The 230686-nt window shown below is 24.6% G+C and carries 247 protein-coding genes, 12 tRNA genes, 3 rRNA genes, 1 other RNA gene, 8 pseudogenes and 1 riboswitch (2 of these 272 only partly in view); of the genes and pseudogenes, 87 read left to right on the forward strand and 184 right to left on the reverse strand.

The features are described 5' to 3' along the window. Positions 1-459: the 3' portion of a hypothetical protein gene (locus AACK89_RS06040; protein WP_338977970.1), read on the forward strand. The gene continues 507 nt to the left of window position 1, outside the view; the window shows 459 of its 966 coding nt (coding positions 508-966); the start codon falls outside the window, past its left edge; its stop codon occupies positions 457-459. 139 nt (positions 460-598) lie between these two features. After that, a complete protein-coding gene (locus AACK89_RS06045; RefSeq protein ID WP_338977972.1) occupies positions 599-1906 on the forward strand; it encodes a hypothetical protein in 1308 nt (435 codons plus the stop codon). Positions 1907-1952: 46 nt separating this feature from the next. Here the strand turns inward: AACK89_RS06045 and AACK89_RS06050 are convergent, their stop codons facing one another. From AACK89_RS06050 to AACK89_RS06080, 7 genes and pseudogenes are all read right to left on the reverse strand, one after another. Then, the gene (locus AACK89_RS06050; RefSeq protein WP_338977975.1) at positions 1953-2189 is read right to left on the reverse strand and encodes a hypothetical protein; all 237 of its coding nucleotides are present in this window, start codon (positions 2187-2189) and stop codon (positions 1953-1955) included. 75 nt (positions 2190-2264) lie between these two features. Next, positions 2265-2438: a hypothetical protein gene (locus AACK89_RS06055; protein ID WP_338977978.1), complete on the reverse strand. Its 174-nt coding sequence runs from the start codon at positions 2436-2438 to the stop codon at positions 2265-2267. A 192-nt stretch (positions 2439-2630) separates the two neighbouring features. Beyond that, a complete protein-coding gene (locus AACK89_RS06060) occupies positions 2631-3593 on the reverse strand; it encodes an alpha/beta hydrolase (RefSeq protein ID WP_338975418.1) in 963 nt (320 codons plus the stop codon). 108 nt (positions 3594-3701) lie between these two features. Next, positions 3702-4211 carry a PTS glucose transporter subunit IIA gene (locus AACK89_RS06065; RefSeq protein ID WP_338975419.1) on the reverse strand — a complete coding sequence of 170 codons (510 nt, stop codon included), beginning with the start codon at positions 4209-4211 and terminating at the stop codon, positions 3702-3704. An 84-nt stretch (positions 4212-4295) separates the two neighbouring features. Then, positions 4296-6020 (reverse strand): phosphoenolpyruvate--protein phosphotransferase, encoded by a 1725-nt coding sequence (gene ptsP, locus AACK89_RS06070; RefSeq protein ID WP_422397464.1) that lies wholly within the window; start codon positions 6018-6020, stop codon positions 4296-4298. 192 nt (positions 6021-6212) lie between these two features. Further along, positions 6213-6443: pseudogene (locus tag AACK89_RS06075) on the reverse strand (IS3 family transposase); the annotation flags it as partial. Between the two features lie 24 nt (positions 6444-6467). Beyond that, positions 6468-7588 (reverse strand): IS3 family transposase gene (locus AACK89_RS06080; RefSeq protein WP_338977698.1). Its coding sequence is split into 2 segments (ribosomal slippage): positions 6468-7345 and positions 7345-7588, totalling 1122 coding nucleotides; the frame shifts between segments, so codons are not numbered across the junction. A 107-nt stretch (positions 7589-7695) separates the two neighbouring features. Between AACK89_RS06080 and AACK89_RS06085 the strand changes: the two genes are divergently transcribed. From AACK89_RS06085 to fba, 12 genes are all read left to right on the forward strand, one after another. Then, positions 7696-8235 carry a hypothetical protein gene (locus AACK89_RS06085; RefSeq protein WP_338977982.1) on the forward strand — a complete coding sequence of 180 codons (540 nt, stop codon included), beginning with the start codon at positions 7696-7698 and terminating at the stop codon, positions 8233-8235. 82 nt (positions 8236-8317) lie between these two features. Then, the gene (ychF, locus tag AACK89_RS06090; protein ID WP_338977985.1) at positions 8318-9415 is read left to right on the forward strand and encodes a redox-regulated ATPase YchF; all 1098 of its coding nucleotides are present in this window, start codon (positions 8318-8320) and stop codon (positions 9413-9415) included. An 85-nt stretch (positions 9416-9500) separates the two neighbouring features. Further along, positions 9501-10004, forward strand: a complete 504-nt coding sequence (locus AACK89_RS06095; protein WP_252319777.1) for a hypothetical protein — start codon at positions 9501-9503, stop codon at positions 10002-10004. A gap of 14 nt (positions 10005-10018) precedes the next feature. Next, the gene (locus AACK89_RS06100) at positions 10019-10675 is read left to right on the forward strand and encodes a hypothetical protein (protein ID WP_338977987.1); all 657 of its coding nucleotides are present in this window, start codon (positions 10019-10021) and stop codon (positions 10673-10675) included. 13 nt (positions 10676-10688) lie between these two features. Continuing rightward, complete coding sequence (locus tag AACK89_RS06105) at positions 10689-11492, forward strand: hypothetical protein (protein ID WP_338977988.1); 804 nt, start codon at positions 10689-10691, stop codon at positions 11490-11492. Positions 11493-11514: 22 nt separating this feature from the next. Further along, entirely contained in the window at positions 11515-12960 is a 1446-nt protein-coding gene (gene gltX / locus AACK89_RS06110) for a glutamate--tRNA ligase (protein WP_338977989.1), read from the forward strand. A gap of 190 nt (positions 12961-13150) precedes the next feature. Then, complete coding sequence (locus AACK89_RS06115) at positions 13151-14344, forward strand: HD domain-containing protein (RefSeq protein ID WP_338977991.1); 1194 nt, start codon at positions 13151-13153, stop codon at positions 14342-14344. 31 nt (positions 14345-14375) lie between these two features. After that, the gene (locus AACK89_RS06120) at positions 14376-15467 is read left to right on the forward strand and encodes a hypothetical protein (protein ID WP_252319787.1); all 1092 of its coding nucleotides are present in this window, start codon (positions 14376-14378) and stop codon (positions 15465-15467) included. Between the two features lie 83 nt (positions 15468-15550). Continuing rightward, complete coding sequence (argS, locus tag AACK89_RS06125; RefSeq protein ID WP_338976069.1) at positions 15551-17191, forward strand: arginine--tRNA ligase; 1641 nt, start codon at positions 15551-15553, stop codon at positions 17189-17191. A 51-nt stretch (positions 17192-17242) separates the two neighbouring features. Then, entirely contained in the window at positions 17243-17650 is a 408-nt protein-coding gene (rpoE, locus tag AACK89_RS06130; protein ID WP_338961844.1) for a DNA-directed RNA polymerase subunit delta, read from the forward strand. 36 nt (positions 17651-17686) lie between these two features. Beyond that, positions 17687-19291: a CTP synthase gene (locus AACK89_RS06135; RefSeq protein WP_338977993.1), complete on the forward strand. Its 1605-nt coding sequence runs from the start codon at positions 17687-17689 to the stop codon at positions 19289-19291. A gap of 137 nt (positions 19292-19428) precedes the next feature. Then, complete coding sequence (fba, locus tag AACK89_RS06140) at positions 19429-20298, forward strand: class II fructose-1,6-bisphosphate aldolase (RefSeq protein WP_281749064.1); 870 nt, start codon at positions 19429-19431, stop codon at positions 20296-20298. 1 nt (position 20299) lies between these two features. On the opposite strand, the gene AACK89_RS06145 is transcribed toward fba, so the two are convergent. Next, complete coding sequence (locus AACK89_RS06145) at positions 20300-20737, reverse strand: PPC domain-containing DNA-binding protein (RefSeq protein WP_338977998.1); 438 nt, start codon at positions 20735-20737, stop codon at positions 20300-20302. Between the two features lie 205 nt (positions 20738-20942). On the opposite strand from AACK89_RS06145, the gene rpiB reads away from it, so the two are divergent. The 3 genes from rpiB (at position 20943) to AACK89_RS06160 (ending at position 24101) form a co-directional block, all read left to right on the forward strand. Next, complete coding sequence (rpiB, locus tag AACK89_RS06150) at positions 20943-21371, forward strand: ribose 5-phosphate isomerase B (protein WP_174480264.1); 429 nt, start codon at positions 20943-20945, stop codon at positions 21369-21371. Between the two features lie 37 nt (positions 21372-21408). Beyond that, positions 21409-22710 carry a serine hydroxymethyltransferase gene (gene glyA, locus AACK89_RS06155; protein WP_338978001.1) on the forward strand — a complete coding sequence of 434 codons (1302 nt, stop codon included), beginning with the start codon at positions 21409-21411 and terminating at the stop codon, positions 22708-22710. A gap of 152 nt (positions 22711-22862) precedes the next feature. Continuing rightward, positions 22863-24101 carry an IS256 family transposase gene (locus AACK89_RS06160; RefSeq protein ID WP_281749630.1) on the forward strand — a complete coding sequence of 413 codons (1239 nt, stop codon included), beginning with the start codon at positions 22863-22865 and terminating at the stop codon, positions 24099-24101. Between the two features lie 87 nt (positions 24102-24188). On the opposite strand, the gene AACK89_RS06165 is transcribed toward AACK89_RS06160, so the two are convergent. Together AACK89_RS06165 and AACK89_RS06170 are read right to left on the reverse strand one after the other, a co-directional pair. Further along, on the reverse strand, positions 24189-24326 hold the full coding sequence (locus tag AACK89_RS06165) for a hypothetical protein (protein WP_252320481.1): 138 nt from the start codon (positions 24324-24326) through the stop codon (positions 24189-24191). 46 nt (positions 24327-24372) lie between these two features. After that, entirely contained in the window at positions 24373-25152 is a 780-nt protein-coding gene (locus AACK89_RS06170; protein ID WP_338978004.1) for a hypothetical protein, read from the reverse strand. A 311-nt stretch (positions 25153-25463) separates the two neighbouring features. Between AACK89_RS06170 and uvrB the strand changes: the two genes are divergently transcribed. Genes uvrB through AACK89_RS06185 form a run of 3 tightly spaced genes read left to right on the forward strand, consistent with a single transcriptional unit; the run spans position 25464 to position 28641 of the window. Then, on the forward strand, positions 25464-27449 hold the full coding sequence (gene uvrB / locus AACK89_RS06175; RefSeq protein ID WP_338978006.1) for an excinuclease ABC subunit UvrB: 1986 nt from the start codon (positions 25464-25466) through the stop codon (positions 27447-27449). Between the two features lie 14 nt (positions 27450-27463). Further along, entirely contained in the window at positions 27464-28177 is a 714-nt protein-coding gene (locus AACK89_RS06180) for a CatB-related O-acetyltransferase (protein ID WP_338978008.1), read from the forward strand. Positions 28178-28185: 8 nt separating this feature from the next. Continuing rightward, positions 28186-28641, forward strand: coding sequence for a methylated-DNA--[protein]-cysteine S-methyltransferase (locus AACK89_RS06185; protein ID WP_338978011.1), 456 nt, complete (start codon positions 28186-28188; stop codon positions 28639-28641). Positions 28642-28658: 17 nt separating this feature from the next. Here the strand turns inward: AACK89_RS06185 and AACK89_RS06190 are convergent, their stop codons facing one another. The 5 genes from AACK89_RS06190 to AACK89_RS06210 all read right to left on the reverse strand — a co-directional run bounded on the left by AACK89_RS06190 (position 28659) and on the right by AACK89_RS06210 (position 31144). Next, positions 28659-28820 (reverse strand): hypothetical protein, encoded by a 162-nt coding sequence (locus AACK89_RS06190; protein ID WP_338978014.1) that lies wholly within the window; start codon positions 28818-28820, stop codon positions 28659-28661. After that, positions 28795-29559: an APC family permease gene (locus AACK89_RS06195; protein ID WP_338978016.1), complete on the reverse strand. Its 765-nt coding sequence runs from the start codon at positions 29557-29559 to the stop codon at positions 28795-28797. The genes AACK89_RS06190 and AACK89_RS06195 overlap by 26 nt, the downstream gene beginning before the upstream one ends. 35 nt (positions 29560-29594) lie before the next feature. Beyond that, positions 29595-30068 carry an amino acid permease gene (locus AACK89_RS06200; RefSeq protein ID WP_338978018.1) on the reverse strand — a complete coding sequence of 158 codons (474 nt, stop codon included), beginning with the start codon at positions 30066-30068 and terminating at the stop codon, positions 29595-29597. Between the two features lie 15 nt (positions 30069-30083). Further along, the gene (locus AACK89_RS06205) at positions 30084-30536 is read right to left on the reverse strand and encodes an alpha/beta hydrolase (RefSeq protein WP_338978020.1); all 453 of its coding nucleotides are present in this window, start codon (positions 30534-30536) and stop codon (positions 30084-30086) included. Between the two features lie 260 nt (positions 30537-30796). After that, positions 30797-31144, reverse strand: coding sequence for a hypothetical protein (locus AACK89_RS06210; protein ID WP_338978022.1), 348 nt, complete (start codon positions 31142-31144; stop codon positions 30797-30799). 332 nt (positions 31145-31476) lie between these two features. Here AACK89_RS06210 and AACK89_RS06215 point away from each other — a divergent pair, with 332 nt between their 5' ends. The 14 genes and pseudogenes from AACK89_RS06215 to AACK89_RS06280 all read left to right on the forward strand — a co-directional run bounded on the left by AACK89_RS06215 (position 31477) and on the right by AACK89_RS06280 (position 47727). Then, positions 31477-32148 (forward strand): hypothetical protein, encoded by a 672-nt coding sequence (locus AACK89_RS06215; protein WP_338978024.1) that lies wholly within the window; start codon positions 31477-31479, stop codon positions 32146-32148. Between the two features lie 554 nt (positions 32149-32702). Further along, positions 32703-35573 (forward strand): excinuclease ABC subunit UvrA, encoded by a 2871-nt coding sequence (gene uvrA, locus AACK89_RS06220; RefSeq protein ID WP_338978025.1) that lies wholly within the window; start codon positions 32703-32705, stop codon positions 35571-35573. A 227-nt stretch (positions 35574-35800) separates the two neighbouring features. Next, positions 35801-36899, forward strand: a pseudogene (locus AACK89_RS06225) (IS3 family transposase). A gap of 126 nt (positions 36900-37025) precedes the next feature. After that, positions 37026-37502 carry a hypothetical protein gene (locus AACK89_RS06230; protein ID WP_338978027.1) on the forward strand — a complete coding sequence of 159 codons (477 nt, stop codon included), beginning with the start codon at positions 37026-37028 and terminating at the stop codon, positions 37500-37502. A gap of 144 nt (positions 37503-37646) precedes the next feature. Continuing rightward, a complete protein-coding gene (locus AACK89_RS06235) occupies positions 37647-38564 on the forward strand; it encodes an SGNH/GDSL hydrolase family protein (protein WP_338979307.1) in 918 nt (305 codons plus the stop codon). Between the two features lie 54 nt (positions 38565-38618). After that, positions 38619-39794 carry a hypothetical protein gene (locus tag AACK89_RS06240; protein WP_338978029.1) on the forward strand — a complete coding sequence of 392 codons (1176 nt, stop codon included), beginning with the start codon at positions 38619-38621 and terminating at the stop codon, positions 39792-39794. 487 nt (positions 39795-40281) lie between these two features. Next, entirely contained in the window at positions 40282-41229 is a 948-nt protein-coding gene (gene hprK / locus AACK89_RS06245) for an HPr(Ser) kinase/phosphatase (RefSeq protein WP_338978032.1), read from the forward strand. A gap of 33 nt (positions 41230-41262) precedes the next feature. Then, entirely contained in the window at positions 41263-42465 is a 1203-nt protein-coding gene (locus AACK89_RS06250) for a prolipoprotein diacylglyceryl transferase (protein ID WP_338978034.1), read from the forward strand. Further along, the gene (gene trxB, locus AACK89_RS06255; RefSeq protein WP_252319900.1) at positions 42449-43414 is read left to right on the forward strand and encodes a thioredoxin-disulfide reductase; all 966 of its coding nucleotides are present in this window, start codon (positions 42449-42451) and stop codon (positions 43412-43414) included. The genes AACK89_RS06250 and trxB overlap by 17 nt, the downstream gene beginning before the upstream one ends. 23 nt (positions 43415-43437) lie before the next feature. Next, positions 43438-44385 carry a DNA-binding protein WhiA gene (whiA, locus tag AACK89_RS06260; protein ID WP_338978036.1) on the forward strand — a complete coding sequence of 316 codons (948 nt, stop codon included), beginning with the start codon at positions 43438-43440 and terminating at the stop codon, positions 44383-44385. A 33-nt stretch (positions 44386-44418) separates the two neighbouring features. Further along, positions 44419-44715, forward strand: a complete 297-nt coding sequence (locus AACK89_RS06265) for a helix-turn-helix domain-containing protein (protein WP_252319896.1) — start codon at positions 44419-44421, stop codon at positions 44713-44715. Positions 44716-44952: 237 nt separating this feature from the next. Further along, entirely contained in the window at positions 44953-45411 is a 459-nt protein-coding gene (locus AACK89_RS06270) for a hypothetical protein (protein ID WP_338975348.1), read from the forward strand. 8 nt (positions 45412-45419) lie between these two features. Further along, positions 45420-47036, forward strand: a complete 1617-nt coding sequence (tyrS, locus tag AACK89_RS06275) for a tyrosine--tRNA ligase (RefSeq protein ID WP_338978038.1) — start codon at positions 45420-45422, stop codon at positions 47034-47036. Positions 47037-47052: 16 nt separating this feature from the next. Further along, the gene (locus AACK89_RS06280; RefSeq protein ID WP_338978041.1) at positions 47053-47727 is read left to right on the forward strand and encodes a hypothetical protein; all 675 of its coding nucleotides are present in this window, start codon (positions 47053-47055) and stop codon (positions 47725-47727) included. 20 nt (positions 47728-47747) lie between these two features. On the opposite strand, the pseudogene AACK89_RS06285 reads toward AACK89_RS06280, so the two are convergent. Further along, positions 47748-48848 (reverse strand): annotated as a pseudogene (locus AACK89_RS06285) (IS3 family transposase). A 118-nt stretch (positions 48849-48966) separates the two neighbouring features. Here AACK89_RS06285 and AACK89_RS06290 point away from each other — a divergent pair. The 3 genes from AACK89_RS06290 to AACK89_RS06300 all read left to right on the forward strand — a co-directional run bounded on the left by AACK89_RS06290 (position 48967) and on the right by AACK89_RS06300 (position 50716). Continuing rightward, positions 48967-49350 carry a hypothetical protein gene (locus AACK89_RS06290; protein WP_338978042.1) on the forward strand — a complete coding sequence of 128 codons (384 nt, stop codon included), beginning with the start codon at positions 48967-48969 and terminating at the stop codon, positions 49348-49350. Positions 49351-49465: 115 nt separating this feature from the next. Beyond that, complete coding sequence (locus AACK89_RS06295; protein WP_338978044.1) at positions 49466-50140, forward strand: hypothetical protein; 675 nt, start codon at positions 49466-49468, stop codon at positions 50138-50140. Between the two features lie 150 nt (positions 50141-50290). Beyond that, entirely contained in the window at positions 50291-50716 is a 426-nt protein-coding gene (locus AACK89_RS06300) for a hypothetical protein (RefSeq protein WP_338978046.1), read from the forward strand. Position 50717: 1 nt separating this feature from the next. Here the strand turns inward: AACK89_RS06300 and AACK89_RS06305 are convergent, their stop codons facing one another. Then, on the reverse strand, positions 50718-51839 hold the full coding sequence (locus AACK89_RS06305; protein WP_338978049.1) for an Mbov_0401 family ICE element transposase-like protein: 1122 nt from the start codon (positions 51837-51839) through the stop codon (positions 50718-50720). A gap of 301 nt (positions 51840-52140) precedes the next feature. Between AACK89_RS06305 and AACK89_RS06310 the strand changes: the two genes are divergently transcribed. Both AACK89_RS06310 and AACK89_RS06315 read left to right on the forward strand, forming a co-directional pair. Next, positions 52141-52533: a hypothetical protein gene (locus AACK89_RS06310; RefSeq protein ID WP_338978051.1), complete on the forward strand. Its 393-nt coding sequence runs from the start codon at positions 52141-52143 to the stop codon at positions 52531-52533. 107 nt (positions 52534-52640) lie between these two features. After that, entirely contained in the window at positions 52641-52886 is a 246-nt protein-coding gene (locus tag AACK89_RS06315) for a hypothetical protein (RefSeq protein WP_338978054.1), read from the forward strand. Positions 52887-53175: 289 nt separating this feature from the next. On the opposite strand, the pseudogene AACK89_RS06320 reads toward AACK89_RS06315, so the two are convergent. Then, a pseudogene (locus AACK89_RS06320) lies at positions 53176-53760 on the reverse strand (IS256 family transposase); the annotation flags it as partial. A 78-nt stretch (positions 53761-53838) separates the two neighbouring features. Here AACK89_RS06320 and AACK89_RS06325 point away from each other — a divergent pair. Next, a protein-coding gene (locus AACK89_RS06325) for an IS3 family transposase (protein WP_338977698.1) occupies positions 53839-54959 on the forward strand; the annotation gives its coding sequence in 2 pieces (ribosomal slippage) (positions 53839-54082 and positions 54082-54959; 1122 coding nt in all). A 2-nt stretch (positions 54960-54961) separates the two neighbouring features. Here the strand turns inward: AACK89_RS06325 and AACK89_RS06330 are convergent. The 13 genes from AACK89_RS06330 to AACK89_RS06390 form a co-directional block, all read right to left on the reverse strand. After that, positions 54962-55684, reverse strand: coding sequence for a hypothetical protein (locus tag AACK89_RS06330; protein ID WP_338978057.1), 723 nt, complete (start codon positions 55682-55684; stop codon positions 54962-54964). Between the two features lie 18 nt (positions 55685-55702). Further along, a complete protein-coding gene (locus AACK89_RS06335; RefSeq protein ID WP_338978059.1) occupies positions 55703-56080 on the reverse strand; it encodes a hypothetical protein in 378 nt (125 codons plus the stop codon). Between the two features lie 17 nt (positions 56081-56097). Continuing rightward, entirely contained in the window at positions 56098-56283 is a 186-nt protein-coding gene (locus tag AACK89_RS06340; protein ID WP_281748210.1) for a hypothetical protein, read from the reverse strand. Between the two features lies 1 nt (position 56284). Next, positions 56285-56473, reverse strand: a complete 189-nt coding sequence (locus AACK89_RS06345; RefSeq protein WP_174481134.1) for a hypothetical protein — start codon at positions 56471-56473, stop codon at positions 56285-56287. Positions 56474-56507: 34 nt separating this feature from the next. Further along, positions 56508-56666, reverse strand: coding sequence for a hypothetical protein (locus tag AACK89_RS06350; RefSeq protein WP_338978061.1), 159 nt, complete (start codon positions 56664-56666; stop codon positions 56508-56510). A gap of 16 nt (positions 56667-56682) precedes the next feature. Next, positions 56683-57510 carry a hypothetical protein gene (locus tag AACK89_RS06355; RefSeq protein WP_338978063.1) on the reverse strand — a complete coding sequence of 276 codons (828 nt, stop codon included), beginning with the start codon at positions 57508-57510 and terminating at the stop codon, positions 56683-56685. Positions 57511-57521: 11 nt separating this feature from the next. Next, positions 57522-57758: a hypothetical protein gene (locus AACK89_RS06360; RefSeq protein ID WP_174480108.1), complete on the reverse strand. Its 237-nt coding sequence runs from the start codon at positions 57756-57758 to the stop codon at positions 57522-57524. Continuing rightward, positions 57758-58063, reverse strand: coding sequence for a hypothetical protein (locus tag AACK89_RS06365; protein ID WP_338978067.1), 306 nt, complete (start codon positions 58061-58063; stop codon positions 57758-57760). Before AACK89_RS06365 ends, AACK89_RS06360 begins: the two co-directional genes overlap by 1 nt. A gap of 137 nt (positions 58064-58200) precedes the next feature. Beyond that, complete coding sequence (locus tag AACK89_RS06370; protein ID WP_174480528.1) at positions 58201-58359, reverse strand: hypothetical protein; 159 nt, start codon at positions 58357-58359, stop codon at positions 58201-58203. Between the two features lie 102 nt (positions 58360-58461). Next, positions 58462-58656 (reverse strand): hypothetical protein, encoded by a 195-nt coding sequence (locus AACK89_RS06375; RefSeq protein WP_338978070.1) that lies wholly within the window; start codon positions 58654-58656, stop codon positions 58462-58464. Further along, the gene (locus AACK89_RS06380) at positions 58646-59083 is read right to left on the reverse strand and encodes a hypothetical protein (RefSeq protein ID WP_338977849.1); all 438 of its coding nucleotides are present in this window, start codon (positions 59081-59083) and stop codon (positions 58646-58648) included. The genes AACK89_RS06375 and AACK89_RS06380 overlap by 11 nt, the downstream gene beginning before the upstream one ends. An 8-nt stretch (positions 59084-59091) precedes the next feature. Continuing rightward, positions 59092-59295, reverse strand: a complete 204-nt coding sequence (locus AACK89_RS06385; RefSeq protein ID WP_338978073.1) for a hypothetical protein — start codon at positions 59293-59295, stop codon at positions 59092-59094. 134 nt (positions 59296-59429) lie between these two features. Continuing rightward, complete coding sequence (locus AACK89_RS06390; RefSeq protein WP_338978076.1) at positions 59430-59948, reverse strand: hypothetical protein; 519 nt, start codon at positions 59946-59948, stop codon at positions 59430-59432. An 813-nt stretch (positions 59949-60761) separates the two neighbouring features. Here AACK89_RS06390 and AACK89_RS06395 point away from each other — a divergent pair. Next, on the forward strand, positions 60762-61004 hold the full coding sequence (locus tag AACK89_RS06395) for a hypothetical protein (protein WP_338978079.1): 243 nt from the start codon (positions 60762-60764) through the stop codon (positions 61002-61004). Positions 61005-61068: 64 nt separating this feature from the next. On the opposite strand, the gene AACK89_RS06400 is transcribed toward AACK89_RS06395, so the two are convergent. The 6 genes from AACK89_RS06400 to AACK89_RS06425 form a co-directional block, all read right to left on the reverse strand. Then, on the reverse strand, positions 61069-61410 hold the full coding sequence (locus AACK89_RS06400; RefSeq protein WP_338978081.1) for a hypothetical protein: 342 nt from the start codon (positions 61408-61410) through the stop codon (positions 61069-61071). Between the two features lie 233 nt (positions 61411-61643). Next, the gene (rpsD, locus tag AACK89_RS06405; RefSeq protein WP_338978084.1) at positions 61644-62255 is read right to left on the reverse strand and encodes a 30S ribosomal protein S4; all 612 of its coding nucleotides are present in this window, start codon (positions 62253-62255) and stop codon (positions 61644-61646) included. Positions 62256-62582: 327 nt separating this feature from the next. After that, positions 62583-63320 carry a BspA family leucine-rich repeat surface protein gene (locus tag AACK89_RS06410; RefSeq protein WP_338978085.1) on the reverse strand — a complete coding sequence of 246 codons (738 nt, stop codon included), beginning with the start codon at positions 63318-63320 and terminating at the stop codon, positions 62583-62585. A gap of 328 nt (positions 63321-63648) precedes the next feature. Next, complete coding sequence (locus AACK89_RS06415) at positions 63649-63825, reverse strand: hypothetical protein (protein ID WP_338958979.1); 177 nt, start codon at positions 63823-63825, stop codon at positions 63649-63651. A gap of 251 nt (positions 63826-64076) precedes the next feature. Continuing rightward, the gene (locus AACK89_RS06420) at positions 64077-64691 is read right to left on the reverse strand and encodes an SGNH/GDSL hydrolase family protein (RefSeq protein WP_338979308.1); all 615 of its coding nucleotides are present in this window, start codon (positions 64689-64691) and stop codon (positions 64077-64079) included. 3 nt (positions 64692-64694) lie between these two features. Further along, positions 64695-65045 (reverse strand): hypothetical protein, encoded by a 351-nt coding sequence (locus tag AACK89_RS06425; RefSeq protein ID WP_338978086.1) that lies wholly within the window; start codon positions 65043-65045, stop codon positions 64695-64697. A gap of 243 nt (positions 65046-65288) precedes the next feature. On the opposite strand from AACK89_RS06425, the gene AACK89_RS06430 reads away from it, so the two are divergent. The 3 genes from AACK89_RS06430 (at position 65289) to AACK89_RS06440 (ending at position 67226) form a co-directional block, all read left to right on the forward strand. Continuing rightward, positions 65289-66236, forward strand: a complete 948-nt coding sequence (locus AACK89_RS06430; RefSeq protein WP_338978088.1) for a rolling circle replication-associated protein — start codon at positions 65289-65291, stop codon at positions 66234-66236. A gap of 450 nt (positions 66237-66686) precedes the next feature. Further along, a complete protein-coding gene (locus tag AACK89_RS06435; RefSeq protein ID WP_338978089.1) occupies positions 66687-66962 on the forward strand; it encodes a hypothetical protein in 276 nt (91 codons plus the stop codon). A 60-nt stretch (positions 66963-67022) separates the two neighbouring features. Then, complete coding sequence (locus AACK89_RS06440; protein WP_338978091.1) at positions 67023-67226, forward strand: hypothetical protein; 204 nt, start codon at positions 67023-67025, stop codon at positions 67224-67226. Between the two features lie 303 nt (positions 67227-67529). Here the strand turns inward: AACK89_RS06440 and AACK89_RS06445 are convergent, their stop codons facing one another. Together AACK89_RS06445 and AACK89_RS06450 are read right to left on the reverse strand one after the other, a co-directional pair. Continuing rightward, positions 67530-68768, reverse strand: coding sequence for an IS256 family transposase (locus AACK89_RS06445; protein ID WP_281749630.1), 1239 nt, complete (start codon positions 68766-68768; stop codon positions 67530-67532). 82 nt (positions 68769-68850) lie between these two features. Then, a complete protein-coding gene (locus tag AACK89_RS06450) occupies positions 68851-69189 on the reverse strand; it encodes a UPF0236 family transposase-like protein (protein WP_338978092.1) in 339 nt (112 codons plus the stop codon). 296 nt (positions 69190-69485) lie between these two features. Here AACK89_RS06450 and AACK89_RS06455 point away from each other — a divergent pair, with 296 nt between their 5' ends. Together AACK89_RS06455 and AACK89_RS06460 are read left to right on the forward strand one after the other, a co-directional pair. After that, positions 69486-70379 carry a hypothetical protein gene (locus AACK89_RS06455; RefSeq protein ID WP_338978094.1) on the forward strand — a complete coding sequence of 298 codons (894 nt, stop codon included), beginning with the start codon at positions 69486-69488 and terminating at the stop codon, positions 70377-70379. A 17-nt stretch (positions 70380-70396) separates the two neighbouring features. Then, a complete protein-coding gene (locus tag AACK89_RS06460; protein ID WP_338978097.1) occupies positions 70397-70687 on the forward strand; it encodes a hypothetical protein in 291 nt (96 codons plus the stop codon). A 215-nt stretch (positions 70688-70902) separates the two neighbouring features. On the opposite strand, the gene AACK89_RS06465 is transcribed toward AACK89_RS06460, so the two are convergent. Both AACK89_RS06465 and AACK89_RS06470 read right to left on the reverse strand, forming a co-directional pair. Next, entirely contained in the window at positions 70903-72141 is a 1239-nt protein-coding gene (locus AACK89_RS06465) for an IS256 family transposase (RefSeq protein WP_281749630.1), read from the reverse strand. A gap of 57 nt (positions 72142-72198) precedes the next feature. After that, positions 72199-73452 (reverse strand): IS256 family transposase, encoded by a 1254-nt coding sequence (locus AACK89_RS06470; protein WP_338979309.1) that lies wholly within the window; start codon positions 73450-73452, stop codon positions 72199-72201. A gap of 239 nt (positions 73453-73691) precedes the next feature. Here AACK89_RS06470 and AACK89_RS06475 point away from each other — a divergent pair, with 239 nt between their 5' ends. Both AACK89_RS06475 and AACK89_RS06480 read left to right on the forward strand, forming a co-directional pair. Further along, entirely contained in the window at positions 73692-73928 is a 237-nt protein-coding gene (locus tag AACK89_RS06475) for a hypothetical protein (protein WP_174480108.1), read from the forward strand. 11 nt (positions 73929-73939) lie between these two features. Then, positions 73940-74251, forward strand: a complete 312-nt coding sequence (locus AACK89_RS06480; protein WP_338978100.1) for a hypothetical protein — start codon at positions 73940-73942, stop codon at positions 74249-74251. On the opposite strand, the gene AACK89_RS06485 is transcribed toward AACK89_RS06480, so the two are convergent. Continuing rightward, positions 74225-75324, reverse strand: a protein-coding gene (locus tag AACK89_RS06485) for an IS3 family transposase (protein ID WP_338977819.1) whose coding sequence is annotated in 2 segments (ribosomal slippage) — positions 74225-75081 and positions 75081-75324 — 1101 coding nt in all. Because the reading frame shifts where the segments join, the coding sequence is not laid out codon by codon here. The genes AACK89_RS06480 and AACK89_RS06485 overlap by 27 nt on opposite strands. 76 nt (positions 75325-75400) lie before the next feature. On the opposite strand from AACK89_RS06485, the pseudogene AACK89_RS06490 reads away from it, so the two are divergent. Next, a pseudogene (locus AACK89_RS06490) lies at positions 75401-75682 on the forward strand (transposase); the annotation flags it as partial. A 185-nt stretch (positions 75683-75867) separates the two neighbouring features. On the opposite strand, the gene AACK89_RS06495 reads toward AACK89_RS06490, so the two are convergent. From AACK89_RS06495 to AACK89_RS06760, 54 genes and pseudogenes are all read right to left on the reverse strand, one after another. Next, positions 75868-77454: a hypothetical protein gene (locus AACK89_RS06495; protein WP_338978104.1), complete on the reverse strand. Its 1587-nt coding sequence runs from the start codon at positions 77452-77454 to the stop codon at positions 75868-75870. A 14-nt stretch (positions 77455-77468) separates the two neighbouring features. Beyond that, entirely contained in the window at positions 77469-77783 is a 315-nt protein-coding gene (locus tag AACK89_RS06500) for a hypothetical protein (protein WP_338978106.1), read from the reverse strand. 123 nt (positions 77784-77906) lie between these two features. Beyond that, complete coding sequence (locus AACK89_RS06505) at positions 77907-78197, reverse strand: hypothetical protein (protein ID WP_338978107.1); 291 nt, start codon at positions 78195-78197, stop codon at positions 77907-77909. A gap of 117 nt (positions 78198-78314) precedes the next feature. Next, complete coding sequence (locus AACK89_RS06510; RefSeq protein WP_338978110.1) at positions 78315-78650, reverse strand: hypothetical protein; 336 nt, start codon at positions 78648-78650, stop codon at positions 78315-78317. 19 nt (positions 78651-78669) lie between these two features. Then, positions 78670-79047, reverse strand: coding sequence for a hypothetical protein (locus tag AACK89_RS06515; RefSeq protein WP_338978112.1), 378 nt, complete (start codon positions 79045-79047; stop codon positions 78670-78672). A gap of 16 nt (positions 79048-79063) precedes the next feature. Beyond that, positions 79064-79252, reverse strand: coding sequence for a hypothetical protein (locus tag AACK89_RS06520; RefSeq protein WP_338978114.1), 189 nt, complete (start codon positions 79250-79252; stop codon positions 79064-79066). Between the two features lie 40 nt (positions 79253-79292). After that, the gene (locus tag AACK89_RS06525; protein ID WP_338978115.1) at positions 79293-79451 is read right to left on the reverse strand and encodes a hypothetical protein; all 159 of its coding nucleotides are present in this window, start codon (positions 79449-79451) and stop codon (positions 79293-79295) included. Between the two features lie 16 nt (positions 79452-79467). Further along, complete coding sequence (locus AACK89_RS06530; protein ID WP_338978118.1) at positions 79468-80280, reverse strand: hypothetical protein; 813 nt, start codon at positions 80278-80280, stop codon at positions 79468-79470. A 100-nt stretch (positions 80281-80380) separates the two neighbouring features. Beyond that, positions 80381-80563 carry a hypothetical protein gene (locus AACK89_RS06535; RefSeq protein WP_338978120.1) on the reverse strand — a complete coding sequence of 61 codons (183 nt, stop codon included), beginning with the start codon at positions 80561-80563 and terminating at the stop codon, positions 80381-80383. A gap of 1 nt (position 80564) precedes the next feature. After that, the gene (locus AACK89_RS06540) at positions 80565-80810 is read right to left on the reverse strand and encodes a hypothetical protein (protein ID WP_338978122.1); all 246 of its coding nucleotides are present in this window, start codon (positions 80808-80810) and stop codon (positions 80565-80567) included. Further along, on the reverse strand, positions 80810-80932 hold the full coding sequence (locus AACK89_RS06545) for a hypothetical protein (protein ID WP_338978129.1): 123 nt from the start codon (positions 80930-80932) through the stop codon (positions 80810-80812). Before AACK89_RS06545 ends, AACK89_RS06540 begins: the two co-directional genes overlap by 1 nt. After that, positions 80925-81158 carry a hypothetical protein gene (locus tag AACK89_RS06550; RefSeq protein WP_338978131.1) on the reverse strand — a complete coding sequence of 78 codons (234 nt, stop codon included), beginning with the start codon at positions 81156-81158 and terminating at the stop codon, positions 80925-80927. Before AACK89_RS06550 ends, AACK89_RS06545 begins: the two co-directional genes overlap by 8 nt. Beyond that, positions 81158-81319, reverse strand: a complete 162-nt coding sequence (locus tag AACK89_RS06555; RefSeq protein ID WP_174481149.1) for a hypothetical protein — start codon at positions 81317-81319, stop codon at positions 81158-81160. The genes AACK89_RS06550 and AACK89_RS06555 overlap by 1 nt, the downstream gene beginning before the upstream one ends. Positions 81320-81323: 4 nt before the next feature. After that, the gene (locus tag AACK89_RS06560; protein ID WP_174481150.1) at positions 81324-81617 is read right to left on the reverse strand and encodes a hypothetical protein; all 294 of its coding nucleotides are present in this window, start codon (positions 81615-81617) and stop codon (positions 81324-81326) included. After that, positions 81607-81909 (reverse strand): hypothetical protein, encoded by a 303-nt coding sequence (locus AACK89_RS06565; RefSeq protein WP_338978133.1) that lies wholly within the window; start codon positions 81907-81909, stop codon positions 81607-81609. Before AACK89_RS06565 ends, AACK89_RS06560 begins: the two co-directional genes overlap by 11 nt. 92 nt (positions 81910-82001) lie before the next feature. Continuing rightward, positions 82002-83100 (reverse strand): annotated as a pseudogene (locus AACK89_RS06570) (IS3 family transposase). Between the two features lie 163 nt (positions 83101-83263). After that, on the reverse strand, positions 83264-83560 hold the full coding sequence (locus tag AACK89_RS06575) for a hypothetical protein (RefSeq protein ID WP_174481152.1): 297 nt from the start codon (positions 83558-83560) through the stop codon (positions 83264-83266). A gap of 15 nt (positions 83561-83575) precedes the next feature. Continuing rightward, a complete protein-coding gene (locus AACK89_RS06580; protein WP_338978135.1) occupies positions 83576-83779 on the reverse strand; it encodes a hypothetical protein in 204 nt (67 codons plus the stop codon). 134 nt (positions 83780-83913) lie between these two features. Beyond that, the gene (locus tag AACK89_RS06585) at positions 83914-84432 is read right to left on the reverse strand and encodes a hypothetical protein (RefSeq protein WP_174481154.1); all 519 of its coding nucleotides are present in this window, start codon (positions 84430-84432) and stop codon (positions 83914-83916) included. 959 nt (positions 84433-85391) lie between these two features. Next, positions 85392-87218 (reverse strand): hypothetical protein, encoded by a 1827-nt coding sequence (locus AACK89_RS06590; RefSeq protein ID WP_338978136.1) that lies wholly within the window; start codon positions 87216-87218, stop codon positions 85392-85394. Between the two features lie 62 nt (positions 87219-87280). Next, positions 87281-87604: a hypothetical protein gene (locus AACK89_RS06595; protein WP_338978137.1), complete on the reverse strand. Its 324-nt coding sequence runs from the start codon at positions 87602-87604 to the stop codon at positions 87281-87283. A 12-nt stretch (positions 87605-87616) separates the two neighbouring features. After that, on the reverse strand, positions 87617-88132 hold the full coding sequence (locus tag AACK89_RS06600; RefSeq protein WP_338978139.1) for a hypothetical protein: 516 nt from the start codon (positions 88130-88132) through the stop codon (positions 87617-87619). Positions 88133-88590: 458 nt separating this feature from the next. Continuing rightward, positions 88591-90012: an MATE family efflux transporter gene (locus tag AACK89_RS06605; protein WP_338978141.1), complete on the reverse strand. Its 1422-nt coding sequence runs from the start codon at positions 90010-90012 to the stop codon at positions 88591-88593. Between the two features lie 75 nt (positions 90013-90087). Next, positions 90088-92493, reverse strand: coding sequence for a phenylalanine--tRNA ligase subunit beta (gene pheT / locus AACK89_RS06610; protein ID WP_338978144.1), 2406 nt, complete (start codon positions 92491-92493; stop codon positions 90088-90090). Between the two features lie 24 nt (positions 92494-92517). Then, positions 92518-93582 carry a phenylalanine--tRNA ligase subunit alpha gene (gene pheS, locus AACK89_RS06615; RefSeq protein WP_338978147.1) on the reverse strand — a complete coding sequence of 355 codons (1065 nt, stop codon included), beginning with the start codon at positions 93580-93582 and terminating at the stop codon, positions 92518-92520. Between the two features lie 64 nt (positions 93583-93646). After that, positions 93647-94426 carry an RNA methyltransferase gene (locus tag AACK89_RS06620; protein WP_338978150.1) on the reverse strand — a complete coding sequence of 260 codons (780 nt, stop codon included), beginning with the start codon at positions 94424-94426 and terminating at the stop codon, positions 93647-93649. Beyond that, a complete protein-coding gene (locus AACK89_RS06625) occupies positions 94404-95111 on the reverse strand; it encodes a M48 family metallopeptidase (protein WP_338975911.1) in 708 nt (235 codons plus the stop codon). The genes AACK89_RS06620 and AACK89_RS06625 overlap by 23 nt, the downstream gene beginning before the upstream one ends. A 35-nt stretch (positions 95112-95146) precedes the next feature. Then, the gene (locus tag AACK89_RS06630) at positions 95147-95650 is read right to left on the reverse strand and encodes a dUTP diphosphatase (protein WP_338978152.1); all 504 of its coding nucleotides are present in this window, start codon (positions 95648-95650) and stop codon (positions 95147-95149) included. Positions 95651-95681: 31 nt separating this feature from the next. Next, on the reverse strand, positions 95682-96542 hold the full coding sequence (locus AACK89_RS06635; protein WP_338978154.1) for a hypothetical protein: 861 nt from the start codon (positions 96540-96542) through the stop codon (positions 95682-95684). A gap of 232 nt (positions 96543-96774) precedes the next feature. Continuing rightward, positions 96775-97134, reverse strand: coding sequence for a 50S ribosomal protein L20 (gene rplT / locus AACK89_RS06640; protein WP_338978156.1), 360 nt, complete (start codon positions 97132-97134; stop codon positions 96775-96777). A gap of 16 nt (positions 97135-97150) precedes the next feature. After that, positions 97151-97339, reverse strand: coding sequence for a 50S ribosomal protein L35 (gene rpmI, locus AACK89_RS06645; protein WP_174480739.1), 189 nt, complete (start codon positions 97337-97339; stop codon positions 97151-97153). 16 nt (positions 97340-97355) lie between these two features. Beyond that, entirely contained in the window at positions 97356-97898 is a 543-nt protein-coding gene (infC, locus tag AACK89_RS06650) for a translation initiation factor IF-3 (RefSeq protein ID WP_338978159.1), read from the reverse strand. A gap of 768 nt (positions 97899-98666) precedes the next feature. Further along, positions 98667-98773: ribosomal RNA gene (gene rrf, locus AACK89_RS06655) — 5S ribosomal RNA — on the reverse strand. A gap of 82 nt (positions 98774-98855) precedes the next feature. Beyond that, positions 98856-101793, reverse strand: a 23S ribosomal RNA gene (locus AACK89_RS06660). Positions 101794-101984: 191 nt separating this feature from the next. After that, a 16S ribosomal RNA gene (locus AACK89_RS06665) occupies positions 101985-103506 on the reverse strand. Together the 16S, 23S and 5S rRNA genes form the textbook arrangement of a ribosomal RNA operon. Before the next feature lie 310 nt (positions 103507-103816). Further along, entirely contained in the window at positions 103817-105751 is a 1935-nt protein-coding gene (thrS, locus tag AACK89_RS06670) for a threonine--tRNA ligase (RefSeq protein ID WP_338978161.1), read from the reverse strand. A gap of 43 nt (positions 105752-105794) precedes the next feature. Next, positions 105795-107201, reverse strand: coding sequence for a pyruvate kinase (gene pyk, locus AACK89_RS06675; RefSeq protein ID WP_338978164.1), 1407 nt, complete (start codon positions 107199-107201; stop codon positions 105795-105797). 18 nt (positions 107202-107219) lie between these two features. After that, positions 107220-108272, reverse strand: a complete 1053-nt coding sequence (locus AACK89_RS06680) for an ATP-dependent 6-phosphofructokinase (RefSeq protein ID WP_338978165.1) — start codon at positions 108270-108272, stop codon at positions 107220-107222. Positions 108273-108378: 106 nt separating this feature from the next. Beyond that, entirely contained in the window at positions 108379-109683 is a 1305-nt protein-coding gene (gene eno, locus AACK89_RS06685) for a phosphopyruvate hydratase (RefSeq protein ID WP_338978167.1), read from the reverse strand. Positions 109684-109802: 119 nt separating this feature from the next. Further along, a complete protein-coding gene (locus AACK89_RS06690) occupies positions 109803-112145 on the reverse strand; it encodes a hypothetical protein (protein ID WP_338978169.1) in 2343 nt (780 codons plus the stop codon). Between the two features lie 28 nt (positions 112146-112173). Further along, positions 112174-112605, reverse strand: a complete 432-nt coding sequence (locus AACK89_RS06695) for a hypothetical protein (protein ID WP_338978172.1) — start codon at positions 112603-112605, stop codon at positions 112174-112176. A 225-nt stretch (positions 112606-112830) separates the two neighbouring features. After that, a complete protein-coding gene (locus AACK89_RS06700) occupies positions 112831-113100 on the reverse strand; it encodes a hypothetical protein (RefSeq protein WP_338978175.1) in 270 nt (89 codons plus the stop codon). A gap of 190 nt (positions 113101-113290) precedes the next feature. Next, a complete protein-coding gene (gpmI, locus tag AACK89_RS06705) occupies positions 113291-114826 on the reverse strand; it encodes a 2,3-bisphosphoglycerate-independent phosphoglycerate mutase (RefSeq protein ID WP_338978178.1) in 1536 nt (511 codons plus the stop codon). 17 nt (positions 114827-114843) lie between these two features. Beyond that, positions 114844-116220 (reverse strand): hypothetical protein, encoded by a 1377-nt coding sequence (locus AACK89_RS06710; protein WP_338960988.1) that lies wholly within the window; start codon positions 116218-116220, stop codon positions 114844-114846. Positions 116221-116261: 41 nt separating this feature from the next. After that, positions 116262-117011: a triose-phosphate isomerase gene (gene tpiA, locus AACK89_RS06715; protein WP_338978180.1), complete on the reverse strand. Its 750-nt coding sequence runs from the start codon at positions 117009-117011 to the stop codon at positions 116262-116264. Between the two features lie 11 nt (positions 117012-117022). Next, positions 117023-117778: a glucosamine-6-phosphate deaminase gene (gene nagB, locus AACK89_RS06720; protein WP_338978182.1), complete on the reverse strand. Its 756-nt coding sequence runs from the start codon at positions 117776-117778 to the stop codon at positions 117023-117025. A gap of 27 nt (positions 117779-117805) precedes the next feature. Further along, complete coding sequence (nagA, locus tag AACK89_RS06725; RefSeq protein WP_338978185.1) at positions 117806-118999, reverse strand: N-acetylglucosamine-6-phosphate deacetylase; 1194 nt, start codon at positions 118997-118999, stop codon at positions 117806-117808. A gap of 132 nt (positions 119000-119131) precedes the next feature. After that, positions 119132-119207, reverse strand: a tRNA-Phe gene (locus AACK89_RS06730). A gap of 96 nt (positions 119208-119303) precedes the next feature. After that, positions 119304-120038, reverse strand: coding sequence for a hypothetical protein (locus AACK89_RS06735; RefSeq protein WP_338978187.1), 735 nt, complete (start codon positions 120036-120038; stop codon positions 119304-119306). Between the two features lie 106 nt (positions 120039-120144). After that, complete coding sequence (locus AACK89_RS06740) at positions 120145-120456, reverse strand: hypothetical protein (RefSeq protein ID WP_338978190.1); 312 nt, start codon at positions 120454-120456, stop codon at positions 120145-120147. 170 nt (positions 120457-120626) lie between these two features. Further along, positions 120627-121235, reverse strand: coding sequence for a hypothetical protein (locus AACK89_RS06745; protein ID WP_338975887.1), 609 nt, complete (start codon positions 121233-121235; stop codon positions 120627-120629). Beyond that, a complete protein-coding gene (locus AACK89_RS06750) occupies positions 121205-121444 on the reverse strand; it encodes a hypothetical protein (protein WP_338975886.1) in 240 nt (79 codons plus the stop codon). The genes AACK89_RS06745 and AACK89_RS06750 overlap by 31 nt, the downstream gene beginning before the upstream one ends. A gap of 457 nt (positions 121445-121901) precedes the next feature. Then, positions 121902-122756: a hypothetical protein gene (locus AACK89_RS06755; RefSeq protein ID WP_338978192.1), complete on the reverse strand. Its 855-nt coding sequence runs from the start codon at positions 122754-122756 to the stop codon at positions 121902-121904. Positions 122757-122876: 120 nt separating this feature from the next. Beyond that, the gene (locus tag AACK89_RS06760) at positions 122877-123062 is read right to left on the reverse strand and encodes a hypothetical protein (RefSeq protein ID WP_338978195.1); all 186 of its coding nucleotides are present in this window, start codon (positions 123060-123062) and stop codon (positions 122877-122879) included. Between the two features lie 422 nt (positions 123063-123484). Here AACK89_RS06760 and AACK89_RS06765 point away from each other — a divergent pair, with 422 nt between their 5' ends. Next, entirely contained in the window at positions 123485-123841 is a 357-nt protein-coding gene (locus tag AACK89_RS06765) for an ankyrin repeat domain-containing protein (protein ID WP_338978197.1), read from the forward strand. Positions 123842-123940: 99 nt separating this feature from the next. On the opposite strand, the gene AACK89_RS06770 is transcribed toward AACK89_RS06765, so the two are convergent. The 26 genes from AACK89_RS06770 to smpB form a co-directional block, all read right to left on the reverse strand. Continuing rightward, positions 123941-124576: a hypothetical protein gene (locus AACK89_RS06770; RefSeq protein ID WP_281749123.1), complete on the reverse strand. Its 636-nt coding sequence runs from the start codon at positions 124574-124576 to the stop codon at positions 123941-123943. A gap of 187 nt (positions 124577-124763) precedes the next feature. Beyond that, the gene (locus tag AACK89_RS06775; RefSeq protein ID WP_338979310.1) at positions 124764-125243 is read right to left on the reverse strand and encodes an HNH endonuclease; all 480 of its coding nucleotides are present in this window, start codon (positions 125241-125243) and stop codon (positions 124764-124766) included. 10 nt (positions 125244-125253) lie between these two features. After that, complete coding sequence (locus AACK89_RS06780) at positions 125254-125736, reverse strand: hypothetical protein (RefSeq protein WP_338978199.1); 483 nt, start codon at positions 125734-125736, stop codon at positions 125254-125256. Further along, positions 125718-126008: a DNA cytosine methyltransferase gene (locus AACK89_RS06785; protein ID WP_338979311.1), complete on the reverse strand. Its 291-nt coding sequence runs from the start codon at positions 126006-126008 to the stop codon at positions 125718-125720. Before AACK89_RS06785 ends, AACK89_RS06780 begins: the two co-directional genes overlap by 19 nt. After that, the gene (locus AACK89_RS06790; protein ID WP_338978201.1) at positions 125992-126834 is read right to left on the reverse strand and encodes a DNA (cytosine-5-)-methyltransferase; all 843 of its coding nucleotides are present in this window, start codon (positions 126832-126834) and stop codon (positions 125992-125994) included. Before AACK89_RS06790 ends, AACK89_RS06785 begins: the two co-directional genes overlap by 17 nt. A gap of 122 nt (positions 126835-126956) precedes the next feature. Beyond that, positions 126957-128444 carry a VWA domain-containing protein gene (locus tag AACK89_RS06795; RefSeq protein ID WP_338978204.1) on the reverse strand — a complete coding sequence of 496 codons (1488 nt, stop codon included), beginning with the start codon at positions 128442-128444 and terminating at the stop codon, positions 126957-126959. A 14-nt stretch (positions 128445-128458) separates the two neighbouring features. After that, the gene (locus tag AACK89_RS06800) at positions 128459-130036 is read right to left on the reverse strand and encodes an AAA family ATPase (protein WP_338978206.1); all 1578 of its coding nucleotides are present in this window, start codon (positions 130034-130036) and stop codon (positions 128459-128461) included. 22 nt (positions 130037-130058) lie between these two features. Then, positions 130059-130679 carry a hypothetical protein gene (locus AACK89_RS06805; RefSeq protein WP_338978208.1) on the reverse strand — a complete coding sequence of 207 codons (621 nt, stop codon included), beginning with the start codon at positions 130677-130679 and terminating at the stop codon, positions 130059-130061. A gap of 330 nt (positions 130680-131009) precedes the next feature. Beyond that, positions 131010-131471: a hypothetical protein gene (locus tag AACK89_RS06810; protein ID WP_281749117.1), complete on the reverse strand. Its 462-nt coding sequence runs from the start codon at positions 131469-131471 to the stop codon at positions 131010-131012. Positions 131472-131705: 234 nt separating this feature from the next. Further along, entirely contained in the window at positions 131706-133331 is a 1626-nt protein-coding gene (locus AACK89_RS06815; protein WP_338978210.1) for a hypothetical protein, read from the reverse strand. Between the two features lie 22 nt (positions 133332-133353). Further along, on the reverse strand, positions 133354-133965 hold the full coding sequence (locus AACK89_RS06820; RefSeq protein ID WP_281749114.1) for a hypothetical protein: 612 nt from the start codon (positions 133963-133965) through the stop codon (positions 133354-133356). 229 nt (positions 133966-134194) lie between these two features. Continuing rightward, positions 134195-135961 carry a hypothetical protein gene (locus tag AACK89_RS06825; RefSeq protein ID WP_338978212.1) on the reverse strand — a complete coding sequence of 589 codons (1767 nt, stop codon included), beginning with the start codon at positions 135959-135961 and terminating at the stop codon, positions 134195-134197. Positions 135962-136192: 231 nt separating this feature from the next. Continuing rightward, positions 136193-136268: transfer RNA gene (locus AACK89_RS06830), tRNA-Asp, on the reverse strand. A 1-nt stretch (position 136269) separates the two neighbouring features. Beyond that, positions 136270-136344: transfer RNA gene (locus tag AACK89_RS06835), tRNA-Met, on the reverse strand. 21 nt (positions 136345-136365) lie between these two features. Then, positions 136366-136455: transfer RNA gene (locus AACK89_RS06840), tRNA-Ser, on the reverse strand. Positions 136456-136468: 13 nt separating this feature from the next. Beyond that, positions 136469-136545 (reverse strand) — tRNA-Ile (locus AACK89_RS06845). Positions 136546-136552: 7 nt separating this feature from the next. Beyond that, positions 136553-136629 (reverse strand) — tRNA-Met (locus tag AACK89_RS06850). Positions 136630-136663: 34 nt separating this feature from the next. Continuing rightward, positions 136664-136739 (reverse strand) — tRNA-Ala (locus AACK89_RS06855). A 13-nt stretch (positions 136740-136752) separates the two neighbouring features. Next, positions 136753-136829 (reverse strand) — tRNA-Pro (locus AACK89_RS06860). Position 136830: 1 nt separating this feature from the next. Next, a tRNA-Arg gene (locus AACK89_RS06865) sits at positions 136831-136907 on the reverse strand. A 107-nt stretch (positions 136908-137014) separates the two neighbouring features. After that, positions 137015-137090, reverse strand: a tRNA-Cys gene (locus AACK89_RS06870). A gap of 196 nt (positions 137091-137286) precedes the next feature. Further along, positions 137287-137703, reverse strand: a transfer-messenger RNA (tmRNA) gene (ssrA, locus tag AACK89_RS06875). A gap of 96 nt (positions 137704-137799) precedes the next feature. Continuing rightward, positions 137800-138075: a BspA family leucine-rich repeat surface protein gene (locus AACK89_RS06880; RefSeq protein ID WP_338975864.1), complete on the reverse strand. Its 276-nt coding sequence runs from the start codon at positions 138073-138075 to the stop codon at positions 137800-137802. Positions 138076-138733: 658 nt separating this feature from the next. After that, entirely contained in the window at positions 138734-139975 is a 1242-nt protein-coding gene (locus AACK89_RS06885) for a hypothetical protein (protein ID WP_338978213.1), read from the reverse strand. Between the two features lie 192 nt (positions 139976-140167). After that, positions 140168-141454 (reverse strand): hypothetical protein, encoded by a 1287-nt coding sequence (locus AACK89_RS06890; protein WP_338978216.1) that lies wholly within the window; start codon positions 141452-141454, stop codon positions 140168-140170. Positions 141455-141480: 26 nt separating this feature from the next. Continuing rightward, entirely contained in the window at positions 141481-141912 is a 432-nt protein-coding gene (gene smpB / locus AACK89_RS06895) for an SsrA-binding protein (protein WP_338961046.1), read from the reverse strand. A gap of 276 nt (positions 141913-142188) precedes the next feature. Here smpB and AACK89_RS06900 point away from each other — a divergent pair, with 276 nt between their 5' ends. After that, the gene (locus AACK89_RS06900) at positions 142189-142581 is read left to right on the forward strand and encodes a hypothetical protein (RefSeq protein ID WP_338974053.1); all 393 of its coding nucleotides are present in this window, start codon (positions 142189-142191) and stop codon (positions 142579-142581) included. Here the strand turns inward: AACK89_RS06900 and AACK89_RS06905 are convergent, their stop codons facing one another. The 5 genes from AACK89_RS06905 to AACK89_RS06925 all read right to left on the reverse strand — a co-directional run bounded on the left by AACK89_RS06905 (position 142582) and on the right by AACK89_RS06925 (position 147999). Beyond that, positions 142582-143196: a hypothetical protein gene (locus tag AACK89_RS06905; protein ID WP_338978218.1), complete on the reverse strand. Its 615-nt coding sequence runs from the start codon at positions 143194-143196 to the stop codon at positions 142582-142584. It lies immediately after the preceding gene. After that, positions 143169-145445 carry a ribonuclease R gene (gene rnr, locus AACK89_RS06910; protein ID WP_338978220.1) on the reverse strand — a complete coding sequence of 759 codons (2277 nt, stop codon included), beginning with the start codon at positions 145443-145445 and terminating at the stop codon, positions 143169-143171. The genes AACK89_RS06905 and rnr overlap by 28 nt, the downstream gene beginning before the upstream one ends. A 114-nt stretch (positions 145446-145559) precedes the next feature. Beyond that, positions 145560-145823 carry a preprotein translocase subunit SecG gene (gene secG, locus AACK89_RS06915; RefSeq protein WP_174480339.1) on the reverse strand — a complete coding sequence of 88 codons (264 nt, stop codon included), beginning with the start codon at positions 145821-145823 and terminating at the stop codon, positions 145560-145562. 365 nt (positions 145824-146188) lie between these two features. Next, positions 146189-147667, reverse strand: a complete 1479-nt coding sequence (locus AACK89_RS06920; protein ID WP_338978223.1) for a hypothetical protein — start codon at positions 147665-147667, stop codon at positions 146189-146191. Positions 147668-147708: 41 nt separating this feature from the next. Next, positions 147709-147999: a hypothetical protein gene (locus AACK89_RS06925; RefSeq protein ID WP_338978225.1), complete on the reverse strand. Its 291-nt coding sequence runs from the start codon at positions 147997-147999 to the stop codon at positions 147709-147711. A 636-nt stretch (positions 148000-148635) separates the two neighbouring features. On the opposite strand from AACK89_RS06925, the gene AACK89_RS06930 reads away from it, so the two are divergent. Then, complete coding sequence (locus AACK89_RS06930) at positions 148636-149517, forward strand: DegV family protein (protein ID WP_338978227.1); 882 nt, start codon at positions 148636-148638, stop codon at positions 149515-149517. A gap of 50 nt (positions 149518-149567) precedes the next feature. Here the strand turns inward: AACK89_RS06930 and AACK89_RS06935 are convergent. The 3 genes from AACK89_RS06935 to AACK89_RS06945 all read right to left on the reverse strand — a co-directional run bounded on the left by AACK89_RS06935 (position 149568) and on the right by AACK89_RS06945 (position 150443). Then, positions 149568-149642: transfer RNA gene (locus tag AACK89_RS06935), tRNA-Trp, on the reverse strand. 59 nt (positions 149643-149701) lie between these two features. Continuing rightward, entirely contained in the window at positions 149702-150163 is a 462-nt protein-coding gene (locus tag AACK89_RS06940) for a Fur family transcriptional regulator (RefSeq protein ID WP_281748950.1), read from the reverse strand. A 25-nt stretch (positions 150164-150188) separates the two neighbouring features. After that, entirely contained in the window at positions 150189-150443 is a 255-nt protein-coding gene (locus tag AACK89_RS06945; protein ID WP_281748951.1) for an acyl carrier protein, read from the reverse strand. Between the two features lie 271 nt (positions 150444-150714). Here AACK89_RS06945 and AACK89_RS06950 point away from each other — a divergent pair. Next, a protein-coding gene (locus tag AACK89_RS06950; protein WP_338977768.1) for an IS3 family transposase occupies positions 150715-151814 on the forward strand; the annotation gives its coding sequence in 2 pieces (ribosomal slippage) (positions 150715-150958 and positions 150958-151814; 1101 coding nt in all). A 20-nt stretch (positions 151815-151834) separates the two neighbouring features. On the opposite strand, the gene AACK89_RS06955 is transcribed toward AACK89_RS06950, so the two are convergent. From AACK89_RS06955 to AACK89_RS07015, 13 genes are all read right to left on the reverse strand, one after another. Next, the gene (locus tag AACK89_RS06955; RefSeq protein ID WP_338978228.1) at positions 151835-152197 is read right to left on the reverse strand and encodes a hypothetical protein; all 363 of its coding nucleotides are present in this window, start codon (positions 152195-152197) and stop codon (positions 151835-151837) included. 1 nt (position 152198) lies between these two features. After that, positions 152199-153590 carry a hypothetical protein gene (locus AACK89_RS06960; RefSeq protein ID WP_338978229.1) on the reverse strand — a complete coding sequence of 464 codons (1392 nt, stop codon included), beginning with the start codon at positions 153588-153590 and terminating at the stop codon, positions 152199-152201. Between the two features lie 9 nt (positions 153591-153599). After that, positions 153600-153956 carry an MG284/MPN403 family protein gene (locus AACK89_RS06965; protein WP_338961069.1) on the reverse strand — a complete coding sequence of 119 codons (357 nt, stop codon included), beginning with the start codon at positions 153954-153956 and terminating at the stop codon, positions 153600-153602. Between the two features lie 75 nt (positions 153957-154031). After that, a complete protein-coding gene (gene proS, locus AACK89_RS06970) occupies positions 154032-155483 on the reverse strand; it encodes a proline--tRNA ligase (RefSeq protein ID WP_338978231.1) in 1452 nt (483 codons plus the stop codon). Between the two features lie 6 nt (positions 155484-155489). After that, on the reverse strand, positions 155490-157274 hold the full coding sequence (locus AACK89_RS06975) for a hypothetical protein (RefSeq protein ID WP_338978233.1): 1785 nt from the start codon (positions 157272-157274) through the stop codon (positions 155490-155492). A gap of 14 nt (positions 157275-157288) precedes the next feature. After that, positions 157289-157990 carry an acetyltransferase gene (locus AACK89_RS06980; protein ID WP_338978236.1) on the reverse strand — a complete coding sequence of 234 codons (702 nt, stop codon included), beginning with the start codon at positions 157988-157990 and terminating at the stop codon, positions 157289-157291. A gap of 50 nt (positions 157991-158040) precedes the next feature. Then, entirely contained in the window at positions 158041-159564 is a 1524-nt protein-coding gene (gene cls / locus AACK89_RS06985; protein ID WP_338961075.1) for a cardiolipin synthase, read from the reverse strand. A gap of 101 nt (positions 159565-159665) precedes the next feature. After that, positions 159666-159756, reverse strand: a tRNA-Ser gene (locus AACK89_RS06990). Between the two features lie 201 nt (positions 159757-159957). Next, positions 159958-162564 carry a class 1b ribonucleoside-diphosphate reductase subunit alpha gene (nrdE, locus tag AACK89_RS06995; RefSeq protein ID WP_338978239.1) on the reverse strand — a complete coding sequence of 869 codons (2607 nt, stop codon included), beginning with the start codon at positions 162562-162564 and terminating at the stop codon, positions 159958-159960. A gap of 18 nt (positions 162565-162582) precedes the next feature. Continuing rightward, positions 162583-163602, reverse strand: a complete 1020-nt coding sequence (gene nrdF, locus AACK89_RS07000; RefSeq protein ID WP_338978241.1) for a class 1b ribonucleoside-diphosphate reductase subunit beta — start codon at positions 163600-163602, stop codon at positions 162583-162585. A 157-nt stretch (positions 163603-163759) separates the two neighbouring features. Next, a riboswitch (cobalamin riboswitch) is annotated at positions 163760-163925 on the reverse strand. A 189-nt stretch (positions 163926-164114) separates the two neighbouring features. Next, positions 164115-164708 (reverse strand): dephospho-CoA kinase, encoded by a 594-nt coding sequence (gene coaE / locus AACK89_RS07005; RefSeq protein WP_338961076.1) that lies wholly within the window; start codon positions 164706-164708, stop codon positions 164115-164117. A gap of 10 nt (positions 164709-164718) precedes the next feature. Then, on the reverse strand, positions 164719-165657 hold the full coding sequence (gene tsaD / locus AACK89_RS07010; RefSeq protein ID WP_338974092.1) for a tRNA (adenosine(37)-N6)-threonylcarbamoyltransferase complex transferase subunit TsaD: 939 nt from the start codon (positions 165655-165657) through the stop codon (positions 164719-164721). Then, complete coding sequence (locus tag AACK89_RS07015; RefSeq protein ID WP_338978244.1) at positions 165632-166459, reverse strand: purine-nucleoside phosphorylase; 828 nt, start codon at positions 166457-166459, stop codon at positions 165632-165634. Before AACK89_RS07015 ends, tsaD begins: the two co-directional genes overlap by 26 nt. A 285-nt stretch (positions 166460-166744) precedes the next feature. Between AACK89_RS07015 and AACK89_RS07020 the strand changes: the two genes are divergently transcribed. From AACK89_RS07020 to AACK89_RS07055, 8 genes are all read left to right on the forward strand, one after another. Beyond that, entirely contained in the window at positions 166745-167032 is a 288-nt protein-coding gene (locus AACK89_RS07020) for a hypothetical protein (protein WP_338978247.1), read from the forward strand. Between the two features lie 335 nt (positions 167033-167367). Further along, complete coding sequence (locus AACK89_RS07025) at positions 167368-167856, forward strand: hypothetical protein (protein ID WP_338978249.1); 489 nt, start codon at positions 167368-167370, stop codon at positions 167854-167856. A gap of 130 nt (positions 167857-167986) precedes the next feature. Beyond that, positions 167987-168181: a hypothetical protein gene (locus AACK89_RS07030; RefSeq protein ID WP_338978252.1), complete on the forward strand. Its 195-nt coding sequence runs from the start codon at positions 167987-167989 to the stop codon at positions 168179-168181. Between the two features lie 130 nt (positions 168182-168311). Beyond that, entirely contained in the window at positions 168312-168494 is a 183-nt protein-coding gene (locus AACK89_RS07035) for a hypothetical protein (protein WP_338978255.1), read from the forward strand. A gap of 126 nt (positions 168495-168620) precedes the next feature. Continuing rightward, the gene (locus AACK89_RS07040) at positions 168621-168782 is read left to right on the forward strand and encodes a hypothetical protein (RefSeq protein WP_338978258.1); all 162 of its coding nucleotides are present in this window, start codon (positions 168621-168623) and stop codon (positions 168780-168782) included. Beyond that, positions 168769-169425: a PD-(D/E)XK nuclease family protein gene (locus AACK89_RS07045; protein WP_338978260.1), complete on the forward strand. Its 657-nt coding sequence runs from the start codon at positions 168769-168771 to the stop codon at positions 169423-169425. The genes AACK89_RS07040 and AACK89_RS07045 overlap by 14 nt, the downstream gene beginning before the upstream one ends. 1 nt (position 169426) lies before the next feature. Then, positions 169427-170233, forward strand: a complete 807-nt coding sequence (locus tag AACK89_RS07050) for a recombinase RecT (RefSeq protein WP_338978262.1) — start codon at positions 169427-169429, stop codon at positions 170231-170233. Positions 170234-170336: 103 nt separating this feature from the next. After that, positions 170337-170825: a hypothetical protein gene (locus AACK89_RS07055; RefSeq protein WP_338978265.1), complete on the forward strand. Its 489-nt coding sequence runs from the start codon at positions 170337-170339 to the stop codon at positions 170823-170825. A 238-nt stretch (positions 170826-171063) separates the two neighbouring features. Here AACK89_RS07055 and AACK89_RS07060 read toward each other — a convergent pair whose 3' ends face one another. Together AACK89_RS07060 and AACK89_RS07065 are read right to left on the reverse strand one after the other, a co-directional pair. Further along, entirely contained in the window at positions 171064-171801 is a 738-nt protein-coding gene (locus tag AACK89_RS07060; protein ID WP_338978267.1) for a hypothetical protein, read from the reverse strand. Between the two features lie 297 nt (positions 171802-172098). Next, positions 172099-172455, reverse strand: coding sequence for a hypothetical protein (locus AACK89_RS07065; RefSeq protein WP_338978268.1), 357 nt, complete (start codon positions 172453-172455; stop codon positions 172099-172101). A 405-nt stretch (positions 172456-172860) separates the two neighbouring features. Here AACK89_RS07065 and AACK89_RS07070 point away from each other — a divergent pair, with 405 nt between their 5' ends. Next, a complete protein-coding gene (locus AACK89_RS07070) occupies positions 172861-173028 on the forward strand; it encodes a hypothetical protein (RefSeq protein ID WP_338978270.1) in 168 nt (55 codons plus the stop codon). A 62-nt stretch (positions 173029-173090) separates the two neighbouring features. Here AACK89_RS07070 and AACK89_RS07075 read toward each other — a convergent pair whose 3' ends face one another. From AACK89_RS07075 to AACK89_RS07110, 8 genes are all read right to left on the reverse strand, one after another. Beyond that, positions 173091-173978 carry a ParB/RepB/Spo0J family partition protein gene (locus AACK89_RS07075; RefSeq protein ID WP_281749040.1) on the reverse strand — a complete coding sequence of 296 codons (888 nt, stop codon included), beginning with the start codon at positions 173976-173978 and terminating at the stop codon, positions 173091-173093. Then, positions 173971-174735, reverse strand: coding sequence for a ParA family protein (locus AACK89_RS07080; RefSeq protein WP_174480209.1), 765 nt, complete (start codon positions 174733-174735; stop codon positions 173971-173973). The genes AACK89_RS07075 and AACK89_RS07080 overlap by 8 nt, the downstream gene beginning before the upstream one ends. Before the next feature lie 78 nt (positions 174736-174813). Further along, a complete protein-coding gene (gene rsmG, locus AACK89_RS07085) occupies positions 174814-175509 on the reverse strand; it encodes a 16S rRNA (guanine(527)-N(7))-methyltransferase RsmG (RefSeq protein WP_338978272.1) in 696 nt (231 codons plus the stop codon). A 326-nt stretch (positions 175510-175835) separates the two neighbouring features. Beyond that, a complete protein-coding gene (locus tag AACK89_RS07090) occupies positions 175836-176039 on the reverse strand; it encodes a hypothetical protein (RefSeq protein WP_338961729.1) in 204 nt (67 codons plus the stop codon). A gap of 112 nt (positions 176040-176151) precedes the next feature. Then, positions 176152-177066: an ABC transporter permease subunit gene (locus tag AACK89_RS07095; protein WP_338978273.1), complete on the reverse strand. Its 915-nt coding sequence runs from the start codon at positions 177064-177066 to the stop codon at positions 176152-176154. Between the two features lie 2 nt (positions 177067-177068). Continuing rightward, positions 177069-178271: an ABC transporter permease gene (locus tag AACK89_RS07100; RefSeq protein ID WP_338978274.1), complete on the reverse strand. Its 1203-nt coding sequence runs from the start codon at positions 178269-178271 to the stop codon at positions 177069-177071. Between the two features lie 3 nt (positions 178272-178274). Further along, positions 178275-179969: an ATP-binding cassette domain-containing protein gene (locus tag AACK89_RS07105; protein WP_338978275.1), complete on the reverse strand. Its 1695-nt coding sequence runs from the start codon at positions 179967-179969 to the stop codon at positions 178275-178277. Positions 179970-179971: 2 nt separating this feature from the next. After that, positions 179972-181090 carry a hypothetical protein gene (locus AACK89_RS07110; protein ID WP_338978277.1) on the reverse strand — a complete coding sequence of 373 codons (1119 nt, stop codon included), beginning with the start codon at positions 181088-181090 and terminating at the stop codon, positions 179972-179974. Positions 181091-181610: 520 nt separating this feature from the next. Here AACK89_RS07110 and AACK89_RS07115 point away from each other — a divergent pair. The 7 genes and pseudogenes from AACK89_RS07115 (at position 181611) to AACK89_RS07145 (ending at position 185498) form a co-directional block, all read left to right on the forward strand. Continuing rightward, positions 181611-181772 carry a hypothetical protein gene (locus tag AACK89_RS07115; protein ID WP_338974482.1) on the forward strand — a complete coding sequence of 54 codons (162 nt, stop codon included), beginning with the start codon at positions 181611-181613 and terminating at the stop codon, positions 181770-181772. A 360-nt stretch (positions 181773-182132) separates the two neighbouring features. Next, on the forward strand, positions 182133-182258 hold the full coding sequence (locus AACK89_RS07120; protein ID WP_338978279.1) for a hypothetical protein: 126 nt from the start codon (positions 182133-182135) through the stop codon (positions 182256-182258). A 124-nt stretch (positions 182259-182382) separates the two neighbouring features. Beyond that, positions 182383-183481 (forward strand): annotated as a pseudogene (locus AACK89_RS07125) (IS3 family transposase). Positions 183482-183511: 30 nt separating this feature from the next. Further along, positions 183512-183706 (forward strand): hypothetical protein, encoded by a 195-nt coding sequence (locus AACK89_RS07130; RefSeq protein WP_338978281.1) that lies wholly within the window; start codon positions 183512-183514, stop codon positions 183704-183706. A gap of 35 nt (positions 183707-183741) precedes the next feature. Continuing rightward, on the forward strand, positions 183742-183954 hold the full coding sequence (locus AACK89_RS07135; protein WP_338978284.1) for a hypothetical protein: 213 nt from the start codon (positions 183742-183744) through the stop codon (positions 183952-183954). 275 nt (positions 183955-184229) lie between these two features. After that, on the forward strand, positions 184230-184397 hold the full coding sequence (locus AACK89_RS07140; RefSeq protein WP_338978286.1) for a hypothetical protein: 168 nt from the start codon (positions 184230-184232) through the stop codon (positions 184395-184397). Positions 184398-184568: 171 nt separating this feature from the next. Next, on the forward strand, positions 184569-185498 hold the full coding sequence (locus AACK89_RS07145; RefSeq protein WP_338978288.1) for a hypothetical protein: 930 nt from the start codon (positions 184569-184571) through the stop codon (positions 185496-185498). Positions 185499-185507: 9 nt separating this feature from the next. Here AACK89_RS07145 and AACK89_RS07150 read toward each other — a convergent pair whose 3' ends face one another. Both AACK89_RS07150 and AACK89_RS07155 read right to left on the reverse strand, forming a co-directional pair. Beyond that, the gene (locus AACK89_RS07150) at positions 185508-186176 is read right to left on the reverse strand and encodes a hypothetical protein (protein ID WP_338978290.1); all 669 of its coding nucleotides are present in this window, start codon (positions 186174-186176) and stop codon (positions 185508-185510) included. Positions 186177-186567: 391 nt separating this feature from the next. After that, a complete protein-coding gene (locus tag AACK89_RS07155; RefSeq protein WP_338978292.1) occupies positions 186568-188172 on the reverse strand; it encodes a lipoprotein in 1605 nt (534 codons plus the stop codon). Positions 188173-189211: 1039 nt separating this feature from the next. Between AACK89_RS07155 and AACK89_RS07160 the strand changes: the two genes are divergently transcribed. Both AACK89_RS07160 and AACK89_RS07165 read left to right on the forward strand, forming a co-directional pair. Then, a complete protein-coding gene (locus tag AACK89_RS07160; RefSeq protein WP_338978294.1) occupies positions 189212-190393 on the forward strand; it encodes a hypothetical protein in 1182 nt (393 codons plus the stop codon). Positions 190394-190412: 19 nt separating this feature from the next. After that, the gene (locus tag AACK89_RS07165) at positions 190413-191327 is read left to right on the forward strand and encodes an ABC transporter ATP-binding protein (protein WP_338978297.1); all 915 of its coding nucleotides are present in this window, start codon (positions 190413-190415) and stop codon (positions 191325-191327) included. A 12-nt stretch (positions 191328-191339) separates the two neighbouring features. Here the strand turns inward: AACK89_RS07165 and AACK89_RS07170 are convergent, their stop codons facing one another. The 6 genes from AACK89_RS07170 to AACK89_RS07195 all read right to left on the reverse strand — a co-directional run bounded on the left by AACK89_RS07170 (position 191340) and on the right by AACK89_RS07195 (position 196662). Then, the gene (locus tag AACK89_RS07170) at positions 191340-191618 is read right to left on the reverse strand and encodes a hypothetical protein (RefSeq protein WP_338978300.1); all 279 of its coding nucleotides are present in this window, start codon (positions 191616-191618) and stop codon (positions 191340-191342) included. 165 nt (positions 191619-191783) lie between these two features. Then, entirely contained in the window at positions 191784-193667 is a 1884-nt protein-coding gene (gene mnmG, locus AACK89_RS07175) for a tRNA uridine-5-carboxymethylaminomethyl(34) synthesis enzyme MnmG (protein WP_338978303.1), read from the reverse strand. A 284-nt stretch (positions 193668-193951) separates the two neighbouring features. Then, positions 193952-194080, reverse strand: a complete 129-nt coding sequence (locus tag AACK89_RS07180; RefSeq protein WP_255495891.1) for a hypothetical protein — start codon at positions 194078-194080, stop codon at positions 193952-193954. Between the two features lie 160 nt (positions 194081-194240). Next, positions 194241-195029, reverse strand: a complete 789-nt coding sequence (locus tag AACK89_RS07185; protein ID WP_338978306.1) for an exonuclease domain-containing protein — start codon at positions 195027-195029, stop codon at positions 194241-194243. Between the two features lie 259 nt (positions 195030-195288). Beyond that, entirely contained in the window at positions 195289-196023 is a 735-nt protein-coding gene (locus AACK89_RS07190; RefSeq protein ID WP_338978308.1) for a hypothetical protein, read from the reverse strand. 18 nt (positions 196024-196041) lie between these two features. Then, on the reverse strand, positions 196042-196662 hold the full coding sequence (locus AACK89_RS07195) for a hypothetical protein (RefSeq protein WP_338978310.1): 621 nt from the start codon (positions 196660-196662) through the stop codon (positions 196042-196044). Positions 196663-196793: 131 nt separating this feature from the next. Between AACK89_RS07195 and AACK89_RS07200 the strand changes: the two genes are divergently transcribed. From AACK89_RS07200 to AACK89_RS07215, 4 genes are all read left to right on the forward strand, one after another. Further along, positions 196794-197027, forward strand: a complete 234-nt coding sequence (locus AACK89_RS07200) for a hypothetical protein (protein ID WP_338978313.1) — start codon at positions 196794-196796, stop codon at positions 197025-197027. A 113-nt stretch (positions 197028-197140) separates the two neighbouring features. Beyond that, a protein-coding gene (locus AACK89_RS07205; protein WP_338977768.1) for an IS3 family transposase occupies positions 197141-198240 on the forward strand; the annotation gives its coding sequence in 2 pieces (ribosomal slippage) (positions 197141-197384 and positions 197384-198240; 1101 coding nt in all). Between the two features lie 30 nt (positions 198241-198270). Continuing rightward, entirely contained in the window at positions 198271-198513 is a 243-nt protein-coding gene (locus tag AACK89_RS07210; protein ID WP_338978315.1) for a hypothetical protein, read from the forward strand. Positions 198514-198619: 106 nt separating this feature from the next. Next, a complete protein-coding gene (locus tag AACK89_RS07215; RefSeq protein ID WP_281749630.1) occupies positions 198620-199858 on the forward strand; it encodes an IS256 family transposase in 1239 nt (412 codons plus the stop codon). A gap of 135 nt (positions 199859-199993) precedes the next feature. Here AACK89_RS07215 and AACK89_RS07220 read toward each other — a convergent pair whose 3' ends face one another. Beyond that, the gene (locus AACK89_RS07220) at positions 199994-202117 is read right to left on the reverse strand and encodes a hypothetical protein (protein WP_338978317.1); all 2124 of its coding nucleotides are present in this window, start codon (positions 202115-202117) and stop codon (positions 199994-199996) included. Positions 202118-202429: 312 nt separating this feature from the next. Here AACK89_RS07220 and AACK89_RS07225 point away from each other — a divergent pair, with 312 nt between their 5' ends. From AACK89_RS07225 to AACK89_RS07250, 7 genes are all read left to right on the forward strand, one after another. Further along, positions 202430-202741, forward strand: a complete 312-nt coding sequence (locus AACK89_RS07225; protein WP_338975615.1) for an HU family DNA-binding protein — start codon at positions 202430-202432, stop codon at positions 202739-202741. 30 nt (positions 202742-202771) lie between these two features. Continuing rightward, on the forward strand, positions 202772-203785 hold the full coding sequence (locus AACK89_RS07230) for an alpha/beta hydrolase (protein ID WP_338974433.1): 1014 nt from the start codon (positions 202772-202774) through the stop codon (positions 203783-203785). A gap of 70 nt (positions 203786-203855) precedes the next feature. Continuing rightward, positions 203856-204464, forward strand: a complete 609-nt coding sequence (locus AACK89_RS07235; protein WP_338978319.1) for an FAD-dependent oxidoreductase — start codon at positions 203856-203858, stop codon at positions 204462-204464. Next, entirely contained in the window at positions 204430-205302 is an 873-nt protein-coding gene (locus AACK89_RS07240; RefSeq protein WP_338978322.1) for an FAD-dependent oxidoreductase, read from the forward strand. Before AACK89_RS07235 ends, AACK89_RS07240 begins: the two co-directional genes overlap by 35 nt. A gap of 33 nt (positions 205303-205335) precedes the next feature. Further along, positions 205336-206124: a cation:dicarboxylate symporter family transporter gene (locus tag AACK89_RS07705; protein ID WP_422397449.1), complete on the forward strand. Its 789-nt coding sequence runs from the start codon at positions 205336-205338 to the stop codon at positions 206122-206124. Next, positions 206079-206393, forward strand: coding sequence for a cation:dicarboxylate symporter family transporter (locus AACK89_RS07710; RefSeq protein WP_422397450.1), 315 nt, complete (start codon positions 206079-206081; stop codon positions 206391-206393). The genes AACK89_RS07705 and AACK89_RS07710 overlap by 46 nt, the downstream gene beginning before the upstream one ends. Further along, the gene (locus tag AACK89_RS07250; RefSeq protein WP_338978325.1) at positions 206393-206998 is read left to right on the forward strand and encodes a cation:dicarboxylate symporter family transporter; all 606 of its coding nucleotides are present in this window, start codon (positions 206393-206395) and stop codon (positions 206996-206998) included. Before AACK89_RS07710 ends, AACK89_RS07250 begins: the two co-directional genes overlap by 1 nt. A gap of 187 nt (positions 206999-207185) precedes the next feature. Here AACK89_RS07250 and AACK89_RS07255 read toward each other — a convergent pair whose 3' ends face one another. Further along, positions 207186-207362, reverse strand: coding sequence for a hypothetical protein (locus AACK89_RS07255; protein ID WP_338975618.1), 177 nt, complete (start codon positions 207360-207362; stop codon positions 207186-207188). A 277-nt stretch (positions 207363-207639) separates the two neighbouring features. Between AACK89_RS07255 and AACK89_RS07260 the strand changes: the two genes are divergently transcribed. After that, positions 207640-208344, forward strand: a complete 705-nt coding sequence (locus AACK89_RS07260) for a hypothetical protein (protein ID WP_338978327.1) — start codon at positions 207640-207642, stop codon at positions 208342-208344. A 258-nt stretch (positions 208345-208602) separates the two neighbouring features. Here AACK89_RS07260 and AACK89_RS07265 read toward each other — a convergent pair whose 3' ends face one another. The 5 genes from AACK89_RS07265 to AACK89_RS07285 form a co-directional block, all read right to left on the reverse strand. Next, entirely contained in the window at positions 208603-209124 is a 522-nt protein-coding gene (locus AACK89_RS07265; RefSeq protein WP_281748805.1) for a hypothetical protein, read from the reverse strand. A 20-nt stretch (positions 209125-209144) separates the two neighbouring features. Beyond that, a complete protein-coding gene (locus AACK89_RS07270) occupies positions 209145-211808 on the reverse strand; it encodes a cation-translocating P-type ATPase (RefSeq protein ID WP_338978330.1) in 2664 nt (887 codons plus the stop codon). A 23-nt stretch (positions 211809-211831) separates the two neighbouring features. Further along, positions 211832-212107, reverse strand: a complete 276-nt coding sequence (locus tag AACK89_RS07275; RefSeq protein WP_338978331.1) for an aldo/keto reductase — start codon at positions 212105-212107, stop codon at positions 211832-211834. 106 nt (positions 212108-212213) lie between these two features. Beyond that, positions 212214-212705, reverse strand: a complete 492-nt coding sequence (locus AACK89_RS07280; RefSeq protein ID WP_338978333.1) for an aldo/keto reductase — start codon at positions 212703-212705, stop codon at positions 212214-212216. 27 nt (positions 212706-212732) lie between these two features. Then, positions 212733-213383 carry an NAD(P)-dependent oxidoreductase gene (locus tag AACK89_RS07285; protein WP_338978335.1) on the reverse strand — a complete coding sequence of 217 codons (651 nt, stop codon included), beginning with the start codon at positions 213381-213383 and terminating at the stop codon, positions 212733-212735. 402 nt (positions 213384-213785) lie between these two features. On the opposite strand from AACK89_RS07285, the gene AACK89_RS07290 reads away from it, so the two are divergent. Further along, the gene (locus AACK89_RS07290; RefSeq protein WP_338978337.1) at positions 213786-214427 is read left to right on the forward strand and encodes a PGDYG domain-containing protein; all 642 of its coding nucleotides are present in this window, start codon (positions 213786-213788) and stop codon (positions 214425-214427) included. Between the two features lie 132 nt (positions 214428-214559). Here the strand turns inward: AACK89_RS07290 and AACK89_RS07295 are convergent, their stop codons facing one another. From AACK89_RS07295 to AACK89_RS07325, 7 genes are all read right to left on the reverse strand, one after another. Beyond that, positions 214560-215321, reverse strand: a complete 762-nt coding sequence (locus tag AACK89_RS07295) for a hypothetical protein (RefSeq protein ID WP_338978340.1) — start codon at positions 215319-215321, stop codon at positions 214560-214562. Further along, the gene (locus AACK89_RS07300; protein ID WP_338961659.1) at positions 215296-215943 is read right to left on the reverse strand and encodes a nitroreductase family protein; all 648 of its coding nucleotides are present in this window, start codon (positions 215941-215943) and stop codon (positions 215296-215298) included. Before AACK89_RS07300 ends, AACK89_RS07295 begins: the two co-directional genes overlap by 26 nt. A 102-nt stretch (positions 215944-216045) precedes the next feature. Further along, the gene (tuf, locus tag AACK89_RS07305) at positions 216046-217302 is read right to left on the reverse strand and encodes an elongation factor Tu (protein ID WP_338978343.1); all 1257 of its coding nucleotides are present in this window, start codon (positions 217300-217302) and stop codon (positions 216046-216048) included. A 103-nt stretch (positions 217303-217405) separates the two neighbouring features. Beyond that, the gene (fusA, locus tag AACK89_RS07310; RefSeq protein WP_422397465.1) at positions 217406-219496 is read right to left on the reverse strand and encodes an elongation factor G; all 2091 of its coding nucleotides are present in this window, start codon (positions 219494-219496) and stop codon (positions 217406-217408) included. 27 nt (positions 219497-219523) lie between these two features. Next, positions 219524-219991 carry a 30S ribosomal protein S7 gene (gene rpsG, locus AACK89_RS07315; RefSeq protein ID WP_338978349.1) on the reverse strand — a complete coding sequence of 156 codons (468 nt, stop codon included), beginning with the start codon at positions 219989-219991 and terminating at the stop codon, positions 219524-219526. 14 nt (positions 219992-220005) lie between these two features. Then, the gene (rpsL, locus tag AACK89_RS07320; RefSeq protein WP_252320120.1) at positions 220006-220425 is read right to left on the reverse strand and encodes a 30S ribosomal protein S12; all 420 of its coding nucleotides are present in this window, start codon (positions 220423-220425) and stop codon (positions 220006-220008) included. A 189-nt stretch (positions 220426-220614) separates the two neighbouring features. After that, complete coding sequence (locus tag AACK89_RS07325; RefSeq protein ID WP_338978351.1) at positions 220615-221253, reverse strand: hypothetical protein; 639 nt, start codon at positions 221251-221253, stop codon at positions 220615-220617. Between the two features lie 254 nt (positions 221254-221507). On the opposite strand from AACK89_RS07325, the gene AACK89_RS07330 reads away from it, so the two are divergent. Then, the gene (locus AACK89_RS07330) at positions 221508-221789 is read left to right on the forward strand and encodes an HU family DNA-binding protein (RefSeq protein ID WP_174481356.1); all 282 of its coding nucleotides are present in this window, start codon (positions 221508-221510) and stop codon (positions 221787-221789) included. 150 nt (positions 221790-221939) lie between these two features. On the opposite strand, the gene AACK89_RS07335 is transcribed toward AACK89_RS07330, so the two are convergent. After that, a complete protein-coding gene (locus tag AACK89_RS07335; RefSeq protein ID WP_338978353.1) occupies positions 221940-223559 on the reverse strand; it encodes an MATE family efflux transporter in 1620 nt (539 codons plus the stop codon). Positions 223560-223965: 406 nt separating this feature from the next. After that, positions 223966-224244 (reverse strand): annotated as a pseudogene (locus tag AACK89_RS07340) (IS3 family transposase); the annotation flags it as partial. A 77-nt stretch (positions 224245-224321) separates the two neighbouring features. Here AACK89_RS07340 and AACK89_RS07345 point away from each other — a divergent pair. Next, a protein-coding gene (locus tag AACK89_RS07345; protein ID WP_338978355.1) for an IS3 family transposase occupies positions 224322-225421 on the forward strand; the annotation gives its coding sequence in 2 pieces (ribosomal slippage) (positions 224322-224565 and positions 224565-225421; 1101 coding nt in all). Between the two features lie 20 nt (positions 225422-225441). On the opposite strand, the gene AACK89_RS07350 is transcribed toward AACK89_RS07345, so the two are convergent. The 7 genes from AACK89_RS07350 to nusG all read right to left on the reverse strand — a co-directional run bounded on the left by AACK89_RS07350 (position 225442) and on the right by nusG (position 229592). Next, complete coding sequence (locus tag AACK89_RS07350) at positions 225442-225576, reverse strand: hypothetical protein (RefSeq protein ID WP_338978357.1); 135 nt, start codon at positions 225574-225576, stop codon at positions 225442-225444. Next, the gene (locus AACK89_RS07355; RefSeq protein ID WP_338978359.1) at positions 225576-226571 is read right to left on the reverse strand and encodes an alkaline phosphatase; all 996 of its coding nucleotides are present in this window, start codon (positions 226569-226571) and stop codon (positions 225576-225578) included. The genes AACK89_RS07350 and AACK89_RS07355 overlap by 1 nt, the downstream gene beginning before the upstream one ends. A gap of 139 nt (positions 226572-226710) precedes the next feature. After that, positions 226711-227076 carry a hypothetical protein gene (locus AACK89_RS07360; protein ID WP_281748740.1) on the reverse strand — a complete coding sequence of 122 codons (366 nt, stop codon included), beginning with the start codon at positions 227074-227076 and terminating at the stop codon, positions 226711-226713. Between the two features lie 19 nt (positions 227077-227095). Continuing rightward, on the reverse strand, positions 227096-227476 hold the full coding sequence (locus tag AACK89_RS07365) for a hypothetical protein (protein WP_338974398.1): 381 nt from the start codon (positions 227474-227476) through the stop codon (positions 227096-227098). Between the two features lie 178 nt (positions 227477-227654). After that, positions 227655-228335 (reverse strand): 50S ribosomal protein L1, encoded by a 681-nt coding sequence (gene rplA, locus AACK89_RS07370; protein WP_338978360.1) that lies wholly within the window; start codon positions 228333-228335, stop codon positions 227655-227657. 1 nt (position 228336) lies between these two features. Then, entirely contained in the window at positions 228337-228765 is a 429-nt protein-coding gene (gene rplK / locus AACK89_RS07375) for a 50S ribosomal protein L11 (protein ID WP_338979312.1), read from the reverse strand. A gap of 194 nt (positions 228766-228959) precedes the next feature. Further along, the gene (nusG, locus tag AACK89_RS07380; protein WP_338978362.1) at positions 228960-229592 is read right to left on the reverse strand and encodes a transcription termination/antitermination protein NusG; all 633 of its coding nucleotides are present in this window, start codon (positions 229590-229592) and stop codon (positions 228960-228962) included. Positions 229593-229826: 234 nt separating this feature from the next. Between nusG and AACK89_RS07385 the strand changes: the two genes are divergently transcribed. Then, positions 229827-230686, forward strand: a protein-coding gene (locus AACK89_RS07385; RefSeq protein ID WP_338977768.1) for an IS3 family transposase whose coding sequence is annotated in 2 segments (ribosomal slippage) — positions 229827-230070 and positions 230070-230686 — 1101 coding nt in all (it continues 240 nt past the right edge of the window). Because the reading frame shifts where the segments join, the coding sequence is not laid out codon by codon here.

Consider the following 230686-nt stretch of genomic DNA (forward strand, 5'->3'; position numbering starts at 1 on the left):
AAAAATAATTTAATTATGTTATCTGAAAAACAGATTTTTAATAAAAACAAAATTATTAATCAACAACTAAAAAAAATGGATTATGATAATTTAATTATTAATAGTTTTATTCATTATTTTAAAATAGTTAATGATAATGAAAGAAGTACATGAATTTTAAATCTTATTAAAGAAGAAAAAATGGAAAAATATATTTCAATCAATCAAATAAATTCAAATCCTAATTATTTATGAATTTGAGTTGATACTAATTATAATTATTATGAATTTATTGATAATAGAAAAAATTATATATTTATTTTTGGATTTAATGTTATTAAAACATTAAAATTATTTGTAGAAGAAATTTGCAAAATTTTAAATCAAATTTTAACAGAATTAAAAGCTCCTAGACTAGTAATAAGTACTGAAAATTTTCAAATTAAATCTTTTTTTGAATCTATGAGAAAAGTTAAATAAATATTTAACTCATAATTGTAGAATTTCGCTAAAAGTACTATAATATAAATAACGATAGTTTAATATCGTTATAATTTTAATGATGATATAAACTTTATATCTTTATTAAAATTATATATTAACTTTAAAGGTATAAAATATGAGAAAAACAATAAATATTTTAACAGTTGGTATTTTTTCACTAGCAACAAGTACCACTATTTTAACTAGTGTGAATCACTTTAATAGTAGCAAAAATGATTTACAAAAAGCAAACGCCACTACTAATCAAACATCATTATTTAATAATCAATATCAATATTTAAATAATAGTGACTGAATTACTAACCAATCAACAACCGATCATAAATTTTATAGTTATGATACTTCAGCATTAAAAAGTTATACTTTTACCAATGCTAGAAACGTCTTCTTAGTAGATACAACAGGTAACCTAGTTTATAATACCAAAGTTACTATTCCTAATGAAGATAAAGTAAATATTGAAAATACAAAACAAGAAATGAACAGCCACAAAAAAGTAACATCACTTAAAAGCAATCCTAATTATTCTGATGCTTACAATTTTAGTGAATATCAACAAAATAATTTTATTGGTGACAATAATTGAACATATTTACAATTTGGTGGTCTTGAACAAAATATTGATATTTCTAACATTGCTGGTGCTTCTAAAATTGAAAATAATAACAATCTTAGTGAGAACTTAGGATTATATTACATTGCTGATGCTGCTATTAATAATAAAATTTCTTTAGCAATAGCTTATAATATTAGTCAACAATTCATTAATAAAAGCAGTTTAAACAAACTAATTAGTAACCAATTAACAAATAATATTATTAACTTAATTGTTGAAAATAATAACATCTTTAACTTTATTAAAAATTCACCCCTTTTCCTAAATATAAAAGATTATTCATTAAATTTTATTTTTGATAATGATAATAACTTAGTAGCAATTTACTATACAAAATGAAATGTTCAAAATATAAAACAAAGTATTAACTATCATTATAAAGAAGACTTTAGCAATATTAATAAAAATGATTGATCAAAAAATAGTGATCAACAAATCATTTTAAATTGAACTAAATATGCAAAAAATTGAGAACAATTTTCACAACTTTATCCTAAATTTAATTTTAATAATTCTAAACTATCAATTAATAATATGGGTACATATAAAGAAAATAATAATCTTACTGGTGATACTAATAATATTACTACTAATAAAAATATTAAATATGAACTACAAAATCCTTATAATGTTGTAGCAATTTCTGATCTTATTATTCAACTTCCAATTATTGAACTTTATGTATACCATGATGATAATAATATTTATTATCAATGAAATGCACGTGTTACTTCATCACCAAATTTAATTGCTGGTTGTAGTTTAGGAATTGATTTAGATAATATTAGTTTTCAATTTAAAAAATAATTAAATTTAATATATAAAAAATGATGCCTTAATTAAGGCATTATTTTTACAATGAATGTTGTCTTACACTACTTTGATTAGATGCTGATGGTTGGTTTTCTGCCATTTGATTAGAATTATTAATTAAATATTCTTCGTGAATTTCTAAACACTCAACTTTAAGGTTTTCAATTCTTTTTAAAAATTCTGGATTATTAGATGTTTTATATTTTCTAGCATTACGTCAATTATAATCTTGACCTGTGACATCTATTTTTTCTTTTACTTCATTAAGTTCTGACATAATTGACATTAATTGTTTAATATTAGGATTTGTTTTTTGACTTCTCCTCGTTTAATTGTTGTTTAATATATTGTACTAGTCCAGAGCTGTTTGCATATAGGCAGGAGTTCCTACAGAATCTGAAATATCACCTAATATTTCTTTTTTAGTTTTATCAATTCTTCTTTCTACTTCAATTTTATTTTCAATTTCTTCTAATAAACCTTCAATTTCATTCATTAATTCTTTTTGATCTGTAATAATATTCATAATTTTTATCTTCCTTTTCACATATAATTTTAATTTAATAAAACCTAGTATAGTTAAATTACTATACTAGGTATGAACAATTATTAAATTATAAATACTATTATAACTATAAAATAAAAATTACGCAATCAACTATTATTTACTATTTTTAAATTTTCTAATTATTTTTTGATCTAATATCATAAATAATCATTATATATGTTCTTTTTCTATTCAAGTTAAAATATCTTCTAAAATAATATTAATATTGGGTTCATTTAAAATCGCATGATTACCTTCTTCATAAAAACTATAAGTTATCCCTTGTCTTCAACGTTTATTATTTTTTGCAATTTTATCAAAATCAGCAAATATATCTTTTGCAGATTGAACAATCAAAACCGGACATTTAGCACTATTAAGATTTTTTGGTACTTGTTTACTTAATTTTTGTGCTTGTAAGGAAAATAATAATGTAAATTTCATATTAGTCATTGCTCTAATTTTCCCTTTTTTAATATAATTAGAATTAATAGAAATTGTTTCCATATCAAAAGTAATAGGTAATGGATGATGTTTATAAAATAGAAATCCTCAAATTGCATGACAAACTAATGAAGGTTTTATTTTAAATATTTGTTTCTTAGTAACAAAATTAGTTAAAATTGCACCATCAATCATTTTTGGTAATCTTTTAATTGCTAATGCTGTTAATGCAGAACCTAATGATTCACCCATTAATAAAATTTTTTTATTAGGATAACGTTCATTCAAAACCGTTATAATATCTTTAATATCATTAATAGTTGTTCCTAAAGTATGATATTTTCATTTTTCATTTTCTCCTCAACCTCGTTGATCAAAACTTAAAAATGAAATACCATGTTTAGTAAAAAACTTAGCAGCTGTTTTAAAGTCTGTTAAAGAGGCACCCATACCATGAATACCAATAATAATATATTTACTATTATCAACAAATTTAAATTCAGTATGTAAAAAATAGTTATCCCTAGTGATGATTCCCTCGTTACTTCATTGTGGAAAATGACGATTCAGTTCTCAGTGATAATCAATATGGAAAATTTGATAAATTCTATATAAAATATAAAGTATTATTAACATAGCTAAAACTACGATAAGTATTGCTCATCAATAATGTTGCCAAAAATTATCCATAATAAATGATACCCTCCAATAATATATAAATACTTATTAATATTTTATCAAATTAATTTTATTTTTATTAAAACAAAACCTTAAATGGTTTTGTTTTAATAAAAATATTTATTTCTTAGTGACTTCAGCAATTAATTGACCAACCGTTACTTGTTCATCATCTTTTACTACTTGCTTTACAACATAACCTTCCATTGTTTCATTAGTGAAAACAATTGGTGTTGTTACTTTTTTACCTTTATTCTTAACTTCTTGTAAATTAGCAACTACCATTACTTCTGATTTTTTAATTGGTTTACCTTGTTCAACTTTAATATCAAAGCCCTTACCAGCTAATTCAACAGTATCAATACCAATATGAACTAAACATTCAATACCTGTATTTACATCTTTAATACCATAAGCATGTCCTGTATTAAATACTGTTGCTAATTTTCCATCAAATGGTGATACAAATTCAACTCCATCTTTACCTTTATATTCAGGAATAATAGCAAAACCAGTCCCTAACATTTCCTGAGCAAATACTGGATCTTCAACTTTACTAAGGTTAATAACTTTACCAGTAACTGGTGCATAAATTAATAAAGGTAATTGTTTTTTTTTCTTGAAAAACATATGTCGATTCTCCTCAAAATTATGTAAATTAGATGTTTATAATTTTAACATTAAATAATGTAACTTTAAAAATAAATAATATTTTTATTTTTTTGATAAAAATTTTTCTACTAATGATTTAACTTCTTCATTGGTTTCACATTGTAATGCTTTTGATGCTAATATTTCTGTATCCTTTTTATTTAAAGTAATAATAATTTTTCTAGTTTCTAAAACACTAGATGCAGACATTGAAAATTCATCTAGCCCTAGACCAACTAGTAGTGGAACAGCAATTTTATCACCAGCCATTTCACCACACATGGCAACAGGACGATTATATTTATGTCCACCATCAATTGTCATCTTAATCAAACGTAAAATTGATGGATGATATGGTTGATATAAATAAGACACTTTTTCTGACATACGATCAGCGGCTAAACTATATTGAATTAAATCATTAGTTCCAATTGAAAAGAAATCCGCATATTTAGCAAATATTTCTGCATTAACTGCTGCTGCTGGAATTTCAATCATCATTCCAACTTGAATATCATCACTAACTTTAACTTTTTCTTTAATTAATTCTTTTTTGCAAGTTTCATATAATGATTTAGCTGCTTTAAATTCTTCAACAGTAGCAATCATTGGAAACATAATAGCTAATTTACCAAAAGCTGAAGCACGAATTAAAGCACGTAACTGAGTTTTAAAAATATCTTTACGATCTAAACACAAACGAATGGCACGATAACCAAGGAAAGGATTCATTTCTTTTAGTAAATCTAAATATGATAATTCTTTATCACCACCAATATCTAAAGTTCTAATAACAACTTTATGTTTAGTAGCAGACAATACTTTTTTATATTCTTCAAATTGAATATCTTCACTTGGAAAATCACTACTTTCCATATAAAGAAATTCACTTCTAAAAAGTCCTACTCCTTGTGCATCATATTCAATTGCTTTAATCATATCTTTAGGTGAACCAATATTTGCTTCTAACTTTACTTCATGATTATCACTGGTTTTAGTTAATTTACCTTTAAATACTAATAATTCTTTTTGTTCTTCAATTCATGCGTTTTGTTTAGCAACTCATTTATTTTTTTCACTACTATTTAAATCAATTTCAATTTCACCAGTATTACCATCTAATACACAAAATTGATTATTTTTTACTTTTGTAGTAACATTTTTTAACCCAAGAACTGCTGGAATACCAAGACTACGAGCCATAATTGCTGCATGAGAAGTTCTACCACCAATATCACATAAAAATCCTTTAACAAACTTAGGATTCAATTGACTTGTTTCTGAAGGTGTTAGATCATGACTAACAATAATTGTTTCTTCTTTAATTGCACTTAAATCAATAGTTTTAATATTTAAAATTTTACGTAAAATTCGATCACGAACATCAATAACATCAGCAGCACGTTCACGAAAATAATCATCATCCATTGCTTGCAATGTTGCAATTGCTTTATTAGCAGTACTTTCTAAAGCATTAGCAGCATTATATTTTTCTTCTTTAATTAACTTTTCAGTATCTTCAATTAATACTGGATCAGTTGTTACTAAAAAATGAGCTTCAAAAACAGCGGCTTTTTCTTCACCCAAAGTTTTTGTTGTATTTTGGATGAGTTGTTTAATTTCATCACCTGCTATTTTTAAGGCATCATGTAACTTTTTAACTTCTCCTTCTATTTCTTTTTCATTAATTTTTTTAGGATTAGTTTTGATAGTTTCATGTTTTAAGATTAATGCTTTGGCTAGAGCAATGCCATTACTAGCACCAATACCTTTCATTTTTAACATTATATATATTTCACTCCTTATAAAATATGTTTATTAATAGTCTACTAAATTATAATAAAAAAAATGAAATATTGTATAAAATATTTATTATAATTTAAACTTTTTATAAATAAAAATGATTTTAATATTTTTAAATATTTTTCATATATTAATATGGAATGGCAACCCTTTTTAGGACTATTTTTTGGTAGACATTTATTTTTGATAATTAACTGGAGTTAAGTAGTTTAAAGTGCTGTGAATTCTTATGTTGTTATATCAGTTGATGTAATCAAATAATTCTAATTTTAATTGGATTAATGATGTAAAATTTTTATCATTAATAAATTCAATTTTGAAAGTTTTAAAAGTTGCTTCAGCAACAGCGTTATCATAAGGACAACCTTTTTTGCTTAAAGAGCGATTAATATTGAATGCTAGTAAAAGTTGGAATGGCAACCCTTTTTAGGACTATTTTTTGGTGGACATTTGTGTTTGATATTTAATGGGGGTTAAGTAGTTTAAAGTGCTGTGGATTCTTATGTTGTTGTATCAATTGATATAATCAAATAATTCTAATTTTAATTGGATTAATGATGTAAAATTTTTATCATTGATAAATTCGGTCTTAAAAGTTTTGAAAGTTGCTTCAGCAACAGCATTGTCATAAGGACAACCTTTTTTGCTTAAAGAACGATTAATGTTGAATGCTAATAAAAGATTATTAATAATTTTATTATTAAATTCATTACCGCGATCACTATGAAATATTTGTATATTTTTTAAACAGCGATTTGATTGCATAAATGCTTGATATACTAATGATGCATCTTTTTTAAATCCAACACTATGTCCAATAATTTCGCGGTTAAATAAGTCTATTAATAGGCAAATATAGTTTCATTTGCCATTAACTTGAACATAAGTTAAATCACTGACAATAACTTCATTTTTAACCCTATTATTAAAATTTCTATTAACAAGATTTGTTACTTGACTATTATTAACTCTGTTATTATGATTTTTGAATGATAATTTAGTGTATTTTGATATTAAATTATGTTTATTCATAATTTTTTTAATTTTTCGTCTTGATAAATAAATTCCTTTATTTTCTAGAACAACTTTTAATCTTCTTGTTCCATAAACTTCTTTATTTTCTTTAAAAGCACTAATAACAGCTTCATCATACATATTATTTTTAATTTTATCTTCTTTTTTATTTAAATTAAAATAATATGTTGATTTAGAAATTTTTAAAAAACGACACATTTTACGAATTTTATATTTAACTTTATTTTTAGCAATAATTTCTATTTTCTGCCTATTATTAGTGCTGCTTGCTTTAAAATGTCATTTTCCATTCGTAACTGTTTTAATTCTTTTCTTAATTTAATTAATTCATTTTCTTCAACAGAACGATTATCTTTAGTTTTAAAACTGCCTGAATTAGTAAATTGCTTAATTCAATTGTAAGTAGCTGCTCTTGTAACATTGTACTCTTTAGCAAGACAAGACACTGACTTACCACTTTGATATAAAGCTACTATTTGTTTTTTAAATTCATCTGAATATGAGTTAATATTGGCCATAATTATAGTTCCTTTCTTTTCACTAATTTGTTCACTTGTCTACGTAATTAGTGTCCAATAAAGTGTAACCCATCCAAACATGAAAAAAAACAAAAAGAAATATCAAAGTGATTAAAGAAAATAATATAAAAAATTTTGGAACTTTAATTGCAAATTTAAATGAAAATAAAACATCAATAGATAAAATAAGCGTACCTTATCAAAGACAAAGTATACCAGAACTATTACCAACATCTGAGCCTTGAGATGAATGAATAATTGAAAAAAAACCTAAATTATCACGTTCAAATAGTACTGATAGTGCGATAAGTTCACTTTCTTCTGAATTTGAAGAAAATGATTATTCTATTATTGATATCGATAAAATATTAAGAGAACTTAATAGTTATAGTTTTCCACAGTATAGTGATTTAGAAAGCAGTACTGAATCATCTCATCAAGAATTTAATCATTGTCTTACTAGAACAGCATCTAGTGATAGTGGCATTTGTTCTGGTCAGATTACTCCTAAACCAGTTAGTACAAATCCTTTTGATGATGAAAGCGATGATGAAGAACTTGCTGGTAATACTATTAATGAATCTAATAATTTAGTAAATACTGTACCATTACCATCCAAATCAACTCCAAAATTAAATTTTTCTTAATTGATAATTAATTTTATATTTTTCTTTATAATTTATATGATACGATGTAATCATATAAGTAAAAGAAACAGGTGTATATTATATGTTAACTGCTGGTATCGTTGGTTTACCTAATGTAGGTAAATCAACATTATTTAAAGCCATAACCAATTCACAAGTATTAATTGAAAATTATCCTTTCGCTACTATAAAACCAAATATTGGTAGCGTTCCAGTCAATGATTCAAGAATTTTAAATTTAATAAAAATTTTTAATCCACAAAAAGTTGTACCAACAATTTTAGAATTACATGATATTGCTGGACTTGTCAAAGGCGCTAGTAAAGGTGAAGGATTAGGTAATCAATTTCTTGCCAATATTAGAACGGTTGATGCAATATGCGAAGTTATTCGTTGTTTTGATGATATTAATGTTACTCATGTTGAAAATAAAATTGATCCAATTAATGATTTTGAAATTATTGAATTGGAATTAATGTTAGCTGATCAAGAAGTAATAAGTAAACGAAAAGAAAAAGTTCGTAAAAAATCGCAAATAACTAGAGATAAACAAGGTATTGCTGAGGTAGCTTTATTAGAAAAAATTAATAATGAATTAAACAATGGTATTGCTATTCGCAATCAAAAGTTAAGTTCAGAAGAATTACTAATGATTAAACCTTATAATTTTTTAACTGCTAAACCAATAATTGTTATTGCTAATATTAATGAAAAAGATTTAATAACTAAAACTAATAAATATGTTGAACAATTACAACAATATATTAGCAAAAAAAATATTACTGTAATTGTTGTTTGTGCTAAGACAGAATGTGAACTTTCTGAATTAGAAGCAGAAGAAAAAAAAGAAATGTTTAAAGAGTTAAATATTTTTGAATCAGGAATTGATCAAATTGTATTAGCAACTTATAAACTATTAAATTTAGGTACTTATTTTACTGTTGGACCCAAAGAAGTTCATGCTTGAACTTTTATTAAAGGAATGAAAGCACCAGAGTGTGCTGGTATCATTCATACAGATTTCATGAAAGGTTTTATTAGACTTAAAGTTTATAATTATCAAGATATAGAATTATTGGGTAGTGAAAAAAATGTTCAGGAAAAGGGAAAAATGAGAGTTGAAGGTAAAAATTATATAGTTGAAGATGGTGATATTTGTCATTTCCTTTTTAATGTTTAGTTTTAAGATAATATTAATTATAAAAAGGTTATAGTTTTGCTATAATTAATTTGAAAATATACTAGCAAGAAAGGAAAAAAATATTATGTTAAAAAGTAATTTACAAAATCCTGATTCTGACATTCAAGAAAACAATTATGTTCCAAATAAAAAAACTAAAAAGTTTGATGTTCTTAATAAAATAAAAGTTTCAAGAGCTTTACTTTTTTGATCACCAATTGTGCAAATTATTGGTAGTATTGCTTTTTTAATACTATTAATAGTTAATGCATTTGTTGGGCAAAAAATGGGGTTTGAATTTAGTAAACTACAATTAGCTTTATCATTATCATATGTTGGAATTGCAATTTTAGTCAGTATTATTTGTTTTATGATACCAGCAAAGAAACTTAAAAAGAAATCTTCATTTAGAATTACTGCTATTTCAACATTAATATTATCAACATTAATGTTAAGCGGTAGTCTAGTTTTTTGATCAATACCAGTATTATTATTTTTTTCATTAATCTCATTAATTGTATGAATATGTGAAGTAATAGCAGCGATTATTTTAATTTTAGTAGTTGAAGAATTACCTAATGAAAAATAAAGTAGGTGAAAATAATGAAAATTAAAGATTTAGATAATCTTAAAAACAAAGAAACATGTTTTATTCCATATGAACAAAAAACTAAAAATGCATATTTTGTTTATTTGACAATATCAATAGTTCTTTTTTTATCAGTTTTTATTTTTTCATTATTTGCTGCTATTAATGTATCAAAATATAAATTATATAATGTACTTACTGATTTTAATTATCCTATTTTGAATTTATTTTATGCACCAATTGTTTGTTTAATTGCAATTACTGTAAGTATGATTTTATTAATATTTGCTCCTAGAGTAAGTATTGTCTCTTCAAAGTATAGCAGTAGAATGTTTTATACTACTTTTTGATTATTAATTCTTAGTGTAATGTTAAGTTCAGAAGTACAATTAATTTATATTTCACAATCTGGAATATTATATAATGAAAATTATCATTGAATTAATCCAATTATTGCAAGAATATTTATTATTTTTAGTCTTTTTTTAATTTTGATTACACAACTATTTTTTTGAATTATGCGTAGAAAGTTTACATTTATGAACTCAGATTATGAAATTTATACTACTAGAAGTATGGAAAAAAAACAAAGACGAATTAGAAAACAAGAATTAAAAAAAATTAAAAAACAAGAAAAGGGATTTAGTAAAAAAACTTTGAATATTAAATAAGGGGGACAGATTTATGAGAATTCGTAATTGGTGGTTTATTAGTTTTTATTTATTATTAAGCACATTTATTATTTATGAATTATTTTTTTTAATTACTTTGTCAAAAAATACAGTTTTAAAAGATTTATATTATTATGGTTTTCAAATTGCAGAACCTTCACCAAGTTTTAATCCTTCAAGTTATACTGCAGTTTATTATTTACCAGTAATAGGTTTGATTGTAAGTAGTTTTGGGTTGATAAGTTGTATTTTTACGGCAAGAGTTTTTCTCGAAAAATCTCCTCGTTTTAAATTTGTATTTTTAGTTGTAAACTTTATAATTTTTGTTGTTGGATTTTTAATAAGTTTTTCTGGTCAATTGCTTTATTGTGAATGAAGTAATGATAGTGCACAAATAATACCTAATAGGGGTGGAACAATTGAAACACCAAGTTTTTATTATCGAAATTGAGTTTCTTCAACAATTGTTTGATCAATTTTTGGTTTTTATTTTGCATTACTTGTTGCAGCAGTTATTTTATTACTTAAATTAAATTTAATTAATGTTCAAACATATCACTTTTATCGTCAACGTATTGAACAAGCAATTGAATTTGAACCAGAATTAAAACAACCATTACCAAGTTCTAATGAATTTGATCCAAATGATACACAGACTATTACAATTTTTCTTGATGAAGAAGTAAATGAAAAATTACAATCTAAAACTAATCGTAAAAAAATAATGAAATCCTCTAAAAATAATAAAAAAAAATTAAATTCTAAAAAAAAGACTAATAAAGTAGAAAAAAAAGTTAGTAAGATTAAAAAATCTTAAATTTAATAAAGATGGTGAAAATATGAAAATTCGTGTACGATATGCACCTAGTCCTACTGGGTATTTACATATTGGTGGTGCTAGAACAGCATTATTTAATTATTTATTTGCAAAAAATAACAAAGGAGATTTTATAGTTAGAATTGAAGATACTGATTTAGAACGCAATATTGAAGATGGAATTAGTTCACAATTAGATAATTTACGTTGAATGGGAATAATTCCTGATGAAACTATTGATTTACCAGGTAAATATGGTCCTTATAAACAAACTGAACGTTTAAATATATATATTCAACATGCATTAATACTAATAAAAGAAAAAAAAGCATATTATTGTTTTTGTACACCTCAATATCTAGAAGAAATGCGTAAGAAACAAGCAGATAAAAATATTTTAGCTTTCCAGTATGATGGAACATGTTCAAAATTAGAGCAGTCTGTAATTGAAGAAAATTTACAAAATAAAATTTCATATGCTATTAGAGTTAAAATTCCCACTAATAAAAGTTATAAAATTAAAGATTTAGTTCGTGGTAATGTTGAATTTAATTCAGTAGATTTAGGAGATTATATTATTATTAAATCAAATGGAGTGGCCACTTATAATTTCGCTGTTGTTATTGATGATCATTTAATGGAAATAAGTCATGTTTTTCGTGGTGAAGAACATTTGTCAAATACACCAAAACAATTAGTTATTTATGAGTATTTTAATTGGAAAATGCCAATTTTTGCCCACTTAACATTAATTGTTAATAATAAACGTAAAAAATTATCAAAACGTGATGGTAGCATTATCCAATTTATTCATCAATATCGTAAAGAAGGATATTTACCAGAAGCAATTTTTAATTTTATTGCTTTATTAGGATGAAGTTCGCATGAAGAAAAAGAAATTTATACTAAAGAACAATTAATTAAATTATTTACCCCAAAATATTTAAGTAAAGCACCAAGCATGTTTGATCCAGAAAAATTAGTGTGAATGAATAATTATTATATTAAAAGATTAAATGTTGAACAATACTTAGCTTTAGTAACACCTTTTATTAAAGAAAAATATAATTGAAATAGCAAAACTATTGAATGATGAAAAGAAGTATTATTAATTTATCAATCACAGTTAGAATATGGTAGTCAAATTAATGAATTGGTAAGTTTATTTTTTAAAAATAATTTTAAGGTAGATATAGAAGCAAAGACTTTTTTGAATGATAATGAATGTAACTTAGTTTGTACAACATTTATTAAAAAGATTATTGATTGTAAAAATTGAACTAGTGATAATATTAAAAACATTATTAATGAAGTTAAAAAAGAAACTAATGTTAACGGCAAATTATTATTTATGCCAATTAGAATTATTACGACAGGACAAATGCATGGACCTGATTTAGTTAGCACCATTAAACTATTAGGTTATGATACCATTATTAATAATGTGAAATTAAATTTTAAATATTAAAGAAAAATAATTATTATTACTTATATAGAAAATATAATATTTACTTTTGTTATAAATAAAAATTATAAAATTGTTCTTTTTACTCAAAATAATTATTAAAATAGAAGAAAAATTTTATATTATGTTACTATTAAAATAAAAAATTAATAATACCTAAAATTTATAAGATATTAATGAGAGGTTAAAATTTATGTCAAGCAATAATTATAAAGTAACTTTTATTCGTGACGCTATACACAAAAATATTAATATCAGCGAACTCGTTATTCAGGCGTTAATATCTTGTAAAGAATTTCAAAGATTAAGATGAATTAATCAACTTGGTGGTGTCCAAATTGCTTTTCCTAATGCAACTCATACTAGATATGTTCATAGTATCGGTGTTTATCATATATTAAATCGTGTTCTTAGTGAAGTTGAAGGTTCTTCTTTATTAACTAAAGAGGAAAAAATAAACATTAAAATTGCTGGTTTATTACATGATTTAGGACACGGTCCTTTTTCACACACTTTTGAAAAAATCATAAACCTTAATGTTAATAAAAAAGAAAATTTTACTCATGAAGATTATACTTGTGCTATTATTAATGATAATAATACTGAAATTAACATGATTTTAAAACAATTTAATATTAATATTAATGCTATTATTGGTATCCTTAAGAAGGATTATAAAAATTATCCTAAATATCAAATTCAATTGGTATCATCGCAATTAGATTGTGATCGTATTGATTATTTAATGCGTGATGGATATTTTACAGGAGTTGGTTATGGAAGTATTGATATTGATTGAATTATTACAAATATGATAATTGATATTAAAGAGGGTTTAGTTTTTTCATACAAGGCAATTTCTGCTATTGAAAATTATTTAATCACAAGGTTCCATATGTATTCTCAAGTTTATTATCATAAAAGTGGAATTCTTTTTGATCTTAATTTACAAAAATTATTTTCAAGAATAACTGAATTATATTTTGATAAAGCTTATTCATTTAAAGTCAATATTCATGATTTTATTGCTATTTTTGAGGGAAAAAGCGTTGAAATACAAACATATTTAAATTGAACAGATGCTACTTTAATTAAGTTAATGCAAGATATTATTAATTTTGAAAACGATAATGAGTTAGTAAAAATATCAAAAGTAATTTTATTTTGTTTTAACTGAGAAAATGAATTGTTGTTATTAACAAGTCAAAATAACACTAATGTTATTGGGGTTAAACAAGATTTAAAAAATGTACTTTATTATTTTAAAAAAGATCCAATTATTATTAAAACAAAAAACGAAGAGTATATTACTTTAGAAAAAATCTCACAAATTTTGCAAGATCCAATTAAAGCACCAAATACAATTTATTTTTTAAAAAAGAAATAGAAATTTAAAACTGTTATAAAATGAGGTAATTATGAAAATTTTAAAATCAATTAATAAAGTTTTTGAGTATCCAAATATTTTAGATTTAACGCCAGGAGATTTTTACTTAAATTCACATGAGTATCACTTAGCAACGCAAGAAGTAATAGTGATATTGGGCGTATTAATTAATAAAGAAAAAATTGAAAATGCTATTAAAACTTTAAATTTTACTTGAATAAATTTTAAAGAAAAAGTAATAGTTTATTTTTCTATTTTTGCCTACCTTATAATAGGTAATGAATATAATGATTTAAAATCAGTTAAAATAAATCAAATTAAATTTAAAGATAATACGTTAAAAATTAAATTTAAAGAAACATTACTTACAATGATTAATAAGTTTCCAAGAACTTTGCATTTAACTAATGTTTTGGGTAATGATAATGATCGCGCTAATATGTATGCAGTTAACGCTATTTTAAATATTAAAAAAGGGATTGGATATGATAATTTTCATATTACTCTTTTTTCAGTATATCAATCGTTAGAATTAAAACTAAAGCATTGTTTAAGAAAATATATTCAAGTTGAACCTTCAGCTAGTAAGAAAAAATTTAATTTTCATAATTTAATACGATTGATTAAATTAATTAGTACTACAAGAGTTGAAAGTGAGGAAATGAGTAAAATATTATTAAATTTAAGAGAACGTTTGCGTTATTTTGAACAAATTAATCCTGGTGGTCAAGCAGCAAGATATGAAGCTGAGATAAATCATAATTATTTTCATAATTTAAATTCGTATATAATTAATGAACAAGAATTACTAAGTAATTTTGTCAAGGCTTTAAGTTTATTACAAGAATTATATTTAAAATTAATAGAATTATATAAAGATGATAATACTAAAGTTAAAATGCAAAAAAAAATTGATTTAGAATTAGTTAAAGTTTCAGGAATTAAGATCGAAGATGATCCAAAAAAAATTAATGATAAATTAAGAAATGTACTGGATAATCAAATTTTTGGTAACTATCAAGAATTAATTGATTTAAATTACAATGATGTTGCTATTTTGGAATTTTTAATCAGAATTGGATTTATACAGTATGTTAATGATACAATTGAGCAACTTTTATAAAAAAGTATTTATTTTTATTTTTTTATATGATATAAATTAAATTTATGAGTATAATATTTTAGATATTGAAAGGGGTCTGAACTGTGGACAGTTATGTTATTAATGAACTCACTACTATTATTCTTGATGCAGTAGCATTTGCAAATTATGAAATAGAATTGAATCAAGTTATTATTGAAATTAATAAAAATAATGACTTAGGTGATTATTCTACATCAATAGCAATGATATTAGCAAAAAAATATAAACAAAAACCATTAGACATTGCTGAAATTATAGTTAAAAATATTCATCAGAAACACCCATTAATTAAAAAAATTGATTATATTACCCCTGGTTTTATTAATATTAATATTAATGTTGAAGTATTTAGTTTGTTATTAATGAAAATTATTAATGAGAAATCATTATATGGTCAATCTAATAAAAAAAATATTACTTATAATATTGAATTTATTAGTGCCAATCCAACCGGACTTTTACATTTAGGACATGCAAGAAATGCGGCTATTGGTGATAGTTTAGCTAATATATTAGAACATAGAGGATATAATATAGTTAGAGAATACTATATTAATGATGCTGGTAATCAAATTAATGTTTTGGCCAATTCAATTTTCATAAATTATCAAAATCTTTGTGGCAATGCTGTTGAATTACCAAAAGAAAGTTATCGTGGTTCTGAAATTTTAACTGCTGCACAATCATTTTTGAAATTAAATGGTAATAAATTTGCAAATAAACCTTTTGATGAAACCTCTTCTTTAATTTTTAAAGAATTTGGTATTAATTATATGCTTTCAGAAATTAAAAAAGATTTAAAAAAATTTAAAGTTAAAATTAATATTTGATTTTCTGAATCATTTTTATATAAAGAAAATATTATTTCTAATTTAATCAAACAATTTGAAATGCAAGGCAATACTTATCAACTTGATGGTGCTATTTTTTTAAAAACTACTTTATTTGAAGATGATAAAGATCGTGTAATTGTTAAGAAAGACAAAACTTATACATATATGCTTCCTGACTTAGCTTATCATCATATTAAATTTCAACGTAGTGATGTGTTAATTAATATTTGAGGAGCAGATCATTATGGCTATATTCCACGAATTAAAGCAGGATTATATATGCTTAATAATGATGCCACTAAACTTGATATTTTATGTATGCAAATGGTAAAGGTTATTGATAATGGCAAAGAACAAAAAATGTCAAAAAGAGCAGGAACATCAATAACTTTAAGACATATGATAGATTTAATTGGAAAGGATGCTTTACGTTATTTTTTAGTATCAAGATCAGTTGAATCACATCTTGATATTGATTTAGCACTTGCTAAACAACAATCTAACGAAAATCCTGTTTATTATGCACAATATGTTCATGCACGTATAAATCAAATTATAGAGAATTATCCAAAATTTGAAATTGCAAATAGTATTAATTTATTAACAGAACAAAAGGAAAAAGAATTATTGATTACATTAGATGAATATATAATTATTTTGCAAAAAATTGAAAAACAGCATCAACCGCATTTACTTACAAATTATATTCAGAAATTAGCTAAGTTATTTCATTCTTATTATAATAAACATAAAGTTATTAGTGAAGATCAACAATTAACAATTCAACGATTAACATTAGTTTTAGCAATAAAACAAATAATGGCCAATGCTTTAAATTTAATTGGTGTGGATGCGCCTAAAAAGATGTAAAAAATATATTTTTTATTATTTATAATATACAATTTAGAAGGTGATTAAGAAATGCAAAACAAACAAACATTAGTAGAAGTAGCATATAGTTTTTTATGCAAAAAGAAAAAAAGCAGTTTTAATGAAATTTGAACACATGTTAAAAAACAATGTAATATTTCTAAAGAAGATGAAGAAAAAATTGCTGGTGAACTTTATACTGGAATTATTTTAAATACCAATTTTTTCTTAAAAAATGATAAACTTTGATATCCACGTAATGAAGTCTCATTAGAGGAAATTAAAGAACATATGACAAGAGTAGAAATTCCAAGTAATACAAAAGACGAAATTGATAGTACTGAAACAGTTACAGATAATGATGAAACTATAGATTTAAGTGAAGACGTAGAAGATGAAGATGATGATTTAGATACCATTAGTATTAAACCATTAGAAGATAGTTATGATGATGAATAATAATGATATTATTAATTAATATTTAGGAGAAAACTAATGAATTCAAAGTATATATTTATTACTGGTGGTGTTGTATCATCTTTAGGTAAAGGAATTACAGCAGCATCGCTTGGGCGTATATTAAAGCAAAAAAATATTAAGATTTTTATGCAAAAATTTGACCCTTATATTAATGTTGACCCAGGTACTATGAGTCCTTATCAACACGGTGAAGTATATGTAACTAGTGATGGTGCTGAAACTGATTTAGATTTAGGTCATTATGAACGTTTTATTGATGAAAATCTGACTAGAGATTCCAATATTACTGCCGGAAAAGTATACCAAACTGTTTTAAAAAAGGAACGTGATGGTTTTTATGAAGGGAAAACTGTACAAGTTGTACCTCATGTTACTGATGAAATTAAAAAACATATTTTTAATTCCGCAATTAATAGTAAGGCTGATGTTATTATTACCGAAATTGGTGGAACAGTTGGTGATATTGAATCATTAGCTTTTATTGAAGCCATTAGACAAGTTAAAAACGAAAAAGGTCATGAAAATGTTATTGTTATTCACACTACATTAATTCCTTATTTACATTCGGTTGGTGAATTTAAAACGAAACCCAGTCAACATTCAGTAAAAGAAATATTATCATTAGGTATTCAACCTGATATTTTGGTTTGTCGTAGTGAAACTATGCCACCTGATCATATTTTTGATAAATTATCTTTATTTTGTAATATTAAACGCAGTCATGTTTTAGCAATTCCTGATTGTGATAATATTTATAAAGTGCCATTATCTTTAGAACAACAAAAAATTGATGAAGTAGTTTCAGAATTATTAAAGTTAAATAAAACTAAACCAGATATGTCAGAATGACATGCAATTGTTAAAAAGTTAGATAATATTAATCAAGAAGTTACTGTTGGTATTGTGGCAAAGTATTCGAATTTAAGTGATGCTTACTTATCAGTAATTGAATCATTGAAAATTGCAGGTTATAGTCTTAATACTAAAGTTAATTATAAAATTATTAACGCCGAAAGTTTAGATAGTAAAAACATTAATTCTATGCTTTCCCCTTTCCAAGCAATAATTGTTCCTGGTGGCTTTGGTAATCGTGGTGTTGAAGGCAAAATCAATGCAATTAATTATACTCGAGTTAATAAAGTTCCTTTCTTGGGATTATGTTTAGGTATGCAGTTAGCTTGTATTGAATATGCTCGTAATGTATGTAATTTACAAGATGCTAATTCTACTGAATTTAATGAAAAAACTAAAAATCCTATTTTTGATTTATTACGTGGTAAAAATAAAAATGATCAAATTGGGGGAACTTTAAGATTGGGTAATTATCCAACCACTTTAATTAATGATTCATTAGCAAAATCTCTTTATAAACAAACTATTATTATTGAACGTCATCGTCATCGTTATGAATTTAATAATAGTTATAAAACATTACTTGCAAAAAATGGATTAATTTTTAGTGGTATATATAATAAAGAAGATTTGGTAGAAGTGATTGAGTTGCCAAAAGAAGTACATCCATTCTTTATTGCAAGTCAGTTTCATCCTGAATTCACATCAAGAATTAATAAACCAAATCCTTTATTTTTAGGATTAATTAAAAGTATTATTAAAAAATAATGATTAAGTAAGAAAATTTAATTTTAAAATTGTTATAATTTTTATGAATTGTATATTCTCAAAATATATATGCAACTAGATTTTTTATGAAAATATATAATATAAGGTTATAATATTTTAAGAAAGAAGGAAAAGAAATGAATAAATTTGTTAGTGCAAAAAATATGATTGATAAAGCAAAAGCAGGTAAATATGCCGTTGCTCACTTTAATATTAATAATTTAGAATGAACAAGATCTATTCTTGAAGTTGCACAAGAAACTAAATCATCTGTTATTTTAGGTGTTTCAGAAGGTGCTATTAAATACATGGGTGGATTTAACACAGTTGTTAGTATGACTTTAGCGTTATTGAATGATTTAAATATTACTATTCCAGTGGCATTACATTTAGATCATGGTCAATCAATAGATTCTTGTAAGAAAGCATTAGATGCTGGTTTTAGTTCAGTTATGTTTGATGGTTCTCATTTAGATTTTAATGAAAATATAAAAGGTACCAAAGAAGTAGTTACTTATGCTAAGAAAAAAAATGCATCTGTTGAAGCAGAAGCAGGTACTATTGGTGGTGAAGAAGATGGAGTTATTGGTAGTGGTGAGATTGCTAGTGAGGAAGATTGTAAATCATTAGCAGCTTTAGGAATTGACTTTTTAGCAGCCGGAATAAATAATATTCATGGAAAGTATCCTAAAAATTGAGATGGTTTAAATTTTGATGTGTTAAAAAATTTATCAGTAGCTTCAAATAAGCCAATGGTATTACATGGTGGTTCTGGAATTCCAAAAGATCAGGTTAAAAAAGCTATTAATTTAGGAATTAGTAAAATTAATGTTAATACTGAATTACAAGAAGTATTCGCCGCAGCTATTGAAAAATATGTTACGGAAGGAAAACTTAATGAAGATAAAGGGTTTGATCCTAGAAAAATTTTTAAGCCAGGAATGGAAGCAATTAAACTTAAAGCTAAAGAATTATTAACAGAATTTGGTTCATTAGGAAAATCTTAAATTAAGATAAATTTCAAATATGAAAATTACTTTTATTATCAATAACTTGTGATATTTTTTCATTACTTAAAATATCAATTATTACTTCGGCCTTAATAGCAACTTTCGCGTCTAACATATGACCACCAATTACGTTAAAATTATCATCACCAAAAGTAGTATGACAATGAATAATTGGTTTATTTCTATCTTTTTCATCTCAAATGATTGTTCCAATTGTTGATAACAATTCATATTGTTCAAGAAAAGTTTTTTTTACATAATCAGTACTTTTTTTAGGAATGTAGCCTAAAGTGACATTAGTAATAGCACCAATCATTTGGAATTGTGCCATTCCTATGTTTTCTTTAATAGCAAATTGCTCTAAAGTTTTAATAATCATTTCATCTTTTTCAATAATTAATGCATACTTATTTCCGATCATTTTTTTAATTTTCATAATAAGAATCTCACCTTTCTTTTAACAGTATTTTAACATATTTATTAATAGCAATAATGATTAAAATTGATTATTATAGGAAAAAAATATTTTTCTTTTTGTAATAAAAATTATTTTAAAAAGAAAATATATTAATTTTAAAATTAATAGGTATAATAAAACTAATATTTAAACTAAGGAAGTGATAAAGTTGAAAACTAATGGTTTAGTAATTGCTATTGGTAATGATCATACCGCTTATGAATTTAAACAACCAATTATTAAATTTTTACATACAGAAGGCTATCAAATTTTAGATTTAGGAACAAATAGCAGTGAACCTGTTGATTATCCTAATTTTGGTTTTAATGTTGCAAATGCTATTGTTAGTAAAAAAGCAGATTTTGGTATTGTAATTTGTGGTACTGGTATTGGTATTAGCATTGCTACCAATCGTATTAATGGTGTTCGTTGTGCTCTTTGCTATGAGGAAGAAACAGTAAGATTGGCAAGACTTCATAATGACGCTAATGTTTTAGCACTAGGTGCTAGAATTATTTCTGATTATAAAGCAGTAGAACTTGTGAAATTATTTTTAAATACTAAAACAAGTGATGAAAAAAGACATCAATTAAGAGTTGCAAAACTAAAATAATTTTACTATTAAATTATTAAAGAGAGGATGTTTAAAAATGGATAAATCTTTTAATAAAGGTCTTGACCCAGAATTAAAAAAAATTGTGAAAGATGAATGACAACGTCAACAAAATCATATTGAATTAATAGCTTCAGAAAACTATGTATCACCAGCTGTACTTACACTCGCTGGAACAATATTAACTAATAAGTATGCAGAAGGTTATCCGGGCAGAAGATATTATAATGGTTGCGAAAATGTTGATAAAATTGAAAATTTGGCAATAGAGCGTTTTAAACAATTATTTAATTGTAGTCATAAACCAGGTCAATGTAAAAAAGGTAATTTTCATGCTAATGTACAACCTCATTCTGGTAGTCAAGCTAATGCTGAAGCATATGCTGCTATATTACGTCCAGGTGATACTATTCTTGGTATGGAACTTGATGCCGGTGGTCATTTAACTCATGGTTATAAAATTAATTTTTCTGGTAAAATTTATCACGGTGTTAATTATGGTGTAAGTAAAAAGGATGAATATTTAGATTATGATGAAATTTTAAAAATTGCTAAAGAATGTAAACCAAAAATTATTGTAGCAGGAGCTAGTGCTTATTCAAGACTTATTGATTGATCAAAGTTTCGTAAAATTGCTGATACTGTTGGAGCATATTTAATGGTTGATATGGCGCATATTGCTGGATTAATTGCTGCTGGATTACATCAAAATCCTATTTGTTATGCTGATATTACAACAACAACAACTCATAAAACATTAAGAGGACCACGTGGTGGTGCTATTCTTTGCACTGAAGAATTAAAAAAGAAAATTGATAGTGCGGTATTTCCTGGTAATCAAGGTGGACCATTGGAACATATTATTGCAGCAAAAGCACAAGCTTTTTATGAAGCATTAACACCAGAATTTAAAACTTATCAAATGCAAGTAATTAAAAATGCGCAAGCATTAGCAAAAACTTTTCTTGATGCAAAATTTCATGTAGTGGCGGGTGGAACTGATAATCATTTATTAACTGTTAATGTTACTAATATTAACGGTTTAAATGGTAAAGAAGCTGTTGATATTTTAGAAAAGATTAATATTGTTGCTAATAAGAATTGTGTTCCCTTTGATCCTTTACCAGCTGTTATTACTAGTGGTGTTCGTTTTGGTAGTCCAGCAATGACAACGAGAGGTTTTAAAGAAGAGCAGTTTATTGAATTAGGAAAGATTATTATTAGTGCTTGAAAATTACCTAAGGGTATTAATGATGATGGTTTACATGAATTAAGAAAAAAAGTTGATATACTTTTAAATAAATTTCCCATTTATGAAGATATAAAATTACCTCAATAATAAAATAATTATTTTACATTTGGAATATGAAAATAAGTTTTCTGTTAATTAACAGAAAGGAAATGTTTAGTAATCTGTGTAACTTACAAAAATAACTATGTTTAATTAATTCTAGTAAATATAATTAAATGACTAGAAAGAGTGAGTTACAGATGGCTAAAAAAGATAACTTTAATAATAATGATCCAATATCAAAAGCAGTAGATTTATTACTAGAAAATACTGAAGATTTAACAACAGTTTTTAAACCTGGCGGTTTATATAAAGAATTAACAAAAAGATTAGTTGAAAAAATGTTGAATTCTGAAATGCAAAATTATTTAGGATATGAAAAAAATCAACATAGTACTACTGAAAATGCTCGTAATGGTACAAGTTCAAAAAAATTAATAACTCAACAAGGTAAAATTGAAATTGATGTACCAAGAGATCGCAATAGTAATTTTACTCCTGTAATAGTTCCTAAAAGGCAAAGAAGATTTGATGGTTTTGATCAACAAGTTCTTTCCTTGTATGCAAAAGGAATGACATTATCTGACATTAGAATGCAGTTGCAAGAGTTATATCATGGTGCTGATATTAGTGAAAGTGTTATTAGTCAAATTACTGATGATGTTATTGATGATGTTAAAGCATGACAAAATCGACCATTAGAAAGTATTTATCCTATTGTTTATTTTGATTGTATAGTAGTTAAAGTACGACAAGATAAACGGATTATTAACAAATCAGTTTATATAGCATTAGGAGTTGATTTAGAAGGCAAAAAAGATGTTTTAGGATTATGAATTAGTGAAAATGAAGGTTCTAAGTTTTGATTATCTAATTTCACAGAAATGAAAAATCGTGGCTTAAATGATATTCTTATTGCTTGTAGTGATAATTTAACAGGCATGTCAGAAGCAATACAATCAGTTTATCCTAAAACAGAACATCAATTATGCATTGTTCATCAAATTAGAAATAGTTTAAAATATGTTTCATACAAACATCGAAAAGGTCTAGTTGCAGATTTAAAACCAATTTATAGTGCATGTAGTGAAGAACAAGCAATGCAAGCTTTAGAATCGTTTGAAAGTAAATGAAATAAACAATATCCTCAAATTACTAAATCTTGATATAAAAATTGAGATAATTTAATGGTTTTTATTAGTTATCCAGTAGAAATCAAAAGAGTGATTTATACTACAAATGCTATTGAATCTGTTAATAGTCAATTACGAAAAATCATCAGAAATAAAAAAGTTTTTCCTAATGATATGGCAGTTTTCAAAATATTTTACTTGGCAATTGAAAATATAACAAAAAAATGAACATTGCCTATTCAAAATTGAAATACAGCAATTGCTCATTTTATGATAAAATTTGAAGACAGAATTAATCTAAATTAGTAACTTTGTAAAACAAAGATACACAGATTATTAAAAAGCCTCAAAAATAAAAATAGGCAAATGCCTATTTTTATTTAAAGTATAAAATTAATCTTTTGGTTTTTTTTCAAAATCTTCTCCATCTTTTTCTAATCCTTTGATTGGACAAAGTAGAGGATAATTTTCTTTACAATAATCACAATGTCATTTTTTCTTTTTGAAAATTTCTTTAAATTTTTTAAACATTATATTTTTTCTCTCTTTCTTTTCATTATTTTTTTGTAAGTATATTTTATTCTTGTTCAAGTTCTGTTCATGAGCCAGTGGTGTTAGTGACTACTTTTCATCCTGTATTACTATTTTCGAATTTAGTTTTTAATTGATTAAAATTCTCAATAATTTTTTCAGATAAAGTATATAAATCTTCGTTTGAAATATAACCTTTTCAACCACTTGCATCTCATTCGGGAAATCTAGAAATAATATTAAAAATTTCAGTTTTATTTTTATTAGTATTTAAAATTTTTTGTCATTCATATCGACTTATTTCAATTTTTAAAGTATCATGTCATAAAAATTTATAATATTTTTCTATTATATTTTTATCGTGAGTATTTGGTGAAAATTGTGGTGCTAAAAAAAATAATTCCTTAGGTGCTTCATGATAAGTTACTATAATTCCATACGTATTATATCCACGTATATTAATTAAAGACGAAAAATTATTTATTAACTTTTCAGTTAATTCATATATGCTAATCTTTTCTCATCCATTATCTTGATAAGGAAAAGATGAAGTATCATAGTATATTTTTTCTCTTAATTTTTCAAGGTCATTTAAAGAAAAAAGTTTAAATCAACTATCTAAAGTACTACTATTAATGTATATATACGATATAGCAAGTTCATATTGAAATTCATAGTTAGTAATAATTTTATCTTCACCATCATATTTTATTGGTTCATTATTTAAAATATTTGTAGTTTTAATTTCGGTGCTTAAAATAGAATTTAAGTTTCCTGTGGTTGTTGCAAATGTTAAAAGACTTACTGTTGTTAATAGTTTTTTCATAATCATCCCCCCTTATTTAGTTTCTTTACTTTATATAAAAATTATTTTAATTATCTGGCTAAAATTTTACTATATTTTAAGTAAAATAAAATATAAAAGATAATAACTCAATTTTAAACATTGGATTTATTTGATACTAAACTTTAAATTTTTTAAGAAATTTATTATAATTTTTTATACTTATAAAAATCAAAAAATAAGTATAGTATTTATATTGTTTTATAATAATTTTAATTATATAAAAGTTTTATTATTATTTTATTTAAAATAATATGGTATTGTATATAGAAGTTTTAAAGGAATATAAAGTTATGTTTAAATTAAAAGCACCTTATAAACCAACAGGTGATCAACCCGAAGCAATTAGTAAATTAGTAGTAGCTATTAAAAATAATATTAAATACCAAGTATTATTGGGAGCCACTGGCACGGGTAAAACTTTTACAATGGCCAATGTTATTGCGCAAGTGCAAAAACCAACTTTAATTTTAGTACATAATAAAACATTAGCTATGCAATTATATGGAGAATTGAAAACTTTTTTTCCTGAAAATCGCGTTGAATATTTTGTCTCATATTTTGATTTTTATCAACCTGAGGCATATTTACCAAAAACCGATACTTATATTGATAAAAATTCTAAACAAAATCAAGAAATTGAAATGTTAAGATTAAGTGCTTTAAATGGTTTATCTATTAGTAAAGATGTTATTATTGTGGCATCGGTAGCAGCAATTTATGGTGAACAAGAACCAACAGCATATAAAGATAACTTTTTTGAATTGAGAAAAGGACAAAAAATTAATAGAAAAGATTTATTATTAAGACTAATTAAAAATGGATATGTACGTAATGATATTACATTAGAACCGGGTAGTTTTAGTGCAAAAGGTGATTTAATAAAGTTAGCTCCATCTTGAAATGATCAATTTTATTTAAGAATTAGTTTATTTGGTGATGAAATTGAAGAAATAGCACGTATTGATACATTAGGTGCTAATGTTTTAGAGCGTTTTCCCTTTATTACAATTTTTCCTGCGCAAAATTATATTACTAGTAAAAATCGTGTTGATCAGGCAATTATTAAAATTACTGAAGAGTTAAAAATAACATTAGCACAACTAAGAAAAAATAATATGTTAGTAGAAGCGCAAAGATTAGAACAAAGAACAGAACATGATCTAGAATCCTTAAAAGAATTTGGTATTTGTAGTGGTATTGAAAATTATTCTCGTCATTTAGAAAATAGAGAAGTGGGTTCAGCACCATATACTTTAATTGATTTTTTTCCAGATGATTTTTTAACAATTATTGATGAATCTCATATGACATTACCGCAAATTAGAGGAATGTATAATACTGATCGTAGCAGAAAAGAAACATTAGTAAAATATGGCTTTCGTTTACCTAGTGCTTTGGATAATCGTCCTTTAAATTTTAATGAATTTTCTAATAAGTTAAAGCAAGTTATTTATACTTCAGCAACTCCTGCTGATTATGAATTAGCATTAATTAAAAATGAAGTTGAGCCTTTTAATGTACCAGTTCAACAAATTATTCGTCCCACAGGTTTATTAGATCCAACAATTGAAATTAAACCAACTAAAAATCAAATGGAAGATATTATTAATCAAATAAAATTACGAACAAAAAATAATGAAAGAGTATTTATTACTACTTTAACAATTAGAATGGCAGAAGAATTATCAAATTTTTTACAAGAACAAAAAATTAAAGTTGCTTATATTCATAATGAATTAAAAACATTAGAACGTACTAAAGTTTTGTTAGATTTAAGAAAAGGTGTTTTTGATGTTATTGTTGGTATTAATTTATTACGTGAAGGATTAGACGTACCAGAAGTGTCATTAATCTGTATTTTGGATGCTGATAAATCTGGTTTTTTACGTAATACTAAATCATTAATCCAAACTATTGGTCGCGCAGCACGAAATGTTAATGGTCATGTTATACTATATGGAGATATTAAGACAGAGGCAATGACACAAGCAATTGAAGAAACGCAAAGAAGAAGAGAAATTCAACTTGCTTATAATAAAAAACATAATATAGTACCAGTTACTGTTAAAAAACCGTTGAGTGAAATCGTAAGTACTAGAGAATTAGATGTTGATTTAAAAATTTTAAATTCAAGTAAAGGTAAAACAAAAATAGCTGCTAAAACAAAGATAATTGCTGATTTAAGAGTTGAAATGTTACAAGCAGCTAAAGATTTAAATTTTGAAAAGGCAGCTTCACTTCGTGATTTAATTTTGAGTATTGAAAGTGAAAAATAAAGGAGTAAAATAAGTTGACCGATAAAGCACAAAAAGGTATTTTGATAAGTCCAAATACTAAAATTAATCCTCATATACCAATAATATTTTTAATAAAAAATTATATTACTAAACCTAAAATTTTTATTGGTGATTATACTTATTATCATGATTTTAATGGTGAGCAAGCAGCTATTGATTTTGAAAATAAAAATATAATTTATCATTTTCCAAATATGATAAATGATGAATTAATTATTGGTAAATTTTGTTCAATTGCACAAGGTGTTTTATTTATAATGAATGGTGGCAATCATAATTATTGTGTAGTTTCAACATTTCCTTTACCATTATTTTATAAATCATTAAATTTATCAGAAGTTACAGAAAAAGATAAATTAGATAAATTTCCGATTAAATCACCAACAGCGATAGAAAATGATGTTTGAATTGGTCATGATGTGGCAATCTTAAGAGGGCTAACTATTGGTAATGGGGCAGTAATTGCAGCTAAAAGTGTAGTTACAAAAAATGTGCCTCCTTATGCTATTGTTGGTGGTAATCCTGCTAAAATTATAAAATATCGTTTTTCTAAAAAAATAGTTCAAAAATTACAAAATATAAAGTGATGAGATTGATCTATTGAAAAGATTATTGAAAATTCAGATTTGTTAAAACAAAATTTTGATAATAAAATATTACAAAAACTTGTAAAAGAAAGTAATAGTTTAAATAAAATAAAGGGGTAATAAAAAATATGAAAAAATATGGTTATTTAACTACTAAAATAGGTTTAATTGAAATCATAGTAGTTGCAGAACAAGTAGTAAAAGTTAGTTTCGTTAATACTCGTCAAGTTGCTAAGGATAGTAGTAATATAGTGGTAGTTAATTGTTTAAAACAACTAGCAATGTATTTTGATAAAAAATTAAGTGATTTTAACTTACCAATAACTTTAAAAGGAACTCCTTTTCAAGAATTAGTATGGAGTAAAACTTGTACTATTCAATTTGGGACAACTTTAACTTATCAAGAATTAGCGCAAAAAATAGGTTATCCAAAAGCAAGTAGGGCAGTGGGTTCGGCTTTAAGTAAAAATCCATTAGCAATTATTGTTCCTTGTCATCGAGTTGTTAATAAAAATAAGAATATTGTTAATTATCTTTATGGTGCCCATATTAAAAATTTTTTATTAGCACAAGAAAGTAAATAAGGTATAAGATTATTTTTTTATGATTGATTATCTTTTTTTTGATTTTTAAAATTGTTAACAATTTTAACTACATAATTTTTAATATAGTAAACAGGATATCCTGCTAACATAACAGCAATTAAAATTAGTGAATTTCATAATGCTCAAATATTATTATTTTGTGTACCATAATAATACATTGCTAAAAATGATCCAACAATAGCAATTATTGCTCCTAAATAACCAATAATAATGAAAATAAAATCAAAAATTATTAAAAATCTTTTGATAGTCTGGATGTTTGCGCCTTAAAAAGATAATGACTGAATTAACAATTAATTTTAAAAAACTAATAGCAATAATAAAGTAATTAGTTACTTCATACAATTGATTTCATAAAATATAAATTAAAGCAGCAAATATTAATAGTAGCATAGCAGCTCATGGCATATTAGTTCTTTTAGTTGTTTTTTGAAAAAATTTAAACAAATCTTTTTCTTCACTCATTTTAAAAATTAAACGTGATTGATAAAGCAGAAATGCATTTAGTGAACCAACAAATAATAAAATTGCTAGTCCTGAAAAAATATAAGCTAAAACGCGAGGAATATTAGGATTATTGATAATAGCATAATATCAAACGTTACTAAATCCTTTATTTTCATCTAATCATAAAAGTGGTTCATTAATAGTTAACAAAGCAATTAATAGTATTAAATATAAAAAAATAATTAGTCCTGTTGCAATAATTAAAGCTCAAAGTACATTTTTTCTTGGATTTTCTACTTCTTCAGTAACATAAGTTATTGCTTCAATTCCTGAATAGGCAAATAGTGTCATTGTTGTAGCTGGTAATAAAACATAAGTTGCAAGAAAAATTTTTGATAAATCTTTTTGAACTATTTCACTATTAAAACTATCTGTATTTCCATAAATCATAGCAATAAATAAAACAAAAGTAATTGGTAATCCTTTTAAAATTGTAAAAATAATTTGTGTTTTTCCAGAACTATTTTAATAAATATTTGGACTATAGCTAATGCAAATAAAATTAAAATTCCAAATAATTTTATCAACCATTGGTTAGTAATATGAGCTAAAGTACCGATAATATTACCTAATGCTAAAGTAGCAGAAGCAACGGCAGTAGCACTAACCATTAAAACTAAAATCCATCCCAATCAAAACGAACAAGCCATTCAATTTGCTTTTTTTAATCAATAATAAGCACTTCCATTTCCCGGAAAAGAAATAGCAGTTTCTGCTAGTAATAACATTTCTGGCAAAATTAAAATACCGCCTAAAATTCAGGCACATATCATTAAAATCGGATTAAATCCACTTTGAAATGCTACTTGTCCAAATGAAATTAGTACTGATGATCCAACTGTGGCAGAAATTGCCATCATTAATATTACTCAAAACGAATACTTCTTTTTTAATTTCATGTCTTTTTCCTATCTCTATTTTTTTATTTCGTATGTATTGATAAAACTTTTTATTTTATTAATATAAGTTTGATAAGCATTTGGTAAGGTTTCAATATGACCAATATTTTCCAAAAATAAATAATCATAATTTTTATAATGGAGTTTAACTTGATAATTATGAATGACATTAGCCATGAAAAATGGGACAAAATTATCTTTTTTACCGTGAATTAATAAAGTAGGAACTTGAAAACCTGTTTTGCTTTTTTTTAATAAATCATATTCTAAAATATTTGTATTTGTAAATTTTTGATATCTTTTTGTTAAACCATTACTAATTAATCATCAAGGTTTTTTATAGCGATATTGCATGACGTAACGAAATTGAACAAGTGGATTAGAGAATCCACAATCAGTAATTGCCCAGTTAATTAAATTGGTTACTTTATAATTAAATAAATAATAATTAATTGTTGATGCACCCATACTATTACCAATTAAACCAATACTGCTAACTTGATAATTATCTTTTATTCAATTAATTAAACAGTTAATATTTTCAGCACAAGTAAGACCAATGTCACTATATTGGCCATCAGTTTTACCGTGAGCAACACTACCAAAAGTTAAAATATTGTATCCTTCTTCATAAAATCATGAGACTAATCTTAATGCTAAATATTTATTTTCTGTTCAACCATGAAAACCAATAACTCATTTATCACTTTTCTTTTTTTGAATGACAGTTAGACAACTAATGTTTTGATTATTATCATTTTAATGGTAAATTCTTGATAATTTTCTTTTTTTCAATCAATTGGATAGCCATATTTATTAAGATTTTTAATTTGACAATCATATTGATGATAATTAAAACTATTAATATCAACTGTTTGTTCGTTGTTTATTTTAAATTTACCTTCTTTTTGATAAGAAAAGCAAAATTCTAAAAATTGTTTTTGATATTTTTTTGAATAAAAATAAACAAAAGGAAATAATAGAATAACTAATAAAATTTTGCTAAAAGAATAACAAAATCTTTTATAACCAGTTAATAAAATTTTTTGATTCATAGATGTGTTGATTACTGTCATTTTTTAAGCCTTTTCTAAACTACTAAACTACTAATTATTTTACACTATCTTATCAAATGTTTAAAATATTAATGTATGTTAATTTAATTATTTTAAAATAATTAAATTAATAATTTTTTATAACTTAATTGTTTTTCAATTTTAATAATAATTTTTAATATTTAATTTTATTAATAATTGCTTTCTAGGAAAGTTTATTGTATAGTAATTTTTTAATTTGTAAACTTTAAGTGAGATTTATTTAAAATTGAAACAAAATAATATTTTCAATAATTTTCATTATTAATAAAAATAGTATACGAGAATTTTAATAAAAAGGAGGATACTTAAAAATGATAAATGAAAAAAATAAGACAGTAGAAGAAGATAGTTGAGAAAGTGTTACTACTGTTAATGTTGATGATAGCGATTGTCAAGCAAAAATGGAAAAATTAAATAAAAAATTACAAGAAACAGCTAATGAATTAGAAGAAATAAGTAGTCTTTATGCAAAATCAGTAAAAGAATCATTAGATAAATCAAAAAAAATTAAAGAACTAGAAGATAAAATTGATGAATTAGAAGAACAATTAAAAGCATGTAGAGAAAAAAATAAAAAATTAGAAGGTCTTGAAGATAAAGTTAAAAAATTAGAAGAAGATTTAAAAGAATGTAAAGAAAAAAGAGAAGAACTAGAAGCACAGTTAAAAGAATGTAAAGCAAAAAGAGAAGAACTAGAAGAACAATTAAAAGATTGTCAAGAAAAAAATAAAAAATCAGATGAAAGTAAAGGACAATGAATTCCTGGTGAATATAAATGAATGCCTGTTGGATCAAAAATGCCAGAAGGTTGAGTAAAAGTAGATCTTGCTAAAGGTTTAACAATAGTTCAGAGTGATAAAGAAGGACAAACATCAGGAAGTGTTGGAAAGCATAATCATACATTTTTAAATAATGGTCAGGTATGAACCACTCCTGCTTCAGCAAAACTAGCTTTTATTAATGAAGAACTTCAGGATCATTAGGTTCTAAATATGTACCATTCTTAGGTAGTTATAATGATCTTTTGCGAACTAAAACAACTGCTGATACTGGAAAAGGCATCTCTAATACCGAGAATAATTTAGCTGCTGGAATATTTGCTGAACTTTGACAATATCAAGGAGAAAATAGTAGTAGTTAAAGTTAATAAAAAAGAAAGAAAAAAATAATATAAATAAAGTTAATGGATAAATTTATATAATTTAAGTAAATAAAATTATTCCAATTATTTTTTATTAGAAAAAATATTGGAATATAACATTTTTTAGTAATAATTAATTCTAATTTTTAAATTTTATTATAAAATGAGCAATTGCTGTATTTCATTTTTGAATATATATTGTTCATTTTTTTGTAATTTAAGTTTTTATATATTTTCTTTTGCAATAAATAATTTTAAAATTTTAAATATTGATTTAGATAATATTTTAAACTAATTATAATTGATATTCTTTAATATTAATTAGCAATAATGCTATTAAAGTTAACTATATATAGTATATAATTAATTAGAAAGAGCATATAAGTGGAGGAATAAATGACAGATAATCAAAAATATATTACTGTTAAAGGTGCACGTGAACATAATTTAAAAAATGTTAATATTAAAATTCCAAAGTATAAGTTAGTAGTTATTACTGGTGTCTCAGGAAGTGGTAAATCATCATTAGCTTTTAATACAATTTATGCAGAAGGAAGACGAAGATATGTTGAATCACTTTCAGCCTATGCTCGTCAATTTTTAGGAAACAGCGAAAAACCTGATGTTGATGCTATTGATGGTTTAGCACCAGCAATTTCTATTGATCAAAAAACTACAAGTAATAATCCTCGCAGTACTGTTGGTACTGTTACTGAAATTTATGATTATTTGCGTTTACTTTATGCACGAATTGGAACTCCTTATTGTAATAAGGGTCATGGTCCAATTAGCACGCAAACTTTAAAAGAAATGGTTAATAAAATTAAAACGTTAGAAGATAATACTAATATTGAAATTTTAGCACCAGTTATTAATGCTAAAAAAGGTAGTCATCAAGATTTATTAGCAAAATTAAAACAAGAAAATTTTTTGCGAGTTAAAATTAATAATAAAATATATAGTTTAGATGAACCAATTGAATTGAATAAATCATTACGTCATGATATTGATATTGTTATTGATCGTATTAAATTTACTAATGATGATAATACTATTTCACGAATTCATGATGCTTTAGAAGTTGCTTTAAATCATAGTAATGGTTTAGCAAAGGTTATTTTATCGCAAACAAATGAAACGTGATTATTTTCTCAAAAATATGCTTGTAAAATTTGTGGATTTTCAATTCCCAGTTTAGAACCGCGTTTATTTTCTTTTAATGCACCAAGTGGAGCGTGTTTTGATTGTAAAGGCTTGGGAGTAAAATTAGAAGTTGACGAAGAATTATTAATGCCAGATTTAAAACTATCAATTAATGATGGTGGCATTGAGTATTATAAAAACTTAGTTGGTACTAGTAATTTAGAATGACAAAAATTAAAAGTTCTTTGTTATCATTATTTAATTGATTTGAATCAGCCATTAAAAAATTTAACAAAAACACAACTTAATTATATTATGCGTGGTAGTGATGAAGCCATTACTTTCAGTATTACTTCGGCAAATGGTCGTAAATATCCTAATCATGATTATATTGAAGGCATTGCCACTTTAATTGAAAGACGTTTTTTAGAAACAACTAGTGATTTTGCCCGTGATTATTATCGTAAATTTATGAGTGAACGCACTTGTTTAACTTGTCAAGGAACAAGATTAAATGAATTTGCATTGGCAGTTAAAATTAAAGATGAAAATAATAAAGAAATGAATATTAGTCATTATACTAATTTAGACATCGAAGAAAGTTTAACATTTATGTTAAATATTAAATTATTAGCTTATCAACAAGAAATTGCTAAATTAATATTAGTAGAAATCATTAATCGTTTAAGTTTTTTAACTAATGTTGGTTTAGGTTATTTAAACTTATCACGAATGGCACAAACTTTATCTGGTGGTGAATCACAACGAATTCGATTAGCAACTCAAATTGGTTCACAATTAACGGGAGTATTGTATGTTCTTGATGAACCTTCAATTGGTTTACATCAACGTGATAATGTTAAGTTAATTGAAACTTTAAAACAAATGCGAGATCTTGATAATACATTATTAGTAGTAGAACACGATGAAGATACAATGTGAGCAGCAGATTGATTAATTGATATTGGTCCAAAAGCCGGAATTTATGGTGGTGAAGTAATTGCTGAAGGTACACCACAGCAAGTTGCTAATAATCCTAATTCAATTACTGGAAAATATTTAAATGGTGAAAAATTTATTGCGTTACCTAAATCAAGAAGAAGTGGTAATGGTAAAGTTATTGAAATTCAAGAAGCACAAGCTAATAATTTACGTAAAATAAATGTTAAATTACCTTTAGGTAAATTTATTTGTGTTACTGGTGTTTCAGGAAGTGGTAAATCAACGCTTGTTAATGATATTTTATATACTAGTATTCAAAAGTATTTGGGTTTAAAGGGACAACGACCAGGAAAACATAAAGCAATAAAAGGGATTGAATTTATTGATAAAATTGTTGCTATTTCGCAAGAACCAATTGGCAGAACACCAAGGAGTAATCCGGCTACTTATACTTCAGTTTTTGATGATATTCGTGATTTATTTACACAAACACCAGAAGCAAAAATTAGAGGATATGCTAAAGGTAGATTTTCATTTAATGTACCAGGAGGAAGATGTGAACGTTGTTCTGGCGATGGTGTTATTAAAATTGCGATGCATTTTTTACCAGATGTTTATGTAACTTGCGAAATTTGTGAAGGAAAACGTTATAATAGTGAAACATTACAAGTTAAATATAAAGGTAAAAATATTTATGATGTACTAGAACTGCCTGTTGATTTAGCATTAACTTTTTTTGCTAATCATCCAAAAATCCATAAAAAATTAGCAATGATACAAGAAGTGGGATTAGGATACGTAAAATTAGGGCAACCTGCTACTGAATTATCTGGTGGTGAAGCACAAAGAGTGAAACTAGCTAAAGAATTACAAAAACGTGCTACTGGCAAAACTATGTATATTTTAGATGAACCAACTACTGGTTTACACGTTGATGATATTAAAAGGTTAATTGAAGTTTTAAATAAAATCGTTAATCATGGTGATACTGTTGTTGTAATTGAACATAACTTAGAAGTTATTAAAGTTGCTGATTACATTATTGATCTAGGACCTGAGGGTGGTAAATTTGGTGGTGAAATCATTGCTACAGGAACACCAGAACAAGTAATAACAAATCCTAAGTCTTATACTGGACAATATTTAAAAGCAGTTATTAATCGCGATTTGGATAGAAAATAATTAAAATATTTTCTGTAGTATTCTTGAATTTTAACAAAAGAAGTGGAGAAATAAAATGTCTTTAGAAGTAGTACCAAATTTAAAAGAAATACTTATAAATTCAACTATACAAAATGTTAAAAGTAATATAATAAAGTTAAAAGAAGTTTTTTGGATAGGTTACACTTTATTGGACACTAATTACGTAGACAAGTGAACAAATTAGTTAAAAGAAAGGAACTATAATTATGACCAATATTAACTCATATACCGATGAATTTAAAAAACAAATAGTAGCTTTATATCAAAGCGGTAAGTCAGTGTCTTGTCTTGCTAAAGAGTACAATGTTACAAGAGCAGCTACTTATAATTGAATTAAGCAATTTACTAATTCAGGGAGTTTTAAAACTAAAGATAATCGTTCTATTGAAGAAAATGAATTAATTAAATTAAGAAAAGAATTAAAACAGTTACGAATGGAAAATGATATTTTAAAGCAAGCAGCACTAATAATAGGCAGAAAATAGAAATTATTGCTAAAAATAAAGTTAAATATAAAATTCGCACAATGTGTCGTTTTTTAAAACTTTCTAAATCAACATATTATTTTAATTTAAAGGAAAAAGAAAAAAACAAAATAATATTTATGATGAAGCTGTTATTAGTGCTTTTAAAGAAAATAAAGAAGTTTATGGAACAAGAAGATTAAAAGTTGTTCTAAAAGAAAAGAATATTTATTTGTCATGCAGAAAAATTAAAGAAATTATGAATAAACATAATTTAATATCAAAATACACTAAATTATCATTCAAAAATTATCATAATAAAGTCAACGATAGTCAAATAACCAATATCGTTAATAGAAACTTTAATAATAGGCTTAAAAATGAAGTTATTGTTAGTGATTTAACTTATGTTCAAGTTAATGGTAAATGAAACTATATTTGCCTATTAATTGACCTATTTAACCGCGAAATTATTGGACATAGTGTAGGTACTAAAAAAGATGCATCATTAGTACATCAAGCATTTATGCACTCAAATCGTTGTTTAAAAGATATTCAAATATTTCATAGTGATCGCGGTAATGAATTTAATAATAAAATTATTGATAAACTTTTACTAGCATTCAATATTAATCGCTCTTTAAGCAAAAAAGGTTGTCCTTATGATAACGCTGTTGCTGAAGCAACTTTTAAAACTTTCAAAATTGAATTTATTAATGATAAAAATTTTACATCATTAATCCAATTAAAATTAGAATTATTTGATTACATCAACTGATATAACAACATAAGAATTCACAGCACTTTAAACTACTTAACTCCAGTTAATTATCAAAAATAAATGTCTACCAAAAAATAGTCCTAAAAAGGGTTGCCATTCCAATCTTACTTATATATAGACATGAAAGGATTTGTCACTTTGGAAAAAAGATTATATTTTTTAAAGTTTAATAAAAAAATTCTTAAAATGGATTTAATAAGTTTTGGAACTGGTTTAATAGGTATTTTTTTGGGAATTCTAAGTATTTTATCATTACAACCTTTTTGAGATAATGATAAAGCATCACTTTGAATAACTGTTGTTGCAATTTTTTTTGATATTACTAGTTTTACTTTAGCTTTTCTACCTTTTTTCTTAATGTTCCGTTTAATTAGATTAAAGAAAACTTTGATAAAACAAAATATGAAATTATATCGAAAAGATCAATTTAGTATTTCGCTTGATTTTATTAGTTTTTGTTTAGGTATTATTGGAACAAGTTGCGAAATTATTAGTGTTATTGTGCTTTTACCTCAATTTAATGATAATAAAGTTTTTTCATATCAAATTACTATTGTTGCTGTTGTTTTAAATATTATTAGTTGTATTACTTGTTTAATGGCAACATTAATTACTATTAATATTATTAAAGATTATAAACAAAGAGGAAATTCTATTATTTAAATATAATAATTTCCACTTTTAGCATAATTATTTTTTGTACTATGACAAGCTAAATCAATTATGTTAAGATATTTTCAGTTTAAGTTTATGTTAGAAGGAGAAGTTATGAATAATAAATAAAAAATTAAAGGTAACTTTTATGTTCTGGGAGATAGTTTATCAGACACAGGAGCATTAGTAAGTGGTTTTACAGCTCTTTTTAAGCATTTAAAAATACCTAAAATAGTTAAAATGTTACCACCATTTTATAAAAATTCTTTTTCTAATGGTCTTGTGGCAGCACAAATTATTGCCGATTATTTGCATATAAATTTAACTTCTGCTTGAAGATTTAACCTTTTTTTATTTGCTGATGAGCAAATTGGTAATAATTATGCAGTTAGTGGAGCTTTAGCTAGTAGAAAAAAAGAATTAACAGTAGAAAGTTTTGTTATTAATCATTTTGATATTACTCATCAAATAGATGCTTTAATTAGTCAGCATCATATTAATAGTAATGATATAATTTTAGTAGAGTTTGGTGGTAATGATATTTTATATGCTTTTAAACAATCGTTATTAAAGGACCAAGAAGAAATTATTAATAAAGCAGTTGAGTTAATAAAAAATGCTTTAACTAAATTGATAAATAAAGGTGCTCAACATATTTTATTATGTAATGTTCCTAATATGAGTATTATCCCTTTATTTAAAAATAAAGAAAAAGATAAGGAACGTATTTTAAATTTAACTACTAATTTTAATAAAATGTTAGATGGTGTTATTGAAGAATTAAATAAAAATAAAAAAAATATTATTAAATATGATATGTTTGCAGCAATAACAAACGCTATTAATAAGTTTAAAAACTTGAATATTAATAACAATATTATTGATGCAGCAGTTACTACTGATTTTAGTGAGATAATTAATAATGGTATTATTGTTCCTCATTTCAATAAAGGTGTTAATGAAGAAAATATTAATAATTATTTCTTTTTTGATAGCATTCATCCTAATAAATGAGCACATAATATTATCGCTCAAGAATTAATTAAATTAATAAATAATAATAAGAATTAATTAGAAATATTTATTTATAAGAGTTATAATTTTATTATAAAGGAAAAAATAAATATGAAAAAAGAATGAGTTAAATTAATTAAAGTAGACTTTATGCATGGTGTTGAAGAACCTTGATGTAATAACAAAGGTGTTGCAATATTACCATTTATAATTAAAGATGATGGTAGTCGTTATTTTATGCAAACATGTGAGAGTAATCCTTTATTTAATAAAAATAAGTTGGGTAAATATAGTTCAATTACTGGTGGAGTGGAAAATAATAATCCTTTGGAAACAGTTTATAATGAAATGTGAGAAGAAACTGGTATTTTTTTAACAAAAGATACACCTATTTACTTTTTAGGTACTCATTATGCTTCAAAAATAAGCACTAAAGTATGATATTATTATGCAATTGATTTAACTGCACTTAATTTGGATATTAATGATAAATATTATGGTGTTGGCGATGGAACAATAGGAGAAAATAGTTTATATAGTAAATTTATTCCTAAAACAGAATTACGGTTTTCAAACGATTCTTTTTCTCTGACAATTTATGGTAAGTTATTCAATTCTATAAGTCACAATTGTTTTAAAAACATTAATTTTAAAACATTATTATTAAACAATTATTGCGATTCAAAAGCAGAAATATTTAATTCTGAAATTAATAATAATTTGAAGAGAAATATTTTTATTTCGGGTATAGCTAATAAATATGAAGAATTTGGTACTATAAAGAAAAGTAAAAAATTTTTATTTGATTTATCAAATTTTTTATGTAAAGAAAATAAGAAAATAATAAATGCATTTGGAATCGGCGTTGGTGATGAAATAGTAAGTGGTGCTGTTAAGTATGCTAAAGAAAATAGTATTGTTTTGGATAAAATTCTTGATGTATGACCATTTCCTCAACAATTTAAAAAAAGTTGACCAGAATATCGTAATCAGTTAATAGATAAAGCAGACATTGTACTATTTATTTTTGGTAATAAAATGGATGAAAATAATAATATTGTTTTATCAAAAGGTGTATTAAATGAATTTGAAATTGCTAGAAATAAAAATAAAATAATAATTCCTATAGCTTCAACTGGTTATGCTGCTAAAGAAATATTTATAAAAATAGAAAATGATATAGAAAATTTTAAATATTTAAAAGATTATTTACATGTTCTTAAGAATGAAAAAAATGCTGCAAAGATAGTTAAAACTATTATTCAAATTTTAGATAATATTAACTAGTAATATTTATTTATATTTTATTTCTTGGTGGTAATTGTGGAGGCGTGCCACTTCCATTTGGACTTAGTTGTCCTAAATAATTAATAAAATGATAATCTCATTTTTCAGAAACTAAATCACCAGTATTTTTTCATTCTTATTTTTATCAATAGTTTCATAAATATGATTTAAATTTTGATTGATAGATGATGAGATAATATTTTTTAATACTAATTGAAAAGGAATATAGTTGCTATTCATAAAAAGTTAACACTAATTTCTAATATTTTAATTTTTAACAATTTTTAAAGAATTATATCATAATAATTTTATTTGATAATGAAATGTTTAGTAATTTTTTATTATATTATTCAATAGTTTTTTTAATGTTTTTAGAAACTTATGTATATTTTTGTTAATAATAAACTTTCTGTTGATATATTATATATAATTATATTATGTTTAAAATTAATCAAAAATTTTAATTATAAAAGGCAGGAAATTAAGTATGGAAAACCTTAGTGTTGGCGAAATAGTAACAAAATTTAATTTAACAATTTTATATATTAATCCCAAAATTCCAATTGAAAAAAGAATTATTACTAATATTGGTACTAATCGTGGTGGTTTAGAGTTAACAGGATTTAAAACTAAACAAATCTCACGTAGTCGTCGTATAATTTTATTAAGCAGTAAAGAAAGCGAATATATTTCCTCTTTACCAAAAACAGAATTTAAGAACCATTTTAGTAATATTTTAGAAGATCATATTCCTGCTATTTTTGTAACACCTAATTTTAAATTTAAAAAAGAATTATGTGACTGTGCTAAATCAATTAATTCAACAGTTCCAATTATTGAAGTATTATTTTTTACTTCTGAATTTGCAGCAACAGTTTCTACGTATATTGTTGAACGTTTATCTGAATCTAAACGTTTACATGGTACTTTAGTAAATATTTTTGGTTATGGTGTCCTAATTACAGGTGAAAGTGGTATTGGTAAATCAGAAACAACATTAGATTTATTACGTAATGGGCACTTATTTGTTGGTGATGATAGTATTGATATTTTAAAAGTCAATAATAAAATTGTAGGAAAAGTTAATCCGATTATTAAAAATTTAATTGAAATTAGAGGAATAGGTATCCTAGATATTACCAAAATGTATGGATATCATGTTATAATGCATGAGAGTCAAGTAAATTTAATTATTAATTTAATTAGAATTGAAAATGATGGTTGAACTAAAGTTGATCGACTTGGTGATCATAATAACTTTGATGTTTTTTTTGAAATTAAAGTGCCTAAAATAATTATTCCTGTTAGTCCAGGAAGAAATTTAGCTGATTTAATTGAAGCAGCAGTTATTAGTTTAAAATTAAAAGATGAAGATCAAGACGCTACTGCTAGTTTTCAAAAACAAATAATTAGAAATTTAACAAAAAAGAAATAATTTAATTATTAAATTATCAAAAAGGAAAAAAATATGATTAATGATGATGGATACAATAGTTTAATTACCGATATTCCGGGAACGGGAATTCATATTTATTCGGTATTAATGGCAGTAGGGTTTTTAACTGCTGTCATTGCTTCATGAATAAAATTATATCGTCGTAATATTCCAACTAAAACTTTAGAATGAGGAACATTAGTTATTGCATTAGCAGGATTAATAGGAGCAAGAGCATGATATGTTCTTAATAATACTAGCACAATTGAAAATGCACTTGATGTAGTTGCCGTTTGAAGAGGTGGTATGGCAATTGAAGGAGGCGTTACAGTTGGAATGATAGTAGGATTCTTTATTTTTTATCGTACTTCAAAGCAGTTACAAATTTCAATGTGAGTTTTTATTGATTGTATTGTTCCAAATATTTTATTAGGTCAAGCAATTGGTAGATGAGGTAATTTTTTTAATCAAGAATTACTAGGAACTGATGTTGGTCATCCTTTCAGTTGATTACCAACATGAATAAATAATCATTTACATTATGGTTTTAATAGTGATAAACCAGATCCTGTTGCTGTTTATCGTCAACCTTTATTTTTATATGAGTCATTATCTTCATTATTTGGTTGATTCTTTTTAACGTTTTTTGTACCAAAAACAGGACAAATATTTAGTAAAAAACCATGAAAATTAGATTCTTCGCAATTTATTTCGCCTTTAAAGACTAATCCAATTGTTGTAAAAGATTTTTTAAAACCTTGAACAGTTATTAAAAAAATTCATGGATATCGTAAATTTAAATATGAAAGTTGAAAACAAGCATATTTTGATTTTACACCCAATAAGAATAGTGTTAAAAGTGTTGAAAAAATACCTTGAAAAGATGTTAAAAAACATTCAAAAGTTAAATCAAAGATAAAAAAATGATATTTAAAGATTAAATATAATATGCAACCACATTCTAAATCTTTAAATACTATGTATAATCCTAATAATTATCGAGTAACATATGCAGGAGTATCAGGTAGTTTATACTTTGTCTTTTATGGTATTATTAGAATGATTTTAGAACCACTTCGTGATAATAGAGACATTATGAAAATAGCCAATGTTTCAACTTCAATGATAGTTTCTGGAATATGAATTATTTTAGGTGTTATTTTAGTAATATTTGCACAAATTATTGCACCATCAAGATTTCGTAAAGGAGAATGATTATATGAAAAATCATACTAATAAAGAAAATAAATATGATTATGATTTAGTAGTTATTGGTGGTGGTCCAGCAGGAATGACAGCTGCTATTTATGCACAAAGAGCAAATCTTAAAACTGTGATTATTGAAAAATATATTGTTGGTGGAAAAATGATTAAAACTTCTGAAATTGAAAATTATCCAGGTTATGATTATATTTTAGGGCCTGAATTATCAGAAAAAATGCAAAAGCAAGTTGAGAAACTACAAGTTGAATTTGTTACTGATGAAGTTATTAAAATTACAGATAGTGAAAATCATAAAATTAAAACAGTCCTTTTAAGTAGTGGTGATGTTCTTATTGCTAAAGGAGTAATTATAGCTACTGGTTCATTAGAACGTAAAATTGGTGTTCCTGGTGAAGAGGAATATGCTAATCGTGGTGTTTCTTATTGTGCTGTTTGTGATGGTGCTTTATTTAAGAATAAAATTATTAGTGTAGTTGGCGGTGGTTATGCTGCTTGTGAAGAATCTTTATATTTAACAAGATTTACTAATAAAGTTAATCTTATTCATCGTCGTGATCAATTTCGTGCTGATGATAAAACCGTTAATAAAGTTAAAAATAATGAAAATATTAATTTAATAACTGATCATGTTGTATTAAAAGTATTAGGTACTGAGGATAAGAAAAAAGTAGGTAAATTAGAAATTCAAAATATTAAGACTAAGGAAATTAGTGAAATTACTACTGATGCCTTATTTCCTTATATTGGTTCTGATCCTGTTACAAAATTTGTTAAAGATTTAGATATTTGCGATAGCAATGGTTATATTATAGTTAATGATAAGTGTCAAACTAAAATCCCGGGATTATATGCAGCTGGTGATGTAATTGCTAAAAATTTAAGACAAATAGTAACTGCTGTTAATGATGGAGCGATTGCAGCACAATATTTAATAAATTTTATTGATAATTTTAATGAATAAAGTGTACAATTGAGGTGATAGTAATGATATCATTTACAATAAGTGTAAAAGATGAAATCTGTCAAAAAAGTTTTAAAAATTGTTGTCAGAAATCTTTGCTATCAGCATATTCGCTTATTAATGGTAAGATTACAAATTCAGATAAAATAAATAATGAGATTATTATTCATAGTTTTCATAACAAAACCACTAGGTTAATATATAAATTTTTAAAAAATCAATATAAAGACGTAAAATTGATAGTTATGGTGGATGTTTTAAATAAATTTGAGCGTCCAAAGGTGTATAATATTCGTATTAATAATAAAATTGATTTTATTATTAATGATTTAATGCTTCAAGATAAATATCTTTTTATTGAGAAAGAAGCTATGCACCAGCATATAATAAAAGAGCATTGTATAAGAGCGTATATCGCAGGAATCTTCCTTGTAGTTGGCAGTATCAATTCTCCTTCAACACCTAACTACCATTTGGAATTACAATTTCATAATGATATGTTGGCTAAAAAAATTAAAAATATTTTATTACAAACTTTTAAATTAAACTTTAAAACAATAAAACGTCGTAATAAAACGGTGCTTTATCTAAAAAAATCTAATGTAATTTCTGACTTTTTAAAAATAATTGATTGTCCACAAGCAGTTTTCGCTTTTGAAGATAAACGCATTTCACGAGAATTATTTAATAATATTAATCGTTTTAATAATATTGATATTTCTAATCAACAAAAAATTTTAAATGCTGGAGACCAGCAAGTTATAATGATTTCTGTTTTAAAAGATAAAAAACTTTTCAAAGCGTTGTCATTAAAAGCTCAAATTATTTCAAATTTAAGATTAAAAAATCCTGAAGCATCACTTTCAGAATTGGGTGAACTTTACTATCAAGAAACTGGTTTTGTCATTACTAAGTCTGGGGTTAATCATTTAATTCGCGAAATTAAGAAAAAGTATCAAGAAACATTGTAAGTTAATAATAAAAGTATAAGAGGAGGCCATACAATGAAAAAGAAAGAAATTTTAAGCAAAGGTCGTCAAGATTTATTGAATGCTTTTGGAAAACGAATGAAAACTTTACGTAATCAAAAAGGTAGAAAATTTTCACAAGAGAAACTTGGAGAAGCAAGCGGCCTACATCGTAATTATATTTCTGATGCTGAAAGAGGAACAAGAAACGTATCTTTAGTTGCAATCTTAAAAATAATTAATGGGTTGGATTCATCTATTAGTGAGTTTTTTGCTGTAGGGTTTGATAATATTGATACTTCAAATTTATATGACACATTTAGTGTTGAATAAAATCAATTTAATACACTTTTAGTAGTACTTGATAAACAAGTACTACTTTTTTATTATTTTATTTTTTATTAAAAATAAATTTGAGAAAAGTTATTAGTACTTTTTATAAAATTAATTGATATTCACTAGTAATTATTTTATCTTAATGAAGATTATGAAATTTATTCACCTTATATTAGGAATAATTAATCATTAAAATGTTATAATTTAATTATTGATTATCATTAAGGAGTTATTATGACAATAGAAAATACAGAAGTTGAAATTGAAAATGTTACTACTAATGTTGATAACGCTAAAAAAGAACCTTATCAATTAAGTAGTATTATTTCACCTATATTTGGTCTTAATCATCAAAAAATAACTACGATTCCAATTAATATTAAAAAATCCGATAGCAGTTCTAGCACTATTGAGCAATATGTTGATAAAAAAACTAAAGAAAATATTTTTCGTGAAAAAGAAGTAGCGTATAATAATTCTAGTAATCTTGATAATACTAGAATTGCACAAATTAAAAAAAATAGAGAACAACAACAAATATATGATAGTTTACCATCGCGCTATCTAGAATTTCGCGATAAAATATTTAAAGAAACTACATCTATTAATTACAATAATGCAAGTAATAATAACGATACAGTTATTACAACTATTGATTTGTTAGTTGATGATATTTTAGATGAAAATAAATAGGAGATGCTATGAATAATATAATAAAATCCAATATTATTGACGAATTAAAATGACGTAATATCTTAAAAGATATTAGTAGCATAGATAAAGTAATTAATGCAGGAAAATTAGGAAAAGGAATATATTGTGGTTTTGATCCAAGTAATGATTCATTACATTTAGGTAATTTACTACAAATTATTTTATTGCATCGTTTTGCTATATTTGGTTTTCAACCAATTGCTGTTATTGGTGGTACAACGGCAATGATCGGTGATCCAAGTGGTAAAAATAAAGAACGTAATTTATTAGATGAAAATGTGTTACAAACTAATGTTAGAAAAATAAAAGAGCAGTTAGTGACATTATTAAGTTATGAAAATATTGATAATTTAACATCATTAGAATTAATTAAAACATGTAATTTATTAAATGATAAAGAATATGAAACATTAGAAATGATTATTAAAAGTATTAATCCAAATAATCAATATCAACAGACTTTAAGTAGTATTTTAAAAACATTGCCCTTACCTTGAGAAGAATTAGAATTATCAGCATCATTATTAAAAACTTTATATGAAATTTGTAATTTTGATCAAAAGTGAGTTACTATGAAAAGTGATTTAAATAATCTTTCTTTTAAACAATTGTTAAATTATTGTGATAGTTATGTAGAAACTTGAATTACATTTTTAAAATTACCATTGGGAACATTAAACAATAAAATTAAGCCAATTAAAATTATTAATAATCAAACATGATTAGGTCCACTAACAATTACAACTTTTTTGCGTGATATTGGTAAGCATTTTAATGTTAATCAAATGTTAGGCAAAGAAATGATTGCTAATCGTTTAAATTCTGGAATTTCTTATACTGAATTTTCTTATATGGTATTACAAGCGTATGATTTTTATCATTTATATGAAAAAGAGCAATGTTATATTCAATCTGGTGGTAGTGATCAATGAGGAAATATTACTGCCGGTTTAGATTTAATTAGAAAACAAAAAGGTGATGAACATCATGCTGCTGGTATTACTATTAATTTATTAACTAAATCTAATGGTGAAAAATTTGGTAAAAGCGAAAAAGGTGCTATATTTTTAAATAGTGAAAAAACTTCACCTTATGAGTTATATCAATTTTTATTTAATCAAGAAGATAAAGATTTGCCTACTTTTTTTAATTCTTTAACTTTATTTAGTGAAGAACAAATAGCAAAAATTTTAGTAATTCATAATAGTGATGTTAAGCAACATTATGGACAAAAGATTTTAGCAGCTTTATTAACAGTATTTATTCATAAATTAAATGGATATTTTAGTGCTATTAATATTACTAATGCTTTTTTCCACGATCGGATTCATCAAATGAAATCATCTGAGATTTTACAGGTTTTAAAAGATGTACCACATTTTAATCTTAATCATAATGAACAAATAATTGATTTTTTAGTTAATAATCAAATTTGTAATTCAAAAAGAATAGCAAGAGAACTAATTATGCAAGGTTCAATTGTTGTTAATGGTGAAAGAATTACCAATATAAATTTTCTTATTAGTAAAAAAAACGCAATTAATAATCAAGTAACAGTTATAAAAAAAGGTAAGCGTCATTATTTTATAGTTGTTCATAAATAAGGAAGGGTATTTAAATATGATATTTATTAATGTTTCTCCATTATTATGGGATATTATTATTTTTGCTATTATTATTTTTGGTATTGTTACTGGTTTTTTTATTGGGGGAAGAGCATTAATATTTATTAGTGCTGGTAATTTACTTAGTATTGGTTTAATGTTGGCATTTAAACCAATGTTAATAAATTCTTTTAAAAATATGGTATCACCATGGTTTAGTGACCTTAGTGGTAGTTTTGCTTCATTTAAGAATTTATTAACTGATAATATTGGATTTTTGATATATGCTATTGTTTGAATTATTGGCATTAATATTTTATTTTGAATAATCTATATTATTTTATATTTTGTACTTTTCAATAAAAATAAAATTGAACACAAAGCAATAAATGCTACAGCTGGAATTTTAATTAATTTTATTAGAATGAGTATTTTAGGTAGTATCGTAATTATTATGATGGGTACTAGTGTTTTCGGTAATAAATCATTAAGTTATGGTGTTATTAAAAATGAAATACCGACAACTTCTGTTACTCATAAAATATTTACTAGTATTGATAATAATCTTCCTTTTTTAAATGTTAATGTAGCAGACATTAACAATGTTATTGATTTATATCAAAATAGTGAAACGTTAAAACAAAGTATAAATGAATTAAAAAATAATACATGGAATGGCAACCCTTTTTAGGACTATTTTTTGGTAGACATTTATTTTTGATAATTAACTGGAGTTAAGTAGTTTAAAGTGCTGTGAATTCTTATGTTGTTATATCAGTTGATGTAATCAAATAATTCTAATTTTAATTGGATTAATGATGTAAAATTTTTATCATTAATAAATTCAATTTTGAAAGTTTTAAAAGTTGCTTCAGCAACAGCGTTATCATAAGGACAACCTTTTTTGCTTAAAGAGCGATTAATATTGAATGCTAGTAAAAGTTTATCAATAATTTTATTATTAAATTCATTACCGCGATCACTATGAAATATTTGAATATCTTTTAAACAACGATTTGAGTGCATAAATGCTTGATGTACTAATGATGCATCTTTTTTAGTACCTACACTATGTCCAATAATTTCGCGGTTAAATAGGTCAATTAATAGGCAAATATAGTTTCATTTACCCATTAACTTGAACATAAGTTAAATCACTAACAATAACTTCATTTTTAAGCCTATTATTAAAGTTTCTATTAACGATATTGGTTATTTGACTATCGTTGACTTTATTATGATGATTTTTGAATGATAATTTAGTGTATTTTGATATTAAATTATGTTTATTCATAATTTCTTTAATTTTTCTGCGTGACAAATAAATATTCTTTTCTTTTAGAACAACTTTTAATCTTCTTGTTCCATAAACTTCTTTATTTTCTTTAAAAGCACTAATAACAGCTTCATCATAAATATTATTTTGTTTTTTTTCTTTTTCCTTTAAATTAAAATAATATGTTGATTTAGAAAGTTTTAAAAAACGACACATTGTGCGAATTTTATATTTAACTTTATTTTTAGCAATAATTTCTATTTTCTGCCTATTATTAGTGCTGCTTGCTTTAAAATATCATTTTCCATTCGTAACTGTTTTAATTCTTTTCTTAATTTAATTAATTCATTTTCTTCAATAGAACGATTATCTTTAGTTTTAAAACTGCCTGAATTAGTAAATTGCTTAATTCAATTATAAGTAGCTGCTCTTGTAACATTGTACTCTTTAGCAAGACAAGACACTGACTTACCGCTTTGATATAAAGCTACTATTTGTTTTTTAAATTCATCGGTATATGAGTTAATATTGGCCATAATTATAGTTCCTTTCTTTTAACTAATTTGTTCACTTGTCTACGTAATTAGTGTCCAATAAAGTGTAACCTATCCAACAACTTATGAGGAATGTTACAGTACTGTTGAAAAGTTAAAAATGATAGGTATATTAAGAGTAGATGAAACTGATAAAATTGCTAATGCTCTAAAAGAGATGGAATCAACAGGTGATATCATTGCTAATAAAAAAATAATTATAGATCTCTTGCAACAACATGGAGTTGATAATTTTTTAGATGTTAATTATATGGTATCAGTTTTTAATGCTTATGCTAATATACTTAATTTATATTCGGAAGTAGTACAAATATTCGATGATAATTTAAAAGATATGCCAATAATAGATACTACACTTCCACAAAATATGGGTCGTTATAATCTTTTAAAGCCTAAAATTTCTGCTTTTACTAATTCAATTAAAGATGTAATAGTGAGAGAACATATTATTCAAAATTTAAAGAATATTTATAATCCGTTTTAAAAAAAATATGATATTATTACTTAGTAATTTAATAAATGTTCTTTCCTAATATAGATATTTTCTATATTAGGATTTTTATTAAGTTAATTTTAATAAGCAAAGGAAGATAAAGAATATGTTAGATGATTTATTAAGAAAAACATTAGAAAACACACCTAAAGAATATAAGAAAAATATGATTGATAATTTCAGAATAAATATAGGTAAATTAATTAATAATATTAATGACTATATAGAAGTTGAAGAGAAAATTTATAATGCAGAAAGTAAAGCAGGATATTCTGTTTCCTATACTCCTTTTTATATGTCACTTCAACATCGAATTAATATCCAACTATTAAAAGAAAAAGAAATAGTAAATGCTCTTAATAATGTTGATGAATTAGAAAAGTTTAAAAAATTAGAAGAAATATATAAAGAATTAGTTACTAGAAAAGAAGAAATTGAAGCACCAAATTCAAGATGAAAAAACGCTAATAAATATAAAGAACCTAATAATCCTGATTTGCAAACAAGAATTAATCAAATTTTAGAAAATGGTCCAAATGCAAAAGAAGAAAGTATCAACGAAAATATTAATATTATCATTAATTATTTAAAAGTTGAAGAGAAAATTTATAATGCAGAAAAAAATGCAGGTTATATTATTGCTGGTACTCCTTTTTATATGTCGACTTATAGTGATATTACTAAGCTAATTTCTGCAGCATCAACGGCTATTAAAGATGAAGATGAAAGTAGAAAAAAAGGGAGATTGTCAAAAATCCGGAATAAATTAATTCATATATAGTCTTATTATATTTCAGACAAGAAATAATTTGGATTTTTATGAAATTGTACTTAAATAATATAATTTTTTTAAATTTATTGCAACTAAAATACTTATAATTAAGTTTGTTAAATGTTAAACTTATGAAATAATGTTAAGGAGAATTTAAAGATGAAAATTAAAACACTGAAAAAATTACAGTTAATAACTGTATTACTATTTATTTTAAGCATTTTAACTTTAATTATAGGATTAATATTAATAGATTTTAGTCACTTTAATCTTTTTTATTTTGATAAAAATTTAAATTGTATTAATGGATTTAAAATGTTAAAACATTTTCAATTAAGTTTTATCATAGAGCATTCTGCAAAATATTTTTATAATCTTGGAACTCATCATATTAAAGAGAATTATTATGAATGAACTGAATTACGAAGTGGAATTTTTTTGGTTTTAATTTTAGTTCCAATTTTATTTTTTATAACTATGTTATTTACTTTTTTCATTATTGGTTTAAAAATAAAAATAAAAAATAATAATTTTTGAGATGCTATTCAAAATTGCGAAATAATCAATAATTACTATATTCATTAAATTATGTTTCTAAATTTATTTTGTTACATTTAAAAATAACCATTTTAATGTAAATACTAATATTATATGTTCTATTACCAAGCATTTCTTTTAAAAAATGTCAAATATTAGTTTCAGTAAAGCAACCTATATTTCACTTTGCACCTTGATTTTCAATACCTTGTTTATTATTTTTAAAATACTGTTTTTTTAATTTTTTATGATTATCTAATTCTTTATATAAATAGTTAATTAATTCATCATATTGACCATTATTAATTAAATTTTTACAGTGATTATATTCTTCTAAATATTTTTCTTTATTTCCAGCCATTATTCCAAGATATAATGTTCTAATTAAATGAAATTTATCTAAAACAAACTGTGCACCTAAATAATCAGCAACTTCTTTAATTCATCCTGCACTATCACCACAAATAATAATTTTTGCTTGTTCAATATTTTCATAAAATTTTTGACAATGTTCTTTAACAAATTCAGCAGTTTTTTTAACTCCAATTGGAGTTCTTGTTTTTCTTATAATTGCTTTTACTCTTTTATTTTGTACTTTATGATTAATATTATCTGTATATGTTACTATTAATCTCATAGAGTGTTTTGTACCTTTACGTTTAAAATCTCAAAATTTTCGATGTCCATCATCAATTGCTACAAAAATAGGTTGATTTTTTTCCAATTTTACTTTTACTGGATTTGCTTCATTTATTTCTAAATTTTTAAAAACTCTATGAACGCTACTAACACTAATACCTGCCTTTTTACAAATCGCACAAATATCACGATATCTTTTTCCATCAGCAAAATTTTCAATAATAGTATCTTCGATATCTTCACTAATTCTTTTATATTTTGGAAGTTCCATTTTTTCATCAACTAAACAAACACGAACTAATTTTTGTAATTTTTCATCAAAATATTCATAAATTCTTCTTTTATAAGTTACTAATCCATACATTGTTTTTCTTGTTCGATATTGAAAATCAACAATTTTATATTTCTTTTTATCTCTTGTATTTTTTATTCTTCAATCTCACTTTTCTCATTTCTTTGTTATATGTTCTAAAATTAATTTATCAATTTTAGGATATTGTTCTTTATAAGTTCATTTGTAATTAAAATTCACATTTACTTCTCCTAACTATTTTAAAAAAATCTAAATTTATTGTAAATATTTTTAAAAATTAATTTACTTGTTTATTATATACATATATAAGTGTAATTTAAAATTAAATCAAAAATATTTAAAAAACCACTTTCATATTTAAAATATAATAAATAATTTCAATATCATTAATAGTATAGGTATCACAAAATAAACGCCTTTAATTTAGGCGTTATTTTGCATTTAAAAGCATACTTGTAAAAATAATCAAAAATAGTACAATTTATAAGTAAAATTAAGAATTTAAGGAAAGAAGAAAAAAATGTGAAATGAAGATGATGAAAAAATATGTGATTGATGTAATCATTTAGTATATAATTACGATAAATTTCAAAAATATTATTTTTGTAGTAGTTGTTTTAAAAATGCTGTAGCAGAAGTAAAATTACAAAAATTAGAGAAAAAAGGATTAACTTTTAAATTTAAATATGAAAGAAATAACTATTTAAAAATGTTAAAAAAAGAAACACCAAAATATACTGACCAAGTATGATTAAAAAAAGTTGGAAAAAATTGTTATATATGTAAAAAAAGATATTTACCAATTGAAGTTATAAGTTTATCAGACAACGTTAATATATGTGAAGAAAAATGTGAAAATAAAAAAATATCAAAAGAATTATTTGATGAAATAATTACAAAAGCCAAAAAATAGAACAAAGATGAAATAGACCAACTATATAATAAATTATTAAAAGGTGCTGATGAATTCTTGGAAAGATTTACAAAAAAAATAACAAAATAAAAAAGGAGAAGTTTATTATGAAAACATGAATAAAAACAAATTTAAGTAAAATAACATTAGCATTAGCACTAACTGGTGCTGTAAGTGGAGTAACTGGTTTAATAATTGGTTCACTAGCACAAAATAAAACAAATAATCTGACTTATTTTTTAAATCATGACCATATAGCAGTATGAGGAAATACAACTATATGAAAACATGAATTTGAAGGGGGGGGATTAATTTATATTTTTCTGTTAAAAAAGCAGGAGATAATGATATAAAATGAGATGGTATTTATCCTAAAAATTATTTTTCAAATTAAACTTCTAAATTAATATAAGAAACATTTTCATTATACTTATCAAATAAATTAATATTAGTTAAATTTATTTCTTGCTTATCAGTTATTAAAATTAATTCATAATTACCTGCACCAAATATTCCGCTGATTTCAATCCGATTTAAGTTATTAATCGGATTTTCAATTTTTAATTCAAATTCACTATTATTATCAATTTGTGAAATTTCGAGGCTTTTTAATAATCTGTGTATCTTTGTTTTACAAAGTTACTAATTTAGATTAATTCTGTCTTCAAATTTTATCATAAAATGAGCAATTGCTGTATTTCAATTTTGAATAGGCAATGTTCATTTTTTTGTTATATTTTCAATTGCCAAGTAAAATATTTTGAAAACTGCCATATCATTAGGAAAAACTTTTTTATTTCTGATGATTTTTCGTAATTGACTATTAACAGATTCAATAGCATTTGTAGTATAAATCACTCTTTTGATTTCTACTGGATAACTAATAAAAACCATTAAATTATCTCAATTTTTATATCAAGATTTAGTAATTTGAGGATATTGTTTATTTCATTTACTTTCAAACGATTCTAAAGCTTGCATTGCTTGTTCTTCACTACATGCACTATAAATTGGTTTTAAATCTGCAACTAGACCTTTTCGATGTTTGTATGAAACATATTTTAAACTATTTCTAATTTGATGAACAATGCATAATTGATGTTCTGTTTTAGGATAAACTGATTGTATTGCTTCTGACATGCCTGTTAAATTATCACTACAAGCAATAAGAATATCATTTAAGCCACGATTTTTCATTTCTGTGAAATTAGATAATCAAAACTTAGAACTGGATGGGTTACACTTTATTGGACACTAATTACGTAGACAAGTGAACAAATTAGTGAAAAGAAAGGAACTATAATTATGGCCAATATTAACTCATATTCAGATGAATTTAAAAAACAAATAGTAGCTTTATATCAAAGTGGTAAGTCAGTGTCTTGTCTTGCTAAAGAGTACAATGTTACAAGAGCAGCTACTTATAATTGAATTAAGCAATTTACTAATTCAGGCAGTTTTAAAACTAAAGATAATCGTTCTGTTGAAGAAAATGAATTAATTAAATTAAGAAAAGAATTAAAACAGTTACGAATGGAAAATGACATTTTAAAGCAAGCAGCACTAATAATAGGCAGAAAATAGAAATTATTGCTAAAAATAAAGTTAAATATAAAATTCGTAAAATGTGTCGTTTTTTAAAAATTTCTAAATCAACATATTATTTTAATTTAAATAAAAAAGAAGATAAAATTAAAAATAATATGTATGATGAAGCTGTTATTAGTGCTTTTAAAGAAAATAAAGAAGTTTATGGAACAAGAAGATTAAAAGTTGTTCTAGAAAATAAAGGAATTTATTTATCAAGACGAAAAATTAAAAAAATTATGAATAAACATAATTTAATATCAAAATACACTAAATTATCATTCAAAAATCATAATAACAGAGTTAATAATAGTCAAGTAACAAATCTTGTTAATAGAAATTTTAATAATAGGGTTAAAAATGAAGTTATTGTCAGTGATTTAACTTATGTTCAAGTTAATGGCAAATGAAACTATATTTGCCTATTAATAGACTTATTTAACCGCGAAATTATTGGACATAGTGTTGGATTTAAAAAAGATGCATCATTAGTATATCAAGCATTTATGCAATCAAATCGCTGTTTAAAAAATATACAAATATTTCATAGTGATCGCGGTAATGAATTTAATAATAAAATTATTAATAATCTTTTATTAGCATTCAACATTAATCGTTCTTTAAGCAAAAAAGGTTGTCCTTATGACAATGCTGTTGCTGAAGCAACTTTCAAAACTTTTAAGACCGAATTTATCAATGATAAAAATTTTACATCATTAATCCAATTAAAATTAGAATTATTTGATTATATCAATTGATACAACAACATAAGAATCCACAGCACTTTAAACTACTTAACCCCCATTAAATATCAAACACAAATGTCCACCAAAAAATAGTCCTAAAAAGGGTTGCCATTCCAAAAAGACATAATTTTAGTTTCATTATTATCAGTAAATGTCATATAATCATCCATTACAATTTGAGATAGTACACCTTTAATATATAAATCATTTCCATTTAATCTTAATTGTTGAGCAATCTGATTATCAGTAATTAATCCTTTATTATTAGCTAAATAAACAATACTATCATAAAGATTATTAGTAATAAAAAAACGACAATTATTACTATTTCTTAATTGAAATAAAGTATTTCAAGCATCTAACATTGATTTTAAATATCCTACTGGTGTTTTATCAGTAATGTCTATTTTAGTTGCATATTTTGCAATTACATTTGTATCATTATTTGCTAAATAATCTGCTAAGTCATTAGCAACTTCATATTGCATTGTATTTAATAAATTTTGTCCATTTTCAGCATTTAAATCAACATTAGCAATTATTTGACCTGCAACTGCTTCTTCTTTAATTTCTTTTAAAATTTTAATAATTTCAGCATAACTAACATCTAATCCTTTGCTTTTATCATTTCATTTTAATACTTTAATTTCTGAATTTTTTGGTTTTTTAACTATAAATTCAATTTTTGTTGAATTAACCATTTCGATAGGAAAAAAACTTGCTCATGGTGAATTTGATTGTTTATAAAATTCTATAAACTCTGGTGCTTCTACTAATTTTTCGGTATTATCTAAATTTTTATTAAATTGTATTGCCATTTTTTGATCTCCTTTCTGTTATAAATTATTATTTTTTTTATAATCCAATAATGTACTTTTTATTGAATTTGGTTGATTTGTTATTATTGTTTGTGGTTTACCACCTGTATTAATTGTTTCTTTAAATATTGGTTGTTCTTTAATCATTTTTTTAATAGTTTCTTCAATTTTTGAATTTTCTAGATTATTTGTTTTAAATTTTAAGTAATCATAAAATTCAGTTTTAACTTGATATTTTTTAAATATATTCATCATTTCTTTTTGTTTAATTTCTTGATTAAGTTTATTTAACTTATTTTTTGCTTCATTAACTTTATTTTCTATTTCTTGTGAAGAAGCATTATTTTCAGTTAAAAGTTCAGTTGTTTGTTTAACATTATTTTCATTTTCTAACATTTAACATTCTCCTAATCTTATCCTAATAATCAATCTTTAACTAATTGTGGCATTTCACTTATTAATTTTTTATAATCATTAACTGCATTTTCTAATGTATCAATATCAGAAAATTTAAAACAATTATCAATATGCAAATCAAAATCTCTATCAATACTAATATCTTGTTTTCTATATTTTTCATTAAATTCAATTTTTGTCATATTATTTTTCTCCTTTATTAATTTTTTCATTTAATTTTGCTAATTTTTTTTGATGTTTTATAATTTTGTTATTTGCTCTAACATGTTTTGGAGTTGTGATAAATCTTTTTAATAAAACAATAATTTCTCTGCAAATTAATGTTCCAACACTTGTTCCAATAATTATTAATTCATGTAAAAATTCTTTCATCTCAATATTTTCCTTTCAATTATTTATTTTTTAATTATTCATCAAATTGACCACCATTAATTCTTTCAATCATCGATTTTGAATTACTTATAATGCTTACTAATAAGGCAATTTCTTTATTTAATTGTTCCATTCTCTCTTTATATGTCTGAATTTCATTATTATAATATTCAATTATTTTTTCTTTATTCATAAATTATTCACCTCCTTTATAAACTCATGTGATTATAATCTCAATTTAATGAAGCATTATCATGATTTAATGGCACTTCGCTCATATTATCACTACCATAATATTGACTTGCAGTTTCACTATTAATAGTAAATCTATTATCATTAATTAATCTTGTAGCTTCATTTGTAAATGGTGTTTCTTGCATTTCTTGATTATGATGTGTAGTTTCAATAGGTAATAAATTATGGATTATTTCACTTGCACCAGCAATTATGGTAGGTACTGCATAAGCATTATTAAAATCATTATTAATACCCATTGCTACACCACTAGAAATTAAACAACCACCAGTAGCCATATTACAAATCTTTCTTATTGTTTCAAATCTATTAGGAATTAATTCAGTTAATCCACTGATAAGATTTGATATACCATAAGCATTTAAACTAATATAAGTATCTCAATCCATTAATGACTGATTTTCTTGTTTATTTAATAGTAATCATGGAGGACCTTCTGTTGTAGTTGTAGTAGTTATTGGAGTTGGTGTTGTTGGAATAATAGGAGTAATATTATTTTCACTTCATTTACTATAATTTGCTAATCCAATTGTTCCTAAACCTAATAATATTTTTTTAGAACTATTAATTAATTTAGTTTTAGTATTTGGTCTTTGATTTAAATTTCAAATATCTAAACCTAATTTTTTACCAAATAATAAAGTATTAATTGAACCTAATACTGGATTTACAATTACTTGACCATAATAAGCACTTGTACCAATCATTGCACAAATTGGACTTATTCCAGTTCTAATTAATTTAATTAAAGTATAATTTGATTGATTTTCTATATTTGGCATTTTATTCTCCTTTAATTTTCTAATTTTTTAATTGTTACTTTAATTCAACCTTGATAAACATCATTATCACCAACTATTAATGCAACATTACTTTCTGGGTCCGAAACAATTATGTGTTTGGATTTAACATTTGGGTATTGTCTTAAAATAATTGCTCTAATATCATTACTTGTATGAATTGCTTTTGGAAATGGTGATAATATTTCAATTTCATCTTTATTTTCAAACAAAGTAGGTAATATTATCATTAGTCAAATTCTCCATTTTCAATTCTTTCTTTTAAAGAAAAGACATATTCTGTATAAGTTCTATGTGGATTTTTATCATTTATAATTTCATCGATATCTAAAATTAATTTTTCTTTATATTCATTAATATATTTTTGGGCAATTTTTCTTCTTATATTTTCAACTTTTATCATATGTTTATCACAAAAATATCTTACTTGAACATTATCTTTATCTAATTTTGTTGGTAAATTATTACAATTTGTTATATATTTACCAAGTTCATTAACTTCATTAAAACAACATGGTATATTTTCTTTATTCATTATCAATGTCTCCTAAATTTCTTCAACTTCTTCTATTTCATTTATTAACTGATTCTAATCAACAACTATTACAGGTATTGGATAAAAAGTTTTCTTTTACTTTATTGCACATAGAACATTTATCTTCATATTTCATATTATTTCTCCTTATTTTCAATTTGATTAGCAATTTCACTTAATATTTTTAATACTTTATATTCATTTTTTAATTCTTTACTAATAAATATTAAAAATATTATTAGTGTTATGCTTGTTATTAATATTGGTACTATTAATAAAATTTTTCATAATATCATTTTTTACTCTTTTCATTTTTTAAATCATTTAACATTTATTGAACAAAATGCACGATTTTTAGGAATATTTAAAGTATTAAAGATTTGACCAGTTACTATAATTTAATCGTTTTTGTTTAATAAAATACATCGGTTATAAAGTTTTGGATTGTTAAAAATTAAAGTAACATAGTTTAATCCATTTCATTGTCCACGAACACTATAATATAATCCTTTATTACCTTTTTCGTAATATTTTGCTTCAATACTGTTACTGAGTTTTACTGTTAATTTGACATAATTGGCTTTATCTTTCATTTTTATAATTCCTTAAATAATATTGAATGTGTTTATATGCATCTTGTTCATGTTTTGTTAATTTTATATTTCCTTTATAATTTTCTATTTTAGTTTTATTTTTTGGTTCACTTCCTAAATAATCTCAATTCATAACATCTTCTACTAATACCATTAATGTACCAATAGTTTTAGGAGTTGCTAATGGATTAGTTAATAATTGTTTTGAATTTAAAAAGAAATTTTCGACAATAACTAATATTTTTTTATTATCAGAATGTTTTTTAATTAATAAAAAGTATTTTTTATACAAATTTTTACTTTCTAAAACTGTTTTAGTTTTAAATGTTTCATTAAAAATAATATTATTGGTTTCATTTGAATATATAACAATTCCATTATTACCAATACCAGCGGGGTCAATACCAATAATTAAGTCATATTGCATTAATTAAGTTAACCTCTAATAACTGTTTTAATAATTTCTAAATCACAATTACATCAATAATATTTACATTCTTCAATAAATTCTTTATGACCACAAACTAAATTATCTTTTTTTAAATCATCAATCAGTTTAATTAGTCCTATTTTAAATTCAATATCATCACTGTCTGGTATGCGAATCGTTCCTCTTTTAGTTAAATATTCTTTATCCATATTTATACCTCCTACTTAACCTAATATTTAAAATACAGTCATAACAAATCGCTTTACTATTTTTATCTCTTAAAAAATATTTTCTTGTTTTTATATCATTAGTATTAAAAAATAAATAATCTAATTTATTTTGTTTACATGTTCAACAAAAATACTTTTTCATTATGAGTTGAAATTTCCTTATAAGAAGTAACTATATAATTAATTGGTAAATCATCATGTTTATATTGATTATTTATTTTAAAACCTTTTCTGTTTTCTTCTCACGTAATGTTATATTTAAAACAAGGATTAGTAATTTTTGTTTTGTTATCTGTTATTTCACCCATAAATCAACTATTATGCTGTTCATAAAATGTTAATGGTTCAAGTTTTATATCATTAAGATAATATTCTTTTGGAGCAGTTGGTTTATTAACAGTTATTTTCTGTTCAGAAATATATGGTTCTAATAATTTTGTTAATTCATCACCATTTAATTCTCTTTTAATATTTTCAGAATTAAAAACTCAATATGTGTAATTATTATCAACAATAAAAGAATTATTTTTAATCATTCATTTTGGAAGTGATAATTTATATTCAACATAATCAATAAGAATAGATTGTGGTTTATCTTTAACAATTTGTTCTTTTTTAAATTCTATTTGCATAATAATCCTTTCCTAATATGTTCTGTTGCTTCTAGCATAAAGAACATATATTTTGATTTTTAGATTATTAATAATACTACTATTCGTTTTATTAATTCCAGCAATTCTGGGCTCAAAAATAAATTGTGAAATTTTAAAAAACATTGAGGCATTCGATTCAATATTTATTTAATTTGTGTTAAACAAATTAATATTTTAATTGAACCGGCCCCGCTCAATTTTTTTTACAAGTTTGAAATTTATTTTCTCGCCCAAAAAAATTTTTCAAAAAAAAATAAAAAATAAAACCAACACTTGCTCACTGGGGAGTGGCAAGGTTGGTTAAATAAAGAATAGAATTAATACAATAGGTCCCTATAACAGGTCTATATATACTAGTTTCCAATTCGCTCCCACCCCAAGAATTACCATTAATGGTTAGTATATTTTATTAGGTATCACTCCACTTATTATTTATCCATGCAAGTCCACATGCTCTGGCTACTATTTTTAACAACTGTGTTGTAGTTCACTTTTTTAGTTTCCTAACACGTGTTTATAATAGCGTTAAAGACGGTTATTAAAAATTTTAAAATTTTACAATTACAAAAAAAATACAAGATTATTTCTTGTCTTTTTCCTTAATAAGTTTGAGAATAATTTTTTTTAAATGTATATTTTTTAAAATACGTCGAATATAAATTTAAATTTAAGGGTTAAAGAGAGTAATTTTGTCTAATTTTCATTATTTTTCAAATAATTCATTTTTGGAAATAAGTTACTAATATAATAATTAATTATTTCGTAAATTTGACAACCGCCCGTAGAAAAATTATGAAATTAAGAAATATAGAGAAAAGTATATTAGAAATAAGAAATAGAATTGAAGAAAATAATTCTGGCATTTGGAAAAACGCTAATAAATATAAAGAACCTAATAATCCTGATTTGCAAACAAGAATTAATCAAATTTTAGAAAATGGTCCAATAAGACAACAAAATTTTATCGATGCAGCAAATCAAGAACATATTCCTAATAATAGTAGTGGTTCAAATAGTTTTCTTAATGCTATATAATATGAACTTATATTAAGATCATTATTTATAGAGAACATGTAAAAGTTACCCTTTGGGGTAACTTTTACAATATTTTATTTTTTATTAAATCAATAGTATTTTCTACTTGTTTATTATTAATTTCTTTTTTGTCTTTTATCTTAATAAATCGATGAGTACTAACGATTAAAAAACCTATATAAATTAAATAAGATATCGTTAGTACTGATATTAGTAAAATATTGTCATAATAATTTTTAGTAAAAAATGAAAATACGCTACTAAAAATTAAAGGAATTATAGCTATTCATAAAATTAAATATTTCTTTTTATTTTTATTAATTCCTAATCAACCAATAGCTGTTATGATAACAGCTATTACAAAAGTAATACTAACTATTTTTTCAGAAATTTCATTTTTAATCATTTTTATTTTTCCTTTCCTCATCTCTAATTAACATTATATCATTTAATTTAATTGACATAGTAGTAGGAGAAAAATTAATTGTTAGTTTTGTTTAAGGAAATTGATTGATAGATAATTAATTTATATTTTATTTTTTCAAAAACAAAAAAATGATAAATGCTTTTATTGACATTTACCATCTAAAAAATAAATCTGTTATCAATTGATAACAGATTTTAAATTAATTATTAATTTTAAGCACGTCCATATGATTCAACAACTAATGCTTCATTAATATCAGTATTTAGTTCGTCACGTAGTGGATGACGTACATATGTACCAATAAATGTTTTTTTATTGAATTCAATAAATGGTAATGTTGAAGCATTAGCGCTTAATGCTTCAATAATTTTTGCATTTTTTTGTGCTTTTTCAGTAATAGTAATTTTATCTCCTATTTTAACACGATATGAAGGAATATTAACTTTTTTACCATTAACTAAAACATGACCATGATTTACTAATTGACGAGTACCTTTTCTTGTTAAAGATAAACCTAAACGAAAAACAATATTATCTAATCTTGATTCTAAGAATACCAACAAGTTAGTACCAGTAACACCATGAGTTTTTTTTGATTCATCAAATAAATTTTTCATTTGACGAGCATTTAAACCATAAGTGAAACGAATTTTTTGTTTTTCTTGTAATTGTAATCCATAGTTAGAAAGTTTAATTCTTTTTTGACCGTGTTGTCCAGGAGCGAATGTTCGCTTTTTTCCTTTTGCAAATTCTTTACCAGATTCAAGAATTGAGAAGTTTAATCTTCTTGATTTTCTAAAAACTGGACCAGTATATCTTGACATAATAAAAACCTCCTTGGAATGTATACAAACACAAAGAGACTTTAATAAGTTCTCATTAAGATAGTTTACAATTCGCCAGAACAGCACTGGTTACTATTAAGATTAATAGAAAATTCTACTAATAAAAAGAATAATCTTTGAGGGTAAACTATTTGCAACTTAATAATACTTATTTGCTGCTTTCGTGAATGCTTGTTAATTATAGGATAAGTAATGTTATTTGTCAAATATTATTTTTACAATTAAATATCATTAAATTTTAGTTATTATTTTTTTTAAAAAATAATTTAAATTTATATAATAAAATTTAGGATTTAACTTAAAAAGTTAGTTATTGAATTTTGGCATTTTTTTGATATCAGTTACTCCTGAATTCCAGAAAAAATCAATATATTCTATTACTTTTTCTACTTTTCAAACCGAAAGATCTTGATTAAATTTTTTTGCATCATAGAACATAAAATTCATATCTTTTACATTAGAAGTATTTCAATCTGAAAGATCTTGATTAAATTTTTCGGCACCAGCAAACATACTACGCATGTCTATTACTTTTTCTACATTTCATTTTGAAAGATCTTTATCAAATTCAAGATCATTACAAAACATGTAACTCATATCTGTTACTTTAGAAGTATTTCAGTTTGAAAGATCTTGATTGAATTTTGAAGCACCACCAAACATATTATGCATAGTTGTTACATTTGAAACATTTCATTTTGAAATATTTTGATTGAATGATTGTGTAAGAGAAAACATTGATGTCATATTTGTCACTTTTGAAGTGTCTCAGTTTGAAATGTCTTGGTTGAATTTTGAGGTACCAGAAAACATTTCTTGCAATGATGTTATTTCTGATGGTAGTTTGTCAGGTACTTTTTCAATTAATCTTGGCATTTTAACAACTTGAATTTCTCCAATTTTATTTTCATAAAATCCAATTTGAACAATTTCAGTAGTTTTTATATCTGATAAGTCTATTTTACTAGTTGTTTGCTCTTCTCCATTACTATCAACGTAAATTGTATTTTGTAGTATTTTATATGTTTTTAATAATGTTCTCATTAATAAACCCCCCCTTTTTATTACTTTTAATATTTTTTAGATAAATATAATTGATAGACTTATTATTTTAAACTTATATTTATGAATTTATATAGTTTTTTATTATTATCTTAAGATTTATTTAAAAATATTTACTTTTAATTTATAATAATATTTTTATTTAAGTTCATAATTATGATATTAAAGATAAGCAATATAGTTTTGATAAATCTTAATTAAAGTTTATATGTGAAAAAATTAATATACAATAAAAAATATTTAATGTTAATTATTATGAGTAAACTTGATTAAAATTTTTTAATTATTTATTTTTAATACCATTTTTTATTTATTGACTAAAAACACCCATACTATCATTTTTATCTCATGAACCAATTCTATTTGTAACAAGCCTTATTCCTTGATCTTCTGGTAGTCTTTTAAAAAAATTATTTATTTCTTGAAAATGATCAATAATAACTTTTATTGTTGTATAAATATCATCTTGACTTATACTACCACCCAATCCAGTATCGTCTTCTTTTGCAAATTTATTGATAATTTTAAAAAATAATTGTTTAAAATTTTCTTGTTTTTCAGTATTATAGATATTTTGGATATGTAAAAAGTTATCATAACTAATTTTTACTTTTATTCAATCATGTGCAGCAGGACGATAATCTACTTCAGATAGATTTTTATTATTAAATTTGTATAAAAATTTGTATAAATCATTAGCAATTTGTTCTTGAACTCATTTTGTTGGATGAAATTGATCTAAAAAAAGTAATTATCAATATTTTGTGAGTTTGCACCAGAAACATATTGAGGTTGTAATATTCCATTTTTTCTAAGAGTATTTATATCAATTTTAGTAGCATTTGAATCTTGGTATTGACTTCCTCTATTTTTGAATTGTTCAAATAGTTTATTAAATTTTGAAAAAACATCATACTCTTTAATATTTGTTTTTTCAAAGTTTTTATTTGCTTTTTTAATTTCTTCAGTTAATTTTAAGTTAAATTTATTTACAAGATTTGTCATTGGTTGTTGATTAATAGTTTCTTTATAGTTAGGAATTAATCCCATATCAGCAATATTTGTTATAACTATTTTTTTAATATTTTTATTAATTAATTCTGTTAAATCTTCATCAAGTTTATTAATAATTTTATTAATAGCATTATCAATATCAGTAATGTTATGATCAATTATTCACATTAAATCATTAGTTCCAATGTTTATAAAAACTAAATCATCATTATAAAAATCACTATGTTGTTTTATTAATGATTTTATTTGCTCATCAAGTGAAAATTTATTTAAAAATAAACCTTCAAGACCATAAACTTTTTCTATAAATGTTCCACCAACAGCGTAGTTAGTACCTATTTGTTAAAAATGTTGACCATTTAATGCTATAAAGTCTCATCCAGCTGTAACTTTTTGTTTTAATTTTTTACTAATTAATTCGGTTGCAACAGGGCCATTACATCAAGATCGATTTTGATAATAAGGAGGTTTTAATTGTACATCATGAGATTTCATAAGTTCCTGTGGGAGGGAAATATTTTGAAAAAATTGACTTCCTGCACCAACCAATGCTCCTACATCTGATAAACTGTCTCCTAAAGTATAAAAATTATTTTGAAAATTACTTGTATTATGATTTGCATTACTTAATGTTGAGATTATGTTTGTCATTAATAAAGAACATGTTGTCATTAGTTTTATTAAATTTTTCATAGTTATTTATTCTCCTTTTAATTTATTTTTAGTTTTTAATTTATTGTTTAAATAATGATATATTTTGGTATATATTTTTTAATTTAAGTTTATAATTGAAAAAAATAATATATAATAAAAAAATGTTTAATTAAGTATCGTTTTTGTTTTGTGTTTGCTTTTATAATTTTTTATGTTAAGATTTATTTTTTATTAAAATGTATAAAATTGGTTTTTAAAACCTAGAACTCGGAATTTTTATATATGGATTTTCAACAAGATTTTTATGTTAAAAAGATTTTTTATGCTTGTTATGTTAAAAATGTAGTTTTACCTATTTCTTTTTTAAATAATATTGGAAATAAAAAAGGTAAATGTTATGTTGGTAATAAACAAAAATTAAGAAATAATACTGTTCGTACTAAAACTAATTTAATTCAAAAAGCATTACATAATTTTTATGATAGTAAAATGTTGAGTTTTATTACTTTAACTTATAAAGATAATATACAAGATATTAAAAAAGCAAAAAAAGATATTCGTTTATTTTTTCTTAAATTAAAGAAATGATGAAATGACCCTAAACGTTTTGAACATTTAGGAGAATTAAAATATTTTTATGTTTATGAATATCAATCTCGTGGTGCTATTCATTTTCATATAATTTTTAATAGAAAGATATATAAAAGTATGTTAGCAGAATGATGAACTCACGGTTTTAATGATTTAAAAGTAGTTAAAAAAGGTACTAATGAATTTGTTATTAAATATTTAGGAAAGTATGTTACAAAAGCAATAGATGATGTTAAATCTATAAATCAAACTGATATAGGTGTAAAAGCCTATTCTTTTAGTCGTAATTGTAAAAATCCTATTGTGGTTCGTGGAATTAAAAAAATAACAATTCAAGATATAATTAAAGCAAGTTTTAATGCAACAAATGTATTTTATTTTAAGACTCAAAGAGATAATAATGACAATACTGTTATGATTGGCGGTATTATTGAAAGTACTGTTGTAAATGATTATTTTAAAGAATATGAAGATTATGAACGTTATGTATATTTAAGTGCTTTATCGCATAAGCATTATTTACGGACTAGTGAAATTGGTTATTTAATTCAAAGAGATAAAGATGTTTTGGTTTGAGCAGAGAAAGTTTTTGGTAATAAAGTTGAGAAAATAGATTTTAAGAAAAGAGTTTTACATTAAATTATTTATATTTATTTACATTGACAACAACCAAAGCAAAATTCGCATTTATAACAAATGAAAAATTCTCTTAAAGATTTATAATTAGGTGTTCCTAGTTCTATGTTACATTTATTACATCTAGATTTTTTTATGTGGGGATTATTTAACATTTTTTTCTCCTTTTTATTGATGTTATTAAATATTAATTTAACTTATTTATTATAAATATATTTATTAATTTTTAAAATAATTATTTATTTTTAAATAAAAATACTTGTATATATATATATATATATATATAATGGTTAATGAACATTAGTAATTATTCGAGTTCTTACTAGTGTTCATTTTTTATTTTTTGTTGAAATTTTATATTTTTATGATATATTATTAATAAGTATAGGTTTACCCTACTATGCTTAACTTATTAAATTAATTTTTAATGAACTCGAAAGGTTAAGTTTTTTTATGTTTAAAGTACAGTTAGTTAATATTGAAAAAGGGCGTATTATTCCCGATAAAAATAATAAAGGTCAAACATTAAAGTTTGATGTTTTGAAGTTTGTAGAAATAAATAAACAAACAAGCGTGCCAACTGGTCAAACACGTGATAAATGATATAATCCGGAATTTGCTAGTGATTTTAATAATTGTTTATCTACTGTTGATTTAAAAGTTGGTAATTTTTATTCACTTGAACTTGATTTAAGCGGTAATATTAAAAAAATTTCTAATTGAAAATAGTTATTTATTAAAAGGGTAATTTTAAATAATTATTAATATGTTAGGAGTTAGTTTTAAATTATGGCAAAGAATGATAATTGTTCATGTGAACAAGCATTTCATTTAGCAATTTATATATGTAAACTTTGCGACCAAGTTATTTGTCCTAAAAAAGTTTTGCAAAACTTATATACTAGAAAATATTATTGTCCAAATTGTATATTAGATATTGCTTTAAATAAGGCAATGAGACAACAAGAAAGTAAGTTTAATTATGAGACATAAGTGTAGTGATTGAACTTATGAAAGAGTATTTGGTTGTGAAATGTGTTACAGAGTTGCTAATGAAATGGAACGAATAAGAAAAGAGAATAAAAGAAAAAAATAAAAACTAAATAGGGAGAATATATATACTTTTTTGTGTACTTTGCTCCCATGTTATACAAATTAGTATAAATATGCGAGGCTTTTTAATAATCTGTGTATCTTTGTTTTACAAAGTTACTAATTTAGATTAATTCTGTCTTCAAATTTTATCATAAAATGGAGGCTTTTTAATAATCTGTGTATCTTTGTTTTACAAAGTTACTAATTTAGATTAATTCTGTCTTCAAATTTTATCATAAAATGAGCAATTGCTGTATTTCAATTTTGAATAGGCAATGTTCATTTTTTTGTTATATTTTCAATTGCCAAGTAAAATATTTTGAAAACTGCCATATCATTAGGAAAAACTTTTTTATTTCTGATGATTTTTCGTAATTGACTATTAACAGATTCAATAGCATTTGTAGTATAAATCACTCTTTTGATTTCTACTGGATAACTAATAAAAACCATTAAATTATCTCAATTTTTATATCAAGATTTAGTAATTTGAGGATATTGTTTATTTCATTTACTTTCAAACGATTCTAAAGCTTGCATTGCTTGTTCTTCACTACATGCACTATAAATTGGTTTTAAATCTGCAACTAGACCTTTTCGATGTTTGTATGAAACATATTTTAAACTATTTCTAATTTGATGAACAATGCATAATTGATGTTCTGTTTTAGGATAAACTGATTGTATTGCTTCTGACATGCCTGTTAAATTATCACTACAAGCAATAAGAATATCATTTAAGCCACGATTTTTCATTTCTGTGAAATTAGATAATCAAAACTTAGAACCTTCATTTTCACTAATTCATAATCCTAAAACATCTTTTTTGCCTTCTAAATCAACTCCTAATGCTATATAAACTGATTTGTTAATAATCCGTTTATCTTGTCGTACTTTAACTACTATACAATCAAAATAAACAATAGGATAAATACTTTCTAATGGTCGATTTTGTCATGCTTTAACATCATCAATAACATCATCAGTAATTTGACTAATAACACTTTCACTAATATCAGCACCATGATATAACTCTTGCAACTGCATTCTAATGTCAGATAATGTCATTCCTTTTGCATACAAGGAAAGAACTTGTTGATCAAAACCATCAAATCTTCTTTGCCTTTTAGGAACTATTACAGGAGTAAAATTACTATTGCGATCTCTTGGTACATCAATTTCAATTTTACCTTGTTGAGTTATTAATTTTTTGGAACTTGTACCATTACGAGCATTTTCAGTAGTACTATGTTGATTTTTTTCATATCCTAAATAATTTTGCATTTCAGAATTCAACATTTTTTCAACTAATCTTTTTGTTAATTCTTTATATAAACCGCCAGGTTTAAAAACTGTTGTTAAATCTTCAGTATTTTCTAGTAATAAATCTACTGCTTTTGATATTGGATCATTATTATTAAAGTTATCTTTTTTAGCCATATGTAACTCACTCTTTCTAGTCATTTAATTATATTTACTAGAATTAATTAAACATAGTTATTTTTGTAAGTTACACAGATTACTAAACATTTCCGCAAAAATTTTCAATAATAGTATCTTCGATATCTTCACCAATTCTTTTATATTTTGGAAGTTCCATTTTTTCATCAACTAAACAAACACGAACTAATTTTTGTAATTTTTCATCAAAATATTCATAAATTCTTCTTTTATAAGTTACTAATCCATACATTGTTTTTCTTGTTCGATATTGAAAATCAACAATTTTATATTTCTTTTTATCTCTTGTATTTTTTATTCTTCAATCTCACTTTTCTCATTTCTTTGTTATATGTTCTAAAATTAATTTATCAATTTTAGGATATTGTTCTTTATAAGTTCATTTGTAATTAAAACTCATATTTTTTCTCCTAACTATTTTAAAAAAATCTAAATTTATTGTAAATATATTTAAAAAATTAATTTACTTAATTATTATATAAACATATAAGTGTAATTTTAAATAAAATAAAAATTATTTAAAAAACCACTTTCATATTTAAAATATAATAAACAAGTTACATATAATTAATAGTATAGGTCTCACAAAATAAACGCCTTGTATTAGGCGTTATTTTTTGTTTAAAGGTATACTTGTAAAAATAATGAAAAATAGTACAATTTAAAAGTAAAATTAAGAAAAAAAGGAGTAATTTAATGAATAAAGAATTTTTAAAATTAATTCAAGTTGATTTTATGCATGGAGTTGAAGAACCTTGATGTAATAACCAAGGAGTTACAATATTACCCTATGTTTTCAAAGACAATCAATATTATTTTTTATTATTAAATAATGAAAATAATCCATTATTTAAAGATAAAAAAATTAGTAAATATAGTACTATTACTGGTGGACTTGAAAATTTAGACCCTTGTCAAACTGTAATTAATGAGATGTTTGAGGAAGTTGGCATTAATGTTAAAAATGATGAATCAAAAATTTATTATTTAGGCGAACATTATGCCAATAAATCAAGTACAAAATTATGATATTTGTTTCGAATTGATTTAACTGAGTTAAATCTAGATTTAACTGCAACTTATAAAGGTAAAGGCGATGGAACAGAAGCAGAAAAAGAAATAAGTGCAGAATTTGTCAGTTATGAAAAAATTTATAAATCAAATGATGCTTTATGTTTAGCAACTTATGGTAAATGAAGTTGTAAAAATGAAATAAACAAAATAAAAATAAATAAATTAAGTGAATTAGCAAATAAGGAATTGTCTGATACTTTTGAAATTAATATTAATGAAATTAACGAAGAAAACCCAGAATCAATAATTGACTATTTACCTAGAGAAATGTGACAAGAATTTTTGAAACTTGAAGAAAAGTTAGACCAAAATATATTTAATGAACAACATAAATTAAATAATGATGGAATGTTAATTTCAATTTCATCAAATTTAAATGAATATTTGAAGTTACAAGCTAGTGAATTTCATCATAAAAATAAAATTACATTTCCAAAATCTGAATCAATAAATAAAATAGATAATTCTTCATATCCAGGAATTAGTCAATTAATTTCAATTGCACTTGAATTATAAAAAAGGAGAGATTTATTATGAAAGCATGAATAAAAACAAATTTAAGTAAAATAACATTAGCATTAGCACTAACTGGTACAACAACTGGAACAATAGGATTAATCATGGGGGTACTTACCCATGAAATAGGTACTAATGTTAAATCTTATTTAGACCATAACAAGCAAATAGTTTTGGGTACCTCAACAATATGAGAAAGAAAAAATCATAGTAAAGATATAATGGATTTATATTTTGCTATTAATAAATTTACAGATGATGCCATAAAATGAGATGGTACATATCCTGATGGATATTTTAATAAATAATTTAAATTTCTAAATTAATATAAGAAATATTTTCATTATATTTTTCAAATAAACTAATATTGTTTAAAGTGATATCAATATTTTTATCCGTTATTAAAATTAAATCATAATTACCGGCACCAAATATTCCACTAATTTCAATCCGATTTAAGTTATTAATCGGATTTTTAATTGAGGATTTTTAATAATCTGTGTATCTTTGTTTTACAAAGTTACTAATTTAGATTAATTCTGTCTTCAAATTTTATCATAAAATGAGCAATTGCTGTATTTCAATTTTGAATAGGCAATGTTCATTTTTTTGTTATATTTTCAATTGCCAAGTAAAATATTTTGAAAACTGCCATATCATTAGGAAAAACTTTTTTATTTCTGATGATTTTTCGTAATTGACTATTAACAGATTCAATAGCATTTGTAGTATAAATCACTCTTTTGATTTCTACTGGATAACTAATAAAAACCATTAAATTATCTCAATTTTTATATCAAGATTTAGTAATTTGAGGATATTGTTTATTTCATTTACTTTCAAACGATTCTAAAGCTTGCATTGCTTGTTCTTCACTACATGCACTATAAATTGGTTTTAAATCTGCAACTAGACCTTTTCGATGTTTGTATGAAACATATTTTAAACTATTTCTAATTTGATGAACAATGCATAATTGATGTTCTGTTTTAGGATAAACTGATTGTATTGCTTCTGACATGCCTGTTAAATTATCACTACAAGCAATAAGAATATCATTTAAGCCACGATTTTTCATTTCTGTGAAATTAGATAATCAAAACTTAGAACCTTCATTTTCACTAATTCATAATCCTAAAACATCTTTTTTGCCTTCTAAATCAACTCCTAATGCTATATAAACTGATTTGTTAATAATCCGTTTATCTTGTCGTACTTTAACTACTATACAATCAAAATAAACAATAGGATAAATACTTTCTAATGGTCGATTTTGTCATGCTTTAACATCATCAATAACATCATCAGTAATTTGACTAATAACACTTTCACTAATATCAGCACCATGATATAACTCTTGCAACTGCATTCTAATGTCAGATAATGTCATTCCTTTTGCATACAAGGAAAGAACTTGTTGATCAAAACCATCAAATCTTCTTTGCCTTTTAGGAACTATTACAGGAGTAAAATTACTATTGCGATCTCTTGGTACATCAATTTCAATTTTACCTTGTTGAGTTATTAATTTTTTTGAACTTGTACCATTACGAGCATTTTCAGTAGTACTATGTTGATTTTTTTCATATCCTAAATAATTTTGCATTTCAGAATTCAACATTTTTTCAACTAATCTTTTTGTTAATTCTTTATATAAACCGCCAGGTTTAAAAACTGTTGTTAAATCTTCAGTATTTTCTAGTAATAAATCTACTGCTTTTGATATTGGATCATTATTATTAAAGTTATCTTTTTTAGCCATCTGTAACTCACTCTTTCTAGTCATTTAATTATATTTACTAGAATTAATTAAACATAGTTATTTTTGTAAGTTACACAGATTACTAAACATTTCCTCAAATTTTATCATAAAATGAGCAATTGCTGTATTTCAATTTTGAATAGGCAATGTTCATTTTTTTGTTATATTTTCAATTGCCAAGTAAAATATTTTGAAAACTGCCATATCATTAGGAAAAACTTTTTTATTTCTGATGATTTTTCGTAATTGACTATTAACAGATTCAATAGCATTTGTAGTATAAATCACTCTTTTGATTTCTACTGGATAACTAATAAAAACCATTAAATTATCTCAATTTTTATATCAAGATTTAGTAATTTGAGGATATTGTTTATTTCATTTACTTTCAAACGATTCTAAAGCTTGCATTGCTTGTTCTTCACTACATGCACTATAAATTGGTTTTAAATCTGCAACTAGACCTTTTCGATGTTTGTATGAAACATATTTTAAACTATTTCTAATTTGATGAACAATGCATAATTGATGTTCTGTTTTAGGATAAACTGATTGTATTGCTTCTGACATGCCTGTTAAATTATCACTACAAGCAATAAGAATATCATTTAAGCCACGATTTTTCATTTCTGTGAAATTAGATAATCAAAACTTAGAACCTTCATTTTCACTAATTCATAATCCTAAAACATCTTTTTTGCCTTCTAAATCAACTCCTAATGCTATATAAACTGATTTGTTAATAATCCGTTTATCTTGTCGTACTTTAACTACTATACAATCAAAATAAACAATAGGATAAATACTTTCTAATGGTCGATTTTGTCATGCTTTAACATCATCAATAACATCATCAGTAATTTGACTAATAACACTTTCACTAATATCAGCACCATGATATAACTCTTGCAACTGCATTCTAATGTCAGATAATGTCATTCCTTTTGCATACAAGGAAAGAACTTGTTGATCAAAACCATCAAATCTTCTTTGCCTTTTAGGAACTATTACAGGAGTAAAATTACTATTGCGATCTCTTGGTACATCAATTTCAATTTTACCTTGTTGAGTTATTAATTTTTTTGAACTTGTACCATTACGAGCATTTTCAGTAGTACTATGTTGATTTTTTTCATATCCTAAATAATTTTGCATTTCAGAATTCAACATTTTTTCAACTAATCTTTTTGTTAATTCTTTATATAAACCGCCAGGTTTAAAAACTGTTGTTAAATCTTCAGTATTTTCTAGTAATAAATCTACTGCTTTTGATATTGGATCATTATTATTAAAGTTATCTTTTTTAGCCATCTGTAACTCACTCTTTCTAGTCATTTAATTATATTTACTAGAATTAATTAAACATAGTTATTTTTGTAAGTTACACAGATTACTAAACATTTCCAAAAAATAATTTATTATCTTGATAATGAATTTATGGAATTACTTAAAGATGATATTAGTGATGAAATTAAAATTAATATTAGTAATTGAAAAATGAAATTAATAATGAACTTACAAGAAAAAATTAAAAATGGAGAATTTGACTAATGATAATATTGCCTACTTTGTTTGAAAATAAAGATGAAATTGAAATATTATCACCATTTCCAAAAGCAATTCATACAAGTAATGATATTAGAGCAATTATTTTAAGACAATACCCAAATGTTAAATCCAAACACATAATTGTTTCTGACCCAGAAAGTAATGTTGCATTAATAGTTGGTGATAATGATGTTTATCAAGGTTGAATTAAAGTAACAATTAAAAAATTAGAAAATTAAAGGAGAATAAAATGCCAAGTATAGAAAATACACAATCAAATTATACTTTAACTAAATTAATTAGAACTGGAATAAGCCCAATTTGTGCAATGATTGGTACAAGTGCTTATTATGGTCAAGTAATTGTAAATCCAGTATTAGGTTCAATTAATAGTTTATTATTTGGTAAAAAATTAGGTTTAGATATATGAGATTTAAATCAAAGACCAAATACTAAAACTAAATTAATTAATAGTTCTAAAAAAATCTTATTAGTGGAATGGCAACCCTTTTTAGGACTATTTTTTGGTAGACATTTATTTTTGATAATTAACTGGAGTTAAGTAGTTTAAAGTGCTGTGAATTCTTATGTTGTTATATCAGTTGATGTAATCAAATAATTCTAATTTTAATTGGATTAATGATGTAAAATTTTTATCATTAATAAATTCAATTTTGAAAGTTTTAAAAGTTGCTTCAGCAACAGCGTTATCATAAGGACAACCTTTTTTGCTTAAAGAGCGATTAATATTGAATGCTAGTAAAAGTTTATCAATAATTTTATTATTAAATTCATTACCGCGATCACTATGAAATATTTGAATATCTTTTAAACAACGATTTGAGTGCATAAATGCTTGATGTACTAATGATGCATCTTTTTTAGTACCTACACTATGTCCAATAATTTCGCGGTTAAATAGGTCAATTAATAGGCAAATATAGTTTCATTTACCATTAACTTGAACATAAGTTAAATCACTAACAATAACTTCATTTTTAAGCCTATTATTAAAGTTTCTATTAACGATATTGGTTATTTGACTATCGTTGACTTTATTATGATGATTTTTGAATGATAATTTAGTGTATTTTGATATTAAATTATGTTTATTCATAATTTCTTTAATTTTTCTGCGTGACAAATAAATATTCTTTTCTTTTAGAACAACTTTTAATCTTCTTGTTCCATAAACTTCTTTATTTTCTTTAAAAGCACTAATAACAGCTTCATCATAAATATTATTTTGTTTTCTTTCTTTTTCCTTTAAATTAAAATAATATGTTGATTTAGAAAGTTTTAAAAAATGACACATTGTGCGAATTTTATATTTAACTTTATTTTTAGCAATAATTTCTATTTTCTGCCTATTATTAGTGCTGCTTGCTTTAAAATATCATTTTCCATTCGTAACTGTTTTAATTCTTTTCTTAATTTAATTAATTCATTTTCTTCAATAGAACGATTATCTTTAGTTTTAAAACTGCCTGAATTAGTAAATTGCTTAATTCAATTATAAGTAGCTGCTCTTGTAACATTGTACTCTTTAGCAAGACAAGACACTGACTTACCGCTTTGATATAAAGCTACTATTTGTTTTTTAAATTCATCGGTATATGAGTTAATATTGGCCATAATTATAGTTCCTTTCTTTTAACTAATTTGTTCACTTGTCTACGTAATTAGTGTCCAATAAAGTGTAACCTATCCAAAATCTTGATATAAAAATTGAGATAATTTAATGGTTTTTATTAGTTATCCAGTAGAAATCAAAAGAGTGATTTATACTACAAATGCTATTGAATCTGTTAATAGTCAATTACGAAAAATCATCAGAAATAAAAAAGTTTTTCCTAATGATATGGCAGTTTTCAAAGTATTTTACTTGGCAATTGAAAATATAACAAAAAAATGAACATTGCCTATTCAAAATTGAAATACAGCAATTGCTCATTTTATGATAAAATTTGAAGACAGAATTAATCTAAATTAATAACTTTGTAAAACAAAGATACACAGATTATTAAAAAGCCTCCTGACACCAGTTCAAAGTTTATTAATCATAATTTATCATTCCTTAAAAAATGCTTTTTTATAATGTTTAGTTTTTGTTTTAGTTTTTCTATGTGATATATGAATAATTTCTTTTTGTAATTTTTTCTTACCTTTTTCTGCAACTTAACTATATGCAAATTTTTCTAAATGATGTAATAATCCAGTACCAAATAAAGTATTAACTGAAAACTTTAAACCAACATTTTTAAATGATTTGTTAATATTTTCAATAGGATTATTAATAACATTTACTACTTTATGATAAGTTATTATTATTCTAAATATTTCTCTATATACTTTAAAACTATCTCTAATTACTTGTTGTAAAACTGGTGGAGCAAATGCTATTGCTTTTAATCATTTATTACGATTAACACCATAACCAATGTATCAACCACTATATCAACGATATCAATGGAATGGATGTATTTGAGTAACAAAAGTTTTTGCTTTAAGAATACTATCAACAACTGTAATTGGTTTATATTTAGGATTGCGATGATAAATAGTAATTGCACATTTATCTAATGACAAAGGTTGAATTTTACAACCCATAAATACTGGGGAATTTAATGGAATTAATTGTGCATGTTTAATTGCTCTTTTTTCTGCACTAGTAAATAAATCAGTTGCTTTTTCTTTTAATTTCTGAATTTTTTCAAATACTTGTTTTTCTAACTTTTCAAATTTTTCTTGTAATTTATATATACTTTCTCGTATTTTTTCAAAATATGGTGTATCTTTTCAAAATTTATTTAAACCTTTTTTTAAATAAAATCTAATATCAAAATATTTAAAAGTTTGATTTGCTTTTAAAACAAGTTGATGAATAACATTATTTTTAAAATTAAATTTAATAGCATTAGCACGAATTTTTTGTAAATCTAAAATTAAAGTTTTTCCATATCTATTTTCTGTATGTATTGTATGAACTAAATTTAATCAATCATGTTGATTCATTTTTAATACTTCTTTTAAATCAGTATTAAATTTTTTTAAAAAGTTATTTGCTTTTTCAATATCTTTAATTTTAAATTTAGGAGTTAATTGTGGACTTAATTTTATTAATGTATTTTGTAATAATAAGTGTTCCATTAATTTTTCTGTTTCTAGTTTTTGAAAATTATTCTTATATTGTCTTTCAGCAACATATCCTAAATCTCGTAATACTGTTTCACGATTAGGAGTAAAACTATACTTCATTAAATAACGTTTATTACCAATAATTTTATCTGTTAAAATTTCTTTTCCACTTACTTGACTAATAATTTCTTGTAAATTTTTTGCTTCTTTAATACCAACTTGTTCTAATGTTTTAGTTTTTTGTGCTAACTTAATAAATTTAGTTGTACGATAACCACGACTAATTTTATTAAGTCCAGCAAATGCTGGTAATATATTAAAAAAAGTATTTAATGGTGTTACATTTCCTTTTAAATAATCATAAACTTGATTAATAGTAAAATCAGTTAAAAACTCTACACCAACAGCACTAATACTAGCAATTAAATCACTTGCACCTAATCCAAGTGCAAAACTTTCACTTAATCCACCAGTAAAAGGAGCAAGTGCTACTGCTATAACTTGTACACCAATCATTTCTAAAATTTCTCATCAAAAACTTTTATTTTCTTGTTGGTTACTTGTTCTAGTATGTTTTGGTTTATTTATGTTTAAAAGTATTGCTGTACTAGTTGTACCAATTGGCATGATATTAATTTCCTTTATTTAAGAGTTATTTTAATTGGATTTGTTGAACCTTTATAATTTAAGTCATTAACATTTGCAGTAATAGTTATATATAAGTAACCTGCTTTTTGTTTTTGATTACTTACATTAGTTTTTCCTTGTGCATCACTAAAATATTTAATAGTTGGATTTGTTAAATTAGGATTTAATGATTTAAGTTCATTAGTACTTTTTATTTGTGTATTTAATTCAATATTATTGTTATTAACATTTGCAGTAATATCAGTTGTTAAACTTGTGATTTTAGTTTTTAAATCAGTTTTATCAGTATTAATAATTCCACATAACATTCAGCGTGAAGTTGTTTCTTCTTCTGTTATATAGGGTATTGCTTCACCAGTTACTTCTCCACCAACTAAATATCTTCTTCCAACTTTACCATCATTAATATCTTGAACATATACAACTGTATTTTATAACATATATCTTTTCATTGCTCTTGGTGTTGCTAAAACAAAAGTCATAATTTTAGTTTCATTATTATCAGTAAAAGTCATATAATCATCCATTACAATTTGACATAGTACACCTTTGATATATAAATTTGTTCCATTTAATCTTAATTGTTGTGCTATTTGGTTATCAGTAATTAAACCTTTATTATCTGCTAAGTAAACTAAACTATCATATAAATTATTAGTAATAAAAAATTGACAATTGTTACTATTTCTTAATTGAAATAAAGTATTTCAAGCAGATAGCATTGATTTTAAATATCCTATTGGTGTTTTATCAGTAATATCTAATTTAGTTGAATATTTTGCAATTACATTTGTATCATTATTTGCTAGATAATCTGCTAAATCATTAGCAACTTCATATTACATTGTATTTAACAAATTTTGTCCATTTTCTGCATTTAAATCAACATTAGCAATTATTTCACCTGCAACTGCTTCTTGTTTAATTTCTTTTAAAATTTTAATAGTTTCAGCATAACTAACATCTAATCCTTTGCTTTTATTATTTCATTTTAGTACTTTAATTTCTGAATTTTTTGTTTTTTTAACTATAAATTCAATTTTTGTAGAATTAACCATTTCAATAGAAAAAAAACTTGCTCATGGTGAATTTGATTGTTTATAAAATTCTATAAACTCCGGTGCTTCTACTAATTTTTCGGTATTATCTAAATTTTGATTGAACGGTACTGACATTTTTTTTATTTCCTTTCTGTTATAAATTATTTTTCTTTTTATAATCCAATAAAGTACTTTTTATTGAAATTGGCTGATTTGTTATTATTGTTTGTGGTTTACCACCTGTATTAATTATTTCTTTAAATACTGGTTGTTCTTTAATAATTTTTTTAATAGTTTCTTCAATTTTTGAATTTTCTAAATTATTAGTTTTAAATTTTAAAAAATCATAAAATTCAGTTTTAACTTGATATTTTTTAAATATATTAATTATTTCTTTTTCTTTAATTTCTTGATTAAGTTTATTTAACTTATTTTCTGCTTCATTAACTTTATTTTCTATTTCTTGTGAAGAAGCATTGTTTTCAGTTAAAGGTTCAGTTGTTTGTTGAACATTATTTTCATTTTCTAACATTTACATCACCTCTTTATTATTTATTTTCTTTATTAATTTTTTCATTTAATTTTGCTAAGTTTTTTTGATGTTTGATAATTTTGTTATTTGCTCTAATATGTTTTGGAGTTGTGATAAATCTTTTTAATAAAACAATAATTTCTCTGCAAATTAATGTTCCAACACTTGTTCCAATAATTATTAATTCATGTAAAAATTCTTTCATTTCAATATTTTCCTTTCAACTATTTATTGTTTATTTTTGATTATTCATCAAATTCACCTTTATTAATTCTTTCAATCATTGATTGTGAATTACTTATAACTTCTACTAATACAGATAGTTTTTTTTCTAATTCTTCTATTTGTTCTTTATATGTTTTTATTTCATTATTATAATATTCAAGTATTTTTTCTTTATTCATAAATTATTCACCTCCTTTATAAACTCATGTGATTATAATCTCAATTTAATGAAGCATTATCGTGATTTAATGCTACTTCGCTCATATTATCACTACCGTATTGACTAGTTGTTTCACTATTAATTGTGAATCTATTATCATTTACTAATCTTGCAGTTTCATCATTAAATGATGTTTCTTGCATTTCTTGAATATGATTTGTAGTTTCCATAGGTAGTAAATTATGGATTATTTCACTTGCACCAGCAATAATAGTAGGTACTGCATAAACATTATTAAAATCATTATTAATTCCCATTGCTACACCACTTGATATTAAACATCCACCAGTTGCCATATTACAAATCTTTCTTATTGTTTCAAATTTATTAGATATTAACTCAGTTAATCCACTAATAAGATTTGAAATACCATAAGCATTTAAACTAATATATGTATCTCAGTCCATTAATGACTGATTTTCTTGTTTATTTAATAGTAATCATGGCGGACCTTCTGTTGTAGTTGTAGTAGTTATTGGAATTGGTGTTGTTGGAATAATAGGACTAATATTACTTTCTGTTCATTTACTATAATTTGCTAAACCAATTGTTCCTAAACCTAATAATATTTTTTTAGAACTATTAATTAATTTAGTTTTAGTATTTGGTCTTTGATTTAAATTTCATATATCTAAACCTAACTTTTTACCAAAAAATAAACTATTAATTGAACCTAATACTGGATTTGCAATTACTTGACCATAATAAGCACTTGTACCAATCATTGCACAAATTGGACTTATTCCAGTTCTAATTAATTTAGTTAAAGTATAATTATTTGTTTCCATTTTTATTCTCCTTGTTTTTAATTTTTTCCCATTTTTGGTGATTTTCATCTTATTTTTCTAATTTTTTATTTATTAAGTCTAATTTGAATATTGGCATTTTCTATTCTCCTTTAATTTTGATAACATAATCAATTGTTATATTTTTGTAATTATTAAAATGAGTTTTACATAATCCTAATTTTTTATCTTTTTTAATTGAGCAAACATATATTTCTTGATTACTATTGTTATTTTTACAACCATAACTATCACAATATCATAGTCATTCATAATTATTAATCATTTTATTGTCCTTTAATTTCTAATTTTTTAACTGTTACTTTAATTCAACCTTGATAAACATCATTATCACCAACTATTAATGCAACATTACCTTCGGGGTCAGAAACAATTATGTGTTTTGATTTAACATTTGGATATTCTCTTAAAATAATTGTTCTAATATCATTACTGGTATGAATTGATTTGGGAAATGGTGATAATATTTCGATTTCATCTTTATTTTCAAACAAAGTAGGTAATATTATCATTAGTCAAATTCACCATTTTCTATTTTTATAATTATTTTAAGTAGATTTCCAGCACAACATGTATCTATTTTCCCAAGATATATACTATTTCTTAACTCAGTAATTAATTTTTCTTTATTCATTATTCAATTTCTCCTTTCTATATCTTTTTTCTTGATTTACCAAAGCTTCTATTAAAATGATTTGTTCATCAATATCACCTAATTTTTTTAAAAGATATTCATATCTTTTCTTAAAATCTTCACTATCAATATCTCTATCTTTGTAAATTATTTTTTTCAATTTTTTTATTTTATACAACGTTTTTGGAGAATATATTTCTCCATGCATACATAGAAAACATTTCATTATTTTATTTCCTTATTTTTAATTTGATTAACAATTTCACTTAATATTTTTAATACTTTATATTCATTTTTTAATTCTTTAATAATAAATATTAAAAATATTATTAGTGTTATAGATGTTATTAATATTGGTACTATCAATAAAATTTTTCATAATATCATTTTTTTACTCTTTTCATTTTTTAAATCATTTAACATTGATTGAACAAAATGCACGATTTTTAGGAATATTTAAAGTATTAAAAATTTGACCAGTTACAATAATTTCATCGTTTTTGTTTAATAAAATACATCGATTATAAAATTTTGGGTTGTTAAAAATTAAAGTAACATAGTTTAATCCATTTCATTGACCACGAACACTATAATATAATCCTTTATTACCTTTTTCGTAACATTTTGCTTCAATAGTGTTACTCAGTTTTACTGTTAATTTGACATAATTGGCTTTATCTTTCATTTTTATAATTCCTTAAATAGTATTGAATATGCTTATATGCATCATGTTCATGTTTTGTAAATTTTATATTTCCTTTATAATTTTCTATTTTAGTTTTATTTTTTGGTTCGCTTTCTTGAAAATCTCAATTCATAACGTCTTCTACTAATACCATTAATGCACCAATAATTTTAGGAGTTGCTAATGGATTAGTTAATAATTGTTTTGAATTTAAAAAGAAATTTTCTACAATAACTAGTATTTTTTTATTGTCAGAATGTTTTTTAATTAATAAAAAGTATTTTTTATACAAATTTTTACTTTCTAAAACTGTTTTAGTTTTGAATGTTTCATTAAAAACAATTGGAATGGCAACCCTTTTTAGGACTATTTTTTGGTAGACATTTATTTTTGATAATTAACTGGAGTTAAGTAGTTTAAAGTGCTGTGAATTCTTATGTTGTTATATCAGTTGATGTAATCAAATAATTCTAATTTTAATTGGATTAATGATGTAAAATTTTTATCATTAATAAATTCAATTTTGAAAGTTTTAAAAGTTGCTTCAGCAACAGCGTTATCATAAGGACAACCTTTTTTGCTTAAAGAGCGATTAATATTGAATGCTAGTAAAAGTTTATCAATAATTTTATTATTAAATTCATTACCGCGATCACTATGAAATATTTGAATATCTTTTAAACAACGATTTGAGTGCATAAATGCTTGATGTACTAATGATGCATCTTTTTTAGTACCTACACTATGTCCAATAATTTCGCGGTTAAATAGGTCAATTAATAGGCAAATATAGTTTCATTTACCATTAACTTGAACATAAGTTAAATCACTAACAATAACTTCATTTTTAAGCCTATTATTAAAGTTTCTATTAACGATATTGGTTATTTGACTATCGTTGACTTTATTATGATGATTTTTGAATGATAATTTAGTGTATTTTGATATTAAATTATGTTTATTCATAATTTCTTTAATTTTTCTGCGTGACAAATAAATATTCTTTTCTTTTAGAACAACTTTTAATCTTCTTGTTCCATAAACTTCTTTATTTTCTTTAAAAGCACTAATAACAGCTTCATCATAAATATTATTTTGTTTTTTTCTTTTTCCTTTAAATTAAAATAATATGTTGATTTAGAAAGTTTTAAAAAACGACACATTGTGCGAATTTTATATTTAACTTTATTTTTAGCAATAATTTCTATTTTCTGCCTATTATTAGTGCTGCTTGCTTTAAAATATCATTTTCCATTCGTAACTGTTTTAATTCTTTTCTTAATTTAATTAATTCATTTTCTTCAATAGAACGATTATCTTTAGTTTTAAAACTGCCTGAATTAGTAAATTGCTTAATTCAATTATAAGTAGCTGCTCTTGTAACATTGTACTCTTTAGCAAGACAAGACACTGACTTACCGCTTTGATATAAAGCTACTATTTGTTTTTTAAATTCATCGGTATATGAGTTAATATTGGCCATAATTATAGTTCCTTTCTTTTAACTAATTTGTTCACTTGTCTACGTAATTAGTGTCCAATAAAGTGTAACCTATCCACAATATTATTAGTTTCATTTGAATATATAACAATTCCATTATTACCAATTCCAGCGGGGTCAATTCCAATAATTAAGTCATATTGCATTATTCAAAGTCACCATTTTGAATTTTTTCTTGTAATTTCATTATTAATTTAAGTTTTCAATTAGTAATATCAATTTTAATTACATCACTAATATCATCTTTAAGTAATTCCATAAATTCATTTTCAAGATAATTAATTAAATTTTCCTTATATTGATTAATTACTTTTTGTTTAAACTCTTCTCTTAATTTTTCTATATTATATAAATGTTCTTTTGTTATTTCTTGATTACGTTTTTTATTATATTCATTAATATTTTCTTGGTCTTTATAAGAAAATGGTTTTTGTTTATCCATATTTATAACTCCTACTTAACTTCTAATAACTGTTTTAATAATTTCTAAATCACAATTACATCAACAATATTTACATTCTTCAATAAATTCTTTATGACCACAAACTAAATTATCTTTTTTTAAATCATCAATCAGTTTAATTAGTCCTATTTTAAATTCAATATCATTACTATCCGGTATGCAAATCGTTCCTCTTTTAGTTAAATATTCTTTATCCATATTTATAGCTCCTACTTAACCTAATATTTAAAATACAGTCATAACAAATTGCTTTACTATTTTTATCTCTTAAAAAATATTTTCTTGCTTTTATATCATTAGTATTAAAGAATAAATAATCTAATTTATTTTGTTTACATGTTCAACAAAAATACTTTTTCATTATGAGTTGAAATTTCCTTATAAGAAGTAACTATATAATTAATTGGTAAATCATCATGTTTATATGGATTATTTATTTTAAAGCCTTTTCTGTTTTCTTCTCATGTAATGTTATATTTAAAACAAGGATTAGTAATTTTAGTTTTGTTATCTGTTATTTCACCCATAAATCAACTATTATGCTGTTCATAAAATGTTAATGGTTCAAGTTTTATATCATTAAGATAATATTCTTTGGGTGTTTCTTGTTTATTAACAGTTATTTTTTGGTCTTTAATATATGGTTCTAATAATTTTATTAATTCATTACCACTTAATTCTCTTTTAATATTTTCTAAATTAAAAACTCAATATGTGTAACTGTTATCAACAATAAAAGAATTATTTTTAATCATTCATTTTGGAAGCGATAATTTATATTCAACATAATCAATAAGAATAGATTGTGGTTTATCTTTAACAATTTGTTCTTTTTTAAATTCTATTTGCATAATAATCCTTTCCTAATATGTTCTGTTGCTTCTAGCATAAAGAACATATATTTTGATTTTTAAATTATTAATAATACTACTATTCGTTTTATTCATTCCAGAAATTCTGGGCTCAAAAATAAATTGTGAAATTTTAAAAAACATTGAGGCATTCGATTCAATATTTATTTAATTTGTGTTAAACAAATTAATATTTTAATTGAACCGGCCCCGCTCAATTTTTTTTACAAGTTTGAAATTTATTTTCTCGCCCAAAAAAATTTTTTCAAAAAAATAAAAAATAAAACCAACACTTGCTCACTGGGGAGTGGCAAGGTTGGTTAAATAAAGAATAATAGTTGGTTCCCCCACGGGTCTATATATACTAGTTTCCAATTCGCTCCCACCCCAAGAATTACCATTACTGGTTAGTATATTTTATTAGGCATCATCCACTTTTTATTTATTCATGCAAGTCCACATGTTCTAGCTACTATTTTTAACAACTGTGTTGTAGTTCACTATTTTAATTCCCTAACACGTGTTGATAATAGCGTTAAAGAGGTTTATTAAAAATTTTAAAATTTTACAATTACAAAAAAAGACAAGATTATTTCTTGTCTTTTTCCTTGATAATAATTTTAATTTAACTTACAAAATGTATCTTTTATTTTTTTTAAAATACGTCGAATATTAAATTTAAGGGTTAAAGAGAGTAATTTTGTCTAATTTTTCATTATTTTTCAAATAATTCATTTTTGGAAATAAGTTACTAATATAATAATTAATTATTTTGTAAATTTGACAACCGCCCTAATATTTTTAACCTTAATTACTTTCATAATTGCTTCCTTTCATATTATTTTAAACTTTATAAATAAGTATAGCATTAAAAAAATCTAATTTTATATCATAACAGCCAACATTTTTTAATTAAAATCTTTTTTTAATATATTTAATTTTAAGTAACATTTTAAATGTTACTTAAAATTTTTATTTGAATACAAAATTCCTTCAGTTCCTGCAGCATATAAAGTTTTTTCTGAATTAATTGTTAAGGCAAGAATATGTTCATTATCATTATCTATTCCTAACATATTGTAAAAAGTAGATGATTTTTTTACTTTTTTATATATTTGATTTGAATCAACACCAGCAAACAAAACACCATCTCTATCAATAATTAATCGTTTAATTTCATGACCTGTATTTAAAATTTTAGAATACATTCGACTATTAATTTGATAAATATTACCATTATCAGAACCAGCAAAAATAGTTCCAATAGTATCTACGACTAAACTTTTTATTGATCCAGCATCATTTTGTTCTTTAATTAATTGAAAATCATTTACACCATTACTTTTATAAATTTTACCATGATTATTAGCTCCAGCAAAAACAGAACCATCTTCACCTATTGCTAAACTATTAATATAATCATGTGTTCCTAACATATGATTAACGTTACTATTTTTATCAATGCTATATACACCATCATCATTTCCAACATAAACAATGCTGGTTTTTTTATTAACTGCTAAAGTTCATATTCAATTTGTTGAATCTGGCAATAAAATTTTTTCAAATTTATGTATTCCATCACTTTTATAAACAGAACCAGAATCAGTTCCAACATAAACATTATCTTCATTATCAATTACTATATTTCTGGCAGTTTTACCAGCATCTAATCCTTCTATTAAAGTTTCTACTCCTGTAGTACTAAGTTTATAAACTCTATCTTCTTGTGTTCTAAAAATATTACTTTGTGAATCAACACCCAAAGCATAAATTTTTTCATTTGCTATTTTTTTATTTAATAAAACAGATGAATCAGATAAATTATGAAATGTAATAGATTCCAAATTTATATCATAAGAACTACTACTAGCACAAAACTGAGAAGAATTATGACCTGCATATTGACAATAAATATTATTATCATCATGCCATATACATAAATATATATGAATTCGATTTTGAGCCATAAAAATTCAAAAATTATTTTCAAACTTAAAATTAAAAGTATCATTATTTAATACTACAGGATCATTAAATGGAGGAGCAATATACTCAGGAATAGATTTATTAATTTTATTAGTCATTAAACTTAGATTATTGTTAATAACAGGACCATTAGAATTAGTTAATTTAATATAAGAATTATTAAATGAAAGGCTAGGTCATAATAGACAAAATTCTTCTCATCTTTTTGCATATTTTGCTCAATTAATTAAAGTGTAGTTTTCTGATTTAAAATCTTCTCAACTATTAGTTCCATCAAATGATTGAGAATTAAATATATTAATATTTTTACTTAAATTCGTATTATTAAATTTATGATAATAAATTTCAATTAAATTATTATCTTTATCAAAAATATAATTAATTGAATAATCTCTTACATCTTTAGAAAAGGGCAATTCATTAATTAGTTTATAAACTTTTTCTTTATCAACAATTAAATTAATAATCTCATTAGTTAAACTTTTATTAAAACTATTTTTAATACTAATTTTACTAATAAAATCCTTTCCTAAACTATCAGCTACACCTTTAGTAATTTTATTTTCGTGTACTGCTTTAACAATATAGTATAAACCTAATGTTTCATTTAGATTATTACTGTGTTCAACTTTATCAGCACCTACTTGATTTGAAATATCAATATGACTATTTAATCCTCCAAATTGAATATATTGTCAATCATTATTATCACCTTCAAAATAATTATTATCATAAATACTTTCATTAGATATATTTTTTTTATCTTTAGTTTTTGTCACTTTTTTATAGTTAATCATTTCTTGTTTTGTATTTTCAATATTTAACTTATCCTTTTCTAAAATAAGTGTAGAATCATAATTTAAATTACCATCATTATCAACAAAAAAACTTCTCTAGCATTAATATCATTGCTCAACTTATAATTAGCATGATTTGTATCATAACTGTAAAATTTTTGATCTAAATCTGATTGATTAGTAATTCAATTACTATTTGTTAAATAATTATATTGATTATTAAATAAATGAGTTAAGGGCTCATTTGTTGATTCTTTTTTTGGTAGTAAGGAATTTTTATTAACAACATTATTATCCGTTTTATTACTATCAATATTAATAATGTTACTTGTGAAAAGTAATGATGCTAAAATACTTATTGTAAATATACTTAATATTTTTTTCATAATTTTGCCCTCCTAAGAAATAGAATGACAAAATGGTTTAATATTTGATTTAACTTCATCATAAATTGAATCGGTATTTATTTTTTCATATATAGGTTGTTCTTCTACTTTTTTTGTAATATTTGATAGTTTAATTTCATTAATTTCTTCCGTCGTTACTTTCATATTATTTTCACTTGTTTTATTTCTTGGTGGTAATTGTGGAGGAACATTATTACCAACTGAACTCAATAAAGTTGTTTCATCTTTTACATTTTCATAAATAAATTTTTCAAAAATAGCTCTTTCTTTTATTTCTTCATAAATATGATCATCTTGATTAAAATATAAAGGATTATCAATTGAACTATTTTGATAATTTAATAACATTTTAATAGTATTAAATAAAAAAATATTATCTTCTTTTAGTTTTTTCATCTCTTCTTCTATATGAAGAATTTCTTTTCTTATTTTTTGTAATTCTTTATTTTTCTTTTTAAAGTACTTTTTAAGATACTTATTATAAAATTTTCTTATAAACTTTAACATTTTCTTTCTCCTTCTTATAAAAAAATAAAAAAATTTTAAAACAATCATGCTTTTTTTATTTTTTTATTATTTCTTAATTTCTTTTTTAATTCCAAAATGATTTTATTAGTTCTGGTGTTATTACTATTTTTATATATTTACTTAAACTTATTTTTTAAAATTCTTTCAAAAAATAAAAATTTCTTATAATAAAGGTATGTCAAAATTTTTAATGTCCGTATTTATTTAGTTATTTAAAAATTTAATTATTATAAAAGTTTAATTATAACTAAAAATAAAAAAATCATTACTTTTACCATCCTCTAAAATCACACCAGTAACTATAATAATTGTATATTAAATACAATAAAAATAAAACGATAAATATGAATTTATTTTCTAAAATATAATAGAATTTTTTTAACATTTTTTAAACAGAGTTATTAAAATAAATCTATTATTAAAAAGGGATTTTTATATTATCCATGTGGTTCAAATGTCGGATGAGGTACACTTTCTACTTTAGAATTAATAATATTTTTATTTCAAGGAATTATTTTATAAAATACATAAGCACAAATAAAATCAGCTGATTTACTTAAACACGAAATCATAATTACCATTTTAATACTTAAGTCAGTTCACTGCAATAAAGCAAAAGTAATAAAAATATCAATAAATCAAATTAAAAATAGATCAGCAATACTAATAATTAAAGTATAGCCACCAGCATAAAGAAAACTAAATAATGGTTGCATCATATTAATGAAAAAATAAGTTACTGCTGAAAAAGCCATATATCAAACTGCAAGTTTCATAGCATTATTAGATAAATTTGGAAATAATACTTTTGGAACTCAAAAAGCACTACCCAAAATAATTAAAACAATAACAGTTGAAATAGCAAAACTCAATTTTAATATCTTCTTAGCATTTTCTTTAGCCAGTACTAGTTCTCCTGAACCTAACTTGCTACCAACAGCATAGCCAACTAAAGCATTATATCCCCTAAAAGTAGAATAAAAAATAGCAACAACACTACCAACAATTTGCACAGCGGCAACAACTTCAGTATCACCAAAATGAGAATATAAAGCTGTTAACACTACTACTGAAACACCAAATAATACTTGACTAGCAAATAAAGGAATAAAAGTAATAATATATTTTTTATGTAAATCTTTTGTAAATTTAAAAATATTTCAATTAGGAGCATAAATTGGTTTTTTATAAATTAAATAACCTAACAATATAAAACATTCTACTGCTCTTGAAATAATTAAACTTATTGCTAATCCTTCAATGCCTAATTGTGGTCCCCCACTATATGGTAATGATAAAATACAAACTAAAAATGTATTTAAGAGTAATGAACAAATAGAAGTTATCAATGGTGTTTTAACGTTACCACATGTATTCATAGTAATTGACATAATAAAAGCAAAACCTAATAATGGGTAATTTCAAGCAATTAATTTACTATATTCTTCAGCAATACCAATAGCATTTTGATGAGAATTATCTTCAGCACCAAGAATTATTCCCATAATTTGTTTACTAAATAATTCTAATATTACAACAAAAAATATTGAAAAAATTAAAGTATAAAATAATTTTATATTAGTAGTTTCTTGAATTTTCTTCTTATCTTTAATACCTAAATATTGAGCAGTAAAAATATTACCAGTAGCAACAATAGCAAAAAAGATATATCAAACCATATCATAAATATTACTTGATGATGCAACTCCGGCAATAGCATCATCATTTCCAAATTGACCAACCACAAAATTATTCATTAAGTTTATTAATGTTTCAATTAAAGATTGTGCACAAATTGGAATCATAAATAATAATGCCATTTTATAAAAGCTTAAATTATCTTTGTTTAACATTTTCATATCATCTCACCCAATTTAAAATTTAATATAATAAAAAAATATATTAATGTTATTATTTAATATTTTGTTATATTTTTAACGAATAATTGCTTGAAATTTTTTCTTTAATATTTCTTGAATATTACTTATTTGTCCACTTACTTTTGTTTCATCTAATTGTTCTTCTTGACTATTAAATTTCAAATTAAAAGTTAATGAGTGTTGATGTTGTGATTTTAATTTTTCATCATTATAAAAATCTACCAAAGATATTTGTTCTAAAAAATCAATATTTGCAAACATTATAGCATTTTTTACATCAGAAAATTGAATATCGCTATTAACAATAATTGATATATCACGACTTAAAGTATTAAATTTTGATCAAAGCTTAAATTTAGAAACTACTTTTTGTTGTTCTTCTATGATTTTAACTAACTTACTACAATTAATTTCTGCTAAGAATATTTTTTCAACATTCATTATTTTTTCAGTTTGTGGATGCAGTGCGCCAATAGTAGCAATATGTTCTTGCTCATAAAAAATATCTGCGCTTAAATACGGATGCATTAAAGAATTATTATTATTTTTATAAACAATAGAGTTAAATAAATTTGGCATAACTTTTGCTAAAAAACCATCTAAAAAACCTTTAATAAAATAATAAGTACTATTAGTAATTTTATTAGCATTAATTTTTGGTCAAAAATTATCCATAATCATAAAAGCTAAATGATGATTATCATCAGTTTCATCACCTGTATAAACAGTTTCATCAGTAAAAATTTTTAATTGTGTTTCTTTACGTGCATAATTATATTGACAAATTCTTAATAAACTATCTGTCAAACTAAAACGCATAACTTCTCTTGTTAATGTCAACGGTGCTTCTAATTTTACAGGTATTTTATATTTAAAAAAATTAAAATCATTTAATCTCTGCATACTTGTTAAACTATATGTTTTTACTTGATTAAAACCATAACTTGTTAAATGTTGTCTTCATTTCATCATTAAATTTTCCAATGCTGTTGGTGACTTAAATGATACATTAAATTGTGGTTTAATAACTGGTAATTTATCATATCCAAATACTCTGGCAACTTCTTCACTAAAATCATTAGCGTTATTTAAATCACTACGATGATTAGGAACTGTTACTTTTAAAATTTCTTGATTTTTTGCATCAATTTCAATTTGACAACCAATAATAGTCAAATAATTAATTATTTCATTAAACTCAAATTTTGTACCTAAAATTTTATTAATAAAATTAAAATTAAAGTTAATCACTTTTGTTTTAACTTGATAAGGAACATCATTACTAAAACCGGTAATTTCATATTTAACTTGCAATTGTCCTAAAATAAACAAATAACGTTGTAAAGCAATTAAATAATAGTCAGGAACAACTGGTCTTGTTAAACGTTCTAATAATGTATTAATAAGAGCACCATGTCGTTTTGCTTGTTTACTCATTAAGGTAACATCAGGATTAATTGAAAATATAAAAACTTCTTTGGAACTTGGTTTAACTTCATATTCAATATTATGACTAACTCCTAAAACACTAAAAGCCAAATATTTATCGTGTAATAAAATATCGCCCTCTTTAATTTGCAAATTACCTTCTGGGTATGATTTAGGCGAAATATTTAAAGATGGTTTTTTTAAAACATCAGCACTAAAAGTAATTAAGGGTTGACCCAATTCTAACATTACTAAATGAATAATATCTTCTGATAAAGTTTTGGGTACAATATTTGCAAGTTGTAGTGTTCTTCTAATTCAAATTGGTGTTATTACAGATTTATCATCAAATTCAATCTTTAATGTTGCTAAAGCTTGAATTTTACCATTAAGAACGCTAACTTGACTTTTATTATCAAATTTTCCTATACTACTAACTTCCATGTTTTTTAAAGGAATTTTAAAATACCCGCTTAATTCTCTAGCAATACTATAAATCCCCAAACAATCACTACGATTTACTGTTAAATCAATAAAAAAAATTGTATCATCTAAATTTAAATATTGTAACGGATTAATATTACCAATCATTGCATCATCTGGTAAATGAATAATACCACTTAATTCTTCTTTATTCTGAACAATACCGCTTAATCCTAATTCTGTTAATGAACAAAGCATTCCTGAAGAAACAACATCTTGAATTGTTCTTTCAACAATAGTAAGACCATTACCTAAAACACTTCCTATCCTTGCTACAACAACTTTAATACCAATAACTACATTTGGTGCACCACAAACTATAGTTAACATTTCAGTACCTACTGTTACTTCACAAATATTTAATTTATTCGATTTAGGATGTTTGGTAATTTTAGTAATTTGACCAACAACTAAGTTTGTATTACTAAACATTAAATTTTTTACTTGATCAACCTCAAAACCTAAACTATTTAAAGCATCAACGATTTCATAATCTTTAATGCTATTAATATTCAATCACTGCGAAATGATTTTACGTGAAACTATCATTTTATTTTATACTCCTTTTAATTTTTAAAATTGTTTTAAGAATCGAAAATCATTATTATAAAATAATCTGATATCGTCAATGCCATATTTAATCATAGTAATTCTTTCAATGCCTACACCAAAGGCAAAACCTGCTGTTGTTTCATCTAAACCAGCAGCAATAAAAACATTTGGATGAATCATACCAGCACCCAAAACTTCAATTCAACCAGTATACTTACATAATGAACAACCTTCTGTATTACATTTTGGGCAACTTACATCTACTTCAACTGAAGGCTCCGTAAATGGGAAATAACTAGGACGTAATCTTGTTTTAGTTTCCATACCAAAAAATTGCTGACAAAAATAATTTAATGTTCATTTTAAATTTGCAAAAGTAATGTTAGAACTAACTAAAAACCCATCAACTTGCATAAATTGATGAGAATGAGTAACATCATCATCATCTTTTCGATAAACATTTCCTAAACTAATAATAGCCGTGGTTTCTTTTGAATTTTTATCTTGCTCGCTAAGAATGCGTGCAGTCATATTTGTAGCGTGTGTTCTTAATAATCAACGATTAAGTTTGTCATTATTATTTTCAAGATAAAAAGTATCTTGAATATCTCTTGCTGGATGATCAAATGGTAAATTTAAGCGATTAAAATTATATTCTTCATTTTCTACTTCATTACCACTAATGATTTGATAACCCAAATTTTTAAAAATTTCAGATATTTCGGTAACAGTTTTTAATAGAGGATTGATGTGACCAATATTAAAATCAATACCCGGTAGTGTTAAATCAATTTCTGAAGATTTAAGACGCTTATTAATGTTATCTTTCTCAATTTCATTAAATTTTTTTATTATATATTCATTAATTTCTTTTTTTAATTTATTAGCTGCTTGACCAATTTCAATTCTAAAATTATGAGGAAACTTTTCTAAAGATTTTAATATATTATTAATATCCGAATTTTTACCTAAATATTGTGATTTTAAAACTTGCAATTTATGTAAATCAGCAACTTCATCAATATTATTAAATGCTTGCTGTCTAATAATTTCTAATCTTTTTTTTAAATCGTTAACCGCTAACATTCTATTCCTCCATTAATTTGTTAATATGTATAATTAAATTTTTATAATTCAAAATAAGTATAATTTATTTTAATATATTACTAGTAAATAAGCAATACGTTACTATTGCTATACTTGTTGCTAAATTTAATGATTCAACATTAAAAGAAGTTGGAATAAAAATATTACTATTAATTTTATCTTTATACTTTTTATTAATGCCTTGTCCTTCATTGCCAAATAAAAAAGCATTCTTTTGCTTAAAGGTAATTTCAGATAAATTAGTACTATTATCTTCATGTAGAAATGTACCATAAATCATATAATTTGCATTTTTTACTTTTAATAAAAATTGATCAAAATTTTCATAATACACATTAGTATAAAAAATAGCTCCTTGACTTGCACTAATTACTTTGTGATTATATAAATCAACGCTTTCATTCGATAAATATACTTCAGAAATATTAAAAGCAGTAACACTGCGTAAAATATTTCCTAAATTACCTGGATCTTGAATTGTATCAATTAGAATAATATGAGAAGAATAAAAATAATTTAAAGGTTTAACAATATTACAAACGCCAATTATTGGTTGTGGTGTTTTTTGTTGTGAAATTTTTTTAATAATCATACTATTTACAACAATAACTTCAATATTATTACAATCTTTTAATAAATTTGCATATTTGTCTAAATACTTCTCATCAACATATACTGCAAGTAATCTTTTTTTTAATAATGCAATACTAATTAAATGTTCTCCTTCAATTAAAAAGTTTTTTTTAACATTGCGATGTTTTCTTTCATGTAATAAAACTAATTCTTGAATTATTGGATTTTTAAGTGAGGTTATTTGTTTCATCCATAACTCCTTGTTTTAATATTTTTTGACAATCTTGAAAATCTGGACAATATTGAGCAACAAAATTTCAAAATGTTTTTTTATGATGAGCATGAATTATATGCGTTAACTCATGAATTATAACATAATCAATTACAGCATAATCAAAATGAATTAATTTATAATTAAGTGTAATGATTTTAGTATTTGGTTGACAAACACCTCATTTATTTAACATCGAACGAATTTTTAGTACTGAAAACTCAATATTCATAATTTCTGATCAATATTGTAAACGACTCATAAAAATATTTTTTGACTCTTCTTTTAAAAATTTTTGAATTTTAATTAATATTTGCTTATCATCTTGAATATTTGTGCATACTACCAAATTATTAAATTCAAAATAAATAATGGTTTTTTTTGAATGATACTTAGTAATTAATTTATATTTTTTACTTAAAAAATAAAGATAACTGTCATTATTATTAATAACAATATTAGGTTTTAATATAGTTTTCTTTTTTAAAATTTTAGGTAAACTTTTTAAAATGAAATCTTCAATTAATTTTTCTTGCATAAAAAATGGAGCACTAATAATAATTTGATCATTGCGCACTTTTAAATACATATGTTTTTGTTGTTTATATGTAATAATGTACTCTCATTTTGTATTATTATAATTGAAAATTTTAACATTAGTCATTTTAATCTCCTAAATAAAACGATCACTTATTTCCATTAATAATTTTGTGATTGTCGTAAATGATTTATTTCATTTTTATAAATATAACAAGAAATAATGTCTTCACTATTAAAGTTACATTTTTTACCAATTGTAAAATAAATATTTAATAATTCAAAAAAATCATTACTTGATTTTGATTTAAAAAAAGTTGTAACAAAAGCAAATAAATCAATGAATGCAAGATTAAGATCTTGATAATTTGTTTTTTCTGAAAAACTAAAATTTTGAAAATCAATATTAATGCTATTACCGATACTAAGAATAAAATGAAGACTATCAATATATTCTTCAAGCATTACTGATTTTTCACTACTTGGTTTTGAACTTCAATATTTAAAACATCTTTGTTCATTTGCAAATTCACCTAATTCAACTAAAAGTGCTAAAAATCTAGAATTTAATGTTTTAATATCGCTAACACCGCGATTAATAATTATTTTTTTATCTAACTCATTTTGAAGTTGGATAATTGTTGAAAATTGTTTTGAATTTAACATAATTAACTCACTTTCTTTTTTTAATTATTAATTAAGATTTCATTATTTTTTTATCTTTTAAATTTAATTTTTTATAAAATTTTGTAATTAATGATTTTTTATCTTTGTAAATAGGATTAATTTTTGTTCCTTTTTCTAAATAAAAAGGAGATAAAGTTTTTATAATAAAAATATATGTTAAAACTAGTAATGAAATACCAACAACAGACATAAATGTAAAACGTAAAATTGGTAACCACACTGAAGTGTCTAATACTTTTTTACCAAAACTTGCTGTATAACCGGCATTTCCAATAAATAAGTAATTAGTACCAAAGGAAGTATTAAAAATAAAAACACCACCACCAAATAAAGTTAAATATAATATACTTTTTTTGATATATATTTTGTCATATTCAATATGACCATATAAATATAAAAGTAAATAAGAAAAAAGAATAATAATATGAATAAAATAATAATTTCAATAAAGAAAATGCTGTGGACCAAAAACTCATTTTGTTTTATCTGGTAATAAAAATGCCAAAATAACAGGACCAATTAAAGGAAAAGTAATATTAAATAAACTTTTATTAGGAATAATTAATAATATACCACTAGTAATATTTAATACCGAACATAATTGAAAAGGAAAATAATCATACCATTGATAATTATCTCCATTCAATCCATGAACAATATAAAAACTAATATATAAAAGTATTTGAAAAATACCTAAACTATATTTAAAACTATAGCACTTACTTAAATTAGCATAAAACCTTTTAAAAATAAATAAACTAATTATCAAGAATAATGATATAGATAAGCCAATTCAATAATACATACCAAATAAAGGATTAATAACTGCTTGTGGATTACCATCAAAAAATCCAAGAAAAAAAAATTGCATAATGCCTCCCCTCTTTTTTAAATTTCTTTCTTATTTTTATACTAAGAAGCGAATTTATTTTTTAATTTTACCATTAAATATATTATAAAACAAAGTTTGTGATAAAAAAATATTCTTTGAAATTTATATTAAATACATTTCCAAAACTTATCATAATTTTATAAATTAAAAACACTTGAAATAAATTAAATTTATTTCAAGTGTTTTTAATTTATATAAAATTTGCAATTAATTATTTTGCTAAAGCAGATTTTGATGCCAAAACTAATTTCTCAAATTCTTCTGGTTGATTAATTGATAACTCAGACAATATTTTACGATTAAGATTAATATTAGATTTATTTAAGCCATCAATAAAACGTGAATATGATAAATCATAATTACGAACAGCTGCATTAATTCTTTGAATTCATAACTTGCGAAACTCACGTTTACAATTTTTACGATCACGATAAGCATATGCTAATGAGTTCATTACTTGTTCATTTGCTGTACGATATAAACTATGTTTTGCTCCATAATATCCTTTTGCTGCTTTTAGTATTTTTTTACGACGATGATTAGTTGTATAACCGCCTTTAACTCTAGCCATTTATTTTGTCACCTTCCTAAATTAAATCTTTTAAACGCTTATAGTCAGAAGCAGATACTTCACTTCACCCACGTAATTGACGTTTTTGTTTTGTTGTTTTATTTTGAGCTAAGTGAGAAACAAAAGCACCACTACGCATTCATTTACCACTTCCTGTTACTTTAATTCTTTTTTTTAAAGCTTTTTTTGTTTTCATTTTTGGCATATTTTACCTCCTATTGTTAATTTTCTTGATTTTTCTTTTTTGGAAAAAGATAAATAGTTTGTATATTTTTTTCTTTTTTATCAAAGTTTTTATCATAAATACAAATATCTTCTAATTCTTTATAAAATTTTGTAATTACTTCAAATCCTACTTCAGGATTATGTAATTCACGACCACGATATTTTAATGTAACTTTTACTTTGTTACCATTACTTAGAAATTTACGAGCCTTATTTGCCTTTGTTTTAATGTCATTGTTATCAATAACAACACTTAGTCGAATTTCTTTTTCTTCAACAATTGTTAATTTTTGTGCTTTTTTAACTTCTTTTTCCTTTTTTTGTTGTTCAAAACGATATGTATCAAATTTAAACATTTTACAAACAGGTGGTTTAGCATTTGGTGATATACATAACAGGTCATATCCTAAATCTTCTGCTTTTTTTAAAGCATCATTTTTTTTCATTAAGCCATAATTAATACCCTCATTACCAATTAATAAAAATTCATAAAAGGGAATATTACTATTTCATAAATTATCATTATTTTTAAAAGCCATACATACCTCCTTTAATTTGCATAAATAAAAGTCTGCTAAAACGCACACTCACCACTACAAAACTTTATTTTAAAAATAAAAATTTAAAGCATTGAACCTATAACAACTTAGTTATCAGGTGAGCGTAAAAACTACTTTCTTTATGTCAACTATTATTATATTAGATTTTTAATAAATTACAAGATTTTTTTAATATGTTAGTACATAAATTTAAATAAAAATAAAAAAACTTACTATATAATTAGCAAGCAAGTCTTTTATTTTTATTAATTTTAATACTAATTACTTATATATAACCTATATTTTATTAAAATTTTTAGCTGTATATAAGATTCCTTGCGATCCAGCAGCATAAATTGAATCATCTGGACCAACTGCTAAAGCAAAAATATGATCATCAGTATTTTTTATTCCAGATAATTCAGAACATAAATCTGTATCTTCTATTTTTTTATATACTTTATTAGAGTCAATACCAACAAATAAATTATTATCTCTATCAATGACTAAACCTTTAACCTCGTGGTATTACCTCATATATTCCATTCTTTATCTTATAAAGACGACCATTTCAAGAACCAGCAAAAACAGTATTATCCTTGTCAACTACTAAACTATCAATTTGATGCCCATCGTTTATTTGTTGAAATATTCCAAAAGTTTGACTTATTTTATCAGTTTTATAAATTAAAAATAAAATTATTTACTTATTTTAATGTAAAAATTAAGATTTTTTTAATTTTTACATTAAGATTAACAATAAAAAAAATTTGGCATCGTGCTATTTTCCCATTGCTGGTATTTTCGCCGCTGGAGTGCTTAACTGCTGTGTTCGAGATGGGAACAGGTGTGACCACTCCGCCATGGACACCAAATAGTTTAGCAATTGCTCCCTAAAAACTAGAAACAGACATCTTTAAATTTGATTACTTTTGATTTGCAATAGAGAATATATTCTTCAATAAATCCTCGATCTATTAGTATCAGTAAGCTGAACATATCACTATGCTTACACACCTGACCTATCAACCTTGTAGTATTCAAGGGATCTTACTTCTTTCGAATGAGAAATCTCATCTTGGAACTGACTTCGCGCTTAGATGCTTTCAGCGCTTATTCATGCCCTACATAGCTACCCAGCTGTGCCACTGGCGTGACAACTGGTGCACCAGAGGTAGGTCCATTCCGGTCCTCTCGTACTAGGAACAGCTTTCCTCAAATTTCTTGCGCCCACGACAGATAGGGACCAAACTGTCTCACGACGTTCTGAACCCAGCTCGCGTACCGCTTTAATGGGCGAACAGCCCAACCCTTGGAAGCGACTACACCTCCAGGATGCGATGAGCCGACATCGAGGTGCCAAACCTCCCCGTCTATATGAACTATTGGGAGAGATTAGCCTGTTATCCCCGGGGTAACTTTTATCCGTTGAGCGACGGCCTTTCCACACAGCACCGCCGGATCACTAAGCCCAACTTTCGTTCCTGCTCGACTTGTATGTCTCGCAGTCAAGCACCCTTTTACCTTTGCGCTCTACATATGATTTCCATTCATATTGAGGGTACCTTTGGGCGCCTCCGTTACTTTTTAGGAGGCGACCGCCCCAGTCAAACTACCCACCAGACACTGTCCTTAGACCAGATTATGGTCTCAAGTTAGAATTTCAATATAGCAAGGGTGGTATCCCAATGGTGACTCCATGCCTACTAGCGTCTGCATATCAACGTCTCCCACCTATGCTGTACAAACTACACCAAAATTCAATATCAAGTTGTAGTAAAGCTCCACGGGGTCTTTCCGTCTAATCGCGGGTAACCTGCATCTTCACAGGTACTAAGATTTCACCGAGTCTATAGCCGAGACAGCGTCCGGATCGTTACGCCTTTCGTGCGGGTCAGAACTTACCTGACAAGGAATTTCGCTACCTTAGGACCGTTATAGTTACGGCCGCCGTTCACTGGGGCTTCAGTTCAAAGCTTCGCTTACGCTAACAAATCTCTTTAACCTTCCAGCACTGGGCAGGCGTCACCCCCTATACATCGTCTTACGACTTAGCAGAGAGCTGTGTTTTTGCTAAACAGTCGCCCGGACCTCTTCACTGCGACTCATATTGCTATGAGCTCCCCTTCTCGCTAACTTACGGGGTTATTTTGCAGAGTTCCTTAGCTATAGTTATCTCGCTTGCCTTAGGATATTCTCCTTGACCACGTGTGTCCGTTCTCGGTACAGGCACCATGGTGATGTCTTTAGAAACTTTTCTTGGAAGTATGGCATCAAATGCTTCGTTACTAAGCGAACCGTTCACTCCCCATCGTACTTCAAGGTTAACGCTGTGCGGATTTGCCTACACAACCCTCTTTGTACTTAGCCCAGCACTACCAACCACTGGGACATTTTAGCCTTCTCCGTCATTCCATCAGTCACCATGGTGGTACAGGAATATCAACCTGTTATCCATCGACTACGCCTTTCGGCCTCGCCTTAGGTCCTGACTAACCCTGGGTGGACGAACCTAGCCCAGGAAACCTTGGTCAATCGGCATGAAGGATTCTCACCTTCAATCGTTACTCACGCCGGCATTCTCACTTCTAAACGCTCCACTAGTCCTTCCGGTCTAACTTCGTCGCAGATTAGAACGCTCCCCTACCGCCCACAATATATGTAAACATATATATAGACCCATAGCTTCGGTACAATGCTTAGCCCCGGTACATTTTCCGCGCAGAATCATTCGACTAGTGAGCTGTTACGCACTCTTTAAAGGATGGCTGCTTCTAAGCCAACCTCCTAGCTGTCTGAACAATTCCACATCGTTTTCCACTTAGCATTGATTTGGGGACCTTAGCTGATGATCTGGGCTGTTTCCCTCACGTCCATGGACCTTATCACCCATAGACTGACTGCCAGATATGTAACAATGGCATTCGCAGTTTAATTGCATTCAGTACCCCGAGGTGGGGCCATCATACATTCAGAGCTTTACCTCCATTGCACTAATTCTGACGCTAGTCCTAAAACTATATCGGGGAGAACCAGCTATCTCCAGGTTCGATTGGAATTTCACCGCTAGCCACAAGTCATCCACGGTCTTTTCAACGAACGTTGGTTCGGTCCTCCATTAACTGTTACATTAACTTCAACCTGCTCATGGCTAGATCACCTGGTTTCGGGTCTACGACCACATACTAAACGCCCTATTCAGGCTCGCTTTCACTTCGGCTCCGTCTTTTCAACTTAACCTTGCATGTAATCGTAACTCGCCGGCTCATTCTACAAAAGGCACGCCGTCACCCATTAACGGGCTCCGACTTGTTGTAAGCATATGGTTTCAGAAACTATTTCACTCCCCTCTCGGGGTACTTTTCACCTTTCCCTCACGGTACTGGTTCACTATCGGTAATTGGTTAGTATTTAGCCTTACGCAGTGGTCTGCGCAAATTCCGACAAGGTTCCACGTGCCTCGCCGTACTCAGGATACTGTCAAGAGATTTATACATTTCGCATACTGGGCTTTCACCATCTATGGCGTTGCTTCCCAACAACTTCTGCTATATATAAATTTTGTAACTCTTCATAGGTCGAACCTAATAGACAGTCCTATAACCCCAGTCTGACGACTGGTTTAGGCTGCTCCCTTTTCGCTCGCCGCTACTAAGGGAATCGCATTCGCTTTCTTTTCCTCTAGGTACTAAGATGTTTCAATTCTCTAGGTATCACTCTGCACAACTATGAATTCATTGTACAGTACTATCTGATTAAAGATAGTGGGTTTCCCCATTCGGACATCTCCGGATCAAAGCTTATTTCCAGCTCCCCGAAGCTTATCGCAGGTAATCGCGTCCTTCATCGTCTTCCAATTCCAAGGCATCCACCATACGCTCTTAATAATTTATTTTTAGAATATCCTATTGCAAGATAAAAATTATCTTATTTTTTTAAAAGATGTCTATTATCCAGTTTTTAAAGAACAATTGCTCAGAGAAAACAATCCCTGAAAACTAAACAGAACAAAAGAAGTAATCCAATAAATCATCCATCTAATTTTTCTTGTTGTCTTGGTTTCTTATTAGAAACTAAACTCCATAGAAAGGAGGTGATCCATCCCCACCTTCCGGTAGGGATACCTTGTTACGACTTAACCCCAATCATCAACCCTGCCTTTGGCAGCTCCCTCCTTGCGGTTAGGACACCGACTTCTGGCATTGCCAACTCTCGTGGTTTGACGGGCGGTGTGTACAAGACCCGAGAACGTATTCACCGCGACATTGCTGATTCGCGATTACTAGCGATTCCGACTTCATGAAGTCGAGTTGCAGACTTCAATCCGGACTGAGACTGACTTTTTGAGATTTGCTTGACCTCGCGGTTTAGCGACTCTTTGTATCAGCCATTGTAGCACGTGTGTAGCCCAGGTCATAAGGGGCATGATGATTTGACGTCGTCCCCACCTTCCTCTAGCTTACACTAGCAGTCTCCTTAGAGTCCCCAACTTAATGCTGGCAACTAAGGACAAGGGTTGCGTTCGTTGCTGAACTTAACCAAACATCTCACGACACGAACTGACGACAACCATGCACCACCTGTATCCTTGTTAACCTCTACTATATCTCTATAGCTTCGCAAGGTATGTCAAGACCTGGTAAGGTTCTTCGCGTTGCTTCGAATTAAACCACATGCTCCACCGCTTGTGCGGGTCCCCGTCAATTCCTTTGAGTTTCACTCTTGCGAGCATACTACTCAGGCGGAGTACTTAATGCGTTAGCTACAGCACTGCCTCATGGCAACACTTAGTACTCATCGTTTACGGCGTGGACTACTAGGGTATCTAATCCTATTTGCTCCCCACGCTTTCGTGCCACAACGTCAGTAATAGGCCAGTTAGCCGCCTTCGCCACTGGTGTTCCTTCATATATCTACGCATTCCACCGCTACACATGAAATTCCACTAACCTCTCCTATACTCTAGTAATGTAGTTTCCAAGGCGGTCAGGGGTTGAGCCCCTAAATTTAACCTCAGACTTGCAAAACCGTCTACGCACGCTTTACGCCCAATAAATCCGGATAACGCTTGCCACCTATGTATTACCGCGGCTGCTGGCACATAGTTAGCCGTGGCTTTCTGGTAAGGTATGGTCGATACTAAAATCATTTCCTATTCTAGCACTTCTTCCCTTACAACAGACCTTTACAATCCGAAGACCTTCATCAGTCACGCGGCATTGCTCCATCAGGCTTTCGCCCATTGTGAAAAATTCCCTACTGCTGCCTTCCGTAGAAGTTTGGGCCGTGTCTCAGTCCCAATGTGGCCGTTCATTCTCTCAGATCGGCTACGCATCGTTACCTTGGTAAGCCATTACCTTACCAACTAGTTAATGCGCCGCATCCCCATCAATTAGCGAAGCAAATGCTCCTTTCATTATTTATCATTGCAAATAAATAACATATGCGGTATTAGCTGTCGTTTCCAACAGTTATTCCCCACTAAATGGTAGGTTAGATACGTGTTACTCACCCGTTCGCCACTAAAGTATTGCTACTTTCGTTCGACTTGCATGTATTAGGCATGCCGCCAGCGTTAATCCTGAGCCAGGATCAAACTCTCAATAAAATTGTTTTTGTTAAAAGATGATGTCTGACTTATTTAATTTTTAATAAAAAATTGACGGATTAATTCTTGTTCTATTTAGTTTTCAAAGATCGTTTTTTCTAGTTTGTAACCCATTTATTTTCGGGCACAATAAGTATCTTACAGAAAACAAAACCCAATGTCAATGAAAATAATAGTAAAAATATAAATATTTTTTTCGTATAAAAAAATGGTTTAAATTTTACTAATATACTTAGTAAAATTAAATTGCTTAATTAACTAAAAAACCATTTAAGAATTAGAACCTTAAATGATTTTTTAATTTTTATAGTTATATTTTATTCTCAACTTGTTTTGTTAATAATTTTAAAAATTCTGATAAAGTAACAATTTTACTTTCTTTTTGACCATACTGACGATAACTTAAATTATTATTTTCTATTTCCTTATCACCAATAATAATTTGATAAGGAATTTTTTGAGTTTGTGTTTCAACAATACGTTTGCAAATAGTTCCACTGCTAATAATTTCAGTTCGTAAATTATGTTGTTTACAAGTTTGCAATAATTTATTAGCATATTCTAAGGTTTTTTCTTTTTCATTTATTGGTAAAATTGCAATTTGCCTTGGTGCTAATCATAGTGGAAAAACGCCTTTATTTTGTTCTAATAATGTGGCAATAAAACGTTCATATGTACCAATTAATCCTCGATGAACAATAACTGGATTTGTTTCATTATTATTTTCATCAATATAAGTTAAATTAAACTTTTTCGGTAATAAGAAATCGAATTGAATAGTAGATATTGTAATTTCATGACCTAATGCTGTTTTAATTTGAACATCAAATTTTGGTCCATAAAAAGCAGCCTCACCAATCATTGGTTTATACTCTAATTGTAATTCATCTAATACTTCACGTAATGCTGTTTCTGCTTGATTTCACATTTTATCATCATTAAAATATTTTTCTTTATCAGCAGGATCTCGTAAAGATAATGATAAATAATCAATTTTAATATTTAAAGTTTTTAAAACCTCAGCAATTAACTGATAACAACGTTTAAATTCTGTTTTCATTTGATCAAATCTAACAAAAATATGAGAATCAGTTAATTCCATACTTCTTACTCGTTCTAAACCAGTTAAAGCACCACTTGCTTCATAACGATATAATAAAGCATGCTCACTTAAACGCAAAGGTAAATCTTTATAACTACGAAGAGCACTTTTATAAATCATACAGTGATGAGGACAAGTCATTGGTCTTAATACCAATTGTTCTTCTTCTTTTTTAATTGGAGTAAACATATTTTCACGATAATGATCTCAATGACCACTTTTTTTATATAATTCAACAGAACCTAAAACTGGTGTTGATACTTCTTGATAATCTCACATAAATTCTTGTTTTCTCAAATATTTCTGCAAAACTTTTTTAATAACCATACCATTTGGTAAAAATATAGGTAATCCTTTACCACAATCATCATTAAAAGTAAAAATATTTAATTCTTTACCTAGTTTGCGATGATCACGATTTTTTCGTTCTTCAAGTTCATTAAGTTTATCTACTAATTTTACTTTTGAATAATCACAAATACCAGAAATGCGCTGTAATTGTTTATTTTTATCATTTCCTAATCAATATGCACCAGTAATACTTAATAATTTAAAATCTTTTATTGATGAAGAATTATTAATAGCAACACCCGATGCCACTACTAAAGTCTTATTATCAACTAAATAAGAGCATTTTAATCCATTAACATGATTTAATTTAATATATTCTAAAGCAAAAGGATTGTCTTTATGAGTTTTTAAAGATTCTTCTTTAGTTTGACAAACTCTTTTAATTTCAATATTTTTTATTAAAATTTCACGCATTTTCTCTTCAATTTTAATTAATTCATCATTAGAAAGTCGCTTTTCATAATCAAAATCTAAATAAAAACCATTATCATTAGTATTAGCAATCGTAATTAACGCTTGTGGATACATTAATTTAATAGTATGAGCTAAAATCATAGCACATCCATAATTTAAAATAGTTCATCCTAAAGCATCATCTTTTTTAATAAACTTGATTTCAGCATCTTCTTTAATTTCTCAATATAAATCTTTTAATTGTCCATTCAGAGTAAAAGCAATAATTGAAGAATCTATATTTTCATTTTCCTGTTTTAATAATTGATAACCAGTAATTGGATTTTCAATATTATAAGTCATCGTTTTGCCATTTAATTTAATTACATTAATTTTCATGTTTTACCTAATTCCTTTTCTAATTTACCTCAGTAGTACTAGGTTATTTGACAATAAAAGTTGTAAAAGGATTAGTATTATTATTAATATCTACTACTAATACTTTTGATTTAGTAGGGATTATATAAGTGCTACTAATGCTTTTAACTAATTGCGAAGAATTACTTAATTCTACTGGAATTCCTTCAACTGCTAAAAAAGTATAAATTCCAAAGTTTATTGCAAATTTATTATAATCAATAACATTATTAACAATAGGAATTATATAAACTGGCAAATGAGCATTAGCAATAGTTCTAATATAATTACTATCTTGACTATTAGTAATTAAATATTGTGGTTTTTCTTCAATAATTTTTTTAATAGTTTTAGCAACTAATTGATCTTTTGTATGCAATAAATCAGTAGCAATTTTACTCTGTTCTTGATGACTTTCAGCATCAACAAGAATTTTACTCATTGTTGCAATTGATAACACAGGATAGTTACCATTGGCAGATTCACCCGATAACATTGTACATGTTGCTCCCCAATCCATAGCAACCCAAACATCAGTAACTTCAGCGCGTGTTGGATGAGGATTATCTATCATTGAATCTAGCATTTGCGTAGCAACAATTATCGGTTTGTTAACAGTACGACATTTTTTAATTCATTCACGTTCTAAAAAAGGAACTTTTTCAAAAGGAATTTCAACTCCTAAATCACCACGAGCAACCATAATAGCATCTGATTCTTTTAAAATTTCATCAAAATTATTAACTGCTAATTGTGATTCAATTTTAGCAATGATTTGAATATGTTTACCATCATTATCATCTAAAAGTTTGCGGATTTCTTTAATATCAGCTGCTGAACAAACAAATGATGCAGCAACATAATCTACTTTTTGCTGACAACCAAAAATTAAATCTGCTCTATCTTTTTCAGAAATAAAAGGTAAAGACAATTTAACATTTGGAATATTAATAGCACGACGATCTTTAATAGTATGTGTATTTAAAGCTTGACAAATAACAGTATGATCTTTAACCGCTGTAACCTTTAATGTTAATTTACCATCATCTACTAGTAAATTATCATTAACTTTAATATCCTTTGCTAAATTACCATAATTTACAGAAAACTTATCGGCAGTACCAATAATCTCTTTATTATCAATTATCGTAATAATTTCATTTTTTTTGATTTCTACACTACCCTTTGTAAAGGTATGTGTTCTAACTTCTGGACCTCTAGTATCTAACATAATAGCAACTGGTACATTTAATTGTTTAGATACTTCTCTAATCATTAAAACCCTTGCTAAATGTTCATCATGAGTACCATGAGAAAAATTTAAACGCCCACAAATTGAGCCATTTTCTATTAGTTGTTTAATAACATCAGCAGAATTTGAAGTAGGTCCTAAAGTAGTTACACATTTAGTTCTTTTTATAATTGATATCAAATTATTCACCTCTTTTTATTAAGTATTTTTTTTAAAAATAACTCCTGACAAACGTAAAATTTTATTAGCAACGTTATTTTTATTTATTGAAGGTGTGTTTAATGCATCTTGAATTTCAATAGCTACTAATTTATTATCTTGTAATCCAATACAAATACTAGATTTATTACTATTTGCAAATCTTTCGGCAGCAAAAATACCCATCATTGTTGCTAAATAACGATCAAATGCACTTGGTGTTCCCCCACGTTGAATTTGACCCAATATTACTGCTCTTGTTTCACAATCAGTATCTTTTTCAATGATTTTAGCTATTTTATTAACATCATATTGACGTTCAGTTACTACTATTACTAATGAACGACGTTGTTTTTTAGTGTACAACTGTTTAATAATATCAATCAATGACTGTTCTCCAATTTCTAAATCTTTAGTTGCAACTAAATCACAATTTGCAGCAGCAGCACTATGAAGAGCAAGGTCACCACAATTACGACCCATTACTTCAACAATCATAATTCTTCCATGAGAATTAGCGGTTTGACGAATTTTATCAAGATTTTCAACAATTGTATTAAGAGCGGTATCAAAACCAATAGTAAACTCACTTGAACTAATATCATTATCAATAGTACCTGGAATACCCACACATTGAATAGCTGCTTCATTACTTAATTTTTGCAAACCATTATATGTGCCATCACCACCAATAGCAATTAAACCTTCAATTTTTTTAGATTTTAAAATTTCAATACATTTTTTACGAGTTTCTTCTTGCTCAAATTCTCTAAAACGAGCAGACCCAATGATTGTTCCCCCCATCTCAGTCCCTAGATCAATTAAATTTGCTCAATTGTTATCAATAACATGAATGTCATTTGTCATTATTCCTTTATAACCATTTTTTATTAAAACTAATTCAAATGGTCTTTTATCAGCAGTAGCAATTTTACTATTTTCATGATTTATACCACGAAAAGTCTTATATACTGCATTAATAACATTATTCATACCTGGTGAATCACCACCAGAAGTTAAGATTCCAATTCTTCTTTTATTTAATTCTTGCATATTTAGTCATCCTCTCTTCTAATTACATTATTTTAGTGATAATTATTATAATTTGTTTAAAATTAAAAAGGATATCAGTAAATTTAACCATAAAATATGATTTTAATTAATTAATATTATAAAATACATCGTTACCTAAAAATTTAGCTTGATCTGCTAAATCAGCTTCAATTGTTAATAAACGATTGTATTTTGCAACACGATCAGTTCTTGACATTGAACCTGTTTTAATTTGTCCAGTATTAAAAGCTACTGCTAAGTCAGCAATCGTTGTATCTTCAGTTTCCCCAGAACGATGAGATACTACTGCCGTTCACCCAGCTTTTTGACACATTTCAATAGCTTCCATAGTTTCAGTTAATGTTCCAATTTGATTTAATTTAATTAATACTGAATTAGCAACGTTTTTAATAATTCCTTCTTTAATAATTTTTGGATTAGTAACGAATAAATCATCACCAACAACTTGGAATTTACCTTCTGATTTTTCTAATAATAATTTAAATCCTTCTCAATCACCTTCAGCCAAACCATCTTCAATTGAAATAATTGGATATTTTTTAGTTAAATCAACTAAATAATCTACTAGTTGCGCTGAAGTTAATAATTTTTCAGTATTTTTACTTTTACCATCTTTATTACCAAAAACATATTTACCATTTTTATAAATCTCTGATGATGCACAGTCCATAGCAATTTTTATATCTTTATTTGGAGTATAACCCGCTTTTTTAATAGCTTCAACAATTAAATCTAATGCTTCTTCGGTTGATTTTAAATTAGGAGCAAAACCACCTTCATCACCAACTGCAGTAACTAAACCCTTACCTTTTAAAATACTTTTTAAAGCATGAAAAGTTTCGGCAGCCATTTGGATTGCCTTTGAAAATGTTTTAGCACCAACTGGCATTATTAAAAATTCTTGAAAGTCAATATTATTATCAGCATGAGCACCACCATTAATTACATTTAACATTGGGACTGGCAACTGACAAGCATTAGTACCACCTAAGTATGTATATAAGGGCACATATAATTCATCAGCGGCAGCTTTAGCAACTGCTAATGATACCCCTAAAATAGCATTGGCACCTAATTTTGTTTTATTTTCTGTTCCATCTAACTTAATCATTGTTTGATCAATTAATCTTTGATTAGTAACTTCCAAACCAATAATAGCTTCGGCAATATTTTCATTAATATTTTTAATGGCTTTCATAACACCAAGTCCACCATAAACTTTAGTATCTTTGTCTCGTAGTTCTAAAGCTTCTCTAGTACCTGTTGAAGCACCTGATGGCACTAAAGCAAGCCCGTATCCACCATCTTCAGTTCAACATTCAACTTGAATAGTTGGATTTCCTCTTGAGTCTATTACTTGTAGTGCTCTAATATCAATAATGCAAGACATATTTGTTAATTCCTTCTTTCTTTAATATTTCACTAATTATTATACAGAAAAAAATATTGTTTAGAATCAAAAAAGCACAAATATTTTTTATTTGTGCTTCTAAAATAATGATGATTTAATTACATTTGTTGTTGTTGTGGATGTTGAGTTGTACTACTTGGTAATGATGCTCCATTAACTTTAGCAGCAGTATCACTATTTCATGGTTTTGGAGTTACTCCATCATCTTCTGGTATTAAACTTTCAGGATTATTAAGAGCAGTAACTATTGTTTCCATTAATTCATCAGTTTCAATCCTTTTTTGATTAAAATTATTACTATCAGATAAATCTTTCCTATTAATAGTTACATTTTGTTTTACTTCATCTCTATAAAAGGTATAACTTATACTTTTAAAATTATCATTTTTATCAAAAGTTAAAGAAAAATCAACTTCATTTTTAGCTAAATATGATAATGCACGAATTTGTTCAGGACTAAGTTTCACTTCTGCTTTTAATGGAATTCCAAGTTCATCATTACATAAAACATAACATTTTCCATTAAAAATATTAAAATTAAAAGTTTTAGTATTTTTTAAAAATAAGTTTGATTTTAAATCAAGTATTGGTGTTACTGTTCTTGCTTCTAATACTCTTGCTTTTGCTTTTTGATTTATGGTACTAAGTTGTTCTTTATCTTCATCACTTAACTTATTAGAGCAATTTACTTTCTTATTATTTTCATCAAAATAATATGCTCTTAAAAATTTACCATCACACTTATTAAATAAAATAACAGTATTTGCTTTTTTATTTTGTTCTATTAAATTATTCAAAATATCATTTTCATTTTTTTCTAATTTTAATTTTTTATCCAATGTTTGCTCATCAGTTGTTATATTTAAATCTCATAATTTTCTACTATCATCTCATTTTAAATTAATAACATTTTTAACGATAACTGGAGATAATTTTGTAGCTGATGGTTTTGGTGATATTACCTGTTCAGCAGCAGTTCTTGCCACTTTAACTTGTGCTCCATTTTCTCCACAGTGAATACCCTTTAATCCATCAGGAAATAAATTATTATTTGCAAAACTTTTTCTTAATTCCGATAAAGAAATTGTTCCAATACATTGTAGTTGATTTTGATCAGCAATAACTACTCATTTTTCTACTAAATTATTACTTGGGTTTTTCGCAAAGTATACTTTTTGATACTTACCAGCAACTTCTATATCATTATTTCATATATTTTTATTTTCTTGAGAAAGTTCTTGTTCAAAAATTACATTTTCTGGATCTGATTTAGCATCTGATATTTTTATTTTACCATCTTCTATTACTAAACTATACAAACCTTCTATGCTATTATTTTGCAATGTTTCAGAGATATTATTTGCAATCTGTAAAGGTTCAGGTAAATCTTCTGGTAACACTTCTGGTGCATTTACTAAAAAACGCATAGCAACTAAATCAATTTCTTGTTGCTCTTCTTTAAGAAGAGATGCTAATCCATTATTAATTGTGGGTTCTATAGTAAATCCTAATTGTGGAGGAATACTTAATGCTTTTAAATCATCAAATTGCTGGTCGGTTAAAGGATTAAATTCATATGCTTGATATTTTACATTATCATATAACCATCCTAGAACAGGTTTTTTTGTTATTTTATAGGTTTCTCAAAAAGTTTCTCCATTTTCGTTAATCTTTTTATTTAAATAAAAAATATCATTATCAGTAATATTTTGAGCAGTTGTTGAGATTATAAAAGTATCATTTGGATCAGTAACATTTTTAATAAAAATTTCATTTCCTTGACGATAAATAAAATAGTCTTTTTCAACATTCACTAAGTTTAAATGTTTTTTAAAATTTTCAATCATTGTACTATTTGAAGAATAATCATTAATTTTATAGTGTTCCACATCTCAAACTGGGTTTGGTTGTTCAAATGGATTTCGCAACTGTTGAGCATCTAATAAATTATTAATCTTTTGATTAATTAAAACATCATTTTCTTTAAACAGTCCAGAATTTATAAAAATTCCATTAAATTCTGATAATTTTATACTTCCTAATAATCCTAATTCAGGTCTTATTTCACCTTCAGATTCATCAAATAAAATTTTATATATTTTAATTTTAGTATTGTCAGTTTCATCTTCAACGAAAACTAATTGGTCTTTTTTAAATAAACTTTGATCATTTTGAGTTAATGATTCATCACTAATAAATATAGTATTAACTAATGAACCACTATCAACAACAAATTTTCCATCTTGATTTAAACTAACTATTTTTTTTACTTTTAATGGATTAATCTTGAAAGAAGAATTCTTTAAAATATTAAGTGTATTCTTTTTTGAATATAGGTCATCCTCTACTTCAATAGCAATATCTTCAACATCACTTATTTCTGATTGATATATATTTCTCATAATGTTTGTAAATCATTTAAAATTTTTCATTAGTGGCATTTTTATTTTTCTCCTTTAATTATTACATTTATGGTGTTGGTATAGATAAAACTGACTTAACACTTTGTTCTACTGGTTTTGATGGTGGTTCAGTACCATTAACTTCCTTTGCAGGAAAAGAATTATTACTTTGTACTTCTTTTTTAGGTGCAACAGAATTATTTTGTGAATGTTGTGAATGTAAAGAAGAGGCTGTACTAATTACTCTTTCAAAAGTATCAATTAATTTTTCAGCAATTTTTATATCTTTCCTCTTATGAGTCTGGTTATCAATAATATATGCAAACAAAATCTTTCCATTTTTATCAACTTCAATATTTATACTACCATTACGAGGACATTTTTTGGCTACAAAGTTTTTAAATTCCTTAGCATCATTTACATCTACAGGAACAATTGTTTTGTTTTTATTATCAATAAACAAATAACACGTTCCATTTTCAGCAAATGATAATTTCATAGGCTCTTCAGATCTTTTTATAATATTAACATTAAGATCATCTAACTCTTCTTTATATTCTTCATTATTTAAATTATTGGATTCTGATTCAGTTTTTAATAATAATTCTGGTAATTCTTTTTTACCTAAATATTCAAGAATAATCTTATCATTTTCTTTTTTAGTTCGATATAAATGTACTAGAGAACTATCTAATTTTTCTTTTACTATTACTAGTTGTTGTAATTAATCACTATTAATTACTAAAGGTGGTTGTTGAATAATACTAACGTTTTCATCATTAGTTTTTTTTACTAAACGTCCCTTTTCATCTACATATACAAGTTCAATAATATATTCTTTTAAACTACTATCCAATTGTGTTTTTATATCATCAATCTTAACTTCCAAACTATTTAAAGTTATATTGGGTGATGATTCATCTTTTTTAGAACTTAATGATTTTTGTAGAAAATCATTAAGTTCTCGATATTCTACTGTCTCTGATAATGGCATACTCTACCTCCATAATTTTTAATAAATGTATAAATTTCCAAAATATAAAAGCTAAATATAATAAACCCCTTATATTTATTTAAAAAAAATAAAAGGGGAAACACTATATTTAATTCATATGCCTATATTTTAATACTTTTATATTCTTAAAACAAGCACTTATCAATAAAAAGAAAAAATCAATATATTTTTATTTAATAATTAAAGACTCACTTGTCATAACAGTTGGTTTAACTAAACCCAAAACGTCTAATAGCGTTGGAGCAATATTTGCTAAGCAACCACCTGATTTTAATTTTAATCCTGTTTTACAAATAATAAATGGTACTGGTTGCGATGTATGTTTTTTATTAGGATTACCCTCTTTATCAATCATGATTTCAGCATTACCATGATCAGCAGTAATCATTAAAATACCATTCACTTTTTTTATTGCTTGATACAATTTTCCAAGACATTCATCAATAACATCAATCGCATCAATGGCAGCATTTAAAACACCAGTATGACCAACCATATCTGGATTAGCAAAATTTAAAACCATAACATCATATATGTTTTTAGAAATTTCACTTTCTAAACGAGTAGTAATTTCGCGAGCACTCATTTCTGGTTTTAAGTCATAAGTTGCTACTTTTGGTGAAGGAATTAAAATTCTTGTTGATAGTGGATATTCAACATCAACACTACCATCAAAAAAATAAGTTACGTGTGCATATTTTTCAGTTTCAGCAATTCGTAATTGATGATATTGATTTTTACTTAATCATTCCCCTAAAGCATCAAGCATTGATATAGGTGGAAAAATAACACCTTGTGGTTTAACACTTTTAGCATATTCCATCATTGAAATAAAAAAAGTATTTTTTAATGTTGGTATTTTCATACTAATATTAAAATCATATTTATTATTTGTTAATGCTGATGCTAATTGAATTGCACGATCAGGACGAAAATTAGCAAAAATAATGCTATCGTTATTAGTAATATTGCCATTATTAATTTCAGAATTATAAGCAGGCATAATAAATTCATCATTACGACCAGCACTATATTCTGCATTAACATAAGCAATAGGATCAATAAATGAAGCGCCTTCATGATTAACTATTACATCATATGCTATTTTTAAACGATCTCAACGTTTATCGCGATCCATAGCATAATATCTTCCTGAAATAGTAGCAAGCATACCAACACCTAATTGTTTCATAGTTTTTAATAACTGTTCAATATAAATTTTAGAAATATCAGCTTTTGTATCACGACCATCTAAAATAGCATGAACATAAACATTCTTAAAATTTTGTTGTTTAGCAATTTCTAATAATGCCAAAATATGATTAATATGAGCATGTACTCCACCATCACTTAGTAAACCAATAATATGAAAATTACTATTATTCTTTTTGGCATGATTAATTGCTGACAATATTGTTTCATTTTTAAAAAATGTTTTATCATTTATTGACTTATTAATTAATGTTAATGACTGATAAATTACTCTACCGGCACCAATTTGTAAATGTCCAACTTCAGAGTTGCCCATTTGTCCTTCTGGTAAACCAACTGCAAGGCCAGAAGCTGAAACTTCAGTATGCGGATAAGTTTTTAATAAATAATCCAAATTAGGTTTTGTTGCAGAACTAATGGCATTAGTTGCACTAGATTTTGCAATACCAAAACCATCTAAAATACATAGTAATATTGGTTGTTTTGTTTTCATAAATTTCACCTCATATTTTATTTAATAACTTGCAACTGATGTTTAAAATTATCAGATTTAAAAATAGTAATCATTTTAGTAATAAAATCAGTAATACATTGATAATGAACAGTACTCAAAATAACAATATCTTTTTTAAAGACTATTTTAATAGATTGCTTTTTAGTAATTTTAGTAATTATTGTTTTTAAATCACAAATTGATTTTAAATCTTCACTTAATAAAATAACCATACTAGGATTATCACTAATATTATTAGAAAGAAATAAAATAGTATTACTACTATTAGCTAATAAATTGTGTCCTTTAATTTCCATTAAATTATAATCTAATAAATCATTATTAAAAGAATAATGAGTAATTTTCAAATTATCAATGACTTCTGAATAATAACCATAAGCAAAAGTCTGCGATAAATTTTCTAATATATCTTGAGATACTATCCGCCATTTTGAAAATGACTTCAATAGTTCTTTATGAATTTTTTGTAATTGTCATAAATCTTGATAATTAGTAATATTAGTTATCGGTGCTATTGGTTGAATATTTTCAGGCTGATTAATTGCTCTAATTTTTTTATTAATAGCATTAATAGCAATAATGATTGGTTTTTTAGCATTAATAAAAAAGTTTTCAATTCGTTGTTTATTACCTGCTATTAATGTTATTTTTCGCTGATCTTTATTAGTTTTAATAGCAACAACTGCTATTTTTTGCAAATTAATAATTTCTTGTAATTCAACTTCATTAAATTTTTTTAAATAACTATATTCTTTTTTATTTTGCAATAAAATTAACTGTTCTAATGATAATTTTTGTTCTAATAAAGAATTAATGATACATTCACTTTGCAATATTTGTTTTCTATTTATCTTTAAATTATTAAGAACAACAATAAAATTTTGTTCAGTAATAGAAATAGAACTAAAATTAGAAGTTTTATAATTTAATTGTTTCATCAAACTATTTGTAAATAATTTAGCACCAATTTTATTATTAACTAATGATTGATGATGACTTTCATTGATGGTTAAATATAATGGAATATCGTTAATAACGATTGGTCCACTATTAACTTTAACTAAATGAATATAAGTATTAGGAATAAGAGTATTATTAACATCAATTACTTCACCAGTAAAATATTCATTAGTAATAATACCTTTGTCACTAACAATACTATCACTACTAGAAGCAAAAATAGTTTTAGTACAAATAATAAAGCCAATTTGTTCTAATTGATTAGTGTCTTCACCATTTTTACTAAACAATGCTAAAATTTCTGACTTATTCCTAAAAGCATTGACAAAAGTGGTTGCCGGAAAGGCACGATGTTTAATTTTTTTTGTTAGTTTTGTTCACATACTTTTAATTTGTATCTTTGATAATTCCATGTTTAGTTAACTCCTTATTTTTATTAGTAATTTAAATAGAGTTAAATTAGTAAATCAAAAAAAGATTGTGGTACTAATGAAGCACCTCCAACTAATGCACCATCAATGTCAGGTTCAGAAAGTATTAATTTAATATTATCGGGTTTTACTGAACCACCATACTGAATACGTACTTGTTCTGCAACATTTTTATTATATAATTCACTAATAAATTCACGAATCATTTTACAAACCGTTTGAGCTTGTTGAGCTGTTGCTGTTTTACCAGTACCAATTGCTCATATTGGCTCATAGGCAATTACTAACTTAGCAATATTTTCTGCTTTAATATTTTTTAATGCTAACTTAATTTGATTTTTAATTACTTCATTAGTCTTTTTATTTTCATATTGGTTTAAAGTTTCACCACAACATAAAATTGGTATAATATTAGCATTAAATAGTGAATGTAATTTTTTATTTATTGTTTTATCTACTTCATTAAAATACATTCTGCGTTCAGAATGACCAATAATAACATGACTAACCATCATATCTTTTAGCATCTTAATTGAAATTTCACCAGTATATGCACCTTCGGTTTCATAATGACAATTTTGAGCTGCAATAATTAAAGCAGAAGTTTTATTCATTTTTAATAAAGGTAAATTAGTAAAACTAGCTGCTATTCCATAATCATATTTAATAGTTTTAGTTTTTAATAATTTATTAAATTCATTTAAAAAAAATTGAGTTTCTTCTATATTTTTATACATTTTTCAATTTCCAATAATAATCTTTTTACGTTCCATTTGTTTCTCCTTTAAGTTAATTTTTTTTTTGATATAGTTGGCTTTAATAATGTTGCTGCTTCTTCATCAATAATAATTGTAACATCATCATGATTTTGTAAAAAAGTACATGGATAATTTGGAGAAACTTTACCTTCAACTAACTCTCGAATAGCTTGTGCTTTATTAGTTCCTGTAGCAATTAAAACAATCAATTTAGCTTGTAAAATAGTATGAATACCCATCGTAACAGCTTTGGTTGGTACATCTTCAACTTTAGAAAAAAATCTTTTATTAGCTTCAATTGTTTCTTTAGTTAAATTAACAACATGTGTTTTACTACTTGCAAGAGTACCTGGTTCATTAAAAGCAATATGACCATTAGTACCTAAGCCCAATATTTGTAAATCAATTGGTCCTTTTTCTTTTAATAATTTTTCATACTCTTCCACATTTTGGTCTAAATCACCAATACCTTTAGGAACATACGTATTTTTTAAATTAAGACTTTTAATATGATTAAATAATTGATGATTCATAAAATAACGATAACTTTTTACATGATCTGGAGTTAAACCAACATATTCATCTAAATTAAATGTTACGACTTTTGATCAATCTCTTTTGTTATTTTTTGCATCTGCTATTAATAAATCATATGTTTCAATTGGACTACTTCCCGTTGCCAATCCTAAAATAGCATTTGGTTTAACTTTAATAATATCAATAATAATTTTACTTAATAATTGAGCAACCTCAGTTTTATCTTTTAAAATAATTAATTTCATAATTTAAAAACCCCTTACATTACTTACTTATTCTTGCTGATATGCAATTTTTCCTTCACATATTGTTAAAAAAATATCATTATTCTTAGTTAATACAATAATATCTGCTAATTTACCAATAACAATATCACCCGTTTTATTTGCAATTCCTACTTGTTTAGCACTATTATAAGAAGCCATTTTGATGCAATCTTGTCAATTATTATTAGTAATTTTTAATAAATTTTTAAAACCAGCAATCATTGTTGCAATGCTGCCTGCTAATTTTCCGGTTGCTTCAACAGTAACCTTATTATTACTTTTAATGACAAGTAATGGTCCCAATAAATACTTACCATCAGGCTGTCCTTTCGCACTCATGGCATCAGTAATCATACAAATTCCATCGGCACCTTTAATTTTATATGTTATTGCTAAAATATCAATATCAACATGAATTCCATCACAAATTAACTCAGTAACTAATTGATCATAATATAATGATGCCGGAACAACACCAGGATCACGATGATTATAGGGGCTCATTGCATTATAAAGATGGGTAATATGCGTTAAACCATATTCAACAGTTTTAGTTATTTCTTTAAAAGTAGCATTACTATGACCAACACTAGGAATAATGTTATTTTTAATTAATGAAGAAATAAAATTTGAATTTTTATTATTTAAATTAGGATCTATCTCAGGAGCATAAACAATAAATTTTAAATTTTTGTTACTAATTATATTTCAAGATTTTACTAAATTAAGATCAGGAACATGAAGTAATGACGGAGTATGTGCTCCTTTTTGTAATTCTGAGATAAAAGGTCCTTCTAAATATGCACCAATAATTCGTGCCTTGTTACCTTTATTTTCTGTTTTCATATACTTAGCAAATACTGAAAGAACATTATCAATTTCTTTTTTGCTGGCAGTAACTGTTGCATAACAAAACTTTGTTACTCCCTCTTTTGGAACTAATTTTGCAAAATTATTAATTGATTCAATGGTACCATCCATTAAACTATAGCCATAACCTCCATGTACATGTAAATCAATAAAACCAGGTATTATTGTTTGATTATGACAATCAATAACCTGAGCATCTTGAAATTCATAATTATACTTTCCTTCATTAATTTGGAAAATTAAATTATCTTTAATTACTAAAAAACCATTATTTATTATTTTCTTAATGCTAATTATTTTCGCATTATTTAAAACTAAAATTTTAGACACTAATACCCTTCTTTCTAGAATTATTAATTGTTTAAAATTGCTAATGACACTATTATACCTAAAATTTTAACTTAAACCTAAATCTAAGAAAAATAATTAAAAAAAAGGCTTAATTGCCTATATTTTAAATAATGGTGGCTCGAAGCGGATTCGAACCACTGACACTTCGCTCTTCAGGCGAATGCTCTACCAACTGAGCTACCGAGCCGTTACCTATACAATAATAGCATATAAAAGTAAAAAATAACAAGGGGTTAAAACTTATTTTTTAATTTATTTAAATATATATTTATTTTTTTGCTAATTATCTTCTAATTACATATCTTCTTCAACAAGGTTTTTCAGTTTTTGGCATTAAGTGATTTGAGTCTCTTCTAATTTCTTCTTTTCAATTATTATTTAATAAATCAGTAGACTCATTTTCTTTAGCAATATTTGCTTGTAAAAATATATTATTACCAATAATATTTAATGATTCACTTCTTTGAAATTCATGATCACTACATACATCATTTACTAAACTTTTGACAATCTCACATAATTTTTTACAAGTATCTAATATCAATTTATATTTTTCTTTACCTTTTCATTTTTCAATTAATGATTCACAATTTTCAATAAATTTATCCTGTCATTCTTTAAACTCTTCGGAATTAATTGTCTTAGTTAAATCACCATCACAATAATAAGTTAATATTTCTTTTCAAACATTACGTCATACTTTTCTCATATTATTATGAGGAGTTTTAACTTTCAATTTTTTAATCAAAAAATCAAAATCTTGAATTTTATTTCTTCTTCAACAATTTAATAATGCAGTAATAATCGGAATTACTAATTGTTTATTATTTATTTTTTCTATTATTTCTTGTTTTTTATTTTCAAGATCTTCTAATCTAGTTATACGTTCTTTTTCTAATTCTTGTAAAATATTAAAATACTCTTGATATTCTTTTATTGCTTGTGAATATATTATTAATTTAATTATTACTTCTCATTTGTTTATAAGTTTAATATCCATTTTAATTATTCTTTCCATTAGTTCAAATATATCTCTTATAACCCACTATTTAATCCGATAATTTATTTATGTTTTATAAATAAATTCAATATCTATAATTTTAATAATTTATTTTATTAATAACTTATGCTACAACTGTTTGTTTAGGAGAATGAAAGTCAATATCCATATCAATATTAATACTTTCACCGAAACTATCACTTCACTCACTAATGCAGCTTTCAGAAACAAGACATGTATCAGAATCTAATTGAGATGATAATGATTTATCATCATTAATAACTTTAATTTCGTATTTTTTTTGAAGTTCAATATTTTTTAAAACATCTTTAAATAAAGTTACTGCAAAATTACTAATTAACTCTACTTTTAAACTATTAAATCCAAGATTTTTAATTACTTTTTCACATGTAGCAACAAATTCGACTTTTCACACTTCGTATTCAGAAAACTTTAAATTTTTAGATTTTTTTTGTTCTAAATAAAATGCTAATAGTTTAGAAGATAAATCCAATTCTGCTTTTTTAAGTGCTGACTTATCTAGTGATTTAGTATAAAGATCTTTAAATTTTTTAAAAAAAAATTCTTTTTCTGCAATCTTTTCACCTAATTTAATTTCTCAATTTTTGTTACTTTTTTTAACTGTCTACATTTTCAAATCTTATAAAATCATATGTTTTTTATTTTTCGTAATTTCATATTATTTTTTTCTATTTTATCTGTAATAACTTTTATTTTTAAATCAATTTCTTTTAAAACCAATTCTTGATTATCTTTTAGATTATTATATTGTTCATTAACTAATTTATAACTGGCAAATGCTACTTGAAAACTTAATATTTCTTTACTATTAATTGTTTCATAAATAAATTTTTCCATTAAATTTTTTACTTCTATAACTTCCAATTCATGTTTGTTTTGAAAAGTTTCATCACGAAATACATCTAAAAATAAAGTTTGTACTGTATTAGTTATTATTTTAATATTTTCTAAATCAAATCCTTGTAATTCATTCATTTTTATATTAGCAAATTCAATAAATATATTTGCTCATTGTTTATATTCATAAAAATATAATCTTTTACCATTTAAAGAATTATCATCAAAATATAAGGATAATATTTTCCAATAAATATTATGTTCAGCAAATCGTAATTTTTTTTCTGCTAAACTTCTTTTTGTTTTTAAAATTGAATATTTTTTGACAAAAATCATTTTCTGATTTTATTTTTTAAATTTAATTCTCTATTATTGTTTGAATTTATAAAAGCATTATATCTATCTAAACAACTATAATATTGTTTTAAAATTTCATTTAAATCATTAAAAGATTTATTATATTTTTTCATTTGTTCATCTTTTTTTGCTTCTTTAATAAATTGTTCTACTTTTTCTTCATTAAATAAAAAATCTAACTCTGACACTTAAATTTCTCCTTAACATATTTAATTTGTTTTTAATTAATATTGTTTGCTAATGAATTATATAAAAATAATAAAAAGCCACACTAATAAATTTAATTTATTAACGGGCTTAATTTTACAAATATATAATTCCTAAAAATAATACACCTATTATAATCATTTGTAAAGGGAAAATTATTATTAAAATCATAATTTATTTCTATTTTATACAATATATTTTGTTAAAATAAAAAAATAAACTTTACATATTAAATGGTCTATTTTCTAAATTTGTTACTACACTAGAGGTATTATTAATCAAACTTATATTTTCAGGAAAATCTTTTTCATTAATAACTGTGATTGCCACTTCTTCTTGAAATTCTTTATTTGTAACAATATTTTTTTTAAAATTTTGAAGAATTTCAATAAAATTACTTAAATTTTTAAATTTCTCGCGTTCTGTAATATAAAATCTCTAGTTTTTACATACTTTAATAAAGTTATCTATTCATTTTTGAAATTCTTCATTTTTTATTTCTTTATTATGATTTGTTTCTTTTAAATATAAAATTAAAATAAGATTTCATATACCACGAATTGCAAAAATAAATTTAAAATGTTTATATTCTTCAATTAATTTAAGTGTATTAATTATTTCTTCTATTGCTACTAATTCAACTTCCATTTTTGATAAAGAAAAAGTATTATTTTTATTTTCTTTCTTTTTAATTTTATTTTTATATTGTTCATTTCTTTCAAGTAATTCTTTTGATATCTTTGTGACTGTATCAATAGTCTCTCTTATTTCATTTCTTTTAAGAAGAAACAATTTATAATCAACCAGTATATCGTATTTTTTAATAATTGATATTTCTCTAATATATTTTGGTATTTTTTTGGTAAAAATAGGTAATTGTTCCATATATGTTTTAAATATTTTAGTATTTATAATTTCAAGTGCATCATTAAAAAGATTAAAAGATATTACATCTTCTATTTCTAATTTAGACTTTTCTTTTTCAATATTTAAATTATATTTTCTTTGAAAAGTTTCATCACGAAATACATCTAAAAATAAAGTTTGTACTGCATCAGTTATTATTTTAATATTTTCTAAATCAATTCCTTCAAGTTCATTCATTCTTATATTAGCAAATTCAATAAATATCTTTGCTCATTGTTCATATTCAGAAAAATCTAACGTTTTGCCTTCTATAGTAGTATCATTAAAATATAATAACAATATTTTTAAATAAATAATATGTTCCATTTCCCGTTTTGGTGCATTATCACGTAGTTCTAATAAAATATTATGTATTTCTTCCAACATATTTGCTTTCTTTTCTAAGTTTTTTATTAAAAACATTTTTTTATTATTTTCCTTTTTTAAAAAAATAGAATTTAATTTTTTTATTTTTTTATTATCAGGAACTGTTTCTGTTCTTAATTGTTATCTAATTTTTTCTTTATTTTTTAAAAATTCATCTAAATCATAAAAAAAATTCATATATTGACATTCACCATTTAATATGATTTCTTTATAATCATTAAAAAAAATCTTTATTTCATCACTATTTTTTAGTAAAATAAGAAATTTGTTTATTCTTTCTTTTTCTAAATGTTCTAATCTTGGCATTAAAATTTCTCCTCATAATAATGTTAATTTAAAATATAAATTATAATATTAAAAAACCTTATTAATAAATAAATCTATTAAAAGGCTAATTTTGCAAATATTATAATTACTATTGATAATACACTACTATAAAATAATAATTAAAATCAAACTATACAAAATACTTATTTTATAATCATTTATTTATATTCTTTAAATTATTTTTAATTAAATATTCAAAACCTTAAAAATACAAAAAAGCATATTAATTGATAGATTAAAAAAATAAATTATAATTTTATTAATTTAATAATTGTTTATTCCTATTATAGATATTTCTATAATAGGATTTTTATTAAATTACTAAAAAAAGGAGCATTAAAAGATATGACTAAAAATGAGAAATTAATGATTGCTATTGAAGAAGGTAATTTAAAAAAACTATGAAATTAGTAAAAAATGGCGCCAATGTCAATTATAGAAACTTTAAATATTCCATTTGTAAAAAACTTACCGGTAAAGTGACTTCTTATCCAGATAAAAATACTAGTGGTAATACTCCATTAAAAGCCGCCAAAAAAGGATATTTAAATATAGTTAAATTTTTAGTAGAAAATAACGCTGATATTAATCATACAAATCAAAATGGTAAAACTGTCCTAATCCTAATTGCTGATAATAATAATATAGAGGGAGTTAAGTTTCTAATAGAAAATGGTGCTAAAATTGAATGTATAGATAATTTTTGAGAATCTAGAAGTGAAAGAATATTTGCAATCATGAATTTTAAACTCAAGTAAAAATGAAATAAATTCACCTAACTCTAGTAATCAACGAACAACAAATATCAAAAAACAAAGTTTGCTAATGATCTAATTAAAAGTCTAAAATAACTTTTATTATTTCTTAGTTTTAATATTTCTAACTTCTTTTAATTGTTTTTTTAACGTTTTTAATTGCAATTGTAAATCTTCATATGATGGTAAATCATCACTTTTAATTTCTTCTTTTTTGTTTTTACTATAATCATTAGTTTTTTTTGATAATTGTGGAGGATTAACTCATAAATTTTTTAAGCCATATCAAAAAATAGTAAGTAAACTTAAACCAATACCTGCTCAAGGAATTGTTCATAAATCTTTAAAAGGAATAGTTTGAAAATTTCTAATATTAAAGTAATTAAAAAGTACTAATACAAAAAGTATCAATACTAAGGTTATTAATAACATGTGTATAGCAAAAACTGATCTTGAAAAAGGTTTTTTAATAAAAATTAATGGTATTAAATAAGTTAAATTAAAAATCAATAATGTTCCAAAAGTATATAAAGAAACTATACTATCACTAGTCATTAATTGTTTATAAAAACTACTAGTGATTGGTTCTTTATTAACGATTAAAGTAATAATAATAGCAATATTGTTTTTTAATGGAACACCCCAATTAAATAATGGAAAAATTGATAAACTAATTGTTACTGTTAAAACACTAATAATAACTAATGTTTTACTTAAAATTAAATTATTTTTTTTCATATTATCCATCTCTCATTATGAGTTTATTTTTTCCCTCTAATAATATTTTATCATTATTAAAGCAAAAAAATAACTATCAAAAATTAAGATTAAGATTTATTTTTAGTTTTAGCTAAATTTATCATAAAAAAATTATAAACAAATCCCTATTAAAATTCATAACATAAAAAAGTTCTAACAAATATATTTAGCCTAATAATAAAAATCCATTAATATACCTAAATATTTTTTCCCTATGATATTTTATATATTCTTTTTGTTCATTATTAAATCTTAACTGTTTATTTTTAATAATTTTTTTAAGCTTATACACATCATTATTTGGTAATAAATCAGAAAATATAATATAGCCATTAATATCAAATGTAATTAATCCGCGATCAAAAAGTTTATCAAATATAGCACTAAGTAATAAAACATTATTTAAATCTATTTTTTCTTTCTCTTCAGAAAAAACCCAAGGTTTTATATGTAATGCTATTAATAATTCATTATATTCCAATTCTGTGATTTGACATACACTGTATTTTTTAATTATTTTTTTTCTTAATTCATCTTGACCTTTTCTTGCTGTTACTATTCTTTTATTTGAATTTTTCCTTAGTTCATTTTGTTGTTTAAATAAAATACTATTCTTTATTAAAGAAAAATCTAAACCAAATGAAATAAAAACGTGATTATCTTTCGTTTTTTTTTATTTCTAAAAAAGTTTCAAAAGGTATTGCAATATAAAATATTATTTTACTAAAAATAGGAATTTCTAAGACATATCTATTTTTACTAAATGTGGTCATAATATACTCTTCATTAAAATTATCATTTTCTAATAACATACTATTATATTTACTATAAAACATATTAATCATTTCGTTAATTTTTTTAATATCAGGACTTTTAAAATCATGACTAGTTTTTAAAATTGTTACTCATCTAATTCTTAAAGATTCAATAAAATTTTCTAAATTGTGTAATGAAAAATAAATATTTCCCTTAATCTCTTTACCAAATATTTCTAAAAATTGATTTTCTGAAAATTTTATTTTAGCTTGACCATTAGTTCTAGAAATTTTATGTTTATTATTAGCACAAACATATTCATTAGATAAAGTAATTACCTTATTTAATATGATATCATTACTACTTATAACGATATTTCCCATGATTTATTTCCTTTTTTTTCTTTTATAGAAGTATCAATGTTAGAATTTTCTAATGACAATAATATTTCTTTTAATAAATGTTCAAAAACATTTACTACAATAGTATTACCAGATTGTCTATAAATCTGAGTATTAGAAACTACTATTTTAAAAGAATCAGGAAAACCCATTAATCTTAAACACTCCTTTGGCGTTAATCTTCTTATCCTATCAGTATCATAATTAACATAATTGTCAGTACTTGCATAATGATATTTAAAAGAAGAACTTAATTAAGATTGTTTTTGCTATTTGAGGATTTGCCTTACCTTTTTTTAAAACTGTATTTTGTAACTTTTCTGACAAAATAAATTTTTTAATATACCCTTCTGAAACAAAATCACCAATAAAATTTGACTGTTGATTTCTAACTTGACAAAGCATTATTTCACCATTAACTTGTGTTATCTTCTTTTTCATTCTTTCTTCATTTAAAACGTATTTTTTAGCTTTTTCTGATATTTCTTGTTCATCTAAAAATACTTTTTCTAAAAAATCACTCATTTTATATTTTAATTCAATAGGTTTTGGAAATTTAAAATCAGTTTCATTTAAAAATCCAACAACAAAAAGTCGATTTCTACTTTGTGGAATACCATAATCTTTAGCATTTAAAAGTTTATAGTAAATATTATAACCCGTTTCTTTAAATTTTTGTTCAATTATTTTTCAAGTCTGACCTTTATTATTTGTTAGTAACCCTTTAACATTTTCAAAAATAAAAACTTTGGGTTTTATTTCATTTACAAGTCTAATAAATTCAAAAATTAATAAACCTCTAGTATCTTCCAACCCTTTTTGAAAACCAATCGAACTAAAACTTTGACATGGAGAACCACCTACAAATATATCAACTTTATTTTTAAACTTACTACCATCAATATTATATACATCATCATATCATTGATTATCATTTATTTTATAATTTGCAAAGTATGTTTCTTTAACATATTTATCATTATCACAAGCAAATAATATTTCATGTTCAATATCCATTTTTTTAAGCGCTTGTTCAAATGAACCAATACCACTAAAAGAGGTTGCTACTTTTAATTTCATATTCTTACCTCCATTAATTTATATTGAAAAAGAATTATAACAAAATAAACTTATATTTTAGTTTATTTTTATTTTTTATAATATTTATATTTTATATAAAAATTATTTTTAAACGAAATGCATTATTTTATTTTTTTAGTTTTAGCTAAATTTAATGCAATTTTTCGCGCAGCAAATGGATCACGAGGATCATAATGTCAATAATTAGTAAAATATTTTTTAAAATTATTAGGTAATGTTGAAGAAGCAATATTAATAGCATGAAAACGATTAGCTTTTGCTTTTAGTTGTAACATTAAATTAATATTATTTTTAGTAATATTAGCAGATAAAAAATCAGAAACTACCAATAAGTCTGCATTATGATATGTCTTAGATTGCATAATTGTTAAAGCATGACTAATAGCTGGATTAATATTAGTATGTCCTTTAAAACTATGACCTAAAAAATGAATTAGATTGGGAATTGATGAAACTAAATTAGATAAGTCATAAGTTTCAAATTTACCAGAAAAATTAATCATATAGCACGGTCTTTTTTCTTGTAAAGCAATTTTACTAATAGCCAGCGCAATTGATTTTGCAATAATTTCTGGACTATGAATCATTGATTTAGATGTATCAATGCATAAGATAAAAGGGCCTTCACTTTCGGGAATTGGTACTTCTACAACTTCTTCAACAAGATGTTCAGTGGCAACTAAATCCATTGATTCAAACTCTGTAATTGCTAACTTTTCTTCAACAAATTTTTTATAAAAAATGGCATTTAACTCTGGAATAGCAAGATTAACTAATTCTAATGGTAATAAATGTTCTAAATCTTTACCCTCGGTAATTCCTACTATTTCTTCAGGCCATTTTCCTAATGGCTTTAATTCATATTCAATTTGTACTTTTTGATGAATCTGCTTTTCTGTTAAACCTGAAATTCCTTTTCAACGACCAAGTAGTCTAGCAATTTCAATAATAGCTGGATTCTTATTTAAAATTTCACCATATTGTATAATAGTATTTAAATTAATTTTTTTAAAATCATTTAAATCTCCTTCTCAAAATCGTCCAAAAAAATTTCAAGCAAAACCAATAATATGCCTTACTTCATTAATAATTTTAATATTATTACTTCACATTGTTAAATACTTTTGACGCATTTGCATAGTTTCAAATAACTTATAATTTACAATTCTTTGAACAATTAAACTTTCTCAATGTCTTGTAAAATTATCAAAAGTTAATTTACTATTAAGTTTACGATCCTTAAATTTTTCTTGAAAATAATGAAAATAATTAATCATTAGTGAATCAAGAGTTTTTGCCCTAGTGTAAATTTCTTGTCAATTATTTTTTAATCTATCAATACCATTAATCATAACTCAGAAATATAATCGTAATTCTCTTTTAATGATGGGACTAATAACAATATTTTTACTTTTTTCTAAAACTTCATTTAAATAAAAATGACTAATTTGTTGATCAAATTCCGGAGCTAATCAAGCAAAATTTCTTTTAAATCAAGCAAAACTACTTAAATTTGTTTCTGATAAAGACATTTTTTTTAATTTGGTTTCTAAAATTTGTGAAACATGGGATTCAATTAATTCTTCCATACTAATCACCTATTTTAATTAACATCAGAATTATTATTAGTGTCATTAACATTTGGGATAGTTATTGGTGAATCTTCAGTTAGTGATTCTGATGAAAGAGTCTTTTCGGTTTCTGCCTCAGGTATTTGTGAAATTTTATCAAAAAATGCCATTTCTAATAGTGATTTAAATTGTTCATCAAAAAATATAGAATTGGTTTTACTTAAACGATGATATTCTTGTTCAAAATGTACTTTTAATTCATTAATTTGTTGCTTTAAATCTTTAATTTGACTATTAATATTTCCAAATTGTGATTTACTATCAGTATTAGTTAATTCAACTTGAATTATAGAATTATTTGTAATATTTATTAATTCACTAGAATTCTTTAATTGTAGTTCAAACTTCTGATTACCTTCCATTTTACTTAAACTTTTACCATAAAATAATTGAATATTATGACTTTTTTTATTACGTCGTAATAATAACTGAAAATCCTTTCTACTAATAAAACAAATTGGAAATTCATCACTATGTCATAATAAACGATAATATATACCTTTAATTTCTTCAGAAAATGGATTGGAGTAAATAGATGGTTGATTTTGACTATCTTTAATGTTTTCGGCATTATTACTTAATGTTTCCAACTCACTTTCCAGTTCAATCTGATTTTGTTTTAATGTGTAAGTTAAATCTTCACAATATGCTTCATTGAAAAGTTTTGTATATTCTTTTTCTTGAACTTCATTATCTCAAATACAGTAAGGAATAATCAATAAATCAGGCTTATCAGTAGTTGTTCTGCCATTATAATAAGCTGAAGCTTTTATTAATTTTGCAATTTTTTTTCATCTTCGATCAGAAATGTAAGCTTTACCATTAGTTGCTTCTGTTAAAATTTTACGAAAACGAGAAATAAAACTTAATGTTTCTTTGCTTAAAGTAACAGTAGTTTCCAATTCTTTTAATCACTTTTCATATTCAGATGTTTTAATTTGTAATTCAAGCGGAACTTTTACTTCTAAACTAGTAATACTTTCTAGCATATCATTAAAATTTTCTTCATTAGTTAAACCATAAACTATCATTCTAATAATAAAACGATCAAATAAAGCTTCTAAACCTTTACCGCTTTCTGGTAACTCATTGGAAGCTGAAATTAATAGTTTTAATGATACTTTGATATCAACACCACCATTACGAAAGATTTTTTCATTAATAATAGTTAGTAAAGTATTTTGAATTGAAGGGCCTGCTTTTCAAATTTCATCCAAAAAAGCAATATCAACAGCAGGTAAATATTGATCAATAATTCTTACATAGTTACCTTTTAATAAATCTTTGATTGAGATTGGTCCAAAAATTTCTTCTGGAGTAGAAAAACGATTCATTAAATATTCAAAATTTCGCCCATCATGAAGCGCATATTTAATTCGTCGTGAAATTAATGATTTAGCAATTCCTGGTAATCCTAATAAAAATATTGATTCTCCTGATAATAACGCCAAAATAGCAAGTTTAAAAACAGTTTCTTTTTCATAAACATCAGCGCTAATTACTTTAATTAATTGTTCAATTCGCTTAGAAAGTAAACTATCTGTATTCATTATATTCTCCTTTACTTATTATTTATTCGACACTTAATTCTCTTCTTACATCATCACTTTTAACAATTAATAAACAAGCAGCAATTAATCATAAAACAGTTATTAATAAAACAATAATCATAAATATTGGAACTTCTGCAGAAACAGTTTCATTTACTAATCCATTAACCACTAACAAAATTGTACAAAATACTTCTAAAACTATAAAATAAACAATTGCTAAAATAATATAAACAATTGATCATCCAAACATAGCACTAGCAGTGCGACCAATCGCTACTGGTAAATAAAATATAAAATTAAATCCCAGAGTTATAATTAAAAATATATAAATTATATAAGTTGGGTTCATGTTACTACCTTTATTACTCAAAATTTGATTAACCAAATTGTTAGCTAAAAAATAAGAAAAAATTAAATGAAAACATGAAAGTGTAAGTAACAAAATACGAGCAATATTTTCCATTTTTGAACTTCAATACATTCTTTTAAATTTAATACTATCACTTAATAACGGATTATAAGTAGTAAAACGTTGTTCTTCAATATCTTTAAATGATTGATTATCATTATTTGATTTGATAATACTATTATCAACATTTGACAATGGAGTATTTTTTAAGTCATCTTTTTTTTCTTCCATATATCTAACACCCCTTATTTTTTATTTATATTATAACTTATTTTAGGTATTAAAACTTAATAATAGTATCTGATATAAATCAAAATTATAAGCGTTTAATTTTACAAAATTATTAAATAAACATATTATCAAATTTAAATTTATTTTTTTAAGATATAATATGACAAAATTAAAAAACAAAAAAATAATTATTTAACTTTGACCATCCAAAATTAAATAATTATTAAAAATATTTTTTAAATAAATAAGAAATTATAAATCAATATATAAAATAAAATATTTTGTTGATTCACTAAAGATAATACTTAATATATTTTAAAAACAAAATACCTAATGAACATAATAACTGTTAATTATTTCACATTTTTGGATTGCATCTCAAAAATTATTATTTTTTATTTTTACTTTTAAACCAATAATTAAAAAAGTTAATGCAATAGTAAAAAATCCAAAAATTGGAGTTAAAATTATACAAAAAATAACTCCAATTTGTAACTGAACTCAATCATAATAACCATCATAATTATGAATTACTGATGAACATATATTTTCTGCAGAATGATTTAAAATATAATTTACACTCATATAATTTAATAAACTAAATCCATTTGTTATTTCTAGTGTTATTTCTATAATAAGTCTTTTTTCTTTATATAATTTAAGATTTTCAAAAAAACTTTTATCAAAACTTGAAAAACCAATTAACATTAAACCAATTACCATAATTAAAATAGTTAAAATAAATAAAAATAAGGTTGCTAATTTTAATTTTTTATATTTTTGCAATATCATTTATAATTTTCCTTTCAAAATAAAAACCCATTTGCTTTTATCTCAACAAACAATGGGTTAAAAACTACTATATTATTTATATTTTTTATACATAAGAATAATAACAAATTTATATTAATTTTACAATTAATAACCTATATAATTAAAACTATTTTATATAATTAGTATGAATATTAAATTATAGTTATCAAAATTTAACCCATTTTCATAAAATCAACACTTATTTTTAAGTATTTAAATTCACTTTACTTTAAAAGTAAAATTAAAACTATGGGGCTTGGGAACATAGTCACTGCTTATCAAATCTTTTCCAATATGAAATCTAATTTTTTTAATATCATTAGTCTTAATAATATCAGTTGCCTTTAATGATAAATTATTACCATCAATATCTAAAAAACTAAAAGCACTTAACTCATTAATTTGCACCTTTAAAGCTTTAACAAAATATCCTTTAAAAGTAGCAAGTGATTTAATAACAAGATTTCAATTAATATTTGGATCAACCGTCGAATCAGGATAATCTAATAAGAAAAAAGTAGAATTATTTTTTGCAAATTGATACATTTCTTGTCAATATTTATTTTCTAAAAAAGTTTCTAGATCACCAATATTAACATAATCATTAACATTAATATTTTCAATACTATTATTTATTGAATTTGAAAAACCAAAATAATAACTCAATTCCTTATATTTAAAATGATTACCACTATTATCACTAGTCAATAATACATGTGGAGGACTATATTTTATTAATGATTCATCACTATCTACTGCTTCTTGTACCATACTAAAAGGAACAAAATCAATAGGATTAACTTTAAGATAATCAATAACCTCTTCAATACTTGTTGGTTTTAAATCAATGAAATCATAAACAACATTTGGATTAGAAACATATGTTATATAAAAAGGTTTTAATGGAAAATTTGAAGAATATGAATAAAGATTAACATATTCTTTGGAACTATTCACAGCATTACCAACATAATTTAATTCGGGATGATGAACTAATTCGAAATATGGTTCAATAGTAGCTACATCATTAAAATCAATATCTGCTAAAGGAATTGTTGATATTATTGGATAAAGATGAGTATCACTAGCAAATTCTTCTTTATAATCATTAATAAATTTATTAATTTCATCTTCGATTTTTTTATAAACAACAGTATTATCAATTTTATCCGCATAATAAAAATTAGTTGGTAAATAACCATGTGTTCATTGTTCTTGCAAATAATCACTACCATTTGGAAATTTTCCTGAAATATGTTTACTAAATTTTCCTTCAAATTGATTAAACATCATAAATTTTTCATAAAATTTAGCAGTATTTTTAATTAATGCAATTACTGGTATTTTAAATTCAATAAATGAAGATTGTAACTTTAATTTTAAATCAAATTTAGTAACACCATCAGTTTGAATTAAACTCTTATCTAATTCATCATTACTATTAGGTTTATAAAAAGTGAAATCATAATTAGTAATATTAGTTGGAAAAAAACTATCTCATCAAGATTCTTTTATTAATAAATCAAAAACTTGTTTTTTTGATTCTTCTTCAAAAAATGGCAAACGTAAATTTTTATTACTACTATCAATTGGAACATCATTCATATCAACAACAATTGATTCTTCTGGAATATTTTGTTTAAAATAACCAATATTAAAAGCACTCTGCATAGCAAGAGCAATAAAAAAAGTACTAATTGCTAAACCAATTATCATAATTAAAGAAATAGTTATTGTCAGAAAAGTTTTTTTTACTTTTACTGGTTCTACTTTACCAGTAACGTATTTAGTAATATTATTTAGTTTTCTTCAATCATCATTATCTTTCTTTTTAGCCATATATTATTCACCTAAATTTCCATTATCTAAAACTTAATTCATACATTTTAATAATACTTTTAATTAAATATTTTTTATTTTCAATAGTATTTAATCATCAATGCAAAATAGCAATTCATCATAATAAGAGTGCTATAACCGCGAAAATCAATACTGTCATTCGATAAGGACTGTCACTATAAGAAAACATAAAAAAACTAATACCAATAATTATTAAATTAACAATAGAACCAAATATTAAAAAAAATAAACAACTTAAACCAATACCTCTAATAGTTTTAGATAAAAAAACGGGTAAAATCATAATTAAAATTATAAAAGCAAATAAAACAGTAACTAACATTGCTACTACTTTTAATATTGCACTTTGAAAAACTGGTGCTGATGGTATACCAGGAAGATTAGCAACCAATTGACCAAAACCAATGCCATTAAAAAAAATCAAACCAATTCAAAAAATTTGAATAATTAAAATAAATATTCGCGAAAAACCATCACCAAGACTAGTAAAATAAACTCTTGTTAAATTTAAATCTAATAATGAAGGTAAAGGAGTTTCCTTTAATTTCTTTAACTCTTTTTGACCAATAAGATTACTTGTAATTAAAAATTGTTTATCTAATGATTTATCCATATCTTTCACCCATCCTATAAAATAATTATAATGCATTTTATTTAAAAACTATATAGTTAACTTATATCCAAATTTTAAATCTATCCAATAATTAAATTATTATTTTAAAATAAATACAAACATAATTAATAATATCTATTTTAACTACAAGTAATATGAAAAATAAACAATAATTTTCAATAGTTATTGTTTATTTTAATAATATAGTATTGTTTAAATATTTTTTTGATTATATGGAGTGTCCAGAAATACTTACACTTTCTAAGTGTGAATGATAATCTGATAAATCTATTGAATTTATTTGTTTTCACTTATCAACTTCATTATTTAGACTTTCTATATTTTCATCACATACAGATTGTAATTCAATATTATCCATAATTAATATTTCTTCTTCATTATTTATATTTATTAATTCTTGTGATTTATTTGCATTATTTCTTTCTAAGTTATTATTTGATTTAAAATTAGTTCTAATTTTTTTAAAAATAAAACCTATTAAGCCTCCAACTAAACAAAGAGGTAAAATAGGTAAAATTCAAAAAGACATTGAAACTAATTTATTGTTTTGAACTTGCTCTGACTCTAATTTAAATGTTGCCAATTGTTCTTGATTAAATCATGAAATTTGTTCTTCTGACAGTTCTGCTTTTTGTATTGGAGTTAATAACAAAATTTGTTCTAATGATAATGATTGAATTTCTGATTTTGATAATAATTGCATTAGTTTTGAATTAAATTCTTCAACTTGTTTTACTGTTGTTGAAGCAACTGTTGTGCTATTAAAATACTTATTTATTTTTCCCTCAAAAATTTTTCGTTGTTCTGCTGTCAAAAAATGAATTTGTTTTTCTGTAAAATTTAAAATTTGTTCTTGATTAAATCATGAAATTTGGTCAGGAGTGAATGATTGAATTTGTTCTGGTGTAAATGATTGAATTTGTTTTTCTGTAAATTCTCGAATTTGTTCAGTTGTAAATTGTGTAATCTGACTTGGTGTAAATCATGAAATTTGGTCAGATGTAAAAGAATCAATATATGCACGACTGAATATTTGTATTTGTTCTGGTGTAAATGCTTGAATTTGTTCTGGTTCAAATTTTGGTATTTGTTCTGGTGTAAATTCTGAAATTTGTTTTGGGCTAAATGCTTGAATTTGGTTTTTAGTAAATTCTACAATCTGACTTGATCTAAATCATGAAATTTGATCAGATGTAAATAATCTAATCTGTCATGGTGCAAATCATAAAATTTGTTTTGGACTAAATGCTTGAATTTGTTCTTCTGTAAATGATTGAATTTGTTTTAGTGTTAGTGCTTGAATTTGTTCTCGTTCAAATTTTGGTATTTGTTCTGGTGTAAATGCTTGAATTTGTTCTGGTTCAAATTTTGGTATTTGTTCTGGTGTAAATTCTGAAATTTGTTTTTTTGTTAATAATTGAATTTGGTGACTAGTATACATTTCTAAGTTCGAACGAGTCGAACGTTTTTTTCTATTTAAACTTAATGAAGTTACTTTTATCGGTTTTAATGTAAATGTTTGAAATTGTTCTCTTTGAATTATTTTTTTGATTTTTTTATTCTTAAACTTTAAAACTTGTGCTGGTGTAAAGGTTGCAAGTTGTTTTTTAGTAAATCATGAATTCTGCTCTTTAGTAAATCATGAAACTTGTTGTAAAGTAAATGCTTGAATTTGTGCTTTTGTGAAATGTGGTATTTGTTTGGCTGTAAATGCTTGAATTTGTTTTTTATTAAACATTTTAATATGTTTTTGGGTAAATTCTTGTATTTGTTCTGCCGTTAGTAACTGCAGTTGTTCTTTAGAACCCATTTCAATATTGTATAAAAAATTTAATGATAATATATTTTTTAAAATTGGTTCATTGATACCATTTTCTAATGTTAATGCATTATTCACTGGTATCAATGTCTCAACATTATTGCTACTTATGATACTTGAAGATGAGTTATTAAAGTTTAATAAATTGTTTGGCATATTTTTGCTCCCTTTTAAAAATTAAAAACTATTATAAAGTAATAGTTAAATTTAAATAAAATTATATTGATTATTTAAATTATACGTGTATTTTAATATTTTTAATTTACTTAATCAATCAAAAACTTTCTTCCATAATGAATAAAATAATTATTAATTACAACAATAAAAAAAGAGCAAGACCTTTTACTTACTCTCTAAATTAATACTGCTTATGTTTTATTTTCTAAATGGCGGTCTTGACGGGGATCGAACCCGCGATCTCCTCCGTGACAGGGAGGCGTATTAACCACTTTACCACAAGACCGTGGTTGCGGAGACTGGATTTGAACCAATGATCTTCGGATTATGAGCCCGACGGGATACCACTTCCCCACTCCGCGATGTATAAAATTTAATAATAATGGAGGAGGCTGAGGGATTCGAACCCTCGAGCACTTGCGCACTGACAGTTTTCAAGACTGTTCCCTTCAACCGGACTTGGGTAAGCCTCCGAGTATTTAAGTATGGTGGACCCTATCGGATTCGAACCAATGCTCGCCCGGTTATGAGCCGGGAGCTTTAACCAACTAAGCTAAGGGTCCTAGACTATGGTAGCGGGGATGGGACTCAAACCCATGGCCTCTCGGGTATGAACCGAACGCTCTAATCAACTGAGCTACCTCGCCAGTTTTAGTTTAAATGTTTAAACCGATATATAAATGGTGGACCCTATCGGGATCGAACCGACCACCTCCTGCGTGCAAGGCAGGCGCTCTACCAAATGAGCTAAGGGCCCTTGTTTTTAATAATGGTCGGGAAGACAGGATTCGAACCTGCGACCTCTCGGTCCCAAACCGAGCGCTCTACCAAGCTGAGCCACATCCCGATGGTGCGCCTGGCAGGACTTGAACCCACAACCTTTTGATCCGTAGTCAAACGATCTATCCAATTGATCTACAGGCGCATTTAATTACTAAAATTTATAGTAACTCATTAAATCATTAAACCTAATCAATTATAACTTATTAAAAGTAATATTTACAAGTATATTTGCAAATATTATTAATATTTTGGAGGAGCCGATCGGATTCGAACCGACGATCAAAGTTTTGCAGACTTATGCCTTAAACCACTTGGCCACGGCTCCAAATATAATTAAAAAAATTTAAAGACTTTTCAATATTACCAAGACTAGTTACTATTTGCAACTTGTTTTACAATATTATTCATAAAATATTAAATATTTTTTTATTATTTATTTCACTAATTAAAATCTTATAAAGTTATTTATAATTAATTATTAAATTAAATAATAAAAAAAGCACAATTGTGCATTTAATTTATGGTGGAGATGGCGGGGATCGAACCCGCGTCCAAAAGTTAACTGACTAACTGTATCTACAGTTTAGTATAATTTAGAAAAATCACTATTTAATAATAAATTATACGAAATTATGAATAGCTAGTTAATGGAAATTCGAAAAAATTTATTAACATCATTTTTTCTAGTTTATCCTTATGATACGTTACTAATATTGATAAACTTGCTATTAGCAACGGTAGTATTTACTTCTTAAGTAATTAAGCAGGTAAAACTGCTTGATTTCCTAAACCAAATCCAAAGTTGTTTAACTTTGTTGTGAATCAGTTAGGTACTACGGTTTTAGTTTGTTTTCCGGTTATGAAACCTCGTAGTATTATGGTCTACCAAACCACTGCCACAATTAGTTGTTCACTCCTGTCGAAACCAGAACATCCCCGTTAATATTATAGATTACTTTCTAATATAAAGCAATTTTTGGTTTTCTTAAAAATTACTAATAATTCTTTCAAATTTTCATCATAAATTATAAAATCTAAAAATTAAAATTTGGCAATTTATCAATGCTATTACTAATTCGAGAATTAATAGCAAAATTATCATGAATTATTACTTTTGAAACATTTCATTGTGATAAATTTTGATCAAACGTTATTGCGCCAGCAAACATAGAATGATGCATAGTTATTACATTTGAAACATCTCAACCCGAAATATCTTGATTAAATGATGAAGCACTTTGAAACATCTGTTTTGTACTTGTTATTTCTGATGGTAACTGATCTGGTACTTTTTGAATTGTTTTTGGCATTCTGACAACTTGAATTTCTTCTTTCTCATTTTTATAAAATCCAATTTGAATGATTTCAGTAGTTTTTATATCTGATAAGTCTATTTTACTAGTTGTTTGCTCTTCTCCATTACTATCAACGTAAATTGTATCTTGTTGTTGTACTATTGTATATTTATAACGATTTGATTGTCTATTTGAATTTGGTGGTTTAGGTAATAAAATCTTTGGATTAAATTGTGATTTTATTTTTTTACTTTTTCATTTTCTTCCTCGTTTTTTGCTTCTATATCAGAAGTATACAAAATACCAGCAGTGGCTCCACCAACTAAAGTAGTACCACCAACAATGGCAGTAATAATTTTCTTTTTTTTACTTTTTCAGACATAAAAAACCTCTCTTAAATTCTTAATTTTTTTATAATGGCATGACCATATTTTATATAATTTTATGTAATAAATTATTTAATATGCTTAAATTTTATTTCAATAGTGATTTGTTAAAACATTTTGAAAATATTAAAAAAAATAAAAATCCCACTTCATAATTACATTTTATTTATGGTCTAAAAAATAATCATGAAATAGGTTATTTTATTATTTATTATAATAAATTCAATATTAAATCATATATAAATAGTTTTCTATAAAACCAAGAAATATTTTTATATATTAATATTTTAATTAAAATTTCAGGCTTTATATAAAATTCCTTGAGAACCACCAGCATAAATTGAACCATCTGGACCAACAGTTAACGCAAAAATATGATCATTAGTATTTTTTATTCCAGATAATTCAGAAAATGAATCTTGCTGTGCTAATTTTTTATATACTTTATTTGAATCAATACTAGCATATAAATCATTATTTTTATCTAAGAGTAAACGTTTAATCTCATGATTTGGATTCGTTTCTAAAATTGCATTATACGTTCTATTTTTAATTTTATATACATTGCCAATTCAAGAACCAGCATAAACAATATTATCATTATCAACTACTAAACTACTTATCTGATTAGCATCTGATCTTTGCTCAAAAATACTAAATTGACCACTAATTCCATCGGTTTTATAAATCTTACCACCATAATTAACACCAGCATAAATTGAACCATCTGGACCAATTGCTAAACTTCTAATATAATCTCCATTTGTCCCAGAAATCAAACTAACATTACCAGTTTGACCAATACTATATACACCAATGTCATTACCAGCATAAACAATACCAGTTGTTTTATTAATTGTTAAGCATGAAATTCAACGTGGTGAATTTTCTGATAATATAATTTTTGAAAAATTATGGATACCATCACTTTTATAAATTGCACCATTATCACTACCAACATAAACATTATCTTCGGCATCAACCACTAAATTTCTAAGAGTTGAACCTCTTTCTATTTCTAACATTAACTCCAATCCCGTTGGTGTAAGCTTATAAACTTTATCTTCTTGTGTCCTAAAAATATTACCTTGTGAATCAACACCCAAATCATAAATATTTTCATCTGCTAATTTTTGAGGAACAAAATTAATAATATTATATTGTAAAGTTACTTCACCTACATAGTTATTCTTACCAATGATCGTAACAGAACTTACACTATATTTTTTAATATCAAAATTTTCAATAGTTAGTAATGCAGCTTTTTTATTTACTTCTTTAATTCCTATTAATAAACTCATTTTAGATGGCATTAGATCTTTTCCACTATTAACTTTTCCCAAATTATATTCAGTAATGATATCAGCTAAGTCAATTGCACTATATTGTTTTTCTAAAATTGTTTTATTTTTAATATTATTATTTTCAAATTTAGTTTTTTGTGAAGTTGTTTTTAAAACATCCTCAGTTAAATTTCCTATGGTTGTTGATAATGTTAAAGCACCTACTGCTGCTAATAATGTTTTCATATTAAAAACCTCCTTTTTATTTTTATAATTAATTTATAGAAACATTAAATTAATTATAAAAATAAAAAATAATTATAAATTAAATTTTAATTTATACATATACAATATGTATAATTAATATTTTAAAACTTTAAAAAGAAACTACAAGTATTTTAATAATTAACACTTTAAATATAATATCTAAAAATAAACTTATTTTGTAAATAAAACATGATGCTTTTCTGTCACTCAATAATTTGAAGAAAATAACGTAATAAATATTAAACTAATAACAGTTAATAACGCAATACTATTACCAATATAAAACATTATTTCGTTATTTAAAGTAATTAAATTATAATTAATAAAACTATCGAGTAAATCAACACTACAAGTTAAAATAGCTATACATGATGCATAAATTCCTTTGATAGGCATTAATTGTCGATAATTTCAATCTAAAACCAAACTATATACAACAAAACTACAAATACCAAAAGCAATATTGGATAAAATTTGTGAAATCAAAACTGCGTAAATATTATTAGTTACTAAACTAACCATAATACTTACTATATAAATCCCAAAACCAAAATATAAAGCAATATTAGCACTGAAAAAATAATATAATCATCATCCCAATAAAAAAACACCAATTACTTGTGGCAAAGTAGTAAATAAAGTTTTATAAACATGCCATCTTTGATCAATATTACTTATTCTATAATTAAAAAATTGAGAATTCATTAAATAATAAATTAAATAAATAGTTAATCCAAACATAATTAAAATTATTATTTTTCATTGAGAAAAAGTTTTAATTTTTTTTAAAACTATTTCATCGTGCATACCCATATTTTTTGGATCTTCTCGTAAAAGAAAAGACATGAAAAAAGTCAAAATGAAAAAACACAAAGCAGCAATAATGAAATAACTGATTTTTGAAATTGTAATAGTTGAAATATTAAATGTGAGCATATTAATTGGTATAATAATTAAACTTGCCAATAATCCCGGAACAATAAGTATAGTAAAAGTTAAAAAAGCATGTGATTTTACAAAATATTGTTCATTGAACATTAATTCATGAACTCCCAATGATGCAGTACTCATTCCTAACGCAATATTTAACAAAATCAAAGATCATAAATTTGGTACAATTAAAACTAAACAGCAAGTAACTAAAAGTCAACTATGCATTCATCAAATATACAACTTTCTTTTTTTAAATTTTGCAGTAAAAAAAGTAGCTGGTATAGCAAAAATAATTACAGTAAGCGAAATAATCACTGTAATACTAATTGCTTCAGTTACTAAATTAGTTAATGATAAAACTAAAAAATTATTAATAGCTTTTAAACTATTAATACCAAGATAAAGAAAAAAATAATAACTAATAAATAATCATTGTCACTTATTTATCTTTTGCTTAAAAAGAAAAAATAAATAAAAACTTGTAAATAAACAAAAGATTATTAAGAAAGGTAATCATATTATCATAGTTTTTTCCTTTCTTAATTAAATTATTATTTTTTGATTTGTCTTACTGCATCACGATTTTTAATCGTCTCTCTTTTATCATAATTTTTTTTACCACGAGCCAATGCTATTTCTAACTTTGCTCTACTTTTACTATTTAAATATATCATTGTTGGAACAACAGTTAAGTTTTTTTGCTTTTGTTCTTGTTGAATTTTTTTAATTTCACGAGCATTTAAAAGTAATTTTCTTTTTCTTAATGGATCAAGTATATAACTAGTAGTAAATTTATAAGTATTAATGTTCATATTAATAATATAAGCTTCATTATTACTAAAAGTTACATAACTATCCTGTAAAGATACATTACCTAAACGAATTGATTTAATTTCAGAACCAGTCAAAACAATTCCCACTTCTAATTTTTCTAATAATTCATAATTAAAGTACGCTTTTTTATTTTTTGCAATTATTTTCATTGTTTCCACCATTATTTTCATAAACTTTATAATTAGATTATATAATAATAATTTCATAAATACCGAAATACTTACTTAAATTTGTTTTTTATTAAGAACATGCTATAATCTAATGAAGGTTAGATTAATCAATAGTTTTTCTAGCAATGATTAATGTAAAATTAAACATAAAATTAATATTTGTTGTATAGCGACCCAAGAAATAGATTTTATATTTGTTTTACGGGTTTTTGTTAATTTTATATATTAATAAACAACTGAAAGGAGTCTAAGGACATGGCAGGAGAGTTAAATACTAAAGCAACAACAGTAAAAAATAGTCAATTTTATCAAGGCGATTTGGGTTTTGATAAAAATAATAATGATAAAGTAATTATTTATAAAATTTTAACTGGTAAAAAACTTGAGGTTTGTAAAATTATTATTGATGAACAAAATCATATTTTAAAAATTTCTACTAAAACGGAAATTATTAATGAAGATGAATTTGAAATTTACACATTTGCTTTAGAAGCAGATACTGCTGATTTTATCTTAAAACTTATTGCTAAAAATCAAATTAATGCTGAAATTAATTATGCATTTATAAATAATATTGAAGATTCTTATAATATATCTGAATCAGACTCATTAGAAGAAAAAAAGAGAAAAATTAGGAAACTCTTTTAACTATTTATAAATTTCTTCTCAATTATAAACTGAACCATAACACAAAGCTTTAATTTTAAAATCATTGTTATTATTGATAATTTCTAAAATAGTTTGGACAATAGAAATCCCTGAGGCAACTATATCATCAATAATAATAATGTTTTTTTTATTAAAAAAATTAATATATTTAGGTAATAAATGAATCTTATTAGTAATTTCCATTTGTCTTTCGCTAACTTTTAATTTATTTTCTCAAAATTTACGGTAGTTATCAACTTGGAAAATATTATTAATAAATAATATTTTATAATTTAATTTTTTTTTAATAATTTTAACTAATTCAATTATTACTAATTCTAAACTACTAACTGAAGTAGGTTTTTTTGGCATCATAATAAAATAATCTAAATTTTCAAACAAATTAAATTTTTGACCAACTTCAAATAAATTAGTTGCTAATCTTATTACAATATTTTGTTCAATATTTACTTGCTTAATTAAGTTATAATCTTCATTAACTCATAATAAATCCGGATATTGTTTTAAACCTGGTGATTTAAAATAATTATAATAATAGCATTCAATGTTAAGATTGCTTTGTTGAATTAATCTTTTTTGCCCTTGTATTTTCATTTTTTTACTCCATTTTTCTTTTCACTTTTATTTTTTTTAACTTTACCATTTAGTTTTATCTTTTTTCTATATTTAAAATTATTTGCTTTATACATTTTTGATGATTGATTATTATTATTTTTATCACGGTTTTTATTTTGCTGACCATTTTCTTCTAAAATAAAATCAATAGTTCTAGCAACTTTATTTGCACTTTTTACAAGAACACTGACCTTTTGACCAAGAGCATACTGTTTTCGTTTTCTTTCACCAAACAAAATCATTGCTTTTTCATTAAAAATATAATAATCATCAGTCATGTCTGCAATTCTAATTAAACCCTCAATTGTATTATCTAACTCAACAAATAATCCAAAACCAGTTACACTAGAAATTATACCTTCAAATTTATGACCAATAAATTGCATCATGTATTCTGCTTTTTTCATTTGATCTACAGCTCGTTCACACTCTAATGCTTTTAATTCCATATTACTAGATTGCTCAGCAGCTCAATTAGTAAAACTTTGATATTTCTCAATTATTTTAGCATTTATTTCTCTTTTAACTATATATTGACGCAATAAACGATGAACTATTAAATCGGGATAACGTCTAATTGGCGAAGTAAAATGTGTATAATAATCACTAGCAAGTCCAAAATGGCCAATACATTTATTAGTATACTGTGCTTTTTCCATACTTCTTAATAATAAAGTTGATAAAACTTGAAATGTTGGTAATTGTTTTAAAGAATTTAATAATAATTGTAAATCTTTTGAACTAATATTTGTGATTTTTGGATTTAATTTAATACCCATTAATTTCAGAATTGTAACCATTTGATGCATTTTTTTAGAACGAGGATGTTCATGAACACGATAAATAAAAGGTAATTTCATATCAAATACAGTTTTAGCAACTACTTCATTAGCTCTAATCATAAAACTTTCAATTAATTTTTCAGCGATATCACGAGTTCTTAAAATAATATCAGTTACTTCTCCATTATCGTTAATAATTGTTTTTGCTTCATTAATTTCAAAATCAATTACTCCAGCATCTTGTTTAAACTTTCATAAAATTTGGTGCAATTCTTTTGCTTTTAGTAACATTTCTCAAATTTGTGGATGTGTTTTAATAAAATTTGGATTTTTACCATTATATCCATCATTTACTTCCTCATAATTCATTCTTCTTGCTGATTTCATAAATGCCTGATAAATTTTATGTTTTACTGTTAAACCATTCTTATCAATTTCCATATCACAAACCATACATAAACGTTCTACTTGTTCATTTAAAGAACAAATACCATTTGATAACTGCGTTGGTAACATAGGAATAACACGATCTGCTAAGTAAACAGATGTACCACGAGTAAATGCCTCTTCATCTAAAGGACTATTTTCTGTTACATAATGACTAACATCAGCAATAGCTACAATTAAACGATAATTACCATTAACTAGTTTAGTAACACAAATAGCATCATCAAAATCTTTAGCATCTTTACCATCAATTGTAACTAATAACTCTTTAGTCAAATCAATACGACCAATTTTATCTGATTCTAAAACTGTTAATGGCACCTTATCTGTTGCTGTTAATGTTTCAACATCAAATTGTGCTTTAATACCAATTTCATAAATAACAGCTAAAATATCAACACCAGGATCATTAATATTACCCAAGATTTTAGTAATAGTAACATTAAAAATATTTTGTTCAAAATTTTTAATTTTTGCAACAACAATATTATTTTCTAACGCTTTATCGGGGTTTAAAATATTAACTTCATACTGTTGTAACTTTGCATTTTGAATTAATAATGTTTTTACTTTCGTATCTGCATTAACAATAACAGTACCAACAAGAAGATTAGTATCACGTTTAATAATTTTTAATACTACAGCCTCATCATTCTGATTATTAATTTTTACTAACTTACATAATACTTCATCATTATTTAACGCATTATTTATGTTTTTTATATTAACGTAATATTCTTCTTCACTATTTAATAATTTAACAAATCCAAATCCTTTTTTAGTAATTTGAATTTTGCCAATAAATAAATTATTATTTTTTAGCATATAAAATTGTTGTTCTTTATTTTCCAAAATAATTTCACTATTTTTCAATTCTTCTAAATCAGCAATAAGTTCTTGCTGTTGATGATGATTAGTAATATTAAGTTTCACTGTTAAATCAACCGTTGATAAAGGTGTAATACTATTTTGTAACTCATTAATAATCTCTTGCTTCATTTCAATCAATCCCAACTTTATCCTAATTATATAATTAATTATATAATTATAATCTATCTTTTAAAATTTATAAAAAGGCACATTTTAGTGTGCCTTTTTATAAAATAATTATCATTAATTTATAACTCCAATAGTATTAATAAGAATTCTTACTATTATTGCCATAGTAAATAACGATATACCTAATACTAAAGTGGCAATAGAAAATAACTTACTTCAACCACGTTCTTTAGTACTAGCAAATAATTCTTGATTACCCCCACTTAAAGCACCAAGTCCATTATGATTTTTTTTACCTTGTAATAAACCTAAAATTACTAATAATATAGCGATAATTAAGGCAATAATTTCAAAAGCAAAAATAATGTTTTGACTCATTTTGTCACTTCCACTTCTTTATAATATTATTAATTTTACACTTAATTTTACTAAAAATAAAAAAAATTTCATAATTATTATTATGACTTATTCCAAAATTAAAATTTTAATTATGAAATAAGCCTAATATGTTATGTTTTATAATTCTTTTATAGGAAAAATTTATTAACTTTATTCTGGTTCAATTTCTAAGTAATTTCTAACAGCATTTGTTACAATCTTTCATCCATGTTGATTTGTCATCATATAAAAAATGTTTATTTCTGAAAAATTATTATACATAACTTTAACTAAATTTTTTAAATTACTATCACTTAAACTATTTGCTAAGGTTCCTATAAATTGCGGAAATTTAGTAATTTCACTTAAAATTTTTTTTCAAAAAGTTGATAGTCATCTTTATTATCTTGATAAATTTCTGCTAATCTTATTCACATATCATTACTAATACCTAATTTAATTTTGCTTGATTCTGTATATTGTGGAGTTTTATTGTCTAAAGGTACGTAATATTTTTCTATTTTATTATATTGATTATGGGAATTGATATCAGCATTATGAGCATGGGATCAATTATACGCTAAATATGCTATTCCACCAACTATAATTACTCCACCCACAACTCATCCAATAGGTCCTCCTTCAATCATAACAGATGCACCACCTTCAACAACCTCTTCGCCAATAGCAATGGCTCCTTCCTCACCAACTTCTAATAAAGGCACCGCTTCTTCTGTTTCAACTACTGTTGTAGCTTGTGGAGAACTTATTCATTTAACAACTTTATATGCAGGTGGAATACTCATAGTTGTGGTAGTGACTAGACCTTTTAATAAATATTCATTTTTATTAGGTGTTATAAAAACGATTCCGTATTTATGCAATTCAACAATTTTTTCAAATTGTGCTCAACTAGCATCAGTAAAATGTTGTCCATAAATTTCTGTTAGTTTTTTTCTTGCATTATTTTTACTTTCTGTAGATGTGGTGTGATAAATATCTAATAATTTTTGATCAATAATTTGTGTTTTTAAAATATCACACTTTGGTTTCTGATTTGTTCTAGAGTATGTACTTTGATTACTGTGTTGATTTCTATTTCTAGAACTAGTTCCAATGTTAAAAGATTGTTCAGATGTTGATGGCAAAACAGCGCTTCCACCTGCTGAAGGTGAAGGGGTTGTTGTTGTAGTGGTGTGCGAATTACTTGGTCTATAATTTGATATATCTTCAAGGGTAGTAAAAGTAACACTAAAATCACAATCATAAATAATATTCAAATTTTGTGTAAATATTATACTATTTGGACGAAACATATGTGATAATGGAATTATTAATGTAGTTGAAGTTAAAAATGGAGAGAAGTCTATACCAGCCGCAAAATCGAAATGAAAAACTAAATCAGGATTTAATTCTCATAATCTCTCCATAATAGTACTCGGATCATTACGTCTAATTTGTCCTAAATTAGTATTTCTAAGTAAAGTTGATAATCTTACGCTTTGTTCATTAATAGTAAAAGTTACATTTAAATCACTATCAAAAACAATATGAGGATTATTCTGTTGAAAATCATAAACATTTTCTGATAAAATTTGAAAATTATTTATGCCTATAGGATGTCTATTTGTAAAACTAGGATAACGTAAATGCAAATCGGGATTTAAAAAATTTAGTCTCTCTATTATTGTTAATGGTGCATTATCTAACAATTCTCCTAACTCAGTTCTAATAAGAATACTTGATAATGTTAATCTTTGAGGTGTAAAGTTAATAGTAAAATTTAAATTTTTTGGAATATTTCTTGCGGGATTTTGATCGTAAATGTTAATACCAGCATGCACTGTTGCATTAATATTTGTAATGTTTTCAAATTCAATATTTTCTAAAAATCTTCTCTAGATAAAATTGGATGATTAATTTCTCTTAATCTTTGAATAATATGTTGTTTATCATTCGATTCAATTTGACCAATATTAATTGTTGTCATTGTTTTTTGTAAACTTGGTGGAGTTTGCCTTTTAACTCTTTTTTTTGTAGAATTTACTCTTTCATCTTTTTCTTCTAATTCATTTTCTATTTCAGTTTCTATTTTAGTTAAAGTACCACTTTCAGCAGGAATACCACTAGTTAATGCAGTTGATGCAATGATTGTTTTAATAATTTTCTTTTTCATAATATAACCCTCTCTTTAAATCTTTAAATTTTTCATAGTGTAATCATTTTATATGATTTATGAAATAAAACAGATTTGATATAAAAATATCGGGGTTTTAGAAATTTAAAATATATTCTTTGATAATTAGAAAAAACACAACATATTGATTTATATCATTAATATTTTCATCAACATTTCAATATTGATTTGAGTTTTTAAGTAGTCATTCATTTATTTGGATTTTTTTATTTTTATTACTTAATGAGTTTTATTTTTTAACTTTTTTAATAAATTTTTCTTGATTTTTAAAAAGTAATATGATGATAGTTTTGGTTTAATATATTTTGTTAGATATTTAATTATTTTTTTCCGTCATTAATAATTTTTAATTTTGAAAAAATATTTAATTTATTAATAAAATCCTTTCATGTCAAAACTAGTGTTAATTATATAACCAATTGTTTTTAGAATACATTCAGTTTTTTTTAAAATTAATGTTCTGGTAAAAAATCTAAGAAACAAGAATAAATTATTCCAAAAACAACATATTAACTATTTTATATATCTTTCAACGATGAAAGTCCATTTTTAAGTAAAAAATATATGTTATAATTTAATAAATAAGTAAAAAATATTATAGTTAGGGTGAGAAAATTGAAAAAAAAAATTGGTATTGTTGCTGATTCCTCTTCAGGATTTTCAATTAAAGATTTAAAAGAAATGAATATTGGCTTTTGTCCATTATTAATCACTTTTAGTGATGATACAACTATTACTGATGACCCTAACATTCTAAAGGATGAAGAATTCTATAATAGAATAGTTCATGAAAAACAATCTGCCAAAACTTCGCAAACACCACTTGGTCAAATGAGTATAATTTGAGAAGATGCTTTAACTAAATTTGAAAAGATTATTTTTATTCCTTTATCAAAAGGGTTATCAGGTCAATATAACACTGCTACTATGTTATCAAAAGAATCTAATTTTAAAGATAAAGTTTTTGTTTTTGATAGTAATGGTGTTTCAGTTATTAACTGACTATTAGTTAAAAAAGCATATCAAATGTCACTTAACGAAAAAAATAATGTTAATGATATTATAGAAGCACTAAAATTAATAAGAGATAACTATATAGCATTTATTTTACCTTATGATTTAAATTATTTAGTTCGTGGTGGTAGAATTTCAAAATCAGCAGCAGCCTTAGCTACTATGTTAAAAATAACTCCAATTTTATCTTTTGACGGAACCATTGATAAATTTGATAAAACAAGAACATGAGATAAAGCTATTAAAAATACTCTTAAAGAAATTAATAAAAATAAAAAAATAGAAAGTATTACTCTTTTTTACATTATTCATGCTTTTGCTGAGGCAAAAGAAATAGAAAAAGTTACAAAATTTGTTAAAGATTGTGGCATTAAAAACGTCAAAACTATTAATTTAGCAAATGTAATTTGTGCTCATACAGGAATTGGAACCTTCAGTTTTGTTGCTTTTAATTTAGATAAAGATAAATTACCAAAATTATAATAATAAAAAATTCACTTTTATGAGAAACATTTAAAAGTGATTTTTAATAATGGCAGGGGTGGCAGGACTCGAACCCACAACACTCGGATCTGAAGGCCGATGTTCTACCATTGAACTACACCCCTAAAATATTTAATTTAAATAGTACATGTTCAATTTTACGCGAAAGAAGTTTTAAGTTCAATTAAAATTTCATTTTTTTTATTTTTAATTCACATTTATCACAAATTCCATGAATTTCTAACTTATAATGTGAAAAATAAAAATTATTTTTAATCGCTAATTTTTCAAGTTTTTCTTCTTGTAATGGTGAAATTTGTTGTTTATCTTCGAAAGAGGCATGAATAATTTTATTACAAAAATTACAAATAATATGAACGGTATTTTCTGATAGTTCATAAATTATTTGTTTTCCTTCAAAAACATTAGCATGAATAATATGTTCTGTCATTAATAAATCAATAGTATTATAAATACTCATAATATTAATATTATCATTACCTTCTTTTGTTAAAAAACTAATAATATCATTAATACTAACATGTTGCTTAAGCGTTAATACTTTAATAACTGCTTTACGAACATCAGTTAAACGATAGTCTTTATCTTTCAACTTTTGGATAATATTTTCAAAATTTTTATTCATACTAATCTCCTGATAAAATATAATATTACTTTTTTTTATTTTCTGCTGATTCTAATCTCTCAATTTCATTTATTAAATCTTGAACTGTTTTTGTTTGTAAATCCAGTAATTTATTATCATCAATTTTTACATGATGCTCTTCTTCTAATTTAAGAACAATCATTACTAATCCAAGAGAGTCAATTTTTACATCTTTAAATTTAGTTTTCGGTGTAATTTTTTCTTTAATCTCTGGATAATCCTCTTTAACAATTTTATGAATTTCACTTAAAATATTCATAAATTCACTCCTAATTTAAATCATTTTTATTAATAGTTATACTTAGTATAACATAGAGCATTAAATTTTATTTGTTATTTTAAAATATCATTCTAAATAATCTAGTTTTAAATTAGTATTATATTCAACTCATACAGCATTATTTAAAATATTAAAATGAAAAATAAAATTATTAATTTTTCATTGTGGAAATGTTGGATAGGTTACACTTTATTGGACACTAATTACGTAGACAAGTGAACAAATTAGTTAAAAGAAAGGAACTATAATTATGGCCAATATTAACTCATATACCGATGAATTTAAAAAACAAATAGTAGCTTTATATCAAAGCGGTAAGTCAGTGTCTTGTCTTGCTAAAGAGTACAATGTTACAAGAGCAGCTACTTATAATTGAATTAAGCAATTTACTAATTCAGGCAGTTTTAAAACTAAAGATAATCGTTCTATTGAAGAAAATGAATTAATTAAATTAAGAAAAGAATTAAAACAGTTACGAATGGAAAATGATATTTTAAAGCAAGCAGCACTAATAATAGGCAGAAAATAGAAATTATTGCTAAAAATAAAGTTAAATATAAAATTCGCACAATGTGTCGTTTTTTAAAACTTTCTAAATCAACATATTATTTTAATTTAAAGGAAAAAGAAAAAAAACAAAATAATATTTATGATGAAGCTGTTATTAGTGCTTTTAAAGAAAATAAAGAAGTTTATGGAACAAGAAGATTAAAAGTTGTTCTAAAAGAAAAGAATATTTATTTGTCACGCAGAAAAATTAAAGAAATTATGAATAAACATAATTTAATATCAAAATACACTAAATTATCATTCAAAAATCATCATAATAAAGTCAACGATAGTCAAATAACCAATATCGTTAATAGAAACTTTAATAATAGGCTTAAAAATGAAGTTATTGTTAGTGATTTAACTTATGTTCAAGTTAATGGTAAATGAAACTATATTTGCCTATTAATTGACCTATTTAACCGCGAAATTATTGGACATAGTGTAGGTACTAAAAAAGATGCATCATTAGTACATCAAGCATTTATGCACTCAAATCGTTGTTTAAAAGATATTCAAATATTTCATAGTGATCGCGGTAATGAATTTAATAATAAAATTATTGATAAACTTTTACTAGCATTCAATATTAATCGCTCTTTAAGCAAAAAAGGTTGTCCTTATGATAACGCTGTTGCTGAAGCAACTTTTAAAACTTTCAAAATTGAATTTATTAATGATAAAAATTTTACATCATTAATCCAATTAAAATTAGAATTATTTGATTACATCAACTGATATAACAACATAAGAATTCACAGCACTTTAAACTACTTAACTCCAGTTAATTATCAAAAATAAATGTCTACCAAAAAATAGTCCTAAAAAGGGTTGCCATTCCATGTTTTAATAATTAACTTTAAAAATATGTATTGAAATAAATCTTGATTAAATTGTATTTTATATATAATCTGTGACTGATTTGCTAAGATAGTACTATTTTTATCTAAAATAATTGTAATACTTTCATTTAATTTTTTAATATCAATAGCTTCTACAACTATCTCTGGATTTAAATTTTCTTTTTTATCATCTACGGTCTCTAATTCTACATCATATTCTTTTACCATTTCATTTAAATTTTTATTAGTTGAAAAATTTTTGATAATAAAAAATAATATAATACTTAATGTAATAGTGATAGTAATAATTAAAATGCTAATTTGTAACTTACGTATAAACATTTTATACCTTTATTTGACTATGTATTAAATACTTATAATCAATAAAACTAAAGTTATCACTACTATAAAATTTTAATATTTCATTGTAAGTTAAACTAAAATTAGTAGCTGCCACTCAATTTTCACTATTATTTCTTATTAATTTTTTAATAAAAATAGAATGATATGGACCACCAATAATTGGTTCACTACTTTCTTCAATAAATTTTAAATTAATATCATATTTAAAAAAGGTTTGAAAATAAAATGGAATATTTATATTAAAGTGAAAATCTTCAAATCTTGGTAAGTCAAATTGATTTTTTCCTATTTCATCATTCAATACTATTTTATTTACAATGCTATTATAAATAGTGCTATAAAATTCTAAATAATATTCATCAATATTTTTTTTATTACGTAATAAAAAAGCTGGTATTTTATTATTTTGATAAAATTTTGATAGATTTTCATTAATATTTAATGATGTATTTTGTTGTAAATCAAAATTATTATTAAATATTAATATTTTACGTAATATTGTTTCTTTATCATTATATCAATCTTTTACTTTTGGAAAATGCGATACTAGATAACGTTTTATTTTTATTGGCACTATATTTGCAGTATTAATATTATTACCAGAAAACTTAAAAACCTCATCTAATCTTGATTTTCCACCAACTATCATGTTCTTCATAATCGTTTTAGAAAAAATATGATAAAATCCTTTATCAGAGAAATTTGTCGTTAAAATAATGGGATTTTTAATTTCTAAATTAAAATTTGTTGTAATAAACATTTTTGGTTTAATTTGTAATTGATACTGTGGATTACTATTAAAATAAAAACTAAGTGATCCATAATTATGTTTATTATTAATATGACGAATTTCCTTTAAATTACTAGGTTTTTTACAATTAAAACTATAATTCAAAATATTTACATTATCTTTTTTAATTGCTATTGCTGGTAAAATTATCTTATAAGTTTTCATAACCATATGCAAAAAAGAAATATCAGCATATGGACCAAGTTTATTATTTTCAAGTAATTCTAAATATGAAGAAGTAAGAAATACTCACTTAATTGATTTAGATATCACAAGTTGTCCACTTGCTTGCTTAATACTACTATAATTCAAATCATATTGAAACGTTACATCGTCAAGTAATCCTTCACTTGGTTCTTTGTTAATATCAAAATCATAACTATATGCTTCTACAATTTGAAGTTCAATATAATAATAACTGCTTTTTTGCAAAGTTTGGATCGGAAAGCCAACCACTGTAAATCTTGGAATTAAAAATAATTCTTTTTCATAAATGGGGCTGTTTTTTACATCACTTGTTAAATTCATCTTTTGTTCTAAAAAACTACGCGAATTCAATAAATCAATGCTATTAATATTCATTTTATATCCTTAAATTAAATATAAGTATAAAAAACGCTTAATAGCCGTTTTTTCTAATTTTTCATATTCTTTGATATGATAATATTTTTTTCATCAATTTTTATTTGATTTAACTAAGAACGTTCTAATAATATAACTATATTCATTTTTTGGTAATAATGCTAAAACTGTATCAACAATTTGCACATGTTTTTCATAATTTTTTAAATCTTTATTTATCACTATCTTATTAGCATAGTGAACACTATCCTCTTTCAAAACATAATTTTCTTTAAAATTATTATTTGCTAATGTTAATTTTGCTTGTTCATATTTAACAAAAATAGCAGCAATTAGTTGCTTATCAGCACTTATTTGTTCTTTCATTATTATCACCTCAATAATAATTTAAAAACAAATAATTATTTTTCCTCTATTTTATTTCTATTTAACTTACTAATTTTAATATGATCTTGCAAAATAAGTTCAGACACTATTAGGAGTTTGACACTTAAAACAATTACTTGGTTTTTTATACGGTTCTAAAGGAATACAACGTGATGTTGTACCAGTTAAACTTTTAATTTCTTCTTCACACTTTATTTGATCACAAAAAGGTACAATAAAGAAACCTTTATGAATTTTAACTAATTTATGATATTCATTAAAATCTGTTAATTCTTTTAAACTTGTATTTAATTTTTTTTGTGAAATATTAAATAAATCTTTATTTAATTTATTTAATTGATTAATAATAGTTGTTACTAATAATTTTTCATTATTAATTTCAACATCAATAGTATCTAAATTATGACGTAAAATTAATTTAATTACTTGGTTTTCAATTTCTTGCTCACCAATTGCAATAGTAATTGGAATACCTTTAATTTGACTTTCACTTTTCTTATAAGAAAAACTTTTATTATCTTCATTTATTAATACTCGGAAATGAGAACTTAAAATTTTAAATATTCTTTCAACAGTTATTTTAACTTTATCACTTTTAGGTGATAAATTTAAAAGCATAATCTGATGCGGTGCAATTGTAGATGGCAATACTAAACCTAGATCATCGCTATGTGCCATAATTAAAGCACCAATTAATCTTGTCGATACACCTCATGATGTTTGATATCCTAATTCTTGTTTATTGTCTTTATTGCTAAATTTAATATTAAATACCTTTGTGAACTCTTGGCCAAAATAATGACTAGTACCGGCTTGTAATGCTTGTCCATCTTGCATCATAGTTTCAATTGTATATGTCATTTTTGCCCCAGCAAAACGTTCGTGAATTGTTTTTGTACCAACAATAACTTTAATTGCTAATTGTTGTTCAACAAAATCAGCATACAACTTAATCATTTTTAATGTAAAGTTTTTTGCTTCTTCATCGTTATTATGCATTGTATGTCCTTCTTGTCATAAAAATTCACTAGTTCTTAAGAATGGTTTTGTATTTTTTTCTCATCTAACAACATTGCATCATTGATTATATAATAATGGTAATTGTTTATATGAACTAATTATTTTTGAAAAATGACGACAAAATAAAACTTCTGAAGTAGGACGAATAATTAGTTCCTCTGATAATTGATTATTTCCAACTTTAGTTACAGTTGTACATTCTGGTGCAAAACCCTCAATATGATCTTTTTCAACTTGAAATGCTTTTTGACTAATTAAAAGTGGTAACATTACATTTTCAATATTTAAAATTTTAAATTTTTGATTTAATAAATGTTGAATATTTTCTCAAATTGCATATCCGCGAGGACGAAAAATAATGGTACCGGCTGCCGAACCATTTTCTGCACCATAATCACAAAGTTCTGCTTGCTTAATAACATCAGTATATCATTTGGCAAAATCAATCTCTCTTGCTGTAATATTTTTATTCTTTGCATTATTCATAATGATCTATTCACCTTTCGTTGATTGACTTTTATGTCATTTCCAATAATTTGGATAATTTAAAGCATCTAGCACTTTATTTGCTTGTTCTGATTCTAATACTTTTCCTAGTAAATAGTCAACCTTTAATCCTTTTAAAACAATAATTTCAGGAACATTAATAATACCACGAGCTAAAATATTTTTAATACCTAAAATTCTTAAATAATGCAAACAAATAATAACATCAATATATTTACTAAAACTAAAAGTAACTTGTTCTAATAAATTAGAAGTTAAAACTACATAATCAGGCTTAAAATGATTAATTAATTTAAAATTATCAATATGACGTAAATCATGAGTAAAAGAAATTTTTATTTTATTACTACGAATAGTTTTAATAATTGAATCATACTTATTCCAACTATTAATTTCACCAATATCTTGAAAATCAAAAATTAAATCACAATTTTCAAAAAGATTTTTTCTCTTATTAACGAGAGCAATCAACTTTGTTAAAATAGTTTTATCTTGTAACTCAATTAAACTAACAGGAAGAATAAGGTTTTTTTCTTGTTTTAATTTCGCAAATTTTTCAAATGTTTGAATAAATAAAGGTTCATTTACTTTTCATCACAATCCTGAATCTTGAATATTACGCATCAAAACAATAAACGAAACATAATAAGAGTTTTTAACAAAATTTCATCAAGCATAGTAACAATTTGGCTCATTTGAATTATCACTTTTATACACTGGTCTAATACTAACACTTAATAATTTTTCCATTTGCTCTGATTGTAGAAGCAAATAATGATTATAATCAGGATAATTTAAAATATCATTTGTCTTCAATTTAATTTCAATTAAGTCTCTACTTTGTACTACTTCTAATTGATTCTTATCAATAATTTTATTATATAATATATAGACATTTGAAGCATCAGTTTTTACTGAAGCATAAACACATAATATTTGACTTTGAATCTGCAAATAACTACTTTTTTCTACTAAATTACGTTTAATATAACTATTTATTTTTTTTTGGAATCGATATAAATTTATTTTCTTATTTCTAGAATAAATTAAAAACTGACCATCATAATATTTACAAATAATAGTATTATCTAATCCTAAAGTTATTTTACTATAATATGAAATTAATAACTCCATTCGTTCAATATTATTAACAGTTAAAATATTTTCTAATGCTAAATAATTTTTTATTTTTATTAAAATCATATATTCAAATTGACTATTTATTTTTTTATTATATTTTTTTTGACTAAAATTATCTAAAATAGTTTGCACAAAAACTGACTTTACCACTGTTAACTCATTTTGTTGTAAAATAATTGCTTGTGAAATAGCAAAACGATTATAACGAATATTACTTTGCATTTGACCATACAAAACTTTATTATTATTATCAAAATAATCAATTGATAAATCATAAACAATAACTTTACTTCCTAATTGAAAGGAAACCGAAAAATGACACGGCTCAAATGGAACTTTATTCACTAATAAATTTTGAATAAAAATTTCAATTTTTACTTTAGTTTTACGATTCATCATTGATTTAAATACAAACAATGAAATTCTTTTTTTACGATTTAAAACTTCTAAGCGTTCAGAAAAAGTAATAATTTCATTTTTTAAATCAATTTTCAATGGAACTAAACTTAACAAATCACCATGGATAACATTATAATATTGATTATTACGATGATTTAAACGCATAAATAAAATAATTATTATTGTCATAAAAGGAATTAAAGCAATAATTACAATTGCAGATCAACGCATAATTTTACCTCCATTTAATCAGAGCCTAAAGTAATATTACCATTATTTCCTTGGAAAAGTTTTAACTTTAGTCTTTGATTATCAATATATAATTTAGCTAAACGAAACATTTTGCGATCTTTAACCAAAATTCAATCAATAGCTTCAACAGGAATTGTTTCATATATTTGAACACGATTAGTATCAACATTTAAACCTCAATCTTTAACAGTGTTTTGAAATAATTTATGAATATCAACAGAAATAATAGCTATTTTATTAACATCAACATTTTGCTCTGCACATCACTTTCAAAAAAAATGACGTGTTGAATTACCTAACTCTAATTCTAAATAAGTAGCATGTTCTAAATAAGTTCAAACAATATATTCTTGCTTTGGCAATAATTTAATTTGTGAAGAAGGTTTAATTCCTTGTTCTAATATTAATGTAATGTTACTAACATCAGTATAAAAAAATAAGTTAAAAATATTTTTATTTTCTAAATGTTTAATAATTTGAATAGTTGATCTTCTTCTAAAATTTAAAAAAATATTATTGCGCTTTTTATTATTCGTTAAAGTAGAAGATTTATTAGTTTTTTTTTGTTTTTTAAACCTATTAAAAAAAGGAGTTTTTTTTTCATTGTCTTCTGATAATTTAGAAATATCCAAATTAGGTTGATTTTCATCACTAAAATATTCTTTAATTTTTTTAATTCGTCGACTTCAACCCATAAATTATGACCACCTTATTATTAATATTTACCTAATTATACTAAATTTTTTTAAAATAATGGTGCTAAAATTCTAAGCAATAATAAAAATACACCCCGATAGGCAAAACTACGATGTAGTAGTGGATTACTAATAATTAAACTAGAATGAATAAAATCTTTTTCAAATGAAGCAGATAAATCACTATTTGTTTTACTATCATAAACAATTACTAAAGTTTGATGATCTGAATAAAGACTACGATAATCAAGATTAGTTGAACCAATAATAGTAATATCATCATCAAAAATACCAGACTTAGAATGGTTAAAAACATTATTATATTCATAAATTTTAACACCTGACTCAATCAATGAATCATAATAAGTTCTTGACATATCTAATGATAAAAATTTATCAGTAATTCCGGGTAATGATAATCTAACATCAACACCAGAATAAGCACTATTACGCAATGCAGTAATTAAATCGCTAGTTGGAATTAAATAAGGAGTACTAATTCAAACTCGCTTTTTAGCATTACTAATAAATTTAATAAATAAATCTTTTTGAATTGTTTCTTTAGTAATCGGTCCATCATCAATTACTTGGACAATAATATTATTTTTAATTTTTATTTCAGATTTTTCAGCACTAATATCAAGAATATTACCAGTAATAAAATGCCAATCTTGTCTAAATATTAAATCAATTGATTTAACAGCTTCCCCGACAATTCTAATTTGGGTATCTCTTCAAAAGCCATACTTTGCAGAAAGATAAATATAGTTATCTGCTAAGTTAACTCCACCAGCATAGCCAATATTCCCATCAATAATGATATCTTTACGATGATTACGAAAATTATAATTTCCTGTCATAAATGGTAATCTAACTGGTGAAAATTTATGAATAATAATTCCCATTTTTTTCATTTTTCATATTTTATATTTAGATAAACTAAAATATGAACCAACAGCATCATAAATCATATAAACTTTAACTCCTGCTTCAATCCTTGCTTTTAAAACATTAATAATTACTTCTAATAGTTCCCCTTCACCAAGAATAAAATAATTAATAAAAATATAACTTTTTGCTTGTTTTAAATCTTCAATTAATTTAACAAATTTATTAGGACCATTATTTAAAATTTGAACATCAGTATTATTATAAAATGGTCGATGAGAAATTCTTGTTGTATAGTTAAATAAAGATAAAGTATCATCACTCAAAGTTATTTTTTTTGATTCTAAAATTGAATTAGCAAAAGTTCAATCTTCTTGGGTATAAAAATAACTATTTGTTTTTAAATAAGCTTTTTGTTTTCGTCGATAACGATAAGGACGACCAAAAGTTCAATATAAAAAAATACCGATGATTGGCAAACATAAGGTAACCATAATTCATGATAGTTTTGCATCTTGCATACGATTGGTAATAAAAATAATAATACCAGTTAAAATAGTTAAAGTAATAATTATCATCAAAATAATTCATGAATATTTAATATAATTAAATATAACGAAAACTATTGTTGCAATCAAAGCAATATATAAGATTAATGATAAAAGTAAGTTTACTCGTTTACGCATGATTTCTCCTTAATATAAAGAGTTCTTTATTAAATTATATCTAATTATTAATAAATTTATTATTTAAAAGTAAAAAAAAGCAATTAATGCTTTTTAAATAATGGCGGAATGGGAGAGATTCGAACTCTCGCGACAGTTTCCCGTCCTAACTGATTAGCAATCAGTCCTCTTCAGCCTCTTGAGTACCACTCCAAAGTTATAATAATTATTTTTTTTACAATTATTATTATAACTTTAATTTTAAAATTTACTATGTATTTTTTAATTTTTTTTTAAAAATCCTATATTCCAAAATAAAATTTCACTATTTTTTAAATTAAATAAATAATATATTACTAAATTTGTTACAAATTTATTTATTACTTGAAACCACTATTCAATAATCTAATTAATTTATACAACACAAACATTGCATTGATAATTTTCACTATCCTCTAAAACCTCTTGACGAATACGAACATAATAAATTGATGAACAACCTTTTTTAAAGGCTCTAATATAAGCTTTATTTAAATCACGAGTTGTCGCTTTATCAGTAATAAATAAAGTTAAAGAAATTGCTTGATCAACGTGTTGTTGTGCTGCTGCTACAATATCAATAATTGGATTAGGGCCTAATTCATATCCACCTGCAGTGTAATATGCTAAATTATTATCATCAATCTTATAAGCAGGAACATAAACACGACCTAATTTCCCTTCTTTTCGTACCTCAACAGGAGCAACTATCGGTTGTAGACTTGGTGTACATGAAGATAAATAACTAATTGAACCAGTGGGTGCTACTGCCATTAAATGTGAATTAGCCAATCCTGTTTCTTTAATTTTTATTACTAATTCTTTTCATTGCTTCTGAGTTGGAATCATAATGTTATATTTTGCAAATAATTCTTGTATTTTTTTTGTTTCAGGAGTTCATTTATCTGACTGACATTTTATATATTTATCAAAATATGAACCATCAGCAAATTTTGAATTTTTAAATCCACTAAAACTTCCAAATTTTAATGCTAATTTATTTGAAGCACTAAAAGCATGATAAGCCATAACATAAAAGAAAATATTAGTAAAATCAATTGCTTCTTTTGAATCATAAAAAATATGATTTGTTGCTAAAAATCCATGTAAATTCATAGCGCCTAAACCCAAAGCATGATTTTTTTTATTTCCATATGCAACTGATGGAGCACTAGAAAAATCACTACTTCTTGATACGTGGTCTAATGAATGAATTGCTTGAAAAATAACCTCACCAAATTCACTTCCACTTTCCATTACTTTTGCAATATTAATACTTCCTAAATTACAACTAATATCTTCACCAATTTCTTTAAAACTTAAATCACTATTAAATTCACTAGCTGTACTTACTTGAATAATTTCACTGCACAAATTACTCATAACAATTCTACCAGGATGAGCATTATTTTTATTTACTGTATCATCAAATAATAAATAAGGATATCCACTTTCAAAATGTAATTCAGCAATCATTTGAAATAATTTGCGAGCACTAATAAAATTTTTACTAATATCAGGGTTTTTTAACATATTATAATACTCTTTAGTAATAGAAATATCTGTCATTGCTTTACCATAAACTTTTGCAATATCATAAGGACTAAAAAGTGCCATCTGTTCATTATTTTTTGCTAATTCAAAAGTAATATCAGGAATAACTACTCCTAAAGACATTGATTTAATACGAATTTTTTCATCTGCATTTTCACGCTTTGAATCTAAAAATAACATAATATCTGGATGATGAACATTTAAATAAACTGCCCCAGCACCTTGTCTTTGACCTAGTTGATTAGCATATGAAAATGAATCTTCAAGAATTTTCATAACCGGGATAACCCCTGTTGCTTGATTTTTAATATTTTTAATTGGCGCTCCAAATTCTCTTAAATTTGTTAAACACAAAGCAACTCCACCACCACGTTTTGATAACTGTAATGAAGTAGTAATAGCTCGAGCAATTGATTCCATGTTATCTTCAATTCGTAAAAGATAACATGAAGTGTATTCACCTCTTTGTTTTTTCCCTGCATTTAAAAATGTGGGAGTAGCTGGTTGAAATCTACCAGACATAATTTGTCTTAAAATTTTACTAGCATGTTCAATATTACCATCAGCAAAAAATAAACTATTCATAACAACTCTATCTTCATAATTTTCTAAATATTGTTTACCATTAAAACTTTTTAAAGCATAAGAATTATAAAATTTTAAAATACCCATAAAACTTGTAAACTGATAATTAAAACTGTATGCTTCATTTGTTAATCGTTCAATTTCCGTAATTGAATATTTATTAATTATTGTTTCATCATAATATTGATTTTTTACTAAATATTCTATTCTTTCTTTAACGGTTTTAAAAAGCAATAAATTTGGTTTAATATGATTTTTCATATAAGATTGTGCTGCTTGCAAATCAAATTGTGCATTATTAGTAGTTTTTGCTCTAGCATTTAAAGTAACATATTCATCACTTTCTAAAGTTCCAGATAAAGTATTTATTTCATTAGTATTTTTTTTATCTTTATCTCAAAAATCTACTAATATATTTTTTATTGTTGATACATCATTTTGAGTTCCTAATAATTCAAATTGAAATAATAGTGGGACATTTAATTTTTTTGAAAGAATTGGCCCAGCAATTGCAAAAGTATCACCAAAATTAGTATTCCCCGACGCAATAACACCACGACAAAAATTACGATTTTGCTTATTATTTAAAAATTTAATTACCTGTTTAGGAACTGCCCCTTCTTTAATATCACCACCCCCACTATATGTTGGTGTTATTAACACATAATCTTTATCAACTAAAATTTCCTCTTGTAAATCGTGAGGAATTCTTGAATTTAAAACCTCTAATTTTTGAATAAAACGATGAGTATTATTTGACAAAGAAGAAAAATAAACAACATGAATTTTTCCTTCTGGCTTTAATATTTTTTGGTTTGAAACTTTTACAACATCATTATGCATTTTTTTACTCCTTTAAAATTAAAATTCTCAATCTTCATCTTGCGTTTCTACAGTAATGCCCATTACATAAGATGAACCATTACCTGAAAAGAAATCGTGATTTTCATCAGCTCGAGCTGATAATTGATTAAAAATTTCCGGTTTAATTCTTGTTTGTTCTTCACTAAAAGGTGAATCATATCCTAAATTTTGTAAAAACTTACCAGCATTATATAAACTAAACTTAATAGCATCTTCAGCTAAATTAAATTCTTGATATAATTCTGTCAAATATTGCTTTTCTAAATCAATTAATTTAAACAATAAATCAAATACAAATTTTTTCATTTCTTCTTGTTTTTCTTTTGGTAACTTTTCAACTTTTCTTTGATATTTATAGCCACTATAATAATTATGAATAACTTTATCACGTAAAATTAATCTAATAATATCTGAAGTATTAGGTAATTTACTACGAGCAGATAAATAAAATGGTAAATAAAAACCACCATATAATAAAAAACCCGGCATTAAAGCGGCAGCTACTTTCGATTTTAAAGGATCATCACTTGTATAATAAGGAATTAGTGCACGTGCTCTGGCTTGTAAAATTTCATTATTAATTACTCACTCATGAGCAGATTCAATCTGCTCACTAGAACATAAAGTTGAAAAAATTGTTCCGTATGATCGAGCATGAACTGCTACCATAAAAGCAAAATTTGTATAAATAACTTGTTCATGATCAGTTAAAGAATTAGGTATTTGTGCAATATCACCAACCGTTGCCTGAATTGTATCTAATAAAGTTAAACCTGTAAATGTTCTTGTTATTAACTCTTGTCATTTTGGATTTAATGTTTTTCAAGAAGTCAAGTCATTAGAAACAGGAATTTTTTCTGGTAACCAAAAATTTTGAGTAATACGATTTCAAACTTCTAAATCTTTTTCATCATTGATTACATTTCAATTTACAGATCGCATTTTTCCATTAAAATTTTTCATAATATACTCTAATGGTGACTGTGATTGTTGAAAATATTTGTTATCTTTTGCCATTTATTATTACCCCTCTACTTAATTACACAACTAAAAACATCCCCTATATTATATAAAGGATGTTGTCATTATTAAAAATTACTTTATTAAAATTACAAATATTAAAAAATAAAAGTAATTATTAAAAATAATCATTAATTCACACCCAGGAATATAATATCACTTAAAAAATTAGACCGGTCTACTGGCTTAGCTTCATTTTACTTGTTACCCTTCTCAAAGTTTTATCTTCAATGGTTTTGTAACGTTCATCAACATCACAGTTGCTGGGGCAGCAAAGAATTCTCATCTTTTTCCCGAACATCTAAAGTTCCTTGTTATTTAGTTGTATAAATATTCTACTACAAGAAAAACAATTTTGGTAATTTATAAATACATTACTATGTATTTTTTTAACCTCAACTATTTTAAAATTATTCTTAATTTTTTTATTATGAAAATTTTCATTTTAATATACAAAAATAATTTAATATATTTTACTATTGTTTTTTAAAGTAAAAAAACATTAATCTTTATACTTTATTTGTTAATAATTTTTTTTCAACTTTTTGTAATTGTTTAATAAAATCATTAATAGTGCCGTTATTTTTAACAATAAAATCAATATCTTTATTTAAAATTAAATATTTTTTTTGTTGATTTAATAGTGAAATAACTTGTAAATCATTAACATTATCACGTTCTTTTATTCGTTGGATTTTTTTATCTTCCTCAGCCTCAATTAAAAGAATTTTATCAACTAATAAATTTAAATTTGCATTAAATAATACTGCACAATCAATAACAATTAATTCTTGGTGTATTTTATTACGAATAATATCTTCTTCAACAATTTTTACCATTTTTGGTCAAATAATATTTTCTAATTTACGTAAAATATGAGGGTGTTGAAACGCTTCATACCGTAATTTTATTTTATTAATTGTTTTATCACTATTAATAAAAGTATTACCGAATTCATTAATTAATGCTTTTTTTGTTTCTTTTAGTGTATAAATATGTTTAACAACTTTATCAACAAAAATAACATACGCACCTTTATTTTGAAAAAAATTTGTAGCGGTTGTCTTACCTACTCCCGCTTCACCAATAATACCAATAATCATGAGTTCACCCTTACTTATGTTCAATTTGATAACTTGCAAGAATACCAATCATTGCTGCATTATCAGTACAGTATTCTAATTTTGGAACAATTATTTTTAAATTTGGATATTTATTTTTTAAATCTAATACTGCTAATCTTAATTGCTGATTAGCACTAACTCCTCCTGCTAAAACTAAAGTTTTTGGATTATGTTTTTTTAATGCTAATTCAATTTTATTAATTAACACTTGAATAACTGTTGTTTGAAAAGAAGCTGCAAAATTATTAAATTGTAACTTACCTTTTTCTTTATTTATCAAATTAGCACATGCTGATTTTAAACCACTAAAACTAAAATCTAAACTATTATCATTTTTAGGTAATGGTAATTTATAAGTTGGCTTTCCCAATTTAGCACTTCGTTCAATTTCAGGACCACCGGGATATTTTAAACCTAACATTCTTGCAACTTTATCATAACATTCACCAACAGCATCATCTAATGTTTGACCAAGTATAGTGAAATTTAAATGTTCATTTGCCAACATCAACTGTGTATGACCACCACTAACTAATAAACCAAGTACTGGAAATTCTCATTCATTATTAATTAAAGAAGCATACAAATGTCCATACAAATGATTACATGGAAGCAATGGCTTTTCTAAATAAGCAGCAATAGTTTCTGCTATAATTTTACCTACGTGTAAACAACTAGCAAGACCAGGAGTATTAGTATAGGCAATAAAATCAATATCCATAATTGAAATGTTAGATTTCTCAATTGCTGTTTGTAAGACAGTAGCAATATTTTCACTATGAGCTCGTGCTGCTAATTCTGGAACAACACCACCATATTGTTGATGAAGCTTAATTTGTGAAGCAATAATATTACTTAAAACATTTTTATCTTTAATAACAGCAACACTAGTTTCATCACAACTAGTTTCTATTGCTAAGATTATCATCAATATCCTCTTCTTTATAATAAGCAACTGATGATTCTAAAGCTAAAATCATCATTTTTTTAAAACTAGTTTCGCGTAATGTTGCTGAAATTGATTCACCGGTAATAAAAGAATCAGAAATTGTTAATAAACAAGCAGCATTTTTTTCTAAATGTTTTGCATTAGCAAATAAAGCAAAAGATTCCATTTCTACTGCTAAGCATTTGCTAATTAAAGGATTAGTTTTATAATCATTATCATTAATACGATAAAATACATCACTTGAATGAATTAAACCTGATCTTAAATTTATTTTTTCACTTACTATATACGAAGAATTTTCATTTTTTTGCTGATCAAATTCATTATCAATTTTTTGTGCCACTTTATTAATAATTTTGCTAATATTACCAACAGATTCAATTTGATTTTCATCAATATTAGCAGCATATTTAGCGAAAGTAGATTCACTATATACTTTAGTAGTATTAATAATATCATAAACTTTAACATCTTTTTGATATGAACCAGCACTACCAACACGAATAATACAGTCAACATCATAAAATTTAAATAACTCATATGAATATATACCAATTGAAGGCATACCCATACCACTAGCAGCAATAGTAATATTATATCCTTTATATTTTCCAGTAAACATTAGCATATTACGAACATTATTTACTTGTTTTCAATCTTGTAAAAAATTAGAAGCAATGAATTGAGCACGTAATGGATCGCCTGGCATAATTACTACTTTTGCAATTTGATCACGAGCAGCTTTAATATGAGCTGTTGGAATTTTTTCTTTATTTTCCATATATTCTCCTTTTTTTAAATAATAATAGTTATTATAATATATTGTTAATTTAGTAACAACATTAATATTTTTAATGACTGGTTTTTTATTTTAAAAATTAAATTTAATTTTATAACTTTTCATACTAATTAAAGAAAATAAAAAATAATCTAAAAAAGTTTAATCAACACCTTTTTAGTTTTTTTAGTATAATTTACTAAAACTAAATAATGTTTAGTTTATAAAAAACTCATTACTTTATTTTAAAGTAAATGAGTTTTTATTTTAAAAAGGTGGGAAACATAAATGTTTAAAAATTTAACTAAAGGAAATAAAAAAGAAATAGAAGAATGCCAAAGAAAAATGAAAAATTCTTCTGAAAATCAAAAATATTTACAACAAAAAATATATTTTGAATGAGAAAAATTAGATAAAATAAATTGGATAACAGAAGCAGAACGAGTAGTTGAAACAAATAATACTATAAAACCATTAGAACAAAAATTACGAAAAGAAGAAAAAAAATGAATAAATAATTATAAACAAATAGAAGTAATAAAAAATGGCCTAATAAAAAATTGGTATATTTTATAAAAATATAAATGAGAGATAAAACTCTCATTTTTAATTGTTGAACAATTATAATTAATTATTTTATTAAACCTATACTTTATTAAAGTAATTAATTATTACATAACTAAATAAAAATTATAAAAGCTATTGTATAGGAATTTGCAAATAGTAATTTTTGTGCTGGTCTTTGAAAATTTCAGAAATTTTGGTTCCCTTCCCCTAGAACCCCTACCCTCCAAGGCTTTGCTACTTACAGTAGCATAAGCCTTACGTATAGTAGTAGAAGTATTTAGTTAGTAGTATATAAGCCTTTTATCACTGTAGGTGATAAGGCTTATACGTAGAAAGGATTCGTAATGATTAATGTTAATTTAGATATTAAAAATAAAGTTAGAGAAACAACTAAAGGTATGTTATTAGAAATTGGTGAATATGAAACATGATTTCCAATTAAAGATACTACTATTAATAAAAATAATAAAAAAATAACATTAAAAATAATTGAAGATTTTAATTATAAATTAGGTAAAAAATCAATTACAAAAGATATTGAAAGTATTAAAGGTAGTGAAATTTTAAAATATATTAAAAATATTTCAGATATTACTACAAATGAAAATGAATTAATATCTTGTGAATTTTATGAACAATATAATGGTTATTATATTTTTACAGATAAGAAAAATCAAGAATGTTTTAAATATAACATTACATGAGAACAAGATATGAAAAGTTTTAAAATAAATAATCCATATAATGATAATGATTTAGCAATAAATTATATTGTTACACCAATGAAAGATATAAATACTCATAATGAAAAAATATTTTATTTAAAGTATTAAAGGAAATTAATATGTTATTAAATGTTGAAAAAATAGAATTAATTAAAAATTTATGTAATGAAAAATTACTTAAAAATAAAAAATATATAGAAATTGAAGAAATATTAAAAATTATAGAAAGGGATTAAAAATGGAAGAAAAAGATAATTTAGAAATACAAGAAGATAATAAAGAATTACAAAATAAGTTATTAAAAGAACAAATTGAATTAATTGAAGAACAAAAAGAATTTTATAAAAAATCATGAAAAAGTAGAATTATATTTTTAACAATTTGAATAATTATTATGATTTTAACATTAATAATTATTGCTTCTAAACATTAATGAAAGGAATGAATAATTATGGAATGTAGAGAATATAGAATTAAAGGCTCATGTGATATATGTAATAAAAATTCATCATTTGCAAATAGAACTTGTAATAACTGTTTTTATAAATTAATAGGTGAAAAAAATGAAATGTAATATCCATAATGAAAAATATATTTGATTTAGTGAATTAGATAATACATATTATTGTAATAAATGTATAGATGACATGATTGAAGAAGATATGTATTTAACAAGTGATAATTGAGATTACTTAAAAGAATATTATATTAATGAATTACAATTAGAAAATTTTAAAGGAGTGTAATAATATGCAAAATAAAGGTTTTCAAGATATTAAAAATGATTTACAACTATTTTTTCAAGATATAGAAAATGGTAAATATGGTGAAAGAATTAAAGAATTATTAAAGGTTAAAGGAGATGAATAAATATGGCACCTAGAAATAAAATTTCAAAAGATAAATTATTAAGTAATTGAATAAGATTTCGTGTTTCTGATATTGAAAAACAAGAAATTAAAGATTTTTGTCAAAGTAAAAATATTACAATTACAAAGTTTATAAGAGGTTTAATTAAAAATGCAATTAAATAATCAAAAAAATAATTTAATTTTTAAAAAAGAAACACATCAATATTTTATTCAAAATAAAGAATTAATATCAGTAAGTAAAATACTTGATTATTATTTAGGTAATTCATATTGTAAATGTAATAAATGTAAATATTGTTTTAATATAAATAATGCAAGAATTCGTGGTAATGCAGTTCATAAGGTAGCAGAATTATATTTTAAAAATATAAATATTAAAAATATAAGTAATCAAATTAAAAATTATATTAAAGATTTATTTTCACAAAATTATTTAAATTATTGTTATACATTATTAGAATATTTACCAAATAAATTTATTAATAATAATGAATATATTAGTGAAAAAATATTTAATTATGATATTGTTGCTGGAACACCAGATTTAATTTATAAAGAAAATAATTTAAATATAATAGTAGATTTTAAAACTTATAAAGTTTTTACTAAAGAATTATTAGAAAAATCAAAATTACAAATAATAGCATATTATTGATTATTAAAAAATAATAATTATGAATTATCAAATACTCATTTTATATGTTGAGTTAAAGAAAATGACATTGAATTAATTAAAGTTGAAATAACAAATGAATTATTAATTGAATGACAAAAAGCAATTTGAACATGAAAGGAATTGAAATAAAATGGCAAATGAATTATTAGTTAAAAATATTCATAATGGTAATGTAGAAAAATTTATTAGACAAAAAGGTATTATTAATAATTTAGAAATACAAAAATTTAAAAGTAATGTATTAGCAATTTCAAATCAATATGGTTTAGATAAAGCATATCCAGAAACAATTATTAATAGTTGTTATCAAGCAGTATTATTGAATTTACCTTTAGAAAAGAATTTTGGTTATTGTTATATTGTACCTTATTGAGATAATAACACAAAAGTAAATAATGCTCAATTTCAAATGGGATATAAAGGTTATATTCAATTAGCATTACGTTCACAACAATATAAAGAAATCAATGTAAGTGATGTTAGATTAACAGAAATTAAAAAAGTAGATAGACTTAAGGGAATTGAATTTAATTGAATACAAGATGATTTAGAAAGATTGAAACAACCTATTATTGGTTATGTAGCATATTTTCAATTAGTAAATGGTTTTGAAAAAACTTTATATATGTCAAAAGAACAAATTGAAAAACATTTTTTAAAATATTCAAAAACTTATGCAAAAAATAAAGAATTTATTGTTAGTGATTTTGATAGTATGGCATTAAAAACTGTATTAACTCAATTATTAAGAAAATGGGGAATTATGAGTACTGAAATGCAAATTGCATATGAAAGTGACCAAGCAATTATTACTGAAAATGAAAAAATATATGTTGATAATCCAAATAATAATATAGAAATAGAAAATAATACAAATTTTCAACAATTAGAAGAAAATATTAATAAATTAGATAATTTATTATTTAAAAATGAATAAATGTAAATATTGTAATAAAAGAATTTGATTAACAAATTATTGATGTATGAATTGTTTAGAAATATTAGTTATTAATTTAAATAAAAATAAGGAGAAATAAATAATGAATAATTATTTACTTTCAATTGACCCAAGTATTAAAAATACTGGATTTACTTTATGAGAAAATAAAAAACCAATATGAATTAGAAGTTATAGTTTTAATAATAAAAAATTAGATTTTATTGATTTTCAAGGTGAAATATTTTTTCAGAGAACAAGAGATGAAGATATAAATTTAATTATTGAACGTGGTACTTTTCATAGTAAAAATGGTATTGGTTATGAAACTCAAGAACATTTACGTGGTTTTATTGCTGGTCAATTTAATAAATTATTAACAAAAAATATGTTAATTAGTCCAAGTGAATGAAAAAAATGATATGTAAAAATATTTTGATATGCAAAAGATAAAAAATGAGATAAAGAATTGTCATTAAAATTAGCAAATCAAGTAATTCAAGAACAAGGTTGAAATATAACAATATCAAATCATGATGAAGCAGATAGTTTATTAATTGGTTGATATTATTTAAATAAGGAGAATAAGTAATGTTTATGAATTTTAAATTAAAAAAAATAGGAAATGTTTAGTAATCTGTGTAACTTACAAAAATAACTATGTTTAATTAATTCTAGTAAATATAATTAAATGACTAGAAAGAGTGAGTTACACAGATTACTAAACATTTCCGACTAATATTTTACAAGTGTTAAGATTAACATACAATTGCATATTGAAGTCTAAATTATTCTCGTCTAATCTTATAATTTAAAGACAAATTTGAATATTATTGACAACATCGGTACGCTCCCAAATTATTTAATAATTCTGTTTGGGAAATTAATGAGGTGATATCATCAACATTAATATTTGTCTCTTGCGAATAAGCAGAAACGTTTATTACTTCATGCAATTGATTAATTTTTTGTATAAATAACTTTAATTTTCCTACCATTGTTAATAATTTAACAGAACTCGCTGTTGAAGAAACGCCAATTTTTTCTGCTGCTTGTTTAATAAGAGAAACATTTTCGGTCATTGGTAATGTTCCTCTATTATGTTCTAATAAAATATTGGAAACTTTCTTTTTTAAAGAAAACAAATTTAAATCTTCAAAATTGTAAGTGGTTTCATTAGACACATAAAAATTACTTCTTTGAAAACAAACAGTATCATGAAAAGTATCATTATATTTTCTTAACTGACCTTTAGCATTTAATAAATAAATTTCTTCTACATCTAGAAAACGAGAAATGACTCTTCCAAATCTAGTTTCACTTTTTCAATCGATAAAATTGTTAGTCCGTTGTGATTTATCATCAACATAACTATATTTAGTATCCAATTCTGCGGCAGTAAAAGCAGGAATTAATACTTTTTCTCCTTCCAATGTTTCACCAAATACGACAAATCTTGTACCTTGCGAAGCATTCTCTGTCTTAAAAAATAATGTTTTATTATTATTAAAAAAAATTTTTAATTGTTGACCTTTTGTTATGTTGTTAAAATTAAATGTGTTTGGCATTATTTTCCTCCCTATTTTTTGTTTTTTATTAAATTTAATATTAATATAATAATTTCATTATTGTTATTTCAAATATTTAAAACAAAAAATACCACCTTGATTTTCAAATCAAGTTGGTATATTATAACCTTTTAAAATTAAATAATATTAAAAGAAATTAACTTTTAATATTTAGGATTATACATATTTTTAAAAAAAATACAATTAAAAACTATTTCAATATCTTTAATATTTAATTTAATTACTAATTTTAGTATAATTAGTTTTTTTAATTTATTTATATTAATACTATTACAATTAAATAACAGTAAATGATCTCACTAATTCAGAAGTAGATAAACTATCATCTAAGCATATACCACTATCGATAATATCTTGTTTAGAAAATGCTTTTTGACTATTAGAAATAGATACAGTTTCTTCTTTATTTAAACTGCTATTTTCTGCAATCATTATTTTACTTTCATTTTCAATATCTTCTTCATCAGTATCTTCTCAGTTATCAACAGAAAAATAACGTGGAGGAAGTTCATCTAATATTTCATGTATCCTATTTAAATCTTCTGCCTTTTTAAGTAACTTAGTAATTTCAATAACTTTAGTAGTTTCATCATTTATATTCATTTTTTCATTAAACAAATCAGTTAAATCCAATACATTGTCTTCAGAAATTTGTTCTTTTTCTAATCAATTATTAATTTTTTGATTAAATAATTTAGTTAAAATTACTGCATCTTCCTCAGAAATATTAAACTTTTTTAATCAATCATTATTTTTTTCATTAAATAACTTGGTTAAAATTGCTACATCTTCTTCAAAAATTTTTCTTTATTTAAACAAATAATTAATCATTTTTACTCAATTAATTTCATCTTTATATTTTCTAAAAATAATACGTTTAAATAACGTATTCTTATCTTTTTCTGGCATATTTAATTTTCCTTTCAATGTTTTTTAAATAACATTATAACATCAAATATAATGATAAAAACTTTTACAATAGTATATAATTATAAATAAGTAAGGCTTAAAAATAAATATAACTTTTAGGAGGAAAATATGGAAAAGAAACTTTTAACTTATCCTCATGATATATCAAAAAAATCATTAATCATACTAGGTATAAGTAAAATTGCAATTGGTTTGTCTATCTTATTTGTTTTTATTACAAACTTAATTATCTATACTAATTGAGGATTAATATTTCCTTTTAGAGAAATAACATAAAATAAATTTACAAAATAAAAAATGAGTATAAATGCTTTAAAACATTTATACTCATTTTAAATTTATATTAATTTTAAAAATTCTAAAATTCGATTTAATTCTTTGTGATTACTATAATTGATGATTAGTTGTTTTTTATTGATTTTTACTTTAGTATCTAAAGTTCTTGATAAAGTATTTTCTAATGCTACTAAATGAAGATCTAACTTTTTATTAACATTTTGTTTTTGATTTAAACTTAATTGTTGCATCTTAATAACATCTTCAACCTTACGAACACTTCATTGTTCACTATATGCCCTTTTAGCAATAGTTACCATTAAATTAAGATTAGTACCTAAACTTAATAATGGTTTAACATGACCCATTGTTAATTCATTGCGTTGAAGCATTTGTAAAATCTCTACTGGCAATTGCAAAATTCGTAAAGTATTAGCAATGTGACTACGTGATTTATTAACTTTTTGTGAGAGTTGTTCTTGAGTTCATTTCATTTTACTAATTAAAGTTTGATATGCCTGTGCTTCTTCAAAAGCATTCAAATCAACACGTTGAATATTTTCAATCAAAGCAAATTCCATTAATTGTTGATCTGTTACTTCAATAGTTACTGCAGAGATCTCTGTTAAACCTGCTAATTTTGCAGCTTTAGTTCTACGTTCACCAGCAACTAATTGAAAAACACCATCTGTTATCGTTTTTTTAACAATAATTGGTTGAATTAAACCATGAATTTTAATTGAATCACTTAGTTCTTTAATTTCTTGTTCATTAAATACTACACGTGGTTGATATGGATTAGGAATAATTTTAGCAAGAGAAATAGTTTGTGAAAAAGTTTTAGCAATTTCTGGTGAACTTTCAATGTTAGTTATCAAATCATTTAAACCTTCACCAAAAATTGATGCTAAACCTTTAGCAGAAATACGATTTTTTTTATCATTAGACATTATTTAACACCTCGTTCACTAAACTTTGATAAGCAATAGCACCACTGCAACGTGGCCGATAACTAAAAATATTTTTACCATGACTTGGTGCTTCACTTAGGGTTACATTTCTTGGAATATAATTTTTATAAACTTTTTCTCTAAAATTTTTTTGAATTTCTTTGATAACTTCAACAGAAGAAGTTGTTCTAATATTAACCATAGTTAATAAAATGCCTTCAATTTCTAAATTGGGATTAAATAATTGTTGTACTAAACGAATAGTAGATAATAATTGTACCAAACCACCTAATGCATAAAACTCAGCTTGTAACGGAATAATAACTGAATTAGCTGAAGCTAAAGCATTACGATTAACTAATCCTAAACTAGGCGGACAGTCAATAATAATAAAATCATATACTTCCTTTACGGGTTCTAATTTTTCTAATAAAATATTTCTTTTATTACGAGATTGCTCTAATAAAAATATTTCGGCTCCCGCCAAAGAAATGGTCGATGGTAATAAATCTACTCCTTGACAAACTTCAGTTTTAATGACTTTTTCCAATGGAACATCATGTACTAAAACATCATATATATCTTGTTCAACTTTATCAGCAGCAAAACCCATTGAAATAGTAGCACTACCTTGTGGATCCAAATCAATAAGTAACACTTTTTTATTTTTTATACCTAAACCTGCAGCAAGATTAGTAGCAGTAGTTGTTTTTCCAACTCCACCTTTTTGATTAGCAATTGCAATAATTTTGCCCATAATAATTACCTTTCTAAATTAATAGACTAATATTTTATCCTACTAATTAAGTTTAACACTAATTTTAATTAATATTATTTACAAAGGTTTACTTTTAATTTGTTGATAAGGTCTTGGATATTTTAAAGCACATAATTTATATTTTTGAAAATGAAGGATTGTTCTTTGACCATAGTTGTTTGGTAATTGAACAGTAAATTGATTAATTAACTTTGCACCCATTGTGTTAATACTATTTTGTGCCAACGCAAGTTCTTCTTCAACTTTAAGACCCTTATAGGCAATAAATAATCTTTCAACTTTTACTAATCCTAAACATAATTCACTTAAAATATTTAGCGGTGCTAATGCTCTTGCTGTTACAATATCAAATGTTTCACGATATTGATGAGCAAATGCTTCTGCTCTTTGATTAATTATATAAACGTTTTCTAAGTTTAATTCAGTAATTACTGTTTTTAGAAATTGACATTTCTTTGTATTTGATTCAATAATGGTTAATTGTAATTTGGGAAAACAAATTTTTAAAATTATTCCTGGTATACCAGCACCACTACCAACATCACAAATATTTTGATCATCCAAAGTGATGTTATTACTAATTAAAAGAGCATCATAGAAATGTTTATAATAAACTTCTACTTCTTCAATAATTGTTGTTAAGTTATATTTTTTATTTTCAGCAATTAAAATTTTATAATACCGACTTAATTGTTGTTCCATTATTGGTGTTAAAGTTAAATTAGTTAAACCTATAGTTCAATCTTTATTCATTGCTTACTCCTAAATCAATCTTTTAATAAAATACTTTATTTAAAGTAGACTATAAATATAATGCTTTAAATAATTAAATATAATTTAATTATAATTTTATATTTAATTATAATGTTTTTTTAGTATATGCTTGAAATTTTATCACATAACTTGGCAATTGAAAATATAACAAAAAAAATGAACATTGCCTATTCAAAATTGAAATACAGCAATTGCTCATTTTATGATAAAATTTGAAGACAGAATTAATCTAAATTAGTAACTTTGTAAAACAAAGATACACAGATTATTAAAAAGCCTCTAAAAAATAAATGTTTTAATCTAATTTACATTACTATACACTTATTTTTTTTAGATTTAAAACTTATTTCTTCATCATCATTAATTTTTTGATAGTTAATATTAGAAATTTTATTAATTATTTTCTTCTCATTATTTTTAAATGTTTTTATTTTTTTAATATTTTTTTCTAAACTCTCATTGTTCTGTTCAGCCAATTTCTCAAAACTGTCATTTAAGTTTTTTACCATAATTTAAATTTCCCCTTTTTTCATTGTTTAATAAATTTATTATACACAATAAAAATAAAAACTTAATTTATTAAACTTGATAAAGGTTTTAAAATATTGCTAGCATATAATTTTATTGTCATTTTCTACCTGCTTTAACATAAGGTTGCGCTCAACTTTTTACCAATTCTGTATTAGGACGAAAAATCATTAATGATACTAATGCTATTAAATATGGAAACATACCCCATAATCAACTTGGAATATTATTACTAATAACTATAAATGTTTGTGAAGCATTTATATACTGATATAAAAAAGAAAAAATAAAACAAATAATAGAAGTTAAAAAAAATCTACTGTGTGCCATCATTCATAAAGCAATTGCCAAAAAACCAATACCAGCAAAATTATTACTATAAATAAAAGTACTTGGAAGTACATAAACAAATAAAGCACCTGAAAAACAAGCTAAAGAACTAGAAAATAGCGAAATATAAAATCGAGAACGACGAACATGAATATAATTTAAAGCTACTGCGGTTGGATTCTCACCAATTCCTCTAATGTATAATCCAAGCTTAGTCAAAAATAAAATAGCTGCAAAAATATAAATTGCTAAAAAGGTTACCAAAATTGCAATTCAAGAAAATTGATAAATATAAATACTTGCTAATGAATAATTTATTTCTCCAGTAAATGTTAATGGTAAAATTACTGCTAATCCATAACCAAAGTAATTAATAACCATTGATACTAAAAATTGATTAGTTCTAAACAATAAGGTTGCTAAACTATGAATTAAGCCAAATACAATTCCAATGATAATAATGATAAAAAATGCCAAAATTGCAACTCCACCACCCAAATTATTTTTTAATTGTGAAACAATTATACAATATGTGGCAGCACCAGTACACATAATACCATCAAAACCAAAATTAACAATTCCTGCTCTAGTATTTAAAATTCCACCTGTACATAACAACAATAATGGACAAGCAAATAATAATGTATTAACTAAAATTGTTGAAAATGAGAGTAACATAATTATTTTTTTCTCCTTTTCCTTTTAAATATTTTATTTTTTTTAAAAATTTTTGAAGATTTTGATTCAACATTAACAATTTTAACATTTTGTTGTTCATCCTTAATTAATTCTTTTTTTCATATTAACTTCTTTTTTAGTCTTATTAAATATTCTTTAATAGCAATAGAATGAGTTAAGTAATGCCAAATAAAAGGATAAATACCAATAATGTAAATGGTTATTGATAATACTATTATTGCAATTTCTGGATTTTTCAAATACATAAAAGCATTATTTTTAATAGGACTAATAAATAAACTCATAAAAAATGATGAAAATAAAATAACTCCTGGCGTATATCCCGCTAAAGCAGCTACTACTACCCCATAAAATCCTTCTTGAATTGGAGCAGAAAGCGAAGGTAAATTATTATTAACTCCTAAAAAATAAAGATAACCAGCAATTCCTGCTATCGCTCCTGAAATTGATAAAATTATTAAACCCTGATATTGGGGATTTAATCTGGCATATTTTGCAGCAACGGGGTTTTTAGCAATTGCATTTAATTTAAAACCAAGAGTGCGATTATTAAAAATAATAATTGCGATTAATAAGACAATAATAGCAATAATAATACCAGCAGAAAATAAATTACTAATGCTAAAAGGTCCACTAATTAATGAAAATCTAAGATTAGTAATTTGTGTTGGAATTTTTAAGTTATGATAAACATTACTGGCTATTAAACCTTTATATCCTTCTCAAGCAATAAAATTAAATAAAATAGTGCTAATAATTTCATGAATTTTAAAATAAGTTTTTAAAATTGCAATAATTAAACCAGCTAAAGCACCAATTAAAACTGCAATTAATAAAAGAAAAGGAGTAATTCATTGACTATAACCACCACTTTTATAAATAGCTACTGCCAATACATATGTTATCATAGCACTAAATAACATTTGACCACTAACTCCAAAGTTATAAATACGATACTTAAAAGTAATAGCTACTGCTAATCCTGTTAATATTAATACACTATATGTTTCAATTAAATTACTAAAACTTACTAAATTAGTTAAAGGATTAATAAAAATAGTTTTCCAAAATGATAATGGATTAACTTGTAAACATAACATTAATAAACTAACAAAAAATAGAGTTATTAGTAATAATAATGCACCCACTAATCAAAAATTTCATTTTTTAATATTTTCCAACATCTTTTAACCCAACCTTGACCTAATATTTTCCATTTTTTTATTAATTCAACTAGTAATTTTGACAAATGGTCTTTTCAAATAATTAATTGTTCTAATTATTTTTTTCTTTTTCAAACTTCACTTTGTTTGTGGCAATTGATACATTTTATCAGTTTTAACAATTATTTCATTTGTAATAGGATAATCATTCCATAGTGCTGAATTGTTCATTATTTCAACTTTAACATTTTTATTTTCCAATTTACAAACAAATTGTTTGTGATAAATAACTGCTACTCGTTGACACAATAATTGTAATAAGTACGGATCAGTATCAATAATTAAAATACTTGAACCACTTTCGCGTAACTCTATTATCTTTTTAATAATTAATAACGAAGAATTTTCATCTAAATCAGAAAATGGATTAGATAAAATTAATAATTGTGGTTGCTCTTCAATACTTCTTGCTAATACAAATTTCTGCATTTCTCCTTTTGATAATTTATTAATTTTAATAAAAATATTATTATCGTTAAATATTTGATATTTTTTAATAATTTCTCGTACCTTTTTATTAACAACGGCTGTTTTGACAACTCCGGATTTAGTTACATATTTTTCTTTATTATAATTTCAAAAGGTAAAATTTTCAAATAAAGTGGCATCAGGAATTATAGCAGTATTACTATAATGTCCAGATATTCAATCAATTCCTAAATTACTAATTTCTTGCGGTTTAAAATAAGTTACTTCTTGTTCTTGAAAAAAAATGCGTCCTGTTTGCGTTTTAATCATACGTACTATACTTTCAAGTAAAACCTCGCTATAAAGGTTTTCATAATCATAAATACCATATATTTCACCAGGGCGAATTGCAAATTCAATTTTATGAAAATTTGAAATATTGGGTTTATTCAAAGAAAGATTATCAATATAAAGCATTGGTACTGAATTTATCGATTTTGGTTTTTTATAATTAAAAATCTTACCTCAATAATTAGTTGTAAACAATTTAGTATTTTCTTCTAATTTCATTACTTTTGTTTTACCAATATTTAAGTTTTCAATTCAAGATACTCGGTTAGCAACCATTTTAGCAAATTCTTCATCTCTAGTTGTGAAAAGGACCGTTATTTCTTCATTACGAAATGTTTTAAAAATCATTCAAAACTCTACTTTTTGACTATCAGATAAACCAACAGTTGGTTCATCTAACAACAATATTTTAGGTTCTTTGAATAAAGCACGAAGTAAAGATAATTTTTTTAATTCTTCAATCGCAAGTGTTGATACTCTCTTATTTAAATTAAGCTTAATTTTATATTTTTCCATTAAATTATTAATTTTAAATTCAGCTTCTTTTCAATTAGGAAAAATTTTAGCAATAGTTGGTTCATTACCAAGTATAATATTTTGTTTAACAGTAAGATTGTCTAAGAAAAAATCATCTTGACCAGCATAAGCCATTCTAAAATAAAGCATTTCACTAGGATCACGAGGAAAATAACATCCTTTTCTTAAACTATTAATAACAATTTTTCCTTTAGAAGGTTGTTCAAAACCAGCAAGCATTCTAATTAATGTTGATTTACCAACGCTATTATTACCAACAATGGCATGAATTTCTTGTGTTATTTCTAAATTAACATTTTCAAATATAACACGAGTATCATAATATTTACTAATTTTTTGTAACTTCAATATTGTTTTTTCCATAATTATATATCTCCATACTGATTAGTAAAATCAATGTTATTAACACCATAAGTTTTGATTTTACTTTCTGAAGCACTAGGTATAATTTTAAAATTAGGATTAATCTCTTCTTTAAATGTTTCATCAATAATTTCCAAATCAGGCATAAAACCAAAAGCTAAATAATTAATATTATCATAAACATAGTCATTATTATTAATAATATTCGATCCAACAAAACTAATAGTTTTACTATAGGTTGGACGTGAAGATATTAACCTAGCAGTATAGGCAATAATACTGTTATATCAATAATTAGTATTAATAATAAAATTAACACCATGTGTCTCATATAATGATTGGGCAATCTGACCAACACCGGCAACACTATCAGCACTATAAATATTACTTGTTACAAAACTATCATGAGGATTAGCATAAATAATTTTATATGTAATTTTTGGATTATCAATACCATTAATTATCTCAGCAAATTGATTCAAAATAGTTTGATCATAATCAATGCCAATATTATTAATAATACCAATTCTAACTATCAATTTACCGTTGTCATCAACATCAAAGTTATATTTTTTATTTATTATTCCATCCTGAACATTTTCAACAAAATGTTCAGCAATTTTACTGCCATAATTTAAATGGCTACTAGTTACGTTATCAATATTATATCTAATATCATAAATATTATTAGTGACTTTAACCGTATCAGCAATAATATTATTAAAAAAATAAAATTTAACATTCTGAAATTGTTGTAATACTCTAATTAAGTTTTTAGTAGAATAACTACTAGTTTCACTATGATGTGGAATATACTTTTGAAAACTAGGATTTAAAATATAAACTTTTTTGATATTATATGTAGATAAAAAGTTTCTCAACATTAATGCATAATAATTATCATCTTGAGAACTAAACAATGTTACTACATGATCTTTACCATAAAAAGTTTGTAACTTTTGATAAACAAGTGGGTCATAAATGTTTTGATTTTGTGCTTGTTGATAACTTGTTATTAATAAAACTGTTGGTTGTAAATTTCAAGTACAAGCATAAATACTACTACTAATAGTAGTTATTGTTGGCAAAATTATAGTAAATAATAGAAAACGTCGAAACATAAAAACCACCTACTAATAATACTTATTTATAATTATACAAGAAATCTTAGTTTAATATCAAACAATCAATTTATTGCAAATTAATTAAACAGTTTATTAAAAAAATAATAAAGAATATAAATAAAAAGGATTTATGACAATTAATTTTATTAATAGTAATATTTGGTTTGTTATTATTTTCAAAGTTATTTTCTTTTGTTATTTCTAAAATGTAATGATGAGGAATTTTAATTTTATTTTTAGTCCCATTTACGTTCTTATTTATATCTTTTGCTAGATCATTCATTTGAAACTCTAATTTTTCAATGATTTTAAAAAACAAAAAAATAAATCATTTACTATTAACTTTAACTTATTTATATAAATTTTACATACTTTAAATTTATTTTTAATAAAAACTTAATTAATTGTAAAATACATAAAATTTGATAATATACAACCGTTATATAGTATATATAAATTTTAACCAATTACTTTTATAGGAAAGTAAATGGATTTTTTGTTAAAAGGAGGCATTAAAATGGCAGACAAAAATAAATCAGAAATATTTCAAAAAATAACAGCACAGCAAGACATTAAAGATATTTTAAACCAATCAAATTCTACATTTAAAAATAAAAAAGGAAGAAAAAAAGAAAGACATGGTGGCTTAACATTTAAATTCAGTAAAAAATGATACTAATAATCAATTAACAGATGTAATAATTAATGATAACCCATCAAAAAGTCATATAGAAAATTCAGAGACAGTTTCTATTATTTCAACAGATAGTGAAAATAAAGAAGAAACAAATAATGATATATGAACAGTATGAACAAAATTCAAAAATTATGTATCACCAGCATCAACTTCAATTTCAAATACAGAAGAAATATCACAAACACAAAATGATATTTTATTAATTGAAGAAATAAAAAAAGAATTAGAAAAAATTAAAAGTAAAATCGAGTCATTAAAACAAGAAAAAGAAAACAATATTAACTTCGACAATTTTAAATATAATGCTGTAACAATTTTAGATGAATATAAAGATATTTTATTTTGAAAAAATCAGCTTCAAGATCAAAAAAAAGAAAAACAAGAACTTGAACAACAACAAGAAAATATAAAAAAAGAAATTTTAAAAAAAAGAAAACTAATTGAAGAAAATGAAAAACTAAAAAATAATAGTCTAAAAGAAAATAAAAATATTACAAGAGAACAAATTAGAAGCAATGGATAGGTTACACTTTATTGGACACTAATTACGTAGACAAGTGAACAAATTAGTTAAAAGAAAGGAACTATAATTATGGCCAATATTAACTCATATACCGATGAATTTAAAAAACAAATAGTAGCTTTATATCAAAGCGGTAAGTCAGTGTCTTGTCTTGCTAAAGAGTACAATGTTACAAGAGCAGCTACTTACAATTGAATTAAGCAATTTACTAATTCAGGCAGTTTTAAAACTAAAGATAATCGTTCTATTGAAGAAAATGAATTAATTAAATTAAGAAAAGAATTAAAACAGTTACGAATGGAAAATGATATTTTAAAGCAAGCAGCACTAATAATAGGCAGAAAATAGAAATTATTGCTAAAAATAAAGTTAAATATAAAATTCGCACAATGTGTCGTTTTTTAAAACTTTCTAAATCAACATATTATTTTAATTTAAAGGAAAAAGAAAAAAACAAAATAATATTTATGATGAAGCTGTTATTAGTGCTTTTAAAGAAAATAAAGAAGTTTATGGAACAAGAAGATTAAAAGTTGTTCTAAAAGAAAAGAATATTTATTTGTCACGCAGAAAAATTAAAGAAATTATGAATAAACATAATTTAATATCAAAATACACTAAATTATCATTCAAAAATCATCATAATAAAGTCAACGATAGTCAAATAACCAATATCGTTAATAGAAACTTTAATAATAGGCTTAAAAATGAAGTTATTGTTAGTGATTTAACTTATGTTCAAGTTAATGGTAAATGAAACTATATTTGCCTATTAATTGACCTATTTAACCGCTAAATTATTGGACATAGTGTAGGTACTAAAAAAGATGTATCATTAGTACATCAAGCATTTATGCACTCAAATCGTTGTTTAAAAGATATTCAAATATTTCATAGTGATCGCGGTAATGAATTTAATAATAAAATTATTGATAAACTTTTACTAGCATTCAATATTAATCGCTCTTTAAGCAAAAAAGGTTGTCCTTATGATAACACTGTTGCTGAAGCAACTTTTAAAACTTTCAAAATTGAATTTATTAATGATAAAAATTTTACATCATTAATCCAATTAAAATTAGAATTATTTGATTACATCAACTGATATAACAACATAAGAATTCACAGCACTTTAAACTACTTAACTCCAGTTAATTATCAAAAATAAATGTCTACCAAAAAATAGTCCTAAAAAGGGTTGCCATTCCAACAAAGTATTTGAGAAGAAGAAAAAATTCAATTAGAAGAAGAAATATACAAAAAAGAAAAACAATTAGAACACCAATTACCATCAATGTGATTAAGCCAAGGATTGCCCGTTTCTGAGACAGTCGGATTAAATAAAGATATTGAAAATAAAAATATATACTTTTATTGAATATTTTTATGATAAAAAATATTCAAGAACAAATAAAGGAGATTATAAATATGTGAAGATCATATAACGAATGAAGTCAAGCTGATAAAGATAAGTACAACAAAGAAGCAAAAGAAACAAATAAAGTGTGAGGAGAAAAAAACGAAAAGGAAAGACGAGAAAAAGTTGCTAATGCTCTTGACCTTGAAAAAAATAAAGCAAAAATAAATCAATCAACAACAAATGAAAATCAAAGTTCTAGTAGTAAATCAGCACAAATGTAAATTTTAAATATTACAAAACTACTTAATTTGAGAAGTTTTGCCTTTTTATTGGTAGTGTTTAATACTTTTTACAATAAATATAGTAAGATTAAATGATAGTAAATAAATAATAATTTTTTAAAATGACATCCAAATGGATGTCATTTTAAAAAATTATAAGATAAAAATCATCTTTATTTCTTAATATTTATTTAATTTTGTTTTATATTAATAAGTGCTATTATTATACTATAATACTACTAATAGTATTCATTTTATATAAATAGGTGATATCCATGAAACAATTTTTAATAGCTTTAAGCAGTTTAACAATCTTAGTTTTAACAGGAAATAACAATATTAATCATATTAATAACTCATTAAAAAACAATGTAAATAATACAACTTCACTATTCAATAATAAATATGGTTACTTAAATGATAATGACATAATAACTAATTAATCAACAACCGATCATAAATTTTATAGTTATGATACATCTGCATTAAAAAGTTATACTTTTACCAATGCTAGAAACGTCTTCTTAGTAGATACAACAGGTAACCTAGTTTATAATACCAAAGTTACTATTCCTAGTGATCAAAAATTAAATATTGAAAATACGAAACAAGAAATGAATAGTCATAAAAAAATAACTACTATTAAAAATACAGATAATGAATATAGTAAAAGTGAATATAATAAAACTTATTTTGATGGTGATAATAACGATTGACAATATGTGCAATTAGGTAGTTTACCTAATCATATTAGTATTTCTAATCAAACTGGTGGTAATAAAGTAGAATATAATGATAGTTTAAATGAAACATTAGGACTATACTATATTGCTAAAGCAACAAAAAATAATCAAATTGATGAAACAATAGCTGACAAATTAGGAACATACTTTATGAGTCAAACAAGTATCAAAGATAGTTTTAATAAAGATTTAACTAATAAAATTATTAATTTAATTAGTAGTAATAATAATATTTATAATTTCATATATAATCTTCCAATAAAAATAACAGATAAAAATAATTCAATTAATTATATTTTTGATAATAATAATAATTTAATTGAAATTTATTATAATACATGAACTAATACTAATATTGATAAAAATGATATAAATTATTCATATTCTGATTCATATTCTGGATTTTTATCACTTAATAATTATATTTCTAGCACATATATTTTAACAGACTGAGCTAATTATGCTCATAATTGAGATAACTTTACTAAAATCTATCCAACATTTGCTTTCGATAAAGATTCATATTGCAAAATTTCAATATCTACTGGCCAATCAGTAACCGCTAAACTAAATGGTGCCACAACTGATATTACTAGTAACATCCATAGTTTTTCTTCGGGAGTTATTGATACCAAAAATGGTTCTGGTTGAGGAACACATATTGATTTTAGTTTTAACATATGACATGATGATCATAATATTTATTGAAATATACAAGTTTCTGTAAATAATTCTGCTGGTAGAGATTCATATTTTAATGCTAAAATAAATAAATGTAGTTTTTTCAATAGCATGTCTTAGAGTTAATACTTATAAATGATATATGACTGCGGTACTTGTTGATGGTTCATCATTTAAATTAGTTGAAATACTATGAATTTCTGCTTTAATTTGTATAAAATCAGGTTTTTGATCTATATTATTTTTTAAAGAGCAATCTTTATCATTTGTTTTTCTTGCAATTTCATTCTCATAATATTCATTCATTCCATCTTGAAATTGTTGTTCATTATCTTTTTCAATTTCTACTTGAAATGTTTGTTCAATCTTTATTAAACCATTATCTAGTTTACTAGTTTTTGTTGTATTTGAAGAAATTACTAATGGCCTAGCATCTTTATCTATTATAGTAACTTCTTGTAAAAATTCCTCATTATCATAACCAATGTTTAAATTATTTTGTTGCTCATTATTATTTCTATTTATTAACCAGTTCCTAATTGTAACTCCACATCTAAGACCTGTTATAGCACCTAATAAAAAAAGTCCTACACCGACACTATTGACATTACTAGCATCATTGTTTTTTATTAAACCATATATTGCACCAACACCCAAGCCCATTGTTGAAAGTAATGTTGATGATAACATTGTGATACAACAACAACCAAAATCTTTTTGTAAACAACTTGTATTTGTCATATTTACTCCTAATAAACGTGTTGTTTCATTTCTTGATTGTTCTGTTGAATTATTCATAAATCTCACTACTCCTTTACTTAATCAATTTTATTTAATAATTAATTGTTTTTAAATTTAAAAATTAATGAATATGTTGTGTTACCAACATATTAATTATAGTTAATATAATTAATACTTTTTATATAATTTTTTATTTTATAAATAAGATTTTCAATTTTTTGATTTTCATTATTGATAACTTATCATCTCTTAAATTTGAACATATTTACAATTTTTATTTTTGTTCATCATAAATGCAATCTATGCTAAATTTTAAAAATTAAAATCAAAAAAGATTTCATTTTAAAAAAATATTTAATATATAAAATTAGTAATTTTTCAATTAAAAAACTACTAATTTTTGTATTATCTATCTTTAAGGTTTAATAATTTTTTTTAAATTATTATATTAACTTCAAACATTATTATTATCACCCTCTATTACCGCATAAGTTGGAGCAAAAGAATATGCTAAAGATAAAACATAACCATTAAAATACATTCAAATATCAACAGTACCTAAAGACAAATTATCTATAATATATTTATTATTTTTTAATTTAGAATTTAATTGCGTGTTTTGTCATCTAAGACCTTTTTGCCCTAATTCATGACAATTAATTAATTCTAGTGAATCATTATTTTGAAAAAAACGATTCTTTTTTGCTAAATCAGTAGTTTTATCTTTTAAATATTTTAAAGTATCACTAAAATTATTATTTTTGTAATCTTTAAAATCATTTTTATTCATTTTCATTGTAAAGTCACCTTCAAACTTACTGATAGTAAGACGATTGTTTCAAATACCATCTTTAGAACAAAATTTGGCTAATTTATCAGCAGTATTATTAATTCGATCTTGTATTGACATAGTATCGCGGATGACAACAGGAATTTTAATAGGGTCTAATGTTAAATTATGATATGTTCAACTATTAATTTCAAATTCTCCAAACAAACTTACTTTATCTAGATCTGAAATAATTTTGTTTCTATATTTTCAATTTTCAAATTTATTTTCAAAGGTTTGTGCATATGAATTAGCTTTATTAGTAAAAATTGATTTAACATCAGAACCTGATTGATTTAAAAATACTTTTTGTGCCATACTTTGAAAATCATTTTGTGTTTCTTTAGTGACACTTCAATTATTATTATTATTTGGCAATTGATAATTATGAAATTTCGTTTGATCACGAGCAATAAACTTAGCTCCCAATTTTGTTTTTATTTTTTCTAAAATGTTTTCTTTTAACTCATTACTATTTCATCATTTTGAAATATTTCATTTTAAATCTAAAGTAGTTTCAACAATATAATCTTTTAAACTATCTTCAATTTTGCTTGCTACTTTCTCAATTACGCCTTCAGTATTAGCATTTTGATTAATAAAGTTTATATCAAAAAAATCTATACTTAATTCACGATCTAATGTATTACCATCAAAATCTTTTCATTTTAAATCAAATTTTAGGCTTGATTTTAGAATATTTCAAGATTCAATTTGATACTTTTCTTTATTATAATCATCCATCCCAAAAGCATTATTATTTTTTCATTCATTAAATTCAACTTTAGTAATTTTTGATTTATCAGTATTTAATTTTAAAATTTCATTAATATTAATACCAGAAAATAATGATTTTAAATTAGAATCATTACGTAGTTCAGAACCAAAATTACTAATGTTTTCTTTAATTACGTCATAAAAATGTTTAGTTAAATCTTGATTAGTAATTTCTTGATTATCAGGAATATTATTAATTTGATTTAATAGTTCTTGTCCAGAACTAGCAAAGTTATCTGGTCTTAAAATATTTTTTTTCTCTTTTATTAGATCCCCAAATAAACTGTTAACTTTTTCTTCTGCTATTTTTAATAAATCAGTATCACTCTGTTCTTTACCATGCTCTTCTGGTATTGGTTCATCATTATTTCCGCCACAAGCAATAATATTTGTAGTAGCAGTAGTACTTAAAATTATTGCCCCCAAAATACTTAATAATTTTTTCATAATTTATACCTCCATAAATAAATCTTTTTATATAATTAAATATATTCAATACAACTATTATTGACATTAGTAATAAAAATGATTATTTTTTGTTTTAAAACATAATATTATTAAAATCAAACTTGGATAAAATATGTTTTTAATTTAATAAATTAAAGACATATTTAAATTGTTGAATATATTTACTTCATTTTATATTATTCTAAAATTATTTTTTATATTATGTTTTAAAGTTTTATAATAAACACCAATAGTATCATATTTAGTGATTTTTTATAAGTTTTTTTATGTTTTTACTTATTTTATTTTTTAAAATAATAACTAGTTTTAAAATTTAACATTTACTGTATTTAATACTATTAAAACAAGATTTATTATATAAAACATAGTAAAATTCTACTAAGAAATTTTTCATATTATGCTTAATATTGATTATATAATTGCTAGTATATATTGTTGTTTCTAAATTAATAAAATTGTTTTTTTAAATAAAAATATTATAAACTAATACATTGAGAGGTTATTTAAGAGAGGTATGGTTGAAAAAGCAAATTTAGGTAAATTATTAGAGTTTATTTTTATTAAGGTTTATTATTCTTTTATTACAGTTTTTTTATTTATTTTATCAATATTTATATCTTTAACAATATCTATTGTTTTTTTTACTTTGAAATTAAGTTCAAATACTTTTTTCATTATTTTTCAATATTATATTATGATTTTGTATAGCATTTTTCTTTTTATTTTTGCTTTAATGAATTCTATTAAGTTATTTGGTACACAATTTGAAGATAATTCTTTTCTTCTAATACTAACAAGGCCATATTCAAGAAAAGTAATTATCCTTTCACAATATTTCGTGTTATTTTTATCTTCATTATTTTTTATCGTATCTAATATTATTACTTTATTAGTTTTTGGAGGCATCATAGGAGTAATTCTAAAAATAATATATATTAAATTTTATATTTTAATTATTTTAAAATTATTTCTTTTTTTACTTTTTTTCTCAATTTTAGTAACTAATGGATCGGTAGCTATGTTAGCGTTTTTTTCATCAGAAAAGGTTTTTTTAATATTTGTTATTTTTTGTAGTTTATTCCTTTTGGGTGGTTTGCCTTCTTCTTTGATATTAAATAAAACAGAAAATTTACCAATTTCTTTTAAAGAAGGTGTTGGACCTTATTTGGTTAAACAAATTAAAGAAGCAATGTTATTTAATAAATATTATAAAATGGGATTAATTCGTTATCCTAATTTAACTAAAGATATTGCTGATTTTTATAATAGTTTAACAATTGATGAATTACAAAATATTAATAAAAAGGAAGTTATTAGTAAAAGACAAGATTTTTATAAAAAAGAAGGATTTCTTTTAAATAGTTCATTTAATAGTGGTGAAATGGAAGGTAAAATTGATGTTTGAAATGGACATAATGATTTTAATGGCAAAACAGTTAAAATAGTTTTAGTTTTTAATAAATACTTTATTAATTTAAAAGAATTAAAACAAAAAATTGAAGAATCTAATAACGATACTCAAAAAGATTTATTACAATTATATGAAGATTATAATAATGAATTTGAAATTAATAATTTTTGTTATTTACAAAAATCAAAAATACCTGATTTGTTAGAATATGATCTTGCTAAATCTTATGTTGAGGAAGGTAGTAATAAAAAAACATTAACTAGTGATGATTGAACAAGAGCTTTTAAAGATGGTGGATATTATGTTAAATTTAGCAGTCCATTACGTAACAAATATGATAATCTTTTTTTTAATCCAATTTATATTTTATTAAGAACTGTGGAAGATTACATTTATAATCAAATATGAATTTATTATCAAGTTAAATCAGAAAAAGTTTTAAATGATGAAAATTTTATTGCATTTAAAAATAATATGAATTTATATACTTTGATTAACTATTTTAATTTTATTGAGCATTGAAACCAAATGTGAACAAATTATATGGGATGTTATGGTAATTTTTGATTTAAACCATTAGCTTTATCAAGTATTGATTTTAATGTTCAAAAAAATACTTTATTTAGTTATCCTGATTTTACTTTTCATTTAAATAGCGAATATAAAATTGATGTTAATAATACTACAAGCATACAAAATAATTTGATTGTTAGTATATTTTACGGTGTGTTGTGTATTGTTTTATTTTTCTTATCATTTTGTTTTTTCTTAAAAAAGAATATTGGATAAGTTAGTTAGGAGAGTATTTATGTCAACAAATGATAAAAATAAAATTTTAATTAATGTTCAAAACTATAGTAAAAAATTTAAGAAATTTCACATGAATAATATTAGCTTTACTGTATTTGAAGGAACTATTCATGCTTTAGTTGGCCGTTCAGGAAGTGGTAAATCAGTACTGTTGAAATCAATTATTGGTGCTATTCCAAAAAGTAATTACGAAGGATTAATTACCATTAATGGCTATAAAGCGGGAACAACTTTTTCAAAAAATAGTTTAGGCTATTCTTTGAATATAGAAAATTTTCCTCAGGGATTAAGTGCTTATAATTTTTTGAAATTTTTAGGTAAAACAACAATAATTTCAGAAAGTAAATTACTAGTAAATTTAGAAAGATTATTAAAAAATTTTGGTTTATGAGAATCACGTAATAAATCTTTAAATTCATTTTCTTCAGGAATGAAAAATAGAATTATGTTGATTGTTGCCCTAGCACATGATCCAAACCTAGTTATTTTAGATGAACCAGGAGCTAATTTAGATTCAGAATCAAGAAAATTTTTTACTTCTGTTTTACAAGATTTAAAAAAAGAAGGAAAAACTATTTTATTAACAACTCATATGATTGATGAAACAAAAGATATTATTGATAATTGTACTATTATTGAATATGGTAAATTAATTTATACTGGGCCAATTGATAAATTTGGAGTTGGTAAAATTTTTGTTTTAAAAACAAGCAATAATCTTGTAGCATCATCACTTTTAAGTTTATATAATTTTCAATTTAAATATAATAAAGATACTGATAGTATTTTAATTAAATTAATTGATAAAAATTATATATCACAACTTAATTTTATTTTGAGTAAAAAGAAAATTGTTATATATGATTTACATGAAAAAGAATTAGATTTATTTTTTATCAATTCATTTTTTTAATTTATTTTTATTTTATAAATAAGATTTTCAAATTTTTTGATTTTCACTTAAAACATGTGCAGTAGGAGGATATTCATCAGCTAATTTGTTGATTGCATTTACCATTACTTCTTTTTGATAATTATTATTAAATTGTAATTCTTGTTTTGTTTTTTTCCTTTTTTGATATCATTTTTGATTATATATTTTCCTTTTTGCTTTCACTTCAGGTCTTTGTTGATATTCTTGTATTCTTTTTTTATTTTTTTGATATCACTTTTTCTTATACTCTTTTTGTTTTTCATTATTCATAAATTTATCACCCCTTAAATATGTGTCATTGTTTCAGATTTACAATTTTTATTACTGTTTAATTTTTTTGGTCATCACAAATCAAAATCTTCTTTAAACTTTAAAATGCAAGTAAAATATTTAATATATAAAATTAGCGAACTTAATTAAAAAATCGCTAATTTATTAAATATTTAAATTTGGATATTTGCGTTTTAAAAAAAATAATAAAACTTGAATATCAGCAGGACTAACACCAGAAATTCTTGTAGCATGACCAATTGTTAATGGTCTAACACGCTTTAATTTTTCTCTAGCTTCACCAGTAATACTTTCTACTAAATCATAATCAATATCACCAGGAATTTGTTTTTTTTCTAAACTATTAGTTTGTTGCGCCATTTTTAGTTGTTGATTAATATACCCTGAATATTTAATTGTAATTTCTAATTCCATTAATTGATGATATTGTAAATCATTTATTAAAGGTAACTGTGAAGTAAACATTGATAATTTGACACCTGGACGTTTTAATAATTCATAAGCAATAATATGATTATCGGGAATTGGACCTAAATTATTATTATTAATATACTTAGCAACTTCTGAATTGGGACTAACTTTAATAGTTTTTAATTTTTCAACAATATTAGACATTAATTTTTGTTGAATATTAAATTGTGATCAACGTTGTTCACTAACTAAGCCAACTTGATAACCATATTTAATTAATCTTGTTTGAGCATTATCATTTCGTAATAATAAACGATGTTCAGCTAAAGAAGTTAATAAACGATAAGGTTCAACTGTTCCTTTTGTTACTAAATCATCAATTAAAACTCCGATATATGCTTCATCACGCTTTAAAATTAATGGTTTTTCTTTTTTTATTTTTAAATGTGCGTTAATTCCGGCCATTAAACCTTGACACGCTGCTTCTTCATAACCACTAGTACCATTAATTTGACCAGCACTAAATAAGTTTTTAATTAATTTAGTTTCCAATGTTGGTCATAATTGTGTTGGTTCAAAAGCATCATATTCAATAGCATATGCTCATTTTAATACTTCACAATTTTCTAAACCAGGTAATGTTCTCAACATTTTATCTTGCACATCAATTGGCATCGATGTTGAAAAACCTTGGACATAAATTGAATCCAAAGCAAGTGATTCTGGCTCTAAGAAAATTTGATGACGAGGCTTATCAGCAAAACGTACTACTTTATCCTCAATACTTGGACAATAACGTGGTCCAGTACCTTGTGCTTCACCATTATACATTGGTGATTTATCTAAATTATTATTAATAATGGTATGAGTTTTATCATTTGTATAAAGTAAATAACAAGGTAACTGTTTTGCTAATGGTAAAAAATTTTTAGTTTCATGTGAAAATGCTAAAGGTAAATCACTACCTAGTTCAATATTAGTTTTGTCAAAATCAATACTATTTTTTTTAATACGAGGTGGTGTTCCTGTTTTTAAACGTATCATATTAAAGCCTACAATTTTTAATTGTTCAGAAATACCATTACTTGTTCTTTGACCATCTGGTCCTTCTGATTTCTTATTATGACCTTGTAAAGTTAAAGCTGTCATATAAGTGCCAGTAGTTAAAATCACAATTTCACTAGTAATTTTTTCGCCATTCTCTAAAATAACACCCTTAGCAGTGTTTTCTTCAATTATTAATGATTGTACCATAACTTCTAAAATTGTTAAATTTTCTTGTTTATTTATTGCATTTTGCATATATTGTGAATAAGCAATTTTATCAGATTGAGCACGAATAGCTCAAACTGCTGGACCACGTGAATGATTTAATAGTTTCATTTGCAAAGTAGTAGCATCTGCTGCTTTAGCCATTTCGCCACCAAGTGCATCAATTTCACGAACCACAACTCCTTTGGCGGGTCCACCAATAGAAGGATTACATGGCATTAATGCAATTTTAGTTTTATCAAGAGTAATAATAGCGGTTTTATGACCTGCTCGTGCAGAAGATAATGCCGCTTCAACACCAGCATGACCAGCACCAATTACAATAATTTCATAGTCATATTTCATTGATTTCACCTCCATTTCATAAAATATTACATATCAAAATTAATAACATCAAAAATCAGAAATTTTATTTTTAATTTCTTTAGTAAAGTTATCATAAACAAGCAAAATATTCATGTAGTTTTTAGACTTTTATTAAATAAAATTGAATTTTAGTTAATAATCTTCTCAATTATAATTCATTATCTTTTATACAAGATATAAATATTATTTAAAGAATTAGTGCTGCACCTAAAAATAGCAACTGTTTTAATTAATAATCATTAATACTAATTAAAAGCCAGTAATTACTTACTTTTAAGTATTTTATTTATTAGCACAAGATGTGTTTTTATTGAAAAGACACTTTTGTCATTAACATTGGTGACTGTATCCAATGGTGATAAAACATATGCAACATCTATTTCTTTTTCCATAACTGTAACCTCTTTTGTATACAATTTGACTTAAATAATTTATCTTAATATTCCTACATAAGTATAATTATAATGTTAATTTTTAAATTTGCAAATTTTTATTTACTATACCTTTAAACTTAAAAAGTATTTTTATATATAAAAATACATCTTATATTAATTAAGATAAAGAATCACCAAATAATTTCCCCATTTTAATATTAAGATTATTACATAAAGTTTTTAAATGGTAATGTTCACTGAAATGTATATTAATTAATTTATGTAAAGTGGTAACATCTGCCAATGGATCATGATGATCAAATTTAATTTGATTACTATGAGCAAGAGCACTTAAACGGTTATTAGGATAATCATATGTTCTTCTAAATAACTTAACTGAACAAATGTAAAAAAAATTAGGACATTTTAAATCATAATGATTAATTAATGATCTTAAGATATTAATGTTAAAGTTAGCGTGATGAGCAATAACAACAGTATTTTCAGTAAAAAAAGTAATGATGTCTACTCATAATTCTTTAAAGTTTGACATTAAAGATACGCTTTCACTTGTAATTCCATGAACATGAGAAAAAGTAAATTCTTCGGGATGTGGTTTAATTAATGAACTATAAGTTTTGACAATTTTACCTTGTGTTACTTTTATCATAATTAATTGACAAGCACTTGTTTTATTCGAATTTGCAATTTCAAAATCAATAAAAACATAATTAGTATTATCAATCCCTCAATCATGAACACTAAATTTTTTCTTACTATTTAATTTTGATTGCTTTCTTTTTAATAACATTTTTTTAGCAAAAAGATTTTTACTATCTTTACTTTTATACTGTTTAAAAGGTGTAATTATTTCTTGTTTTCCTTCTATATTACCTTTTGATTCAGAATTATCATCTGTTTCAAAATCATCATTTGTCTTCTTGAATTTTACACTTTTAAAAAACATATTAATGGCAATAGCACCTTTCTATCTAAATTTTCATAAATTAATATTAGTTATTCCTTTGATAAATTATAACATTGATAAGTTAGAGTAACTATATTTTTACTTATAAAACTTCATTTTTTGCAAAATTCATTAATTAATTATCATTCTTTAACAAATAACTTAATATAATTTATAAAAATAATATTATGAATAAAATATTATATTGTTGACAATAAAAAAGATTGCGGTTGCAATCTTTTTTTAAATAAGAAAAATATTATAATGAACACGAAGGTGAAGAATTATATCTAGTAATTAATGGTTCACTATCATTTACTTCATTTTGAAAATTATTAATTTTTTTTAACTTTTTAGCTATTTTAACTTGTTTATTAAGTTCTTTTTCTTCTAATTTTTGATTTTTTGCTTTTAAATTTTTTAATTTATTTTCTGCGTCTTGCAGTTTATCTTCTCTTTTTTTAATTTTATTTTTACTTTTTACAATTTTATCACTAAGTGTTCCTAATAAAGGACTATTTTTTTTATTAATTTTTCTTTGACGTTGTGCATCTTTAAGATTCATTCGTACTAGTTTATCTTTTTGCAGTTTAGTTATTAACTTATAAATTTTGACACTTATTGCAACAGCAATTGCTCCTCCAATAACTATTGGTACAGCATAAAGTAAAAAGTCTAATCCTTCAAATAAATCACTAAAAAATGATTCTATCCCTTGTCAACCTTTTTCAAAAAAATTTCCTACGTCTTTTGTAAAATCCTCAAATCCTTTTGAAATATCTTCTCAAATGCCACTAATATCTGAGCCAATATCATCTACACCTTTACCAATTTCTTCTAATCCTTTACCAATATCATTTCCAATATCTTCTATACCTCTTCCAATATCTTCTACACCCGAACCAATATCTGATATAACACCTTCTACACCTTTACCAATATCATTTCCAATATCTTCTATACCTTTAGCAATATCATCTAATCATCCAAACATAATTTTTCTACCTTTCCTTTAACCTAAACTTGGTCTTAATGTTGTTTTATCACTATTATTTATATTTGTTTCTAAACTATTAGCACCTAATACTATTTTATTATTAAACTGATTAATATTGGGATTTAATTCAGACAATGGTTCTCTATTACATTTATTATTTAGTTTTTCTAAATGATCATCTAACATTTTTAATTCAATTTTTAATTTTTTGTTTTCTACTTCTTTTTCAACCAGTCCCACTTCAAATGTTTTTCTTTCATAATCATATTGTGCTTTTTGACTTGCTAATTTTGATTTGAAACATTCCATTTGTTCTTCTTTAAATATTTCATTTTTTTGTTTACTTTCTTTTTTTGCTTTATTAGTTTCTAGTTTTCTATCAGCAATAGAAGCGACAACAGCAGTTGATGCTGTTGCTGCTAGTGCTCCTATTACAGGAACACCTGTTAATAGTAATCCTCGACCAACTGCAACAGGTCCTATAATAGGCATATTTTTTTTAAATTGTTTTTTAACATTATTTGCAATTTTCTTTGGTGATGGTATTCCGCTAGACTTCTTTACTTTTTCATTATCATTAATTTCTAATTCAGATGATGAAGACACATTTGAATTCAATCTTTTAAAATTAGGCATTTTTTATTTCTCTCTTTCTAATCTATAAAATATTTTTTTAAAGTCTTGTTACTGATTCAGTACGTAAAAGGGGTGTTGCATTAGTTTCTAAATTATTAGCAACTGATAGCATATCATTATTAAAATTATTAATGTTTGGATTTAATTCAGATAATGGTTGTCTATTAGAACGATTATTTAGATTTTCTTGTTCTTCTCTTTTTTGATTTTTTTTAACTTCCTTTTTTGTTTTATTATTTCTTATTTTGTTTTTAATAGCAGCGCTTGCAACAACAGCAGAACCTGTTGCTGCAAATACTGCTGCTGCACTACCACCTGTTAATATTGTTGTTGTTGCAACAATGGGAGGAACTATAAAAAATTAAGTTTTTTTAACTGTTTTACCAACATTTTTTGTAACATTGGATAGGTTACACTTTATTGGACACTAATTACGTAGACAAGTGAACAAATTAGTTAAAAGAAAGGAACTATAATTATGGCCAATATTAACTCATATACCGATGAATTTAAAAAACAAATAGTAGCTTTATATCAAAGCGGTAAGTCAGTGTCTTGTCTTGCTAAAGAGTACAATGTTACAAGAGCAGCTACTTATAATTGAATTAAGCAATTTACTAATTCAGGCAGTTTTAAAACTAAAGATAATCGTTCTATTGAAGAAAATGAATTAATTAAATTAAGAAAAGAATTAAAACAGTTACGAATGGAAAATGATATTTTAAAGCAAGCAGCACTAATAATAGGCAGAAAATAGAAATTATTGCTAAAAATAAAGTTAAATATAAAATTCGCACAATGTGTCGTTTTTTAAAACTTTCTAAATCAACATATTATTTTAATTTAAAGGAAAAAGAAAAAAAACAAAATAATATTTATGATGAAGCTGTTATTAGTGCTTTTAAAGAAAATAAAGAAGTTTATGGAACAAGAAGATTAAAAGTTGTTCTAAAAGAAAAGAATATTTATTTGTCACGCAGAAAAATTAAAGAAATTATGAATAAACATAATTTAATATCAAAATACACTAAATTATCATTCAAAAATCATCATAATAAAGTCAACGATAGTCAAATAACCAATATCGTTAATAGAAACTTTAATAATAGGCTTAAAAATGAAGTTATTGTTAGTGATTTAACTTATGTTCAAGTTAATGGTAAATGAAACTATATTTGCCTATTAATTGACCTATTTAACCGCGAAATTATTGGACATAGTGTAGGTACTAAAAAAGATGCATCATTAGTACATCAAGCATTTATGCACTCAAATCGTTGTTTAAAAGATATTCAAATATTTCATAGTGATCGCGGTAATGAATTTAATAATAAAATTATTGATAAACTTTTACTAGCATTCAATATTAATCGCTCTTTAAGCAAAAAAGGTTGTCCTTATGATAACGCTGTTGCTGAAGCAACTTTTAAAACTTTCAAAATTGAATTTATTAATGATAAAAATTTTACATCATTAATCCAATTAAAATTAGAATTATTTGATTACATCAACTGATATAACAACATAAGAATTCACAGCACTTTAAACTACTTAACTCCAGTTAATTATCAAAAATAAATGTCTACCAAAAAATAGTCCTAAAAAGGGTTGCCATTCCAAATTCCATGATTTACAGAACAACAAATTGCATCATTTACAAAAGAACAAATTGTATCATTTACAGAACAACAAATCTCATATTTTGCACCATTATGATCAGAAATCTTATTTAAAAAATATATTAATGATGAAAAATCATGAAAAGAAATCAATGTTAAAAATAGAATTAATGATGAAAAATCATGAGAAGAAATCAATGTTAAAAATAGAAGTATTTCAAAATTTATATAAAAAAATTAAATTGGAAATGTTTAGTAATCTGTGTAACTTACAAAAATAACTATGTTTAATTAATTCTAGTAAATATAATTAAATGACTAGAAAGAGTGAGTTACAGATGGCTAAAAAAGATAACTTTAATAATAATGATCCAATATCAAAAGCAGTAGATTTATTACTAGAAAATACTGAAGATTTAACAACAGTTTTTAAACCTGGCGGTTTATATAAAGAATTAACAAAAAGATTAGTTGAAAAAATGTTGAATTCTGAAATGCAAAATTATTTAGGATATGAAAAAAATCAACATAGTACTACTGAAAATGCTCGTAATGGTACAAGTTCAAAAAAATTAATAACTCAACAAGGTAAAATTGAAATTGATGTACCAAGAGATCGCAATAGTAATTTTACTCCTGTAATAGTTCCTAAAAGGCAAAGAAGATTTGATGGTTTTGATCAACAAGTTCTTTCCTTGTATGCAAAAGGAATGACATTATCTGACATTAGAATGCAGTTGCAAGAGTTATATCATGGTGCTGATATTAGTGAAAGTGTTATTAGTCAAATTACTGATGATGTTATTGATGATGTTAAAGCATGACAAAATCGACCATTAGAAAGTATTTATCCTATTGTTTATTTTGATTGTATAGTAGTTAAAGTACGACAAGATAAACGGATTATTAACAAATCAGTTTATATAGCATTAGGAGTTGATTTAGAAGGCAAAAAAGATGTTTTAGGATTATGAATTAGTGAAAATGAAGGTTCTAAGTTTTGATTATCTAATTTCACAGAAATGAAAAATCGTGGCTTAAATGATATTCTTATTGCTTGTAGTGATAATTTAACAGGCATGTCAGAAGCAATACAATCAGTTTATCCTAAAACAGAACATCAATTATGCATTGTTCATCAAATTAGAAATAGTTTAAAATATGTTTCATACAAACATCGAAAAGGTCTAGTTGCAGATTTAAAACCAATTTATAGTGCATGTAGTGAAGAACAAGCAATGCAAGCTTTAGAATCGTTTGAAAGTAAATGAAATAAACAATATCCTCAAATTACTAAATCTTGATATAAAAATTGAGATAATTTAATGGTTTTTATTAGTTATCCAGTAGAAATCAAAAGAGTGATTTATACTACAAATGCTATTGAATCTGTTAATAGTCAATTACGAAAAATCATCAGAAATAAAAAAGTTTTTCCTAATGATATGGCAGTTTTCAAAATATTTTACTTGGCAATTGAAAATATAACAAAAAAATGAACATTGCCTATTCAAAATTGAAATACAGCAATTGCTCATTTTATGATAAAATTTGAAGACAGAATTAATCTAAATTAGTAACTTTGTAAAACAAAGATACACAGATTATTAAAAAGCCTCATTAAATTATTATTTTTTTTCCTTATTAATTTTAAATTCCAGATAATTAAATTATCTGGAAAATTGCATTATTTATAAGTTTAAAACTTTTGATTATATATTATTTGTAAATGCTATCTTTTGTTCAGAAAGTACTAGACCAACTGATACTTCTTGATTTATTGATTCAACATCTGCTATTTGTAATACATTATTAGAATTTCCTATCAAACAATCTGAATTTATTGAATTTAATGTTATATCTAAAATATTAGATATTTCTTTTACCATTTTATATACAAAATCATTTTCTTTAAGAAATTCGCTAGTTTGTTGCGTTTCATAATCACTTATTTTTATATTTTGCTGTTTTTTATTTAAATCAAGAAATTCATTAAATTCAAAAAATAAATGTTTTAACTCTTGTAATTGATCTTTTTGTTGATAAATTTTTTCATATAATAAATCTAAATTTTTAATATAATTTTTAATATTATTATTTTGTACTCTAACTTTTATAAACATAAATTTATAATCTTTTTTATTTTTTTGTTCAAAATTATTAACTATTTTTTTACATATTTTTTGATTTAAATTATATTTTTTTTGATAATCATACATTAATGGAATAAACTTTTTAGGAATTTTAATTAACGTTCTAAAATCAATTAAAAACAAAAGATTTTGCGAACTATCATTTTCATTAGTACATAATAAAGCAAATTTTTTGTTTTCATTAAAAAGAAAATTCTTTTTACTATTTTTTGCCATTTTATTTTGTAATTTTTTAAAAATCATTTGTTCTTCTTCATTACAATCTTCAAATAATAGTAATGGATTAAAATAAAGGTTTTTTGCTATTTTTTGATTCTTCCCTTCATTTAAACTATCATCTTTAATAAAAATTAGATAAGAATATGGACCTTTATATTCTTGTAAAAAATTATAATAATTAAGAGTCATTTTTACTATTGATCCTGATTCTAATTTTAATTCTTCAAAATCAAATAATTTGCATTTACCATTATTTTCATTATTGATATCAATAGTGATATCACTAGAAGTTGATGGTTGTAATTCTTGTTGAGCATTACTTTCTTTATAGTTATTAAACTGTTTTATACTTTTTAAAAGTTCACCATATTTATTTTCTCCAAAAAAAGTAGTAAAATTCTTGATAATAATTTTAAGTGCAGCATCATAATCAGCAACTATTGATATAGAATTTTCAATTTTAGAGTTTTTAATAAAAAAATATTCACCTAAAAATTTATCTACTTGTTCTTTTAATGTAATGAAAAAATTAAAATCTTCTTTTATTTTTTCATGAAAAGTTTTAAATTCATTAAATAAATTAATAATATCATTACTCTTTTTGGTTATATTCAATTTATTTTCAGTAAAACAACTATTCATTTTATTATTAATTTCATTTAATTTATCCCTTATTTCTTTTATATTTTTTTCAATTTTATCTTTAATTTTTTTTATATCAATTTCTAACTTTAATTGTTCTTGCGTTAATACTATTATTTCTTTTTCTTGGCTTTTAATACTAATTTCATTTTCTAAAATTTGTTTTTTATAACTTGAAATTTTTGTTTCTAAAATTTGAATTCTTTCTTTTGCATTTTTAACTTTATTATTATAATCGATTCATAATGCATCTCAATGCTTTTGTATGTTTGCATCACTTGAATTAACTTCAATTAAAGCTGATACTACTTCAACATATTTTATTTTTGTTCTCATAGTAGCTTGGAAATCTTCAATATTTTTTTGAGTTTCTTGAAAAGTATCTTTATCTATCTTTGCGCTTTTTTCTTTAAACTCTTCTTTATCTTTTTGCAAAGCTTTAATTTCTTTTCTTATTTTTTTTAATTCTTTTTGATCTTTTGCTATTTTTTCATCCAATGTTTGATTTCTAAGTTGATTATTAGTCCTACTTTTTGTTAAATCTTCAATATGACTTTTTAAGTTTTTTAAATCATCTTCTTTATAAGATAAATCCTTTTCATATTTACTATTCTCTAATTCTTCTTCTGATAAAATATCTTGATATCTTTGTTTATAATTACGTTGTTCCTCAACACTTTCATTTATGAAAAATGTGAATTCTTTTTTAAAAATTTCTAAATTTTCTTTAAATTTTCTAATTTTATTTTCAATATCACCTATTGAAACATTTGTTGTCGCTATCTCTAGAATAATTTTAAACCTCTCTTTCTTTTCTTTCAAAAATAAAAAACCACTTGCTTTAAAACTAAAGCAATGGCCAAACACTTTTATTTTTGTAATTACATTTTATAGAAATTATAATTATAGTTAAGGAATATACTTACTTATACTATTGAATATAATAAAGAAATTTTTATCTTTGATTCTTATTATTTTTAATGTTAAAATTATTCAAATTAAATATGTAAAATGCCTTTTATATATAAAATTATTAATAAGCAAAGTACGAAAAATTTATAGATTACATTTTATAAATAAAATAATATAAAATAATATTAGAAGGATATGGGCAAACAGATAGGGTTGATTTTTATGAACGCAAAAGAATTAATTGCAAGAGTATCAGATAAAACTAAATTTAACATTCAAGATATTGAAATAGTTTTTAATTGTGTAATTGAAGAAATTAAAAATATTAACCAACTAGGTAAAGTAATTACTATTTCTAATTTTGGTACTTTTAAAATCAAAAAAGTAAAACCTTGTTTACGACGAAATAGTAAAAATAATGGACAACACGTAGTTAGCAAATACAAATATATTAAATTTATACCTTATAAAAAATACAAAAAATATATTCGTTGTAAACCAAAACCAACAATACTAAATAACATCGACTATTAAAATGTATGACCTAAAATGTGAGGAAAACTAATGAAACAAAGTAGTATTAATAGAATAAAATTAAGACAAAAAGTTAATATAAATTCAATTGAAATGTTTAAAGCATGCTTGCAATATAATTCTCAATCTCAACCGAAAGTTAAAATTGAATTAGCAAAATGGCCAATGTATTTTGAATATTGAGAATACCTAGAAAAACATGAAAATATAATTCCTTTTTCAATTAAAACATCAATTGACAATTTAACATTATACGGTAATCTTTTAAAAAGTCCCCTTAAAAATGAAAATAATAATAAAACAATAATTTTATTACACGGAATAACTAATACAAGATTTTGAATATTTAAACAGGCTTTCATTTTTTTACGTGCTGGCTATAATGTTATTTGATATGATGCTCGTAACCATGGTGAAAGTGATGCATCACCAACAACTTTTGGTTTAAAAGAATCACAAGATTTACAAGACATTATTGAATACTGTTGTAAAACATATAAGCAAGAAACTACTGCTTTAGGATTATATGGTTTTTCATTAGGTGGCGCAACAGTAGTAATGTGAAGCGATTTATATGCAAAACATAAAATTAATCAAAAAGTAAAATTCATTATTTCTGATTGTACATTTAGTCGCTTAGATCGTACGTATAGTGAAAAACTATACAATTATGCTTTCTTACCTACTAATTTAATGCTGAAATTAAGTCGGAAAAAAGCACAAAAAACATTTGGTGTCGATGGTTTACAAGAAATACAACCAATTAAATATTTAAAATTAATACCTGATATGCCAATGTTATTTCTTCATGGTCAAAATGATCACTTTATTAACTACACTAATGCTAACGAATTATTTCAAGAAAAAATTCGATATGAAATACCAAAAAAAAGTTCATTATACACTATCCTTGATGCTAACCACGGTCAAAGTTTTTTAATTGGTGATTTAGACCACACAGTTGTTAATGAATATAATTTAGTAACTGATAAAGGTATAAGTGACACTACTTTAGAATTTGTTCAAAAATGAATCAATACTTAAGATAAACACTATTAATTGATATTTTTATTAAATATATATTATAATTAATGAGAGTGGAGCGATGATAAAAATGAAAATTAAAGTTATTATTATTGGTGCTGGCGCGACTGGGATGGGAGTTGCGAGTAAATTATTACGTAGTGAAAAAAATAGTGATAAAAATTTTGATATCCATGTTTATCAAGAAAAAAACTATATTTCACTTGGTGCTTGTGGTATTCCTTATTATATTGCTAATGAATTTAAAGATAAAAAACTTTTAAATGATCGTACAAAAAAAGATTTTTCAGAAAAAACTAATAATAAAAATAAAATTAAAATTCATTTAAATCAAAATGTTATTAAAGTCGATACAGCAAAACAAGAAATTCATGTCAAAAAAATAACAGACGATAAAACTAAAGCAAAAGTTGTATCTTATCATGCCTTAGTTATTGCAACAGGAGCCAAACCAAAAATTCCGCCACCTTTTAGTCATGGTATTTTGCCACATAATGTTTATAATGTTTTTACTAAAGAAGATGCCATAAATCTAAAAAAAGCAATGAAAAATGCTAAAAAAATAGTTATTATTGGCGGTGGATTCATTGGCATGGAAATGGCAGAAGCATGCTTAAAACAAAAAAAATGTCACAATCGTTGAAATGAAAGATCGATTAATGGCATACGCTGTTGATAAAGAATTTAGCCAATTAATTTATGATGAACTAACCAAAAAAAATATTAATCATAAAACTAAATCAAAAAACGATGCCACTATTTTACTAAACTATCAAGTTGAAGAACTAATGATGACTCATAATAATGTTAATGATTTGCGTTTAAGAAGTGTAAGTGATAAAAAAAATGGAAAAACAATACCTTGTGACTTAGTAATACTAGCAGTTGGTTTTGAACCAAATACGAATTTTTTACAAAATAGCAACATTGAATTAAATAAAAATAAAGCAATTATTATTAACGAATTCTGTCAAATTCCTTCTAAAGAAAATGTTACAAAAAAGTTTTCAAATATGTATAGTGGTGGTGATTGTGCACAAATATATAGTCAATTTGATAAATCATCAATATATGTTCCCTTGGCAACTAATGCTAATAAAATGGCACGTATTATTGCTGATAATATTAAAAACCCAGAACATAAATATCCAGGAACTTTAGGATCAAGTATTTTACGTGTTGGTAATTTAGAAATAACAAAAACTGGTAGTTTTGATACGATTGATAAAAATAAAATTGGTAGTGTTTATATTAAAGATTATGATCTACCAAGATACTTAAAACAATCTCGTCCTTTATACTTGAAACTATTTTATGATAAAACAAATTTCCAATTACTGGCAGCACAAATGGCAGGCTATAATCATGCCACATTAAGAATTAATGCTCTTGCTACTGCCATTTGAAATAAAATGGACATCCGTGATTTACAAAATTTAGATTTAGTTTATTCACCTCCTTTTGCTCGTACTAGTGATATTATTCATATAGCAAGCAGAAAAGTAACATCGTCATAACCTATAAAAAATAAAAAGAATGAGGTAGCAACTATGACAACTCTTAGTAATGACAATATTAACTTATTAAGAGACTTTGTTGGTATTTCACACTGACAAAGTCTAATCGGGATAATTGTCTTTTTTAGTATTATCCTAGCACTTTCTATTTTTATTAAAAAAACTAAACCTAAATTTCCAATTCGTATTTTTACTGGAATGGGATTAGGACTAATTTTTGGTATTATTATCCAAGTTATTACTGGTTTTAATAATCATAACATTACTTATCCTAACTTACCTGGAACACCAATAAAACCTAATCCTGACTATATACCCTGAGTTGCAGAAATTGTACACTGAATTGAATTATTAAAAACTATTTTTATTATTGGTATTACTATGTTAACTATTCCATTAGTATTTTTAGCTATTGCTAGAATTACTAGTAAAAAAAATAGTAACTCAAAAACAATAACTAAAGTTTCAGGAGTTGGTATTACTATTTTATTAATAAATGTGGCTATTGCTTTTACTATTGCCTTTGGACTAGGAATTGCTTTTAAAATTGGCCAAGGTTTTAATTTAACTGATGGTGGTAGTTACGATAAAACTACCACCAAAACAATTCCCGAAATTATCATTAGTTACGTTCCTAGCAGCTTAATTGGTGTTTTTACTCAAACATTAATTATTCCAATCATTGTCCTTGGTGCTTTAATTGGATTTGCAATTAAAAAACTAACTAAGCATAATGAAGAACGAATGGACAAAGCAAGAAACACTTTAGAAACAATGTGTCGTTTTTTAAAACTATGCCATTTGCTGTTATGAGTATGCTAGCAACAGCAATTATTAATCAACCAATTGGTGCACTTGCTAATATTGGCATTATTATTGGAGTCGCTTATTTAGCACTACTTATTACTTTCTTATGACATTTATTATCATTATATTTATTTGGTATTAATCCTTATCGTTGATTATTAAAAGCACAGAAACCAATTATTGCTGGTTTTACAACTCAGTCTTCTAATGCCGCTTTATCAATTGCTATGAATACCTTAAAAGAAGATTTAAAAGTGAAAGAAGAGGGTAGTGATACAGTATAATGCCACTTTCAACAACAATAGGTTTAAGTGGCTGTGCTGGAGTGCAAGCTGGCATTATTTTATCTTTCTTATGATTTAGTGTTATCCTTCCTGGTAATTTCCCCAACTGAACAATTGCTATTTTATTTATTAATGGCTTAATTGTAACATTAGTTGCTTCATTAGGAATTGCGGGAGTACCAGGAACTGCTGCTGTTGTAACAGCTGGTGTTTTAGGTGGTCTTGGTTTTGGTAGCTATTATGCTGCTGTTTATGGTATTATTGGTGCTTTAGATGGTTTATTTGATATGGGCAGAACTGCAGTTAATATTTCTGGTGGTTTACAAGCTACTGTTATTGCTTCTCGCAATCAAGAATTAATTGAAGATGAAAAACTTTTATTAAAAAAATACCCTTTTATGGGTTTACACATTTTAACAAAGAAAGTTGGAGCCAAATTGTTAATTAGATCTGAAAAAAATGATAAGATTCAAGCATTAAAAAAAGATACTAAAGTTAAAATTGAAGCATTAAAAAAAGTAAAAAATAGTGAGAATGATATTAAATTTTTAAAAGAGCAGTTAAAAAAAGATATTAAAACAATTAAAAGTGGTAAAGATATCTAATTTCCAATTATTATCTAAATAAATTTTTAGTAATCTATTTCATAAAGATATCACAAAACTAAATATATAGTAGAAATTAAGTGAGGAAAATAACTAATTTTTTGATATGGACTAATAAAAATTAATTGATGCGCTAATACATTTCTACCTTCAATAATACCTTTTATTAAAGGACTCTTACCAAATCTTAATGTATAATCATTATACTTTGATTAAAATCATTTTTTTCTTTATACATACTTCTAATTGACTTAGTAAGATATTCATTTTTTTGAATTTTCTTTAAACTATCTGTAACATTTGCAATTGCCTGCTGTTTATCTGATGTTACTGGTTTAGTTTTCTCTGCAAAATAATTTTGCATATAAATATCTGAAATATTTGTTTGTTTAGTTATATCAATAATTATTGAACTTTGATAACTTTTATCATTAAAACTACTAATTATTTTTACACTTTATTTTAGAAATTTTTTGTCATTCTTATTTATTGCCGTGAATAATATTATATAATGGTATTTAAGTTTTATTTTATATAATTTATATGAAGGTAAATGAATTTAAAGGAGAAAAATAAAATGAAAAATTTATTAAAATTATTATCAATTTTAGCAATATCAACACCAATACCATTAACTGTAGTTGCTTGCGATACACCAGACTCAAAAAAAAGATACAAAAATTGATATTTCAACAAAAATTCCTAATAATATAAATTTAGATACATTAAAATTTAAAAAAAATATAAAATCTGAATTTTTAAATAAATTACAAGCAAAATTAGTAGCAATATCAGGTTTAAAAACTATTACAAGTGATGACTATGATGTTTATATAAAAATTTTTGAAAAATATTTTTACTTTAAAGATTTATACTTTATTGATATTTTTAAACCAAATGATTTTTTAACTTTAAATTTAAATATTAAAATTGTTGCTAAAAATGGAGCCAAATTTAAAGGAGAAAAAAATAATATTACAATTAGTTATTGCTTATTACAATGATGAAATGATTTAAACGAAATTACTAATATTGATAGTCCAAGTCAAATTGAGGCTATTTACCCAAATGCTATTACAAAAGAAGAAATAGAAAATGCATTAGATTCAATCATCAATAATTCTGTACAAAAAATATGTTATGGCGATATTGTCATCAAAAACCTTGATTATGTATATGATATAATAGATGAAGATTGTATTAATAGAATTACTACTATTGATTTATCAACTACTAGTAAGATAGTCAAAGTTAAAATTACTGCTCAATGAAATTCAATTGATTTTGTTGGAATGACTAATTTAATATCTGTCACTTTACCAAAAGCTATTAAAATTATTAACTAATGTAAATTTTAAATCAAACATGAAAGAAGTCTATTGAAAATACACAAAATTTAATAACATATAGTTGCTATCCAATATATAATTTTAACCCATTACTTTTATGCCAAAGTAAATGGGTTAATTGTTTAAAAAGGGTAATTAAAATAGAAACAATTCAACAACATATTTAGTTTAATTTCAAAAATATAAAATTTCCATTCTATTAGAGTGTTTTATAATTTAATTATAAAATAAAATCAAAATTTTTTTCAAAAACTATTATGCTGTTAATAAAAAATTACTTATTTTTTCAAAAACAACATTCATATTTAATTTCTTAGGTTTAAAAGAACCATTATCATTAATTTTCATAAACATTTCTTTATACCACAAAGAAAGTTGTTCATAAAAATCTTTATTTATTTTATCTTTATTTTTAATTGTCATCATCATAATTTCATATCAATTTAAATTACATTTATATGGTTGAAAACCTTTTAAATCTCATTGTATACAACATTCAATAATTAAAAAATCAGGAGTTGCAACAAATTCAAAATCATTGTATTTAGTATAACATTTAAATAATGAATTAACATAATGATTTCGTTTTTTCATTTCTAATTCTCATTTACATAAAAGTAAATTAAAATAGTTGCGTTCCAAGTCTAAAAATGGTTGCATTGCCATATTTGTAATTTTTTTATTTAAACAATGATCATACATAAGTAGTTCTTTACGCAATGCAGTTAAACTCATATCTGGTGTATAACTAAATAATTCATACGGAATAATTCTCATTATTAATTTTCCATTCTATATTATTTAACTTTTACTTTATTTTGTTCTTTTTTAATTAATTTATTAACTAAAAGTCTAATTCCTTTATACACTTCTAATAATCACATTGGTATTGTTGATAAAGCAATACAAAGTAATCAATCAACTGCCCGAAAACCAGCACCAATACCAAAAGCATTGCTAACAACAGGTGTAAAAATAATAAAAGTATTAATAGCAAAAGCACTAATCGCCGCAACTCAAATATATTTATTTTTTCAAGTAATCTTATTAAAAATACTTGTATTAGCACCTGAAACAAAAGAAAATGCATAAAAAACAGGAGCATTAGTCATTATAACAAAAACAAAAACAAAACCTTCACTATTATTTTCACGTAAAATTTGAGGTAAAAAATGAAAAGCTAATAGTAATAAGGTACTTAATATTATACTAACAATACCAATAAATCCTCAACTACCAGTAAGAATTCTATCATTCCGTTTCGTTGGTTTTCTAAGCATTAAATCAGGGTTATTAGGTCCCATTGACATTGGAATTGCAATAACAGATTCAACAATTAAATTAATTCATAAAATTTGAATTGGTTGCAATAATTCATTTCATCCAAAAATAGCACCAATAACAATTGAAAATACTTGGGCCATATTAGTAATTAAAATAAAAATAACAATTCTTTTAATTTTACTGTAAATATTGCGTCCTTCTTCAATAGCATCAACAATAGTAGCAAAATTATCATCAGTTAATACTATTTGTGAAGATTCTTTAGCAACATCAGTTCCCGTAATACCCATCGCTACTCCAATATCTGCCGCTTTTAAACTAGGAGCATCATTAACACCATCACCAGTCATCGAAACAACCTTATTATGACTCTGCAATGCTTTAACAATCTTAACTTTATGTTTAGGAGAAACACGAGCAAAAACTCGATATTGATTAATATTAGCATTAAATGATTCTTCTGGAATATCATCAATCGTATTACCACTAAGTGCTTGTGTTTTATTTTCAATCAAACCTAATTCTTGACCAATAGCAACAGCAGTATTTAAATGATCACCAGTAATCATAATTGTATCAATACCTGCTTTTTTAGTTTTAACTAAAGAATCTTTAACTTCGTTTCTTGGTGGATCAATCATTCCAACTAATCCTAAAAAAGTTAAATTACTTTCAATTTCACTAATATTACTATAATCTTTCGTATTATTAACAGTTTTATAACTTGCTCCCAAAACACGTAATGCTGAATTTGACATTTCTTCCATACTTGCAATTATTTCTTTTTTAATTTGTGCAGTTAATACTACCCTTTCGTTATTAATAAGCGCATGAGTACAAATATTAATCATATTATCAACCGCACCTTTAACAAAAACATAAGTTTCTTTATCGTATTCATTAATTGTTGACATTAATTTACGATTGCAATCAAAAGGTATTTCATGAACTCGAGTATGTTTATCACTAAGTGCCTTTGTTGGAAACTTTAATGTTTCTGATCAATTAATAAGTGCTGCTTCCGTTGGATCACCAATAGTTTTATTTTTACTAACTTCACTATTATTACATAATACTAAACAATCTAAAAATAATTGTTCTTGCTTAGTTTTCTTTTTAAAGTCATTACTATCATTAACTGATTTTGTTAAATAATATTTTTTAACAGTCATTTTATTTTGTGTTAAAGTTCCGGTTTTATCAGAACAAATAATATCAACTTGACCTAATGTTTCAACAGCAGGTAAATGTTTAACAATAGCATGTTTTTTTGCCATTCTTGAACTTCCCAGTGATAATGAAACGGTAACAATAACTTGCAAACCTTCAGGTATTACTGCTATTGTTAAAGCAATTCCAAAAATTAAAGCATTAATAGCAGGTACTTTAATTAAGAAAAATTGTAATAAAAACATAGCTAAACCTAATAATAAAGCAAAAACCGAAATTATTCTAATTAAAAAAGACATTTGTCGCGTTAATGGTGATTTAGGTTCTTTTTCTTCTTGTAATAACTTAGTTATTTTTCCAATTTCAGAAGTTTTTGCTGTTGCATAAACTAAACCAAGACCACTACCTGTCGCAATAGAAGTAGACATAAAAGCAAGATTAGTTCTTTCACCAATTGATAATTTTTCTTCAGTTAATGCTTCAGTAGTTTTACTAATTAAGGTTGATTCACCAGTTAAAAGTGATTCATTAGTACGTAAATTATAAGACTGAATAATACGCAGATCAGCAGGTACAAACATTCCCGCATCTAAATAAACCAAATCACCTACCACTAAATCTTTAGCATCAATATCGTATTTATTACCATTACGAATTACTACTGCTTGTGAAGAAACTAATTTCTTTAAAGAGTCCAAAGAAGCTGCAGCTTTTACTTCTTGATAAGTAGCCAAAGTAGCATCAACAATTACAATTAAAAAAACAACTAATGCTTCTTGTCATTGACCAATAACAGTAGCAATAATTGCTAATGCAATTAATACTAAAACAAATGGTTCAATAAAATGTGCTAAAACTATTTTTCAAATTGGTTTTTTTTTCGTAACTGGTAATTGATTAGGTCCTGTTTCTATTAGCAATTGAGCTGCGGCTTCTTCAGTTAAACCTGTAACAAAATTAGTATTTAATTTTTTTGCTAATTCCTTAGTTGAATCATTTCAAATCACAATTATTTAACCCCCTTTTTAATTTAATCCATCATAATTCCTTTTCAAAATTTTTTATCATTAGATTGTGGCCCTAAAGCAGTTTGTGGTAATTTTTGGATTTTTAACATCTCTTCTTCTGTTAGTTGAAAACCCCCAATATCGGGATTACTAATAATTCGCTCTGGATTAGTTGATTTAGGAATAACTACTTGACCCAATTGTCAAGCTCATCTTAAAGCAATGTGACTAGTAGTAACCTTGTATTTATTTGCTAATTCTTGTAATAATGGTATTTCATCTGCTCTACCACCTAGCATTGTTCTTCATGAAGTAACAGCAATATTATTCTCGTAACAAAATCTATTGTGTTTTTTTGATTAAAACCAGGATGTGTTTCAATTTGATTAATTGCTGGTTTTATTTTTATTTTTTTAAAAAATCTTTCAATTGTGAACTATTAAAATTTGAAACACCAATTGCCCTAACTTTACCATATTCATAAAATTCTTCTAAGGCTCTTCAACATTCAAAACTTTGTTTAGTTGGTCAATGAATTAAACATAAATCTAAATAATCTAGTTTTAAACGATTCAGGATACCACGCAAAGCATCTTTAGTAAGTTCATATTCATGATTGTCATTTCAAATTTTAGAAGTAATAAATAAATCTTCCCTTTTAACTTCTGGATTTTCTGCTAAAAAATCTTTAATTGCATTACCAATTATCTCCTCATTTTTATAATATTCTGCAGTATCAATATGACGATAACCATTTTGCAAAGCACAAATTACTGAATTATAAATAGATTTACTATCAACCATTAAATATGTACCTAATCCAAATTGAGGAATTTTGACACCATTATTTAAAGTTATCGTTTTTTGTAAAATTTGTTCTTTTGTAAGTTTTAACATTTGTGTAATATCCTTTCAAACAAAATATTAATTATAACCCGCTGTAAAACGTTTTTTAATAAATTTTTGTTCTTTAATCTCATTAATAATAGCAATTGCAGCATCACCATAACTAATTTCACTTTTTCCTTCTTTATTAACAATTAAGTGATTGTTACCAATTTTAAATTTGCCTAAAGTTGGTAATTCTGGGTCATAGTATAAAGAAGGGCTAAAATATGTTCAATTAATGTCACTGCTACGATAAGTATCTAATGCTTGAACTTGTTGTTGTGCATGCTCTTTTCATGCTTCAGGAAATGCAATTGTTTCTACTAATATTTCATTCTTATCATTTAACAAACTACCAGCACCACCAACAATTAATAACCTTTTAATATTTTGACATTCATGCATGATAGTAATTAAGTTTTTAGCAACTTGCTGATGAATATTTTGGGGATTATCAATAGTAGGGCCGTAAGCACTAATTAAAATATCAACATCATTAACAACCGCTTTAATACTACTTTTATTAGTAAGATCAGCTTTTTTAATGGTCAATCGATTATCATTATTAAGAATTGGCATTTTAATAGGATTTCTAGTAATGGCAACAACTTGATATCCCTGTTTTAAAGCTTCTTTAGTTAAGGCAAGTCCTGATTTTCCTGATGCTCCAATAATTCCAATTTTCATAGTTAGTACTCCTTTTCAAACTTAATTTTAACGAAGAGTCAACAATATACTATAGTAATTATAACATAAGTACACCTTATATTAGGTATTAGTTTGGGTGTTAGTAAATCATAAAATTATGATTTTAATTTATAATATTGCTACTTTTACTTATAATTTTACAATTATATATAATAATTTAATTACAAAAATATTTTTAAAAAAGATAAAAAAATGATATTATTAATAATAATTTATTAAATATTCATTACTAATATAGATATTTTTATCTATATTAGTTTTTTTAATTTTATTAAATTATTTTAAAAAAAATAAAGATAAATATTGAAATTTAAAATTTACTATATGTTTATTTTTAAAATAAAGTCTTTATTCAAAAAACAAAAAGATGAAGGAGAAAATATGTTATTTAAAGAAAATACAGAAAATTCAAATGTTACATTTTGTATTAAAAATCCTACTGTAAAATATGAATTTCAATTACATCAAGATAATAACCCATTAGAAATTGAAACACTAGAAAAAGTAACAGTAACTTGTCATCGCGGTGATTATATTATTACAGGAGTTATTGGTGAACATTGAGTTGTTAACCAAAAAAAATTTAAAACTACTTATATTCCAGTTATTAATAATATAAGTAAGGGGGAAGCTTGAGCAAATCCCGATTCTAAAATAAAAATAGTTAATCTTAATAAAGATAATAAAAGCGGAGAATTATCACTACCTTGGGGTCCAAATGGTACTAAAAAAGAAGTAAAATATACTAAAGAAGATGTTTTAATTTGAGATGAAGATGGATATTGATATCCTTGCAAAAAATTAGTGTTTGAAAATACTTATTTAATTAGTCAATCTAAAACAGAACTTGAAAAACAATTTCAAAATTTACTTAAATTAACAAATAATAATGATAATTTAGAAACTCAAGATGTAAGTTCAAATAGTGAAACAAGATTGAATGTTAATGAAATTAATAATTTAATGCCTTTATCAACAAATACAACAATATATAATTCACAAATACCAAAAAATTTGAACTAAAAAAATAAAATGTAATAAAAAATATTAATTATTTAAATTAATATTTTTTATTTTCTTAATATTTATCACAAAAAGTATAAAGTAATGATAAGATTGCAGCACCAATTAAAACATCATTTTGATTATGATTTGCTACTTGCGTAGTAAAACTAGGTAATAAACAAATATTATTAAAAAAAATTGATCAATAATTCTTCCAATATTATTATTTGTTAATGAAAATTGTTCTTTTAATATTTTACAATAATCATTATTATTTTTAATTAGTATTGAAGTTTTTTTAGTAGCACCAACATCAAGATGTAAACCTTTTTTATATAAAGGTAAATTTAAAACTTGATCATTATTTCAAATATCATATAAATCAAAAATTTTATGTTTTTGAAAAAAATAACTAACTTTATTTTTGAATTTACTTTCATCATTATGATAACTCAAATAGTTTTTTAACATTAATATTTCAGTTCTGGCACCAAGTAAAATCAAAGATTTAATGTTATATTTTAATAACTTATTAGTTAAAAATTTAAAAAACTGTTGTTGATGTTTAACAAGTTTTAAATCTTCATTTAAAATATTTGGTTGTGGAATAACAGTTTTAACGAATAAATGTAACTTTTTATTTTGTAAATTACTAACACTTAAATCTTCTTTTTTATTAATAATTAATAATGCAATTGAAAAAATTTTTTCAAAATCATGAGCATACGAATTGTTCTTTTTTTTATGTAATAAATTACGAAAAGTCTCAAAATCAAAAATAAGAATTGGATATTCAATCTTATCTAAAAATTTACCAATAATATTTAATTCAATATCTAAGTTATTTATTTTTAATTTTTCCATTGCAATACCTTTTCTAATACATTTATTTGATAAGCGTACTGATTTCACTAACTTCATTTTTAATAATTTTAGTTTTTGATGGATAACCATAACCAGCAGACACTAAAATTGTAACATGATACTTATTAGGTTCAATAATCTTATTTGATTCTAAGTAAGTTAATAATTGTTGTTCATTAAAACCACCTAATACAACATTATCAATTTCATGAGCAGTTAATAATAATAAAAGGTTTTGTAATAAAATAAAAGTTTGACATTGTGCCCAATGATTTATTTGTGTTTTTTTGTCATGATCAAAGAAATTATTAAATGTTGATTTATAAATTTCGTATTGTGGTTTTGTTAAATTACGTCTTTTCATAACAGTATCAACAAATCATTGATTACTAGTATTGAAATTTTCACCACTATAACTTAATAAAATAAATAAATGTGAACAAGTACTAACTTGTTGTTGATTATTTATGATTGGTTGCAATTGTGCTTTAATTTTAGAATTACTAATAACTAAAATTTTTCATGGTTCTAAACCATATGAAGATGGGGTATGACGCACATAGTTAAGAATATCGTTAATTTTACTATCACTAATAACTTTACTAGGATCATAATTACGAATTGATTTACGATTTAAAATTAGACTTTCCAGTTCTTTAACATAAGGCATTGATTTGTCATCTCTTTTCTATAAATTAATTTTACTACTAAAATATTTTTAATCAAAAATCTTTATTCTCTTTTGAGAATAAAGATTTTTGATTTAATGTGATTATTCAATAACCTCAGTAACTTGTCCGGCTCCAACAGTTCTTCCGCCTTCACGGATTGAGAATTGAGTACCTTTCTCAAGGGCAACTGGGTGAATTAATTCAACAGTAATAGTAACGTTATCACCTGGCATAATTAATTCCGATTTTTCACCTTTATTAATAAAGTTTCCCATACTTCCTGTAACATCAGTTGTACGGAAATAAAATTGTGGTCGATATCCCGGATTAAATGAAGTATGACGTCCACCTTCTTCTTTAGTTAGAATATAAACTTCACCTTTAAATTTAGTATGTGGAGTAACTGATCCTGGTTTAGCAATAACTTGTCCACGTTGAATATCTTCACGTTTAACTCCACGTAATAATACTCCAACGTTATCACCAGCTTGTGCTTCATCTAATAATTTTCTGAACATTTCAATACCAGTAACAACAACTTTTTTAAAACCTTTGTTAATACCAATAATATCAATTTCATCATTAACTTTTAAAGTTCCACGTTCAATTCTTCCAGTAGCTACTGTTCCACGTCCAGTAATAGTGAAAACATCTTCAACAGCTAATAATACTGGTTTATCAACTTCTCTTTTTGGTGTTGGGATTCATTCATCCATTGCTGTTAATAATTCTTTAATTTTTGCTTCTCATTCTTTTTTACCATCTAATGCTCCTCTTGCAGAACCACGAATAATTGGTGTATCATCACCTTCAAATTCATACTTAGTTAGTAATTCACGAATTTCCATTTCAACAAGTTCTAATACGTCATCGTCTACACTTTCCATATCACACTTATTTAAGAATACAACAATTTTTTTAACTCCAACTTGACGTGCCAATAGAATGTGTTCACGTGTTTGTGGCATTGGACCATCAGTTGCAGAAACAACTAACACTGAACCATCCATTTGAGCTGCACCTGTAATCATATTTTTAATGTAGTCAGCGTGACCTGGACAGTCAACGTGTGCATAGTGACGAGTTGGTGTTTCATATTCAACGTGAGCTGTATTAATAGTAATACCACGTGCTTTTTCTTCTGGAGCAGCATCGATAGAAGCATAGTCCTTAAACATACCTTTATATCCATCTGCTTCATGTTTTGAACAATAACTAGTAATTGCAGCAGTTAATGTTGTTTTTCCGTGATCAACGTGACCAATTGTTCCAACATTAACGTGCGGTTTTGTACGTTCAAATTTTTGTTTTGGGCCTGTTGATATAGGCTTTGATTTTTTTACTTCTTTTTCTGCCATTTTTGTTTCCTCCTTGGAAATAATTAATACTTATTTTTATTTAATTAAATTAAACACTAAGATAATTTTAAAGTAAAGTTATTATACTTTCAATTAAATTATTTTATTTTTTAGTAATTCTTCCTTTTTGATATTTACCAGCAACTGCTTCAGCAACTGATTTTGGTGCTTCTTCATAGTGTGAAAAAGACATTGTATATGTTCCGCGTCCTTGGGTCATTGAACGTAATTCAGTAGCATAACCAAACATTTCAGATAAAGGCACTTTAGCTTTAACAACTTTACTATTACCACGCATTTCATCTGCTTCGATAGTACCTCTTTTACCAGAAATTTTACCAACAATAGAACCATAATATTCATCTGGAATAATAACTTCAACATTCATAATTGGTTCTAATAATACTGGTTTTAATAAATCTTTATTATCTTGTAAAGATTTAGAAGCTGCAATATTAAAGGCACGTTCTGAAGAGTCAACAGGGTGGAATGAACCATCATATAATGTTGCTTTAACATCAATAACTGGATATCCTGCAATTAAACCATTAGCTAATGATTCAATTAATCCTTCTTGTACTGGTTTAATGTATTCACGTGGCACTTTACCACCAACAATTTTATCAACAAACTCGAATCCTTTATCTGGATTTGGTTCAAATTTAATAATAACATGTCCATATTGGCCGCGACCACCTGATTGATGAATATATTTACCCTCAGCGCGTTCACAAACTGCTTTAATTGTTTCACGATAAGCAACTTGTGGATTTCCAATGTTAGTTGCTACTTTAAATTCACGTTTTAAACGATCAGTTAAGATGTCTAAATGCAGTTCTCCCATTCCTGAAATAATTGTCTGTCCTGTTTCTTTGTCTGATGAAACACGGAATGTTGGATCTTCTTCTGCAAGTTTTTGTAAACCTAAACTCATTTTTTCTTGATCAGCTTTTGTTTTAGGTTCAAGCGCTAATGAAATAACTGGTTCTGGAAATACCATTTTTTCTAAAATAACTTCATGTTTTTCATCACATAATGTATCACCAGTAGTTGTATCTTTTAAACCAACAATAGCAGCAATGTCACCAGCATAAACCTTTTTAATTTCGGCACGACTATTGGCATGCATTTGTAAAATTCGACCAACACGCTCTTTTTTTTCTTTAGTTGAGTTTAATACATAACTACCAGATTCTAATGTTCCCGAATATACTCTAAAAAAAGTTAATCTTCCAACAAAAGGGTCAGTCATGATCTTAAATGCTAACGCTGAGAAAGGTTCTTCATCACTAGAATGACGTTCTACTTCTTTTGATGAAACAGGTAATATTCCTTTAATTGCAGGTACATCTAATGGTGAAGGCAAGTAATCAATAACTGCATCTAACATTAATTTAACACCTTTATTTTTAAAGGCACTACCACATAATACTGGGAAAAACTCAGCAGCAATTGTTGCTTTACGAATTACTGTCTTAATTTCAGCAACAGTTACTTCTCCTTCAACATATTTCATAAAGAAATCATAATCAAAGTTAGAAAGTGCTTCTAATAATTCCTCACGTCTACTTGCAATAACATCTTTAAGTTCTTCAGGAATTGCAATTTCTTTATAATCCTCATTTGGTTTACCATCAAAATGGTATGCTTTCATCTCAATTATATCAATAATTCCATCAAAAGCATCTTCTGCACCAATTGGTCATTGAATTGCATGAGCATTAGCACCAAGACGATCTTTTAATGTTTGAATTGAATGAGCAAAGTCAGCCCCAATTTTATCCATTTTATTTGCAAAAACAATTCTTGGTACATTATACCTAGTTGCTTGATTTCAAACAGTTTCGGTTTGTGGTTCAACTCCAGTTTGCGCGTCTAATACAGCAACTGCTCCGTCTAAAACTCTTAATGAGCGTTCAACTTCAACAGTAAAATCAACGTGACCCGGAGTATCAATAATATTTATTCGATTATTTCTTCAAACAGCAGTTGTTGCAGCTGAAGTAATAGTAATACCACGTTCTTGTTCTTGTTCCATTCAGTCCATAGTTGCGGCACCTTCATGTACCTCACCAATTTTATGAATTTTACCAGTATGATATAAAACTCTTTCTGTTGTTGTAGTTTTACCAGCATCAATATGAGCCATAATTCCAATATTTCTAGTATTTGCTAGTGAATATTCTCGACCTAATTTTTCTGCCATTTTCTCTCTCCTTTATTATCATTTATAGTGAGCAAAGGCTTTATTAGCTTCAGCCATACGATGAATTTCATCACGTTTTTTAATTGATGAACCATTACCAGTAGCAGCATCCATAATCTCAGCTGCAAGTTTATCTTGCATACTATTACCATATCTTGCTTGTGAATAAGAAACTAATCAACGAATTGCTAAAGTTATCTTACGAGTAGCACTAACTTCAATAGGAACTTGATAGTTTGCACCACCAATTCTTCGAGTTTTAATTTCTAATTGTGGTGTAATATTAGCAATTGCCTTTTCAAATACTTCTAATGGTACTTGTTGGGTTTTTTGTCCAACAATTTTAAAAGAATTATAAACAATTTTTTGAGCTACATTTTTTTTACCATCAATCATAATGGCGTTAATTAATTGAGTAACAATTTTTGAATCATAAATTGGATCAGCAACTAATTCTCTTTTAATAGCTTGATTTTTACGCATTTAGTTTTACCTCCTTATTTCTTATCTTTTGGTTTTTTAGTTCCGTATTTAGAACGACCTTGATTACGATTTACTACTCCGGCAGTATCAGAATACCCACGAATAACATGGTATCTAACTCCAGGTAAGTCTTTAACTCTTCCACCACGGATTCCAACAATAGCATGTTCTTGCAAATTATGACCTTCTCCAGAAATATAAGCAGTAACTTCCATACCGTTAGTTAAACGAGCACGAACAATTTTTCTTAAAGCTGAGTTAGGTTTTTTTGGTGTTCTTGTAGTAACTACAAGCGCTACACCTTTTTTTTGCGGACTGCTAATTGAAGAAGTTGTTTTTGTTAATGAATTATATGAAACATTTAACGCTGGTGATTTAGATTTGTATTTTTTATCTGTACGTCCTTTACGTAATAGTTGGTTCATTGTTGGCATTAATCGTTAGCCTCCTTTATGATTTTAAAGAATTAATTATATACACAATTCCTAGTGTATCAAAATTTAGTCCAATAAGTATAATACCAGTTTTTAATAGTAATAGTCAAATAAATTTTGAAAAATAATTAGAAAAAAATGACACAATTTAAATTGTGTCATTTTAATTATAATAAAATATTATATTTCTTATTCGTGTGCTGTTACACCAGTTAATTTAACAGCAACTGCAACATCTTTTGATTGCCCAAGTGTAACTTTAATATTAACTGTATTATCTCCTACAGTTAAATCTGTATCTTCTTTATCAAAAGTAAATGTTGCTTCACTAGCTTTATCTTCATCAGTAACTTTTTTAATTGCTGCTGTAATAATATCTTTAGCATCACTTTGTTTTTGTGAATCATTTAATGATTTACCATCAACACCTTTTTCTAAAGCTGCTTTAATATCAGTTGTAACTTCAACATCTGTCTTTTTATGTGCTAATGTAAATGTAATAGTTATTGAATCACCATTATAAATTTTACCATCAGGAGTAACTACTGCACTAGTAATTGGATCTCCCTCTTTTTCAGGAGTATTAACTTTAACTGTAATACCATTTAAATCAATGTTTTTATTTTCTGGAACTGCTTTAATAGCTTCTTTAAGTTCTTTCTCAGTTGGTTTAGTAATATCAACAACTGAAATTGGACCTAATTCTTTCTTTTTTAATACTGTATCTAAATTAACTACAGTTTGATCACCACAAGCTACAACTGAAGTAGTAGCTACTGTTGTTAGGGCTAATGCACCCATAAGTCTTAATAAATTTTTCATTTGCATATCTTAGTACCTCCGAAATAGTTATTTACTTATTTTTTGAATTTTAACATACAAGAAAATGAATGTAAAGATTTTTTCCCTTGTACTTATTAATTAACATATAAATTTATATATTCAAATCTTATTTTTTTACTAGTCTTTAATTTTCATTAAATAAGGTTTTTTTAAAAAATGTTATATAATAATAAGTATCATTTAAGGCATGTTTTTATAGCATACTTATGGTAATTGGTGAAGAAAGGGTTGAAAATTTTATGCAAAAAAGTCAGATAGCACGAGCTGTACAAAAAAAATTAGAATTATCAGAAAAAGAATACAAAGAAGTGTTAGAATTTATCTTAGATAAAATTGCTACTGCTTTAATTAAAGGAGAAAAAGTAACACTACGTAACTTTGGAACTTTTACTATTAAATACCGCAAAGCTCGACCGGGAGTAAATCCACAAAATTCAGAACCGATGGCTATTCCTAGAAAGCGAGTAGTTAAATTTAATTCTTGTAAAGCATTAAAAAAGAGAGTTAATGAAGGTAAATAAATATTTTATTTTAGGAATGACTTCAATCAAATATAGATTGTATATTCATTCCTTTTAATTTGTAAAATTAACAACCTTTTTTAATCTTAAATAATTAAAAAAAATACTCTGTTTTAAATGAGTATTTTTTATTTTCTTCATATATTAATATTAAGATATATTTTTATTAAGTACTTTTTTTTCTGATAAATTAGATATTTGCGTTTTTTTATCTTTAGTTGTATGAATAAATGGTTTAGATTTTCAAAATGTATAAATTAATAATGGTAATAATATAAAAGCAGCAAATAAATCAATAAAGCCAAGAAATAAATAAAAATAAAAACCATTATGAGAAACATGTGCAACATAATATCCTAAACCTAAACAAATAATTGGCATTATAATTGTTCGTTGTAAACTAGCAAATAATGACAATTTACCACGATTAATTGATTGATAGAAAATAACAGCAACATAATGTAGTGTAGCTAATGGATAAAAAGCAAACTGCATAATAATATAAACTTTAAAGAATCTTGCCATTTCTAAATCTACGCCAAAGAAATGCATCATATATTGCCCCGCTATTACTACTAATAATACTGAAGCAATTAGCAACAATAAAAGTAATAAAGTTAAACGTCACATCAATTGTCAAACACGACTAAAGTCCTTTGAACCATAAACATAGCCAATTAATGCTCTTGCTCCCTGCGTAATTCCAATAATAGGTGCATTAATTAAAATTAACCAAGGCATAATACCACCATATAATTGAACAAAAACCGGAATACCAGTGCTTCCTCCACCATCATAGTCTGGAGGTGGCAATGTATTTAAAATTTTAGTAGTAACCATTGCCAAAATACTTTGGGCAATATTTTGTAATAAAGAAGTTGCACCAATTAATAAAATGCCCGTTACTATTACTCATTTAAGTTTTAAGTGTGCTACTTTAAATCTTAAATTATCGGCACTATATCAAATAATACTTATTGAAAATAAATTAATGCTTGCTCAAGCAATAATAGTTGCATATGCAGTGCCTTCCATTCCTAATTTACCAGGAATAACAAAAATAAAATCTAAAGATATATTTACTAAACAAGCTGCAACATTAATTAAAATTGTTCATAACATCATTCCTTCACTACGTAACAATGAAACTAAAAAATAAGCAAAAAAAAGTAATGGTGTAGCAAGAATTAAAATTTGTGAAAATCTAACTGCTTCTTTAATTATTATTTCCCTAATTACTGGATTACTTCCAGCATCACTTCCAGCTTGAAATTCAATAATACCCTGACAACTAAAATACATAATGATCATAAGAACAATAGAAACTAAAAAAGATAATAGAAACCCATTTCCTAAATATTCTGACATTTGTTCTCGTTTATTTTGACCATATGCAATTGAAAACTTAATACCTGTTCCAGTAGCAACCATTAAAGCAAAGGAAACCATCATTGAAGAAGGAACAGCAGCATAAGTAGTAGCAATATTAATAATTTTTAATGCTTGTTCAGCAGTTATCATTATTCCTGAATTTTGATAATTATTATAACGATCAATAATACTTTGTCCACCTCATTGTGTAGCAATTCATTTATCAAAAATTTGATAAGTAGAAAAAATAATTACAGCAATTAAAGGTGGTGTGACCATAATAAAGATTGCTTTTCATGGATTTGCCGTGCTAAAAATAGCTTGTCTTTTCAACTTGTTTATTGAATTTCTTTCTGTTCGTTTATTGAAAGTAACTTTAGCAAGATTTTCTTTTTCCATAATATTATCCTTTCTAACAAAATTAATCTAATTAATATTATATTTTATAAAAGCTCATAACTAAAATATCTATTGCTGTCACAAATAAAAAACATGTTTAGTATTTTAAAAAATGTTAGAAGAAAAAAATTAAAATATAAATTTTTATAAAAAATATAATTACATTATAACCTAATAATAAATAAATATTTAAAAATAATCTCTTTAATTTATTTTTATTTAAAAACTATCATTACTTTCAATTGAAAAAACAATTGGTATTTTATTAGTTTTTCACTTAGTTCCTGTATGAAAATCAGGAGTAATAATAACATAAACCATACCAACTTGTTGATAATAGTTATTAATTACATGTTTAGCAAATTTGGAATGGCAACCCTTTTTAGGACTATTTTTTGGTAGACATTTATTTTTGATAATTAACTGGAGTTAAGTAGTTTAAAGTGCTGTGAATTCTTATGTTGTTATATCAGTTGATGTAATCAAATAATTCTAATTTTAATTGGATTAATGATGTAAAATTTTTATCATTAATAAATTCAATTTTGAAAGTTTTAAAAGTTGCTTCAGCAACAGCGTTATCATAAGGACAACCTTTTTTGCTTAAAGAGCGATTAATATTGAATGCTAGTAAAAGTTTATCAATAATTTTATTATTAAATTCATTACCGCGATCACTATGAAATTGGATAGGTTACACTTTATTGGACACTAATTACGTAGACAAGTGAACAAATTAGTTAAAAGAAAGGAACTATAATTATGGCCAATATTAACTCATATACCGATGAATTTAAAAAACAAATAGTAGCTTTATATCAAAGCGGTAAGTCAGTGTCTTGTCTTGCTAAAGAGTACAATGTTACAAGAGCAGCTACTTATAATTGAATTAAGCAATTTACTAATTCAGGCAGTTTTAAAACTAAAGATAATCGTTCTATTGAAGAAAATGAATTAATTAAATTAAGAAAAGAATTAAAACAGTTACGAATGGAAAATGATATTTTAAAGCAAGCAGCACTAATAATAGGCAGAAAATAGAAATTATTGCTAAAAATAAAGTTAAATATAAAATTCGCACAATGTGTCGTTTTTTAAAACTTTCTAAATCAACATATTATTTTAATTTAAAGGAAAAAGAAAAAAAACAAAATAATATTTATGATGAAGCTGTTATTAGTGCTTTTAAAGAAAATAAAGAAGTTTATGGAACAAGAAGATTAAAAGTTGTTCTAAAAGAAAAGAATATTTATTTGTCATGCAGAAAAATTAAAGAAATTATGAATAAACATAATTTAATATCAAAATACACTAAATTATCATTCAAAAATCATCATAATAAAGTCAACGATAGTCAAATAACCAATATCGTTAATAGAAACTTTAATAATAGGCTTAAAAATGAAGTTATTGTTAGTGATTTAACTTATGTTCAAGTTAATGGTAAATGAAACTATATTTGCCTATTAATTGACCTATTTAACCGCGAAATTATTGGACATAGTGTAGGTACTAAAAAAGATGCATCATTAGTACATCAAGCATTTATGCACTCAAATCGTTGTTTAAAAGATATTCAAATATTTCATAGTGATCGCGGTAATGAATTTAATAATAAAATTATTGATAAACTTTTACTAGCATTCAATATTAATCGCTCTTTAAGCAAAAAAGGTTGTCCTTATGATAACGCTGTTGCTGAAGCAACTTTTAAAACTTTCAAAATTGAATTTATTAATGATAAAAATTTTACATCATTAATCCAATTAAAATTAGAATTATTTGATTACATCAACTGATATAACAACATAAGAATTCACAGCACTTTAAACTACTTAACTCCAGTTAATTATCAAAAATAAATGTCTACCAAAAAATAGTCCTAAAAAGGGTTGCCATTCCAATTTAAAGTAACATTTTGTACATTATTTCAAACAATAAAAATAGTAGCAAGCACAATAAGTAATCTAATGCCATTATCTCGAAAGTTAATTTGTTTAAAATTGATAATATCCATTACTTAAACTCCTCACTATGATCATACATATTTGTCATATCAAAAAAAGGTGTTAAAATTGGCTGACCATCTCAAATTATTGGTCGTGAATTAATATCTAATAATGAAGCAATAGTAGCTGGAATATCATAAATTTTAATTTTATCTGGAATAATTCCGTATTTTGGAATACAATTTCCTGCAAAAAGCAAAGGAATTTTTTGTTCAGCATCAGAAGAATGACCATGATATTGTGAAACACCTCCATGATCAGAACTAATAATTAATAAGGTATCTTCTCACATTTCTAAATCTTTTAAATTTTCAATAATACCTCCAATATATTTATCAGTCTGACTAATTGCTTGATAATATTCTTCACTATTTCATTCACGTGAATGACCTGCTAAATCAGGATTAACATAATAAAAAAATGAAAATAAAGGTTTATTAATTAATACATTTTTCGTATTTTCAAAAGTTTGTTTATCATTTTCTGTTGCACAATAATTACCATTATTACTAATTAAATTTTTTATATTTTCTTGCCCTTTGGGCTGAAAATTAGCAATCATTTCACCTTCACTAGCATAACCAAATAAATTTTTTGAAGGACCATACTTATCAATAATAGAACTAAAAATACTTACTTGATCAGCTTTTACTTCAGCATGAACAGTATGATGAATATTCCACAAATCTTGATCAACAACACCATGCTTAATAGGATCTGTAGCAAACATAACACTTGCTCAATTTGCAGCAGAAGAAGTTGGTAAAACATCACGTGCTTCCAATGTATATGCACCATGATGCATTAAATAGTTCATATTTGGACTATAACCACTTTTTAATGCATAACTGGCCATACCGTCAATACCCACCATAACTACATGTTTAGGTTTTTTTGCTTTAGGAACCAATTGATTAGTTGGTTCATTTGTTAAATAATCGTTACTATGTGGTACATAATTTAAAATTGGATCGCGATAACTATCGTAACTAATAGTTATCATAATCCAAACTACTACTCACACAATATTTATTAGTAAAAAAACAATTATTTTTTTAGAATTAAACATCATAATACACCCTTTTTAATGAAATAATGATTATTAAATTTTACTATAAATAAATTTATGAAGTAATTATATATTAAATTCTTGACTTTCATCATCCTCTAACTAATAAACTAACTCCAAGAACAAAACATATTGGTACAATAATGATTAAAAAAATAATTGCAAAATAAACTTGTTCAAAAGGATGAGAAACATAAGTATTTTTAGCCGCTTCTATATCTAGTTGATCTCAATTATAAAACAAATTAATAATACCATAGTGTTTTAAACTTCAAAAACCGTTACCAAGAAAATTATTATAGTGATCATTAAAAATAGCTGTTCCAAATAGTATTAAACTAATTATTAGAAAAAGCAAAGTTAAAATACATAAGAATAATCCTAGTTTTTGCTTTCAATCCCAAGATGTAACTTTTTTATATTCTACATTTTTATCCATATTTAACACTTACTAAACACTAAGAATATAATCAACGTTTAAAATAACCAAATATTAAAGATAAAACACTAACACCAAGAAAGATAGCAGTTAAAATTACTGTAAATACAATTCCGACAACTACTTGCGCAAGAGGATAAGTTAAAAGTTTATCACTAGTAGCATCTGTTCACATTTGATCATAGCCAGCTTTGCTTAGAAAACTATCAAGTCCTCATACAGAAATAGCATGAAAGCCATTTCCGGCATATTGTGAACTTCCTCCACTTGGGGCTTTAAAATTGGCTGTTGCAATTAAAATTAGTCCTAATGCTAAACAGAGCAAACTAATTACCAGTGAGGCAAAGCCAATTTTTATTCCTCAATTTTGTTTCTTAAAAAGATTTATAAGATTTTTCATTAAGGTTTCTCCTTTACTACCTAATTATTTTATTGTTTTACCAAAATAATGTATTAATTGGTATTATCACAATAAATAAATTATAGCGTAAAATTTTTTTAAATATTAAAAAAATTATGAATAAAAACATAAAAAAATCATTAGTACTTTTACTAATGATTTTTTCTATATTATTATATTATTCTTCAATTAATACTTTAATACCAGGGCCCATTGCTGTAGTAATACTTATATTTTTAATATAAGCACCCTTAACTGCTGTGGGTTTAACTTTTCTTAAAGTGTTAAGAATTGCTAAATAATTATCTTTTAACCCTTCTTGTGCAAATGATACTTTACCAAGAATAACATGAATATTACCTTGTTTATCAACACGATATTCAACTTTACCTTTACGAATATCAGCTATTGCTTTTTGAACATCCATTGTTACTGTTCCTAGTTTTGCTGTAGGCATTAAGCCTTTTGGTCCTAATACTCTACCAATTTTTCCTAATTCACCCATCATTTCGGGTGTTGCAATAATAACATCAAAATCAAATCAACCTTTTTGAATTTTTTCAATCATTTCCTTACCACCAACAAAATCAGCTTGACTTTCCATTGCCTCTTTTTGTTTAGTAGTAGTTATTACTAAAACACGTTGTGTTTTTCCGGTCCCTGCTGGTAAAACAATAGAACCACGTAACATTTGATCAGCATGTCTTGGATCAACATTTAAACGAAATGCTGCTTCAACTGTTGCATCAAATTTTAATGATGAAGTTTGTTTAGCTAATTCTAAAGCACGATCAATTGGATAAACTTTAGTGTTATCAACTAATTTTGCAACTGCAAGATATCTTTTACTTCTATTCATATTAAACACCTTGCTTTCCATCTTCAACAGTAATACCCATATTCTTGGCTGTTCCTGCAACAATTTTAATTGCATCTTCTAAAGAATAAGCATTTAAATCAGGTAATTTAATTTGAGCAATTTCTGTGATTTGAGCAATAGTAAGTGTTCCTACTTTTGTTAATTTAGCATTTGATGAACCTTTTGCAAGTTTCAATGCTCTTTTTAAAAGAAATGTTGTTGGTGCAGTTTTTATTTTAAAGTCAAAAGTTTTATCTTTATATGCTGTAATAAAAACTGGAATTGGAACTGGATTAACATCATCTTTTTGATCTTTGGTTTTATCGTTAAATTCTCTACAAAAACGTGGCATATCAATACCGAATGATGCTAAACTAGCACCTGGTTTGGCACTACCAGCTGGTAATTGAATAATACCTTCACGATTAATATTTTTTTATCTGCCATGAGCAACTCCTCCTAAATGGATTCTCACTGTGGTCCAAACGAATAAATCTTCCACAAGTTTAAACATAATTAAAGTCTATTTATATATATAAATAGTACTTTACAAAAAAAACATCATTATAATTAGTAGTCAAATATATTTTAATTTTATTTTACATAAAAATTAAATAATTTAAACTAAACTTTAATTTTTTTACAACTATCATATTCTACTTTAATTTCGGTTTGACGACCAAACATATCAACAGAAACTGTTGCAATACCCTTATCTTCATCTAATTTAATAACTTGTCCTTCTCGGCCTTGTAAAGCACCAGAAGTAATATGAACAAAATCATTTAACTCAAAATCACGAATATTTTTTTTTGTCTCTTTAACTTTAGGTTGTGATGAATTTTTAGAATTACGATATAACATTTCATTAACTTCTTTAGTAGAAAGTGGAGTCGGTGGTACACCTTTACCACTAGAACCAATAAAACCATTAATCCCTGTTGTATTACGAATATCATATCAAGTATCTTCGGTTAAAATCATATGAACAAAAATATAACCAGGAAAAATATTTTTTTCAGTTATTTTTTTATCTTTATCTGGTATTGCTTCTTTAACAACCCTAACTTGAAAAATATTATCTTTTAAATTTAATTTTTTTTCAATTTTATTTTTCAAATCAGCAGCAACTTTATCTTCATGACCTTTGTTACAATTAACAATATATCATTGTGCTTGCTCAATTCGATGTTTATGTGTTTCTTCTAATGATGTAGTTTTCACTAAAGGGGTTTCTTTTTTTATTCTTTCGCTCATTTTTTGGCATCTCCATTTTTTACATTATTTTTAATAAAGGTAATACAAATAGTAATAACTGCTCAATTCCATAAAAGAATAGTGCTAAGACAGCAATAAATAATACTGTTGTAATAAATTTATTATTTAATTGTTTTCTTGGTGTTCAACGAGTTCTTTGGATAGGTTACACTTTATTGGACACTAATTACGTAGACAAGTGAACAAATTAGTTAAAAGAAAGGAACTATAATTATGGCCAATATTAACTCATATACCGATGAATTTAAAAAACAAATAGTAGCTTTATATCAAAGCGGTAAGTCAGTGTCTTGTCTTGCTAAAGAGTACAATGTTACAAGAGCAGCTACTTATAATTGAATTAAGCAATTTACTAATTCAGGCAGTTTTAAAACTAAAGATAATCGTTCTATTGAAGAAAATGAATTAATTAAATTAAGAAAAGAATTAAAACAGTTACGAATGGAAAATGATATTTTAAAGCAAGCAGCACTAATAATAGGCAGAAAATAGAAATTATTGCTAAAAATAAAGTTAAATATAAAATTCGCACAATGTGTCGTTTTTTAAAACTTTCTAAATCAACATATTATTTTAATTTAAAGGAAAAAGAAAAAAAACAAAATAATATTTATGATGAAGCTGTTATTAGTGCTTTTAAAGAAAATAAAGAAGTTTATGGAACAAGAAGATTAAAAGTTGTTCTAAAAGAAAAGAATATTTATTTGTCACGCAGAAAAATTAAAGAAATTATGAATAAACATAATTTAATATCAAAATACACTAAATTATCATTCAAAAATCATCATAATAAAGTCAACGATAGTCAAATAACCAATATCGTTAATAGAAACTTTAATAATAGGCTTAAAAATGAAGTTATTGTTAGTGATTTAACTTATGTTCAAGTTAATGGTAAATGAAACTATATTTGCCTATTAATTGACCTATTTAACCGCGAAATTATTGGACATAGTGTAGGTACTAAAAAAGATGCATCATTAGTACATCAAGCATTTATGCACTCAAATCGTTGTTTAAAAGATATTCAAATATTTCATAGTGATCGCGGTAATGAATTTAATAATAAAATT

The sequence above is a fragment of the Spiroplasma endosymbiont of Panzeria rudis genome, assembly GCF_964019705.1.
Lineage (GTDB): Bacteria > Bacillota_I > Bacilli_A > Mycoplasmatales > VBWQ01 > Spiroplasma_E > Spiroplasma_E ixodetis_A.